Source organism: Massilia sp. LjRoot122 (assembly GCF_964252725.1).
GTDB lineage: Bacteria > Pseudomonadota > Gammaproteobacteria > Burkholderiales > Burkholderiaceae_D > Telluria.
Genome location: NZ_CAXUPB020000001.1, coordinates 4,503,780 through 4,725,367, shown reverse-complemented (window position 1 = coordinate 4,725,367; position 221,588 = coordinate 4,503,780). Strand labels below are relative to the sequence as shown.

The window sequence follows — 221,588 nt, the reverse complement described above, 5'->3', positions numbered from 1 at the left end:
TCTCGTGCTGGATGCACACGGCCAGCAGGCCATCGGCCTCGACTTCGAATTCCTTGCCTTCGACGTCATAGGCCTTGCACTTGACGCGCGCCGGACGCTCGACGCCGTCGTAGATGCCAGGCACCGACAGGCAGCCTTCGTCGTAGACCTGCTTTTCTTCGCTGGCCCAGGTGATTTCCGGGTTGATGAAGACCATCAGCTGGTCGGTGGTTTCGCTGACGTCGATGACGAGCACGCGCTCGTGCACGTCCACCTGGGTGGCGGCCAGACCGACGCCCGGTGCGTCGTACATGGTTTCGGCCATGTCCTTGACCAGTTGGCGCAGGCGCTCGGTGCCGAATTCGGTAACCGGCTTGGCGATCTTGTGCAGGCGCGGGTCAGGGTAGCGGAGGATCTTCAGTAAGGCCATGGTCGAATAGTAAAAGGGAGTATCAGTTCAATAAGGTTTGTGCGCGCGTACAGAAATGCAACACCTCTTCGCTCCGGCAGGACGCGGTTTGTCTTGCTAGTTCAGGGATTTGTGTGCAGAATTTGATTCAGTACGGCAACCTTTTGTCCATCCGGTGTCAAAGCCGCAATCCATGTACGCAACAGCGGACGCAATGACGGACGTATGCAATGAAAAATTTTAGCACAGTCGTGACCCGCGCTGCTGCCGTGGCGCTGGTCGCGTGTGCCGTGGCGACCCCGGTCCAGGCTGCAAACTGCAGCTTCCGTCCGAATGCGCCCGACCAGCACGTCGTGGTCAAGGGCGATACGCTCTGGGACATTTCCGGCACCTTCTTGCAGAACCCCTGGTGCTGGCCGCAGGTGTGGGGCATGAACCGTGACGAGATCCGCAACCCGCACTGGATCTATCCTGGCCAGATCATCTATTTCGACCGCGCGCGCGGCCGCCTGTCCCTGAACCCTCCGGGCGAAGGCGACGGCCGTGGCGAGCCGCCGATCACCAAACTGTCGCCGCAGCTGCGCAGCGAATCGCTCGAGCGCGACGCCATCCAGGCGATCCCGGCCGGCATGATCGAACCCTACCTGACCCAGCCGCTGGTGGTCGAGGCGGGCGAACTGGCGCGTGCGCCGCGCATCGTCGCCTCGCAGGAAGGCCGGGTCTACCTCGGCACCGGCGACCGCGTCTACGTCAAAGGCGAACTGCAGGGCGGCAAGACTTTCCAGGTATTCCGTCCGAGCGGCGCGTTGAAGGACCCGCAGACCGGCAAGGTATTGGCGCACGAGGCCGCCTACCTGGGCAGCGTCACCCTCGACCGCGCGGCGGCGCCGGGCGTCGATGCGCACAGCTTCCGCGTCAGCGAGACGCGCCAGGAGATGGGCGTGGGCGACCTGCTGATCCCGATGCCGCCTTCGCCGGTGCGCAACTACATGCCGCACCCGCCGGCCCAGACCGTCGATGGGCGCGTCATGTCGATCTATGCGGGCGTGACCTACGCCGGCCAGAGCCAGGTCGTCACCGTGAACCGCGGTTCTGTTGACGGACTCGATGTCGGCTCCGTGCTGCAGCTCTATCATCTCGGGAAGACGGTGCCGGACCCGGCCAAGAAAGGCGTGCTCGGCTTCGGCAGACAGACGATCAAGCTGCCCGACGAGCAATATGGCAGCCTGTTCATTTTCCGTGTGTTCAAGAACGTTTCGTACGGCTTGATCATGCAAGTGACGGCGCCGGTGGAAGTCGGCGACGTGGCCCGCTCACCGGAGTAAACCCTACCGTGCAGGACACGGCCCCCTCATCTCCCGCATCCAGCCTTCCGGACACCCGTGCCGTCGCCGACTGGATCCGGCTGGAGGGGACGGCCGGGGTGGGGTGCCGGACTGCCCGGCTGCTGCTGGATGCCTTCGGCTCGCCCGCGGCAATCTTCCGCGCCGGCCATGCGGCCCTGGCCAGCCACGTGCCGGCCGCGCAGGCCGCCGCGCTGTGCGCTCCCGTCACGCCCGAGCTCGCACGCCAGCTCGACCTCACGCTGGACTGGCTGTCCCAGCCGAACCACCATCTCCTCACGCTGCAGGACGCCGACTATCCGCCGTCCTTGCGGCACATTTCTGATCCGCCATTGCTGCTCTATATAGCGGGGCAGCGCTCCCTCCTGTCCTCGCCCATGATCGCCATGGTCGGCAGCCGCAATGCGAGCACCCAGGGCAGGGCCAATGCCGGGAACTTCGCCGAAGCCCTGTCACGGGCGGGCCTGTGCGTGGTGTCGGGCATGGCGCTCGGCATCGATACCGCCGCCCACGAAGGCGCCTTGCGCGGCCCGGGCGCGACCGTCGCCGTCATCGGCACCGGCCCCGACCGTGTCTATCCGGCACGCAACCGCGCGCTCGCCCACCGCATCGCGGAAGAGGGCTGCATCGTCAGCGAATACGCATTGGGCACGCCTCCTGTCGCCAGCAATTTCCCGCGCCGCAACCGCATCATCAGCGGCATGGCGGCCGGCGTGCTCGTGGTCGAGGCGGCGGCGCAGTCCGGATCCCTGATCACGGCGCAGATGGCGGCCGAGCAGGGGCGCGAGGTGTTCGCACTGCCGGGATCGATCCACTCGGCACTGGCCAAGGGTTGCCACCAGTTGATCCGCGAGGGCGCGCACCTGGTCGAGACCGTGGACGAAGTGCTCGATGCGATGCGGGTGTCGCCGCTGGCGCGCATGGCTGCGCCGCCATGCAATGCGGGCAAGGCCGGCTTGCTGGCGGTGCTGGGCCACGATCCGGTAGCGCCCGACAGGCTGCTCGATTGCACGGAAGGCGATGCCGGCCGGCTGGCCGGCGAACTGCTGGCGCTCGAGCTGGCCGGACTGCTCGAGCGGCTGCCCGATGGGCGCGTGCAACGCGTGGTCGGAGCAGGATAAGACGCTTCAATTTTTGGAAGTATAAGCGTTCTCTTCCATGCGTCGCGCATGAGGCAATGTCTGAAAGAGTATTCTTCTTGAGTTAAGTTTGTGAAATGTTTGGCCTGATTTCTGTTAAATATCGACAAAACTGAATGAACCGATAAGGCCTCCAAACAACGTTTTATGTGCAGGGCGCGAGCGCGCGCGTGCCACACTTGTGCCTCGGCGAGCTTAGCTGCTACAGTAGCGTCACTATGTTCGACATCCTGGTTTACCTCTACGAGACGTACTATCGTCCTGACGCCTGCCCCGAGCCGGCGGCCCTGGCACGCAAGCTGTCCGCCGTCGGTTTCGATGACATCGAAATTTCCGAGGCGCTCGACTGGCTGTCCGGGCTGACCGAAGCGGCAGTTTCCGACGCAATCGATGCATGCACCGGCATCCGCTATTATGTGGACGAGGAATACATCGAACTGGGCAGCGCTGCCATCGGCTTCATCCAGTTCCTCGAGAGCGCCAAGGTGCTCAGTCCGACGCAGCGCGAAATCGTCATCGAGCGGGCGCTGGCCTGCGACGAGTCGCCGGTGGCGCTGGGCAAGCTCAAGATCATCGTGCTGATGGTCCTGTGGAGCCAGGGCAAGGAGCCCGATGCGCTCATGTTCGACGACCTCTTCGGCGACGACGACGACCAGGAACCACGCTTGCTGCACTAAGCGATCCAACAGAATACACAACGGGGCTCAGGCCCCGTTTTTCGTTTCTGTGCCACCATTTTTGGGCCGCGCTGCCTCACCAGGGTGCGCTCCGCCAGCGGAATGTGCACTTGCAGTCGGCGCGGCATCGCGCTTATCATTGGCCGCTCAATCCAGATTGTTACTATTCGGACACTACGGCTTTCACAACCGTCCAGCCTGCAAGCATGTATGATGCGCGGGCAAAAGCCACTTATATATAGAGCACCCGAGAAACACTATGACCAAATCCCTCATCATCGCCGAGAAGCCGTCGGTCGCGAACGACATCGCGAAGACGCTGGGCGGCTTTACCAAGCACGATGAGTACTTCGAGTCCGACCAGTACGTGCTGTCGTCCGCAGTCGGCCACCTGCTCGAAATCGCGGTGCCGGAAGAGTTCGACGTCAAGCGCGGCAAGTGGAGTTTCACCCACCTGCCGATGATCCCGCCGTACTTCGCGCTGAACCCGATCGCCAAGACCGAATCGCGCCTCAAGGTGCTGAACAAGCTGATCAAGCGCAAGGACGTCACTACCCTGATCAACGCATGTGACGCGGGCCGCGAAGGAGAACTCATCTTCCGCCTGATCGCCCAGAATGCGAAAGCGAAGCAGCCGGTCAAGCGCCTGTGGCTGCAGTCGATGACGCCGGGCGCGATCCGCGACGGTTTCAATAACCTGCGCAGCGACGACGAGATGCTGCCGCTGGCCGATGCCGCGCGCTGCCGCTCGGAAGCGGACTGGCTGATCGGCATCAACGGCACCCGCGCCATGACCGCCTTCAACTCGAAGGAGGGCGGCTTCTACCTGACCACCGTGGGCCGGGTACAGACCCCGACCCTGTCGATCGTGGTCGAGCGCGAAGAAAAGATCAAGAAGTTCATCCCGCGCGACTACTGGGAAGTGCGCGCCGAATTCGTGTGCGCGGCCGGCATCTATGAAGGCCGCTGGCTCGACCAGAATTTCAAGAAGGACGAGAACGATCCGGAGAAGCGCGCCGAGCGCCTGTGGAGCAAGGCCGCCGCCGACTCGATCGTGGCTGCCTGCCGCGGCAAGCAGGGCGTGGTCACCGAGGAATCGAAGCCGACCACCTCGATGGCGCCGGCCCTGTTCGACCTGACCTCGCTGCAGCGCGAGGCCAACGGCCGCTTCGGCTTCTCGGCCAAGAACACGCTCGGCCTGGCCCAGGCGCTGTACGAGAAGCACAAGGTGCTGACCTACCCGCGTACCGATTCGCGCCACCTGCCGGAAGACTACATCGCCACCGTCAAGAGCACGATGGAGTCGCTGAACGACACCAACAACTACCAGCAGTTCTCGAAGCAGGTGCTGAAGAACGGCTGGGTCAAGCCGAACAAGCGCATTTTCGACAACACCAAGATCTCGGACCACTTCGCGATCATCCCGACCGGCGTCATCCCCAAGAATTTGACCGAGCCGGAACAAAAGCTTTATGACTTAGTGACGCGCCGCTTCCTGGCCGTGTTCTTCCCGCCGGCCGAGTTCCTGGTGACGACCCGCTTCACCGAAGTCTCGGGCCACCAGTTCAAGACCGAGGGCAAGGTGATGACCAACCCCGGCTGGCTGGCAATCTACGGCAAGGAGTCGCAGACCGACGACAAGGACGGCGCCAACCTGGTGCCGGTGCAGAAGGGCGAGAAGGTCCTGGCAGACAAGGTGAACCCGAACGGCCTGGTGACGAAACCGCCAGCACGCTACACCGAAGCGACGCTGCTGTCGGCAATGGAAGGCGCGGGCAAGCTGGTCGACTCCGACGAGCTGCGCGACGCCATGGCCGGCAAGGGCCTGGGCACGCCGGCGACGCGCGCGGCCATCATCGAAGGCCTGCTCACCGAAAAATACCTGGTGCGCGAAGGCCGCGAGCTGATCCCGACCGCCAAGGCGTCCCAGCTGATGACGCTGTTGCGCGGCCTGGGCGTCAATGAACTGACCGCGCCCGAGCTGACCGGCGAGTGGGAATTCAAGCTGTCGCAAATGGAGAAGGGCAAGATCTCGCGCGACGAGTTCATGCGCGAGATCCAGCAGATGACGCAGATTATCGTCAAGCGCGCCAAGGAATACGACAACGAGACCATCCCGGGCGACTATGCGACCCTGCAGACGCCGTGCCCGAACTGCGCCGGCGTGGTCAAGGAAAACTACCGCCGCTTCGCCTGCACCAAGTGCGAGTTCTCGATGTCGAAGACGCCGGGCAGCCGCCAGTTCGAGATCAGTGAGGTCGAAGAACTGCTGAAGAACCGCACCATCGGTCCGCTGCAGGGCTTCCGCTCGAAGATGGGCCGTCCGTTCGCGGCGATCCTGCGCATCGTGCGCGATGAAGACATCAAGAACTTCAAGCTCGAATTCGACTTCGGCCAGGACCAGGACGACGGCGAGGAAGGCGAGGGCGTCGACTTCACCGGCCAGACCGTGCTCGGACCCTGCCCGAAGTGCGCTTCCGGTGTGTACGAGATGGGCCTGGCCTACGTGTGCGAGAAGACGGTCGCCAAGCCGAAGGCCTGCGATTTCCGCAGCGGCCGCATCATCCTGCAGCAGGAGATCCTGCCGGAACAGATGGCCAAGCTGCTCAACGACGGCAAGACCGACCTGCTGCCGGGCTTCGTGTCGCAGCGCACCCGCCGCGCCTTCAAGGCCTTCCTGGTGCGCGGCAAGGACGGCAAGATCAGCTTCGAGTTCGAGGAGCGCAAGGCCAAGCCGGGCGCGAAGGCCAAGGCGGCTGCGGACGATGGCGCTGCCGAGGGAGCGGAAGGCGCGGACGGTGCGGCGGCACCGGTGAAGGCGGCGCGCAAAGCACCAGCCAAGACCGCGGCCAAGGCCGCGGCGAAAGCGCCGGCCAAGACGGCGGCGCGCAAGCCGGCGGCGAAGAAGATTGCGTCGGCGGCGAAGAAGTAATCCTGCCTTGCTGGCGGTGGAAAACGCGAACCTGAGGGTTCGCGTTTTTTTTGCACTGGCGGTTTGCAAGTCAAATTGGGTTCCGGCCTTCGCCGGAACGACGGTTTTGCGGTTAGCTATTTTTGCCAACGTCGCAGGTATTCAAATCTCCTACCATCTACCAACGTCATCCCGGCGCAGGCCGGGATCCAATTCCCTTGCATATCCGCACCGCATCCATTCCCATCACCCTAAAATTTGCTTTTCATTAATCACTCATTCCGGTAATAATCGATCAAGTAATTGACGCATAAAGTTTCATCATTCGGTCCGCCTGTCACCGGGCACAACACTTACAACGATATCGAGACCCGTCTGAACCCATGAAGCTCTCCGACCTGAAAATCGCGACCCGCCTATACCTCGGCTACGGCATCCTGATCGGCATTACCGGCATCGTGGTCGCCATCGCCTACGCCAAAGTCACCGCGCTCGACTCCGCCAACGACGCCAATGTCCACACCTACCGGGTGCTGGCCGAAGTCGATGGCGCAATGGAAGCGCTGGTGAATATCGAAACCGGCGAACGTGGCTATGCCCTGACCGGCCAGGAGGCCTCGCTGCAGCCGTACACGGCGGGCAAGCAGGACTTCCAGCAGCACCTCGACCAGGCGCTTGCGCTCACCACCGACAACGAGGCACAGCAGGGGCGCCTGAAACAGCTTGCGCAGCACCAGCGCGACTGGCTGGCGCAGGCAATCGATCCGGTGATCGCCCAGCGTCGCGCAGCAAGCGACGGCGACCTGTCGCAAGTCGTCGCAACGGTCCAGGCAGGCAAGGGCAAGGCCGGCATGGACGCCATGCGCACGGTGGTATCGCAGCTGAGGGCAGCCGAGGATTTGCTGATGGCACAGCGCGCGACGAATATCGTCGAGGCCCGCTCGGCCATGCGCCGCACGCTCATCGGCGGCGGCTTGATCGCCGGCATCCTGGCGCTCTTCATGGCCTACCAGCTGGGCCGCAACATCAGCATCCCGCTACGCCGCGCGGTCAACCTGGCCAGCAAGGTGGCGCAAGGGGACCTGACCAGCGACGTCAAGGTCCGCACCAAGGACGAGGCCGGCGAACTGATGGCGGCGCTGAAGGACATGAATGCGTCGCTGGTAGCGATCGTGTCGAAGGTGCGTGCCGGCACCGGCGCCATCGCGACCGCGGCCGGCGAGATCTCGGCCGGCAACCAGGACTTGTCGAGCCGTACCGAGCAGCAGGCCAGCTCGCTGGAGGAAACCGCGTCCTCGATGGAGGAACTGACCTCGACCGTCAAGCAGAACGCCGACAACGCGCGCCAGGCCACCCAGCTGGCCGCAAGTGCCGCCGACACCGCCGTGCGCGGCGGCGAGGTGGTGGCCGAGGTGGTGATGACGATGGGCTCGATCAACGAGGCTTCGCGCAAGATCGCCGACATCATCACCGTGATCGACGGCATCGCCTTCCAGACCAATATCCTGGCGCTGAACGCGGCAGTCGAGGCGGCGCGCGCCGGCGAGCAGGGCCGCGGCTTCGCGGTGGTGGCGGGCGAGGTGCGCAACCTGGCGCAGCGCTCGGCCGCGGCGGCGAAGGAGATCAAGGGCCTGATCGGCGACTCGGTGTCGCGGGTGGAAGCCGGTTCGCGCCTGGTGGACCAGGCCGGCCGCACGATGGACGAAGTGGTGTCCAGCGTGAAGCGCGTGTCCGACATCATCAGCGAGATCGCGGCTGCCAGCGAAGAGCAGCGCGAAGGCATCGAGCAGGTGAACGGCGCGATCGCCCAGATGGACGAGGTGACCCAGCAGAATGCCGCGCTGGTCGAGCAGGCCGCGGCGGCGGCGGCCGCGATGCGCGAGCAGGCCGGCGGGCTGGCGCAGCTGGTGGATACCTTCCAGCTGGTGGAGCAGGCCAAAGCGTCGGCAAAAGCGGCGGCCCAGCCCCTGCCGCGTCCACCGGTCCGTCCGGCACTGCCGCGTGGCCGCCAGGTGGCGCGTGCCGCCAAGCCGCGCCCGGCGGCGCAGGCGGAGGCGCTTGGCGCCGCCGAGGTGGAATAAGCGTCCCGGATTTCTCGTGGCGTACGCGGACGCCCGGCGTCTGCGTGTAAGATCGATGGCCATTACCCGACGGAGGAGACCGACATGTTCAGCCTCGACGATGTCCGCCCGGTCCCCGGGGCATGCAGAAGACCCTGACCGTCACCCTGCTGCTCGCCATGGGCATCTATGCGGCTGCCTGCCTTGCGCTGTTTTTCATGCAGCGCTCGCTGATCTATTTTCCGCCTGCGGTCGCCGCCTACGCGGCGCCCGAGACCTCGATCCTCGCGGTGGCGGGCGCCACCGTGAAGGTGTCCGAACGGCCGCTGGCGGGGGAGCGGGCCCTGATCTACCTGGGCGGGAACGCCGAGGACGTCACGGCCAGCCTGCCCCTGCTGGACCGCGCCTTCCCCGAGCGTGCGCTCTATCTCCTGCATTACCGCGGCTACACCGGCAGCACCGGCAGCCCGTCCGAAGAGGCGCTGGTGGGCGATGCGCTGGCGCTGTTCGACCGGGTCGCGCGCGAGCACCAGGACATCGTCGTGATCGGGCGCAGCCTCGGCAGCGGTGTGGCGGTGCAGCTGGCCAGCCGGCGGCCGGTCAGCCGGCTGGTCCTGGTCACGCCCTTCGACAGCCTGGCCGGCCTCGCCGCCCGCCAGTTCCCGTATTTTCCGGTGGGCTGGCTGCTGCGCGACCGCTACGCATCCTCGCACCATGCGCCGCGCGTGAAGGCGCCCACGCTGCTGCTCGCGGCCGGGCAGGACGAGATCATCCCGGCGGACAGCGCCCGGCGGCTGCTGTCGCACTTCCCCACGGGCGTGGCGCAGATGCGCGTCATCGACGGGGCCGGGCACAATTCGATCTCCGACAGTGCCGACTACATTCCCTCGCTGCAGTGGGCGAGGTAGACCACGCAATCACAAGGAGCTTTATGCCAGCCAAACCGATCCTGCGCCATGTCGTGCTGTTCGCATTCAAAGCCGATGCCGGCGCGGATGCCGTCGATGCCGTCGTCGCCGACTTCGGCCGGCTGCCCGCCGAGATTCCCGGCATCGCCGCCTACGAGTGGGGCACGAACGTCAGCCCGGAAGGCCTCAACCAGGGCTTCACCCATTGCTTCACCTTGAGCTTCGCCAGCGATGCGGCGCGCGACGCCTACCTGGTGCACCCGGCGCACCAGCGCTTCGTCGCCACCCTGGGCAGCTGCCTCGATCGATCGCTGGTGCTCGACTACTGGACGCAGGCATGAAGCGCGTGCCGTCACGCTGCCTGCTGCTGGCGCTGGCCACGGCATGCCACTTGTCCGCGCATGCCGCCGACCCCGTGCCGGCGCACCTGGCCGGGGCGTGGGGCACTGCCGAGTCCTTGTACGCCGGTACGGTTGCGCAATACGAACTGCTGCTGCTGTCCGATGGCTTCGGCTCATTCACCGGGTCGACGCCGCCAATGACGCATACCGGCGGCCCGGACAAGGGCAAACCGGCGGCGGCGCGCGTCATCATGGGCCTGCCGCTGCGGGCGGTGGTCGACGGCGACGTCCTGAAGGCACAGCCCTTCATCCCGCGCTCCATCCTGCGCCCCGGGGACAAGGCACCGGCGCCGGAAGCGATGACGATCACCTGCCGTTATGAGGCCCAGGGGCAGACCCTGAGCTGCGTCGGCCCGGACCGCCGCGACATCGTGATGAAGCGCTATAGCGAGACCGTGCCGGCGGAGACCGCGGAGATGCTCAGGAAAATACGGGCCGCCGACGATGGCGGCCAGGGCTGAAAAACAAAAACCGCGGTCTGGCCGCGGTTTCTTCTGGTGGGCGCACGGAGCGCCAGACGGATCTTACTCCTGCCATTCCTGCAGCGCGCGGATGGCCGCTTCGCCGTTGCGGATCGCCTTGACGCGATTCACGATCTCGTTGCGCCAGGCTTCATCGGCATCCTCGTCGGGCACATCGATGTCCTGGAGCAGCAGGCGCACCAGCGCATGCTTGTCTTCTTCGCTCAGCAGCTGGATCTTTTCGGCGATCTCGGCAACCAGGTTCGACATGATGTTCCTTCAGATAATATTTCTGAATATTACCTGTAGTTTTAGGGGTTGTCGACTGGAAGCATGTTATCCGTCGGTTTTCTGTCGATCAGCTTGTTATCGGGGTCGATGCCGGCCCGCGCCGGGCGTGCGCCGACCACCAGCGTGACCGTCTGGCTGGCCCGGTCGACCAGGCGCCGCTCGCGCGCCAGCGGGTTGCCGTTGCGGTCGTCGACGCCGAATTCGATGTAGTCTTTCAGCGGCGCTGGCTTCTCGTCGCCCAGCTCGCCCGCGCGCACCTTGCCGGCATGCGCGGTGATCGTCACCTCGAACTTGCCGTCCGGGCGCCGGCGCACGGTGGCGCTGTCGGTGCGGTTCTCGTACAGGGCGATGTGCTCGAACAGGTCGTCGATCAGGTAGGCCTTGTCCGGCGGCGTGACGGCGCGCAGCCCGTCGACCAGGGCCAGCACGGTCGGGTAGGGCGCGCCCTTGAACCCGTGTTCCTTCAGCAGACCGCGCAGCACGCCGTTGACGGCGTCCTCGCCCAGCAGGTCGGCCAGCAGGTAGAGCGCCAGGCTGCCCTTGCGGTAGTGGACGTAGTCCTGGTGTTCGTTCTGCGCCAGCGGCAGCTCCTTGCGGCGCTCGACGGCGCGGCCCATCAGGTAGGCGTCCAGGTTGTAGCGCAGGAAGCGGCGCATCTTCTGGCCGCCGACGGCGCGCTTCATGACCATCAGGGCGGTGTACTCGGACAGGCTCTCCGACAGCACGGTCGACCCGCGGGTATCGGCGCCCACCAGCTGGTGGCCCCACCACTGGTGCGCCGCCTCGTGGGCGCTGACGTAGAACGGATAGTCGATGTCCTTCGGCGAATCCTCGTCGATGCGGGCGATGAAGCCCATGCTTTCCGAAAGCGGGATGGTGCCAGGGAAAGCCTGGGCGTAGCGCGCGTAGCGCGGGAACTCGACGATCCGCAGCGCGTTGAACTGGTAGGGGCCGAAGCGGCGCGAGGCGTAGTCGAGGCCGGCCTGGGCGCCGCGGATCATGCGCTCCACGTTGAGCTCGTGGCCCGGGTGGTAGAACACGTCGATGGTCACGTCCTGCCAGCGGTCGTGCCGTACTTCGTAGCGCGCCGACTGGAAGGCATAGAAGTTGAGGATCGGCTTGTCCATCCGGTAGTGGAAGTAACGGCTGCCGCCATGCATCCACTCTTTTTCCAGCGTGCCCGGGGCGATCGCGATCTGGTCCGGGCTGGTGCTGACCACCGCGTCGAAATTGATCCAGTCGGCGTCCACGCCCACGCCGTTGTTGGCGCGCGCAGCCAGGTCCTCGCGTGCGGCCATCGGGTCCTTCGGCGGCAGGCCGCGGCGCTTGCGGTCGCGGTCATCCTGCAGCTCCACCGAGGGCTGGTAGCCGATGCGCGGCATGACCTCGTTGGTGAAGAAGCTGCCGTTGCCGACGACCGGGGTATCGCGGCCCAGTCCCAGCACGCCGCCCGGGGCATACTTGAGGTGGAATTCGAGCGCCATGCGCGCGCCCGGCGCCAGCGGCTGGACCAGGCGGTAGCGGTAGAAGCCGAGCTCGGGATCGGCCGCCACCCGGCGCGCCGCCTGCGAGAAGCGTGCCGACAGCTCGGCGCCGCGCTGCTGGTACAGGACGATGTCCTGGATCGGACCCTGGCTGCGGTTCTCCAGCTGGTAGAAACCCTTCACGAACAGCGCGCGCGTCCCCGGCCGGATGTCGACCTGCAGGTTGACGTCGGTGATGCGCGGCTGCGGCAGCCGGGCGGAGCGGCGGTAGCGCAGTTCGTAGTCGGCGCGCGCGCGCTCCTGCTGGGCGCTGGTCTGGTAGCCGCCCGCATGCAGTTCGTAGGCCAGCAGCGCGCCGGTGCCGGCGAAGACCAGCAGGCCCGCGCCGAAGCCGGCCAGCACCGGCCGGGAAAGGTTGCGGCGCGCCAGGCGCAGGCGCTCGCGCCAGCCGGTATCGACGCCGCGCGCCCACAGCACCCGCGCGGCGACCATCAGCATCAGCGCCAGGCCGCCCCAGTAGAGCTGGAACAGGTACTCGCGTACCAGGAAATGGCCGAAGCCGTTCATCGCCGAGTAGCTGAAGGACGGCGTGGTCCCGTAGACCAGCATCGGATGGTCGAAGCCGAAGCCGCGCGCAGTGCCGGCGACCAGGTAGAGGGCGATCAAGATGAAGTAGGCCAGGTAGCGGTTGTTGACGACCACCTGCATTGCGACCGCCGCCACCGCCAGCAGCGCATAGTGCGGCAGCAGCACCGTGAACAGGAAGCGCAGGTAGAGGCCGGGCTCCAGCCCGAAATAGCCCTTGAACAGCTGGATCAGCATCCCGACCAGCATCGCCATCACCAGCAGCAGGGCCTGCAGGCCGATCAGCGCCAGGGTCTTGCCGGCAAGCGGCAGCCAGGTCGGCGCGGGCATCGCGTCGAGCATCTGCGACATGCGCGCCTCGCGTTCGCGCCACACCATCTCGCCGGCGAACAGGGTGGTCACCACCAGCATGTACAGCTCGAACACGTCGCGGATCAGGTCCAGCACCATGTAGGTGACGGGCAGGGTATTGGTGCCGTAGATCGACCCGATGTCGAGCGAGCTGGCGGCCAGGATCAGGGCGCCGGCGACCGCCAGGGCCAGGAAATACACGTTCTTGCTCGACTCGCGCAGGTTGTACCAGACCGACTTCCCCAGCAGGAAAGCCAGGCTGCGGCGTTCGAAGTCGGGCGCTTCGCGGGTGTCGACGGCAGCCTGGGACAGCGGCGCCGGCGCTTCCACCAGCTGCTGGCCCTTCTTGTGGCGCGGGTCGAGGTTGCCGGTGGTGTGGAAGCGCCAGTAGCCGAGCAGCAGGACCACCAGCCCGAAGCCCACCCAGATCAGGCGGTTGATCAGGTAGACGCCTTCCAGGGTCACCAGGCGCGTGTTGCGCTCGGCGATCGGCCAGTATTCGGTGAGGCGGATCAGGGCCGTGGTGCCGAAGGGATCGATCAGCGCGGCGAGGGTCTTGTAGTCGAGGTCACGCGCCAGCGAGGGCGCGACGATGTAGCCGATCATCATGACGATGCTGGCCACGTACACCGGCAGCATGCGGCGCGAGAGCGCGGCCAGCACGAAGAACAGGGCGCCGAAGATGAAGGTATTCGGCAGCAGCGTGAGCAGCCAGGGCAGCAGGTAGGCCGCCATCCCGTTCGGCCCCAGGCGGTCGGGCTCGATGCCGGGGATGAAGCTGCCGAGCCAGGCGCCCAGCACGATGCTCGACAGGATCACCGCCAGCGTGACGAAGGCCCCGAGAAAGCGTCCCAGCACGTAATCCGCCTTGCGGATCGGCGCGCTGAAGAAGAAATGCTGCATCTCGTATTCGAAGTCCTGCTGCACCGAACGGCCCATCACGGCCGCCACCACCACCACGCCGAAGCAGCCGAGGAAGGAGGCGGTCAGCGCGATCTGGCGCGGCGCGTTGATCAGGACCCGGCCGCCGAAGGTGACGATGGCATCGCGGAAGGCGCCGCCCGCCGCCGCCATCCACAGCATCGCCAGCGCCAGGAAGAGTCCGAAGTAGATCCAGGTGGACAGCAGCCGCAGCCGCTGGCGCGCTTCGAAGCGGGCGATGGCGAACAGGGAGGACATTACTTAACAGTTTCCCGCGGCGGCGTTGAATTTGCCGGCGATGGTGGCGAAATACACGTCTTCCAGGCTGGCGCGGGCCGGCTCGAAGCCGTCGCCCGGGTCGCTTTCGGCATACACGTGGATCAGGGTGCGGCCGGTGAGCAGGCGGGTGGAGATGACCTGGTGGCGCTTCTGGAACACCGGCAGCTCCTGCTTGGTGACGAAGCGCGCCCAGATGTAGTCCTCGATCTCGTAGGTGAGATCCTGCGGGTCGCCGCACAGCAGCACGTGGCCCTTGTGGATGATCGCCATGTTGGCGCACAGGTCGGCCACGTCGGACACGATGTGGGTGGACAGAATGACGGTCTTGTCCTCGCCGATCTCGGACAGCAGGTTGTGGAAGCGCACCCGCTCCTGCGGGTCCAGGCCGGCGGTGGGTTCGTCGACGATGATCAGGCGCGGGTCGCCCAGCAGGGCCTGGGCGATGCCGAAGCGCTGGCGCATGCCGCCCGAAAAGCCGCCGAGGCGCTGGTTGCGCACTTCCCAGAGATTGGTTTGCTGGAGCAGGCCGTCGACTACCTCGCGCCGGCGGTGCTTGTGGGACAGGCCCTTGAGCTGGGCGAAATGGTCGAGCAGTTCGTAAGCGGTCACTTTCGGATAGACGCCGAAATCCTGCGGCAGGTAGCCGAGCATGCGGCGCACTTCGTCCTTCTCGTCCAGCACGTCGATATCGTCCAGGAACACCGAACCCGAATCGCATTCCTGCAGGGTGGCCAGGATCCGCATCAGCGTCGATTTGCCGGCGCCGTTCGGACCGAGCAGCCCGAACATTCCGGCTGGAATGTTCAGGGTGACACGGTCGAGCGCGACCACGCCATTGGCGTAAGTCTTCGACAAATTGCGGATTTTCAATTCCATCAATGCCCCCAAGCGTGCATATAAACCTTTTTCAACACTTGCATTGTATAAAATTGTCACGCGGTTTGTGGTAACTCTGCGACGCACGGTCACTTCCGTAGCCCAGCCTGCATAATTTGCGGACAGAACGCATGTCGGCATGCACTAATTATTTCTTCAGGAAAACATTGCTCCCGCAATCGATAGAAATGTGGATAATGACAGGATGAACAAGGCCATCCAGGACAAGCTGCTGGCGCTGATGCGCGAAGGACGCGACCGCACCGAGTCGACCGACTGGTTCCGGGCCGCGCTGGGGCTGTTCTACCTGGCGGCGCTGATGACCGAGGAAACGATCGACTTCAAGAAGGTCGACCGCGAATTCAACCGCTTCATTTATCACACGCTCGGCAAGGGCCACACCATCACCAGCGTGCTGCAGTTCATGAGCGGCCAGAAGGTGATGCCGACCGTCGAGTGCGGGCGTTTCATGGAGGCCTTCGGGCGCCACTGCCCGGAGGTGCCGGTCGCATCGATTCCCTTTCTGCTCGAGCTGAACCTGGGCGTGGCGAAGAACATCTCCGGGCTGGAGCCCAGCGGCCCGCTGGCCGACTGGATCGCACGCAGCAAGGCCTGAAAGGCCGAGGTCGGAGCCGCGGGCGCCTGAGGTCCGGCGCAGGGCCTATAATGATGTTTTCGCATTTTGCATTGATCACATCATGAGCGCCTACCGTTCCAGTTCCCCTCTCGACCAGTTGATCACCGGCTTCGACAAGGCCCTGCGCGTGGTCGGCGGCGTCGCCGCTTCTTCGCGCCCGAACCCGGGCGCGCACGCCACCGACTGCGAACTGAGCGACGACGAGCGCCGCCACAGCGCGGGCCTGATGCGCGTGAACCACGTCGGTGAAGTGTGCGCGCAGGCGCTGTACGATGCGCAGGCGCGTTTCGGCAAGAGCCCGACGATCCGCGCCCAGTTCGCGAAGTCGGCACGCGAGGAAGAAGACCACCTGGCATGGACGGCGGAGCGCCTGTCCGAACTGGGATCGCAGCCCAGCCTGCTCAATCCGCTGTGGTATGCCGGCTCGTATGTCCTGGGCAGCATCGCCGCCAAGCTGGGCGATCCGCAAAGCCTCGGTTTCGTGGTCGAGACTGAGCGCCAGGTCGAGGCCCACCTGAACCGCCACCTCGAAGACCTGCCGCCGCAGGACGCGAAGTCGCGCGCGATCGTGGAACAGATGCGGGTCGATGAAATCGCCCACGGCGCGTCGGCGCAGGCGTTGGGAGCGGCGGATACGCCGGTGCCGGTCAAGATGCTGATGACGGCGATGTCGAAGGTGATGACGACGACGGCGTATCACATCTGATTCGCCCGGAACGTCGTTCCGGCGCAGGCCGGAACCCAAGTCTGCTTGCGAGGCGGCGGCTTCGGTATTCTACGAAGCTCCAGCACGTCGTTCCCGCGCAGGCGGGAACCTAATTTTGCGTGCGTTACGTCTACTCGACGGAATTGGATTCCGGCCTTCGCCGGAATGACGGTTTTAAGGTTAGCGGTTAGTTGAAGCGTTGGCGACCGGCTGGCGAAACAATCAAACCTCCACAATCTCCACCGAGTGCGTAATCTCCGCCGTCTTGGCCAGCATGATCGAGGCCGAGCAGTACTTGTCGTGCGACAGGCTGACCGCGCGCTCGACCGCCGCCGGTTTCAGATTGCGTCCCGTGACCGTGAAGTGGAAGTTGATCTTGGTGAAGACCTTCGGATCGCTGTCCGCGCGTTCAGCCTGCAGCGTGACCTCGCAGCCGCGCACGTCCTCGCGGCCGCGCTTGAGGATCAGCACCACGTCATACGCGGTGCAGCCGCCGGTGCCGACCAGGACCATCTCCATCGGGCGCGGCGCCAGGTTGTGGCCGCCGCCTTCGGGCGCGCCGTCCATCGCCACCATGTGGCCGCTGCCGGTCTCGGCGCGAAAACTCATGCCCGAGGGGCCGTTCCAGCTGACTTTCACTTCCATTCGATTTCTCCGCTGAGGATTGACTGCGGAGCATTGTAAGGCAGGCGGGGCGCCTTTGCCGGCGCCCCGGTGTTTACGGCCTCAGACGCCGAGCACGTAGCGTTCGCTCTTCATGCGCCAGCTGGCGAAGGCCGCCAGCAGCAGCGCGGGGATGGCCGAGCACAGGAAGGTCAGCAGGAAGGGCAGGGCGCCGATGTCGCCGGACTTCGACAGTTCCTTGGCCAGGGTCTGGTTCGACAGCATGGGCACCAGGTACATCCACTGCGCGGTCTTCAGGTCCATGAAGGACACGACCATGCTGGGGATGAAGGGCACCAGCATCACGATGCTCAGGATGGTCTGGGCTTCCTTGAAGGTCTTGGCGTTCATCGCCAGCGTCACGTACAGCGCCGCGGCCAGCAGCGACAGCGGCACCGTGACCAGGCAGACCAGCAGCAGCTGGCCCCAGCCCACGCTCCACGACAGGCCGATTTCCTCGAGCGGCAGCCACTTGAGGATGACGTGCCCCAGCATCAGCTCGATGGTGACGCCGACGATGCCCAGCAGGCTGACCGCCAGCACCTTGCCGCCGATGAGTTCCCAGGTCGCTGCCGGCTGCGCCATCAGCACTTCGAGCGAGCGGCGTTCGCGCTCGCCCGCGGTGCTGTCGACCGCCGCGGACATGGTCATGATGAAGGCGGGCAGGAACAGCATGCCGAGCAGGCTGCCGATGAGGGCCGCCGAGCGCGAGGCGTTGGTGCCGGTGTCGTAGCGCTGCACCATGACCGGCGACAGCGTGGCCGGCGAGACCCCGTGCGCCAGCAGGCGGGCACTGGCGATGTTGTTGCGGTAGGCGTCCAGCACGTCCTCGACTTCGCGGCGCTGGCTGAAGCTTTCCGCCGCCGAGTCGTACCAGATCTCGACCCGGGCAGGCCGCATCGCCTGGTAGTTCTCGGCGAAGTCGTCCGGCAGGCGCAGCACCGCCGCGACCTTCTTGGCGCGCAGCAGCTCGCCGATGGCATCGTCGTCCATCGGCGCCGTGTCCTTGACCGTGATGTTCTTCTGGCCCAGTTGCGACATCAGGGTCGGCGCATGCTTGGCGCCGATCACCGCCAGCTCGACGCCTTCGCGCTCGGACTTGGTGCTCTTGTCGATCAGCTGGTGCAGGACCAGCCCGATCAGGAGCGGGTACAGCAGGGTGACCAGGGCCAGCATGCCCAGGGTGCGCTTGTCGCGCAGCGTCTCGCTGAGCTCCTTGCGCAAGACGATCATCAGCTTCGATTTCATGCGATTCCTTCTTCGGTGCCGACCAGGCTGACGAAGGCGTCTTCGAGGTCGGCGATGCCGGTGCGCCGGCACAGTTCTTCAGGCGAGCCCTGGGCCACGGTATGGCCGCCGGAGATGACGATCACGTCTTCGCACAGGGCCATCACTTCCTGCATCACGTGGGTCGCCATGATCACGCAGCAGCCGTCGGCGCGCAGGGCGCCCAGGGCGGTGCGCAGCGCGCGCGTGCTCATGACGTCCAGGCCGCGGCTCGGTTCGTCCAGCAGCAGGTGGCGCGGGCGGTGCAGCAGGGTGCGCGCCAGCGCGACCTTGATGCGCTGGCCCTGCGAGAAGCCCTTGCTGCGGCGCGCAACGATGTCTTCCATGCCGAGCAGCTCGGACACTTCGTCGATACGCTTGGCGATGGCGGGGCGCTCCATGCCGTTCAGCTCACCGAAATAGCTCAGGTATTCGCGCGTGGTGAGGCGCTCGTACAGCCCGAACTGGTCGGTCAGGAAACCGATGTTGCGGCGCACCGCCATCGGATCCTTTTCCGGGTCGACGCCGTCGATCGAGATGCTGCCGTGGTCGCGCTTGAGCAGGCCGACCAGGGTGCGCAGCAGGGTGGTCTTGCCGGCGCCGTTGGGGCCGAGCAGCGCGGTGATCTGGCCGTCGCGCGCGGTGAAGCTGACGCCGCCCAGCGCCTGGACGGCGCCGAACTTCTTGCGTACATCGTGGACTTCAATCATGTTCTATGCCTTATGGTTGCGGGCCGGCGCTGCCGAGCTGGAAGGTCGGGGGCGGAATCTCTTTCAGGCAGGCGGCGTCCAGCCTGTCCTGCGGCTTGTCGAGGAAGCTGCGCAGCAGACGCGGCGCGCAGCCGAGCTGCGAGACGCCGTGGCCGACGTTGTCGACCACCACGTGCTGGGCGCGCGCCATGTATTTGGCGGCGGTGGCGGCGCGGTGCGGCGGCGTGACCGGGTCGAGCGCGCCGGACAGCAGCAGGGCCGGGGACTCGATGCGGGTCGGCTCCTTGTAAGGCACGGCCGGCACCTTCATGACCTTGCACAGGGCGGGTATCTGGTCGGCCAGGTTCTTGGTCAGCATGCCGGCGTCGGACCGGATCAGCTCCGGCGTCATGCGCGGCACGTCTTCGGCGCAGACCACCGCGAGGTGCAGCAGGATGGCGATGTGGCCCTGGGTGCCGAAATCGCCGGCCACGTTCTGGCGTGCGACGAAGGGCTGCCAGCGTCCCTGCGCCGCGTTATGGATCAGGAAGGGCAGGCGGCGGGCGTCGGCCGGCGAGTACAGGATGCCGTGCACGGTGCCCAGGAAGCGCGCTGCCGTCATGGTGAACTCGACTGGCTGCGCGGTGCGCGGGTCGGGCAGCGACAGTTTGATGCCGCCGGCTTCGAGCTTCGCGACCAGGCCCTCGAACTCCGCGCGCAGCTGCGGGAAGGCCTTGTTGCAGGACGCGTCCCTGGCGCATTGCTGGAACATCTTGTCGAGCGCGGCCTGGGCGTCGCGGGCGCCGGCCGGAATCACCTGGTCGGGCGCGGCCACGCCGTCCAGCACGAGGCTGCGCACGCTGGACGGATAGAGGCGGGCATAGGCCTGGCCCAGGCGGGTCCCGTAGGAGCCGCCGAAGACGTTGACGGCGCCATAGCCGAGCGCACGGCGCACCAGCTCGGTGTCGCGGGCGGCGGCTTCGGTCGTGTAGGCAGCGAACGGGGCCTTGGTGGCAGTGATGCAGGCATGCAGCTCCGCTTCCAGCTGCTTCTCGGTCATGCGCTCCTGTTCCGGCCTGCTCCTGCAATCGAGCTTGCCTGAGCGGCCGGTTCCGCGCTGGTCGATGAACACGATGTCGCGGGTGGCCTGCACCCGGTTGAAGGCGGTCGACAGCAGTCCCACCACGTCGCTGCCGGCCTCGCCGGGGCCGCCTGCCAGGACGAACAGCGGATCGCCGCGGGTGCCGGCACGGTGCGCCGGCGCGACCGTGACGTGCAGTTTCAGCTTGGCGCCGGCCGGCCTGGCATGGTCCAGCGGGACGTCGAGGGTGACGCAGCGCAGGGCATCGACGACGCCGGGGAGGTGGCAGCTGCGGGTGGCGGCGCCGGCATTGGCGGGTGGCGCTGCGCTTGCCATCGATGCTGTCAGCCAGAGGGCGGCAACGGAAAGTAACGATCTTGTCTTCACACAATCTCCTCAAAGGATGCATGCATAGTAGATTGGCATCGTTTTGACGGTCAATGCATAGTTGCACCATCGCATGAATTTATGCGAACGGGGACGGCTTTGCCCTGGGAGAAAGAAGTAGATCAGCTCAGGCGTGGAAAATGCGACAGCTTCCGTCGCCCGCATTGACGGGCCAGCCTCTGTTCGGCTATCATCGTGGGCTTTCCCTTTGCTCGGGGAAGACAATAAGGCAGAGTCCGCTGCAGCAAGGGCGGAACCACCACAGTGAGCATTTAACCTATTTAGGAAGTCATCATGAAAACTTTTTCCGCTAAGGGCCATGAAGTCCAGCGCGACTGGTTGGTGATTGACGCGACGGACTTGGTCCTCGGACGTGTTGCCAGCGAAGTGGCACTCCGACTGCGCGGCAAGCACAAGCCGGAGTTCACTCCGCACGTCGATACCGGCGACTACATCATCGTCGTCAATGCAGGCAAGCTGCGCGTGACCGGCACCAAGGCCACCCAGAAGACCTACTACCGTCACTCGGGCTACCCGGGCGGTATCTACGAAACCAACTTCCTGAAAATGCAACAGCGCTTCCCGGGCCGTGCCCTGGAAAAGGCTGTCAAAGGCATGCTGCCGAAGGGCCCGCTGGGCTATGCAATGATCAAGAAGCTGAAAGTGTACGCGGAAGGTTCGCACCCGCACGCAGCACAGCAACCACAAGCACTGACCCTCTAAGGAACTGACATGATCGGTAACTACAACTACGGCACTGGCCGTCGCAAGAGTGCAGTCGCTCGCGTGTTCATCAAAGCCGGCACCGGCCTGATCGTCGTGAACGGCAAGCCTGCGAACGAATACTTCTCGCGCGAAACCGGCCTGATGGTCATCCGCCAGCCGCTGGAACTGACCGGCAACGTCGAGCGTTTCGACATCAAGGTCAACGTGCACGGTGGTGGTGAGTCGGGCCAGGCAGGCGCCGTCCGCCACGGCATCACCCGCGCCCTGATCGACTACGACGCAGGCCTCAAGGGCGACCTGGCACGTGCCGGTTTCGTCACCCGTGACGCCCGTGAAGTCGAGCGTAAGAAAGTCGGCCTGCGTAAAGCACGCCGCGCAAAGCAGTTCTCGAAGCGTTAATTCGTTTCTGCTGCTACCAGCGCCTCCGGGCGCTGGCTGCGAAAGCCGTCCTCCGCAAGGTGGGCGGCTTTTTATTTTTCCGGCCTCCTTTATGCGCTCTGGATAGCGTTACGGCATATTCATCAGTATTCGCCGATATTCATCTTCCAAGTCATGCATGAATAGCAAAGAATACGGCTTTCCCAACCACTCCAGGAAAGCCCGTCATGAATTTTGGCGAACGACTCAAGCAACTGCGGACTGAAAAGGGGCTGACCCAGCCCCAGTTCGCACAGGTGGCCGGTATCGAGCAGTCTTATCTGTCCAAGCTGGAAAACGACAAGTCGGTGCCCTCCGCCGAGATGTTTTCCACCATCCTCTCCGCGCTGGAGATGGATGCGGCGACCTTCCTCCAGGACGTGGACAGGGACGTGCTGGCCACGACCCTGTGCCACATCCCCGCCGTCACCCAGTTCACTGCCGGGGAGGTGCAGGCCCAGGTCCACCATACTAAGCGCTGGCTGTTCGGCTCGGCGGCGGCATGGATTGTCGGCTTCGCCCTCATGCTGGCGGCGAACGACGGGATCTTTTTTCCAAACAAACTCTACAAGTACACCTCGCCGGGAGTGATCCGCGCCGGCGAAACGGAGAACATCTTCACGACCTGGAGGGAAATCCTGGGGCAGCAAATGGCCGCCAGGATCATCACGCACGAGGACATGGCGAAACAGTCGGCCGAGTTCCTCGCGAAACGCGAGCAGCCGCTGACCGTGGAATGGCCCGACAGCCGCGGGACGGTGTATTACGAGCCAGCGGAAAACGGCCGGCGCCGCTTCGAGCTGATCGATACCAGGCATATCCAGGCACGCGGCAATCGCCTCCTGCAGTACATCGGCGCCGTCGTCTTCGCATGCGGTTTCGTCGGCCTGTTCATCGAATGGCGCCTGCGCCGCCTGAAAAACAAACTCAAATAAAGGAGTCCCCATGTCCCAGATCCGTACTTTCCTCGCCGGCGCCACCACCATGGCCGCCGCCCTGGCCGCCGTCATGACCCTGAGCGGCGCCGCCGATCCGGCACGCCGCGCCAGTTTCGACGAGATCACCGTCGGCCGCATCAACATCGTCGAACCGGACGGCACCAAGCGCATCATCATCTCCAACAAGGCCCAGTTCCCGGGCGACTTCCAGCAGGGCAAGGAAGGCGAGCGTCCGGACCGCCGCAGCTTCGCCGGCATGTTGTTCATCAACGAGGAGGGCACCGAGAACGGCGGCCTGATCCAGAAGGGCAGCATCGGCGCCGACGGCAAGATCGCATCCGGCCTGTCCCTGACCTTCGACCGCTTCCGCCAGGACCAGGCCCTGCAGCTGCTCAACCACGACAGCGCCAACCACCAGCAAACCGCCCTGATCATCAACGATGTTCCCTACCACGGCCTCACCTCGATGGACGACATCAAGCGCTTCCGCGAGGAGAGCCGCAAGCTGCCGCGGCCGGAACAGCAGGCTTACTGGAAGAAGCTGGAGGAGGAAGGGCGCCTGGTCCAGAACCGTATCTGGCTCGGCAACACCGCCGCCAAGGGATCGTCCCTCCAGCTGAAGGACGCGAAAGGGCGGACCCGCATGATGCTGATGGTCTCGGCGGACGGCAAGGCCGAGATCCAGATGCTGGACGAGCAGGGCAGGGTCAGCAAGTCGATTACGCCGGGCGCGACAGACTGAGGGCCTTCCTTCGCTGACAGGGCGGGCGCACGCATTTTTCACCGCTGTTAAAATGCAGCCTCGTCCTGAAAAGGTCATTCACATCACGAAGGAACAGAACATGATCAAAGTTGGCATCGTTGGCGGAACCGGATACACGGGCGTGGAATTGCTGCGGCTGTTGGCCGTGCATCCCGACGTGCAGCTGACCGCGATCACCTCGCGCAAGGAAGACGGCCTGCCGGTGGCCGACATGTTCCCCTCGCTGCGCGGTGTCGTCGACCTGGCCTTCTCGAGTCCGGACAAGGCCGACCTGAGCCAGTGCGACGTGGTGTTCTTCGCCACCCCGCACGGCGTCGCCATGGCCCAGGCCCCGGCGCTGCTGGCGGCCGGCGTCAAGCTCATCGACCTGGCGGCCGACTTCCGCCTGAAGGACCAGGCGACGTTTGAACAGTGGTACAAGATTCCGCACACCGCCCCCGAGCTGATCGAGGAAGCCGTGTACGGCCTGCCGGAACTGAACCGCGAAGACATCAGGAAGGCGCGCCTGGTCGCCAATCCGGGCTGCTACCCGACCACCATGCAGCTCGGCTTCTATCCGCTGCTGAAGGCCGGCATCATCGACGCCGGCAACCTGATCGCCGACTGCAAGTCGGGCGTTTCCGGCGCCGGCCGCAAGGCCGAGATCGGCACGCTGTTCTCGGAATCCAGCGACAACTTCAAGGCCTACGGCGTGCACGGCCACCGCCACACCCCGGAAACCTCGGCCCAGCTGGCGCGCTATACCGACCAGAAGATCGGCCTGATCTTCACCCCCCACCTGGTGCCGATGATCCGCGGCATGCACGCGACCCTGTACGCGCGCCTGACCAAGGACATCGACGACGCGGCCCTGCAGGCCCTGTTCGAGAACGAATACAAGGACAGCCAGTTCGTCGACGTGATGCCCTTCGGCGCGCACCCGGAAACCCGCTCGACCCGCGGCTCGAACATGCTGCGCCTGGCCCTGCACCGTCCGGAAGGCGGCAACACCGTCGTCATCCTGGTAGTGCAGGACAACCTGGTCAAGGGCGCATCCGGCCAGGCCGTGCAGTGCATGAACCTGATGTTCGGCCTCGACGAAGCGACCGGCCTGAAGCAGATCGCGCTGCTGCCGTAATTCCCGTCTCATCTACCGCGCGGGCGCCATGCCCGCGCGCTCTCCCCGTTCGACTCACCCGATCTAGATCAAGGCCGCTCTTGTTGAGCACGGTAAATTGACCGATGCACAGGTTGATTTTCAGCGCCCAAAGGAGAGGTGAATCATGTTCGGTCGACAAGTAAAAAGCGAGATTGACAGCCTGGTCGGCATCTCGGCCCGGATCGAGGGCGACCTGTGCTTCACCGGCGGCCTGCGCATCGACGGCGAGGTGCACGGCAACGTGGTGGCGGCGGACGGCGCCGACAGCATGCTGATCGTGTCCGAGCACGCACGGATCGAGGGCGAGGTGCGCTGCGCCAGCCTGGTGGTCAACGGTTACATCGCCGGATCGGTGTATTCGTCGGAACTCCTTGAATTACAGCCGAAAGGCCGCATACATGGTGATGTCCATTACCGTTTGCTCGAGATGCACGGCGGCGCCCTCGTGACGGGGAAACTGACCCACGAGCCCGTGGGCGAGCCGGTGTTTCATCTATCCGACGCCGAGGTCGGCTCGGCAGCATGAGTTGCGCCAAGGGTCTATAATGGACACCATAGCGTAATTCACGTATTTCACCAGGAGTGTTTCATGACCGCAGTCGCCGAAGTGCAAGAGCACGACACGATCCCAGTTCCGATCAACTTCACCGACAGCGCCGCACAGAAAGTTGCCCAGCTGATCGAGGAAGAGGGCAATCCCGACCTCAAGCTGCGCGTTTTCGTGCAGGGCGGCGGCTGCTCCGGCTTCCAGTACGGCTTCACCTTTGACGAAATCGTCAACGAAGACGACACCACGATGGAAAAGAACGGCGTCCAGCTGCTGATCGATTCGATGAGCTACCAGTACCTGGTCGGCGCCGAGATCGACTACAAGGACGACCTCGAAGGCGCCCAGTTCGTGATCAAGAACCCGAACGCCACCTCGACCTGCGGTTGCGGCTCCTCGTTCTCCGCCTGAGCCCCCAGGCAGCCCGGTGATCCGGGCAGTCGACGGCCCGGTTCATCCGGGCCGTTCCTTTTTGACGGTCCGGCTTGCCCGGACCGTTGACGTTTACGCAGGATACAGCGCGCCCAGGATGCGCGGACCACGTGCGCCCGTGACGGCCGGCAGGTTGCCCGGCTCCCGCTGCAGGAAGCGGTAGCCCAGCCAGGCAAAGGCCAGCGCCTCGACCCGGTTCGGCGCGATGCCGAGCGCCGCCGTCGATTCCACCCGCGCGCCGCCCAGCGCCGCGCCGATCTCGCCCAGCAGGGTGGCGTTGTAGGCGCCGCCGCCGCACACGTACACCGCATCCACGCCCGCATGTTCGGCGCGGATCGCCTGCGCGATCGTCACGCCCGTCAGCCGGGTCAGGGTCGCCATGACATCCGCCGGCGCCAGCGCGCCGAATCCCTGCAGCCTGGCATCCAGCCATGCATCGTGGAACAGGTCGCGGCCGGTGCTCTTGGGGGCCGGCTGGCGGAAATAGGGCTCGTCCAGCAGCACATCCAGCAGCGGTCCGTGCACGCTGCCGCTGGCGGCCCAGGCGCCGTCTTCGTCATAGGGCTTGCCCAGGTGGCGGCCGATCCACAAATCCATCAGCACATTGCCCGGGCCGGTGTCGAAACCGGTCACGCGGCCGTCGCCATGCAGCACGCTGATGTTGCCGATCCCGCCAATGTTGACCACCACGCGTGCCGTACCCGGCTTGCCGAAGGCGGCCTCGTGGAAGGCCGGCACCAGCGGCGCGCCCTGGCCGCCGGCGGCGATGTCGCGGCTGCGAAAATCGGCGACGACGTCGATCCCGGTCAGCTCGGCCAGCAGGGCAGGGTTGTTGGTCTGGCGGGTGAAGCCGAGTTCCGGGCGGTGACGGATGGTCTGGCCGTGCACGGCCACCGCCGCGACCGGCCCGCCGGCCGCCGGCAGCAGCTGGCGCACGCAGTCGGCATAGCACAGGGCCAGGTCGTTCGCGGCCAGCGCCTCGCGCTCGAGTTCGTTCTCGCTGGCGGCCTGCAGCGCCATCAGCTCGCTGCGCAGTTCGGCGGGGAAGGGCGTGAAGGCGGCGGCGGCGGTGCGGATGCTGCCGCCGGCGAAGTCGGCCAGCACGCCGTCCACGCCGTCCAGGCTGGTGCCGGACATCAGGCCGATATACAAGGAAGGGGTCTCGCTCATGTGCTCTCGCATGGAATAGGCAGCCCAGGCAGGGCTGGCCGGTCATGCAGTCTAAACGGTCGAGGCAAAAAGCGGAAGCCGGCGGGGACAAGGCGTTCGGTGCGAATATTGGAGGATTTTTGGCGCGGGCAGCCGTGCTATCTTCTCGTCCTTATTTCTTACGCTCTAGCATCATGTACACAAGACTCCGTGCCTGCCTCGCTCTTGCCCTTGCGCTTCCCGCCATGATCGCCAGCGCCCAGACGGCCCAGCAGCCCCAGCAGCCCCGGGTGATCCGGATCACGACCACCTACAGCTGCGGGTCCAGCCCGGCAGGCCAGTGCCCTTTCCTCCTGTACACCTCCGACTGCAAGGAAGCGGGGGCCAGGAACGGTCATCCCTCGCTGGTGTGCACCCATGAGGTATTCGCGGAATTCAGCCTGAAGCCGGGCGAATCGAAGACCTTCGACAGGATACCGCCCGGGGTCAAGCAATGCCAGCCGCGCAATGGCCGGCTGGTCTTCCCCGACTGCATGCTCTAGGACATGCATGAGCAGCTACGATAGGGCAAACTGTAGTCGCCTTCCGTGAAGCTGTAGTCGAACCATACCGGTGGCTCATCTCTATATAGATAGTGTGCTTACGGGCGCGCCGCGAAGAATTGGGTGTCGACGCTGTGGCGTGGCATGCCGAGCTGTTCCGGCTTCTTCATCAGGTAGTCGAAGCCGCCGCGCTCGCCCTTCAGGGCGCCATTCAGGAAGTTCAGGACATAACGGCTGGCCAGGGCATAGGACTGGGCGATTTCGTCACGGGTGTAGTCGCCGAAATCGAGCGGATCGAGGCGCAGGTAACTGGTGCCGAAATACACATGCTCCATCGCATACATCGTCACCAGGTAAACGTCGGCGCCAGTCATCTTCTGCAGGATGCTGCCCGAATGGTCCGGCTTGAACTTCAGTCCGCGCTCGAAAGGCGGCGGCCGCTGGGCCAGGTAGAGCAGGGACGTGCGCAGCTGTTCCGGCTTCAGGTAAGGCACTTTCTCCAGCATCGCGTGGCGGTAGCGCACCGTGCCGTCCAGGCAGACCAGGGCCTTGATGCGCTCGTCCTGGGCCGCGGCCAGCACATTGGCCATGCCGCCCCAGGAAAAGCCGGCCACGGCCAGGCGGCTGGCGTCGGCCTGTGGCAGCGATTGCACGTAATTCACCAGGAAGCGGATGTCGGCCGCCTGCGCTTCGGCGTGCACCAGGTCGTCCTTCTGCCAGCGCTCGTCGACACCCAGGGCCGGGCTGGCGATCACGAGATAGCCATGGCTAGCCAGAAATTCCATCATCTCGGCATTCTCGAACACATTGCTGCTGATGCTCGGAGAATAAATCACCACCGGATACTTGCCCGGTAGCGCCTTCGCATCGCGCACGGCCCAGCGCACATCCTTGCGCTCCACAGCGAGCTGTGCGTCACGTTTACCTTCGGTAACGAATTTCAGCCACTCCGCCAGCACCTTGTTCCGTTCCGCAGGGGAACGGGTGAAATCGTCGTCCCAGCCCAGCAGCTGGAGGTAGTCGTCGTAGCGCATCGGCTTCCCGCCTTTAACCGCCGGATACCAGATGGCGGTCTGGATCGGGCGCGGCTTGCGTACATCCTGCGGCGCCGTCGCAGGATAGCTGCGGCTCGGGTCCACCTGCTCGATCACGCGGAAACCGACTGCGAAACTGCCCGGCTTGTTAAGGAAGGGGAAAGCCTCCTGGGCGCTGGATGTCGCGCTGGCGAGAGCGAACAGAATGAATGCAATAAGCCTGAGCATCATCGTCTCCGTGTAGATTGTTGTTCAGCTACTCTAGCATTGAAATGCAAAAAAAAGTTCCATCAGATAGCAATTAAATTGCCATTGTGAGGAATTTATGACTGCCGCATAAAGGAGGGTGCAAAAGCAAACGCCCCGCGGCATCGAGGATGCGGCGGGGCGTTGAGGGGAGAGGAAGCGCTTAGCGTGCTGCCATCGCGTTGCCGCTCGGTGCCAGCAGCGAGAAGCGGTGGTTCATCTCGGCGGCGGCCATGCGGAAGCGGGCCAGTTCGGCCTGGCTCAGCGGCTGCTGGGCCAGCGATTTGAACTTTTCCGGATTCTGGGCCTGGCCTGCGACGCGGAACTCATAGTGCAGGTGCGGGCCGGTCGACCAGCCGGTCGAGCCGACGTAGCCGATCACCTGGCCCTGGCTGACCTTGCTGCCCTTGCGCATGCCCGGAGCGAAACGGCTCATGTGGGCGTAGGCGGTGCTGTAGCCTGACCAATGCTTGAGGACGACCTGGTTGCCGTAGCCGCCGCTGTTGCCGGCGAAGTCGACGGTTCCTTCCGCGACCGCGCGGATCGGCGTGCCGGTCGAGGCCGCGTAGTCGACGCCCTTGTGCGCTTTCCACTTGCCCGAGAGCGGGTGCACGCGCATCGAGAAGCCCGAGGAGATCCGGGAGAACTGCAGCGGCGACTTGAGGAAGGCTTTCTTCAGCGCCTTGCCGTCCAGGCTGTAATAACCGCCCTGCTTGGTGACCGGGTCTTCGTACCAGACCGACTGATAGGCCACGCCGCGGTTGACGAATTCGCCTGCCAGGATGCGGCCGGTCTTGACCAGTTCGCCGTCCAGCCAGAAGGTTTCGTACACAACATTGAAACGGTCGCCACGCTTGATGTCCGAGCGGAAGTCGATGTTGGTCGAGAACATCTCGATCATCTGGTTGACCACCGAGTCCGGCATGCTGCCGCCGTCCACGTTCGAATCGGTCGCCGAGTACAGCGAGCTCTGGATTTCGCGCGAACGCATTTCGACGCGGCGCTCGAGCTTGGCTGGTGCCTCGATGGCGACGAATTTCTCGCCCCGACGCTCGACCGTGACCTGACGTGCATCGCCACTCTTGCCGTCGGTGAGCGTGGCGCGCAGCGACAGCAGCAGGCCATGTTCATCGGTTTCGGCCTGGATGCGCTTGCCGTTCTTGAGCGACAGCAGGCGGCGGGCGGTCTTGTCGGTGCGGACGAATTTCTGGGCGTCGGCGTCGTCGACGCCAAGGCGGTTGAAGAGGGAGCCGAGCGAATCGCCTGGGCGGATACGCTCCTCGTGGATGAATTGCTGCTCGTCTTGCTGGAGGGCGGCGATCTGGTCTGCGAGGTTCGGTAGTTCCAGATTCTGCTCGATCGACTTGACGGGCATGTCTGCCGCATCAGGGGTGATCGGGGCCACGCCGATGGCGCCGAAGGCGCACATGCTCATGAACGCAGCGCCGGCGCTGAGAATACGCGCCTTGCGGGTCCGGGGCATCAGCTGAAGCAGGCTTTGACGGGTGATTTTCTGTAAAGGGTTCATGCAATCAGTTAAAATTTGCGGCTGAACTTCCAGGATTCCATTTCTTATCGTTCTGCAAAGTTTTCTGCAAGAAACTTAAAATGGATCGTGAATTATACCAAAAGAAGTGGTCCTACAACCGCTTTGGCTAATTTCCTACAAGAATTTATGACTTCTACTGAAGCGCCCGGCAGCGGCGTGCAAACCAAATCTTCCGCTTCCCTGCCGTTGACGGACAAGGTGCTCGAGGCGCTGGCCATCACCAAGCGCGGTGTCGATGAACTGCTGATCGAGAGCGAATTCGCCCAGAAACTGGCGCGTTCCGAACAGTCGGGCAAGCCGCTGCGCATCAAGCTGGGCCTGGACCCGACCGCGCCGGACTTGCACCTCGGCCATACCGTGGTGCTCAACAAGATGCGCCAACTGCAAGACCTGGGCCACCAGGTGATTTTCCTGATCGGTGATTTCACCTCGATGATCGGCGACCCTTCGGGCCGCAATGCCACGCGTCCGCCGCTGACGCGCGAGCAGGTCGAGGAAAACGCGATGACGTACTTCCGCCAGGCTTCATTGGTGCTGGACGCGGCGCGCACGGAGATCCGTTACAACTCGGAATGGTGCGATCCGCTCGGTGCGCGCGGCATGATTCAGCTCGCTTCGCGCTACACCGTGGCCCGGATGATGGAGCGTGATGATTTCACCAAGCGCTACAAGAGTGGGACACCGATTGCGGTGCATGAGTTCCTGTACCCTTTGATGCAGGGCTACGACTCGGTCGCTTTACAGGCAGACCTGGAACTTGGGGGCACCGACCAGAAATTCAACCTCCTTGTTGGGCGCGAACTTCAAAAAGATTATGGCCAGGAGCAGCAGTGCATCCTGACCATGCCCCTGCTCGAGGGCCTGGACGGCGTCGAAAAGATGTCGAAATCCAAGAACAACTACATCGGCATCACCGAAGCCCCGAACACCATGTTCGGCAAGCTGATGAGCATTTCGGACGACATGATGTGGAAGTACTACGATCTGCTGTCCTTCCGCTCGATCGCCGACATCGCCGGAGTCAAGGCCGAGGTCGCCGGCGGCGCCAACCCACGCGATGCGAAAGTGGCGCTGGGCAAGGAAATCGTCGCGCGCTTCCACTCGGCCCAGGCGGCCGACGATGCGCTCGCCGACTTCGTCAACCGCTCCAAGGGCGGCATCCCGGACGAGGTGCCGGAAGTCAGCCTGTCCGGCGCGCCGCTGGGCGTGGCCCAGTTGCTGAAGCAGGCCGGCCTGTGCGCGTCGACGTCGGAAGCCATGCGCATGGTCGACCAGGGCGGCGTGCGCATCGACGGCGCGGTCGTCAGCGACAAGGGTCTGCAGGTCGAGGCCGGCACGTTCGTCATGCAGGTGGGCAAGCGCAAATTTGCGCGCGTGACCCTGGCATGATTGGTTTGTTGCAACGTGTCAGCGAGGCCAGCGTGCGCGTCGACGGCGAGACCGTCGGCGCCATTGGCCCCGGCCTGATGGTGCTGGTGTGCGCCGAAAAGGGCGACACCGAGCGCGAAGCCGAGGCCCTGCTGGCCAAGCTGCTGACTTACCGCGTGTTTTCCGACGATGCCGGCAAGATGAACCGCAGCATCACGGACACCGGCGGCGGCCTGCTGCTGGTGCCGCAGTTCACCCTGGCGGCGGATACGAAATCGGGCACGCGCCCGTCCTTTTCGCCGGCGGCGGCACCGGAAGACGGGCGGCGCCTGTTCGACCATGTCGTGCGACAAGCCCGCGAACGTCATGGCATTGTCGAGACCGGCAAATTCGGCGCGGACATGAAAGTTTCGCTCGTCAACGACGGTCCTGTCACTTTCTGGCTGCAGGTTGATCCTGTCTCAATGGTGCTTGCGCAGCGTTGAAACCCGCGCCGCCATAACAGGTCAATAGCTAGAAGGCTGGGAGGACGTATGCGAATCTGGAGCGACTCATTTACCGAAGGCGGGGTGATCCCGCCGCAATGCGCGTTTGCGGTCATCGATCCCGGCAGCCACGTCAAGCTGTCCAGCAACCGCAATCCCCATATCGCCTGGGACGATGTGCCTGCGGGCACCAAGTCCCTGGTGCTGATCTGCCACGACCCCGACGTGCCATCCGTCGGCGACGACGTCAACCAGGACGGCAAGACCGTGCCGGACGCGCTGCCGCGGGTGGACTTCTTCCACTGGTCGCTGGTGGATATCCCGGTCGCGCTCAAATCCCTGGAAGAGGGTAGGTTCTCCGACATGGTGACGCCGCATGGCAAGCCGGGCCCGCTGCTGCCTTTTACCATCAAGAACGGCACCGAGCACCAGCTGCGTCAGGGCATCAACGACTACACCGGCTGGTTCGCGAGCGACCCCGACATGGCGGGCGAGTATTACGGGTATGATGGCCCCTGTCCGCCATGGAACGACGAACGGGTGCATACCTATGTGTTTACGCTGTATGCGCTCGACATCCCGCGCCTGCCGCTGGTAGGCCGCTTCACCGGCCCGGAACTGCGCCTGGCGATCCGCGGCCATATCCTGGACGAGGCGCGCACCTTCGGGGTGTATTCGCTGAATCCCGACGTCGCATCAACACTGTCAACCTAGACGCCCGGAGGTTCGGGCGACGAACCTCATGCCTGTAATAAACGAACAAACTGCCACAATTATCCTCCTGATTCGCCACGGCGAGACCGCCTGGAACGCCGAAAAGCGGCTCCAGGGGCACCTCGACATCGCCCTCAATGCCGAGGGCGAGCGCCAGGCCGCGTTGCTGGGCGCGGCGCTCGCGGCTGAGCGGATCGACCACATCGTGTCCAGCGACCTGCAACGCGCGCGCCAGACTGCCGAGGCCATTGCCCGCAGCCGTGCTGCGCAGGTGGGCACCGATCCTGCCTTGCGCGAGCGCTGCTATGGCGGCTTCGAAGGCTTGCTGTACAGCGAGATCGCGGCGCGCTTCCCGCTCGAGTTCGCGGCCTGGCAGGCGCGCGACGTCGATGCCGTGCTGCCGCCGGGGAAGAACGCCGGCGAGAGCTTCCGCGCATTTTATGAGCGGACCACCGGCGCGATCGCAGCGCATGCGGCGGCGCATCGGGGCAAGACCATCGCGCTGGTGGCGCACGGCGGGGTGCTGGAATGCGCCTATCGCCAGGCGCTGGGGCTGTCGCTGGAGACGCCGCGCGACTTCAAGGTGCTGAATGCGAGCGTGAACCGGTTCGTGGTGGAGCAGGGGGCGCTGCGGCTGCTGAGCTGGGGAGAGGTGGGGCACCTTCAGCCGGCTGTGCTGGATGATTTGTCCTGAGCGTCTACCCCCACCAGGCACCCCTGCCAATATCACACACGCAACAATACCCAAAATTCTGCCGCTATTTTGAGCAGCGAATGAGGTAAAATACTAGGTTCCCCGAGAAACTTTAGAACTTTTCCGCTGTGCAAATCGGTCCTTACATCCTGCGTAACAATGTCTTCGTCGCCCCCATGGCCGGGGTGACGGACCGCCCGTTCCGCCAGCTGTGCAAGCAGCTGGGCGCCGGCTACGCGGTGTCCGAGATGGCGGCCTCGAACCCACGCCTGTGGGCCAGCGAGAAGACCTCGCGCCGTACCGACCACGCCGGGGAAATGGAGCCGAAGGCGGTGCAGATCGCCGGCGCCGACCCGAAAGACCTGGCCGACTGCGCGAAGTTCAACGTCGAGCGCGGCGCCCAGATCATCGACATCAACATGGGTTGCCCGGTGAAGAAGGTCTGCAACAGCTGGTGCGGTTCCGCGCTGCTGCAGCACGAAGACCTGGTCGAGCGCATCCTGCACGCCGTGGTGGAAGCGGTCGACGTCCCCGTCACCCTGAAGTTCCGTACCGGCTGGGACCGCCAAAACAAGAACGCCCTGCGCATTGCCCGCATGGCGGAACAGGCCGGCATTGCGATGCTGACCCTGCACGGCCGCACCCGCGCCGACGGCTACAAGGGCGAGGCCGAATACGACACCATCCGCGCCGTCAAGGCGGCGGTCGGGATCCCGGTGGTCGCCAATGGCGACATCACCACGCCGGAAAAGGCGAAGTTCGTGCTCGATTACACCGGCGCCGACGCCGTCATGATCGGCCGCGCCGCCCAGGGCCGGCCCTGGATCTGCCGCGAGATCGACCATTACCTGCGCACCGGCGAGCATTTGCCGGCGCCGCTGGTCGAAGAAGTACGCGGCCTGATGAACGAACACCTGCCGGCGCACTATGCCTTCTATGGCGAGTACGTCGGCGTGCGTACCGCCCGTAAACACATCGGGTGGTATGTGCAGGACTTGCCGGGCGGCGAAGAATTCCGCCAGCGCATGAACCTGCTGGAATCGACTGCCGAGCAACTGGCTGCGGTCGACGCCTTTTTCAAATTACAACTCCGGCATGGCGAGCGGTTACAATACCGGCCCGCTCATCCTGCCGATGAGGCGATGGCAGCATAAGCACAAGTAATAGCACCATAAAAAGCAGTCATAAGAACCAGAACAAAACGGGGACACGCTGCGTCAAAAACGCGGCGAGCAATCATTAACCAGGATGAAGCAGCAGAGAACATGAGCAAAGAAAGTATCCAGGAAGTCGTCCAGAAAAGCCTCGAGGACTATTTCAACGATCTGGGCGAGCAGAAACCGACGAACATCTACGACATGATGGTCCTGACGGTGGAAAAGCCGGTCCTGGAAGTGGTCATGACGCGCGCCGACGGCAACCAGTCGCATGCGGCGCAGATGCTGGGCATCAACCGGAATACTTTGCGCAAGAAACTCCAGGAGCACGGGCTCCTCTAAGCTCCTTTGCATGGCGTGGCCGTGCGTCTGGGCGCGGCCGGTTCGCCGTCCGCCGCCTTGTCTATATGACGGGCGCAAGAATTTTCAACCACAGGCCTCACCATGATCAAACAAGCACTGATTTCCGTTTCCGACAAAACCGGCGTCCTCGATTTCGCGAAGGCCCTGGCTGGCCTCGGCGTCAACATCCTGTCCACCGGCGGCACCGCCAAGCTGCTGCAGGAAAATGGCGTGCAGGTTACTGAAGTCGCCGACTACACCGGTTTCCCGGAAATGCTCGACGGCCGGGTCAAGACCCTGCACCCGAAAGTGCACGGCGGCATCCTGGCGCGCCGCGACCTGCCCGAGCACGTCGCCAAGCTCGACGAGCACGGCATTCCGCAGATCGACATGGTCGTGGTCAACCTCTATCCCTTCCAGCAGACCGTCGCCAAGGACGAGTGCTCGCTGGACGACGCGATCGAGAACATCGACATCGGCGGCCCGACCATGCTGCGCTCGGCTGCCAAGAACCACCGCGACGTGGTGGTGATCGTTGATCCGGCCGACTACGGCGTGGTGCTGGCGGAGATGAAGGGCACCGGGACCCAGGCCGGCCCGGTGAGCTACGAGACCAAGTTCCGCCTCGCCAAGAAAGTGTTCGCCCACACCGCCCAGTATGACGGCGCGATCACCAATTACCTGACCAGCCTGGGCGAAGACCGCCTGCACGCGACGCGTTCGAGCTATCCGCAGACCCTGAACCTCGGCTTCGAGAAGGTCCAGGACATGCGCTACGGCGAGAATCCGCACCAGGGCGCCGCCTTCTACCGCGACCTGGTCGCCACCCCGGGCGCGCTGGCCAACTACCGCCAGCTGCAGGGCAAGGAACTCTCGTACAACAACATCGCCGATGCCGATGCGGCCTGGGAATGCGTCAAGTCGCTCGGCGGCCTGGGCCAGCCGGCCGGCTGCGTGATCGTCAAGCACGCCAACCCTTGCGGCGTGGCGATCGGCGTCGATGCGCTGGACGCCTACTCGCGCGCACTGCAGACCGACCCGACCTCGGCCTTCGGCGGCATCATCGCCTTCAACGTCGAAGTCGACGGCCGCGCCGCGGAAGCGCTGGCCAAGCTGTTCGTGGAAGTGCTGATCGCACCGTCGTTCACCGCGGAGGCGCGCCAGATCATGGCGGCCAAGCAGAACGTGCGCCTGCTCGAGATTCCGCTGGGCGAAGGCCAGAACGCCTATGACCTCAAGCGCGTCGGCGGCGGCGTGCTGGTGCAGGCGTCGGATGCGAAGAACGTCGGCCTCGGCGAACTGCGCGTGGTCAGCAAGAAGCAGCCAACCCAGCAGCAGCTGCAGGACCTGATGTTCGCCTGGCGCGTGGCCAAGTTCGTCAAGTCGAACGCCATCGTGTTCTGCGCCAACGGCATGACCCTGGGCGTCGGCGCTGGCCAGATGAGCCGCATCGACTCGGCCCGCATCGCCTCGATCAAGGCGCAGAATGCAGGCCTGTCCCTGAGCGGTTCGGCGGTGGCTTCGGACGCCTTCTTCCCGTTCCGCGACGGCCTGGACGTGGTGGTCGATGCGGGCGCGACCTGCGTGATCCACCCGGGTGGCTCGATGCGTGACCAGGAAGTCATCGATGCGGCGGATGAGCGTGGCGTCGTGATGCTGTACACGGGTACCCGTCACTTCCGTCACTGATTGTTGCAGAGTGGACGGCGAGGCCGTCCACCTGACGTGGCAAGCTCCACCACATTACTGTGTTTTTGCACAGTATTTTTCCCACGAACACCCGCCAGCCGTATATCATTCCACAATGATTATCCTCGGCATCGACCCGGGCCTGCGTACGACGGGGTTTGGCGTCATTGAAAAACACGGTACGAAACTGCGCTACATCGCGTCCGGCACCATCAAGACCGGTACCGAAGGCGCGTTGCCGCCGCGCCTCAAGGTCATCCTGAAGGGCGTGGGCGAAATCGTCTCCGCCTACCAGCCCGGCTGCGCGGCCATCGAAAAAGTCTTCGTCAACGTCAATCCACAGTCCACGCTGCTGCTGGGGCAGGCGCGCGGTGCGGCCATCACGGCCCTGGTCGGGGCCGACCTCGACGTCGCCGAGTACACGGCGGTGCAGGTCAAGCAGGCCGTGGTCGGCACCGGCAAGGCCGCCAAGGCCCAGGTGCAGGACATGGTCGCGCGCCTGCTCAAGCTGCCGGGCCTGCCCGGCACCGACGCCGCCGACGCCCTCGGCGTGGCGATCTGCCACGCCCACAGCATCGATACGCTGTCGATGATCGGCGCGCTGTCGCCGGCTACGGCGACCCTGCGCATGAAACGCAGCCGCCTCGTCTAAAGAACAAAAGGAACAACGATGATCGGTCGTCTCTCCGGAATCCTGCTCGAAAAAGCGCCGCCGCACGTGCTGGTGGACTGCAATGGCGTCGGCTATGAAGTCGACGTGCCGATGAGCACCTTCTACAACCTGCCGCACACCGGCGAAAAAGTGGTGCTGTTCACCCACCTCATCGTGCGCGAGGATGCGCACCTGCTGTTCGGCTTCGGCAGCGCCTCCGAGCGCGCGCTGTTCCGCCAGCTGATCAAGATCACCGGCATCGGCGCGCGCATGGCCCTGGCCATCCTGTCGGGCATGTCGGTGGCCGACCTGTCGCAGGCGGTCACGCTGCAGGAAGCCGGGCGCCTGGTGAAGATCCCCGGCATCGGCAAGAAGACCGCCGAGCGCCTGCTGCTGGAACTGAAGGGCAAGCTGGGCGCCGACATCGGCGTGGTCGGCGGCGTCGTGCGCGACGACGCCCAGGTCGACGTGCTCAATGCGCTGGTCGCTTTGGGGTATTCTGACAAGGAAGCGCTCCTCGCCATCAAGAACATGCCGGCCGGCGCAAGCGTTTCCGACGGCATCAAGTTCGCACTCAAGGCACTTTCTAAAGCATGAGCATCCAGACCGACAATTTCACCGAGCAGCGCGTGATCGACGCGGCCCCGGCCTCGCCCAACGAGGAGGCGATCGAACGCGCCTTGCGGCCGAAGCAGCTGGAGGAGTACGTCGGCCAGGAAAAGATCCGCGACCAGCTCGAAATCTTCATCCACGCCGCCCGCAAGCGCCGCGAAGCGCTCGACCACACGCTGCTGTTCGGCCCGCCGGGTCTCGGCAAGACCACGCTGGCGCACATCATCGCGCGCGAGATGGGCGTCAACCTGCGCCAGACTTCCGGTCCGGTACTGGAGCGTCCGGGCGATCTCGCCGCTCTTTTGACCAACCTCGAGCCGAACGACGTGCTGTTCATCGACGAGATCCACCGCCTGTCGCCGGTGGTCGAAGAGATCCTGTATCCGGCGCTCGAGGACTACCAGATCGACATCATGATCGGCGAGGGCCCGGCCGCGCGTTCCGTGAAGCTCGACCTGCAGCCCTTCACCCTGGTCGGCGCCACCACCCGCGCCGGCATGCTGACCAACCCGCTGCGCGACCGCTTCGGCATCGTCGCCCGCCTCGAGTTCTACAACGTCGAGGAGCTGACCAAGATCGTCACTCGCAGCGCCGCGCTGCTCGAAGCCCCGATCAAGGAAGAGGGCGCGCGCGAGGTCGCCAAGCGGGCACGCGGCACGCCGCGTATCGCCAACCGCCTGCTGCGCCGCGTGCGCGATTATGCGGAAGTGAAGGGCAATGGCGAGATCACGATCGAGATGGCCGACCGCGCCCTCAAGATGCTCGACGTCGACACGGTCGGCTTCGACGTCATGGACCGCAAGCTGCTGGAAGCGGTGCTGTTCAAGTTCAATGGCGGCCCGGTCGGCATCGGCAACCTGGCGGCGGCGATCGGCGAAGCGGCCGACACCATCGAGGACGTGCTCGAACCCTATCTGATCCAGCAGGGCTACCTGCAGCGCACCCCGCGCGGACGGATCGCCACGCCGCTGGCCTACCAGCACTTCGGTGTCACCGCGCCGCGCATCAGCCCGACCGGCGACCTGTGGGATAACCTGTCGCCGGGCTAAGGACGGCCTGCCGTCCCTGGCCAGCCGAGCGACGCCGCACGGCGCAGGCTGGCCTTGACCACCAGGCGGTGGAACGGGGCGATGACGAACAAATAGGTCCGTCCCAACAGCTTGTGGCAATGGACGACGGTCGTCACCGTCACGTCGTGCGGGCCGCGCAGGACCGACAGCCTGAAATCGAGATGCCTGTCGTCCTCGCCCAGCACGATCTCGGTCTCGCTCCGGCTGTAGACGCGGAAGATGCCGACCCGCTCGTCCTTCTCCCTACCGGCAAGCGCGGCCAGGTCCCTGGCGGTTTTCAGGCCAAAGCAGGCGACTACCGCGTCCCGCACCTGTGTGAGCCAGCCGACCCAGGCCGGCTGGTGCGCGACGATGAAGCGGGCCAGCAACTCCGGGTCGCGCGATGCCTCCGCGGGAAGCCCGATCGCGAATGCATCCGCGAGATGGACCGATGGATAGGTGTGGATCACGCCGGACTGGGCGGGGAGGGTAACCGGCCTTGCAACGGTGGCTTCGATTGGCATGCTTGCAGTATGCAGCGCAAGCACCATGGGATCAATGCGCACCGCATGAGGGCGACGTTTTCATGCTGCTGCCGGCATGACAAATGTCATGACAAACCGATGGCGCCTGCTTCTGGCGGCGCCATCGTCGTTTTCGCATACTGGCTTCACACCAACCCATGCGAGGAACGTATGAAGCCCACCGTCCTGAAAGTCCTGTCCGCCGCCGCCATCCTGCTGCTGGCCGCCTCCGCCAATGCCGCGCCAACCCTGGTGCAGGACGTGCGCGTCTTCGACGGCGAGCGCGTGCACGAGCGCCGTTCGGTCCTGTTCGACAAGGGCGTCATCGTCGATGCGAATCATCGCGGCGCAGTCCCCAGCGGCGCGCGTGTGATCAGCGGCGCCGGCCGCACGCTGCTGCCGGGCTTCATCGACGCCCACACGCACGCCTTCCGCCTGCATGAACTGCCGGTACTGTTCGGCGTGACCACCCAGATCGACATGTTCACCGACATCGGCATGATGAAGAAGGCGAAGCAGGAGATGGCGCAAGGCCACAACCATGCCCACGCCGACCTGTTCTCGGCCGGCACCCTGGTCACGGCGCCGAACGGCCACGGCACCCAGTTCGGCATCGCCATCCCAACCATCACCAAACCGGAAGAAGCGCAGGCCTTCGTCGACGCCCGCATCGCCGAAGGCTCGGACTTCATCAAGATCGTCATGGAAGGCGGCCATGGCTTCAAGTCGCTCGACCTGGCCACCGCGACAGCCGTGATCGCCGCGGCCCACAAGCGCGGCAAGCTGGCGGTGGTCCACATCGGCAACGAGAAGGATGCGCGTGCCGTGCTCGAAGCCGGCGCGGACGGCCTGGTGCACCTGTTCCCGGGCGGCTCGGCCGATGCCGAGGGCCTCGCAAAACTGGCCGCCGGCCGGGGCGCCTTCGTGATCCCGACCTTCGCGGTCCTGGAGAGCATGGCCGCCTTCCGCGGCGACGACCTGCTCGCCAACCCGGCCTTCGCCGCCTTGCTCGACAAGGATGGGCAGGCGCCGCTGAAGGCGCGTTACGGTAACGAGGCGAAGCCGGGACTGCTGGTGGCCCCGAAGCTGGTCACCGCCGCGATGATCAAGGCCGGCGTGCCGGTGCTGGCCGGGACCGACGCCGGCAATCCGGGCACCCAATACGGCATCAGCATGCACCGCGAACTGGCGGCGCTGGTCGAAGCCGGCCTCACGCCGTCACAGGCGCTCACGGCCGCCACCAGCGCACCGGCCAAGGCCTTCAAACTGGGACAGCGCGGCCGCATCGAGAAGGGCTACAAGGCCGACCTGCTGCTGGTCGAGGGCAACCCGGCAGCCGACATCCTCGCCACGCGCCGCATCGTCGAGGTGTGGAAGGATGGCGAGAGCGTCAAGGGCCTGGCCGAAGGGCAGCGCCTGCAGGTGGCCAAGGCGGCGCTCGAGGCGCAAAAGGGCGGCGGCGTCCAGGCCTTGCCGGCGGACGGCCGCATCAGCCACTTCAGCGAGAAGCGCCTGGCCAGTCCCTTCGGCATGGGCTGGGGACCGTCGACCGACAGCTTCGCCGGCGGCAAGTCCACCGTGAAGCTGGCCCCGCAGCCGGCGCTGCCGGGCGGCCAGGTGCCGCTGGCGATCGATGCGAAGGTGGCGCCGGGACTACCGTTTGCCTGGTCTGGCGTAGCCTTCATGCCGGGCGCGCAGCCGATGCAGCCGGCCAACCTGAGCGGCGCCAAGCTGGTGCGCTTCAAGGTGCGCGGAGACGGCAAGACCTACCAGATGATCGCCATGTCGCAGGGCGTGCAGATGCCGGGCGCGAAAAGCTTCACCGCCGGGCCGGAGTGGACCGAGGTGACGATCCCCTTCAGCGAGCTGAAAGGCATCGATCCGGCGGCCATCGTCATGTTAGGATTCAACGCCGGCCCGCAGCCGGGCGACTACCGCTTCGAGATCGCCGACGTACGCCTGCTGGACCGCTAACCCTCACGATCGATCGCGATGAACAAGATCAGGCAAGTGCTCGCCGGGCCGTGGATCCCGTCCGAGCACGGCAAGATGCCCTACTTCTGGCTGGGCAGCCTCGGCTACCTGGGCTGGAAGTACGTCTACGCGGCGCCCGGCGCGCTGGAGCTGGCCATGCTGGCCCTGACGCTGGCGGTGTTCCTGCCGCTGTACTGCGCCAGCTACTGGGTGAGCGGCTGGCGCACGGTCGGCTGCATGCTGGCGGGCTGCCTGATCGGCGCGGCCTGGGTGCGCTGGAACGTGGGCGCGGCGAGCTTCTTCATCTTCGCCGCGGCCGCTGCCGCCGGACTGCGGCAGATGCGGCACGCCATGCTGGCGATCGCCGGCGTGGTCCTGCTTGGACTGCTCGCCTCGCTCCAGGTCGACCACCCGCAGATGCGCATGATGTTCCTGATGCCGATCCTGACCATCACGCTGCCGGTGGGCGTCGGCGCCGTCATGGATGCGCGCCTGCGCCGCTCGCGCCAGGCGCTGCTGCGCAAGCAGGAAGAGGTCGAGCACATGGCGACCATCGCCGAGCGCGAGCGCATCTCGCGCGACCTGCACGACCTGCTCGGGCATTCGCTGTCGCTGATCGCGCTGAAGGCGGAACTGGCGCGCAAGCTGGTGCACCGCGATCTCGATGCCTGTGCGCGCGAGGTCGGCGACATCGAGACCAGCGCGCGCCAGGCGCTGGCCGAAGTGCGCGCCGCCGTCACCGGCTATCGCGAGAAGGGCCTGGCCCATGCGCTGGCAAGCGCGCGCGCCAGCCTGGCCGCGGCCGAGGTCCAGCTGGACGAACAGGTGGAGCGCTTCGACCTGGCCCCGGCCGCCGAGAACGTGGTGGCGCTGGCGCTGCGCGAAGCCGTCACCAACGTGGTGCGCCATGCCGGCGCCAAGCGCTGCAGCGTCTCGCTGGCGCTGGAACACGGCGTGGCCGTGCTGCGCATCGCCGACGACGGCCAGGCGCGCAGCGAGGCCGACATCCGGCACGGCAACGGCTTGTGCGGCATGCGCGAACGCGCCGCCTCGGTCGGCGGCAGGCTGGCGCTACGCGCGCGCGCCGGCCTTGAACTCGAACTGCGCGTCCCTGCGGGAGTCACTACATGACGATTCGGATACTGCTGGCCGAAGACCAGAACCTGGTCCTCGGCGCCATGGCCGCGCTGCTGCGGCTGGAGCCCGACTTCGACGTCGTCGGCGCCGCCACCAACGGGCGCGAAGCCTTGGCGCTATGCGAAGAGCTGGCGCCCGACATCGTCCTGACCGACATCGAGATGCCCCTGATGACCGGGCTGGAACTGGCGGCGCAGCTGAAGGAACGGCGCCTGCCGCCGAAAGTCATCGTGGTGACCACCTTCGGGCGCAGCGGCTACCTGCGGCGCGCGCTGGAGGCCGGCGTGCGCGGCTACCTGCTCAAGGATGCGCCGGTGGATGCCCTGGCGGCCGCGATCCGCGCGGTGCACGGCGGCGGGAGGGCGATCGCGCCCGAACTGGCGCTGGAAAGCTGGAGCGGCGGCGCGGATCCGCTGACCGAGCGCGAACGCCAGGTACTGCGCCTGGCGGGGGAGGGGCGCACCAGCGCCGACATCGCGCGCCAGGTGCAACTGTCGGAAGGCACGGTGCGCAACTACCTGTCCGAGGCGATCAGCAAGCTGAATGCGGCCAACCGGGTCGAAGCCTACCGCATGGCGCGCGACGCCGGCTGGCTGTAGCGCCCCGCGCCATTCAGGCTGTCAAATCTCCACCTGGGTGCCCAGTTCGATGACCCTGTTGGTTGGAAGCTTGAAGTAATCCGCAGCGTCCCGTGCATTCCTCGCCATGGACGCGTAGAGACTCTCACGCCACGGCATCATGCCCGAACCAGGCGTGGAAATGATGGTCTGCCTGGCGATGAAATACGAGGTTTCCATCGGTTCGAACACCAGTCCGTAGGCGGCGCAGGCGTGCAGGTCGGCGGGGACATTTCTCTCTTCGATAAATCCGTAAAACAGGTCCATCTGGTAGCAGTCATGTCCCAATGGCGAGATCTTGACGCGCTGGTCCGCGGGGACCGTCGGAACGCCAAGCGCGTGCACAGTCAGGAAAATCACCCGCTCATGCAAGACCTTGTTGTGCGTCAGGTTGTGCAGTAATGCATGCGGCACCCCGTCGCCTTCCGCCCGGAAGAACACGGCGGTGCCGGGCACGCGATGCGGCAGGCTGAGGAACAAGGACTGCAAGAAATCCTCGAGCGGGATCAGATGTGCCCGCAGGTTTTCGAAGACGAGTTCCTTGCCCTTTCGCCAGGTCAGCATCAAGGTGACGAGTACCAGGCTGATGGCCAGCGTGAACCAGCCGCCGCTGACGATCTTCAGGCTGGTAGACGCGAACAGGGTCGCATCGAATACCAGGAAGAAGCCGGTAGCGCCGATGGCAGCCAGGATCGGGTAGCCCCAGCCGTAATACACGACGAAGAAGGTCAGCAAGGTGGTCGTCAGCATCGTTGCGGTGGCGGCGATGCCATAGGCGGAGGCCAGGTTGGTCGACGAACCGAAGGCGACGACGGCGAACACGACTGCCGCGAACTGCAGCCAATTGATGAGCGGAATATAGATCTGCCCTTTCTCCTGGTGGGAGGTCTGGACGATTTTCATCCGTGGCAGGAAACCCAGTGAGATGGCCTGCTGTGCAACCGAGAAGGCGCCGGAGATGGTCGCTTGCGATGCCACGATCGCGGCCACGGTCGACAGGGCGACCAGCGGGTAGATGCTCCACGCGCCGAGCTGGTTGAAGAAGGGATTGGACACGGCTGCAGGGTTGGACAGCAGCATCGCTCCCTGGCCGAGATAATTCAGCATCAGGGCGGGGAATACCACTGAAAACCAGGCCAGCCTGACGGGCTTGCGGCCGAAGTGGCCCATGTCGGCATACAGGGCTTCGGCGCCTGTCAGGGCAAGCACGATGGCGCCCAGGGAGACAAAGGCCCACCAGCCATTGCGGGACAGGTAATCGGCAGCGTAAAGCGGGTTCAGTGCTGCGAGCACCCCGGGATTTTCCAGGATGTTCACGACCCCCATGGCGGCCAGGGCCGCGAACCAGACGAGGACGATCGGTCCGAACCACTTTCCGATGCCGCCGGTGCCGCGGCGCTGCGCAAGGTAGAGCACGGTCAATACCGCCAGGGCAAGCGGGACGACGTAAGGCTTCATGGCCGGGGTCGCCACTTCCAACCCCTCGATCGACGACAGGACCGTGATCGCGGGCGTGATCACCCCGTCACCGAAAAACAGCCCGGCGCCAACCATGCCCAGCAACATGACAGGATAGTACAAGCGCGCGTGCTTCGACACCGACTTCAGTGCGAGCGCCGTCAGGGCCATGATGCCGCCTTCACCGCCGTTGTCGGCTCTCAAGACCAGCGTGACGTACTTGAGTGAGATGATGATGATGAGGCACCAGAGAATCAGCGAAACGACGCCGAGGATGTTCGCCGGGGTGGCCGCGATCCCATGGGCAGGCGCGAACACTTCCTTCATCGTGTACAGCGGGCTGGTGCCGATATCGCCATAGACGACACCGATTGCGCCAAGCGTCAGCGCTGCGACGCCGGTGCTTCCAGAGGCTTTTTCGCTCATTGTTCTTCTCGATGATACTGGGAGCAATATTGTAACGCCGTTCTTCCAGCCATCTGGTGCTTTGTAATGACGCCGTTTCCTTCTGGAAGATCAGCCGTGGCGCAGCGCCGGCAGCCTTTGCTGGCGCCGTTCGCGGGCGCGCAGGCGGCCCGCGCTCGGTCCTTGCAGCATCACGAGGACCAGGGCGAGGCCCACGATCAGCGTGAAACCGAGCAGGGCGCCGCCCAGCCACAGGGCAGTCGGCTCGACGCCGCGCCACAGCGTGGCCGCGCCGGCCGCGAAAGGCGCGAGCAGCACCAGGGCGCACAGGCGGGCAAGTCGAGGCGAGCGCTTGATGCGGTGTCCGGCCACGGCGATGAAGAAGAAGCTGGACGCCGCCAGCAGCTGCGCCGCCAGCAGGGCGGCGGAGCTGGACGGCGCGAAGGTCACCGCGCCGCTCGGGAACAGCAGCATCGGCGGGACGACCAGCGCCAGCATGCCGGCCAGCAGGCAGGCAAAACGCAAAAAGATCATTCGGGATTTCCTCGTAGCAGTTCGTGGAACAAGCAATACAACGAGGATATCTAAATTGCAATTATTGCGGCGCGCGAATGAAAGCTGCCGGACGGTCAGTGATCGACGCTGTTGGAGAACAGGTTGATGACTGCCACGCCGGCGATGATCAGCCCGAGTCCCGCGATGGCGGGCAGGTCGAGGCGCTGTCCGTAGACCATCCAGCTGATCAGGGAGATCAGCACGATGCCGACTCCCGACCAGATCGCATACGCAATCCCGGTCGGCAGCACGCGCAGGCTGAAGCTGAGCAGGTAGAAGGACAGGGCATAGCAGCCCACCGTGATGGCGCTGGGAAGCGGGCGGGTAAAACTGTCGGAAGCCTTGAGGGCGGTGGTGCCGATGACCTCGGCGACGATGGCGAAGGCGAGGTAGAGATAGGCGTGGGTCTGGGTCATGCCCTCGGCAGTTCCTGGCCGATCATGATGCGGTGCCCGTCGGCGGTGCGCAGGCCGAATTCGCGCATGCCCCAGGCTTCGTCGCGCAGCGGCTTGACGAATTCGGCGCCGTTCGCCACGGCGCGCGCATGCCAGGCCTCGACGTCGGTGACGTCGAGGTAGGCGAAATAGGAATGCTCGCCGGTCTGCGCAGCCGGCATCGCGTCCGGGCAGGCGCCGGCCATGATGCGGCAGCCGTCGCGGATGAACATGCGCCAGCCCGGATCGCCCATCTCGTGGATGGCGAAGCCGAGCACGTCGCGGTAGAAGGCCGCCGAACGTTCGAGGTCGGGGACGGCCAGCACGTACAGGTGATCGCGGATCATGCCGGCCGCCGGGAGGCTTACTGCTCGCGGACCCAGGTCTGCGAACGGCCGAACATCGGCGCGCCGATGTAGCCGCGCACCTCGAGCTTGCTGCCATTGTCCCTCAGATGGGCCTTGCTCTTGTAGGTCTTGCCCTTGGACGGATCGAGGATCTCGCCGCCGGTGTATTCGTTGCCGTCTTTCTTGAGGCCCGAGAGGATGGTCATACCGATGATCGGCTGGTCCTTGCGCGCGCCTTCGCAGGCGGTGCACTTCGGGTTCTGGTCCTGGTCGGCCGGGCGGAACAGCTTCTCGATCTTGCCGGTCAGGATGCCGTTGTCCTCGGTGATGCGCACCAGCGACTTCGGCTTGCCGGTTTCGTCGTCGATCGTTTTCCAGGTGCCGGCGGCCGAGGTATTCTGCGCCATGGCAGCCGGTACGGCCAGGATCATGGCCATCAGGCTTGCGCCCATCAGTTGTCGCATGTAGGTCTCCATTGTTGTGGTCTGACGGAACCAGTGTAGCAAACTGTATTCACGGCTGGGTCATCGAAATCCGAGGAAGTATTCGAATCGTCCGGCTTGCAACAAAAAACGCGGCCGAAGCCGCGTTGTTCGTGGGTGCCGCAGCTTACGCCGCCGGCAGCTTGGCCAGCTGTTCCTGCATCTTGGCCAGCGTGGCCGAGAAGTTCGCCACGCGTTCCTTCTCCTGCTCCACCACCGCGGCCGGGGCGCGGGCGACGAAGCTTTCGTTGGACAGCTTGCCGCTGGCCTTGGCGATCTCGCCCTGCAGGCGCGCGATCTCTTTCGACAGGCGCTCGCGCTCGGCGGCGACGTCGATCTCCACCTTCAGCATCAGCTTGGTGGTGCCGACGATCGACACGGCGGCCGGCGATTCCGGCAGCGCGTCGACGATCTGGACTTCCGCCAGCTTGCCCAGCGACTGGATGTAGGGGGCGAACACCGCCATGCGGGCGCGGTCTTCCGCGTTGCCCGGCTCGACGATCAGCGGCACGCGCACCGACGGCGACAGCGACATCTCGCCGCGCAGGTTGCGGGTGGCGTCGACCAGGGCCTTGAGCTGCTCCATCAAGGCTTCCGCTTCTTCGCTCACCAGCGAAAGGTCGGCCAGCGGGTAGGGCTGGACCATGATCGAATCACCGGTTTTGCCGGCCAGTGGCGCGATGGCCTGCCACAGCGATTCGGTCACGAACGGGATGATCGGGTGGGCCAGGCGCAGGATCACTTCCAGCACGCGCAGCAGGGTGTGGCGGGTGGCGCGCTGCTGCGCTTCCGTACCCTGCTGGACCGAGACCTTGGCCAGTTCCAGGTACCAGTCGCAGTACTCGTCCCAGACGAACTTGTAGATGGCGCTGGCGATGTTGTCGAAGCGGTAGTCGGCGAAGCCCTTGGCGATCTCCAGTTCGACGCGGTTCATCAGCGAGATGATCCAGCGGTCGGCCGGCGACAGGTCTTCCGGATTCGGCTGGCTGCAATCCTTGCCCTCCGTGTTCATCATCACGAAACGGGTGGCATTCCACATCTTGTTGCAGAAGTTGCGGTAGCCCTCGCAGCGTCCGAGGTCGAAGTTGATGTTGCGGCCCAGCGAAGCGTAGCTCGCCATCGTGAAGCGCACGGCGTCGGTGCCGAAGGCCGGGATCCCTTCCGGGAATTCCTTGCGGGTGGCCTTGGCGATCTTCTCGGCGGCGCGCGGGTCCATCAGGCCGGTGGTGCGCTTGGCCACCAGCGAGTCGAGGTCGATGCCGTCGATCAGGTCGATCGGGTCGAGCGTGTTGCCCTTCGACTTGGACATCTTCTGGCCCTGCGAGTCGCGCACCAGGCCGTGCACGTACACGGTCTCGAACGGCACCTTGCCGGTGAAGTGGGTCGTCATCATTACCATGCGGGCGACCCAGAAGAAGATGATGTCGAAGCCGGTCACCAGCACCGAGGACGGCAGGAAGTGCTGCATGTCTTTGGTCTGCTCAGGCCAGCCCATGGTCGAGAAGGGCACCAGGGCCGACGAGAACCAGGTGTCGAGCACGTCGTCGTCGCGGCGCAGCGCGCCCGTGATGCCTTGCGCGGCAGCCTTGGCCTTGGCTTCTTCTTCATCGCGGGCGACCACGATATTGCCTTCGTCGTCGTACCAGGCGGGGATGCGGTGGCCCCACCACAGCTGGCGCGAGATGCACCAGTCCTGGATGTTGCCCAGCCACTGGTTGTAGGTGGTGGTCCAGTTCTCGGGCACGAACTTGATTTCGCCGTTGGCGACCTTTTCCAGCGCCACGTCGGTGATCGACTTGCCCGGATTGAAGGTCCCTTCCGGCGCCGGCTTGCTCATGGCGACGAACCACTGGTCGGTCAGCATCGGCTCGATGACGACGCCGGTGCGGTCGCCGCGCGGCACCATCAGCTTGTGCGGCTTGACCTGCTCGAGCAGGCCTTGGGCTTCGAGGTCGGCGACGATCTGCTTGCGCGCGGCGAAGCGGTCCAGGCCCTGGTACTGGCTCGGGCCGTTCTCGTTGATCTTGGCGTCGAGCGTGAAAATGTTGATCGGCGCCAGGCTGGCGCGCTGGCCCACCGCGTAGTCGTTGAAGTCGTGGGCCGGGGTGATCTTCACGCAGCCGGTGCCGAATTCCTTGTCCACGTAGCTGTCCGCGATCACCGGGATCTGGCGGCCTGTCAGGGGCAGGGTGAGCAGCTTGCCGTGCAGATGGGCATAGCGCTCGTCGGTCGGATCGACCGCCACGGCGACGTCGCCCAGCATGGTTTCAGGACGGGTGGTGGCGACGGTCAGGTGGCCCGAGCCGTCCGCCAGCGGGTACTTGATGTACCACATCGAGCCGTCTTCTTCCTGCGAGTCGACTTCCAGATCCGACACCGCCGTGCCCAGCACCGGGTCCCAGTTGACCAGGCGCTTGCCGCGGTAGATCAGGCCCTGTTCGAACAGGCGCACGAAGACTTCCGAGACGACCTTCGAGCGGGTCTCGTCCATCGTGAAGTACTCGCGCTGCCAGTCGGGCGAGGTGCCCATGCGGCGCATCTGGCCGGTGATGGTGTTGCCCGACTTTTCCTTCCACTCCCAGACCTTCTCGACGAAGGCTTCGCGGCCCAGGTCGTGGCGCGAGATCTTCTGGGCGTCGAGCTGGCGCTCCACCACGATCTGGGTGGCGATGCCGGCGTGGTCAGTGCCCGGGATCCAGGCGGTGTTGTAGCCGCGCATGCGGTAGTAGCGGGTCAGGCCGTCCATGACGGTCTGGTTGAAGGCGTGACCCATGTGCAGGGTGCCCGTCACGTTCGGCGGCGGCAGCTGGATGCTGAACGACGGCTTGCCGTCTTCCATGCTGGCGGCGAAGTAACCGCGCTGCTCCCATTCGGTGCGCCAGTATTGTTCAATGTCGGCAGGCTCGAAAGACTTGGCTAATTCCATGATGTGGTGGCGATGGTCGATAGTTAACGTTCGAAAACGACCATTATAGAGTAGGAGCCAGCCGGTGCGTTCGGCCAAGCCCACGGTCAGTCAACTTCGTCCATATGCTGTGGTTATGGATCGATAATCTTTACATATAAATAAACATGGGGCTATAATCCGCTCGCTGCCGACGGGCAGCACACGCTAGGGGTCCTGCCGGCGCGCGAAGCGTCCGGCGGGTGAGAAATACCCTCTGAACCTGATCTGGATAATGCCAGCGAAGGGAAGCTTCAAAGACATCGGCCGTGTCCGCACGCGCTTGCCGTCTGCGCCTCCTTTGCTGGCTCCTCAACAAGGAGCCACATGAATGCACCACTGAAGTTCGACGCCGCGACCGCCATGGTCGACAGCGCCGCCATCGAACCCTTCCCCAACTCGCGCAAGGTCTACATCGAAGGCAGCCGACCCGACATCCGCGTGCCGATGCGCGAAATCAGCCAGTCGCCCACGCCCGACAGCTTCGGCGGCGAGCCGAATCCACCGCTGTTCGTGTACGACACCTCGGGCCCGTACACGGATCCGACGGCCAGCATCGACGTGCGCCGCGGCCTGGCTACGCCGCGTCTGCCCTGGATCGTCGAGCGCGGCGATACCGAGGAGCTGGCCGGCCCCACCTCCGACTACGGCAAGGCACGCCTGGCCGACCCGGCGCTTGCGGCACTGCGCTTCGAGCTGCAGCGCACCCCGCGCCGTGCGCGTGCCGGGCGCAACGTCACCCAGATGCACTATGCGCGCCAGGGCATCGTCACGCCCGAGATGGAATTCGTCGCCCTGCGCGAAAACCTGCGCCGCAAGGAATACCTGGCTTCGCTCGTCGAGTCGGGCCCGGTGGGCGAGCGCATGGCCGGCCTGCTGGCGCGCCAGCATCCGGGCCAGTCCTTCGGCGCCAGCATCCCCTGCGAGATCACGCCGGAATTCGTGCGCGAAGAGATCGCCCGCGGCCGTGCCATCATCCCGGCCAACATCAACCATCCGGAAAGCGAGCCGATGATCATCGGCCGCAACTTCCTGGTGAAGATCAACGCCAACATCGGCAACTCGGCCGTGACTTCGTCGATCGGCGAGGAAGTGGAAAAGATGACCTGGGCGATCCGCTGGGGCGCCGACAACGTGATGGACCTCTCGACCGGCAAGCACATCCACGAGACGCGCGAGTGGATCATCCGGAACTCGCCGGTGCCGATCGGGACGGTGCCGCTCTACCAGGCGCTGGAAAAGGTCGGCGGCAAGGCCGAGGACCTCAGCTGGGAGATCTACCGCGATACCCTGATCGAGCAGGCGGAGCAGGGCGTCGACTACTTCACCATCCATGCCGGCGTGCGCCTGGCCTACGTGCCGATGACGGCCAAACGCCTGACCGGCATCGTGTCGCGCGGCGGTTCCATCATGGCCAAGTGGTGCCTGGCCCACCACAAGGAATCCTTCCTGTACACGCATTTCGAAGAGATCTGCGAGATCATGAAGGCCTACGACGTGTCCTTCAGCCTGGGCGACGGCCTGCGTCCGGGCTCGATCTACGACGCCAACGACGAAGCCCAGCTGGCCGAGCTGAAGACGCTCGGGGAGCTCACCCAGATCGCCTGGAAGCACGACGTGCAAACCATGATCGAAGGGCCCGGCCACGTGCCGCTGCACCTGATCAAGGAGAACATGGACCTGCAGCTGGAGCAGTGCAGCGAAGCGCCGTTCTACACTCTGGGGCCGCTGACCACCGACATCGCGCCGGGCTACGACCACATCACCTCGGGCATCGGCGCCGCCACCATCGGCTGGTACGGCACCGCCATGCTGTGCTACGTCACGCCCAAGGAGCACCTGGGCCTGCCGGACAAGGCGGACGTCAAGGACGGCATCATCACCTACAAGATCGCCGCCCATGCGGCCGACCTGGCCAAGGGCCATCCGGGCGCCCAGATGCGCGACAACGCCTTGTCGAAAGCGCGCTTCGAGTTCCGCTGGGAAGACCAGTTCAACCTCGGCCTCGACCCGGACAAGGCGCGTTCCTTCCACGACGAGACCCTGCCCAAGGATTCCGCCAAGGTAGCCCATTTCTGCTCGATGTGCGGTCCGCACTTCTGCTCCATGAAGATCACGCAGGAAGTGCGCGAGTACGCGGCCAACCAGGGCGTGGGCGAGCAGGCCGCGCTGGCCAAGGGCATGGAAGAGAAGGCGATCGAGTTCGTGCGCGGCGGCGCGAAACTGTACCGGGAGGTCTGATGACGGAGATCGAACTGAACGGCGCGCCCTACTGCCTGCCCATCGGGCACTCGCTGCAGGACCTGACCGGCCGGCTCGGCGTGGCGGAGCAGGCGGTGGCGGTCGCGGTCAACCGCGAAGTGGTGCCGCGCGCGCAGTGGCCGCATCACCGCTTGCAGGCCCGCGACCGGGTCGACATCGTGCGCGCCATCGGCGGCGGATAAGAAGGAGACTGAACATGAATGCAATGACTGAACAAGACTGCCTCACCATCGCCGGCCGCCAGTATGGCTCGCGCCTGCTGGTCGGCAGCGGCAAATACCGCGACCTGGCACAGACGCGCGAGGCGACGCTGGCGGCGGGCGCCGAGATCGTCACAGTGGCGATCCGGCGCGTGAACATCGGCCAGGATCCGCATGCCCCTAGCCTGCTCGACGTGCTGCCGCCCGACGAATTCACCATCCTGCCGAATACCGCCGGCTGCTACACGGCCAAGGACGCGGTGTACACCCTGCAGATGGCGCGCGAACTGCTGGGCGGGCGCAAGCTCGTCAAGCTGGAAGTGCTGGGCGACGAGAAGACCCTGTTCCCGCAGATGCCCGAGACGATCAAGGCCGCCGAGACCCTGGTGCGCGACGGCTTCGACGTCATGGTCTATTGCAGCGACGACCCGGTGCAGGCGCGCATCCTGCAGGAGATCGGCTGCGTGGCCGTGATGCCGCTGGCCTCGCTCATCGGCTCGGGCATGGGCATCCTCAATCCCTGGAACCTGAAGCTCATCATCGAGAGCGCGAGCGTGCCGGTGCTGGTCGATGCCGGCGTCGGCACGGCTTCGGATGCCGCCATCGCGATGGAGCTCGGCTGCGACGGCGTGCTGATGAACACCGCGATCGCCGCGGCGGGCGATCCGGTGCGCATGGCGCGCGCGATGCGGCATGCCGTCATCGCCGGGCGCGAAGCGCACCTGGCCGGCCGCATGCCGAAGCGCTTCGCCGCTTCGCCTTCGTCGCCGGTCGAGGGTCAGGTCACGGCAACTCGCGCGTGATGGTGCCCACCGTTCTCGTGTTCGCCGGGCTCGATCCCGGCGGCGGGGCCGGGCTGGCGGCGGACATCGCCGCCATCGGCGCGCTCGGCGGCCATGCGCTGCCGGTGGCGACGGCGCTGACCGTGCAGGACAACAACCGGGTACACGAGGTGCAGCCGGTCGACACAAGCCTGATGGTGCGCCAGGCCGACATCCTGATCGATTCCTTCAGCATCGATGCGGTCAAGATCGGCATTCCCGGCAGCCGTGAGAACGCGGCCGCCATCGCCCGGCTGCTGCGCCGGCTGCGCGCCGCCGACCCAAGCCTGCCGGTGGTGCTCGACCCGGTGCTTGCCAGCGGCCATGGCGATGCGCTCGGCAAGGGCGACGCCGTCGCCGCGCTGGCCGAGCTGCTGCCGCTGGCCACCGTGCTGGTGCCGAACCTGCCGGAAGCCCGGGCGCTGGGCGCCGTGCCCTGCGAGCACGTGATGGTCACGGGCGGTCACGGCGATGGCGACATCATCGTCAACCGCTGGCTGCGCGACGGGGTCGAGCAGCGCGCCTGGCGCATGCCGCGCCTGCCGCACAGCTACCACGGCAGCGGCTGCACCCTGGCCGCGGCCATCGCGGCGCGCCTGGCCTTCGGCGACCCTGTCGAGCAGGCGCTCGAACATGCCCAGGACTACTGCCACCAGGCGCTGGCGCACGCCTTCTGGATCGGACCGGGGCAGCGTATCCCGCGTCGCATCCTCCATACCCACTGAGCCCACTGAGCCCATCGAGCGCACTGAAAGGACCACTTTGAAAAAGCACTTCCTACGCGGCCTGTACCTGGTCACACCCGACTGGGACGATACCGAACGCCTGCTCAGGGTCACCGACCTGGCCCTGATGGCCGGCGCCTCGATGGTGCAGTACCGCCACAAGAGCGCCAGCCCGGCCTTGCGGGCGGAGCAGGGCGCGGCCCTGCTGGCGCTGTGCCGCAGCCATAACAGGCCGCTGGTGATCAACGACCACATCGACCTGTGCCGCGACCTCGATGCCGACGGCGTCCACGTCGGCGGCCTCGACGTGCCGGTGGCCCAGGCCAGGGCCGTGCTCGGGCCGGACAAGATCGTCGGGGCCTCGTGCTACGGCGAGCTGAAACTGGCCGAGACGGCCCAGCAGGCCGGCGCCAGCTACGTGGCCTTCGGCGGCTTCTATCCCTCGCCGGTCAAGCAATACACCTTCGTCACGCCGCCGGAACTGATCGAGGTCTGGCGCGACCGGGTATCGCTGCCGATGGTGGTGATCGGCGGCATGACGCCGTCGAATGCCGCACCGCTGGTGCGGCGCGGGGCAGCGATGGTGGCGGCGATCACCAGCGTGTATGCGGCCGAGGACCCGGAAACCGCGGCGCGCGAATTCTGCGCGCTGTTCCGGCGCACCTGATCCTACAATAGCGGCGTCATCCATCTTATGCCGCCCACCATGCGACCACCGCGCCTGCTCATCCATACCCGCCGCCACCCGTCGGCCATCCTGCTGCTGGTGCAGCTGCTCGGCATGCTGCTGTATCCCTTCATCGAGAATGCGCCGGCCGGGCACACGGCCCTCAACGTGTTCGGCGTGCTGGTGCTGTCGCTGACCATCCGCATGGTGCGGCGCACGCCCGGGGAAACCAGGATCAGCGTGGCGCTGGCGGTGCCGATCGTGATCCTGCTGGCGCTGCAGACCTTCTACGACCTGCGCAGCACGCTGCTGCCCTGGTCGTCCGGGCTGGAAGCGCTGTTCTACTTCTACGCCGCCGCCAGCCTGATCTCCTACATGATGGGAGACCGCCAGGCCACCACCGACGAACTGTTCGCCGCCGCCGCCACCTTCACGCTGCTGGCCTGGGGATTCACGCACCTGTACCTGATGGTGCAGGAGCTGCAGCCGGGCACCTTCGCCGCCGCCGTCAACGCGCAGGCGCCGCGCTCGTGGAGCGAGCTGAATTACCTGAGCTTCGCACTGCTGTCGAGCACCGGGATCGGGGACGTGATTCCGCTCACCGTCCATGCGCGTGCCCTGTGCAGCATCGAAATGCTGGTCGGTGTGATGTACCTGGCGGCGGTGGTGGCGCGCCTGATCGGCTTCACCACCCAGGGCAAGATCCACCGGCGCCATCCGAATTCCCCGCGCGAACCCTGGGAAGAAGATTGAGGCGCTCATCCATGCTGGATAAAGTGCGGCCGTACGTGCCGGGGTTAAGTCTTTAATAAGAGATTTGCATTAACTTGCTCGCATTCGCAGCACAGGTATTTCGCCACCGCTGCCTTCAGTCCCCGCGAGCATGAACCCGACAATCCGGATCGCCACCAGCACCAGCGCAAGCCGCCGCGTCTTCACCTTCCTGAGAACCGGCGTCGCCGGCCTGCTGGTGCTGGCGCTGGCCTACGTCCTCGCCGCCTCCTTTCCCAAGCCGATGTTCGGCTACCGTGTCGACTACCAGAATTACCAGGTGTGGTCGGACCAGCCGATCCCGGACGAGATCAGCCATGTGCTGGACGACGTGACGCGGCGCCTGCGCACCTCGAGCCTGCACGACCGCGACACGCCGGTCGAGATCTTCTTCTGCAACGAGTCATGGCGCCTGGGGTTCTTCGGGCGAAGCTTCAGTACGCAGATGGGCGGCGCCGCGGATACCTGGCTGACCCGCCAGGTCTTCATCCGTGCGTCCGACATCGCGTCGAACCGCATTCATACGCCGACAGGCAGGCCGCTGGCCGATGCCGCGCAGCGCCCGCTCTCGTATTACATCGCGCACGAGATCACGCACAGCGATACCTCGCGCCGCTTCGGGCGCACGATCATGCTGCGTTATCCGCAGTGGCTGGTGGAAGGCTATGCCGACTACGTGGGCAAGGGCGGCGATTTCGATTTCGAGGAAAACCGCGCGCTGTTCGCCGCCGGTGCAGCGGCGCTGGACCACGACAGGAGTGGCCTGTACCGCGAATTCCACCTGAAGGTCGCCTACCTGCTCGACAAGAAGGGCTGGACGCTGGAGCAGGTATTCGCGAATCCGCCGGATGAAAGCGAACTGGATGCCCGGCTGCGCATGGAAATTGCCTTCCCGGCGGATTGACCAGGCGTACCGCAGCATGCGATATTGCTTTTCTTGCCACTTCACTTGAGAGCAATCGCATGCGTCTTTACCTTTCCGCCCTCGTCCTCGCCCTGGCCAGCGCCGGCTGCGCCCAGCTTGCCCAGGATGCCGCCATTTCGCCCGAGGTGCTGCGCACGCACGTGGCCTACCTGTCTTCCGACGAGCTGGAGGGTCGCGGCACGCCCTCGCGCGGGCAGGACCTGGCGACCGAGTACATCGCGGCCCAGTTCCGCAAGGCTGGCCTGGAGCCGGCCGGCGACGACGGTTTTTACCAGACCGCGACCTGGCAGTACGCCGAGCGCAAGGCGGGCGACGTGGCCCTGAGCGTGAGCGCGGGCGGCAGCACCATCACGGTGCCGGCCGGCGGCGCGACCGGCAACTTCCTCGATGCGCTCGCGCTGGCGTCGACGCCGGCGGTGTTCATGCCCTGGAAGGAAGCGCTGGAGAACAGCGAAGCCGCCAACGGCAAGGTGCTGGTGGTGCCGGCCGCGCCGATGCCGCGCGCCGCGCGCACCCTGCAGGAAAAACTCAAGAGCAAGCCGGCCCTGGTCGTGATGATCGACCGCGAGCGGCGTCACGGCGCCGGCACCGGCGGCTGGCTGGTCGATCCGGAGCAGGCTGCCGTGAAGGGCGCGCCGCCGGTGCTGGTCTTGCATGCGCCGGACGCCGCCGCGGCCCTGGAAAAGGGCGGCGCCAGCGTGAGCGCGCGCGTCGCCGCCGCCGCGCTGCGCCCGGTCAAGCTGCGCAACGTGATCGGCGTGTTGCGCGGCGCGGATCCGGCCCTGAAGAACAGCTACGTCCTGATGACGGCGCACCATGACCACGTCGGCATCCGCGACGGCGAGATCTACAACGGCGCCAACGACGACGCCAGCGGCGTGGTGTCGGTGATCGAGGCCGCGCAGATGCTGGCCGCGCGCAAGGACCGTCCGCGCCGCAGCATCGTGTTCATGACCTTCTTCGGCGAAGAACTCGGCATGCTCGGCTCGAAATACTATGCGCGCCACCCGGTATTCCCGCTGAAGGACACGGTGGCGAACATCAACCTCGAGCAGACCGGCCGCACCGACGACAGCGAAGGCAAGCAGCTCAATTCGGTCGCGATGACCGGCTTCGATTTCTCGACCGTGGGCGACATGCTGAAGAAATCCGCCGAGCAGACCGGCGTCCGCCTGTGGAAGCATGCGGCCTTCAGCGACCAGTTCTTCTCGCGCGCCGACAACCAGTCGCTGGCCGACGTCGGGGTGCCGGCGCACACGCTGTCGGTGGCCTACGGCTTCTCGGATTACCACGGCAAGGACGACACCTGGGACAAGCTGGATTACGACAACATGGCGCGCGTGACGCGCATGCTGGCGCAGGGCGTGTACGACATCGCGAACGACAGTGCGCGCCCGGTCTGGACCAGCGCGCCGAAGGCGGCAGGCTATGCCGCCAAGGGGCGCTCGCTGCAGGCCGCGCCATGATCGACGCGGGCCCGGACGCCCTCGTGATCCGGCGCCTGCGGCCCGACGAAGGCGTGGGCTACCGCGCCATCCGGCTGCGTGCGCTGGCGAATGCGCCGGAAGCCTTCTGCAGTTCGCTGGCGGAAGAGGAGGCGCGTCCGCCGGAGAGCTGGAGCGCGCGCCTGGAAAACGCGGCGCGCTCCGGCGTCGACTGCCCGCTGGTCGCCGAACGTGATGGCGCCATGCTCGGGATGGTCTGGGCCAAGGTGGATGGGGCAGATCCGGATACGGTCAACCTGTTCCAGATGTGGGTGGCGCCCGAATGCCGAGGGCAAGGCGTGGCGCGTGCGCTGCTGATGGGGGCTGTCGACTGGGCGCGCGCGCGTGGGGCGCGGACCGTGGGACTGGGCGTCAACTGTGCGAATGCCGCCGCGGTCGCGCTGTACCGGCGCGCCGGCTTCAGTATTCTCGGCGAGCCCTATCCGATGGCGGGGGAGGCGGGGCGGATGGAATACGCGATGCGCCTTCAGCTCGGCGCCGAGCCATAAAAAAAGGGACGCCCGGAGGCGTCCCTTCTTACATGCAGCGCAAGGCTTAGTTACCGCAGCCCAGCGAAGCGATGCGGTCGCGTGCGGCCTTGGCCTGCACCAGGCCGTAGCCGGTCTTGGTGTCGCGGCCGGCGGTGTTCAGGTCGAGCGCGCTCTTGGTGAGCGAGGCGCGCATCTGCGCGGCGGTACAGGTCGGGAAGTAGCTCCACACCAGTGCTGCCACGGCCGACACGTGCGGGGTCGCCATCGAGGTGCCGTCGAAGTAGGCGTAGTTGCTGGTCTTGATGCCGACCGTCGCGCTCTGGCCCAGCTGCTGCTTCATCGCGGCGCCATCGGTATCGGTCGCGGTGACCGACGGGATGTTGGTCACGGTGGTGCCCAGCGTGCCGCCGAAGGCGCCTGCCACGTTGTTGTACACCACGGCGCCGACGCCGCCGCTGTTCTGGCAGTTCAGGACCTTGGTCGCGAAGTCCACGGTGCCGCGCTGGATCAGGCAGACCTTGCCGGAGACGGCGCTGTTGACCGTATCGCCGATGCCGAAGTCGGCCAGCGGTGCGGTCGCGGTCTTGACCGGCGAGCCTTCCATCGCGCTGGTCGCATAGGCGGTGCCGCCGACGCTCAGGACAGCTTCCTGGCCCGTACCCATCGGCACGGTCGACAGCACGCTGACGCCGGGACCGGACAGTTCGACCTTGCTGTTGTACTGCGAGAAGGTCGCCCACTGCTTGTTTTCGTCGACCGCGGCGACCATCACCACGCTCGAGTAGCCGGCTGGATAGGAGACCACGCTGTTGCCGTCGTTGCCGGCCGCAGCCAGGTTCAGCACGCCGCCCGAGTACAGCTTGTCGAAGGCCATCTGTTCGGTCTTGCTCGCGCGGCCACCGCCCAGCGACATGGTGATCACGTTGGCGCCCGCGGCGCCGCACTTGTTGGCAGCCGAGGCCAGGGTCGAGGAATAGGCCCAGCCGCTGGCGCCGAACACCTTCACGATGTGCAGCTTGAGCTGCTTGTTGGCGGCCACGCCGACCACGCCGGTGCCGGCGTTGTTGATGGCGGCGATGGTGCCGGCCACGTGGGTGCCGTGGTGGTTCTCGTCGGTGTACCACCAGCCGGTGCCGGCATCGTATTCGCCGGTGACCGGGTTGGCCGACAGGTCTTCGTGGTTGCGGTCGTAGCCGGAGTCGATGATGCAGACCTTGCGGTTGGCGGCATTGGCGTCGCTCAGCTGGTCGGCCTGCACCTGCGGGATGCCGTAGGGGACCAGCTGGCCGGTCGCGTAAGGGGTACCGGTCGACGGCGAGGTCAGGGCGAACGGCTTGCGGACCACGTCTTCTTCGATGTATTCGACGTTCGGGTTGTTCTCCAGACCTTTCAGCGCGACTGCCGGGACCTCGATGGCCATGGCATTCATGCCGAAGATTTCGTGCTTGACCGAGCCCTTGGCTGCAGCGACGGCCGACTTCACCTTGGCAGCGGCGCCCGGCTTGAAGGCGACGATGATGCGGGTGGTGTCGGGAGCTGCGGCCTGCGCGTTGCCGAGGACGCCGGCAGCGACCAGGGCTGCCAGGCAAACGCGAAGGGAGGATGCGCGAGTGTTTTTGTCTACCATTAATCTTCTCCGTTTGAAAACAAAGATATAACGCCGTGGCTCTGTAGGCCTCGTGCGCTGTTGTGGCCGTGTTGTGCACGGTTACATTTAGTGTATTTCAAAAAGATCTATGTATGCATACTGTGTGCAACTGTGCGCAGGAAACACTTGATCAAGCACAGTTCGCTACCAATTCTCCACGCACGACGTCTTTACGACGTGTTATCTTTTTCCCCAAACGTCTGCAGTCGACACAATTCTCGAGCTTCTCCTCTCGCCCCATAGCGCAGCCCGCGCCACGCGCCTGCGCACTCCTTGCTATCATTCCAAACTTTACAGCGTTGCAAATTTGTTGTCGTTGCACAACAACCTGTTCAGGAAGGGAACACATGAAAACCAAGGCTGCAGTTGCATGGAAGGCGGGCCATCCGCTCACGATCGAAGAAGTCGAGCTCGAAGGCCCGAAGGCCGGTGAGGTGCTGGTCGAAGTCAAGGCCACCGGCATCTGCCACACCGACTACTACACCCTGTCGGGCGCCGATCCGGAAGGTCTGTTCCCGGCCATCCTCGGTCATGAAGGCGCGGGCGTGGTGGTGGACGTCGGCCCTGGTGTCACCAGCCTGCGCAAGGACGACCACGTCATCCCGCTGTACACCCCCGAATGCCGCCAGTGCAAGTTCTGCCTGTCGCAAAAAACCAACTTGTGCCAGGCGATCCGCTCGACCCAGGGCCGCGGCCTGATGCCTGACGCGACCTCGCGCTTCTCGCTGGACGGCAAGCCGCTGTACCACTACATGGGTACCTCGACCTTCTCGAACTACATCGTGGTGCCGGAAATCGCGCTGGCCAAGGTGCGTTCGGACGCGCCCTTCGACAAGATCTGCTACATCGGCTGCGGCGTCACCACCGGCATCGGCGCCGTGATCTTCACCGCCAAGGTGGAGGCGGGCGCCAACGTGGTCGTGTTCGGCCTGGGCGGCATCGGCCTGAACGTGATCCAGGCGGCGAAGATGGTTGGCGCCGACAAGATCATCGGCGTGGACCTGAACCCGGAGCGCGAAGCGATGGCGCGCAAGTTCGGCATGACCCACTTCATCAACCCGACCAAGGTCGAGAACGTGGTCGACACCATCGTCCAGCTGACCGACGGCGGCACCGACTACAGCTTCGAATGCGTCGGCAACGTCACCACCATGCGCCAGGCGCTCGAGTGCTGCCACAAGGGCTGGGGCCAGTCGATCATCATCGGCGTGGCGGCGGCCGGCCAGGAGATCTCGACCCGTCCGTTCCAGCTGGTGACGGGCCGGGTGTGGAAGGGCTCCGCATTCGGCGGCGCGCGCGGCCGCACCGACGTGCCGAAGATCGTCGACTGGTACATGGAAAACAAGATCAACATCGACGACCTGATCACCCACCACCTGCCGCTCGAGCGCATCAACGAAGGCTTCGACCTGATGAAGTCGGGCGAGTCGATCCGCTCCGTCGTCGTCTACTGATTCCGCCCGCAGGCCAGTTTGGCCTGCCTCTGGTTTTCTCCGCGCGGCCTCCGGGCCGCGTTTTCCGTTCTGTACCGCGATTCTTGCCGCCTGTCGCACCGGGCTGGTCGGCAGGTCCGTGCGCGCCTAGAGTGCAAGCTGGCCGGTAGCGTCCGTCCAGAAGTAGAAAAAAAGTTCTAGACAATTTTATCTAGAACTTTTAATCTAGTTGCCAACGATGAGGGGGAACACCCGATGAACGAACTGGTCGGCACTGTGGCCTCCAGCCTGGCCTGGGCACTGATCGATTTTCTGTGGCAGGGCCTGCTGGTCGGCTGGGCGGCCGCGCTGCTGCTGGCGCTGATGCGCAAGGCGCGGCCGCAGGCACGCTACCTGGTCGCCTGCGCTGCGCTGCTGCTGTGCGCAGCCCTGCCGCTGGCCGGGATGATCGAGCGTATCGCCGCGGCGGATGCCGGGGTGGCCACGTCCGCGCTGCCGCTGGTGGCGACGGGGGCGGTGGCGGCCACCGTGTCGGCGCTTCCGGTGGCGGTCATCGATGCCGGTAGGTTCGCAGGCTGGGAATCGGCCTTCCAGGAACGCCTGCCCCTGGTGCTGCTGTTCTGGGCGCTCGGCGCCGGACTGCTGGCGCTGCGCATGGTGCTGGGCCTGGCCTGGGTGCGCCGGCGCAGCCGGCCCGGCCAGTACCGGGTCGACCCGGTCTGGCAGGCGCGGCTCGACGGCATGGCGCGCGCCATGGGCATCGCCCGTCGCGTCACGCTCGGCATCGTCGATGACGTGGCCAATGAGCTGGCCAGCCCGGTGACGGCCGGCTGGTGGCGCCCGGTAGTGCTGGTGCCGGCCGCGCTGGTCTCCGGCATGCCGCCGCAGTTGCTGGAAGCGCTGCTGGCCCACGAGCTGGCCCACGTGCGCCGTTGTGATTACCTGGTGAATTTGATCCAGAGCGCGATCGAGATCCTGCTGTTCTATCACCCGGCCGTGTGGTGGCTGTCGAACCGGATCCGCGAAGAGCGCGAACAGATTGCAGATGATGTAGCCGCAAGCACGCTCGGCGAACCGCGGCGCCTGGCACTTGCATTGTCCGAACTGGACCTGTTCCAGTTCACCCCGCAACTTGCCCCAGCAGCACATGGAGGAAATCTTATGTCCCGCATCAAACGCCTGGTTCGTCCCGAAGCCGAACCCCTGAACTGGAAACTCGCCCTCCCGATCCTGGGCCTGGCCACCGCCGCGGCCTTCTATTCCTGGTCGACGCCGGTGCACGCCGCCGCGGAGCAACCTGCGCCGGCGCCGCGTGCCGAGCCGGCACCGCGTCCCGAACCCCGTGTCGACGCGCCGGCCGAGCGCCGCGTGGTCCGCAAGGCCGGCCGGGAAGATCCCTATGCCGTCGTGCGTGCCAACGACAAGAACACGAGCATGAGCGGCAGCAGCGAGGACTGGGACGACATCAAGGAAGCCAAACGCCGCATCGGCGGCGACTTCCTGTGGTTCCGCGAAGGCGGCCAAGCGTATTACATCCAGGATCCGAGCGTAATGGCCAGGGTCGACGCGGCCTGGGCGCCGATGAACAAGCTGGGCGCCCAGATGGACCTGCACGGCAAGGAGATGGACGTGCACGGCAAGAAGATGGATGCGCTCGGCAAGGAAATGGACGTGGCGGCGCGCGGCTTCAAGCCGGACGAGACCAGGATGCGCGCCATCGAAGCCCGCATGAAGGTGCTCGGCGAAGAGATGGAGACGCTCGGCAAGCAGATGGGGGCAACCGACAGCATCAAGGAGCGCGAGCGCCTTCAGAGCCGCATGGGCGAACTCGGCAAGCAGATGTCGGTCGTGGGCAGCGAGATGGGCCAGGTGCACAATGAGCCGGGCATGCGCCAGGCGCAGAAATCCATGGACGAGATCGGCCGCCGCATGAGCGAGGCCGGCAAGCCGATGGATGCGATCGGCAAGAAGATGGGCGCGCTCGGCAAGGAAATGGAGCGCGAGAGCAAGGCGGCCGACCAGACGGTGCGCTCCCTGATCCGCGAAGCGCGCGAGAAGGGCTTGGCGAAGCCGGTGCCGCAAGCGGGTTGAACAAGAAAAACGGCCTGCCGCTGCGGCAGGCCGTCCTCAAGCGCTGAAGCCTGCTATCAGTGCTGCTTGATCTCGCCGCGCCATGCGCCGGTTTCCGAGCCGCGCTTTTCCAGCATTTCCTTGAAGTTATGCAGGTTGCCACGCAGTTCCATGCGCACGGCGCCCATGGCATCGCCGACGGATTCCAGCGCGCCATCCGGTTCATAATCCATCTGGACCATGACGCGGCAGCAGTTCTCCGAGATCTTGTGGAAGGTCGCGACGCCGCCGTTCTTCACGCCGGTGACGCTGCGCCATGCGATGCGCTTGTCCGGGATCTGTTCGGTGATCTCGGCATCCCACTCTTTCTCTTCGCCGGCCACGTTGGCGCGCCAGTGCAGGTGCTTGTCGTCCAGCTGGCGGATTTCCTTCACGCTCTTCATGAATTGCGGGAAGTCTTCGAACTGGGTCCACTGGTTATAGGCCGTCTTGACCGGGACGTTGATCTCGATCGATTCGGACACCGACGAGCTGGCGCCGGAGCCGCCACGATTTTGTTTCAGTTTTTTGGACAGCATCATGCCGCCGACGGCGAGCGCGGCAACGGTAACTACGCGGTTCAGCATAAGAATTCTCCTTTGGTAGCAGCCATGTCGCATGCGCGATGTATCTGGCCCGAAACGTGGCATGCGAAGGCCAATGAATCGATACATACTGGTCCGGCGGGCCATGCATTGTGTCGCGAGCAGCTCGCGAATCTGTCATTAAAATAAGCGAAAAGATAATCGGGCGGCGCGCGAAAGGATGGGCCGCTTATACTGATGAGCTCGTTGTTGGCGGCCAGAAAGGAGACCGAATGGACTTGCAAGGAGGATGTTTCTGCGGTGCAGTTCGCTACCAGGTGACGGGCGACATATTCAACAGCACGCTATGCCATTGCACCGACTGCCGCAGGATCTCCGGCGCACCGGCGGTGGCCTGGTTCAGCGCCCGCCGCGCCGATTTCCGCTTCACGCAAGGTGCGCCGCTGCACTTCGCGTCGAGCGAACAGGTGCTGCGCGGCTTCTGCCCGCAGTGCGGCACCACGCTCAGCTTCGAGGACGCGCGCTGGCCGGAAGAACTCGACATCGCCAGCGCCAGCCTCGACGATCCGGAACAGGTGCCGCCGGGCGACCACACCTTCGTGCGCAGCCGCCTGGGCTGGATGAAGATGGATGACGGGCTACCCGAGTACCCGACTACCCGCTCTGCGGGGAAGTAAACAACAGCTGCGACGACTGTTGCAAAGCTGGATGGGCATACAGTAATCCCGGCGTTATAATGGCCGGATGCAGAATCTCCTTCATAACCTCAATCCCGAACAGCTCGCCGCCGTCACCCTGCCGTCGCAGAGCGCGCTGATCCTGGCCGGCGCCGGTTCCGGCAAGACGCGCGTGCTGACGACCCGCATCGCCTGGCTGATCCAGACCGGGCAGGTGTCGCCCGCCGGCATCATGGCGGTGACCTTCACCAACAAGGCGGCGAAGGAGATGCTGACCCGCCTGTCCTCGATGCTGCCGATTAATACGCGCGGCATGTGGATCGGCACCTTCCACGGCCTGTGCAACCGCCTGCTGCGCACCCACTATAAAGATGCGGCGCTGCCCCAGGCCTTCCAGATCCTCGATTCGCAGGACCAGCTGTCGCTGATCAAGCGCATGCTGAAGGCGCACAACGTCGACGACGAGAAGTACCCGGCCAAGGCGCTGATGTACTTCATCAACAACGCGAAGGAGCAGGGCCTGCGCGCGAACCGTCTCGAACCGAACGACCCGATCGAGCGCCGCATGATCGAGCTCTACGAGGTGTACGAGGGCCAGTGCCAGCGCGAGGGCGTGGTGGATTTCGCCGAGCTGCTGCTGCGATCGTACGAGCTGCTGGCGCGTAACGGGCCATTGCGCCACCACTACCAGATGCGTTTCCGCCACATTCTGGTGGACGAGTTCCAGGATACCAACGACCTGCAGTACAACCTCTTGAAGCTGCTGGCCGGCCATGACGAAGAAGGCGGCGGCGCCATCTTCGCGGTGGGCGACGACGACCAGAGCATCTATGCCTTCCGCGGCGCCAACGTCGGCAATATGCAGGCCTTCGAGCGCGAATTCCGCGTCAAGAACCTGATCAAGCTGGAGCAGAACTACCGCTCCTACGGCCACATCCTCGACAGTGCCAACTACCTCATCGCGAACAACACCAAGCGCCTCGGCAAGAACCTGCGTACCGACGCGGGCCAGGGCGAACAGGTGCGCGTCTACGAGGCGACCTCCGACCTGGAAGAAGCCCAGTGGATCATCGAGGAAGCCAAGAGCCTGATGGCCGAGGGCCTGCCGCGCAGCGAGATCGCGATCCTGTACCGCTCGAATGCGCAGAGCCGCGTGATCGAGCATGCGCTGTTCGCGGCCGGCCTGCCCTATACCGTGTACGGCGGCCTGCGCTACTTCCAGCGCGCCGAGGTCAAGCACGCGATCGCCTATCTGCAGCTGATGGACAATCCGCACAACGATTCGGCCTTCCTGCGCGTGGTGAACTTCCCGACCCGCGGCATCGGCGCGCGCTCGATCGAGCAGCTGCAGATGGCGGCCGACTCCTACGGCATCTCGCTGTACGCGGCGGTGCCTTACATGACCGGCAAGGCCGGCACTTCGCTGGGCGCTTTTGTGAAGCTGGTCGAGTCGGCTCGCTTCGAAACCCAGCAGCTGCCGCTCCCGGAACTGGTGCGCGTGGTGCTGGAACGCAGCGGCCTCCTGCAGCACTACCAGAACGAGAAAGAGGGCGCCGACCGCATCGAGAACCTGGAGCAGATGGTCAACGCCGCCACCCAGTTCGTGCAGGAAGAAGGCTTCGGCCAGGGCGCCCCGGCCCACCTCGGCCCGCAGGCGCTGCCGCAGGCGGGCGAAGCGATCGTCAACCAGGACGGCATCGAGATCCTCGATTCCGATGCGCCGCTGGCCAGCGTGATGTCGCCGCTGTCGGCCTTCCTCACCCACGCTTCGCTGGAGGCGGGCGACGCCCAGGCCCAGGCCGGCCAGGACGCCCTGCAGCTGATGACGGTGCACTCGGCCAAGGGCCTGGAATTCGACGCGGTATTCATCACCGGCCTGGAAGAAGGCCTGTTCCCGCACGAGAGCAGCGCGCGCGAGCTCGATGGCGTCGATGAAGAACGGCGCCTGATGTACGTGGCGATCACGCGCGCACGCAAGCGCCTGTACATGAGCTTTACCCAGCAGCGCATGCTGCACGGCCAGACCCGCTTCAACATGAAGTCGCGCTTCTTCGACGAGCTGCCGGAGGAGTCGATCAAGTGGCTGTCGCCGCGCGTGCAGACCCAGTGGTTCGGCGGCCGCAAGCAGACCACGGCCTGGGACGACGCGGCCTTCCGCGACGGCTCGGACAACAAGATCGCGCAGCAGATCACGCAGAAGTCGGGCAACGGCTCGGGCTGGCGCGTGGGCGAGTCGGTCGCGCATGCCAAGTTCGGCGAAGGCGTGATCGTGAATATCGAAGGCGGGGCGGGCGCGGCGCGCGCCCAGATCAACTTCGGCGCGGCGGGGATGAAGGTGCTGGACCTGTCGATTGCGAAGTTGGAGCGGGTGGGGCGCTGAACCCGACACACATGAAAAAAGCGGGCATGCCCGCTTTTTTTTATTTGCTCAGATTGACCGATCCGGTCGGCGTACTGTCCACCGGCTTCCCGAAAATCTGCCGGTAGCCCGCATACATCGCGCACTGCAGCAGCAGGATGAACAGGAAGATCAGCCACATGATCACCACCCGCGTCATGTTCGAGGCGCCCAGCAGCAGGGTGATCACCATGCAGATCCCGAAGAAGATCGCGAACCAGGCCAGCAGCAGCACGATGAACACGCGGGCGCTGCGCAGCACCGCGAAGAAGCTGTAGAACACCGCCTTGCCCGGCCCCATCTTCTGCCAGTAGGTGAGCGGGGCGGCGAAGCACAGCGACATCAGCGCCGCCACGTCCAGGCCGAAAATCATGAACATCGCCAGGATGTCCGAGCCCGCCACCTGCGGCTGGCCGCCTTCGCGGCCCTGGCGCGCCACTTGCTCCCAGAAGCCCGGATCGACTGCGAAGCGGGTGATCAGGGCCATCAGCAGCGACACGCCCAGGTAGATCAGGCCGACCTTGCACAAATCCTTGACCACCGGCTGGCGGAAGCCCGTCAGCAGCACGCCCGGCGTCACCCGTTCGCCGTTCTCGATCATCAGGCAGGCCTTCATGAAGGCCATCGAGAACGAGGGAATCAACACCACCGCGATCATCGGCCCGAGCAGGGGCACGGCACTGATGCCGATGCTGATCAGGATGTTCGCGAACAGCAGGGTGGTGAGGGCGGCCGGTTGCTTGCGGAACAGGCCGGCGCCTTGCTTGAGCCAGTGCCAGCCGGTGATTGCGGGGATAGAGTTCATGTAGGCAGTTCGGACGCGCCACGTTCGATGCGTGCGCGCAGGATACGTTCAAAATGGGTGGGGTCGTGCGGCGTCAGCAATTCTGCCGCACGCGGAATATGGAGATCGTACAGGCGCGACAGCCAGAAACGCAGCGCACCGGCGCGCAGCATCGGCAGCCAGGCGGCGTGTTCCTGGGGCGTGAACGGACGCACGGCGTGGTAGGCCGCGAGCAGGGCCTGCACGCGCGCTTCATCGAGCACGCCCGAGGCGAGATCGACGCACCAGTCGTTGACGGTCACGGCGACGTCGAACAGCCAGGTATCGACGCCGGCGAAATAGAAGTCGAAGCAGCCGCTCAGGCGCTCGCCTTCGAACATCACGTTATTGCGGAACAGGTCGGCGTGCACCGGGCCGCGGGTGAGGGCGGCGTAGGTGGCGGTCGCGGCAAAATCGGTCTGGAAGCGCACTTCATTGTGCAGCAGCTCCGCTTCCGGCCTGGATACCAGCGGCAGCACGGTGGGCGCCGTCGCCGTGATCCAGTCCAGGCCACGCAGGTTCGGCTGCACCAGCGGGAAATCGCGCCCGGCCAGGTGCATGCGCGCCAGCATCGTGCCGACTTCGGCGCAATGCGGCGGCTGCGGGGCCATCTGCGAGGCCCCGCTCAGGCGGCTGACGATGATCGCCGGCTTGCCGTGCAGGGTGACCACCAGCTCGCCGTCCGCATTCGGCACCGGCGCCGGCACCGGGATGCCGCGCTCGGCCAGGTGGCGCATCAGCTGCACGTAGAAGGGCAGTTGCTCGAAGCCGAGGTTTTCGAAAATGGTCAGCACGAATTCCCCACGCTCTGTCGTGAGGAAGAAATTGCTATTGTCGATGCCGGAGGAAATGCCCTGCAGCGCGAGGGCGCGGCCGAGGGGGAACTGCTTGATCCACTGGGAAAGGTCGTCCAGCGAGACCGCGGTGAAAACTGCCATGAGCTAGCAACAAAGGTGAGGGTCGGCCACCGCGGAGGGTGGCGTCAGGATTATTTTTTTTCGACTGGTTCCAGTGGTGGCGGAGGCGGCGCATCGGCGCGCGGGGGCACGCCCGGCTTGGCCGGTGCCGGCGACGGGGCCGCGGTCGCCGGATCGGCGGCCTGCTTTTTCGGATTACCGAAGTCGAATTCCATGACCTGCCATTGTGGGGCGCGGATCGCGCTGCTCTGGGCATCGCCGGGTTGGGCGTTTCCGGGTGCAACGTTGGGTTTCATGATGTAGCGGCTCTTGCCGCTTTGTACTTCCACTTCGGTGACCTGTCCGCTGTTGTTCCGCTTTTCGGTGATGCGGGTACGTTCTTTCGGCGGAATGGTAGTAGCCGGCACGTCGCTGCCCGGCTCGATGCGCTCGAGCTGGGGCGGCGTCTGTGCCGGACGCTGTTGCGTGGGCGCCTGCTGCTGGGATTGCGCCGCGGCCAGGCCGGCGTGCGCGATCAGGCACAGCGAAAGGAGTTTCAGGCGGGAAGATGTGCGCAACATGATGGTCACCTTGTGTCGTTTGGTTCATTGTAACAAACCGACACGCTTCCCTGTAAAAAGTGTGCGTATTTCAAGCGCAGGGCCCGGCATCTCTTGTGCGTCGGTCAAGCTGATTCTGCGATAATGCCGGACACTTTTGGCGCGGCCGCGCCGGCTCACTTTTTTGTCGCCCTATGGAAAATACCCTGCTGCTCGTTGACGGTTCCAGCTATCTCTACCGCGCCTACCACGCGCTGCCCGACCTGCGCAGCCCGGACGGCTTCCCGACCGGCGCCATGCACGGGATGGTCAACATGCTGCGCCGCCTGCGCGCCGACTACCCGGCGGCCTACATCGCCTGCGTCTTCGACGCCAAGGGCAAGACCTTCCGCGACGACCTCTACCCGGAATACAAGGCCACCCGCGCCTCCATGCCGGAAGACCTGGGCAAGCAGATCGAACCGATCCATGAAGTGGTGCGCTACATGGGCTGGCCGATCCTGATGGTCGACGGCGTCGAGGCCGACGACGTGATCGGCACCCTGGCCGTGCAGGCGACGGCGCGCGGCATGAAGACGGTGATCTCGACCGGCGACAAGGACCTGGCCCAGCTGGTCAACGACAAGGTCATGCTCATCAATACCATGACCAACGACAAGCTCGACGAAGCCGGGGTGATCGCCAAGTTCGGCGTGGCTCCGAACCGCATCATCGACTACCTGACCCTGATCGGCGACACCGTCGACAATGTCCCGGGTGTGAACAAGTGCGGCCCGAAGACGGCGGTGAAGTGGCTGACCCTGCACGGTTCGCTCGACGGCGTGATCGAAAACGCGCATGCGATCACCGGCGCGGTCGGCGAGAACCTGCGCGCCGCGCTCGAATGGCTGCCCAAGGGCCGCGAGCTGATCACCGTGAAGACCGACTGCGACCTGGTGAACCACGTGGTCTCGTTCGAGGAAACCCTGATCGGCCGTCCGGAAAACGCGGAAGCCCTGCGCGATTTCTTCCAGCGCTACGGCTTCAAGACCATGCTGCGCGAACTGGGCGGCGGTGGCCGTGCCGACGGCGCGGTGGCGCCGGCGCGCGGCGCCGGTCCGGGCGGCGCGCCGCTGAATTCCCCCGAAGGCGCATCCGGCACCCTGCCGGGCATGGCCATCATCAAGGGCGAGTACGAGACCGTGCTCACCGACGAGCAGCTGGATAAATGGCTGGCCCTGGTCGACGCGGCCGCGCTGACTTCGGTCGATACCGAAACCACCTCGCTCGATCCGATGACGGCCGAGATGGTCGGCATCTCGCTGTCGACCGAGGCCGGCAAGGGCGCCTACATCCCGGTGGCGCACCGCTATGCCGGTGCGCCCGACCAGCTGTCGCGCGAGCACGTGCTGGAGCGGATGCGGTCCTGGCTGGAGAATCCGGCCAAGCCCAAGCTGGGCCAGAACCTGAAGTACGACATGCACATCTTCGAGAACCACGGCATCAAGCTGAAGGGGATCGTGCATGACACCCTGCTGCAGTCCTACGTGTTCGAGTCGCACAAGCCGCACGACATGGACACGATGGCGATGCGCCACCTCGGCTACACCACGATTCCCTTCGTCGACGTGTGCGGCAAGGGTGCCAACATGATCTGCTTCGACCAGGTCGAGCTGGGCCGCGCCACCGAATACGCCGGCGAGGATTCCGACATCACGCTGCGCCTGCACCAGACCATGCTGCCCCACGTCGAAGCCGACAAGGGCCTGACTTACATCTACCGCAACATCGAGATGCCGACCATGGAGGTGCTGCAGAAGATCGAGCGTAACGGCGTGCTGATCGACGCCGAGCTGCTGGGCGTGCAGTCGGGCGAACTGGGCGCGCGCATGCAGGAGCTGGAGCAGCAGGCGTATGAATTGGCCGGCGGCCCCTTCAACCTCGGTTCGCCCAAGCAGATCGGCGAGATCTTCTTCGTCAAGCTCGGCCTCCCGGTGATCAAGAAGACCGCCACCGGCGCGCCGTCCACCGACGAAGAGGTGCTGCAGAAGCTGGCCGAGGACTATCCGCTGCCGAAGATCCTGCTCGAGCACCGCGGCATGTCGAAGCTGAAGTCGACCTATACGGACAAGCTGCCGAAGATGGTCAACCCGGCGACCGGCCGCGTGCACACGAATTATGCGCAGGCGGTGGCGATCACCGGCCGCCTGTCCTCGAACGAGCCGAACCTGCAGAACATCCCGGTGCGTAACGCCGAAGGCCGCCGCATCCGCGAAGCCTTCATCGCGCCGCCCGGCAGCGTGATCGTGTCGGCCGACTATTCGCAGATCGAGCTGCGCATCATGGCGCACATCTCGGGCGACCCGGCCATGCTGAAGGCCTTCGCCGAAGGGGAGGACATCCACCGCGCCACAGCAAGCGAGATCTTCGGCATCGCCCCCGATGAAGTGCAGAGCGAGCAGCGCCGCTATGCGAAGGTGATCAACTTCGGCCTGATCTACGGCATGAGCGCCTTCGGCCTGGCCCAGAACCTGGGCATCGAGCGCGGCGCCGCGGCCAGCTATATCGACCGCTATTTCGCGCGCTTCGCCGGGGTGAAGCAGTACATGGACGAGACCCGCCTGCAGGCCAAGGCGCGCGGCTACGTCGAGACCGTGTTCGGGCGCCGCCTGTGGCTCCCCGAGATCAACTCCCCGAACGGCCCGCGCCGCGCCGGCGCCGAACGCGCGGCGATCAATGCGCCGATGCAGGGCACGGCGGCCGACCTGATCAAGCTGGCCATGATCGCGGTGCAGGGCTGGCTGGAAACCGAGAAGCTGGGCACGCGCATGATCATGCAGGTGCACGACGAACTGGTGCTCGAGGTGCCGGAAGCCGAACTGGAACTGGTGCGCGTGAAGCTGCCGGAGCTGATGGCGAGTGTAGCCACGCTGAACGTGCCGCTGGTGGCCGAGACTGGTGTGGGGCCTAACTGGGAGCGCGCGCACTAAGCGGCAGCGTCACGCGCAGGCAGCTGCCGGCATCGCGCGGCTCGCAGCCTGCCTCGCCGCCGTGGTGGCGCGCGATCTGGCGCACCAGGCTGAGGCCCAGGCCGACGCCGCCCGCCGCTTCGCTCGCACCGGGGATGCGGTAGAAGGGCTCGAAGATGCGCTCCCGTTCGCGCTCGGGGATGCCGGGGCCGCCGTCGCAGACATCGAGCCGGAGCTCCGCAGCGCCGCTTGCGGCGAGCCGTACCGCGACGGGGGAACCGGCCCCGTACCGGACCGCATTCTCGAGCAGGTTGCGCACCATGCGGCGCAGCAGCTTCGGGTCGCCCATGACGGTCAAGCTGCCGGCGTCCAGCGCGGCGCCTGTGCGGGCACATTCTTCCGCCAGCAAGCCGGTCAGGTCGACCTCTTCGAAACAAGGCATGGCGGCACCAGGCGCATCGAGGCGGCTGGCCAGCAGGATCTCCTCGATCAGCGCGTCGAGTTCGCCGACGTTGCGCTGCAATTCGGCGCGCAGGGCTGGTGCAGCCTGCTCCGCCATCAGTTCAGCCGCCATCCGGATGCGCGCCAGCGGCGAGCGCAGTTCGTGGGAGGCGTTGGCCAGCAAGGATTTCTGCGACGCGACCAGCGCCTCGATGCGCGCGGCCGAGTCGTTGAAGCTGGCCGCCAGGCCGGCTATTTCATCCTTCCCTTCGACCGCCACGCGCGTCGCGAGCCGTCCCGCGCCCCAGGCTTCGACGCTGCCTTGCAGCCGCTCGAGACGCCCGGTCAGGCGGCGCACGACCGGATAGGCGCACAGGGCCACCGTCAGGGCGATCACGGCCAGCAGCACGACGAAGCCCAGCGCGTGCCGGTTCGGGCCGATGATCGCCAGGCCCGCACGGGACGGATCGAAGTGCAGGTGTGCGAAGCCGAACAGGCAGGCGGCCAACAACAGGCTGGTGAGCAGCGCAAGATAGAAACGCACATACAGGCGGCGCCAGGGCGCGACCGTCCGCGATACGGCGTCAGGCATCGTGCACCTTCGCAAACACATAGCCGGCGCCGCGCACGGTGATGATGCGGCGCGGCTGCTTGACGTCGTCCTCGATCGCCAGGCGCAGGCGGCCGATGTGGACGTCGATCGAACGGTCGAAGGGATCGATGGCCTGTCCCTTGACCGCCTCGAGGAGCTGGTCGCGCGACAGCACCCGGCCGGCCCGTTCGGCCAGGGCGACCAGCAGGTCGAACTGGTAGGCGGTCAGCGCGCGCGCTTCGCCATCGAGCCGCACGGTGCGCGCCCCGGGATCGATCTCGAGGCGGCCGAAGCGCAGCACCCGGGCCGCCGGGTCGGCTGCCATCGGCGGACGCCGCAGCACGGCGCGCAGCCGCGCCAGCAGTTCGCGCGGTTCGAAGGGTTTGGGAAGGTAGTCGTCGGCGCCGATTTCGAGGCCGACGACCCGGTCCAGCGGATCGCCTTTTGCGGTCAGCATCACGATCGGAAGTGCGCACAGGGGCGCCGCCAGTGCCCGGATCCGGCGGCAGACATCGAGGCCGTCGGCGTCGGGCAGCATCAGGTCGAGCAGGACCAGCCTGATGTCCTGCTCGCGCTGCAGGATGGCGATGCCCTCCTGCGCGCTCAGGGCATGCCGGACGTCGAAGCCGTGCGGCGCAAGATAGGTCGCGACCATCCCGGCCAGGCGTTCGTCGTCTTCGATCATCAGGACAGTCTGGACCATGGGGCATCTTACCTTAGAGCATCAGCTGCCTCAAATGCCCGGCGAAGCGAAGGCGCTGTTCGGGCGTGAGGACATCGGCGGCGTCCGCGACCGCTTCCACGATGCGCCGGCTGCCGGCATCGACCAGCTGCACATGACCGGCGCGCAGCAGCTCGAGCGCGCCGCGGTCGACCACGGGCGCCATCAGCAGCTCATGCGCGCGCTCGTGCAGCTGGCGGCGCTGCGCATGCAGGGGGCGCAGGTCGGCCATGGCTTTTTTGGCGATGGCGGCGACCCGTGCTTGCTGGTCCGGCGTGGCATCGCCGGCCAGCTGCGCCACCATCTTGTCGATATGCGCGTCCATGGCGGCCGGATCCATGGCCATGGGGCTCGCGTGCCCGGGATGATGCAGGCCCGGGGCGGCGCCGGCGAAGCTGGCCCCGGCGGCTGCCACGGCGACGGCGACGGCGGCCAGCCAGCGTCTTGCCGGCCGCGACCCGCGGGCCGGGTGATTCCTGTGCGTTTTCATGAGAGCTCCTTTTCCAAGTGAAGGAACTCCACTCTGGGGCCGGCGTTTGGCGCCAATGTGTGTGGCGGGTAAAGAATTGTAAAGCAGGCCAGGCAAGGCGAAAATCATCAACAGCCGTAGGTCTCAGCCAGCTGTCGGGCGATGCGGGCCATGTGGACGCGCAACGCCTCCGGCTCGATGACTTCGGCCTCGGCGCCGAAGCGCAGCAGCTCATGCGCGGCGTGGTGGAGGGGGCCGACGGGGAGAGTGACGGTGCGCCATCCATCCTCCTCCGCATCCGCGATCGCTGCGTGAGCGACGGCGAAGGGCGGCAGAAAGGCCTCCATCATCTTGACTGCCCACGGCGAGAGCCGCAGGCTGGCCCGCTCCGGATGCTGCTCCTGCTCGAAGCGGCGGGCATTCTCGGTCCAGTAGGCCGGCAGGTCGAAGTCGTCGGCCGGGTCGATACGGCCATCGAGCAAGTCGAGTTCGAGGATGCGCGAGACCCGATAGGTACGCACGCTCGTTCCCTGCCGGGCCACCAGGTACCAGGCCCCGCCCTTGAGCACGACGCCGAGCGGATCCAGCACACGCTCCTTTTCCGCTTTCCAGCTGCGATAGCGGATGCGGATCTGCCGTTCACCCCAGACGGCTTCCGCCAGCCGCGGCAGGCAGGCCGGGCGTTCGCTGGCGTCGAACCAGCCGGGCACGTCCAGATGGAAGCGCAAGCGCATCCGCCCGGCGCCTTCGCGGATTTCGGCGGGAAGCGCTACCAGCAGCTTGTCGCGGGCGCTCGCGCAGGCCGCGCCGAGTCCGAGCTCGGCCGCCTGTCCGGATAAACCGCCCAGGAACAGGGCCTCGGCTTCCAGCGCCGACATGCCGTTCAGGCGCGTTCGATAGCCGTCCAGCAAGCGGTAGCCGCCCAGGTTGCCGCGCTCACTGTAGATCGGGATCCCGGCCGCACTCAAGGCATCGACGTCGCGATAAATCGTGCGCAGCGACACGCCGTACTCGTCGGCGAGTGCCCGGGCGGTCGCCTGGCCACGCGCCTGCAGGGTGGTGAGGATGAAAAGGAGTCGGCTGGCGCGCATGGGTCCAGTGTAATCCATACCTGACAGAAGATGTCAGCTTGGCAGGCTTACCATGCTGTGGGTCGACCGCGGATCGGCACACCGACATCCCAGCAACCATCGAGGACCACCCATGAGCACACAGCCCAGCATCAGCTTCTTCCATTCGCCACATACCCGCTCGTCTTCCACCTTCATCCTGCTCGAAGAACTCGGCGTACCTTATGAACTGCGGGTCTTGAACATGAAGGCCGGCGAACAGCGCCAGCCCGCCTTCCTGGCCGTGAACCCCTTGGGGAAAGTACCGGCCATCCTGGACGGCGACACCGTCGTGACCGAGCAGGTGGCGATCTTCATCCACCTGGCCGACCGCTTCCCGCAAGCGGGCCTCGCGCCATCGCTCGCCGATCCGCTGCGCGGTGCCTACCTGCGCTGGATGGTTTTCTACGCGGCCTGCTACGAGCCGGCGCTGGTGGACCGCTTCATGCAGCGCGAACCGGCGTCACACATGAACACGCCCTACGGGAGTTTCGACGCCATGATCGGCGTGATCGAAGCCCAGCTCCGGCAAGGGCGCTACCTGCTTGGCGACACCATGTCGGCTGCCGACATCCTGTGGGCCTCGGCACTGGGCTGGGGCATCGCATTTGGCGGCGTGCCGCCGCTGCCCGTTTTCGTGGAGTACGTGGAGCGGCTGGGTGCCCGCCCGGCAGCAAAACGCGTGGAGGAACGCGACAAGGCACTGGTTGCCGCGCATGAAGCTGCGCTAGCAGCCGCCTGAGAAGCTTTATTTCATCCATGCAACATATTCGGTCGGACCAAATTTAAAATGGTCCGACCAAATCTGATTCATTTATGCTAACCTGCAAGCTCCACTGCCGAGTTCGGCAACTGGAGCTGAAGCGCTAGCACCACGATCGCTCCCCGGGCCAGCCCACGAGGCCGGCAAGGCAGTGCAGCGAGCATCTTCACGCTTCTCCAAACGACATTCATAGCGAACAGCGCGCGTTTCCCAGCGAGGCGCGGCGCCGGCGCTCGCGTGTCGACACCATCACCTAGACCGATCAGGACCAAGAAATGAAAACAAAAATCATATTGGAGACACTGGTATTGGCTGCAGCGCTCACCGCAAGCCAGGCGGGCGCCGCACCGATTTCCCTGCAAGGCAGCACGATCACCGGCAGCTACAACGGGTCGGATGAAGGCATGCTGGGGCTGGACCATGGGTTCGCCACGGAACCGGGCAGTAACACGACCGCCATCGACCCCAGCGACCAGCCGGGCGTCGAGTTCTTGACCGCCGACTTCCTGTTCGGCGTCGACTTCACGACCAGCGGCCGGCTGACCGTGATCCTCAACGAGACGGTGCCCGACCCTGGCAACTACCGCATGGTCTTCGATTTCGGCGTCGGCCTGGGTCAGCGGATCGGCGGCTTCACGCTGCTGGACACCAGCGGCACCGGCATCTTGCCGGCCTTGTCCGTGCTGAACGACCACAGCATCGCGATCGACCTTTCCTCGGTCACCTGGAACAGCGAGTTTGGCGAGTTCTCCGCGCAGATCGATGCGGCGGCGGCAGTGCCGGAGCCGGACAGCTTCGGCCTGGCACTGGCCGGCCTGGCCGGTCTTGCGCTCGCCCGGCGTCGCAGCGGCACCCAAGGCTAAGCCTTTCATCCTGTTCCAGGAGGTTCACATGAAACATCCAGGTTTCAAGGCACCGGCATGCGCCGCTGTGCTGCTGGCGTGCGTATTCGGCATGCCCGCAGCTGCGGTCGCCGAACCGGCACGACAGACAGCACCGGCAGACGGCTGGGCCGGCCAGGCCGGCGGCACGCTCGGAGGATCGGCAGCCGGCACCGAGCACATCTACACAGTCACCAAGCGCGCCGAACTGTTGGCAGCACTGAACAACGGCGGCGACAACCCCAAGATCATCAAGTTGGTCGGCAGCATCGACATGAGCGAGGGCAGGCCCTACACCTCTACCTCCGACCAGGCCGCACGCGGCGCGGTCCGCCTCAAGAGCAATACCACCCTGATCGGCGCCGACGCGAATGCGGGCATCGTCAACGGCACCGTGCTGGTGTCCAACGTCGCCCAGGTCATCATCCGCAACCTCAAGATCGTCGCGCCCTGCGACGTCGAGCCGGTCTGGGATCCGACCGATGGTTCGACGGGCAACTGGAACGCGGCGTATGACGCGATCGGCGTCTCCGGTTCGCACCACGTCTGGGTCGACCGCGTGAGCTTCACCGACCTGCCGCTGACCGACGACTTCCTGCCGGTCGAGAATGGCAAGAAGAAGCAGTGCCACGACGGTGCGCTCGACATCACCAACGCGTCGGACTACGTGACGGTGTCGTACAACGTCTTCCGCCAGCACGACAAGACCACGCTGGTCGGCGGCAGCGATTCGGCCACGGCCGACGAAGGCAAGCTGCGCGTCACCTTCAGCAACAACGTGTACCGCGACGTGGTCCAGCGCTCCCCACGCGTACGCTTCGGCCAGGTCCACGTATTCAACAACTACTTCGTCGGCAGCAAGGCAGGATCGCCGTATGCGCACAGCTACAGCATCGGCGCCGGCAAGAACGCGAAGATCCTGTCGTCGAATAACGTGTTCGAGGTCGCCGGTGCGCCGGGGTGCGACCAGGTCGTCACCAACATGAGCAGCGCGAATCCGGGCGCCTTCAAGGACAGCGGTTCCCTACTTAATGGCAAAGCGCTGGGCGCCTGTGCGGTGTCGAATGCCGTCACCTGGACCCCGCCGTATGCGTTTACTCCGCGTCCGGTATCGCTGGTGAAGGCCAATGCACTGGCCCAGGCCGGCGTGGGCAAGATCAGCACGGCGATCAGCGGCACCGGCAAGGTCAGCGTGGACCAGAGCCCGACCCTGGTGTGCCCGGCCACCGGCCTGTATTTCTGCGACGACTTCCAGGACGGCAGCAGCGCGAAGTGGAACCTGAAGCCCTTGCCAGGCCCGAACGGCAGTTTCAGCGTCCGGTCCGAGATCGAGGGCGGCGTCAACAAGGTGCTGCAATACAGCGCCGCGAGCACGGGCGGCATCCTCGCACTGGTCAAGCCGGAGGCCTTCGGCGGCGTGCCCTCCGGTGACTACTTTGTCGAAGCGCGCATCCGTCCGATGACGAACGGCACGACCGGCAACAAGTTCCTGTATCTCGTCACGCGCTACGTCGATCCGTCCAACTGGTACGCGGCCGGCCTGAACGTGCAGAACAGCACCACCAGCACGCAGGTGGAAATCGCCCGGATGCTGAACGGTACGCTGAGCCGGCCGCGCCAGGTGCGCGCGCCGATCGCGATGGACGCGCAGTTCTACACGGTGCGCTTCGAGATGATCGGCAGCACGCTGACCGTTTACCTCGACGGCAGGAACCTCGGCTCGGTGACGGATACCTCGTTCGCGGCGCGTGGCCTGATCGGCCTGTACACCGCCAATAAGTCCTTCATGATCGATGACGTGCGCGTGGGCGATCCAAGCCTGAAGCCGGTGCAGCTGAACGTCGATCCACCTGGCCTGGCCTGGTCGGCGGAAGTGGGCGACGCACCCTACCAGGTGAAGGTCACGGCCGTGGCCAGCGACGGCCAGCCGGACAGCTTCAGCGCCGAATCGAGCAACCCGGCCGTGGTGACAGTGTCCACCAGCGGCAGCACCGTGACCCTCACAGCGGTGGGCGCGGGCAAGGCCGACGTCGTGATCCGCAGCGGCTCCGAACCCTCGATCACGCGCACGATCGCCGCCACCATCGCGCCGCAGTTCGTGCAGCCGACCCAGGTGTACGCGATGCAGGGGGCGAGCTACCCGGCGCCGCTGGAGGCGTCGGCCCACGTCGACACCTCGCTCAAACTGGTCTTCGACAAGCCGCCGACCCTCGGCACCAGCGGCAGCATCCGGATCTTCCGCAAGCTCGATGATGCCCTGGTCGATGTCATCCGCCTTGGCGGCGAAACCGATGCGCTGGGTTACGCGGGCCAGGCGCTGGTACGCAGGGTCAACACTGCGCCGATCAAGATTGCCGGTAACACGGTGACGATCAAGCCGCACAGCGGCAAGCTGGCCTACGGCACCGAGTACTACGTGGCGATCGCCGATGGCGTGTTCACCGGCACCAGCCTCGGCGGCACACCCTTCGTCGGCCTGGGCAAGGCGGCGGGATGGACCTTCGCTACCCGAGCCGGCGCGCCGACCGGCAGTAGCCTGACGGTGGATGACGACGGCGAGGCCGACTTCCGCACGGTGCAGGGTGCGCTCAACCATGCGATGCAGCATGTCGCGAAGGCGGATCCGGTCACGGTGAATATCCGGAACGGCCGCTACGAGGAACTCTTGTACCTGAACGGTAAGGACAATGTCAGCCTCAAAGGCGAAAGCCGCGACGGCGTGCTGATCTCCTACACCAACAACGAGACCCTGAACCCGGGAACGGGCGGCAGCCAGCCGGGCACGGCGACCGGCACGCCTTCCGGCGGGCGCGCGCTGATGCTGGTCGAGGCCTCGGACATGCTCAGCCTCGATACCCTGAGCCTGAAGAACACCACCATCCGTTCCAGCAGCATCTCGGGCCAGGCCGAAACCATCTACTTCAACAGCGACGGCCGCCTGGTGGCCAAGAACGCCGGCTTCTACAGCGAGCAGGACACGCTGAACCTGAAGGGCTGGTCCTGGTTCTACCGTAGCCTGGTGGAGGGCAACGTCGACTTCATCTGGGGCAGCAGCCGGGCGGCGCTGTTCGAGGAAAGCGAGATCCGTTCGGTGGGCGACAGCGCCAACGCCAGCAGCGGCGGCTACGTGCTGCAGGCACGGGTAGCATCAAGCAGCGATATCGGCTACGTCTTCCTCAACAGCGCGCTGACCCATGGCCCGGGTCCGGGACCGCTGCGCGGCGACGTGCCGAACGGCGCCACCTACCTGGCGCGCAGCCCGGGCGGCACCGCCACCTGGGACAACATCGCCTTCATCAACTGCAAGATGGACACGCACGTGGCGCCGGTCGGCTGGGCGGGGCAGGGCGTGAACGGACAGCCGGCGCCGAACCCGGTGGTGGCGCGCGCCGATGCGGGCTGGCGCGAGTATGGCAGCACCGACATGGCCGGCAATCCGCTGAACCTGGCGGCGCGGGTCGGTGGCTACATCCTGAGCGACACCGAGGTGGCGAACCGTTTCACTTCGCGTGACAAGGTGTTTGCGGCCTACGGCAACGGAGCGGGGTGGAATCCGCAGCCGTGATGTAAGCTCGCGATATCTTCGGTAGTAAATGGCCGGCGTTCCTGCAAAGCGGGAACGCCGGCGCGCGTACACAGGATGGCCGAGATCGATATGAGCGCAGCGAAAAGAACGCTAGCTGAGCCGACGCTGTCCCGTCCGGTCGCCGCGAAGCGCCTCCTTCCATTACTGTTGCTGCTGGCCGCTTGCGGGCGGCAGTTGGGGTCGCCAGTGCCGGGGGCCGGAGCCGATTCAGGCTCCTATCGCGCAGGGGCGACTTCCAGTGACGCCGTCTACGCGGTCGATCCGGACGCCTCGCTCCTGACCGTCACGGTACGGCGCGCGGGCCTGATGGCGCGACTCGGGCACGACCACGTGGTGGCCAGTCGTTCGCTGGCGGGCCATGTCGCGCCTGGCGCCGGTAGCGCAGACATCTCTTTCCGTGTCGACCAGATGAGCGTCGATGAGCCGCAACTGCTGCGCGACGCGGGCATTGCCAAGCAGCCGTCATCGCAAGCGGTCGAGGGCACGCGCGCGAACATGCTCGGTCCGGTGCTCGAGGCGCAGCGCTTTCCATCGGTGACGCTGCATGCGGAGCGGCAGGCAGACGGCAGGCTGCACGTTGCCGTCACGCTGCATGGCGCTACCCGCTGGCTGGTGCTGCCGGCCACAGTCCGGGTCGATGCGGCACAGGTGATCGCGAGTGGGACGGCGCGCCTGAAGCAGACCGATTTCGGCATCACGCCGTTTTCGGCAGGCGGCGGACTGCTATCGGTGCAGGACGAGCTGGAGGTGCGCTACCACATCGTCGCGGGGCGCCGGAGACCATTCGTCGCTCCATAAGGTGGACTGGCCTGCGCTTGCCCTGCATGCTACGCTCGGCGGATGCTACCTCGCATCGCATACATGCTGTTGCTCGGGTGCGCCTTGTTGGCCTGGAGCACTGCCTCGATGGCAGCGCAGCCTGGCGGGCCCAGGTTCGAACTGAACGTGGATCGCGTCGATGGCGTCGATGGCGGCAAGGTCTACCAGATCACGTCGAACATCACGGTGGCGGCAACGCCGGCCGCTACGTGGCGTGTTCTCACCGATTACGGCCATTTGGCCAGCTACCTGCCGAACCTGAAAAGCGCTCGCGTCGTGTCTCGCAATGGCGAACGTGCCATCGTCGAACAACTGGGCACCGCCCGCTATCTGTTTTTCAGCCAGACTATCCGCGTGGTGGTGCTGGTGCACGAACGGGCGCCGGACCGAATCGACATCAGCCTGATCGAGGGCGACATGAAGGTTTACCGTGCCAGCTGGGAGCTGAGTCCTTTGCCGGGCGCCGCCGGCACCAGGATCGTGTACAAGGCGACCATCGAACCGAAGTTCGACGTGCCCAGCATAGTGGGGGTAGGCGTGGTAAAGAAGGATATTGCCAAGATGATGGCGGCGCTCTTGTTGCGATTGGATCGGCAGGATGAGGCCGAAGGGCGTTCGACCGATCAATGACAGCGCTGGTTGTTGCGTTTCGAGCAGCTAAACCCTGCTCATCTGTAAAGACTGTAAGCAATTGTTTCAATGTGCGCCAAACCACGTAACAGTTGCTTTTTGGAATGCTAGGATCCTTTCAACTGCTGCTTTTGGCAGACCCACGAAAGGCACCCATAACATGTTCGAGACCAAATCCCGCCTCGCCCTCGTCGGCGCTACCGCCCTGAGCGCCGCTGTCCTCTCCGCCTGCGGCGGCGGCGGAGGTGATTCCGCCCCGGCCACTCCCGTCAGCACGCTCGGCACCCTGGCCGTGTCGATGACCGACGCTCCGGCCTGCGGCTTCGACGCCGTCAACGTCACCGTCTCCAAGGTGCGCGTGCACCGCACTGAAGGTGCATCGGACACCGATACCGGCTGGACCGACATCACCCTGAGCCCGGCGAAGAAGATCAACCTGCTGAACCTGACCAACGGCGTACTCGAAGCCCTCGGACAGACCTCGCTCGAAGCCGGCCGCTACACCCAGCTGCGCCTGGTCCTGGACGGCAATGCCGGCGGCAACGCCAACACCGTGGTGCCGACCGTCGGCAAGACCGAGCAGCCGCTCGAGACCCCGAGCGCCGTCACCAGCGGTATCAAATTGGTCGGAAACTTCGACGTGACGGCCGGCCAGAAGACCGACGTCGTGCTCGACTTCGACGCCTGCAAGTCGGTGGTCACCCGCGGCAAGGGCACGTATGCGCTGAAACCCGTCGTGAAAGTGGTGCCGGTGACCCTGAACGGCATCTCCGGTTTCGTCAGCTCCGCGCTGCTGGGACGCAGCGTGCAGGTGTCGGCGCAGCAGAACGGCCAGATCGTCAGCGCCACCACGCCGAATGCCACCACGGGCGAATTCTTCCTGTCGCGCCTCGCACCCGGCAACTATGACGTCGTCATCACCGCCAACGACAGCGCCGCCAGCGTGGTAGCAAGCGTGCCGGTGGCCTCGACCACCAGCACCACGGTCCTGAGCACCTCGGCGGCGCCAATCCTGCTCGCGCCGGGCAACACCGGCTCGATTAGCGGCACCGTGACCATGACGCCCGCCGGCACTGAGGCAGCCTACGTCGCGGCCAAGCAGAGCTTCGCGGCCGGCCCGACCGTCACCATCAAGTACCAGGGCGCGGACCTGGCGACGGGTGCCTATACCATCGCCAACCTGCCGGTGGCGGCGCCGCAGTTCACGACTTATACCAGCACGCTGCCGCTGGTGTTCAGCGCCAGCAGCGCGGCCCCGAGCGGCAAGTACCGCGTCGAAGCCACCGCCGCCGGCTATGTGACGAAGTCGGTCGACAACGTCGACATCACGACGGCCAACCAGTCGAACGTGAACTTCGCATTGACCCGCTAAGGCTGCTGGGCTCAAGCGTGCGCCCCTCCGGACTTTGCTAATATAGCAAGCCTGTCCAACACCACCGGAGGGGTGCACATGAAAGATCTCATCAGCGATGCTGAAAGCCTGCTGTCCGCCAGCGCGTTCGACAAGGGCGTCGATCGCCGCGTCTTCCTGAAAGCCGCCGCCGGCAGCGGCTTCGCCGTCGCCGCACTGCCGGTGGTGGCGCAGACCCAGATCCAGACCAGCGCCGAGGGCCTCGACGCCGGCGACCACATCGTCGTCGTCAACGGCCAGGACGTCCCGGTCTACCGCGCCCAGCCCAAGGACCGCACCAACCTGCCGGTGGTGCTGGTCATTTCCGAGATCTTCGGCGTGCACGAACATATCAAGGACGTGGTGCGCCGCTTCGCCAAGGCCGGCTACCTGGCCGTGGCCCCTGACCTGTTCGTGCGCCAGGGCGACGCCACCAAGACCCCGATGCCGGCCCTGATGAAGGATATCGTCGCCAAGGTACCGGATGCGCAGGTGATGACGGACCTCGACACCATCGTCAAGTGGACCAAGCAGCGCGGCGGGAACACCGACAAGCTGGGCATCACCGGCTTCTGCTGGGGCGGGCGCATCACCTGGCTGTACGCGGAACACAACCCGAACGTGAAAGCCGGCGTGGCCTGGTATGGCCGCCTGGTCGGCGAGACCAACGCGCTGCAGACCAAGCAGCCGATCGACATCGCCCAGAACCTGAAAGTACCGGTGCTCGGCCTGTACGGCGCCAAGGACGGCGGCATCCCGCTGGAGTCGGTGGAGCGCATGCGCAAGGCCCTCGACGCCGGCAACAGCCGCTCGATGATCCACGTCTATCCGAATTCGGGCCACGCCTTCCACGCCGACTACCGCAAGAGCTTCAACGCCGACGATGCCAGGGACGGCTGGAGCAAGGCACTGGGCTGGTTCTCGAAGCACGGCGTCGCCTGATCTTGCACGGACACAAACCGGGCAGGGTACAATGCCCGGTTTGCCGCTCCGCGTAAGACCAACAAGAGGCCTCAAATCGACCCCGTTCTTTCTTCCATCCTGCTGGCGACCGTGATCGCCGGCGTCGCCAGCATCAGCGGCGCTGCCGTGTTTTCGTTCACGCTGCTGTCGAAAGTGGTGGAACGGATGGTCAGCCTGTCGGTCGGCATCATGCTGGCCACCTCGCTGCTGCACGCGCTGCCGGAAGCCTTCGAGTCGGGCGCCGACCCGCGCAGCCTGTTCGCCACGCTGCTGGGCGGCCTGCTGGCCTTCTTCGTGCTGGAAAAGCTGGCAATCCTGCGCCACTCCCACCACCACGAAGGCGACGGCCACCACCACGCCCACGGCCATGACGCCCACCAGGCCGGCAAATCGGGCTGGATGATCCTGCTGGGCGACGCGATGCACAACTTCACCGACGGCATCCTGATCGCCGCGGCCTTCCTCGCCAACCCGGAACTGGGCATCGTCACCGCGCTGGCCATCGTCGCCCACGAGATCCCGCAGGAGATCGGCGACTTCATCGTGCTGCTCAACGCCGGCTTCTCGCGCCTGCGCGCCTATGTCTTCAACCTGCTGTGCAGCCTGATGGCGGTGGCGGGCGGCCTGCTCGGCTACTTCACCCTGGACCAGGCCAGCGGCCTGATTCCCTACGTGCTGGTGTTCGCGTCCTCGGGCTTCATCTACATCGCCGTCAGCGACCTGATGCCGCAGATGCAGCGCCGTGCCACGGTGCGCGAGTCGGTGCCGCAGGTCGCCCTGATCGCACTCGGCGTGGCCATCGTGGTGGCGCTGAACCACGCCTACTGAGATTCGCCGCACTGCACGCGTCCGCTTGTTGCGCCTCTAATGATAATGACTTATCATTACCGGAATGCTCAACCAAGGATGCCTGCCATGCCATTTTTGCGCTTCGTCTTCTGATGAAGACCCTGATCCGGTTCGCCGACTATGCCGGCATGGCGGCGTCGGCCCTGTGCCTGCTGCACTGCCTGGCGATGCCGCTGCTGATCGCGGCCTTTCCTCTGCTGGGCCTGGGTGACGAACACCATGCGCTGCACGATGCGCTGCTGTTGGGCGTGACAGTGCCGGTGCTGCTGGCGCTGGTGCCGGGCTACCTGAAGCACCGCGATCCGATCGCTTTACTGCTCGGGATCGCAGGACTCGGCGCCTTCCTGGCCGCGGTGTTCATCGTCGGGCCGCAGTGGGGCGAGATGGCGGAGACGCTGGCGGCGGTGGCCAGCAGCGTGCTGCTGCTGGCGGCGCATTGGCGCAATCACCGTTATTGCAGGGATTGCCGTACGGCGTAGGGTGGACGGCTACGCCGTCCGCGCGTCCAACTCACGGATGCGTTGTGGCAATGCATGGTGTAGTTGAACGCGCGGGCGGGAAACCCGCCCACCCTACGACCGGCAGTTGCTGCACAGCCCGTACAAGGTCAGCTCGTGCGATTCGAGCACGAAGCCATCCGGCGTCAGCTTCTGCATGTCCCCCGGGCAGGCGTGTACCTCATACACCTTGTCGCATGCGCGGCAGTGGAAGTGGTGGTGGTGGCCGTGGCCTGCGATCTCGTAGCGGTCGCCGCCGCCCGGCAGCGACACCGTGGTGATCTCGCCGGCCTCCAGCATCGACTTGATGTTGCGGTAGATGGTCGCCATGCCGATGCCCGGCACCACGCCCTGGGCGTGTTCGAGGATTTCCTGCGGGGCCAGCGGACGGCCGGCGTCCTCCAGGCACTGGTGGATGGCCTTGCGCTGGCGGGTATTGCGTTCCATGCCGGCTTATTTTTTCGCGCGCAGCGATTCGAGTTCGGTGCGCAGCGCGCTGCGTTCGGCGTAGGACTTGTCGAGCTGGGCGCGCAGGGACTTCACTTCCTTTTCGAAGTTGTCGCGTGCCGTGGTGGCGCCGACCAGTTCCATCTCGGCGGCCAGGCGCGCATCCGATTCGGTGGCCTGGGCCGCGACGTTGCGCTCGAGCTGGGCGCGCAGGTCGGCCAATTGCCGGTCCTTGCCGTCGATCGCCAGCTGGTCCTTGGCCTTGCTGACCAGGGCATCGGTGGCGAGCTTGCGCGCATCGCGCAGTTCGGTGTTCAGGCGCTCGATCTCGGCCGCGTGTTCCGCCGACGCGGCCAGGGCCTGGTCGCGTGCGGCTTCCAGTTCGGCGCCGGTCTCGCGCAGGGCGGCCGCATCGGCCTCCACTTCGGCCAGCGCTTCGCGCACCGGGGCGGCGGTCTGTTCGGCGACCTGCTGCACCCAGCCGCTCAGGGCGGCGGCAACCGCTTCCGGGATCTGCAGCGCCGCTGCGCCTGCGTTCGTGTTTTCGTCGTTCGACATTGCTGCGTTATCTTTCATTGCTGCTTTTTTCATCAGGATGCCTCCTGTGCTCAAGCCTCGCCTGTGGCGACCGGACGACCGCTGTTGTTCTTGCCGTCACCCACCCATTCACTCCACGAACCCGGATACAGCGCCGCGCCGGGCATGCCCGCGACTTCCAGCGCCAGCAGATTATGGCAGGCGGTCACGCCCGAACCGCACTGCATGATCGCCCGCTTCGGATCATCGACCAGCGGCGCGAATTCGCTGCGCAGGGTTGCCGCATCCTTGAAGCGGCCGTCGGGCTGTAGGTTATCCTTGAAGAAGCGGTTGCGGGCGCCCGGGATATGGCCGCCGACCGGGTCGATGGTCTCGTTCTCGCCGCGGAAGCGGTCGCTTGCTCGCGCATCGATCACGATGCGCTCGCCCTTGTCCACATTCTCCAGCACCTCAGCCACCGTCACGGTCGGCACGAAGGGAGCGCGCACCTGGACGTCGCCGCGCGGCTTGGCCACCACCGCGGTGGCAAGCGGCTTGCCGAGCGACTGCCAGGCGGCCATGCCGCCATCCAGCACCGCCACCGCTTCGTGGCCGAGCCAGCGCATCAGCCACCACAGGCGCGCGGCGAACATGCCGCCATGGGCGTCGTAGGCCACGATTTGCGAGTCGTCCTTGACGCCCCAGCTGCGCAGGGTCTCGATCAGCGCTTCTTTTTCCGGCAGCGGGTGGCGGCCGCGGAACACGCCGTCCGGGCCATGCTTGGCGCCCGACAGCTGGGTCTCGATGTCGCCGAAGACCGCGCCCGGCAGGTGGCCGATGGCATAGCCCTCGCGGCCGGCGGCCGGGTTCATCAGGTCGTGGCGGCAGTCGACCAGCACCCAGTGCGGATCGTCGATGTGCGCCGCCAGGTCTTGCGCCGAAATCAGTGTCGTATACATTGTGCTCCTCAGGTCTCGCTCGCGATGGGATCGGTGTCCTTGACCACGGCGCCCTTGGCCGTGCTGCGTGTATTGTAGAACGTCGCGGCGATGCCGGACGCGAGGATCACGCCGATGCCCATCCAGACGTGCCAGCCGAAGGTATCGCTCCACAACGCCAGGCCCCACAGGCTGGAAAACACGATGCCGGTGTACTGCAGGTTGGCCACCACCAGCACCTTGCCGACGCGGTAGGCGCGCGTCATCGCGATCTGGGCCATCAGGCCGAAGATGCCGACGCCCAGCAGCAGGGCGCCGCTGTACAGGGTATGGCTCTGGAACACGGCGCCTTCCGGGCCGTCGCCCGCCAGCGTACCGAGCAGGCCGGCCACGGCGGTGCTCAGCGAGAAGTAGAACACCACGCGGTATTCGGGCTCGCCCATCTGGCCGAGCTTGCGCACCTGCATGTAGGCCATGGCCGAGATCACCGACGAGGCCACGCCGGCCAGGCCGCCCAGCCATTGCTTGGATTCGACCGCCGGCTGCAGCACCAGGGTCACGCCGAAGAAGCTCATGGCGATCGCCAGCACCAGCGGCCACTCGGGCAGTTTAGTGCCGCTCCACCAGCCGTGGGCGAACATCCAGGCCGCGATCCAGATCGGCGCCATGTAGTTGAGGGTGACGGCGGTGGCCAGGGGCAGGCGCGAGATCGCGAAGAACCACAGCCACAGCGAGATCACGCCGACAACGCTGCGCCAGACGTGGGCGCCTGCAAAAGGCGTCTTGAACGTACCGCCCTGGTGGCGCACGGCCACCAGCAGCACCAGGGTGCCGATCAGGCCGCGGTACATCAGGAGTTCGGAGGTGGAGTAGAACTCGGAGGCCAGCTTCACGCCCGCGCCCATGGCGGCGAACGCGAAGCTGGCGAACAGCATCCAGAGAGAAGCCATCCCTTACAGCTCTAGCTTGCTGCGGTACCACTCATGGAAATGCTGCATCCCGTCTTCCATCGGCGACTGGTAAGGACCGACTTCGTTGACGCCGCGGTCCAGCAGGATCTTGCGGCCGGCATCCATGCGCAGCGCGATCTCGTCGTCTTCGACCGCGGTCTCCATATAGGCGGCGCGTTCGGCATCGACGAAGTCGCGCTCGAACAGCTTGATCTCTTCAGGATAGTAGAACTCGACCACGTTGCGGGTCTTCTGCGGGCCGATCGGCCACAGGGTCGACACCACCAGCACGTTCGGGTACCACTCGACCATGATGTTCGGGTACAGGGTCAGCCAGATGGCGCCGTACTTCGGCGGCTGGCCGTTGTTGAACTTCAGGACCTGTTCCTGCCACTTCTTGTAGGCCGGCGAGCCTGCTTTTTGCAGCGCGCGGTTCACGCCCACGGTCTGGACGCTGTAATCGCGGCCGAATTCCCACTTCAGGTCCTCGCAGGACACGAAGTTGCCCAGGCCCGGGTGGAAGGGCTCGACGTGGTAATCCTCCAGGTAGACCTCGATGAAGGTCTTCCAGTTGTAGTCGCACTCGTGGATCTCGACGTGGTCGAACATGTAGCCGCTGAAGTCGAGGTCTTTGGTAGCCTCCATGTTCTTCAGCTTGTCCATGACGTCGTAGCCGTTCTGCTCGAACAGCAGGCCGTTCCAGTTCTGCAGCGGCGTCTTCGACAGGTTCAGGCAGGGCGTCTCGGGGAAGTGCGGTGCGCCGATCAGCTGGCCCTTCAGGTCGTAGGTCCAGCGGTGCAGCGGGCACACGATGGTGTTCGCATTGCCGCGGCCATTGAACATCAGCGCCTGGCGGTGACGGCAGACGTTGGACAGCACCTCGATGCCGCCCGCGTTGCGGACCAGCATGCGGCCTTCGTTCTCGGATGCAAGTGTCGCGAAATCGCCTACTTCCGGCACCATCAATTCGTGGCCGACGTAGCGCGGCCCTTTGTGAAACAGCTGCTGCAACTCGCGCTGCATCAGCGCGTTGTCAAAGTAGACGTTTACCGGAAGCTGCGCGCAGGAACGCGCCAGCTTGGCGTGGGTAGCCAGATCGGACATCCCAACCCCCCTTTAATCAAGTACTACCAAAGAAGAGAAAAAGAATCCAAAGACCAGTATCTTAGGAAGAGGAATACGGTATTTCGGACAGAACCGTAGATTATACCGTGGAAACAGGCTCAGGGGTCAGGGGCCGTCGCGTGCCAGTGACGATACCGTGCAAATAAGCTGTTGAAAAATCACGGTTTTCATGAGGGGAAGGCGCCATCGCACTGAAAAGTTCCATGCAGGCAAGTTGCGGATGGTGCAATGTGCACCCCTTGAGGGGAAGGATTGATCTAAAATACGCGATTGGACTGACCCATGGCGCACCCTTGCGCCTTTCCCCAAGCGAAACGCTATGTCAAACAATACGAATGCGCCCGAGTCCTTCGAAGGCGCGATGGCCGAGCTTGCGCAGCTCGTGTCGCAGATGGAATCCGGCCAGTTGCCGCTGGAAGCCTCGGTGGCTGCCTATGCGCGCGGCTCCGAGCTGGTGAAATACTGCGCGGCCCAGCTGGAAAAGGTCGAGTCCCAGGTCAAGGTGCTCGAGGGCGACATGCTCAAGCCTTTCTCGGCTGAAGGCGAGGGCGAGTAATGACGGAACAGAATTTCAGTGCCTGGATGCAGGACGTGCAGGCGGACGTCGAGCGCGCGCTCGACAGCTTCCTGCCCGCTGCCGGCACGGTCCCGCACAAGCTGCACGAAGCGATGCGCTACACAACGCTGGGCGGCGGCAAGCGGGTGCGCCCGCTGCTGGCCTACGGCAGCGGCGCGCTGTTCGGCGGCGACGCCCAGGCGCTGGCGCGGGTGGCGAGCGCGGTCGAAATGATCCACGTGTACTCGCTGGTGCACGACGACATGCCCTGCATGGACGACGACGACCTGCGCCGCGGCAAGCCGACGGTGCACGTGGCCTACGACGAAGCGACCGCGCTGCTGGTCGGCGACGCCCTGCAGGCCCAGGCCTTCGAGACCCTGGCCGGAATCGATTCCCTGCCGCCCGCGCGCCAGCTCATGATGTTGCGCCTGCTGGCCGAAGCGGCTGGTTCGGCCGGCATGTGCGGCGGCCAGGCGATCGACCTCGACAGCGTCGGCCTGGCGCTCACGCGCGAGGAACTGGAGCGCATGCATCAGCTGAAAACCGGCGCCATGCTGCGCGTCTCGGTGATCCTGGGCGCACTGTGCGGCAAGGACCTGTCGCCGACCGAACTGGAAGCCCTGGGCGCCTATTCGAAGGCAATCGGCCTGGCCTTCCAGGTGGTCGACGACGTGCTCGATGCGACGGCCGATTCGGCCACGCTGGGCAAGACCGCGGGCAAGGACGCGGCCGACAACAAACCGACCTATGTGTCGATCCTTGGGCTGGAACCATCGAAGGAACTGGCCGAGCAATTGCGGCGTGAAGCGCACGAAGCGCTGGCGCCATTTGGAGAACAAGCACTGCGGCTGCGCGAACTCGCGGACCTCATCGTGCAGCGGAAGGCATAAATGAACCTGCTAGAGACCATCAACGATCCCGCGGACCTGCGCAAGCTCCCGCGCACGCAACTGACCCCGCTCGCGACCGAGCTGCGCCAGTTCCTGCTCGACTCGGTGTCGAAGACCGGCGGCCACCTGTCGTCCAACCTGGGCACGGTGGAACTGACCATCGCGCTGCACTACGTCTTCAACACCCCGCACGACCGCATCGTGTGGGACGTGGGCCACCAGACCTATTCGCACAAGATCCTCACCGGCCGCCGCGAGCGCATGCCCTCGCTGCGCCAGCTGAACGGCCTGTCGGGCTTCCCGAAGCGCGACGAGAGCATCTACGACACCTTCGGCACCGCGCACTCGTCGACCTCGATCTCGGCGGCGCTGGGCATGGCCAAGGCGGCCAAGCTGAAGGGTGAAGACCGTCACGCGATCGCCGTGATCGGCGACGGCTCGATGACCGCCGGCATGGCCTTCGAGGCCCTGAACAACGCGGGCGTCGAAGAAGACTGCAACCTGCTGGTGGTCCTGAACGACAACGACATGTCGATTTCGCCGCCGGTGGGCGCGCTGAACCGCTACCTGGCGCGCCTGATGAGCGGCCAGTTCTACGCCGCCGCCAAGAACGTCGGCCGCAGCGTGCTGCCGGGCCCCGTGCTCGACCTGGCGCGCAAGCTGGAAGAACATGCCAAGGGCATGGTGGTCCCGGCCACGATGTTCGAGGAATTCGGCTTCAACTACATCGGCCCGATCGACGGCCACGACCTGGAATCCTTGATCCCGACCCTGGAGAACATCAAGAAGCTCAAGGGCCCGCAGTTCCTGCACGTGGTGACCAAAAAAGGCCAGGGCTACAAGCTGGCCGAGGCCGAGCCGATCCTGTACCACGGCACCGGCAAGTTCAACCCGACCGAGGGCATCAAAGCCAGTGCGCCGGGCAAGATCACCTATACCGAAGTGTTCGGCAACTGGCTGTGCGACATGGCGGCCGCCGACAAGCGCCTGGTCGGCATCACGCCGGCGATGCGCGAAGGCTCGGGCATGGTGCGCTTCCACCAGCAGTACCCGGCGCGCTACTTCGACGTCGGTATCGCCGAGCAGCACTCGGTGACCTTCGCCGCGGGCATCGCCACCGAAGGCCTGAAGCCGGTGGTCGCGATCTACTCGACCTTCCTGCAGCGCGGCTACGACCAACTGATCCACGACGTGGCCCTGCAGAACCTGGACGTGACCTTCGCGCTCGACCGTGCCGGCCTGGTGGGCGCCGACGGCGCGACCCACGCCGGCAACTACGACCTGGCCTACCTGCGCTGCATCCCGAACATGGTCGTCATGGCCGCCTCGGACGAGAACGAGTGCCGCCAGATGCTGACCACCGCCTACCACTATCCGGGCCCGGCGGCAGTGCGTTATCCGCGCGGCGCGGGCGTGGGTGCGGCGATCCAGGAAGAGCTCACCTCGATCGAGATCGGCAAGGGCGTCGTCCGCCGTGACGGCAAGGGCATCGCGATCCTGGCCTTCGGTTCGATGGTGGCGCCGAGCATCGCCGCCGGCGAAGAGCTGGGCGCAACGGTCGCCAACATGCGCTTCGTGAAGCCGCTCGACGTCGAACTGCTCAAGCGCCTGGCGAAGGAGCACGACTACCTGGTGACGGTGGAAGAGGGCTGCGTGATGGGCGGCGCAGGCAGCGCCGTGATGGAAGCGCTGGCGGCGGAAGGGCTCGCCAAGCCGGTGCTGAACCTGGGCTTGCCGGACAAGTTCATCGACCAGGGAGATCCGGGGGCGCTGCTGGCGTCGGTTGGACTGGATGCCAAGGGGATTGCGGCGTCGATTCGTGCGCGCTTTGCTGCGGGGGAGCCGCGGCTGGTGGTCAACAATACCTGATTGGTACGCATACAAACTTGGATCCCGGCCTGCGCCGGGATGACGGTCTTAAGACCAACATACTAGAGACCGTCGTTCCGGCGTAGGCCGGAACCCAATTTCCCTACCGAAGTCGCTCAAGCCGGCTTACCCCGGCTGCCCAAACAAGGCCTCCGCCCTCTGGAACAAAATCCACGAGGTCGCAATATACTTGTCCCCGCTGCGGGACACATGCCCCTTGTGGGTATGCGTAAACCCCGCTGGCGCAATGATCAGCCGCCCCTTGCGCGCCTCCACCTTGCGCCCCTGGTACAGGAACTCCGTCTCTCCGCCATCCGCCACGTCGTTCAGGTAGAACTGCCACAGCAGCACCCGGTGCAGGGTCTCGCAGCTGGCGTTCTGCGGGTAGATCTCGGAATGCCAGTGGTGGTAGCCGCCGCTCCCCTGCAGGTACTTCTGCAGGTTGATGTTCCCGACCCGGTAGATCGACTGCATCAGCTCCACGACGTTCGGCGTGCCGAACTCGTCGAAGTTCTGCAGCGACAGGGTCACCGGCTCGCCGGTCCGGGGATGCGCCACTTGCGGCGACAGCGCGCCGATCAGCAGCATGCGGTACTTGTCCATGTATTGCGCCAGGTGGCGCGCCATGGTCTGGGTCAGCAGGGCGCCGACGTCGTCCCATTCCGGGTGCCCGTTGATGGTCAGGTCGTAGCTGTCCTTCTTGCTGACGTCGACGCCGTTGCCGGTGCGGCCGCGCGCCACCTTGCCGCTGGCGTCGAAGCGCGCCCGGATCGCGTCGCACTGCTGGGCGCTGAGCGCCTCGTCGTAGATGCCGATGAAGTCTTCCATGGGCTTATCCACGCTTGCGCTCGTGCTGCCACAACACGTCGCTGCCGCCGGCGAAGCGGTTCAGCACCCGCGCCAGCACGAACATCAGGTCCGACAGGCGGTTCACGTACTGGCGCGGATGCGGCCGGATGGCCTCCGCATGCGACAGCGCCACGATGCTGCGCTCGGCGCGGCGGCACACGGTGCGGCAGACGTGGGCCAGCGAAGCGGCACGCGAGCCGGCCGGCAGGATGAATTCCTTCAGAACCGGCAGGTCGGCGTTGTACTTCTCGAGCAGGCTGTCGAGGCGGGCCACGTGCTCGTCCTTGATCATCTCGTAGCCCGGGATGCACAGCTCGCCGCCCAGGTCGAACAGGTCGTGCTGGATCGAGACCAGCTCTTCGCGCAGCTCGGCCGGCATGTCTTCGCACAGCAGCAGGCCGACGAAGGAATTCAGCTCGTCCACTTCGCCCAGCGAGTGGATGCGTGCGCTGTCCTTGCCGGTGCGGCTGCCGTCGCCCAGGCCGGTGGTGCCGTCGTCGCCCGTGCGGGTGGCGATTTTCGAGAGTCGGTTGCCCATGATCTAGCCTTATGAAATATTGTAAAAAAACGATAGGGCGAGGATACGACAAAACGCGGCAATTGTGCCTACAATGTCAGCATGAGCGTCTCCACCTCCACCCTTGCCGGACGGCGCGAACAGGCCGCCGCCGCGCTGCGTGCGCGCCTGCCAGAAGGCTGCGTCCTGTCCGATCCCGAGGACACCCGCCCCTATGAATGCGACGGCCTGGCGGCCTACCGCCAGCTGCCGATGATCGTCACGCTGCCCACCAGCGAAGAGCAGATACTCGCGATCCTGAACACCTGCCGCGAGCTGCAGCTGCCGATCGTGCCGCGCGGCGCCGGCACCGGCCTGTCGGGTGGGGCGCTGCCGATCGCCGACGGGGTCGTGATCTCGACCGCGCGCCTGAACCGCATCGTGCGCGTCGATGCCTACGCGCGCACCGCCGTGGTCCAGCCGGGCGTACGCAATCTCGCCATCTCCGAAGCGGCGGCCCAGTACGGCCTGTATTACGCGCCCGACCCCTCGTCCCAGATCGCCTGCACCATCGGCGGCAACGTGGCCGAGAACTCGGGCGGCGTGCACTGCCTGAAATACGGCCTGACGGTGCACAACGTGCTGCGCGTGCGCGTGGCCACCATCGAAGGCGAGATCATCGAACTCGGCAGCGAAGCGCTGGACGCGCCGGGCCTGGACCTGCTGGCCGTGTTCATCGGCTCGGAGGGCATGCTCGGCATCGTCACCGAAGTGACGGTGAAGCTGGTGCCCAAGCCGGCGGTGGCGCAGGTCGTCATGGCCTCGTTCGCAGACGTCATCACCGCCGGCAATGCGGTGGCCAGCATCATCGCGGCCGGCATCATCCCGGCCGGCCTCGAGATGATGGACCGCACCTCGGTGCGCATGGTCGAGCCTTTCGTGCGCGCCGGCTACGATACCGACGCGGCCGCGATCCTGCTGTGCGAGGCCGACGGTACCGCACTGGAAGTGGCGGAAGAAATCGAACGCATGAAGGCCGTGTTCGAGGGCGCCGGCGCGACGGCGATTGCCGTGTCGCAGAACGAGGCCGAGCGCATGCGCTTCTGGTCCGGCCGCAAGAACGCCTTCCCGGCGGCGGGCCGCATCTCGCCCGACTATTACTGCATGGACGGCACCATCCCGCGCAAGCAGCTGGCGCGGGTATTGCAAGGCATCGAGGAAATGGAACAGACCTTCGGCCTGCGCTGCTCGAACGTGTTCCATGCCGGCGACGGCAATATGCACCCCCTGATCCTGTTCGACGCCAACCAGCCGGGCGAGTTCGACCGCGCCGAGGCCTTCGGCGCCGCGATCCTGGCGCTGTGCGTCGAAGTCGGCGGCACCATCACCGGCGAGCATGGCGTGGGCATGGAGAAGATCAACTCGATGTGCGTGCAGTTCGATCGCAAGGAGCTCGACGCCTTCTTCGAGGTCAAGCGCGCTTTTGACGCCCCGATGCTGCTCAACCCGGACAAGGCGATCCCGACGCCGCACCGCTGCGCCGAATTCGGCAAGATGCACGTGCACGGCGGCGAACTGCCTTTCCCCGACCTTCCGCGTTTTTAAGCCATGCAGTCCATCGAACAATTCCAGGAACGGGTGCGCGGCGCCGCCGCCGACAAACAGCCGCTGCGCATCCGCGGCGGCGGCAGCAAGGACTGGTACGGCCAGCGCCTCGAGGGCGAGATCCTCGACACGCGCGGCTACCGCGGCATCGTCGACTACGAGCCGACCGAACTGGTGATCACGGCGCGCTGCGGCACGCCGCTGAGCGAGATCGAAGCCGTGCTCGCCGAGCGCAACCAGATGCTGGCCTTCGAGCCGCCGCATTTCGGGTCGGGCGCCACGCTGGGCGGCGCGATTGCCGCCGGCTTGGCCGGCCCGCGCCGCGCCACCAGCGGCGGCGTGCGCGACTTTGTCCTCGGCGCCAAACTGCTGGACGGGAAGGGCGATGTGCTGTCCTTCGGCGGCCAGGTAATGAAGAACGTGGCCGGCTACGACGTCTCGCGCATGCTGGCCGGCTCGCTCGGCACCCTCGGCCTGCTGCTGGAAGTCTCGGTCAAGGTCTTGCCGAAGCCCTTCGCCGACATCACCCTGTGCCTCGACATGCCCGAGATCGAGGCGATCCGCCGCCTGAACGAGTGGGGCGGCCAGCCGCTGCCGCTGTCGGGCAGCTGCTGGCACAACGGCAGGCTGGCGCTGCGCCTGTCCGGCGCCCAGGCGGCGGTCGACGCTGCCGTGCGCCTGATCGGCGGCGACATCATGGCCAATCCCGACGGCTTCTGGGAAGAGCTGCGCGAGCAGCGCTTGCCCTTCTTCGGCGGCGAGGACGCGCTGTGGCGCCTGTCCGTGCCCTCAAGTACGAGTGCGATCGTACTTGGCGGCGTGCAGCTGATCGAGTGGGGCGGCGCCCAGCGCTGGCTGCGCACCGATCTCGATGCCGCCACGATCCGCCGCAGCGTGTCCGCCGTGGGCGGCCACGCGACCCTGTTCCGCGGCGGCGACAAGTCAAGCGGCGTGTTCCAGCCGCTGGCGCCCGCCGTCGCGCGTATCCACGAACGCCTGAAGGCTTCCTTCGATCCGGCGCACATCTTCAATCCGGGACGAATGTACTGACATGCAAACCAATCTGGCCGACTTCATCAAGGGCACTCCCGACGGTAACGAGGCGGAGGCGATCCTGCGCGCCTGCGTGCACTGCGGCTTCTGCACCGCCACCTGCCCGACCTACCAGCTGCTGGGCGACGAGCTCGATGGCCCGCGCGGCCGCATCTACCTGATCAAGCAGGTGCTGGAAGGCGCCGAGCCGACCCGCAAGACCCAGCTCCACCTGGACCGCTGCCTCACCTGCCGCAACTGCGAAACCACCTGTCCCTCGGGCGTGAAATACGGCCGCCTGGTGGACATCGGCCGCCGCGTGGTCGAGGAACGCGTGCCACGTCCATTGAAGGACCGCGTCAAGCGCACCACCCTCAAGGAGTTCCTGCCGCGCACAGTGCTGTTCAAGCCGGCGTTCAGGGCTGGGCAGATCGCCCGTCCGGTGCTGTCCCGGGAACTGCAGGACAAGCTGCAGCCCGCCCGTGACGCAGGCGCCTGGCCCACGCGCGCCCACGCGCGCAAGATGCTGGTGCTGGAAGGCTGCGTGCAGCCGGCGATGGCGCCCAACATCAATGCCGCCACCGCGCGCGTGCTGGATGCCCTCGGGATCCAGCTGCTGGTGGCGCCGAAGGCCGGCTGCTGCGGCGCGGTGCGCTACCACCTGAACGACCAGCAGGGCGGCCTGGACGACATGCGCCGCAATATCGACGCCTGGTGGCCGTATGTCGAACGGGAAGAGGTGGAAGCGATCGTGATGACCGCCTCCGGCTGCGGCGTCACCGTCAAGGAGTACGGCCACCTGCTGGCGCACGACGAGGCTTACGCGGCGAAAGCAGGCCGCATCTCGATGCTCACGCGCGACCTGTCCGAGATCCTGCCGGAGTTCGAGGAACAGCTAACAGCGAAGCTGAAGGGAAAGATCGCGAAGCGGGTCGCCTACCACCCGCCTTGCACGCTGCAGCACGGCCAGCAGATCCGCGGCAAGGTCGAGGGCGTGCTGCGCGCCGCCGGCGTCGACGTCACCCTGTGCGCCGACAGCCACCTGTGCTGCGGCTCGGCCGGCACGTATTCCGTGCTGCACCCGGAGATCGCGCACGCGCTGCGTGACCGCAAGCTTGAAAATCTGCAGGCGTGCAAGCCGGACGAAATCGTGTCAGCCAACATCGGTTGCATGAGCCACCTGCAGTCGGGTACGCAAACCCCGGTGACCCACTGGATCGAGCTGATCGACCGCATGCTGGCCTGATACGCAAGCGTGTGCGGGCTTTTTGCAGTTTGTCTATATTTACGGGACAAACTGAACAGGAGGACGTCATGGAAGCCATCAGGATGCTGCAGATATCGACCTATTTGTTCGCCTTCACCGCGCTTGGCGGCATCGTCATGGGCTGGATCCGGTTTTCCGGCGCCAGGAATCCCCCTTCCTGGCTTGCGATGGCGCACGGGTTTCTTGCGGCTGCCGGCGTCACCCTGCTTGCCTATGCGGTCCTCGTGCTGGAGGCGCCGGGAACGGCACTGATATCGCTCCTGCTGTTCCTGGCCGGCTCCGTCGGCGGCGTTGTCCTGAACCTGGTCTATCACCTGAACGACAAGCCGCTGCCGAAGGGGATCGTGGCGGCGCACGCGATCATTGCGCTGATCGCTTTCGGGCTGCTATACATGGCCGCGTTCACCGGCGCCTGAGTACTGGTGTGCCCGCGCGTGCACGCGGGCGGCGCTATACTCTGGATTTCGTCCAGAGAACCGCGTTCCATGTCGTTCCCAGTCAGATTCCCGCTCATGACCATCCCCGCAAGTGCGCCGGAGGTATCGCCATGAGCTTCGTACTTCAGCTCATCCGCGACGACGAAGGCCTGCCGCCCATGGTCGTCTTCGAGGATTCGACCACGCCCGGCCTGGTGCCCGTCTGGGAAGAGGCGGGCGTCTACGACGCGCTGTACAACAGCGACGGCAAGCTGGCGCGGGACGTCTCGCGCGCCATCTCCTATGGCCTCGACCGCGTCACCGAAGACGCCTCGCTGGCCCAGTTGATGCCGCCCGGCGTCTCGCAGGGCGAGGCCATCCGCTTCCTGGAAAACGTCAACCGCGCCTGCATCACGCACGGCGCGGCCTGGATCCGGACCCGTTGATACAGGGCTCTGGTAGTCGAGTTACGTCTTTTTGTCTTACTATGTGATGCTCAGCCGGAAGAGGAGTAGTTTTCCTACGGCGGACGCTACAACGACAAGGAGACTTCATGCGTATTTACCGCTTCGCTACCATCGTGGCCGCATCCTGCCTGCTGGCCCTCCCGGCGTGGGCGCAACAGATCATCGCCAGCGCCGCCTCTCCCGGCAATGTCCTCAGCGTGGAAGTGCAGGTCGACGGCATGGGCAAGCTGGCCTACGGCGTCAAGCGCAAGGGCAAGGACATCATTTCTCCCTCGCGCCTCGGCTTCAACCTGGCCAATGCCCTGAAGCTCGACGGCGGCTTCAGCCTGCGCCAGCAGGGAGTGAGCGAGCATGACGGCACCTGGGAGCAGCCCTGGGGCGAACGCCGGTTCGTGCGCAACCGTTACCGCGAACTGCGCGTCGATCTCGAACAGAAGAACCGCGCCGGCCGCCGGCTCAGCGTGGTGTTCCGCATCTACGACGACGGCGTCGGCTTCCGCTACGAATTCCCGGACCAGCCGCAACTGCGCGAGGCCGAGATCATCGACGAGCTGACCGAGTTCACGGTGGCCCGGCCGGCCACCGCCTGGTGGATCCCGGCCGGCGAACTGCCCGGACTGGAAGAAGAGATCCGCAAGGCGCCGCTCAGGGAAATCGGCATCGCCAACACCCCGCTCACCCTTCGCCTGGACGACGGTACCCACATCGCCTTCCACGAAGCGGCCCTGGTCGACTACGCCACCATGTGGCTGCGCAAGGTCGACGGCCAGAAGCTGCGCGCCATGCTGGCGCCCTCGCCGAGCGGCCCGGCCGTCGTGCGCAAGGGGGCCTTCACCACGCCATGGCGCACGATGCAGATCGCGGATGACGCGGCCGGACTGTACATGTCCGACCTGGTGCTGAACCTGAACGAACCCAACAAGCTCGGCGACGTGTCCTGGGTGAAGCCTTCGAAGTTCGTCGGCGTCTGGTGGCAGATGCATCTGAACAGCGGCAGCTGGAATGCCGGCCCGAAGCATGCGGCGACCACCGCCAACACCAAGAAATACATCGACTTCGCCGCGCAGAACGGCTTCCGCGGCGTATTGGTCGAAGGCTGGAACAAGGGTTGGGAGAGCGACTGGGGCCATGGCGGCGCCGACTTCAGCTTCACCCAAGCCTATCCCGATTTCGACCTCCCTGGCCTGGCCGCGTATGCGAAGTCGAAAGGCGTGCGCCTGATCGGCCACCACGAAACCGGCGCCAACATCGTCGCCTACGAAAAGCAGATGGATGCCGCCTACCGGCTGTATGCGAAGCTGGGCGTGGACAGCATCAAGTCGGGTTATGTGCACGAAGCGGGGACCGCGCTGTTCACGGGGCGCGACGGCAAGCCGCGCTACGGTCACTACGATTCGCAGGAGGGCGTGCGCCACTTTGTGAAAGCCGTCACCGAGGCCGCGAAGTACAAGCTCTCCATCGACACCCACGAACCGGTCAAGGACACCGGCCTGCGCCGCACCTACCCGAACTGGCTCGCGCGCGAAGGCGCGCGCGGCGTCGAATACAACGCCTGGGGCAATCCGCCCAACAGCGTCGACCACGAGGCCAAGCTGGTATTCACGCGCATGCTGAGCGGGCCGATGGACTACACCCCGGGCGTCCTGAGCCTGGTCGGTGCGGACGGCAAGACCTTCAATTCGACCCAGGCCAAGCAGCTGGCGAACTTCGTCGTGATCTATTCGCCGATCCAGATGGCGGCCGACCTGCCCGAGAACTACGCGAAGTACCCGGCCGCCTTCAAGTTCATCCGTGACGTGCCGACCGACTGGGCGGACACCCGCGTCATCCATGGCGAAGTGGGGCAGTACGCGACCATCGCTCGCAAGAACCGTAACGGCGACGACTGGTACGTGGGCGCCGTCACCGACGGCGAAGCACGCACCCTGTCGCTGCCGCTCGGCTTCCTCGACAAGGGCAGGCGCTATACCGCCGAGATCTACCGCGACGGCGACGCGGCCGACTACCGCAGCGAGCGCCGCTTCGACCTGGTGACGGAAACGAAGACCGTCACTGCGGCGGACGTGCTGCAGCTGCGCCTCGCCCCCGGTGGCGGCCAGGCAATCCGCCTGGTGCCGCAGCAGTAGGATTTACAGCAGCTTCTCGATGTCGCCGGCGATCTCCGCCGGCGCCGTCTGCGGTGCATAGCGCTTGACCACTTCGCCGTCGCGCCCGACCAGGAACTTGGTGAAGTTCCACTTGATCGCCTCGGTGCCCAGCACGCCGGGCTTCTCACCCTTGAGGTGCTTGTAGAGCGGGTGGGCGTCGTCGCCGTTGACCTCGACCTTGGCGAACATCGGGAAGCTCACGCCGTAGTTCTTCTCGCAGAAGGCGCCGATCTCGGCTTCGGTGCCCGGCTCCTGCTTGCCGAACTGGTTGCAGGGGAAGCCCAGCACCGCCAGCCCGCGCTCGCCGTACTGGCGGTGCAGCTCTTCCAGTCCCTTGTACTGCGGCGTGAAGCCGCAGGCGCTGGCGGTGTTCACGATGAGGAGCACCTTGCCGCGGTAAGCGCCCAGGTCCACCGGCTGGCCGTCGAGCGCGCTTGCGCTGAAGTCGTATACGTTCATGTTTGTCCGTCCTTCCCTAAAACTAAAAGTGTATGTCATGGTGGCGCAACACGTATGCATGCGCCAACCGCTCAAGACGATGCTTGTTATCTTTTGTTACAAACATTAAGAAGTTAGCATGCGACAATCCCGCTCGCCCATATTGCAGAGCCCGCTTCCATGCCTATTACTTCACACACTGCCCAGCCTTCCCGTCATCCGCGCCTTTCCCTGATCGCCCATCTGGTCGCGGGCACCTTGCTCGTTCCGTTCGCAGCGAGCGCGCAGCAGGCGCCGGTGACGCAGGAGCCGGCCAAGCAGGAAGCAGCGAAGCCTGCGGCGCCGGTGACGGTGCAGGCCCAGGCAGCACAGGGACAGGCGCCTGCACCGGCACAGGCTCCGGCCGTCGAGTCCACCGTGACCGTCAGCGCGACCCGCACCCAGAACCGCATCGACCGCCAGAGCTATGACGTCAAGGCCGATCCGGCCACCTCGAACGACACCGTGGCCGATACCCTGAACAAGGTGCCGTCGGTGGCCGTCGACGGCGACGGCAATGTGACGCTGCGCGGCCGCAGCGTGCAAATCCTGGTGGACGGCAAGCCCTCGGCGATGATGCAGGGCGATAACCGCGCGGCCGCGATCAACGCGCTGCCGGCCGCCGACCTGGACTCGGTGGAGGTCATCAACAACCCGGGCGCGCAGTTCGGCAATGAAGGCGGGGGCGGAGCGATCATCAACCTGGTGATGCGGCGCGAGCGCAGCCCTGGTGGTTTCGCGCATGTGAACGCAAACGTCGGCACTGAAGGCCGCTACCGGACATCCGCCTTCGGCAACTACACGCAAGGCCGCTACAGCGTGCAGGGCAACCTGAGCCGCTCCCTGAACAAGAACGAAAACAGCGGCGAGCTCCGGCGCGAGCGCATCGACCCCATCACCGGCGCAATCGCGCGCAGCACCTCGCTCTCCAACGGCGTGAGCGAAAACGAGAACACCAGCGCCAACGGCGGCCTGACCTACAACTGGGGCGACAAGGACGTCATCGGCCTCACCGCGAACTATTCGCAATCCGAGAGCGGAAGCGAATCGAACAATCGCTACAGCAACACCAACGCTGCCGGCATCGTCGACTACGAATACCTGCACACCACCCTGCGCTCGAACAAGCAGCGCAACTACGGCCTGGGTGGCCGCCTCGACCACAAGGGCGACGCCCCGGGCGAGATCTTCAAGATGGACCTGCGCCTATCGGGAACCGACAACGACAGCGGGACGCGTAACAACTATACCTATACCGTGCGTCCACCAAGCGTCGGCACGCCCGTCATCCGCCAGACCGGCGCGACCGAAACCCGCATCGCCGACTTCACCGGTGACTACGAGCTGCCCGGCGAGAACGGCGTGCTGAAGGTAGGCTACAAGGTGGCGCGCAACGAGAACGTGTTCGACAATGTGTTCTTCGATATCAATCCGGCCACCGGCGGCGAGCGCGTGAGCACGTCCCGCACCAATCGCTTCGAGCTGAACGACACCACCTACGCGCTGTACGGCACCTACCAGTGGCGCGTCGACGAGAAATGGGGTGTGCTGGGCGGCCTGCGCACCGAGTACGCGGAACTCGACATGAACCAGGTCACCACCGGCATGCGCGCGACCAACCATTATTTCGACGCGATCCCGAGCGCCTTCGTGACCTATGGCCTGTCCGACGACACTACGCTGCGCCTGAGCTATGCGCGCCGCATCCGTCGTCCGGGCGCGGGCGACCTGAACCCGTTCGTGGTGTACCGCGACGAGCAGAATATCTCGTCGGGCAATCCGGACCTGCAGCCGACCAATACCGATTCGCTGGAGCTCGGCCTCGAGACCAAGCTGGGCAAGGTCGACACCAACGTGCGCCTGTACGCGCGCCGCGATGCCGACCTGATATCCGAACGCCGCTTCGTGCTGGCCAACGATGTGCTCCTGACTACCCGCGAAAACGCCGGCAGCGCCCGTTCTGGCGGCCTGGAATTCAACTTCAGCGGCCGCGCCACCCCGCAGCTGACGCTCAGGCTCAACGGCAACGTCGGCTATTCGGAACAGACCGTGCTGGGCAGCGCCAGGGACGACAAGCGCAGCGCCACCTCGGTCACCCTGCGCGGGCAGGTGAACTACCAACTGGACCCGGCCAACAACTTCATGCTGGCGCTGAACGGGCAGGGCAAGACCCTGTTCGGCGAAGGCTACCGCGAGCCGAGCTACTGGGCCATGCTCAACTACAGCCGCAAGCTGACCCCGGCGCTGACCCTGTCCGTCAATATCAACGACCTGTTCGCTTCGCAGAAGACGGAGACGTTCACCGAGACCGACCGCCTGCGCGAGTACAGAATCGGCCGCTCCAACGGGCGCACCGCCTTCGTCGGCCTGAGCTACCGCTTCGGCGGCTTCAGCGGCCCGGGCGGACAGCGCCGCCAGATGATGTACGGCGGTCCTGGCGGTCCAGGCGGCCCTGGCATGCGCGGTCCTGGCGGCTGATAGTGCTTCAACAGGCGTGCGGCAAGCGCGCCGGACGTGTATCCTGTCCGGCCGAACCGTCGTAACGCCTCGTATGTCCCGCCAGACTACCCACTTCAGCGACGCGCCCACGCGCGCCGCGATCGACCATTCCCTCGCATCCGGACACCTGCTGGTGTTTGAAGACTGCGATCTCTCCGGCGCCGACCTGTCCCGGCTCGACCTGCAGGACAGCGTCTTCAGCAACTGCCTGCTGGCCGAGACTTCCTTCTATGCCGCGAAGCTGGGCCGCACGCGCTGGCAGCGCTGCCGCGCCGGGCACGCCGACTTCGAGTCGGCCGACCTGGTCGACGCCTCCTTCGCATCCTGTGACCTGAACAACAGCAGCTGGCGCCGCGCGCGCCTGGCCTCGGCCGCCTTCCGCAGCTGCAAGCTGACCGGGGCGCAGTTCGAAGAGACCGGCCACCTCGCGCTCAGCTTCGAAGACACGCTGCTGGTCGGCGCCGACCTGCGCCGCATGTCCTTCCGCAAGGCGCAACTGGTGGGGCTGGATTTCGCCGGCGCCGACCTGTCCGGCTGCGACTTCCGCGACGCGGTGTTCGAAGGAGGGAGCCTGCGCGATGCCCACATCAAGGACACGCGTTTCGACGGGGCGGACCTGCGCGAGGCGGACCTGGGCGGCCTGAAGCTGGCGAATGCGAAGCAGTTCGCAGGTGCCACCATCTCGGCGCGCCAGGCGGCCGAGATGGTGCGGGCGATGGGATTGAACGTGGCCTGAATTCTGCCGGCGGGGCCTCAGACGATCCCGAGGTGATCCATCCCGCTCGAGAAATCGCGGTTCTTCGCGTGCTTGCTGTTGAGCTTGATGTTCAGGCGCAGGTCGTTCACCGAATCCGCATTGCGCAGCGCGTCTTCATACGAGATCTTGTCCGCCTCGTAGAGGTCGAACAGGGCCTGGTCGAAGGTCTGCATGCCCAGTTCGCGCGACTTCTTCATGATCTCCTTGATCTCGTGGACGTCGCCCTTGAAGATCAGGTCCGAGATCAAGGGGGAGTTCAGCAGGATCTCCATCGCCACCACGCGGCCCTTGGCTTCCTTCTTCGGGATCAGGCGCTGCGAGATCAGGCCCTTCATGTTGAGCGACAGGTCCATCAGCAGCTGCTGGCGGCGTTCTTCGGGGAAGAAGTTGATGATGCGGTCGAGGGCCTGGTTGGCGCTGTTGGCGTGCAGGGTGGCCAGGCACAGGTGGCCGGTCTCGGCGAAGGCGATCGCGTGCTCCATGGTTTCGCGGTCGCGGATCTCGCCGATCTGGATCACGTCCGGTGCCTGGCGCAGCGAATTCTTCAGCGCCGCCTCGAAGCTGTCGGTGTCCACGCCCACTTCGCGCTGGGTGATCACGCAGTTGCGGTGCGGGTGGACGAATTCCACCGGGTCTTCGATGGTGATGATGTGGCCGTAGCTGTTCTCGTTGCGGTAGCCGACCATCGCCGCCAGCGTCGTCGATTTACCCGAGCCGGTGGCGCCGACCATGATGACCAGGCCGCGCTTGGTCATGATCACGTCCTTCAGGGTCTCCGGCAGGTCGAGGTCTTCGAACTTCGGAATGGTGGTGGTGATCACGCGCAGCACCATGCCGACGCAGCCCATCTGCATGAAGGCCGAGACGCGGAAGCGTCCCAGGTCGCCCGGGCTGATCGCGAAGTTCGACTCCTTGCTCAGCTCGAAGCCGGCCGCCTGCTTGTCGTTCATGATCGCACGCGCCAGGTCGGCGGTATGGGTGCCGCTCAGGGCCTGGCTCGAGACCGGCGTCATCTTGCCGTCGATCTTGATCGCCGGCGGGAAGCCGGCCGTGATGAACAGGTCCGAACCGCCCTTGCTGGTCATCAGGCGCAGCAGGTCGAACATGAATTTGGATGCCTGGTCGCGTTCCATCGCTGTTCCTTAACCGGGGAAGTTTTCGGGGATCTTGGCGGCGCTGCGGGCGGCGGCGCTGGTGATCACGTTGCGGCGCACCAGGTCGGTCAGGTTCTGGTCGAGCGTCTGCATGCCGACGCTGCTGCCGGTCTGGATGCTCGAGTACATCTGGGCGATCTTCGCTTCGCGGATCAGGTTGCGGATCGCCGGGGTGCCGATCATGATCTCGTGGGCGGCGACGCGGCCCGCGCCGTCCTTGGTCTTGAGCAGGGTCTGCGAGATGACGGCCTGCAGCGACTCCGACAGCATCGCGCGCACCATCTCTTTTTCTTCGGCCGGGAACACGTCGACGATACGGTCGATGGTCTTGGCGGCCGAGGAGGTGTGCAGGGTGCCGAACACCAGGTGGCCGGTCTCCGCCGCCGACAGCGCCAGGCGGATGGTTTCCAGGTCGCGCAGCTCGCCGACCAGGATGCAGTCCGGGTCTTCGCGCAGCGCCGAGCGCAGCGCGTTGTTGAAGGACAGGGTGTGCGGGCCGACTTCGCGCTGGTTGATCAGGCACTTCTTGGAATCGTGCACGAATTCGATCGGGTCCTCGATGGTGAGGATGTGGCCGTACTCGTTCTCGTTGAGGTGGTTGACCATGGCCGCCAGCGTGGTCGACTTGCCCGAGCCGGTCGGGCCGGTCACCAGCACCAGGCCGCGCGGCTTGAGCGCCAGTTCGGCGAAGATCTTCGGTGCATTCAGCTCTTCCAGCGACAGGATCTTCGATGGAATGGTACGCAGCACCGCGGAAGCGCCGCGCTCCTGGTTGAAGGCGTTGACGCGGAAGCGCGCCAGGCCGGGGATCGCGAACGAGAAGTCGCACTCCAGCACTTCTTCGTACTGCTTGCGCTGGCCGTCGTTCATGATGTCATAGATCATGCCGTGCACGTCCTTGTGCTCCAGCGGCGGCAGGTTAATGCGGCGCACGTCGCCATGCACGCGGATCATCGGCGGCAGGCCGGCCGAGAGGTGCAGGTCCGAGGCCTTGTTCTTGACCGAGAAGGCGAGAAGTTCCGAGATGTCCATTTATAATCCTGTGGCGTGCGTAGGGCACTCAAAATATTTCCTATAGAAAATCATTATGTCCATAATCGCCGAGAACTTGCAAGCTGTCGAAGCGACAATCGGGGCCGCTTGCACATCGAGCGGAAGGGCGAGGAACGCGGTGGATTTACTGGCTGTGTCGAAGACCTTCCCTGCGGAAGCCGTGGTCGAAGCGATGGCCGCGGGCCAGCGCGCATTCGGCGAAAACTATTTGCAGGAAGCGCTCGACAAGATGCAGGAAGTGGCGCGCCTGCAACCAGATACGCCCATCAGCTGGCATTTCATCGGCCCGATCCAGAGCAACAAGACGCGGCCGATCGCGGCCAGCTTCCAATGGGTGCACACGGTGGAACGCCTGAAGATCGCCCAACGCCTGTCCGAACAGCGCCCGCCCGAGCTCGGCCCGCTCGACATCTGCCTGCAGGTGAACATCAGCGGCGAGGCCAGCAAGAGCGGCGCGACCGAGGATGAACTGCCGGACCTGGCGCGCCAGGTTGCCGGGCTCCCGAACCTGCGCCTGCGCGGCCTGATGGCGATTCCCGAAGCGAGCAGCGACCCGGCGCAGCAGCGTGCCGCATTCGCGCGCCTGCGTGTCCTGTTCGACAAGCTGCGCGCCGACGGCCTGCCGCTCGACACCCTGTCGATGGGCATGTCCGGCGACCTCGCCGCCGCCGTCGCGGAAGGCGCAACCATCGTCCGCATCGGCAGCGCCATCTTCGGCGCCCGCCATTACGAGCAATAAAGGAAAAGAATGAAAATTGCATTTATCGGCGGCGGCAACATGGCCACGGCCCTGATCGCCGGCCTGGCCGGCCAACTGACCGGTGCCGGCAGCCTGCACGTGGTGGACCCGAACGCCGAGGCGCTCGAGCGCCTGGCCAGCCAGTACGGCGTGAGCACGGCGGCCGCCATCGACGTCCAGGTCGGCAGTGCCGACGTGGTGGTGCTGGCGGTGAAGCCGCAGCAGATGCGCGAGGTCGCGGCCAGCCTCAAGCCGCTGCTCGGCGCCCAGCCGCTGGTGCTGTCGATCGCGGCGGGGATCCGCATCGCCGACCTGTCGCGCTGGCTGGGTGGCTACACCCGCATCGTGCGCTCGATGCCGAACACGCCGGCCCTGATCGCCATGGGCATCACCGGCATGGTGGCGCAGGCCGAGGTGGACGAGGTGCAGCGCCAGGCCGCCGACAAGGTGATGCGCGCGGTCGGCCAGACCGTGTGGCTGAAGGACGAGAACATGATCGACCCGGTGACGGCGGTCTCGGGCAGCGGCCCGGCCTATGTGTTCTACTTCCTGGAAGCGATGCAGCAGGCGGCGCGCGAGATGGGGCTGGATGCGGAGCAGGGCAGGCAGCTGGCGCTGGCCACCTTCACCGGCGCGGCCCAGCTGGCGGCGCAGTCGGGCGATCCGGTGGACGTCCTGCGCCAGCGCGTGACCTCGAAAGGCGGCACCACGCATGCGGCCATCACCAGCATGGAAGCGGCGGGGGTGAGGGAAGCGATCGTCGCGGCCATGAAGGCGGCCGCGGATCGTGGGCGCGAACTGGGCGAGGAACTCGGGAAAGACTGAAGCGATGCCGGCGCGCGCCGGCATCGCCTTGTCTTCTTATTTACGTCCGATCGTCAGCTGCTTGACCGCCTGCTGTTCGCCGTTGTCGACCGCGCGCACCTCTACCGTCCACGGGCCCTTGCCCGACATGGACAGCGCCTTCGTGAACACCAGCGTATCGCCCCGCTGGACGAAGGCCGACTTGTCGAAGCTGTGGATCAGCTTGCCCGTGCTGCTCAGGACCCGCAGGCCCGCCGTCGCCACGCTGGCGATGCCATTGCCGTCGGCGACCTTGGCGTTAATGGTCACCGGCTGGTCGCCGCTCACCTTCGTGGCGCTGGCGCTCAGTTCCGCGGTCGGCGGCACATTGTCCGGCACCGTCACCGCATACTTGCCGGTGTAGGCGGTCGCGAGCAGGTTGACGCGGCCGTCGACGCGCACATGCCACTCGCCCGGCGTCGGGAACTTGACCTCGACCGCACGGTATTTCTGGACCGTGGTCAGGCCGGCCGACTGGGCCGCGAAACCGGTGCCGGTGGCCGGGTCGACGCCCGGCGCGTACAGGCTGATGTACAGGTTGTTCGCTTCCAGGTCCCAGCTGGCGTCGGCGGACAGTTTCATCGCGCCCGGTTCGACCGTGATCTTGTGCAGGCCGTAGCCCACATTGGTCTGGAAGGAATTGAGCGTCGCCGTGCCGGCATAGCTGCCTTCCATCACGCGCACCGGTCCCGGGTTGTAGCGCACCAGGTCGTCCGCCGTTACCGCAGTCGGGATATTGCCGGCATTGACCGCGTCCACCGCCTTGCGGGCGTCGACGAAGCCGGCACCGGCGTCGTGGGTGTCGTAGCCGCTCATGACGCTCTTGTTGGCGGTGACTTCGAGCAGGCGGATCACGTCGAGCGGCGCCAGGCGCGGGCCGCCTTTCACGTCCTGGGCCTGGTGCACCAGGGCCGCGATGCCGCTCACGTGCGGGGTCGCCATCGAGGTGCCGGAGGCGGCGCCGTAGTTGGTGCCGCTGGTGGTCATCGGGTGCACCGGGTTCTGCGCGGAGACGATGTTCTCGCCCGGCGCCACGATGGCCGGCCGGTCGATGCCGAGCGGACGTGCGGCGTGGTCCCAGGCCGCCTGTTCCTCGGCGCTGGCGGCCAGGAAGAGCTGCAGGTTGGCCAGTGCCAGTTCGCGGTCATGGTTGCCGTCCGGGCGGCCGCGCGACGAGAAGTCGGCCATGCCAAAGGCCTTGTTGGTGGCGCCGATGCCGAGCGCGTACGGCGCGTTCGAATAGGGATTCATGGTGTTCGGGCTGGCGCCGTCGTTACCGGCCGCGAAGATCGACAGGATGCCCTGTTCGAAAGCCAGGCGCGAGGCGACGTTGGTGGCCTGGTTCGGGTTGAACGGGCCGTAGCTCGAGCTGCCCCAGGAGTTGCTGAGCACCCGGATGTCGGCGACGCCGTCGCGCTTGCTGGCAATCACGTGGTCGTAGGCTTCCAGCGTGAAGGGCAGGTTGATGCCGGCGCTGGCGCCGTAGCTGATGATGGTCGCCTTGGGCGCCATGCCGCGCAGGTTGCCGTCGGAGTCGATGCCGGTGCCGGCGATGGTGCCGATGCAGTGGGTGCCGTGGCCGTATTCGTCGGTGTTCCAGTGCGTGCCGAGGCCGTCGATGTGACGCTCGACGATCGCGGTCTCGACGTCGATGCCGTTCGGCGTCAGCGACACGTAGACCTGGGTCGGGTCATTGCCCAGCGCGCCCGCCACCTCGTAGTTCTTCCTGACGTTCCCGAGGTCCGGATGCAGGCCGTCGGCGCCGGTGTCGATGATGGCCACGGTCACGCCGCTGCCGTCCAGGCCGAGCACGCGCTGCACTTCCTCGGCCTTGGTCATCACGCGGCCTTCGGCGTTGAACAGGCGCTGGGTGCGGCTCGGCTCGATGAAGCGGACCTCGCCCCAGCCGGCCACCTTGTTGATCTCGTCCTTGGTGAGCAGCATGCGCGCCATCGGCAGCACCTTGTAGGTCTTGAACTTGCGGCCGAGGACGGACAGGCGCTGTGCGCTTTCCTTCTTGTCGAACACGACGATGACGTCGTAGTAGACATTGGCGAGCTGCTTGCCCAGTTCGTCTGCGAACAGCCTGTCGATCTTGGCTGCGACAGGGACGGCGGATGTGCCGGGCAGCAGGCTTGTTACGGCGGCATTGGCGACCGGGCCTTGTGCGCCCAGTGCCATGACGAGTGCTGCGACGAGTGCGAAACGACGACGGGATGTACTCACGAATTGCTCCTCCTGATCTGTTTATTGGTTTTCAGGTGCTTGGGTAGAACACGGCATTTCCGTGTGCCGCCTGATGAGTATTCCGGGAGGAATGTCAATCCGTCAAAGGTGCATACATACGTTTGTAAATATTTTTTTTGGGCGTGCGAAACCGTTGCGTTTGCGCGAATTTTCAATCGTGCGCGCCAGGGTTTCTGCTATATGGATGAGCTGGCCGGGCGGACCGCCCGGCGCCCTTTAATGAATTTCGAAGCCCTTCCACCTGAGCACAGGCAGGAGCTTCTGGGCGAACTTGTAAGCGGAAACGGCCGCCGTAATGCTGCCGACTGCCCATTTCGGCTTGGTGATGAACAGACCGGCCGCCACGCCGGCCACGATCAATGCGGTCTTCTGGTGCCGCGCCGCATAGGCCGGGATCAGCCCCAGGGTCTGCGGCGAAGAGAGCATCGCCACCTCCTGGGCCACCAATGCGCGCTGGTCGGCGCACCTGGCCACCAGCGCCTCGCGGCGCGCCGCCAGTTCCGTGGACTTAGAGGCCATCGGCGTGCTCTCCCTTCAGGGCCGCCGCGTCCTTGCGCAGTTCCGCCAGCGTGGCCGGCAGCATCGGCGGGCGCGCGGCCAGGCCGGCGCGCAGTTTCATGGCTGCGAAGGCGGTGCCCAGGGCGAACAGGACCGCCATGCCGCCCACGGCTGCGAGGCGGTGGGTGTCCCAGAACAGCACCAGCACGAACAGGATGACGAGGCCCAGCGTGAACAGCCCCAGCACCGCGGCCGCCAGGGCCCAGGCGAGGTAGCCGATCAGGCGCTGCGTGCCTTCCTGGAGTTCGATGGCGGCCAGCTCGAGGCGCGTGCGCGCCAGGTCGAGCACATTGGCTGCGATCCGCTTGAGCCCCGCCGTGATGCTCATCTTAGCGGCGGGCGATCAGCATGCCGATCACGACGCCGACCGCGGCGCCCAGGCCCACCGACTTCCATGGGTTCTCGTGGACGTAGTCGTCGGTGACGCGCGCCGCTTCCTTGGTCTTCTCGACCACGGTCTGCTGGTATTCGGACAGGCCTTCCTTGGCCGAGGCCAGGGTCTGCTCGAACTTGGCCTTGGCGGCCTTCAGCTCGTCGCCGGTCAGGTGCCCACCGTTGCGCAGCCACGCTTCGGCGTCCTGGATCACGGTCTTCAGATCCGACATCAGTTGTTCGCGGGTGCCGGTTTGGGTAGGGATCTTTTCCATCATGGTGGGCCTCGTTAAGTAGGAAGGAATGCTATTTGTGCAATATTACCGCATTGCATAGTCTAGCGCGACACCGCTGAACAGTGCAGCGCCAAGCCAATTGTTGTGCCGGAAAGCCTTGAAGCAGTCCATGCGGTCGCGGTGGCGGATCAGGGTGTAGTGGTAGAGCGCGATGCCCGCCGCGACCACGATGCCGCCCACGAACCACCAGCGCAGGCCCAGGTACCAGCCGCACACCAGGTCGATCGCCAGCGCCGCGCCGTAGCACAGCATGACGGCGGCCACGTCGAAGCGGCCGAAGGTGATGGCCGAGGTGCGGATGCCAATTTTCAGGTCATCGTCGCGGTCGACCATGGCGTACTCGGTGTCGTAGGCGACGGCCCAGAAGACGTTCGCCACCAGCAGCCACCAGGCCACCGCCGGCACCGTGTTTTGCACGGCGGCGAAGGCCATCGGAATGCCGAAGCCGAACGCGATCCCGAGGTAGGCCTGCGGGATGGCGAAAAAGCGCTTGAAATAGGGGTAGGTGCCGGCCACCACCAGCGCCGCCACCGACAGCTGCTTGGTCAGGGCGTTCAGCGGCAGAATGAGGAGAAAAGACAATAGCGACAGTACCGCCGCCACCATGACCGCTTCCCAGCCGCGGATCTTGCCGCTGGTGAGCGGGCGATCGACGGTGCGCTTGACGTGCTTGTCGAAGTCGCGGTCGGCGTAGTCGTTGATGGCGCAGCCGGCCGAGCGCATCAGCGCCGTGCCGAGCACGAAGATCGCCAGCACCAGCATATCCGGCACCCCGCCGGACGCCATCCACAGGGCCCACAGGGTAGGCCACAGCAGCAGCAGGATACCGATCGGCTTGTCGGCCCGGACCAGGCGGAAGTAGAGCGCCAGCTTGTTCATGGATCGTCGCGTCTTGTCAGGCAAGAACTGTTGAGCAGAAGACAGGGATTCTAAAGCCTTTTGGCGGAAGTCGCGGCATCGCGTTTCCAGGCTGGAAACTTGCCAGTACAATCGGCTTTCCGACAAGCTCTCTACTGAATATGCACATCTGGGTCGATGCCGACGCCTGTCCTGCCGTGATCAAGGACATCCTCTTCCGTGTGGCCGAGCGCCTGCAGCTGGAGGTCACGCTCGTGGCCAACCAGCTCATCCGCGTGCCGGGTTCGCGCTACATCCGCGCGCTGCAGGTGCCGGCCGGACCCGACGTGGCCGACGCCGAAATCGTCGCGCGCGTGAACAGCGGCGACATCGTCGTCACCGGCGATATTCCGCTGGCGGCCCAAGTGTTGGAGAAGGGGGGATTGCCGCTCAATCCGCGCGGCGAGTGGTACACCAAGGACACCATCGCCCAGCAGCTGACGATGCGCGCCTTCATGGAAGAGCTGCGCGGCAGTGGTGTGGATACCGGCGGGCCGGCTGCGTTCAGCCAGGCCGACCGCCAGAATTTCGCGAATGCCCTCGATCGACAATTGGCGCGGATACGCGCGGGCGGTTGAGCCTGCCGCTGTCGCAGGTATTGTCGCGGTCGGAAAACTTTACAGTTGTGCTAGCGTTTCTGTGAGCTGCGGCGCCTTCATCCGAGCGTGACATTGTCTTGACGTCAATAATATTCTTTATCAGAAGAATAAATTATTGACGGCATTGCGGCCCAAGTACTTCTGCAACGGTGATAGGCATTTTTGCGCTATCGAAACAGGGTAAGAATTTCGTCTGCACTGGGCACGCTACAGTGTCGCCCTCATCTCCCTCGCGACGGTTCAGTTATCTACGATAAATCCGGATGCCTTGACACTGTCGAGGATTCTCCAGTTACGCTCATCTTTTCCATGCAGTCATTTTTTCATCAAAGAACTACCAAAAGTCACTATTCATAAAGAAACTTTCCGCTAGTTATTTGTTCCAAATGTGACTTGCGGTGATAAGTTTTCGAGTGTAAATGGCTTTGCTTAAGGCAAGAATGCCGGTTTTTGTCGACAAATATTACACTTGCTCCCCAGTGTATTTACAGATCGCTTAACAATCAGTTACTTAGACTTGTGGTATGCGACTTGCTTAAGTGGTTGAGGCTAGTCCAAACCATTCGAATCATCTGTAATGAGGAAAATTGTTCCAAACAGAATCTTGTTTGAATGATTTTTTTCTTTCCGGCGGCACCAGGCCGTACCTGGTTCTGATTTTTAACTGGGGGATTTATGAAAACGTCATTGCTAAAAGCAGCCCTGGCTGCGGCAGTATTCTCTGCCGCAACTCCGGCCTTCGCAGAATTAATCTATGTAACAGGCGAGCAGGTTCCGGGAACCGGGCTTGGCGCGGTTTCCACGGTCGTTACCGTACAAGACAATGACACGCCAAATGGTAACGGGACCGAATCCGGTTGCGTGACCTACGCTGGTAATGTGAACAATCCTACGTTTACCTGCACGTTCGGTCTGCAAGGGGGTGACAACACGTCGGGAAACGCCGGCAGCAATCTTTACTTGCTCAGTAATCTGGACGGTCTGGAAAGTGCTGGCCAGCTGGGTTTCGTCGTCAACATCAGTGAAGGATCAAGTGGAGGCGTTCCCAATTCAGCCGAGCTGACCGACCTCTACCTCAGCCTGTACAACCTTGATACGAACACTACCCAGTACCATCAATACCTCGGACCGAATCTGGTGCTGAGTGATTCGGGCGGCATCGGACAGTCGGGCACCCACTTCTTCGTCCTGGACGATGCACAGGCGGCCGCTGCGGCTGCATTCTGCGATGGCGACCTGAGCCGGTGTGTCCTGGGTGGCGGTATCCAGTTCCTGTTGCAGACCACGGAGGCCACACCGGAGACCGTCTACGTGGGCGCCTTCGACCGTCCTCCGGTCGACATGCCTGAACCGCTGTCGCTGGCGCTGCTTGGCGCAGGCCTGGCAGGGATGGGCGTGGTACGCCGCAGGGGGAAGCCAGCCGGCCGCTGATGCGAGCCACGGGCACCGGAACCCAGGGTCCCGGTGCCCATCATCGATTCACGCAGCCGCTTCGAGCGTCACCATCTCCACCCCCGGCAGTTTGCATTCGGCCACTGCGCCGGCCACCGCGTCGATCGCCGCACGGCGCGTGAAACTCTTGCGCCAGACGATCACGACCCGGCGCGAGGGCGCCGGATGGGCAAAGGGCACATAGGTCAGCAGGCCGTTGGGGTCGTGCATGTCGGCCACCGAGGCACGCGGCAGCACGGTCAGTCCGATGCCGCTCGCCACCATGTGGCGGATGGTCTCCAGCGAGGAACCTTCGAAGGTGCGCTGCATGCCATTGCCGGGCGACGAATAGCGCGCCATCTCCGGGCACACTTCCAGCACCTGGTCGCGGAAGCAGTGGCCCGCGCCCAACAGCAGCATGGTTTCCAGTTTCAGGTCGTCGGCCGGGATTTCCTTGCGCTTGGCCCAGGGGTGGGAGCGCGGCATCGCGACCACGAAGGGCTCGTCGTACAGGGTCTGGATCGACATGCCGTGTTCCGGCAGCGGGAGCGCCACGATGGCGGCGTCGAGCTCGCCCTGGCGCAGCAGTTCGAGCAGCTTGTGGGTGTAGTTCTCTTGCAGTACCAGCGGCATCTGGGGCACGGTGTCGATCAGTTTCTTGACCAGCGGCGGCAGCAGGTAGGGGCCGATGGTGTAGATCACGCCAAGCCGCAGGGGGCCGGCCAGGGGATCCTTGTTCTGCTTTGCCAGTTCCTTGATGGCGGCGGTCTGCTCCAGCACGCGTTCGGCCTGGGCCACGATCTGCGCGCCCAGCGGGGTGACCGAGACCTCGGAACCGCCGCGCTCGAACAGCGTCACCCCGAGTTCGTCCTCGAGTTTCTTGATGGCGACGGAAAGGGTGGGCTGGGCGACGAAACAGGCTTCGGCGGCGTGGCCGAAGTGCTTGGCGCGCGCGACGGCGACGATGTATTTCAGCTCGGTCAGTGTCATAGGTTTATCTGGGCCCAGGATGTCACGGCTGCATTGCCGTCCATCCTGACACAATGTTGGTATTTAGTCAGCCAGGATTTCAAAAAATAGAACGATGCGGGATGCATGGCCGGGGAATCTTAGCCTATATAATTGCCGGGCAGGATTTTCACCCGCGTTCTCGAGAGGTAAGCCATGTCGTCCACCTTCGGCCCGGCGGAAGCCCAGGCCTATATCCACAAGCTGCTGACGGTCATGCACCACCAGGGCGGTTCCGACCTGTTCATCTCCAGCGATTTCCCGCCCAGCATGAAGCACCAGGGCGCCATGAAGCCCCTGAGCCAGCAGCGCCTGTCCGGCGAGGTCACGCGCGCCCTGGCCCTGTCGCTGATGAACGAACGCCAGCGCGCCGAGTTCGAGGCCGAGATGGAATGCAATTTTGCGATCTCGCTGCCGGGCGTGTGCCGCTTCCGCGTCAACGTTTTCGTGCAGCAGCAGAGCGTGGGCATGGTGGTGCGCACCATCGCCTCCGAGATCCCGAATTTTGAAAAACTCGACCTGCCCGAGGTGCTGAAGGACGTCGTCATGACCAAGCGCGGCCTGGTGCTGGTGGTCGGCGGCACCGGTTCCGGCAAGTCCACCACGCTGGCGGCGATGATCGACTACCGCAACAGCAACTCGGCCGGCCACATCATCACCGTGGAAGACCCGGTCGAGTACGTCCACAAGAACAAGAACTGCCTGGTCACGCACCGCGAGGTCGGGGTGGACACGCATTCCTGGCACAACGCCCTGAAGAACACGCTGCGCCAGGCGCCCGACGTGATCCTGATCGGCGAGATCCGCGACACCGAGACCATGGAGCACGCGATCGCCTTCGCCGAGACCGGCCACCTGTGCCTGGGCACCCTGCACGCGAACAATGCCAACCAGACCCTGGACCGCATCATCAACTTCTTCCCGGAAGAGCGCCGCAACCAGCTGCTGATGGACCTGTCCTCGAACCTGCGCGCGGTGGTCTCGCAGCGCCTGGTCCGTACCGAGGACGGCAAGGGCCGCAAGGCGGCGATCGAGATCCTGCTCAATACGCCGACCATCGGCGAGATGATCCTGAAGGGGAACTTCCAGAACATCAAGGAGATCATGCACAAGTCGCGCGAGCTCGGCATGTGTACCTTCGACCAGGCCCTGTACGAGCTCTATAACAAGGGCTACATCGGCTACGACGAAGCGATCCGCAACGCCGACTCGGCCAACGGCCTGCGCCTGCAGATCAAGCTGTCGGGCGAGCGCAAAGGCCCGGGCGAAGGCGGCGCCAAAGCCACCGAGCTGTCGATGCAGATCGAGGAAGAACCGGAAGACGACGCACCCACCACCACGTAAAAAGAACCGTATGCCTGCATTCGAAAACAAGATCTGCACGCGCGCCGAGCTGGCGCAGCGTATCGCCGCACTGCCCAAGCCGGTGGTGCTCACCAATGGGGTGTTCGACATCCTGCACCGCGGCCACGTGACCTACCTGGCGCAGGCGCGCGCGCTGGGCGGCTCGCTGGTGGTGGCCGCGAATACCGACGCTTCCGTGAAGCGCCTCGGCAAGGGCGACGACCGCCCGCACAATACCCTGGCCGACCGCATGGCGGTGCTGGCGGCGCTGGAATCGGTCAGCCTGGTGGTCGACTTCGACGAGGACACCGCGCTCGAGGTGGTCTTGGCGTCGCGCCCGGACATCTATGCCAAGGGCGGCGACTACGACATGACCCGGATTCCGGAAGGGCAGGCGGTGCTGGCCTATGGCGGACGCGCGGTGGCCATCGATTTCGAGCACGACCGCTCGACCACCAGGCTGGTGGCGAAGATCCGGGGCTGACACCAGGAGAAGCGCATGCTGATCGCACAAGTCACCGACCTGCACCTGCATGCGGATGGCGGCCACCCGAACCTGGCGCGCTTGCATCGCGTGCTCGATCACCTGGCCTCCCTCCAGCCGCGGCCCGATCTGCTGGTCCTGAGCGGCGACCTGGCCGACGACGGGGCGCTGGAGAGCTACCGGCACCTGCAGGCGGCGCTCGAGCGCTGGCCCGGCCCGCTGCGCATGGCGCTGGGCAACCACGACAGTCGCGCGCATTTCCGCGCGGTGTTCGGCGACAGCCATGTGACGGAAGGCTTCGTCCAGGGCTGCAGCGCGCTCGGCGGACTGCAGGTGCTGGTCCTCGACAGCCTGGAGGACGGACGCCATGGCGGCGCGTTCTGCGACGCGCGCGCACAGTGGCTGCGGGCGGTGCTGCAGGGCATCGGCGCTGCACCGGTATTGGTTTTCATGCATCACCCACCCGTCGACGTCGGCATTCCCTGGATCGATCCGGGGGCAGGGCAGGCATGGATCGCCCGCCTCGACGCCGCCCTGCAAGGCGCGAACCTGGCCGGCATCTGCACCGGCCACGTCCACCTGGGCGGCGTGTTCCGCTGGAGGGGGCGGACGGTGGCAACCTGTCCCTCGTCCTCCTCTGACCTGAGCCTGGTCTTCGCGCCCATGCAGCCCGATGCGCCCGATGGACGGCCGCTGGTGGAGCAGGGCGAGCCGGCCTTCGCCCTGCACCGTTGGAGCGAGGATGGCCTGGCGACGATCTTCGGCCGCTGCCCGCAGCGCGTGCTCGCCACCTGGAATGTGGCAACCCGGCAAATGGTCGCGGACATGTTGCAGGAAAAAATTCCTTCATGACGGGATGAGCGTGGCGCGATTCGCCGCGCCCGCCTTCCTCTGTCAATCCAAGCTCCCCATTTCACGCCGAGCCCGCCTGTTCGTCGCGCCGCAAGCCTTCATTGAATCGATTCAACTAATCAGACGTCTGACGAGTTATCAAGGATTTTTGCGCGTCATTGTGGCGATGAAGCGCGCTGCGCCGGCGGCGCAGCGCGTCGTGGATTCGAAAAGGGAGGGGTCAGGCTTGTGCGGTGGCTTCGGCGGCCCGCCGCAGGCGTTCGCGGCTGTTTGCGAGGTGATTGCGCATGGCTGCGCGCGCCGACTCCGGATCGCGCCGGCAAATGGCGTCGACGATATCCTCGTGCTCGCGCATGAGCCGCTCGATGAACACGGCCGGCGCATCGCGTGACAGGCGGGCGGTCAGCAGCCGGGTGCGCGGCATGAAGTGGCGCCCCAGGTGGTGCAGCGTGTCGTGCAGATAGCGGTTATTCGAGGCATGTGCGATCGCCAGGTGCAGTGTCGTATCGGTCTCGGCGGTGTCTCCGCCTGCGCGGCAAGTCTCCATGAAATCATGCAATGCCGCCTTTACCTGCGCCAGTTGGGGCTCGCTGGCCCGTGTCGCCGCCAGGCCGGCCGCCTCGGCCTCGAGCATGATGCGCAGCTCCAGGATCGCCAGGACGTCCTGCATGGTCTCGATCGAGTTCGGATCGAGTCCCATCCGCTGTGGCGTGGCGCTGACCGCGAAGGTGCCCTTGCCCTGGAATGTCTCGACCATGCCCGCGGCCTGGAGATGGGATACGGCTTCCCGCACGACCGACCGGCTGACGCCCAGCGAGGCGATCAGGTCGGCCTCGGACGGAATCTTCTCTCCCGGCTTGATGCGGCCATCTTCGATCATTCGGGAGACGTGCATGACGACGTCCTGAGCGCGCGAGGGTGGGCGTTTGAATGGGGTGCTCATCATGTTGATCTGCAAAAAAATAATTGTCTGACGACTTGCGTTGTAATTACTGCTTAATTATACTTGGCCGCAAGTCGTCTGATGACTGGTGAGTTAAAGGTCGCCGCAAGAGCTTGGACGAACCCAATAATAACTTTGGAGACAACATGCACAACAACCGCCCTGCATTGCCGCGCAGTCTAGCCTTGTCGTCGATCGCACTCGCGGCCATGACCCTGGCCAACCAGTCGATGGCCCAGCAAACCCCCGCCACCGAGCCGGTGCAGAAAGTCGAGATCACCGGTTCCACCATCAAGCGCATTGCCAGTGAGAATGCCTTACCCGTGACCAGCTTGAAGCAGGAGGACATGAAGAACAGTGCGCTGACCACGATCGCGGACGTGATGACCTCCATGCCGGTCGGCGCCACCAATGTGCCCTCATCCGCCGGGGCGGGCACCAACGTCAACATGCGCGGTATCGGCATCAACCGTACGCTGGTCGTGCTGAACGGACGGCGCCTCGCCAACGAACCCCTGTCGAATGGTTTCGTGAATGTCGACGTGATACCGATGAGCGCACTGAACCGCGTCGAGATCCTGCGCGACGGCGCTTCCTCGACCTTCGGTACCGACGCCATTGGCGGCGTGGTCAATTTCATTACCAGACCGACCTTCGAGGGCGTGGAGCTGACCGGGCAGGTGGTGCAGCCGGAGCGCGCCGGCGGCGGACGCGAATTCCGCGTGTCGGTGCTGGGCGGGAAGGGGTCGCTGGCGCAGGATGGCTGGAATATCTATGCGACGGTGGACCATCACAAGCGTACCGCGCTCGACTCCTCCGACCGCCCGGAGCTGAGCAGCCCCGAACTGCTGGCCAGACTGGGCATTGCCCCCAAGGCGAGCAGCGGCACCTATGCGCAGCCGGCCAACGTCTTTTCGCCCAGTACCAATATTACCGGTAACCCGTATTACGCCTCCGGCTGCACCGCGCCCTACTCGGTGCCGGCGCTGCGCAACACCTGTGCGCTGAGTGCGAACTATGTGCTGGCGCTGCCGGAAAATGCGCAGACCACCTTCTTCAGCAAGGGCAGCCTGCGCCATGGCGGCGACAAGCTGTTCACCGCCGAACTCCTGTACGCACAGGAGCACATCACCACCCAGAGGGCGCCGACGACGAGCGTCGGCTTCAACGGCGCCGTGATGCGGATCACGCCGGCCAGTCCCTACTATCCGGGCGGCAGCGCGGGCGTTCCCGCCATGGCGGGCCTGAACGGCTCGCCCCTCAATGTCTCGTGGAGCGTGGCCGAACTGGGCCCGGCGATCGCCAGGGACGAGCAGCGCAACCTGCGCCTGCTGCTGACCGACGAAGGCCGCGCGCTGGGCTGGGACTACCGCGCAGGCTTCACCTACGCGCGAGGCGAACGCGATTCCTATTTCGTGCAGGGCTACCTGAACGGGCCCAAGCTCAACGAAGGGGTCCTGAACGGCATTCTCAATCCTTTCGGCTTCCAGGATGCGAAGGGGCGTGACTACCTGAAGAACATCTCGGTCGACGGCTGGCAGATTCGTCATACCACCAATCTGTATACCGGCGCCGACGCCACCTTCACGCGCGAAATCGGCCAACTGGGCGGCGGTGCGCTGACCCTGGCCACCGGTGCCGAATTCCACCACGAGAACAACCGGGACCGCTCGCTCGACCACGACATCCTGGTGCCCTACCAGAACCGCATGCCAAGCTATGCGCAGGGCCAGCGCAACGTCGCCGCCGCCTTCGCCGAGGTCGACCTGCCGTTCACCAAGGACCTGGACGTCGGCCTGGCGGTACGCGCCGACCGCTATTCCGATTTCGGCGGCACCGTGAACCCGAAGCTCAGCGTGCGCTGGCAGCCGGCACGGGCGCTCATGCTGCGCGGTTCGGCCAGCACCGGCTTCCGTGCGCCGACCCTGTTCGACCGCTACGGCTACCGCCTGCCCGGGGCGACGGCCATCAGCAGCGCAAGGTGGGACGATCCGAAGCTGTGCCCCGGCATCCCGGGCCGGGCCGGCACCGGCGTCGCCGTGCCCGGCGCCAACCCGCTGATCGTCTGCAATGCCTTCCTGCCGATCCAGCAGGGCAGCAACCCCGAGGTGCAGCCGGAAAAGGCGCGTAACCTGACGCTGGGCACGGTGATCGAACCCATGCGCAACGCCTCGGTCACCATCGACTACTTCGACATCGAGGTTACCGACAGCATCGGCGTACTGTCGCAAAACGCCATCTTCACGAATCCGGCCAAATACGCCGACCTGTTCGTCCGTAACGCCGACGGCTCGCTTGCCTTCGTCAGGAACACGGCGGCCAACCTGGGCGACCTGCGCACCAGCGGCATCGACCTGGGCTTGCAGTACGTGGTCCCGCGCAGTGCCTGGGGCGACTTCCGTTTCAACCTGGACGGCACCTACGTGACCCGCTTCGAGACCCAGAACGAAAAGGGTGGTGCGTGGATCTCGAACCTCGGCCGCTTCGGCTCGGTCGGTTCGGGCAACGTGAGCGCCAGCCCGACCTACACCTTCCGCTGGAAACACACGGCGCGGGTTTCCTGGAGCCGCGGCGACTGGTTCGCCCAGCTCAGCAACTTTTACAACACCGGCTACCATGACCTGAACAACGTGGCGCCCGAGTATCACCGCGACATCAAACCCTACTCGATCTGGAATTCGATGCTGACCTACAAGGGCATCCGCAACACCACCGTGGCCTTCGGCGTGAGCAACCTGTTCGATACCAATCCACCGGTAACGAATTCGAATGCGCTGGGCTACGCAAGCAATGTGTCCAGCCCGATCGGACGCGCATACAACCTGCGCGTCACCTACGGGTTCTGAGCGCGGGAGCCCGCAGATTTTTTTGACAAGAGACCGCATATGAAAATTGAACGCGTACAGGGTACCGTCTTCGAATACCTGAGCAAGCGCTGCACCGACAGCGCCGGCCATTCCCATCCGGGACCGGAACAGCGGGCCAGGCTGGCCATGCTGACCATTACCACCGACGACGGCCACCGCGGCCATGCCTTCGGTCCGGTCGAAGTCATCCGGCCGCACGTCCTGGAAGCGTTCGCGCGCAAGGTGCTGGTCGGCCAGGATCCATTCGACCGCGAGCGGCTGTGGCAGGACCTGGAGCACTGGCAGCGCGGCAGCGCCGGCCAGCTCACCGATCGTGCGCTGGCGGTGATCGAACAGGCCCTGTGGGACCTGGCCGGGCGTGCGCTGGGCGTACCCGTCTACAAGCTGCTGGGCGCCTACCGCGACAAGGTGCCGGCCTACGGCAGCACCATGTGCGGCGACCAGCTGGAAGGAGGGCTCGCCACCCCGGACGACTACGCGGCCTTCGCCGAACAGCTGGTAGGGCGCGGCTACAAGGCCATCAAGCTGCACACCTGGATGCCGCCGGTATCCTTCGCGCCCAGCGTCTCGATGGACATCAAGGCCTGCGCGGCGGTGCGCGAAGCGGTGGGCCCGGACATCGCACTGATGCTGGACGGCTACCATTGGTATAGCCGTACCGATGCCTTGACCATCGGCCGTGCGCTGGAAAAGCTGAATTTCGCCTGGTTCGAGGAAATGATGAACGAGCAGAGCATCGCCTCTTATGCGTGGCTGGCGGGGCAGCTCGACATCCCGATCGTGGGACCGGAGTCAATCTCGGGCAAGCACCACAGCCGGGCCGACTGGGCCGTTGCCGGCGCCTGCGACATCCTGCGCGCCGGCGTGCCCGGGGTCGGCGGCATCGGCCCGACAATGAAAGTCGCCGCGCTCGCCGAAGCCTTCGGCATGGATTGCGAAGTGCATGGCAACGGCGCGGCCAACCTCGCCGTCACCGCGGCGATCAAGAACTGCCGCTGGTACGAGCGCGGCCTGCTGCATCCCTTCCTCGACTACGACGAGGTGCCGGCCTATCTCAACTCGCTGCCCGACCCGATGGACGCGGACGGTTTCGTCCATCTGTCGCAGCAGCCGGGCCTGGGGGAAGACATCAACTTCGCCTATATCGAGGCCAACACCGTGGCCAGGTACTAGACCATGGCAATAGCAATGACATCGTTCCGCGCTCCGTTACGAGCGTGGCTGGCACGCGCGGGCTTCGTCTTGCTGGCGGCGGCATCGCAGGCGGCGCCGGCCGCCACTCCCCCTGACCAGCTGGTCATGGGCATGAACATGAACAACCTGCTGTCGATCGACCCGGCCGGCGCCACCGGCAACGACGTGCTCGGCGTCGTCGCCAACCTCTACGACTACCTGGTCGAACTCGATCCGCACGAGCCGACCAGGCTGGTGCCGGCCCTGGCGGCGCGTTGGGAGATCGCGCCGGACCGCAACAGCATCGTCCTGACGCTGCACGAGGGCGCGCGCTTCCAGTCGGGCAATCCGCTGAGCGCCGAGGACGCGGCCTGGTCGCTGCGCCGGGTCCTCAAGCTGAACCTGGCGATGGCGTCGCCATGGAAGAGCTACGGCTTCAGCCGGGCGAACGTGGACAGGCTGATCTATGCCAGCGACGCCCGCACGCTGCATATCGTGCTTCCCAAACCGGGCGACCCGCTGATGGTGCTGTACACGCTGGCCACCTCGGTCAGTTCGGCGATCCTCGACCGCCGCGCGGTCCTGGCGCACCAGGTGAACGGCGATCTCGGTGCGCGCTGGCTGCTCAACCACGCGGCCGGATCGGGGCCGTTCGCGCTGACCGAATGGCGCGCCAAGGATGCCATGCTGCTCGATCGCTTCGATGGCTACTGGCGTGGCCGGCCCAGCTTGCGCCGGGTGGTGATGCGCCACATCGGCGAATCGCTGTCGCTGCGCTTCATGATCGAGCGGGGCGACCTCGACGTGGCGGCCGGCATGGCGGGGCCCGACATCGAGGCCCTGCGCGAGCATGCCGGCGTGACGGTGCAACCGGTCCTGCGCGGGACCTCGTACTACGTCGCGGTGAGCATGAAGGATGCGCGCTTCGCGGACCGGCGCGTACGCCTTGCGCTGCGCAAGCTGATCGACTACCAGGGCATCAACCGCGCCATCATGCCGAACTACGGGGTCAGCCACCAGCGCCCCGTGATGATCGGCCTGGCCGCGACCTTGCCCGACCCCGGCTACCGCCTGGACGTGGCGGGCGCGCGCAAACTGCTGGCCGAAGCCGGCTACGCGCAAGGATTCAGGACGACCATCCGGGTGCTGTCCGATCCGCCGCTGATCAACATCGCGACCGCCCTGCAGGCGACGCTGGCCCAGGCCGGGATCCACGCCGAGATCCTGTCCGGCACCGGCAACCAGGTGTACGGGGCCATGCGCGACCGCAGGTTCGAGATCATCGTCGGACGCGGCGGCGGCGGCGTGGAGCCCCATCCGCATGCCAATCTGCGCGCGCTGGTCTACAACCCCGACAACAGCGACGCGGCCAGGCTGACCAACTTCCAGGGATGGCGCACCAGCTTCTTCGATCCCGAGATCAACGGCTTGATCGAACAGGCCTTCGTCGAACGCGATCCGGCGCGGCAAACCGCGATGTACCAGCGCATCCAGCAACGCTACGACGAGAAGGTCGGCGCCATCCAGCCCCTGGCGCAGATGCTCGAGACGGTCGTGCTGAGCAAGCGCGTCCGCAATTATGTCAACCACCCGTCGGCTACTACCCACCTGCGCAATGTTTACAAAGACTAGTCCTTTGACGCCTGCCGTGGCGAGTCCCCGCCTCGTGCTCTGGCTGTCCCGCGCCGGCGCGCTGCGCGCACGCGCGCTGAGCACCGTGTTGACCTTGTTCGGCCTGCTGATCCTTACCTTCTTCATCGGACGCGTGATGCCGGTCGATCCGGTGCTGGCGATCGTCGGCCCGGATGCCGATGCGTCGATGTACGAGCAGGTCAAGGCCCAGCTCGGCCTGGACCAGCCGCTGTGGCTGCAGTTCGGGCGCTACCTGGGTGAACTGGTCCACGGCGAACTCGGCACCTCGCTGCTGACCGGGAATCCGGTGGTGGCCGACATCGCCCGGGTGTTCCCGGCCACCCTGGAACTGGCGACGGTGGCGATCCTGATCGGCACGGCGGCCGGCGTGCCGCTCGGCGTGTTCGCGGCCACCCGGCGCGGGCGCTGGGGCGACAACCTGGTGCGGGTGATCGGCCTGACCGGTTATTCGGTGCCGGTGTTCTGGTTCGCGATGATGGGGCTGCTGGTGTTCTATGCCTGGCTGGGCTGGGCGGGCGGCTCGGGCCGGATCGACCTGGAATTCGACGGCGCGGTGCGTCCGCTGACCGGCATGCTGCTGATCGACTCGGCCCTGGCGGGACAGTGGGACGCCTTCGCCAACGCGGCCCGCCACATCCTCCTGCCGGCCTGCATCCTCGGGCTGCACACGATGGCTTACCTGAGCCGCATGACGCGCAGCTTCATGCTCGCCCAGCTGTCGCAGGAATACATTCTGACGGCCAGGGTCAAGGGCTTGCCGGAGTGGCGCGTGGTGTGGCAACACGCGTTCCGCAACATCCTGGTCCAGTTGCTGACGATCGTCGCGCTGGCCTACGGCACGCTGCTCGAGGGCGCGGTGCTGGTCGAAACCGTGTTCGCCTGGCCCGGCTTCGGCCAGTACCTGACCAATAGCCTGCTGCTGGGCGACATGAATGCGGTGATGGGCTGCGTGCTCGTGGTGGGCATCATCTTCGTGGCGCTGAATCTCGCATCGGATTTTCTCTACAACCTCTTCGATCCGCGGATGCGCTGATGAATTCGACCCTGACTCTCCCCACGACGTCGGCGCAGGCCACGCGATCACGCCTGCTGCGCGCGGCCCGTCACCTGTTCCACAACCCGATGACGCTGGCCGGCTCCCTGGTCGTGCTGCTGCTGGTCGCCGTGGCCGCGTGCGCGCCCCTGATCGCCCCGTTCGATCCGCAGGCACAGGATCTTGCCGCGACCCTCCAGGCGCCCGGCGCCGGCCATTGGTTCGGCACGGACGAATATGGACGCGATGTATTCAGCCGCGTCGTCTGGGGCGCCCGCACCACGCTGTATATCGTGCTGCTGGTGACGGCGGTGGTCGGCCCCGTGGGCCTCGCCGTCGGCACTGTGTCCGGCTATTTCGGCGGCATGGTGGATACCGTCTTCATGCGCGTCACCGACATTTTCATCTCGTTTCCCAGCCTGGTGCTGGCGCTGGCCTTCGTCGCCGCGCTCGGACCGGGCCTGGAACATGCGGTCATCGCCATCGCACTCACGGCCTGGCCGCCGATCGCACGCCTGGCGCGCGCCGAAACCAGGACGCTGCGCAACGCCGACTTCGTGTCCGCCGCGCGCCTGCTGGGGGCCTCGCCGGCGCGCATCCTGCTGCGCCACATCGTACCGCTCTGTATTTCCTCCGTCGTGGTGCGCCTGACCATGAACATGGCCGGTGTCATCCTCACCGCGGCCGGCCTGGGCTTTCTCGGCCTCGGCGCCCAGGCGCCGCTGTCGGAGTGGGGAGCGATGATCTCCGCCGGGCGCCGCTACATGATGGAGTGCTGGTGGCTGGTCACCATGCCCGGCGCGGCGATCATGCTGGTCAGCCTGGCATTCAACCTGCTCGGTGATGGATTGCGCGACGTGTTCGATCCACGCAGCTGAAAGGAACAGCCATGAACGAAACCAAACTTGAGGTGCGCGACCTGCGGGTGCGCTTCGCCGGCCGCGACGGCATGGTCGATGCCGTGCGCGACGTGTCGTTCACGCTTGGCCGGGAAAAACTGGCGATCGTCGGCGAGTCCGGCTCCGGCAAGTCGACGGTCGGGCGCAGCCTGCTCAAGCTGCATCCGCCCAGCGCCCGCGTCGAGGCCAGCGTCATGCGCTTCGGCGATATCGACCTGCTGGGCGCGGACGAGCGGACGATGCGCGCCATCCGCGGCCAGCGCATGTCGATGATCATGCAGGATCCGAAATACTCGCTCAATCCCGTGATGCGCGTCGGCGATCAGGTCGCCGAAGCCTTGCGTGCGCACCGGCGCATCGCAGGGCGCGAGGCGCGTGCGCGTGTGGTCGGCATGTTCGAGGCGGTGCGCATCCGCGATCCGGAGCGCGTGTACGACAGCTTTCCGCACGAAATCTCAGGCGGCATGGGCCAACGCGTGATGATTGCGATGATGCTGATTACCGAGCCTGAAGTCGTGATCGCCGACGAACCCACCTCGGCGCTCGACGTATCGGTCCGGATGCAGGTGCTGGAAGTGCTCGATGAATTGATCACCCAGCGTGGACTGGGGCTGGTCTTCATCAGCCACGACCTGAACCTGGTCCGTGCGTTCTGCGACCGGGTGCTGGTGATGTACGCCGGCCGCGTGGTCGAGTCGATTGCCGCGTCCGAGCTCGAGCATGCCCAGCACCCCTACACCCGCGCCCTGTTGTCCGCGGTGCCCGACATGGACCGCCGGCGTGCCAGCTTGCCGGTGTTGCAGCGGGATCCGCGCTGGCTGGCCGCCTAGCCCTATTGGAGAATGACATGATTGCAATCGAGGGACTCGAGCTGGCGTTCGGCAGCGGCGCCAAGCGCCACCAGGTGCTCCAGGACGTGAGCTTTTCCGTGGGCGAAGGCGAAGCATTCGGACTGGTCGGCGAATCGGGGTCGGGCAAGACCACCGTGCTGCGCTGCCTGGCCGGTCTGTACCAGCACTGGCAGGGGACGATCCGGATCGGCGGCAAGCAACTGGGGCACAGGATCGACCGTGAACGTGTCCGCCGCACGCAGATGGTATTCCAGGATCCCTACGGTTCCCTGCATCCGCGCCACACCGTCGATGCGACCCTGTCGGAGCCGCTGCACATCCATGGCATCGGCGATGTCGATGGCCGGGTGAGCCGTATCCTGGCCAAGGTGGGGCTGGATGCGTCCTTCCGGTGGCGCTATCCGCACCAGATGTCGGGCGGGCAGCGCCAGCGGGTTGCGATCGCGCGGGCCCTGATCCTCGAGCCGCGCATCCTCCTGCTGGACGAACCCACCTCGGCGCTGGACGTGTCGGTGCAAGCGGAGATCCTCAACCTGCTGGCCGAACTGCGCGCGCGCGACGGCCTGACCTACCTGATGGTCAGCCATGACCTGGGGGTAGTCGTGCACCTGTGCGACCGGGTCGGGGTCATGCAACAGGGGCGGATCGTCGATATCCAGCCGCGCGACCGGCTGACCGCGGAAACCGGCCCGCATCCCTATACCCGGGCGCTGGTCGCTGCCACCCGCCATTCGATCGCCCCGTCACGCGTGGCCGATGGCGCAATGAGCTGAAAAAACTGGTGATCCGTTCCTCCATAAACCGTGGCAATATTGCCAAACGTTTATTTAGGAGGAATCCATGTCCGGACTTGTACGACTCCTGGGCGGCGCCGCCCTGATGCTGGTCACCGCGGCAGTCGCCGCCGCACCGCCGGTGGCGCGGGTCGAAGCCGTCACCGATACCCATTTCGGCGAAAAGGTGGTGGACCGCTACCGCTGGATGGAAAACGACAAGGATCCGGACTGGCTGCCTTTCCTGAAGAACCAGAACGCCCATACCCGCTCGGTGCTCGACACCCTGCCGCTGCGCGGCGAACTGCTGGCCCGCATCCAGCAGCTGTCCGGCGACGTCACCGCGGTCAGCCGCATCGAGCGCGCCGGCGCCCGCACTTTCTACCAGCAACGCCCCGCCGGCACCAACAACTTCAAGCTCTTCGTGCACGAGAACGGCAAGACCCGCCTGCTGGTCGATCCGACCACGCTCGACACCGCCACCAGCCATTATTCGCTGGACTGGTGGGGCGCTTCACCCGACGGCAGCAAGCTGGCGTACGGGCTCTCGAAGGACGGCAGCGAGGATTCGGTGCTGCACATCATGGACGTGGCCAGCGGCGCCATCCTGCCCGAGCGCATCGCCAACACCCAGAACGCCAGCCCGAGCTGGCTGGAAGACGGCTCCGGCTTCTTCTACAACCAGCTCACCGGCAAGGTCAACACGCCGGAGCGCTACCTCGATTCGCGCGCCCGCTTCCATCGCATCGGCGACGATCCCGCCAGGGACCGCATCGTCATGGCGCGCGGCCTGGACCGGGCGGTGAAGTACGAGAACATCCAGATGCCGATCGTGGTGGCCACGCCGCATTCGCGCCACGCCCTCCTGATCCTGGCCGACGTGCGCCAGGAAACGCGGGTCCTGATTGCGCCGCTGCAGGATGTCCTGAAGGGCAGGGCGCGCTGGACCGCGGTGGCCGATTTCGCCGATGAAGTCACCGGCGCCGACCTGCACGGCGACGAGTTGTACCTGCTGTCCAACCGCGGCCATCCGCGCGGGCGCATCCTGAAGGTCAATGCGCAGTCGCCGTCGGTGAAGGGCGCACGCGAAGTCGTGGCCGAATCGGGCCTGGTGATCCAGAGCATGACCCGCGCCAGGGACGGCCTCTACCTGCGCGCCATGGACGGCGGCGTGGGCCGCGTGCTGCGCCTCGACGCCAAGGGCAAGCTGGCGAGCATTTCCCTGCCTTTCGACGGCACGGTGCCGGCCCTGGCCGCCGATCCGGACGCGCCGGGCGCCCTGATGCTGCTGTCGGGCTGGCTGACGCCGACCGCCGTCTGGAGCATCGACGCCGCCGGCAAGCTTGCGGATACCGGCCTCACGCCCAAACCGGCCATCGACACCAGCCCGTACACCACCGAACGCCGCTTCGCCACCGCGAAGGACGGCAGCAAAATCCCCTATAGCCTGGTGTACAGGAAGGGCTTGAAGAAAGACGGCAGGAACCCGGCCTTCATCTCGGCCTATGGCAGCTATGGCGCGGCGGCCTATACGCCGTCCTTCATGGGCCGCACGCTGGCGCTGATCGACCAGGGCGCCATCGTCGGCTTCGCCAACGTGCGCGGCGGCGGCGAGTACGGGCGCGACTGGCACCGCGCCGGTCAGCTGGAAAACAAGCCGAATACCTGGCGCGACCTGATCGCCGTGGTCGAGGACATGCAGGCCGGCGGCTATACCGCGCCGGCCCATACCGCCATCGGCGGCCGTTCGGCGGGCGGCATCCCGACCGGCATGGCGCTGGCCGAGCGTCCGGAGCTGTTCGCGGCCGTGGTGTCGGGCGTCGGCTGGCACAACCCGCTGCGCTACGTGGCGGAGCAGAACGGCTTCGCCGAAGAACCGGAATGGGGCGCGATCCGCGACCAGGCCGGCTACAAGGCCCTGAAGAGCATCGACAGCTACCAGGCGGTGAAGGATGGCGGCAAGTATCCGGCCGTGCTGCTGACCACCGGCGTGACCGATCCGCGGGTGGCGCCTTTCCACCCGGCCAAGATGGCGGCGCGCCTGCAGGCGGCCAGCGCCAGCGGCAAGCCGGTGCTGCTGCGCGTCGACTTCGACGCCGGCCACGGGATGGGATCGACCCGGGCGCAGCAGGACCAGGAAGCGGCGGATACCTATGCCTTCATCCTGGCCCAGACCAGGGGGCGCTAGGTGGTCGGCTCTGCCGGCCGCGTTAGCTGAAGCGTCGCCTTGTCAGGTTCTGATCGGGCGTCTGTTTCGCGTCGAACGTGAGCGCCACATGATCCCCAGCAGGCCGGCGGCCAGCATGGTCCAGGTCTGCGGCTCGGGCGCCTGCGACATCATGCTCAGCCTGGTATCGCTGGTCCAGTACAGGTGGCGTTCGGTGCTCATGCCAGGATTGAATTCGTAGGCGTAGTGCTGGTCGCCGGTGGTGATCAGGCGGCCACCGCCGACCCAGCCTTCCGGATCGCTGCCGTAGCTGCCGACGCTGAAGTGGAGGCCGGAATCCTGCGAGAACGTGAAGCCGGTCGCGCCGCAGGTGTAATACGCATTGCTGCTGGCGGCGCAGGCAATGTAGTCGAGCTCGCCAACGACCAGGGTCAGCAACTCATCTTTTTCCAGCAAGCCATCGCTGTCGAGGTCATTGCCTCGGAACGAGCCGGTAATGACTTCTTCGGGCAGGAAGCTGTTGGAGACGCTGTCGTAGAAGCCGGTGAAGGAAAAGCCCCAGGAAATGGTGTCGCTGGGGGCCGCGTGGGCGGCGGTGCAGCACAGGAGCAGGGCGCCGGTGGAAAGAAACTTTTTCATGTGAAACCTCGAGCAAAAAACAGGGGCGCCGATCAAAAACTGATGTGACCAGCCTACTCCTGTTCGCCCGATACTGTCGCGCTAGCTTGTAGATTTTTCCACATTGTGTCGCAGCTGCGCGACAACAAGTAACATTGCCGTCTGGAAGCTTCCTTAGCTGCCGCCGGCGTAGCCGTTCTGGCGCCAGGCCTCGTAGACGACCACCGCCACCGTGTTGGACAGGTTGAGGCTGCGGTTGTCCGGCATCATCGGCAGGCGGATGCGCTGGGCCGGCGGGAAGCTTTCGCGCAGGGCCGGGTCGAGGCCGCGCGATTCGGCGCCGAAGACGAACACGTCGCCTGGTCGGAAGCCGGCATCGGCGAAGGGCGAGGAGCCGTGCGTCGTCAGGGCGAACATGCGCGTGGGGTCAGGCTGAGTGTCAAGCAGGAAGGCTTCCCAGTTCTTGTGCACCTTCATGGTGGCGTAGTCATGGTAGTCCAGCCCGGCGCGGCGCATCTTGGCATCGTCGAGCGGAAAGCCGAGCGGCTCGATCAGGTGCAGCTGGACGCCGGTGTTGGCGCACAGGCGGATGACGTTGCCGGTATTCGGCGGGATCTCTGGTTCGACCAGTACGACGTGGAACAAGCTGTTCTCCTTCTGTATTCATATTAATGAGGCGGCGTGCGGGCGAACACGAGGTTCGTGACGCGCGCCGCGCCGGCGCGCTTGAGCACGCCGGCTATTTCATCGAGTGTATGGCCGCTGGTCATGACGTCGTCGACCACGCCGACCTGCCGTCCTTCCAGCGCTACCTGGCCGTCCGCGACAGCGAAGGCGCCGCGCACGTTGCGGCGCCGCTCGCGCGGCGCCACGCCCGACTGCGCGGCCGTCTCGATGCGCCGTTCGAGCAGGCGCGGCGCCAGCGGAATACCGAGCGCGGCGGACAAGGGCCGGGCCATTTCGAGGGCCTGGTTGTAGCCGCGCTCGACCAGGCGGCGCGGCCCCAGCGGCACCGGACACAGCAGGTCGGGCAGCGTCGCGCCGCCGCGGGCAAGCAGGGCCGCGCGCAGGCGGCCCGCCATCCACGGCGCCAGCGCCAGCCGCGCGCCGAACTTCAGCTGCAGCACCAGGCCGTCGACCGGCGCGGCATAGTCGCAGGCGGTGACGGTCGCGTCGAAGGCCGGCGCATCGGCCAGGCAGGCGCCGCAGCGCCGCGCCGCGTCCTGGATGCCGACCGGATTGGCGCAGCAGGGGCAGCGGGTGTGGACATCCTGCGCGTAGGCTTGCGAGCAGGCCGTGCAGACCGGTTCCTGGTCCTGGGCGCCGCACAGCAAGCAGCTGGACGGGAGCAGGGCGCCAACCCAGCGCAGGAAGCGGGAATGCAGGAGCATCTACTCGAATCCACGGGAGCATGTACACTCCGCCATTATCTCACCATCCGCTTTCCCGCCATGGCTTCACCACAACCTTCCCGGATGAGCGCGCCGATCGACCTGGCACGCGTCCGTTCCCTGTTCGCCCAGCCCGGCCGTATCGACGCTTCCGACTTCCTGCGCCGCGAAATCGCCCAGCGCATGCACGAACGCCTGCAGCTCGTGAAGATCGCGCCGAAACAGGTGCTCGACGCCGGTTGCGGCACCGGGGCCGACCTCGCCCTGTTGCAAAAAACCTATCCAGCGGCCCAGATCCTGGGCATCGATGCGGCCCCCGCCATGGCTATGGCCGCCGGCAAGCCTTCGCCGGCGCCGGCGATGCGCTCGCTGAACCAGATGCTCAGCCGTCTGCTGCCGGCCAAGGCCGGCGTCGACACCGTCTGCGGCGACTTCGGCAACCTGCCTTTCGGGACGAACTCGCTCGACCTCCTGTGGTCGAACCTGGCGCTGCACTGGCATCCGCAGCCGGACCGGGTGTTCGCCGAATGGCGCCGCATCTTGCGGGTCGACGGCTTGCTGATGTTCTCGAATTTCGGCCCGGACACCTTCACCGAACTGCGCAGCGCCTTTGCCGCCATGGACGAAACCCCGCATACCCTGCCTTTCGTCGACATGCACGATTTCGGCGACCAGCTGGTGGAGGCGGGCTTTTCCACCCCGGTGATGGACATGGAGCGCATCACGGTCACCTATGACACCGTCGCGGCTTTATTGGCCGACGTACGCGCCCTCGGCGGCAACCCGCTGGCCACGCGCCGGCGCGGGCTGATCGGGCGCGCGGCGTGGCAGCGCATGCTCGACGCCTTCGAGGCCCAGCGCCGTCCCGACGGCAAGCTCGGGCTCACGTTCGAGGTCATCTACGGCCACGCCTTCCGGCCGGCCCCGAAGACCACGGCCGCAGGGGAGGCGATCGTGCGTTTCCAGCCGCGCAAGCCTTAATAACTCGCGGCAACAACGCCGCCCGATTTTCCTTGAATAAAAATTACTGGTTTGATTATAATCAGTGGCTATTTTTGTCGTCTGGACGAGGAAAACGCTGAAAAAAGCAGCAGTCCGGCGCAAAAAGAGAATGAATTGCAGCATCAGCAGAGCCGCGGGCGCCGCCCGCGAGTAGGTTCCCACCGTATCCGCAGCGCAATTTTCGCGGTACAGGTATGAACCTTTCTGCGAAACTTGTTTCGGAGCGGCGGCAGTTCGTTCATGGAATTGTCGACCGTTAAAAATATTTTATTTTGGGTGGTTGGGGACAACATGACATACGCAACGCGACTTGGGGCCATGCTGTTCGGCCTCGCAGCAACGGCCGGCATCCCAGCATGGGCTGCAGAACCGCAAATCACCGGCCGGCCGGTGGAACACCAGTTGAACATGCAGACCCCGGTGAACGCCGTCGGCGCCGACATCTACGACCTGCACAACTGGATGATGATCGTCTGCATCGTGATCTTCGTCGGCGTGTTCGGCGTCATGTTCTATTCGGTGTTCAAGCACCGCAAGTCGCTCGGCCACAAGCCCGCCACCTTCCATGAATCCACCGCCGTCGAAATCGCGTGGACCATCGTTCCCTTCCTGATCGTCATCGGCATGGCCCTGCCGGCCACCAAGACCGTCATCGCGCTGAAGGACACCTCGAACGCCGACATCACCATCAAGGCCACCGGCATGCAGTGGAAGTGGGGTTATGACTACCTGAACGGCGAAGGCGAGGGCATTTCCTTCCTGTCGAACCTGTCCACCCCGCGCACCCAGATCGGCCTGCCGGGCGAGGAAGCGACCCAGAACAAGGGCGAAAACTACCTGATGGAAGTGGACAACGAGATGGTTGTCCCGGTCGGCAAGAAGATCCGCATGGTGTTCACCGCCAATGACGTGATCCACGCCTGGACCATCCCGGCCTTCGCCATCAAGCAGGACGCGATCCCGGGCTTCGTGCGCGACGGCTGGTTCACGGCCGACAAGATCGGCGTCTACCGCGGCAACTGCGTCGAGCTGTGCGGCAAGGACCACGCCTTCATGCCGATCGTCGTGCGCGTCGTGTCCGCCGAGGACTACAGCGCCTGGGTCGCCAGCGAGAAGAAGAAAATGGCCGCCCTGGCCGACGACCCGAACAAGGTCTGGACCATCGATGAACTGAAGACCCGCGGCGAGCAGGTCTACAACGCCAACTGCGTGGCCTGCCACCAGGCCAACGGCAAGGGCGTGCCGAACGCCTTCGCTCCGCTGGACGCCTCGCAGGTCGTGCTGGGCGCCAAGGCGCACCAGGTCGACGTGCTGCTCAACGGCCAGGACACCCCGGCCTATCCTGCGGCGATGCCGGCATGGAAGCAGCTGTCCGACACCGAGATCGCCGCGGTGATCACCTATACCCGCAATACCTGGTCGAACAAGGCTGCGGAAAACATCGTTCAACCGGCCGAAGTGCTGGCTGCACGCAGCAAGTGATTTAGCTCAAGCTTCAGGGAAATCGACATGACTACCAGCACTATCGATCACGCACACGATCACGGCCACGACCACGCGCACGACCATCCGCACGGCTTCCGCCGCTGGCTGTTCGCCACCAACCACAAGGACATCGGCAGCCTGTACCTGTGGTTCTCCTTCATCATGCTGCTCTCGGGCGGCGTGCTGGCGCTGATGATCCGCACCGAGCTGTACCAGCCGGGCCTGCAGTTCTTCCGCCCCGAGTTCTTCAACCAGCTGACCACCATGCACGGCCTGGTGATGGTGTTCGGCGCGATCATGCCGGCCTTCGTGGGCTTCGCCAACTGGATGATCCCGCTGCAGGTGGGCGCGTCCGACATGGCCTTCGCGCGCATGAACAACTTCTCGTTCTGGCTGCTGCCGCCGGCGGCGATCCTGCTCGCGGGTTCGTTCTTCTCGCCGGGCGGCGCCACCGCCGCCGGCTGGACCCTGTATGCGCCGCTGTCGACCCAGATGGGCCCGGGCATGGACATGGCGATCTTCGCGATGCACATCATGGGCGCGTCGTCGATCATGGGTTCGATCAACATCATCGTCACCATCCTGAACATGCGCGCGCCTGGCATGACCCTGATGAAGATGCCGATGTTCTGCTGGACCTGGCTGATCACCGCCTTCCTGCTGATCGCCGTGATGCCGGTGCTGGCAGGCGCCATCACCATGACCCTGACCGACCGCCACTTCGGCACCTCCTTCTTCAACGCGGCCGGCGGCGGCGACCCGGTGATGTACCAGCACATCTTCTGGTTCTTCGGCCACCCCGAGGTCTACATCATGATTCTGCCGGCCTTCGGCATCGTCTCGCAGATCATCCCGGCCTTCGCCCGCAAGCCGTTGTTCGGCTACGCCTCGATGGTCTACGCGACCGCTTCGATCGCGATCCTGTCCTTCATCGTCTGGGCCCACCACATGTTCACCACCGGCATGCCGGTGACCTCGCAGCTGTTCTTCATGTACGCCACCATGCTCATCTCCGTGCCGACCGGCGTGAAGGTGTTCAACTGGGTCGCCACCATGTGGAAGGGCTCGATGACTTTTGAGACCCCGATGCTGTTCGCGGTCGGCTTCATCTTCGTGTTCACCATGGGCGGTTTCACCGGCCTGATCCTGGCGGTGACCCCGATCGACATCATCGTCCACGACACCTATTACGTGGTGGCGCACTTCCACTACGTGCTGGTGGCGGGTTCGCTGTTCGCGCTGTTCGCCGGCTTCTACTACTGGGCGCCGAAGTGGACCGGCCACATGTACCCGGAAGGCCGCGGCAAGATGCACTTCTGGCTGTCGCTGATCACCTTCAACGTCACCTTCTTCCCGATGCACTTCCTGGGCCTGGCCGGCATGCCGCGCCGCTATGCGGATTACGCCACCCAGTTCACCGACTTCAACATGATCGTGTCGATCGGCGCCTTCGGCTTCGGCCTGTCGCAGGTGTACTTCCTGTTCGCGGTGGTGCTGCCGACCATCCGCGGCGGCAAGAAGGCGGAAGCCAAGCCATGGGAAGGCGCGGAAGGCCTGGAGTGGACCGTGCCGAGCCCGGCGCCGTTCCACACCTTCGAAACCCCGCCGCTGGTGAAGTAATCATGAGCACGCAAGAGCAAAAGAAGAGCAACCTGAAGACCGCCCTGGTACTGGGCGGGATCGCGCTGTTCTTCTTCGCGAGCGTATTCGCGAAGTTCACGCTGCTGGGCTGAGATGAAGCCGCTGAGCAGCCGCGTCAGCCAAATTCGGCGCCTGAACCGCTCCACCCTGGGAAAACTGGTGGTGGTGGCGGTGATGATGTTCGGTTTCGGTTACGCGCTGGTGCCGATGTACCGCCAGATCTGCGAAGTACTCGGCATTAACGTGCTGACGCAGAAGGGCGAGTTCGTCGAGGCGCCCGTCAATACCCAGATCGACAAGACGCGCAAGATCGTCGTCGAGCTGGATGGCAATGCGCAGGGGCCGTGGCGCTTCCGTCCGACCCAGCGCAGCATCGAAGTGCATCCGGGCGAGCTGGCCACCGTCACCTACGAGGTGGTCAACACCCAGGGCAGGGCGGTCAAGGCGCAGGCGATCCCGAGCTATGCGCCGCAGGCCGTCACGCCGCACTTCAAGAAAGTCGAATGTTTCTGCTTCCAGGAACAGACGCTGCAGGCCAAGGAAGCGCGCCAGATGCCGGTGGTCTTCTTCATCGACCCGGCGCTGCCGCGCGAGGTGAAGAACATCACGCTCTCGTACACCTTCTTCGAGATCGGCGGTGCGATCAAGACGGCGTCGGCTGCCGGGACGGTGAAGTAAATGGAGGACAAGCCGCACGAGCGGAAGGCCAGTTTCCTGGCCACGATGAAGGCAGTGTTCTGGTCCTTCTTCGGCGTGCGCAAGCGCCGCGACTATGAACGGGATGCCGCCAACCTGAACCCCATCCACGTGATCATCGCGGGGCTGATTGGGGCGGCAATCTTCATTGGCCTGATCATGCTGGCAGTGCGCTTCGCGGTATCGCAGTAACAGGTTTTAGCGACATGAGAATCACCCGAAAATTCTAAGAGTCAGATGAGGAGATGAAAATGAGTTCGCCACACACCGTGCCCTATTATTTCGTGCCGGGCCCGTCCCGCTGGCCGATGTTCGCCGGCATTTCACTGCTGGTGACCATGATCGGCGCCTCCGGCTGGGTCAACAGCGCCCCTTGGGGCCCGGCAGTGTGCCTGGCCGGCATCGTCTCCACGCTGGTGGTGCTGTACTTCTGGTTCGGCGACGCTATTCAGGAATCCGAGTCGGGCATGTACAACAAGCGCATCGACACGTCCTACCGCTGGTCGATGAGCTGGTTCATCTTCTCGGAAGTCATGTTCTTCGGCGCCTTCTTCGGCGCGCTGTTCTACGCCCGTGCGGTGACCATGCCCTGGCTGTCCGACCTCGACCACAAGTTCATCTGGCCGGACTATGCGCCGACCTGGGGCAATACCGGTCCGGCCGGCGTGGTCGACCAGTTCCAGATCATGGGCCCGTTCCCGATCCCGACCATCAACACCGCGCTGCTGCTGCTGTCGGGCGTGACCCTGACCATCTCGCACCACGCGCTGCGCGCCGGCCACCGTTCCAAGACCGCGTTCTGGCTGTTCGCCACCATCCTGCTGGGCGCGATCTTCATGGGCTTCCAGGTGTACGAGTACATGCACGCCTACCAGGAACTGAACCTGAAGCTGACCTCGGGCATCTACGGCTCGACCTTCTTCATGCTGACCGGCTTCCACGGCTTCCACGTGACCATGGGTGCGATCATGCTGTCGGTGATCCTGTACCGTGTGCTCAAGGGCCACTTCACGGCGGACAATCACTTCGGCTTCGAAGGCGCGGCCTGGTACTGGCACTTCGTCGACGTCGTCTGGCTGGGGCTGTACGTCGTGGTCTACTGGCTGTAAGCTGAGCTTCGATGTAACACGTAACGTGGGCGGCATTGCCGCCCACGCTGCTTTTATTTAGTGGATGCTCAGCGAATGCCGGTCGGGGCGATCCACCCCATCTTGTAGGCGGCGAGCAGGCAGAGGAAGAGCGTGATGGACAGGCCGACCCGCATCGCCAGCGCATGCACCGTCCGGTTGCTCTGCCCTTTGTCGCGCATCAGGAAGAAAAGGGCCGACGCGAGGCTGGCAAGGATTAGGATGAAGGCAATCGCAACGAACAGTTTCATGGTCGGCCTGATAAAGGTTGAGGCATCATTGTAATGCGCTTCCCCTTCCATTTTCGTCTCATTCCCTTCATCGCCACGTTTCTCATTGCCTTGCTGGGTATTGCCTTGGGTAACTGGCAGCAGGGCAGGGCCGCACAGAAACTGGCCGTGCAGGAAAAGCTTGCCGCCCTTGCCGTCGAGGCACCCGTGGCGCTCGGCGCCACCCTCACGCCTGCCGCTGCCCTCGAGTACCGCCGCGTGAGCATCACCGGCGAGTTCGTCGCCGACTGGCCGCTGTTCCTGGCCAACCGCCCGATGGCCGGACGTCCTGGCTACTACCTCGTGATGCCGTTTAAAATCGCGGGGTCGCACACACATGTGCTGGTGATGCGCGGCTGGCTGCCGCGCGAGGCGGAATACGGCAAGCTGCCGGCCTTCGCCACGCCGGCGGGCACGCTCACCATCGAAGGCATCGTCGTGGCTTCCGCCGGGCAGGTGATGGCCCTGGGTGACGCGACGCCGCTGGCTCCGAAGGCCATCGTCCAGAACATCGATCCGAAGGGGGTGTCCAGGGCCACCGGACTGGTGCTGCAGCCCTTCTTCGTGCAGCAGACCGGGCCGGACCAGCCGGACGGCGCCCTGTTGCGCGTCTGGCCCTCGCCCTCGAGCGGCATCGACAAGCACCGCGGCTACGCCTTCCAGTGGTATGCGCTGGCGGCCATGGCCATCCTCTTTTTTGTGATAACAGGATTCCGTAGTGGATCAAAACAACGTGATGCAAGAAAACCTGAAGCAGAAACAAGTGATGCAGGAAAGTGATTCCGCCAAGGCGAGCGAGCAGAAGCGTAACCGCGGGCGCTGGAAGCTGTTCGCCGTGCTGCTGGTCTGCGCGGCGCCGATGATCCTGTCCTACCTGACCTACTACGTCATCAAGCCGACCGGCCGCACCAACTACGGCACCCTGATCGACCCGCGCGAGCGCCCGATCCCGGCGATGGCCAGCACCACGCTCGACGGCCGTCCGGAAACGCTGGACCAGTACAAGGGCAAGTGGATCATGCTGAAGGTCGGCGGCGGCGAATGCGGGGAAGCCTGCCAGAAGCAGCTGTTCGCGATGCGCCAATGGCGCCTGATGCAGGGCAAGAACATGAGCCGCGTCGAACGCGTCTGGCTCGTCACCGACAGCCAGCCGCTCGACACGATGACGATCCGCCAGTACGACGGCATGCACCTGCTGCGCGCACCGAAGGAGGTGGTGTCGAGCTGGCTGCCGGCCGAGAAGGGCATGCAGCCCGCCGACCACATCTACCTGATCGACCCGCTCGGCAACCTGATGATGCGCTTCCCGGCCGACCCGGATCCGCGCAAGGTGTACAAGGACATCGCCAAGCTGCTCAAGGCCTCGGCGGTCGGCTGACGCTCAATTCGAGGCCAACATGCAAGCTTCATCCCTGTTACAACTGGCCCTGATGGGCCTGCTGGTGGCCATCCTGCCACTGTCGATGGTATGGATGTCCGCGGACGCCAACAAGTTCCGCAAGCTGGTCTGGGTCGCCGTGTTCCTGACCTTCGACCTGATCGTGTTCGGCGCCTTCACGCGCCTGACCGATTCCGGTCTCGGCTGCCCGGACTGGCCGGGCTGCTACGGCATGGCCAATCCCTTCCTGGCGCACGAACAGATCGCGGCGGCCGAGGCGGCGATGCCGACCGGGCCGGTCACCGTGGCCAAGGCCTGGATCGAGATGATCCACCGCTACCTGGCGATGGGCATCGGCGTGCTCATCATGGCATTGCTCATCACCGCGGTCGTGCAATGGCGCAAGACCAGGGTGCAGGCCTTCAAGCCGGGCATCCCGCTGGCGCTGTTCGTGTTCGTCTGCATCCAGGGTGCCTTCGGCGCCTGGACCGTCACCCTCAAGCTGCAGCCGGTGATCGTGACGATCCACCTGCTGCTCGGCATGGGCCTGCTGGCCCTGCTGGCCTGGCTCGGCGGGCGCGAGGACTTCCTGATGCATCCGCCGGCGCCAAGCGCCCGCAACAGCGCCGCCGCCCTGCGCGGCATCCGCACGCTGGCCATCCTTGCTGCCGTGGTCGTCACGGTACAGATCGCGCTGGGCGGCTGGGTGAGCACCAACTACGCCACCCTGGCCTGCGACGAATTCCCGCTGTGCGACGGCCGGGTGGTGCCGGAGATGGACTTCGAGCACGGCTTCCACCTGTGGCGCGAACTGGGCAAGACCGCGGCCGGCCACTACCTGCCGTTCCCGGCGCTGGTGGCGATCCACTGGGTGCACCGCAACTTCGCCATCGTCGTCGTCGCCGTGCTCGGCCTGCTGGCATGGCGCGCATGGCGCCACCCTTACCTGGCCAAGCACGCGCGCTGGCTGGCCCTGCTGCTGCTTGTGCAAAGCTTGACCGGCATCGCCACCGTCTACCTCGACTTCCCGCTCGCCATTGCCGTAATGCATAACGCGGGGGCGGCCCTGATGGTCCTGCTGGTGACCATGTTAAACTACCGGGTGAAGCAGCACATTGAAGTGAACCGCGCAGTATGAGCCAGGAAGCAAGCGTCGAAGCAAGCCTCGAAGCAGCTGAGCTGGCCTGTGCGACACGAGCCGCGGCGCTGCCGCGTTTCGAGCCAGCAAGCACCCCATTGATGACGACCCAGACAGCCCTCCACAAACCTCCGAGCCGCGTTGCCCAGTACTGGGCCCTGACCAAACCACGGGTCACGCAGCTGGCCGTGTTCTGCGCGGTGATAGGGATGTTCCTTGCCACCGACGGTTTCCCGGGCTGGCAGGTGCTGGTCGCCGGCACCGCCGGCATCTGGCTGCTGGCGGGTGCGGCCTTCGCCGTGAACTGCCTGGTGGAGGCCGAGATCGACGCGCGCATGGCGCGCACGGCGCGCCGCGCCACCGCGATGGGCGAGCTCACCAGCACCCAGACGATCATCTTCTCGGCGATCATCGGCGGCCTCGGCATGTATGTCCTGTACGCCTTCGTCAATCCGCTCACCATGTGGCTGACCTTCGTCACCTTCGTCGGTTACGCCTTCATCTACACCATGCTGCTCAAGCCGGCCACGCCGCAGAACATCGTCATCGGCGGCCTGTCGGGCGCCATGCCGCCGGCCCTGGGCTGGGCGGCGGTTGCCAACGAGGTGCCGATGGAAGCCTGGCTGCTGGTGCTCATCATCTTCGTCTGGACCCCGCCGCACTTCTGGGTGCTGGCCATGTACCGCCGCGAGGACTACGCCCGCTCCGGCCTGCCGATGCTGCCGATCACCCATGGCATGCAGTACACCGGCCTGCAGGTGTGGCTCTATACCATCGCACTGGCTGCGACCACCTTGCTGCCTTTCGCCGTCGGCATGAGCGGCCTGATCTACCTGGCGGCGGCCGTCGTGCTCAATGCGATGTTCCTGCGCCACTCGTGGCGCGTGCACAAGCACTACAGCGACATGGCCGCCCGCAATGCCTTTACCTGGTCGATCATCTACCTGTCGCTGCTGTTCGCCGCACTGCTGGTCGACCATTACTTCAAGTTCTGAGCCATGAAAAAACTGCTGACTGCGCTGATGCTGACTGCGGCGGTGCTGGCCGCCGGCTGTGACAAGCTGTCGACCAAAACCCCGGCCTTCAACAACACCGACGTGACCGGCCTCGATTACGCCAAGGGCTTTTCGCTGACCGACCACACCGGCAAGCCGCGCACGCTGCAGGATTTCAAGGGCAAGCTGGTGGTGCTGTTCTTCGGCTATACCCAGTGCCCGGACGTGTGCCCCACCACGATGGCCGAGATGGCCGCCGTTCTGAAGGAACTCGGACCGTCGAGCAAGGACGTACAGGTGCTGTTCGTCACCCTCGACCCGGAGCGCGACACCCAGGAACTGCTGGCCGCCTACGTGCCGGCCTTCCACCCGAGCTTTATCGGCCTGTACGGCGACAAGGAAGCCACCGCGCGCACGGCCAAGGAATTCAAGGTGTTCTACGCCAAGACGCCGTCCGGCGACGACCCGAAGAACTACACCGTCGACCATACGGCCGGCAGCTACGTGTTCGACCGCGAGGGCAAGCTGCGCCTGTTCGTACGCCACAATGCCGGTCCGAGCCCGATCGCAGCCGACCTGCGCCAGCTCCTGTAAGCCCAGTCCAAGTCAGCCTTTAGGTGCCCCTGCCAACTGTGCTGTTATGATGGTGTAAACACCACTCGACAGGGACGGCATGGAACAACGCCAAGGCAGGAACTACACCCGTATCGCCATTGTCGTCCTGCTGACGCTGGGATGTCTCTACGTCCTCAGGCCTTTCCTGGCCGCGATCCTGTTCGCAGCCTGCGTCGTGATTTCCTCCTGGCCGCTCTACCTGCGCCTGCAGCACGCCATGCGCGGGCACCGTACCCTGGCGGCGCTGACCATGACCCTGTCGCTCACGCTGCTCGTCATCATCCCGCTGTCGATGGTCGCCTACAACCTGGTCGACGACGTCGCCAGGGGCTTCACCGAGTTGCGTACCGCGATCGAGCACCGCGAGCTGATGCCGCCGTCCTGGGTGCGCGAGCTGCCGCTGGTGGGCGAAACGATCGACAACTACCTGCGCCAGCTGGTGGCCAGCCGCGAGCAGATGATCGCCCTGGCCCAGCGCATGCTGGAGCCGGCGCGGCGCTACCTGATCGCGGGCGGCCTGATGCTCGGCACCGGCGTCGTCCAGCTCAGCCTGGCCGCCTTCGTCAGCTTCTTCTTTTACCGTGACGGCAAGGCGCTGCTCGACGTGGTCGCGGTGACCATGCGCCGGGTGATGGGCGAGGGCGCCGAATCGGTCTCGAACACGGTGAGCCAGACGGTGCGCGGCGTCATGTACGGCCTGCTCGGTACCGCGCTGGCGCAGGCCCTGGTGGCGGCGATCGGCTTCGCCATCGCGGGCGTGCCGGCGGTGCCGCTGCTGTCGGTGCTGATCTTCATTTCGTCCCTGATCCCGGTGGGTCCGCCCATCATCTGGGGCGGCGCGGCCTTCTGGCTGTTCCTGCAGCACGAAACCGGCTGGGCGATCTTCATGGTGATCTGGGGCACGGTCCTGATCAGCGGCGTCGACAACATCGTGCGCCCGATGCTGATCAGCCGCGGCAGCAGCCTGCCTTTCCTGCTGACCCTGCTGGGCGTGCTGGGCGGCGTGATCGCCTTCGGCTTCGTCGGCATGTTCATCGGGCCGACCCTGCTTGCGGTCGGGTATTCCCTGATGAGCGAATGGACGGGGACGCCGGATCGGGTCATCCGGCAGGAACAGTAGGCCTGAACTTTTGCGTTGGCGCCACCCGGAAGTGGCGCCATCGTCTTACCTGTGACGCGGGCGCGGAGATTCAGGTCCGGCGTTCACGGCGGCGGCTCAGGCACAGGCCGGCGACGCCAGCCCCGAGCAGCGCGATGGAAAACGGTTCCGGCACATCAGCTTCCCGTTCCACCAGAGTCAGGGTCGAATCGGCAAAAGCGAAGTTTCCCGTGATCCGATCCAGGGTCACGGACAGCATGCCGTCATCATTCAGGTCAGCCAGAGACATACTGTTCAGGATGATTTCAAACAGTGCGCCTGCCGGAGACGGGTCATTCCTGGTCCCGTCTGGAATAGCGCTGATCGCCAGAATCTGATCACCAACGGTAATGGTACCGCTTTCGTCGGACGGGTTGTTTGCAGCGCCGTTGTCGGTAAGACGAACGAGCAGCACACCGCTGCTATAGAAGGTCGACCCCACGATGAACCCATGGTCGCTCAGGTCATGTGTGTAGACCAAAGTCGGATTGCCGTTGGTAAGAATCTCGTCGTTTGGAACTGAAACAACCGTATCGATCAGCGCGGCACTAGCATGCCCGGTGACCATGGAAAGCAGTGCAAATGAGATGGCAAGCAGCGATTTGTTAAATTTCATATCATTTCCCCAAGTTAGAGTTGTACTGCATGTTTGTATATGCAATGAGCGTGCCAACCTATCGATTCGGGGCGTAATCACATGGTTTTTATGGCCGGGAAACCGATTGTAAATATAATCGACAATCAAAACACGGTTAACCTGCTATCAGGAAATCTTTGTAACGATAACTAATCGAAATTTTGTGAACTATTCAATTTGGAAACAATGCGATGAGTTATCAGATGGTTCCTAAAAACAGTTTTTAATGAAGAAGAAAGAACTTGTTTGCGAATATTTTGCTTTTGTGTATCATATATGAAACATATATGGAGCATATAGTGGGTATCGTAAATATTGACGACGAGGTTCATGAACAGCTGCGCAGGGCGAGCACCGCTTCGTGCCGCTCGATCAATGGGCAAGCCGTTTTCTGGATCAAGATGGGAATGCTCTGCGAGTTGAATCCAACGCTGAGCTTTAATGAGCTCCTTACCAGGGAGCTCAAGGCTGCTGGAGTCGATCTCGCCGGCATCAGCACGGTGACAATATGATCAAGCGGCCGGAAGAAATCGCGCTGATGGCCGAGTCAGGCAAGCTGCTGGCCGGCGTGTTCGCCCACCTGGACGGCCTGAGCCTGATCGGCATGTCGACCATGCAGGTCAACGACTTGGTCGACCGTTTCATCGTCGACCCGCTCGAGGCGCGCCCGGCCAGCAAGGGACAGTACGGCTATGCCTACGCGCTGAATTCGTCCCGCAACAGCGTGGTCTGCCATGGCGTGCCTTCCGAGGCCGAGATCCTGCAGGACGGCGACATCGTCAACCTCGACATCACGCTCGAGAAGAACGGCTACATTGCCGACTCCAGCAAGACCTATCTCGTCGGCACGGTCGCCGCCCCCGCCAGGCGGCTGGTGCAGGTGACCTACGAAGCGATGTGGAAGGGGATCAAGGCCGTGCGTCCCGGCGCCCGCCTGGGCGACGTGGGCCATGCCATCGAGCGCCACGCGCGCAAGCACGGCTATTCGGTGGTCCAGGAATACTGCGGGCACGGCATCGGGCGCGAGATGCACGAGCCGCCCCAGGTGCTGCACTGGGGCCGGCCGCGGACCGGGCTGGTGCTGCGGGAGGGGATGACCTTCACCATCGAGCCCATGCTCAACCAGGGACGCAATGCCGTGCGCACCGAAGACGACGGCTGGACGGTCGTTACCTGCGACGGCCAGCTGTCGGCGCAGTTCGAGCACACCGTCGCCGTGACAAGGCAGGGCGTGCGGGTGCTGACCCTGCGCCCCGGAGAAAAGGCGCCGGACTAAGCGTCCAGGGCCGCCACGATGCGGGCGGCGATCGCGCGCAGTCCCTCGATATCGGCAGGCACCGTGGCATGCGGCTTGAGCGCAGCCGCCTGCTCGCGCGGGACGATATGGAAGTGCACGTGCGGGACCGTCTGGCCCGCCGCGCTGCCATTGAACTGGGCGACCATGATGCCGGGCGTCCCCATGGCGGCCTTGACGGCCGCCGCCACCTTCTTGGTGCTGCGGATGCAGGCCGCGGCGGCTTCGTCGGACAGGCCGAACAGCTCGACGGCCGGCTCTTTCGGCAGCACCAGCACATGTCCCGGCGCCTGCGGCATGATGTCCATGATCGCGAGCGTATGCGCGTCTTCATAGACCTTCACGCAAGGCAGTTCGCCACGCAGGATTTTCGCAAAGGGGTTGTTGCTGTCGTAGTCCATGTCGGTTCCGTCCTTATCGGCCAGGGCCGGGGCCCGCCAGTGCGCTGCGTAGCCGCTCGAAGTCGATCGGCTTGGTGAGATGGAGGTCGAAGCCGGCGTCGAGGGCGCGCTGGCGGTCCTTCTCCTGGCCCCAGCCGGTGGCGGCGATCAGGCGCATGTTCTGGCCGGCGACCGTGGCGCGCAGGCGGCGCGCCAGCTCGTAGCCGTTCAGGTCGGGCAGGCCGATGTCGAGCAGGGCGACTTCCGGCGCGAACTCCTGGGCCATCGCCAGCGCGGCGCTGGCGCTGTGCGCCGCACGCACTTCGCAGCCGAACAGTTCGAGCGCCATCAGCAGCATCTCGGCGGCGTCGGCGTTGTCGTCCACCACCAGGATGCGGGCCGGCGCGGGCGTGGGCGCGGGCGTCGGCTCGGGCGCCACGGCGGCCCGTGCCAGCGGCAGGCGCACCGTGAAGCAGCTGCCCATGCCTTCGCCTTCGCTGTCGGCGGCGATGGTCCCGCCGTGCAGTTCCACGATGCCGCGCACCAGCGACAGCCCGATCCCGAGGCCGCCGCGCGAGCGCTCCAGCGCCGGCTCCAGCTGCGAGAACATGTCGAACACCGTCGCCAACGCATGCCGGGGCAGGCCAATGCCGTTGTCGCGCACCGCCAGCAGCGCCGCGCCGTCGTCGACCGTCAAGGAGAGCGCGATCCGTCCGCCGTCCGGCGTGTACTTGGCGGCATTGGTGAGCAGGTTGACGATCACCTGGTTGATGCGCGTGGGGTCGGCGTCGACCGTGACCGCATGCGGCGGCAGCGTCACCTCGAGACGATGGCCGGCCTGCTCCATCAGGCCCGCGGTGTCGCACACGGCGGCGCGCGCCAGCGCGGCCAGGTCCACGGTCTCGCGCCGCAGCTCCATCTTGTCCTGGGTGATGCGCGAGACTTCCATCAGGTCGTCGACCAGGTGGGTCAGGTGGTGCAGCTGGCGGTCGAATACCGACAGCAGGCGCGCGCTGGCGCCTTCGGCCAGTCCGGTATGCTGCATCACCTCGAGCGCGCTGCGCAGCGGCGCCAGCGGATTGCGCAGCTCGTGCGAGAGCGTGGCCAGGAATTCGTCCTTGCGCCGGTCGGCTGCCGACAGCGCGGCGTTCACGGCCTGCAGCTGCAGTTCGGCGCCGCGGCGCGCTTCGAGCGCTTCCTCGGCGGCCTTGCGCGCGTTGCGCAGTTCGCGTTCATAGGACTGGCGCTCGGTGGCCATGAACAGGGCCCACTGGTCGAACACCTGCTCGCCATCGCGCCGGCGCACGATGTTGACCAGCATCGGCAGGCGGGTGCCGTCGCGGTGGCGCAGGTCGATCTGCAGTTCCGCCACCGAGCCGCGCACCTGCAGCACCGGCACGCAGTGGGTGTGGTGGAACAGGCGCGCGCCGACGGTCATCAGGTCCTGGATGCGCACGATGCCGGCCAGTTCGGGCAGCGCGAAGCCGAGCCAGCTGCAGGCGGTGGCGTTGGCGCGCAGCAGCAGGCCGTCGGCGTCGGCCAGCAGCAGGCCGCAGGGGGCGTCGTCGTACAGCGTATCGGCGTTGCTCAGGGCGCCGGCCATGTTTCAGTCCAGGGTCGCGGCCAGGAACGCGTCGATTGCGCGCGAGCTGGCGGTGGGGGCGCTCATGTGCGGGCAGTGCCCGATGTTGTCGATCACATGGAGTTCGGAGCGGGGCAGGTGGCGCACCAGGTAGTCGCCGGCGCTGCGCGGGGCGATCAGGTCGTCGCTGCAATGCAGGATCAGGGCGGGCGTGCTCGACTGCGGCAGGTCGGCGCGGTGGTCGGACAGGAAGGTGACGCGCGCGAAATGCTTGGCGATGTCGGGATCGTTGCGGCAGAAGCTGTCGGTGAGCTCGTCGCGCAGGGTGGGGCGCTCGGGCGCGCCCATGATGGCGGGCGCCAGGCTGCTCGACCAGCCGAGGTAGTTCGCTTCCATCGTCTCGAGCAGTTCGTCGATGTCGCCGCGCTCGAAGCCGCCGATGTAAGCCGGGTGGTTGATATAGCAGGCGGAGGGAGCGACCATCACCTGCGCCACGAAGCGCTCGGGCGCCTTGATGGTGGCGAGCAGGCCGATCATCGCGCTCACGGAGTGGCCGACGAAGACCACCGGGCCGGTTGCGTAGGCATCGATGATCTCCAGCAGGTCGTCGGCGTAGCCGTGCAGGCTGGCGTAGCGGCGGCGGTCGTAGGCTGCCAGGTCCGAGCGCCCGCTGCCGACCAGGTCGTAGGTCAGGACGCGGAAGCGGTCCTCGAAGGCGGGCGCCAGGTAGCGCCACATGGTCTGGTCGCAGCCGAAGCCATGGGAAAACACCATGGTGGCCCCAGCCTGGCCCGAGACATGCACGTTGTTGCGAACTTGCAGGGACATCGTCGCTCCTCGTGGTTCTTACCCGCCGGGGTATCCCGTCAAGGAGCAGTATGCGTCACAAATATTGCAAGCGCAACAACTTTGTGTAATCCCGATGCTGGAAACGATTCAATCGTGTTCGTCGTCGCCGTCCCCGCGTTCACCCTTCGGATAGACCTTCACCAGCAGGATGCGCGGCCCGTTCATCTTCTTGACCACCACGTCGAAATGCGGGAAGCCGATGCGCTGTCCCTGCTTGGGGATGTCGCCCAGCTTGGCCATCAGCAGGCCGCCGACCGATTCGACGTCGTCCAGGCCCATCTCTTCGTTGTCGATGTCGATCCCGAGCAGGCGCTCGAGCGAGAAGATCGGCAGGCTGGCCTTGCCGATATAGGTGCCGTCGGGCTGGGACATCCAGTCGTTCTCGTTCATGCGGAACTCGTCGCGAATCTCGCCCACCATCGCGCCCAGCAGGTTGTCGAGAGTGATGAAGCCGACCGGGCGCTTGCCTTTTTCGCCGATCAGGGCGAAGTGCGGCGCGCCGCTGCGGAAGCGCCGGAAGATGTCCTGCGCCGGGGTGCGCGACGAGATGGTCTCGACGGGACGCAGGTGCTGGGTCAGGTCGGTGATGGCACGGCCGGCCTGCTGGGCGAAGAACAGGTCCTTCAGGTGGATCACGCCCAGCACTTCCTCGCCTTCCTCGTCGAAGTAGGGGTAGCGCGAGAAGCGGTTGCGGCGCACCGTCTCCATGTTTTCCTCGAGCGTACGGCTGGCGTAGAGCGCGCTGACCTCGTTGATCGGCCGCATCAGGTCGGACACGGCGAGCTGGCTGAAGTCGAGCGACTGCGCCAGGATGTTGCGCTCGGCGCTGGTGAATTTCTCGCCCGGCGTGCTGGTGCGCAGGATCATCTTCAGCTCGTCGGTGGAATAGTGGGTCTCGTGGCCGCCACTGCCTGCCAGGCCGGCGATGCGCAGCACCATGTTGGCGCTGGCATTGAGCAGGGCGATCGCCGGGTACATCGCCCAGTAGAAGCCGTACAGCGGGATGGCGCACCACAGCGCCACGTCTTCGGGCAGGCGGATCGCGAGCGACTTCGGCGCCAGTTCGCCGACCACGATGTGGAGGAAGGAGATCACCGAGAACGCCACCACGAAGGAGACGCCGTGGATCAGTTCGGGCGAGGTGACGCCCAGCAAAGCGAACACCGGCTCGAGCAGGCTGGCGAAGGCCGGTTCGCCGACCCAGCCGAGGCCGAGCGAGGCCAGGGTGATGCCGAGCTGGCAGGCGGAGAGGTAGGCGTCGAGCTTGTCGTGGACCTTGCCGAGGATGCGTCCGCGCAGGCCGGTGGTCTTGGCGATGGCGTGGACGCGGGTCTTGCGCAACGTGACGATGCTGAATTCAGCCGCCACGTAGAAGCCGTTCAGCGCCACCAGGAACAGGGCGAGAACGACGAATAAAAGGTTTTCCATTGAGAGTGAGTAGTTAAAAAAAGGCAATAGCCGACGCCATTGTACCGTTACCTACCCGAGAGGATCCCCTTGTCCACTGCCGACAGGATGGCTTCCACGGCCGGGTGCTTGATCTTGCGTTCGTTCGAGACGGCATAGAAATGCTCGCGCACCTGGGGCACGCGTCCGACCAGCAGCGCATTGAACTGCTCCTCGATGTCATGGGCCAGGGCCGCCGGCGCGAAGAACAGACCCAGGCCGCGCCGGGCGAAGGTGGTGAGCAGGGCGTTGTCCTCGAACTCGCCGACCACGTCCGGACGCACCCCGCTCAGTTCGAACCATTCGTCGATCTTGCCGCGCAAGGCATTATTGCGGGTCGGCAGCAGGAAGGGCGCGCCGTTCAGCGAGCGTGGAAAGTCGCCGCCCCAATCCTTGAACAGTGCCGGGGCGCCGGCCACGATGGTTTCGCTGTCGCTCAGCAGGTGGCTGAACACGCGCAGCGTCGTGCCCGACCGCACCGCGCGGTCGGTCAGCACCACGTCGAGCTTGTGCAGGGCGAGGTCGGCCAGCAGCTCGTCGAATTCCCCTTCGTAGCACACCAGGCGCACCGGACGCGGCAGCCGGGTGGCGATCTCGAGCAGCCGGTACGCGGTCAGCTTGGGCAGCGAATCGGAAATGCCGACCGTCAGGCGGATGCGCGCGCTGTCGGACTCGGCCAGGGCTTCCTGCATCTGTTCGCCAAGCAGGAAAATTTGATCGGCGTAGGATAGCGCGAGCCGTCCGGCCTCGGTCAGGGTCAGGCGCCGTCCCTGCTGGGTGAACAGGGCCTTGCCCATGGATAGTTCGAGCTGGGCCAGCTGGGTGCTGACGGTCTGGATGGCCAGGCCCAGGCGCTCGGCGGCGCGCGTGATGCTGCCTTCCTTGGCGACGACCCAAAAATAATACAAATGGCGAAAATTCGTGGGGCTATGGTTCATCTCTTCTGTTTTTGCGAAGTAATTCTTCGATTATCTTCGCTTTTTCAATGTGGCACCAGCCCCCATACTGCGTCTGTCGATTGAACAAAACCACAACTCAACGCATTATTCACGACACAACTCAACAATAAGGGGAAACATCAACATGAAGCACTTTACCTGGTCATTCGTCGTGACCGCCATCTGCCTGGCGCTGGCCGGCTGGTGGGGATACGATCATGCCGGCATCTCCGGCGCGGTGACGGCAGTCGGCGTGGCGGCCATCCTGTCCGTGATGGAAGTCTCGCTGTCCTTTGACAACGCCGTGGTGAACGCCTCGGTGCTGAAGAACTGGAATGAATTCTGGCTGAAGCTGTTCCTGGGCCTGGGCATGATCATCGCCGTGTTCGGCATGCGCCTGGTGTTTCCGCTGGTGATCGTCGCCGTCGCGGCCGATCTCGGCATGACCGAGGTGTGGAACCTGGCGCTGAGCGATCCGAAAGCCTTCTCGTCCCACCTGACCAACCACCACGCGGAAGTGGCAGCCTTCGGCGGCATGTTCCTGCTGCTGGTCTTCCTGAACTTCCTGCTGGATGACGAGAAGGAAATCCACTGGCTCGGCAACATCGAGCGCAAGCTCGGCTCGCTCGGCAAGGTGTCCTCGATCTCGGTGCTGGTGTCGCTCGGCGCGCTGATGGTCGCGCTGGGCTGGGTTGCGGAAGCACAGAAGATGGTCGTGCTGATGGCCGGCCTGTGGGGCATCATCGTGTATATCGGTGTCGACATGATTTCCGGCCTGCTCGAGAAGAGCGAGTCGGACGAGAACAGCAACGTCGGCGACATGGTCAAAAAGGGCGGTATCGGCGGCTTCCTGTACCTTGAAGTGCTGGATGCATCGTTCAGCTTCGACGGCGTGATCGGCGCCTTCGCGATCACCAGCGACGTCGTGATCATCATGCTGGGCCTGGCGATCGGCGCGATGTTCGTGCGTTCGATGACGGTCTACCTGGTGCGCCAGGGTACGCTCGACGAATACGTCTACCTGGAGCACGGCGCGCACTACGCGATCGGTATCCTGGCCGTGATCATGCTGGTGAGCATCCACATGCACGTGCCCGAGCTGATCACCGGTGGCGTGGGCGTGGCCTTCATCCTGGCTTCGCTGTGGAGCTCGATCCAGCACAAGAAAAAACACGCGGCATTGCCGGCGTAAGCAGTACGTAGCGAATCGCACGGCGAGTGGCAGAACACCAGCTCGCTGTGCTTATCACCCGGTGTTCAAGCAGTAATTTTTAGGAGAGTCACAATCATGGCAATCAGTCTGCAAAAAGGCGGCAACGTCAACCTGTCGAAAGAAGCTCCTGGCCTGACCAATCTGAAGGTCGGCCTCGGTTGGGACACCCGCGCCACCGATGGCGCGGCGTTCGACCTCGACGGCGCGGTGTTCCTGCTGAATTCGTCGGGCAAGGTGCGTTCGGATAGCGACTTCATCTTCTACAACAACCTCAAGTCGGCCGACGGCTCGGTGGTCCACTCGGGCGACAACACCACCGGTGCAGGCGAGGGCGACGACGAAACCGTGTCGATCGACCTGAGCAAGGTGCCGGCCGACGTCGACAAGGTGGTGCTGGCCGTGACCATCCACGACGCCGAGACCCGCCGCCAGAACTTCGGCATGGTCGGCAAGGCCTTCATCCGCTGCGTCAACGCCGCCAACAACAGCGAGATCGCCCGCTACGACCTGTCGGAAGACAGCTCCACCGAAGCGGCGATGATCTTCGGCGAGGTGTATCGTAACGGCGCCGACTGGAAGTTCCGCGCCATGGGCCAGGGCTTCAACGGCGGCCTCGGCCCCCTCGCCAAGAACTACGGCGTCAACGTTTAAACAGCCGAAAGGAAGTCCACATGCCAGTATTTACCGTGACCGGGGATGTCGATCCCTTCCTGCACGTCTCGATGCGGCGCGGCGAAACCATCTATTGCGAATCGGATGCGATGGTGATGATGGAATCGACGCTCGACCTGAAGGGCAAGATGAAGGGGGGCCTCGGCAGCGCGCTGATGCGCACCTTCGCCAACGGCGAGTCCTTCTTCCAGCAGCACATCGAAGCGACCCGCGGCGACGGCGACTGCCTGCTGTCGCCCACCCTGCCGGGCGCGATGCAGACGGTCGACTGCGGTCCGAACCAGTACATCATCAGCGACGGCGCCTTCGTCGCCGCCACCTCCGGCGTGGACCTCAAGGTGCGGACCCAGAACATCGGCAACGCCCTGTTCGCGCAGAGCGGCGGCTTCTTCGTCACCGAGACGACCGGCAGCGGCCAGGTGGTGGTGTCGGGCTTCGGATCGATGTCGGTGCTGGACGTGGAGCCGGGCAAGGACGCGATCATCGACAACGCGCACGTGGTGTGCTGGGACAGCACCCTGCGCTACGAGATCTCGATCACGACCGGTACCAGCGGCGGCTTCCTGGGCAACCTGATCAACAGCCAGACCAGCGGCGAGGGCATGGTATTGCGCTTCTCGGGCAAAGGGAAGGTTTACGTATGTTCACGCAACCGGAATGCATTCAAAGCCTGGATGCAGCAGCCGGCGCGCTAAAGGAGGAAACAAATGTCAGTCAATCTGCAAAAAGGCCAGAAGATCTCGCTCGAAAAAGAAGGCGGCGGCGGTTTGTCGCGCGTCACCATGGGCCTGGGCTGGGACGTGGCCAAGTCGAAGGGCTTCTTCGGCTTCGGCGGCGGCCAGGGCGCCGCGGTCGACCTCGACGCCTCGGTCGTGATGTTCGATGAGTCGAACCGCCCGGTCGATACGGTCTGGTTCCGCCAGCTCAAGAGCAAGGACGGCAGCGTCGTTCATACCGGCGACAACCGTACCGGTGCCGGCGACGGCGACGACGAGCAGATCTCGGTCGACCTGTCGCGCGTGCCCGCCAGCGTGAAGTCGCTGGTGTTCACCGTGAACAGCTTCACCGGCCAGAACTTCTCGACCGTGGAAAACGCCTACTGCCGCCTGATCAACGCGGGCAACAACCAGGAAGTGGCGCGCTTCAACCTGTCGGTGCAGGGTTCGCACACGGCCCAGATCATGGCCAAGCTGTACCGCCACAACAACGAGTGGAAGATGCATGCGATCGGCGAAAACGGCTCGGGCCGTACCTTCGACGACCTGATGCCGCTGATCACGCCGCACCTGTGATCGAAGCTTGACGTGGAGAAGAGCCGGGCTTGCCCGGCTCTTTTTTTGCCTGTCAGGCGAGCGGCAGCCAGACGGTAAAGGTGGAGCCCTTGCCCGGCCCGTCGCTGTGGGCATGCACTTCGCCGCCGTGCAGCGCGACCATGGTCCGCACCAGCGCCAGCCCGATGCCCAGGCCGCCCTGCGAGCGGTCGGGGGTGCGCTCGGCCTGGGTGAACAGGTCGAACACCTGGGGCAGCAGACCGGCCTCGATGCCGATGCCGTTGTCGATCACGCACAGGCGCACGCGCGCGCCGTCGCGCGTGGCGCGCAAGGCGACCGCACCGCGGCTCGGCGTGTACTTGGCGGCGTTGTTGAGCAGGTTGGCGATGACCTGCACCAGGCGGGTGGCGTCGCCATGGACCTGGGCCGCGGCCAGGTCCGGCGCCACCTCGACCGCCAGCTCGTGCCCGCGTGAGGCGAGCAGGGGGCGCGACTGCTCCACCGCGCTGGCGAGCACCGGCCCGATGCCGACCATGGTCCGGTCGAGCTTGATCAGCCCGCGCGTGACGCGCGAGACGTCGAGCAGGTCGTTGACCAGGGAAGTCATGTGCCGCACCTGGCGCGCGATCACCTCGCTCGAGGCGCGGATGCGCTCGGGACTGGACCCGCGCCTGAGCAGCTCGGCGGCGGCGGCAATCGGCGCCAGCGGGTTGCGCAGTTCGTGCGCCAGCATGGCGAGGAACTCGTCCTTGCGCCGGTCCTGCTCGCGCAGCGAGCCGTACAGCTGGGCGTTGGCGAAACCGGTGGCGGCGATCGCGGCCAGCTGGGCCAGGACGGCGGTGTCCTGGGCATCGAAATCGCCCGCGGCCTTGCCCGCGACGCGGACCTGGCCGATGTGCCGTCCCTTGCGGTCCACCAGCGGCGCCATCAGGCAACCCGCGGGCGCCGCGGGCATGTCTGCGCCGGTCTCGTCCAGCGACACCTGCACCTGGCCGGCGCCCAGGATGGCGCCTGCCTCCTGCGCCAGCACATTGGCGATGTCTTCGCTGGACAGCGCCGTGTGCAGCGACTGCGCGGCGCTCGCCACCTTGGCCAGCAGGGCCGACTGGCGCTGCTCGATGTCGAGCCGGCGCGCCAGGCCTTCCTGCTGCATCACGCTGTCGTGGATGTCGCGGTTGGCGCCGACCCATTCGCGCACGCTGCCGCCGGCGTCGAGCATCGGGATGGCCTTGACCGCGGTCCAGCGGTAGACGCCGTCGGCGCGGCGCACCCGGTATTCGGTCTCGTAGGCGGAGCGGCCGGCGATGGCGGCGGCCCAGACCCGGCAGGTGCGCTCCCGGTCGTCGGGATGGACCGCGTCGAGCCAGCCGTAGCCGCGCCCTTCCTCGTAGCTTTGTCCGGTGAAGGCGCGCCACGAAGGCGAATCCTCGAGGATCTGCCCGTCGGCGGCGGCGCTCCAGATGATCTGCGAGGTCGCCATGGCCAGGGAACGGAAGCGTTCCTCGCGTTCGCGCAGCGCGGTTTCCGCTTCGATGCGCGCGCTGATGTCCTCGTGCATCAGCATGACTTCGACCACCCTGCCTTCGCCGTCCTTGATGGGATGGGCGCGCGCGGTGACCCAGCGCCTCCATCCCGGCTGGCCCAGCGCGGCGGTATCGGCGGTGTCGTAATGGATCGCGGGGATCTCGACCGATTCGCCCGCCATCGCACGGGCGAGGTAGGCGCTGATGCCTGCGGCGAGCAGTTGCGGGTCGCGCAGGACGTTGTAGTCGCGGCTCAGCACGAAGCGCTTCAGCTCGCTCCCTTCGTAGATATGCCAGAGCGTTTCCCAGGCCCGGTTCACCCGCAGCGTGTAGCCGTCCGGGTCCAGGATCTGCAGGCTCACCGGGGCCTGCTCGAACAGTTCCCGGAAGCGGACCTCGGGATAGGCGTGGGAAGTGGCGCTGCCGCCCGTTTCTGGAGTGGAGGACATGGGTCGTTGTTCTGGTCTGGTCGGTGGCGCAAAGCGCGGCGTCGGCGTCTGCGGCGTGCGCATGATGTCACAGTTTTGTTTGCGATGGGACATATGTGCACAGCATATTTTGCGCTGGCATATTGACAGCCGACGCCGCCATCGATAGTGTATTACTCAATTAATACACATATACGGCTACTGCGCCCATGGCGACCCAAGCATCCCAGCTGATTTCGATCACGCCCGGCTCGACCGAACCGATCTACCGCCAGCTCGTCGAGCAGGTGCGGCGCCTGGTGGCCGGCGGCCAGATGGCGCCCGGCGACGAGCTGCCTTCGGTGCGCGAGCTGGCATCCAGCCTCGCCGTCAATCCCATGACGGTGTCGAAGGCCTACGGGCTGCTCGAGGCCGAGGGCCTGCTGGCGCGCCGGCGCGGGCTCGGCATGCTGGTGGCCGAGCGCCCGCGTGCCAAGGCTGGATCCAGCAGCCAGGCCGAGCGCAGCGCGCTCCTGCGCCCGACCCTGGAGCGGGCCGCGCGCGAGGCACGCGAGCTCGAGCTCGACCCCGACACCGTCCTCACCCTGTTCACCCACATCCTGAAGGAACAATCGTGACCGCACCCATCATCCAGCTACGCGACGTGGCCAAGTACTTCGGCAGCGAAATCGTCCTGAGCGCCCTGAACTGGCAAGTCGGGCAGGGCCAGGTCATCGGCCTGCTGGGCCGCAACGGCGCCGGCAAGTCGACGCTGATGGAATGCATGCTCGGCCTGCGCGAGCTCGACGGCGGCAGCGTGCGCCTGTTCGGCGAAGACGCGGGCGCCCTGTCCGACGCGACCCGCGCCCGCATCGGCTACGTGCCGCAGAAGCATGGCCTGTTCGAGTGGATGACGCCGCTGCAGATGCTGGACTACTTCAAGGCCATGTACCCGCACTGGAACGCGGTCAAGGTCGATGCCCTGCTCGAGCGCTGGGGCTTCGGTCCGCTGCAGCTGAACAAACCGATTGGCCGGATGTCGGGCGGCGAGCAGCAGCGCCTGTCGATCATCCGCGCGCTGGCGCACGATCCGGAATTGCTGGTGCTGGACGAGCCGGTGTCGGCGCTCGATCCGGCCGGACGCCGCGCCTTCCTGGCCGAGCTGGTCGACGGCGTCATCGAACGCGGCACCACGGTGGTGTTCTCGACCCACATCCTGACCGACCTGGAGCGGGTGGCGCTGGATGTCGCCTTCCTCAAGGACGGCCGCATTGCGCTGCAGGGCCCGCTCGACGATTTGCTGGAAGGGGCACGCAGCACGACCGACGGCCGTCGCGCCGAACCGGTCAGCCTGGAAGACCTGTTCATCGAGGTGACCCAATGAACTCGCGCATGCAGGACTACCGGATGCTGTGGCGCGCCGCGGTCACGCATGCCAATCCACGCCTGTCGGGTGTCATCCGCTGGGGCCTGGCGTTCATCGTGATCGTCTTCGGCGCGGCAATGACGGTGACCGAGGGACCGCGCGCCGGCCTGGCCACGCTGTGGTGCGCGGCCTCCGGCTTTCTCCTGCTGAACTGGGCATGGCGCTTCATGCCGGGCGCGGTGAAACTCGCCACGCCGGCCAATGCCTGGCTGGTGCCGCAGATGCGCCGGCGCCTGGTCGAGCTGTCCTGCCTGGTGTGCTTCGTCGGGGTGGCCGGCATCGCCAGTGCGCCCTATACCGACGCCGCCAATCTCGGCCCCGGCCTGTTCTGGGTCGTGCTCTTCATCATGGGCGTCGGCCTCGCCGCGGCAGGCCATCCGGCCGGCAGTCCGGTCGTCACGGCGCTGTGCTGCACCGGGGCCCTGGCCGAATGGCTGCCGGAGACGCTGACCGCGACGCTGTCCCATCCGGTGGTGGTCGTGCTGGCGCTGCCCGTGTATGCGGCTGTGATCGTGGTGGCGGTGCGCGCCATGTTCCCGCAAGGGGGAGAGCGCCACTGGGCAATGATGGCGCGGCGTTCGCGCTGGGTTGCGGCGGTCGGCAAGCCCGATCCGCTGGTCGGGCGGATGGCCGGCAAACGGACCATGAGCGCGTATGGAGCGATCCTGCGCCGCGACAGCGAACGGCGCGACGGCCGCCGCCTGGTGCTGCATGCGCTCGGACCGACCCACCATCTGGCCGAGACCGTGGCCATGCTGGCCGTACTGGCAGCGGTCGTGTTCTTCCTGGGGGTTTTCACGGGCTGGCGCGGAGAGCGCGAGGCCCGTGCGGGGATTGGCTGGCTGTTCGCCAGCATCCTGCTGGTCGTGCCCCTCATGTACAGCGTACGGCTCGGCCAACTGGCGCCCAGCCTGGCCGCCGAGCAAGGCCTGGTGCGCCTGGCGCCGGCGATGCCGGCTGCGGCAGCCGCCTTCAACGTCCGGCTCGGCTGCTCCCTGTTGCTGCATGCGCTGACGGCCTGGAGCCTGGCCGCCGGCACTGCGCTGCTGCTGGCAGCGCTCGGCGGGGCGGGGCCAGAAGCCTTGCTGCACGTGGCCAGCCTGGCCTGCATGGTCCTGCCGGTGGTGGCTGTGCCGCTGCGTGACCACGCCAGCCGGACGCACAGCGCCGTCGCGGCGGCGGCGACGCTGCTGCTGGCCTCGGTCGTGGAAAGCCTCCTTCTCGGCAACGTGGTGAGCGCCTTCAGCTCCGTTCCGACCTTGTGGGCAGCCGCCCTGTTCAGCGTCGGCTACACCGTGTACGCCGTCGTGCGCGGACTGCGCACGATGCAAGGGGCGCCCTGCGCCTTCCCGGCAGGGCGCATGGACTGATTTGTCTCAGCCGGACACCGGCGCCGGCGCGCCGGCCGCCTGCTTGCGGCCCAGCACCAGCAGGCCGAAGGCGGTGGCGAACACGTACATGCTGACCGAATAGATCGCCGCCGGCAGCATCAGCTGGAAGTCGCCCAGCACCGAGACCGCGACGAAGATCGCCAGCGTCGAATTGTGGATGCCGATCTCGTAGCCGATCGCGATCGCGTTCGGCTTGTCCAGGCCGAGCAGGCGCGGCACGTAGTAGCCCAGGCCCAGGCTGGCGATGTTGAAGAGGATGACGGCCAGGCCGATCGAGGCGAAGGAGCTGCTGATCGCGGTCCATTCCTTGGCGATGGCGATCACCGCCAGCAGGGCCAGCACGGCCATCGAGAAACGTTTCATCGGCTTGTCCATGCGCGCGGCGAAACCGGGCGCGCGGCTTTTCACGAACATGCCGATCGCCACCGGGATCAGGACGATGACGATCACCTCGACCACCTTGGCGGTCTGCATCGGCACCACCTGGCCGCTCTTGGCAAAAGCGTCGATCGCGAAATTGGCGATCAGGGGCAGGCTGACGATCGACAGCACCGTGTTGATGGCGGTGAGCGAGATGTTCATCGCCACGTTGCCGCCGAACAGGTGGCTGAACAGGTTGGCCGACACGCCGCCGGGCGAGGCCGCCAGCAGCATCAGGCCGACCGCGTAGACCGGCGCCACGCCCAGGCCGACGATCAGGCCATAGCAGATGGCCGGCAGCACCACGGCTTGCAGGACCAGGGCCAGGATCACGGCCTTCGGATGGCCGAGCAGGCGGCGGAAGTCGCCCAGGGTAAGGGACAGGCCCAGCCCGAACATGATCAGCGCCAGCGCGCCGATCAAGAGGGTGGGCAACAGGGTGATGAAGTTGCTCATGCGTCGTCTCCGTTATTGTTGTCATGACAGTGTAGTGCGTGCCGAGTTGGAGACGTGAAAAAATTGCATTCGCGCACGAGGCGCTAGAGAACAGCCTCGGCGGTGGGCGAAGCCGCAGCCAGTTCCTTGCGTGCGAAGGACAAGATGCCGCGGCCGCCCTGCTTGGATGCATAGAGCGCGTCGTCGGCGGCCTGCATCAGGCCTTCGAGGTCGGTGCCGTGCAGGGGGAAGCTCGCGGCGCCGATGCTGGCGCCGACCGCGTCGGCGGCCAGGTTCGGATGCAGCGCCGGGTACAGGCAGTCGATCAGGCGCCGTCCGATGCTGGTGACTTCGTTGCACGTGAATTCGCCTTCCATCAACACCACGAATTCATCGCCGCCCACGCGCGCCAGGAATTCCCCGCCGCGCAGGACCGCCTGGAAGCGGACCGCGACTTCCTTCAGCACCTCGTCGCCCGTCGCGTGGCCGCAGCGATCGTTGACATCCTTGAAGCGGTCGAGATCGATGGCGAGCAGGGTGAAGGGCTTGCCGCTGCGCTCGCTGCGCGCCACCAGGCGCCGCGCCCAGCGGTCGAAGAAGCGCCGGTTCGGCAGGCCGGTGAGGGCATCGTGCGAGGCTTCCACGGCCAGGCGCTTGGCCAGCTCGTTGTTGCGGCGCGCGGCCGCGGACAGCGAACGCCAGGCGTGAACGGTCATGGCCACCACGGTCGACAGCATCAGCGCGAGGCTCAGCGCCGCGCGCAGCAGGCGCTCGTTGAAGCCGTCCATGACCGCGTCCCTGGCCACGCGCAGCCGGATCACCTCTTCCTGGACGAGCTGCCGGGCTTCCTTCATCTTGGCCCTGCCGAAGCCTTCGCGCACCATATTGATGGCGGCGACCGCATCGCCGCGTTTCTTCAGCTGCACGGTGCGCTCGAGCTCGTCCAGCTTGCTTTCGGTAAGCAGTGCCAGCGCGCGCAGCCTGGCCAGGAAGTGGGGATCGTAGTAGCCGGACTGTTCCGCCTCGGCCAGGCTGTCCCTGACGCTGCCGCGGCCGAGATGATAGGGCTCGAGGTAGGCCGGATCTCCGGTGATCAGGAAACCACGCTGCCCGGTCTCGGCATTGAGCAGGTGCATCAGCACATTGCGGACCTCGATGCGTGCCGCGTCGTTCTGCTTGAGCTGGTTCATCGCCTTGCGCAGGTCGACGACTTCGCGGACGAAGAAGAGGCTCATCGCCGTGATGATGACGAGCGCGAGCAGCAGGGTGAGGGCGCTGCGGCGGATCGGCAGGGCGGGCACGACGTAGGACGTGGGCATAACGATAAGCAAGGTGCGAATAAATATATGTTATCGCATTGTAAGATAATTCCTACAAGAACTTGCTTTTTCGCTAAGGAAAGATATTGAACATGTGCCAAACGCCCAACAGACTCAATGTCCGCGGCGCTGTACCAGGGCCGTGCCGACGCCATGGCGTTTGCCTTCGCTGACGGCGGTGACGCTGCCGTCCGGGTTGAACACCAGCGCATTGGCGGCCCCGATTTCTTCCGGCGCCGCTTCCCAGCGGTGGCCGAGACGTTCCAGCGCGCGTGCCGCTGCGCTGCCGGGGAAGCCCGGCTCGATCGAACTGGCGTCGCCGTTGCGCTCCGAGATGCGCGGCGCGTCCACCGCCTGGTCCATCGACATGCCGAGGTCGATGTGGTTGAAGATCGTCTGCAGCACCGTCGTGATGATGGTCGCGCCGCCCGGACTGCCGATGGTGAAGGCCGGCTTGCCGTCCTTCAGCGCGATGGTCGGCGCCATGCTCGAGCGTGGGCGCTTGCCGGCTTCCGGCACGTTCGGGTGCGGGCCGCTGAAGTCGAAATCGGTCATCTCGTTATTCAGCAGGAAGCCGTAGCCCGGCACCACGATGCCGCTGCCACCCCAGGATTCGATGGTGAAGGTGTAGGACACCACGTTGCCGTCCTTGTCTGAGACCGTCAGGTGGGTGGTGTGGGCGTTCTCGCGCTGCATGCGCGCCGATGCTGGCTTTAGCGGCACGCTCTGGTCATCCTGGTAGCGGTAGGGGTCGCCCGCCGGCGCGCTGCCCGCGGCCTGCGCGCCGATCAGCTTGCGGCGCTGGGCCGCGTACTCTTTCGACAGGATGCCGGCGACCGGCGCGTCGATGTATTCGGGGTCGGCCAGGTAGGCATTGCGGTCGGCAAAGGCCAGGCGGCTGGCTTCGATGTACAGGTGCTCGGCCTGGGCGCGCGGCATCTTCTTGAGCTCGTACCCTTCGAGGATGTTGAGCGCTGCGGCGACGGTGGCACCGCCGCTGCTGGGCAGGGCCATGCCATAGATCTCGTAGCCGCGGTAGGTACTGCGCAGCGGCTGCCGGATGCGCGCCTCGTAGTCGGCCAGGTCGGCCATGCTCATGCGGCCGGCGCGCGCGCTCTTGCCCGGCGCCAGGGGAGGCCGGTTGACGGCGTCCACGATGGCGCGCGCGATCGGTCCTTCGTAAAAGGCTTCCACGCCGCCCTCGGCGATCTCGCGGTAGGCCCTGGCCATGCCCGGATTGCGGATCAGGGTGCCCGGCTGCACCGCCTTGCCATTGCGCAGGTAAAGTGCGCTGGTCGGGGCATAGAGCTGAAATTTTCTTTCATTTTGAGCTGTCAGATGACTGAATATTTCAGTCACCCGGAAACCCTTGTCGGCGACTTCGATGGCCGGAGCCAGCACCTGCCTGAAGCGCATGCTGCCGTAGCGCTCGAGCGCTTCATGCCAGCCGCGCACCGTGCCCGGTACGCCGACCGCGGCGCCGCTGGCCACCGCGGTCTCGAAATCGACCGGCTTGCCCCCGTCGAGGAAGGCCTGGGGCGTGAAGCTGGCGGGCGCCGTCTCGCGGTGGTCGATGCTGATGACGCGCTTGTCCTTGGCCAGGTAGATCAGCATGAAGCCGCCGCCGCCGATGCCGCAGCTGAAGGGATCGGTCACCCCCAGGGTGGCCGCGGCGGCAACCGCCGCATCGATCGCGTTGCCGCCCTGGTTCAGGATGCGGATGGCCGATTGCGAGGCCTGTTCGCTGATGGTGGCGACCGCACCGCCGGTGCCGGTAGCCACCGGCGTCTTCGCCAGGGCAGGCGCCGGGTGCAGGACGATGGACAAACTCAGCCCGCAAGCGAGCAGGGTCGCCTTCATGGGCCGCGGCGCGCTTATTGCGCGTACATGTTGAAGGTCACCGGATAGGCCGTCGGGCCAGCGCCGGCCATGCCGCGCGGCGGCGGCGGCGTCAGGTGATCGAGCTCGATGCGCGAACCGCGCAGCGCCGGCGACATATAGCCGGGCCGGCCCTGCACCAGGTAGAAGCCTTGCGCCACGCCGCCGATGCGCATCGTGAAGCGGTAGGCCAGCTGGCCCGGCCAGATGCAGCGCGCATTGTCCGGGCAGCGGCTGTCTTCCGCGCCCTCGTAGGTGATGCTCAGGCGCTGGCCCAGCGGCAGCACCTGGCGCTCGGTCAGGGTATAGCGCGCTTCGGGCAGGCGTTCCGGCGCGGCGCAGCCGCCCAGGGTGGCGGCAAGCGCGAGCGGGGCGCAGCCGAGGGTGAAGACACGGAGCAGGGTGTGCATGCGATGTCCATCCGTTCGTTTTTTTGGAATGCCCATCATAGCAAACCTGCCCTGCCCAGCCGCGCACGCGCGCAGGGCGTCATAAACCCGTCACATTCGCGGACTAGACTTTGCCGCGTGGTCCAAAACACTCTCTTTCAACCAGGAATAGGAATAACAAGCCAATGTTCAAGAAGATCCTCGCCGCAGCTGCCACCACGCTCGTGATGTCGACCTCGTTCGCCGCTGACATGACCGGCGCCGGCGCGACCTTCCCCTACCCGATCTACGCCAAGTGGGCCGAGTCGTACAAGGCAGCCACCGGCAATGGCCTGAACTACCAGTCGGTCGGCTCGGGCGCCGGCATCAAGCAGATCAAGGCCAAGACCGTCGACTTCGGCGCCTCGGACATGCCGCTGAAAGCCGAAGACCTGGACGAAGCAGGCCTGATGCAGTTCCCGGCCATCATGGGCGGCGTGGTTGCCGTGGTCAACGTCGACGGCGTGGCCCCGGGCCAGCTGAAGCTGACCGGTCCGGTGCTGGCCGACATCTACCTGGGCAAGATCGCCAAGTGGAACGCGCCGGAGATCGCTGCGCTGAACCCGGGCGTGAAGCTGCCGGATGCCGACATCACCGTCGTGCACCGCGCCGATTCCTCGGGCACCTCCTTCCTGTTCACCGACTACCTGTCGAAGACCAGCGCCGACTGGAAGGGCAAGGTCGGCGCCGGCACCACCGTCAAGTGGGCCGTGGGCGTGGGCGGCAAGGGCAACGAAGGCGTGGCCGCCAACGTGCAGCGCATCAAGGGCGCGATCGGCTATGTCGAGTGGGCCTACGCCAAGAAGAACAAGCTGGCGCACACCCAGCTGAAGAACAAGGACGGCAGCTTCCTGCAGCCGGACGACGAGGCCTTCAAGGCCGCCGCCGCCGGCGCCGAGTGGACCAGGGCCCCGGGCTTCGGCGTGGTGCTGACCGACCAGGCCGGCAAGCAGAGCTGGCCGATCACCGGCGTCTCGTACATCCTGATGCACAAGACCCAGGCCGATGGCGCCAAGGGCAGCGAAGTCGTCAAGTTCTTCGACTGGGCCTTCAAGAACGGCGCCCCGGCTGCCGCCGAGCTGGACTACGTGCCGATGCCGGCATCGGTGGTCAAGCTGGTCCAGGCCAACTGGAAGGCCAGCCTGAAGGATGCATCGGGCAAGGCGATCTACTGATCTCTCCCATCCCTCACGATTCCGGCAGCCTGGCTGCCGGATTTTCTTTGGATCCCCCCAATGACAACGGCTAACACGATCGTGCTGGTGGTCGACGACAAGCCGGCCATTGCCGAGCTGCTCAAGTACTCGCTGCACGAAGACGAGTGGGTCTGGCATAGCGTGCCAAGCCTGGCGCAGGCCTGGGATTTCATCGGGCGCGAACGCCCCGAACTGCTGCTGCAGGAGTCGATGCTGCGCCAGGAAGGCGGCATGCGCCTGCTGGCGCGCCTGCGCGGCGCCAGCTGCCTGCGCGAGCGGCCGGTGATCCTGCTCGCCGCCGATTGCCTCGACAGTGAACGCGGCGCGCCGCCGGCGCCGCCCCTATCCGAATTCCTTCCCCAGCCGCCGCCCGAGGAAGCGCCCGACGAGCGCCTGCTGCGCTCCGGCCGCCTGGTGCTCGATCCGCTCAGCTGCAGCGTCCGGGTCGGCAAGCACAAGGTCGAGGTGCGCCAGGCCGAATACCGGCTGCTGCGTTTCCTGCTGTGTCACCCGGGCCAGGTGTTTTCGCGCGTCCAGCTGCTCGAGCAGCTGTGGGAATCGCACGACACGCTCGACCAGCGCACCGTCGACGTCCACGTGCTGCGCCTGCGCAAGGCGCTGGGACGCGCCAAATCCCTGATCAAGACCGTGCGCGGCGCCGGCTACATGCTGTCCCCGAGCTGACGTTCCCATGTCATGGTCGTGACATCTTTGCCAAGTAGACTGCTGGCAACTTAGCACCACTGACAGCCTGCATGAGCATCCACGCCGCCTCCCGCACCAACCGCTACCTCGTCTTCATCTGGCCCGCCCTGGCCGTGCTGCTGTGCACCGCACTATGGATCGTCACCGGCATGCGCGCCGATGCCGAACACGAACGCGCCCAGGCCCAGGCGCGCAAGGACGCCAGCGCCTACGCCGAAGCCTACGAGCAGTACATCACGCGTTCGGTCGGCCAGATGGACCAGATCACGATGCAGCTCAAGTTCAGCTGGGAGAAGGCGCGCGACCCCGGCCTGCTCGACGAACTGCGGCGCGACGGCATGTTCACCGACGCCGCCTTCAGCGTGGTCGCCATCGTCGACCGCGACGGCATGGTGCAGGCCTCGACCCGCAAGGAGCTGCTCGGCACCGACCTGTCGGCGGGACCGTTTTTCGTCCAGCACAGCAACCACATCTCGACCGCGCTGCGGATCGGCGCCGCCCCGCCGCAGCTCAATGGGGTGAGCGAACACGCCGACCAGGTGCTGTTCACACGCCGCCTCGACACCCGCGACGACGAATTCGACGGCATCGTGCTGATGGCGGTCGACGCGCGCTACTTCACCTCCTTCGTCAGCCCGGCGACGCTGGGCGCGGGCGGCGTGGTGGCGCTGGCCGGCAGCGAAAGCCGCCTGCGCGTGGAACAGCGCAGCGACGGCGCCGCCTTCCTCGACAGCCGCGCCAGGCTGCTGCCGGCGCGCGAGCTCCTGTGGACGGGTGAGCGCGGCGTGCGCAAGGTCGAGGGCAAGGCCGGCTTCGCCGACGGCCGGACCCGTGTGCTGGGCTGGCGCCATTCGCATGCCTATCCCCTGGTGGCCCTGGTCGGGCTGTCGCAGGAGACCGCGCTGGCGGCGGCGCAGGCTTCCTGGATCGAGGGCCGCGACCGCGCCATCGCCATCTCCGGCTGCCTGCTGCTGCTGGGCGCCACCGGCGCCGTGCTGGCACGGCGCGCCCTGCTGCGCGAGCGCGAGCAGGAACAAGTGCAGCGCGCCTACCGCACCGCGACCGAAAGCGGCAACGACGGTTTCTACATGGCGGCGGCGGTGCGCTCGCGCGAGGGCGAGATCACGGACTTCCGCATCGTCGACTGCAACGAGCGCGGCGCCTTCTTCTACGGAATGACGCGCGCCGCGCTGGTGGGCAGCAGCCTGTCGCGGATCGACAGCGGCCTGTTCGGCGAAGACCTGCTCGACACCTACCGCAAGGCGATGGAGACCGGCTTCCACGAGGACGACCGCAAGATGCCGAGCGATAACCGCCTGAACATCAGCTGGGGACGGCGGCGCCTGGTGCGGGTCGGGAACGGACTGGCGGTGACGCTGCAGGACATCAGCGAGCGCAAGGCCCACGAGACCCAGCTCGAGCGCCTGGCCAACGAAGACGTGCTGACCGGCCTGGCCACGCGCCACGCTTTCCTCGCCGCGATGCCGGCCATCCTGGCGCAGGCGCGCGCCGATGAAGCAGGCCTGGCCCTGCTGTTCATCGACCTCGACGAATTCAAGCAGGTCAACGACACCCACGGCCACGCGAGCGGCGACCAGCTCTTGCGGTCGGCGGCAGGGCGCCTGCTGTCGCTGCTGCGGCCGAGCGACCAGGTGGCGCGCTTCGGCGGCGACGAGTTCCTGGTGCTGCTGCATCCCTGCGAGGGCGAGCGCCAGGCCGCCTCGGTGGCGGCGCGCATCGTCGACGCCTTCAGCGCCCCCTTCCTGATCGGCGACGAGCTGCACGCGGTCGGCGCCTCGATCGGCATCAGCATGTTCCCGCGCGACGGCCAGGACGCCGAGACCCTGGTGCGCCACAGCGACATCGCGATGTACGCCGGGAAGAACGAAGGCAAGGGCCAGTACCGCTTCTTCGAGCCGGCGCTGTCGAACCAGCTGAATTCACGCGCACGCCTGAAGCAGCGCATGCTGGAAGCGATCGAGCGCGACCAGTTCACGCTGTACTACCAGCCGCGCGTCGATGCGCGCAGCGGCGAGCTGCTGAGCATGGAGGCGCTGATCCGCTGGCAGCATCCGGAACTGGGCCTGGTGCCGCCCGGCGAGTTCATTCCGCTGGCCGAGAGCACCGGCCTGATTCGCAGCATCGGCGAAGTCGTGATCGACAAGGCCTGTGCTCAGCTGGCGGCCTGGCGCGATGCCGGCGCCGGCCTGGTGCCGGTATCGATCAACGTCTCGCCCAAGCAGTTCCTGCGCGGCGGCGTGCAGCGCCACCTGAGCAGCGCCATGGCGCGCCACCGCGTGCCGGCCAGCCTGATCGAAGTCGAGATCACCGAGTCGGCCATGATGGGCGACCACGACGAGATCCTGGCCGAACTGGCAGCGCTGCGCGCGCTCGGGGTCAAGCTGCACGTGGACGATTTCGGCACCGGCTACTCCTCGCTGTCGCAGCTGCAGCGCCTCAGGATGGACGTGCTGAAGGTCGACCGCGCCTTCACCATGGAGCTCGGCAACTCGAAGGAGGGCAAGGTCTTCTTCCAGGCGATCGTGTCGATGGCGCACGCGCTCGGCATGTCGGTGGTGGCCGAGGGCGTCGAGACCGAAGAGCAGCTCCAGATCCTGCGCGGGCTGGATTGCAACGAGGTGCAGGGCTATTACATCGCGCGTCCGATGCCCGCCGGCGACATGGAGGCGATGATGCGGCAGCGCTTCCTGCTCGAGATGGCCGTCGCGGCCTGAGCGGGCGGCGGATATGCTATTGTCTCGGGTTCGACTGAAAGACTCGCATGACCTTCACCGCTCTCATCTTCCTCGCCCTCGCGATGTCCACCGACGCCTTTGCCGCGGCGATCGCCAAGGGCGCCGCCCTGCGCAATCCCGGCCTGCCGCAGGCGTTGCGTATCGGCCTGCTGTTCGGCTGCATCGAAACCATCACGCCCATCATCGGCTGGGGCCTCGGCTCGCTGGCCGCCGATGCGATCCGCCAATGGGACCACTGGATCGCCTTCGTCCTGCTGCTGGGACTGGGCGGGCGCATGATCTGGCTGTCCTTCGGCGCCGACGAGGATGAAGAATCCGGCGGCTCGCAGAACCTGCTGGTGCTGGTGCTGACCGCGGTGGCGACCAGCATCGACGCGATGGCGGTCGGGGTCGGACTGGCCTTCGTCGACGTCTCGATCATGCATGCGGCCGTGGCGATCGGCATCGCCACCACGACCATGGTGACCATCGGCGTGCTGCTGGGCCGGCGCCTGGGCGCGGCCGTGGGCCGCAACGCGGAACGGATCGGCGGGGTGGTGCTGGTGCTGGTGGGGACAACCATTTTGATCGAGCACCTGCAGCACTGAGCTAATGCTCCGGCGAGCACAGCACCCCGATCTGCTCGTGCTCAGCCGGTCATGCGATTGAATACCTCGCGCACGGCCAGTCCACCGCCGCCGATGAGCAGGCTGAAGTACAGGATGGTGACGACGTTGCTGATATGGCCCAGCAGGACGCTGACGCCGTCGCGCTGCAGCAGGCCGATGGCCAGGAACAGCAGGGCCACGGCCGGGAAGGTATTGCTGAACGGGATCAGGCCGAAAGGCATCATCAGCAGCACCGCGCCCAGGATCATGCCCGCATTGTTGAGATGCTGGATCGGACCGTTGGCCACCAGCCACTGGATACGGTTGGGCTTGCTCACGCGTTCGATCCGGTACAGCCAGGGCAGGGCCTTGCGCAGGACCGGGCGCAGCTTGGCTGTCGAGATGGTCCGGTGCTTCAGTTTTGCCGGGACCCAGAGTTCGCGGCCGAACAGGCGGCTGATGCCGATCAGGAGGATGGCAGCGCCGAAGACGGTGCTCACGCCCGGAATCGATACCGGGATCAGGAAGACCAGCGTGAGCAGGGCAGTCAGGATCAGCAGGCCTTCGTTGCCGACCTGATGGATGAGTTCACTCAAGGTGATGCCGCCGGGCGGCAGGGAGCGGACCAGACCGCGGAGCTTCTTGAAAACCGGTTCGCCTTGCATGGGTTCTTTCATCTTGTACTGCCGTCTGGCCGAAAGGCAAGAGTATAGTGCAAGACAGCGCACTCCCGTTGCGTCAATGCCTTGGGAGTGCGCGAAACCCACAGACCGCCTGGCGAAAGACCTGGCTCAGCCGCGCCGCGCCGCCTCGATCGCCGCTACGTCGATCTTCCGCATTGTCATCATCGCCTCGAACACGCGTTTCGCCACCGCCGGATCGGGATCGGCGATGCCTGCGGTGAGCACGCGCGGCGTGATCTGCCACGACAGGCCCCATCGATCCTTGCACCAGCCGCAGGCGCTTTCTTGGCCGCCATTGCCGACGATCGCATTCCACAGGCGGTCGGTCTCTTCCTGGTCGTCGGTAGCAATCTGGAAAGAAAAGGCTTCGTTGTGCTGGAAGGCCGGCCCGCCGTTCAGGCCGATGCAGGGGATGCCGGCCACGGTGAAGCCGACGGTCAGCACGTCACCCTGTTTGCCGGCGGGATAATCGCTCGGCGCCCGGAAGACCTGGCCGACCTCGCTGTCGGGGAAGGTTTTTGCGTAGAACTGCGCCGCTTCCAGCGCCGACCCGTTGAACCAGAGGCAAACCGTATTCTTGCTGACCATGGGACTCTCCGTTAGTGGAACTGCAATCGGGAACCGCCTGCCAGCATAGCGCATTCGCGCGGCTGGTCGCAGGAATCAGTCGAGATCGGTCGCGTCGTGGCGTTCCGCCACCTGTTCCTCCGGCTTGCCGCGCACGCGGTTGACCTTGCGGCCGCGGATGACGGCCGGGCGGGCCGCGATCTCGTCGGCCCAGCGTCGCACATTCCTGTATTCATGCACGGAGAGGAATTCGCCCGCTTCATACAGTTCGCCGCGCACCATGCCGCCGTACCACGGCCAGATCGCCATGTCGGCAATCGTGTATTCGTCGCCGGCGATAAAACGCTTGTTGGCAAGCTCGCGCTCCAGCACGTCGAGCTGGCGCTTGGTCTCCATCGCATAGCGGTCGATCGGGTATTGCAGCTTTTCCGGCGCATAGGCATAGAAGTGGCCGAAGCCGCCGCCCACGAAAGGCGCCGAACCCATCTGCCAGAACAGCCAGTTCATGGTCTCGGCACGGGCCGTCCCCGCGGCCGGCAGGAAGGCGCCGAACTTCTCGGCCAGGTAGACCAGGATCGATCCGGATTCGAACACCCGCACCGGTTCCGGGCCGCTGCGGTCGAGCAGGGCCGGAATCTTCGAGTTCGGATTGATGTCGACGAAGCCGCTCGAGAACTGGGCGCCTTCGTTGATCCTGATGAGCCAGGCATCGTACTCGGCGCCGCCATGGCCCAGCGCCAGCAGCTCTTCCAGCATGATGGTCACCTTGACGCCATTGGGCGTGCCCAGCGAGTACAGCTGCAGCGGGTGCTTGCCGACCGGAAGTTCGGCCTCGTGGGTGGGGCCGGCGACCGGGCGGTTGATGTTGGCGAAGCTGCCGCCGGAAGAAAGCGGCGGGGTCCAGACTTTCGGCGGGACGTACTGGTCGGTCATCGGTTTCTCCTTGTGCAGGCCTGGTCAAAACAGCATTCTAGCCGGGGCCTGCCGGATGCGTTTTTCGGGCCCTGGAAAAAGAAAACCCCGCCGAGGCGGGGTTCTTGTCTGGCTGCTTGGCTTACACGTAAGCCGCCAGCGCACCCTTCATCTTCTTCAGCGCAGCCGATTCGATCTGGCGGATACGCTCGGCCGACACGCCGAACTCTTCGGCCAGCGTGTGCAGCGTGGCGCCCGAACCGTCATCGTTGGCCAGCCAGCGCGCTTCGACGATGCGGCGCGAACGCGGGTCCAGCTTCGACAGCGCGGTCTCCAGACCTTCCGACTGCAGGCGGTCGACCTGCTCGGCTTCCAGCACGCGGGTCGGCTCCTGCTGCTCCGAGGACAGGTAGGCGATCGGGGCGAACTTGTCGTCGTCGTCATCGGTCGGCGATTCGAGGGCGATGTCGCGGCCCGACAGGCGGGTTTCCATCTCGATCACTTCCTCGCGCTTGACGTCGAGCATCTTCGCCAGCTCGTCGACCTGGCTCGGGGTCATGGTGTCGAGGGTCTGCTTGTTGCTGCGCAGATTGAAGAACAGCTTGCGCTGGGCCTTGGTCGTCGCGACCTTCACCAGACGCCAGTTCTTCAGGATGTATTCGTGCATCTCGGCCTTGATCCAGTGCATCGCGTACGACACGAGGCGGACGCCCTGGTTCGGGTCGAAGCGCTTGACTGCCTTCATCAGGCCGATATTGCCTTCCTGGATCAGGTCGGCGTGCGGCAGGCCGTAGCCGAGGTAGCCGCGTGCGATCGAGACCACCAGGCGCAGGTGCGACAGCACCAGCTTCTGGGCGGCGTCCAGGTCATTCTTTTCCCGCAGCGACTTCGCCAGCGAAACTTCTTCTTCGTGGGTGAGCATCGGCAGGCGGTTGACGGCCGAGATATAGGCGTCAATATTGCCGAGATTGCCGGTGAACCCCAGGTTCAGGGCGCGACTGCCGGCAGGAACCAATGCGGATTGTGCGGACATGTTCATTTCCCTCGTAGTGATCTTGCTGCATCCTTAATGTGCCACCGACCCATGTCGCGCGACACCAGCGTTACCCCTTGTTACTCGGATGCTTTCCTTGATTTCGCTGTATCTGAGACATATATTAGCACTCTCCCGAGGTGAGTGCTAGGCAAGGCATTGATTTGCCAAAATCGATTAAGTTTGGCTAAAGTATTGCCTTTGGGAATCAAAATCGCGTCGTTTTAACTGTAGAGCAGACGACCTGTACCCGATTGATTCAGCTCAAAAGTGAGCATAAAACGGCTGGAAAACCTGTCAGGGACAGATTAAAGGCCGCAGGAAGGGCCTTCTGTTGGATGGCGCACGTAGAGGGGGGACGCATTGTAGGACAGGCGCCCGTCTGCGCGTAGGGAGGGACGGCCAAGCCCCGGTGGCGTGGCCGTCCGCTTGACGGAATTACTGCAGGCGCGCCAGGTGACGCTGCACCGACAGCATGGCGCCGATCAGTCCGAGGCCGGCGCTGATCGCCAGTACGCCCGCAATTTCCAGCCCGCCGAGCGGCGTCAGCTGGAATTCCGAAGCATATAGCCTTGCAAATTCGGCAATCGCGCCGTTCAGCGGATTCAGCGCCAGCAGCACTGCGCCGAGCGCCACCGCACCCGCGCACAGGCCCAGCAGCGCGCCCGTGTAGTAGAACGGGCGGTGGATGAAGTTGTCGGTCGCACCCAGCAGCTTCGACACGGCGATCTCTTCCTTCTGCGTCAGTACCTGCAGGCGGATGGTATTGAACACCACCGCGATCACCACGATGCCGAGCGTGAGCGCCAGCAGCAGCAGGGCCAGGCGCAGGATGCCGAGCAGGGCGGCAAGGCGCTTGACCCAGGCCGAATCCACCTGCACGGTATCGACGCCGGGCAGGGCGCGCAGCTGTTCGACCATGCCGTCGACCTGGGCGGCGGCGCCGCTGCCGCCGAGCTTCATTACATAGCTGTCCGGCAGCGGGTTCTCGCCCAGGGTGTCGAGCACGTCGCTCAGGCCGCTCTTGTCCTTGAGCGCCGCCAGCGCGTTCTCGCGCGGGATGAAGGCGACGTCCGCCTTGCCGCCGGTGGCCACGATGGCGCGGATGCGCGGCTGCAGGGTCGTGGCTTCCTCGCGCGTCGCTTCGGCCTTCATGAACAGGCTGATTTCCGGATCGACCGACAGCTGTTGGGACAGCGGCCGCACGTTGTCGAGCAGGGTAATGCCGGCGAAGGGCAGCATCAGCGCGAAGGCGACCACGAGCACGTTGAACAGGAAGCTGCCCGGCGCCTTGCGCACCGTGGACAGGGCCGCGCCAAGGGCGAAGCGGTGCTGGCGGAACCAGGGGCTCATGCGGCACCTCCGATCAATTGACCGTGTTCGAGGCGGATCACGCGCGCGGCCGCACTGTCGAGCACCTGCTCGTCGTGGGTCGAGATCACGCAGGTCACGCCGACGGCATGGAAGGCGCGCAGGGCGTCGAGCACCTTGTCGGCCGCCACGCGGTCGAGGTTGGCGGTCGGTTCGTCGGCCAGGATGATCTGCGGGCGGTTGACGATGGCGCGCGCGATCGCCACGCGCTGCTGCTCGCCGCCGGACAGTTCCAGCGGCATGGCCCTGGTGCGATCGAGCAGGCCCACCTTGTCGAGGGCGGCGCGGGCGCGCTGTTCCGCCTGCGCCTTCGGGGCGCCGGTGACCAGCAGCGGCAGCATCACGTTGCCGAGGATGTTGCGGTCATTGAGCAGGCGCTGGTGCTGGAAGATCAGGCCCAGGTTACGGCGCAGGAAGGGGATGCCGGCCTTCTTGAGCCGGCCGATGTCCTGGCCGTTGACGGTCACCCTGCCGCTGGTCGGACGTTCGACCGCGGCCACCATCTTCATCAGGGTCGACTTGCCCGCGCCGGAAGGGCCGGCCAGGTAGACCAGCTCGCCCTTGCCGATGTTGAGGGAGACGTCGCGCAAGGCATAGGCGTCGGTGGAGTATTGTTTGGAGACGGACTGGAATTCGATCATCGGGTGCGCGTCCTTCAACCCAGCAGGGCTTCGACGAATTCTTCGGCGTCGAAGGGCTGCAGGTCGTCCAGCTTCTCGCCGACGCCGATGAAATATACCGGCACCGGACGGGTGCGCGCGATCGCGGCCAGCACGCCGCCCTTGGCGGTGCCGTCCAGCTTGGTGATCACCAGGCCGGTCAGCTGCAGCGCGTCGTCGAAGGCCTTCACCTGGGCCAGCGCGTTCTGGCCGGTGTTGCCGTCGATGACCAGCAGGGTTTCGTGCGGGGCGCCGTCCATGCCCTTGCCGATGACGCGCTTGATCTTCTTGAGTTCTTCCATCAGGTGCAGCTGGGTCGGCAGGCGGCCGGCGGTGTCGACCATGACCACGTCGGTGCCGCGCGCCTTGCCCGACTGGACCGCGTCAAAGGCGACGGCGGCCGGGTCGCCCGACGCCTGCGAGATCACGGTGACGTTGTTGCGCTGGCCCCAGACCATCAGCTGCTCGCGCGCGGCGGCGCGGAAGGTGTCGCCCGCGGCCAGCAGTACCGACTGGTCGAAGCGCTGCATGTGCTTGGCCAGCTTGCCGATGGTGGTGGTCTTGCCGGCGCCGTTCACGCCCGAGATCATCATCACCAGCGGTTCGTGGCGGCCCAGTTCGAGGGGCTTCTGCAGCGGCGTCAGGAGCTCGATCATCAGCTCCTTCAGCGCGGCCTTGACCTGGGCGGCGTCCAGCAGCTTGTCTTCCTTGACCTTGCGGCGCAGGGAATCCAGCAGGTACTGGGTGGCGTCCATGCCGGCGTCCGACATCAGCAGCGCGGATTCGAGTTCCTCGTACAGGTCCTCGTCGATGCGCGCGCCCACGAACAGCAGGGACAGGTTGCTCGAGGTCTTGGACAGGCCGGCCTTCAGGCGCGTCATCCAGGACTGCTTCTTTTCAGCGTCGGTGGTCGGGCGTTCCGCGGTTTCCGGGAACAACTCGCCGATGTCGGCTGGTGCTGGTGCGGAAGTCGGAGCGGAGGTCGGCGCCGCGGTCGGCGCCGGCGCAAGCGGTGCATCCAGTGCACCGGGCACGAACATCGGCGCCGCTGCGGGAGCAGACGCGGGCTGGCTCGGCTCCGGGACCTCGGTCTCAGGCTTCTTTCTCTTGAAGAAACTAAACATATATGGGGGCGAATCCTGCGCAGGATACCGGCGGTCGCCGGGGGTGAAAAAAGTGCGAATATTTTACCAGAGCAGCAAGACGCGACCGTCAAAGGCCGGTATCGACGCTAGAAGATGCATCGAAGGAACTCTTTGTTGCGTTATTGATGAAACCGACTGGCTACTCAACAGTGCACTTCTGGAAAACGCTGGCGACTTGCGTTAAATTGAACGCGGAGAGAAAACCAGAAAACACAACGGGGCACACCGTGAAAATCACAAACTTCCTGAAGCGCATCATCTATGGCGACAACGCCACGGATGGCAGCGCTGCGAACATGCGCAACATTATCGTGTGGGCCTTCATCGCCCTCGTCGCATTGTTCCTGACCAGCCCGGAGCAAGTCAGTTTCTTCGACCGGCCGATTCCGCTGCCGGCCGAGCTGGGGCTGGGACAGTAGGGTGGGCGGGTTTCCCGCCCACGCGGTGATCGCTGCGGCTTGATATAGCGCGGCTGCGCTGGCGCCCGTTGACCGCGTGGGCGGCACAGCCGCCCACCCTACGATTCAGCGGCCGGCCTTGGCCGCTTCCGCCGTCTTGCGGATCGTCTCCAGCGTCGCGTTCGGCGTAATCAGGTTGCCGTCGTAGCGCAGTTCGATCACGGCCGGCAGCTTGTGCTCGTTCGCATGTGCCAGCGCGCGCTGCAGGGCGGGCGCGAATTCCTCGGTCTTCTCGACCACCTCGCCGTGGCCGCCATAGGCGCGCGCCAGCGCCGCGAAATCCGGATTGTGCAGGTTGGTACCCGACACGCGGCCCGGGTAGTCGCGTTCCTGGTGCATGCGGATGGTGCCGAACATGCCGTTATTGAACACCAGCATGATCACCCCGGCCTTGTACTGCACGGCGGTGGCCAGTTCCTGGCCCGTCATCATGAATTCGCCGTCGCCGGCGAAGGTCACCACGGTGCGCTGCGGATCGATGATCTTGGCCGCCACGCCGGCCGGCACCGCATACCCCATGGCGCCGTTGGTCGGCGCGAGCTGGGTGCGCTTGCCGCCGTAGCGGTAGAAGCGGTGGGCCCAGGTCGCGTAGTTGCCGGCGCCATTCGTGATGATGGTGTCGCGGGGCGCCTGCTTCATCAGCTCCTGCACCACCTGCCACAGGTCGAGCGGCGCGGCGCCGTCGCGGAAGATCGGCGGCTGCGCCTGCCATGCGGCCAGGTCGGCCTTGGCCTCTTCGACCGTGCCGGCCCAGGCCGCCGCATCCACCGGCGCCATCGCGGCCAGCATCGCGCACACCTGCGCCGGACCGCTGGCGATCATCAGGTCCGCCTGGTAGACGCTGCCGAGTTCTTCCGGGTCCGCATGGACGTGGACCAGGCGCTGGCGCGGCACGGGCGACGCCAGCAGCGAGTAGCCGCTGGTGGTCATCTCGCCCAGGCGCGGGCCGATGGCGATCACCAGGTCGGCTTCCTTGACACGGGTGGCCAGTTTCGGGTTGATGCCGATGCCGACGTCGCCCACGTAGTTCGGGTGGGCGTTGTCCAGCAGATCCTGGAAGCGGAAGGTGCAGCCCACCGGCAGCCGGTTCGCTTCGGCGAAGCGGGCCAGGTCGGCGCAGGCTTCGTCAGTCCAGGAACCGCCGCCCAGCAGCACCATCGGGCGCTGCGCTTCCGCCAGCATGGCGCGCAGTCGGGCGATCTGGTCCTGCGAGGGCGCGGCCTGCACCGGCTGGTAGCGGCGTGCATCGGGCACCTCGGCTTTCGTGATCAGCATGTCTTCCGGCAGGGCCAGCACCACCGGGCCGGGCCGGCCGCTGGTGGCGACCTGGAAGGCGCGCGCGATGTATTCGGGGATGCGGTCGGCGCGGTCGATCTGGGTGACCCACTTGGCCATCTGGCCGAACATGCGGCGGTAGTCGATTTCCTGGAAGGCTTCGCGGTCGATGAAGTCGCTGCCGACCTGGCCGATGAACAGGATCATCGGGGTCGAGTCCTGGTAGGCCGTATGGACGCCGATCGAGGCATTGGTGGCGCCCGGACCGCGGGTGACGAAGCAGATGCCCGGCTTGCCGGTCATCTTGCCGTAGGCCTCGGCCATGAACGCCGCGCCGCCTTCCTGCCGGTTGATCACGAAGCGGATATCCGAATCGTGCAGCGCATCCAGCACGTCGAGGTAGCTTTCGCCGGGCACGCCGAAGGCGGTGTCCACGCCGTGGATATGGAGCGCATCGACCAGGATCTGGCCGCCGGTGCGGGAAGGGTGCGTCATGGTGTCGGTCATCCTTGTTGGTTTGCTATCCGGGCATTCTATGTGGATGAGGTGGGGAAGGATTTTGAAATGGCGACACGAAATTTCAGAAAACGTGGCCAAGGTTGACGTAGGTTGTGCGCAGCGAACTTGGGCGGGACAATGCCAGTGGCATTGTCCCGGCCTTCGCCGGGACGACGGTTTTACTGTTGCGGACTACGAACCAGGTTCCTACCCGCGCCCTCAACACGTCATCCCGGCGCAGGCCGGGATCCAATTTTGCTCGCAAACCACAACCCCACCCTTGAACCCGGACCGTAAGCACCCCAATCGGTTACAATGCCCCCCGTGAAGCAGGCCAGACAGCCGCTGGCTCTCATCTTCGGATGCGGGCGGGAGGAAGGTCCGGACTCCACAGAGCGGGGTGACGGTTAACGGCCGTCCGCTGAAAGCCGCAAGGTATAAGGCGAGGAATAGGGCCACAGAGACGAGCGTATTAAGTTACGGTGAAACGCGGTAACCTCCACCTGGAGCAATTCCAAATAGGCACGCGTTGATGTTGCTCGCGGAGCGTGCGGGTAGGAAGCTTGAGCGCTGGAGTAATCCAGCGCCTAGAGGAATGGCTGTCATAGGGGCGTCCCGCAAGGGAAACCACTACACAGAATCCGGCCTATCGGCCTGCTTTACATGAATTCAGGGCTGTCACGGCCCGCGCCCGGCGGAGTCAGCGATGCAGAAATACATCCTTGCCCTCGACCAGGGCACCACCAGCTCGCGCGCCATCCTGTTCGACCGCGCCGGCCTGCCGGTCGCCTGCAGCCGGCACGAATACCCCCAGCATTTTCCCCAGCCCGGCTGGGTCGAGCACGACGCCCTCGACATCTGGCACAGCCAACTCGCCTGTGGACGGGAAGCGCTGCGCCTGGCCGGCGTCGAAGCGTCCCAGGTGGCCGCGATCGGCATCGCCAACCAGCGCGAGACCACCGTGCTGTGGGACCGCGCCACGGGCGAACCGGTGGCCCGCGCCATCGTCTGGCAAGACCGCCGCACCGCCGCCATGTGCGACCGCCTGCGCGAGCAGGGCAGGGCCGGCGACATCCAGCGCCGCACCGGCCTCGAGCTCGACGCCTATTTTTCCGCCACCAAGCTGCACTGGCTGCTCGAGCAGGTGCCGGGCGCCCGCGAGCGTGCCGAACGCGGCGAGCTCGCCTTCGGTACGGTCGACAGCTGGCTCGTGTACCGCCTGTGCGGACGCCACGTCACCGACGCCGGCAACGCCTCGCGCACCATGCTCTTCAATATCAACACGCTGCGCTGGGACGAGGAGCTGCTGGCCCTGTTCGACATCCCGTCCAGTGTACTGCCGGAAGTCGTCGCCAGTTCGGAAGTGGTCGGCCTCGCGGCCGAGGAATGCTTCGGCCATGCGATCCCGATCGCCGGCATCGCCGGCGACCAGCAGGCCGCCACCTTCGGCCAGGCCTGCCACCACAAGGGCCTGGTCAAGAATACCTACGGGACCGGCTGCTTCATGCTGATGCATGCCGGCGCCACGCCGCCGGTGTCGCAGAACCGCCTGCTGTCCACGGTCGGCTGGACCGTGAACGGCGCCACCGACTATCTATTGGAGGGCAGCGTCTTCATGGGCGGCGCCACCGTCCAATGGCTGCGCGACGGCCTCGGCATCATCAAGGAGTCGGCCGACGTGGAAGCGCTGGCCCTGAGCGTGCCGGACAGCGGCGGCCTGATGCTGGTGCCTGCCTTCACCGGCCTCGGCGCGCCGCACTGGGATCCTTACGCGCGCGGCACCATCGTCGGCATGACGCGCGGGACCACGGGCGCCCACATCGCGCGCGCCGCGGTCGAGGCGATCGCCTACCAGAGCGCCGAACTCTTGACCGCCATGCAGAAGGACGCCGACTGCGCCGTGCTCGAGATGCGCGCCGACGGCGGCGCCGCCCGCAATGACCTCCTGATGCAGTTCCAGGCCGACCTGCTCGGCATCCCGGTGCTGCGGCCGCGCGTCACCGAGACCACGGCGCTGGGTGCAGCCTACCTCGCCGGGCTGGCGGTCGGCTACTGGGAGAGCATCGAGGACATCGCCCGCCAGTGGCAGGTCGAGCGCCGCTTCGAACCCGCCATGGATCGGGGACGCCGTGCCGAACTGATGGCGCGCTGGGGCAGGGCGGTGGAGCACGCGAAGGGCTGGGCGCAAGCCTAGTACCCGGCGCATTTCGCGCCGCACATAGGCATCCCGCGCCGTCGGCACGCGCTTCGTCGCAAACCGGCCGGCGCGGGCCGCGCTGTCGATAAGGTGGAAGGCATCAACCACCTCGCGGAGCCGGCCATGCTGCAGCAAATCCTCGTCAAGACCCCTGTGTATGTCTGGGCCATCCTCGCCTTCCTGGTCTACCGCGGCGTGCTCGCCGCGCGCGAGCGCGAGATCACCTATACCCGGATGCTGGTGATTCCCTTGTTGATGCTGGTCCTGGCACTGCAGTCCATCGCGACGCAGTTCGGCGTAGCGAGCATCGGGATGGCGGCGTGGAGCGCCGGCCTGGTCGCCCTTGTGCTGCAGCGCTGGACCTTCGGCAGTGCCAATGCCGTCCCGGGTGCCGCGGCGAAGACGGCGCGCATCCGCGGAAGCTGGACGCCGCTGGCCATGATGATGAGCGTGTTCCTGATCAAGTACGCCTTGGCGGTGACCTTGGCGATCAGGCCGGGCATGGTCGGCGATGCCGTCTTCGCTGCCACAGTCTGCGGCCTGCTCGGCCTGTGCAACGGCTACTTCGTGGGACAGCTGGCGCGCGACCTGTCCACGCTCAGAACCCGATCCGCCCCTTGCCCGGCGTCGGCTTGATCCGGATATCGTCCACGCTCACGCGCTCGCGCCCGGCCGCCACCGCGTGTCCCAGGCCATCGAGCAGGGTCTTGCGCAGATCGCGCGGCGAGACGCCCGCCAGCCGGTCCAGCACCACGTCGGCCAGGCGCGGGTCGAAGGCCGCCAGGTTCAGTTCATCCAGCAGCCCCGCATACATGCGCTGGGCGATCCCGGCCGCCTGCTCGGGTGTCGGCGTCGGCACCTCGTACACCGCCATGCGGTTCAGCAGCGGGTGGGGGATGCCTTCGGTGGAATTGGCGGTCAGGACCCAGAAGATCTGCGACGCGTCGATCTCGACGTCGATGAATTCGTCGCGGAAGCTGCTGGCCGTCTCCGGCTCCAGCAACTGATAGAGAGCGGCGAGCGGATCCGACTGCGTCGAGCCGCTCGCCTTTTCCACTTCATCGAGCACGATCACCGGGTTCGCATACTGCCCGCGCACCAGGCGCTCGGCCACCTTGCCGCATTTCGCGCCGCGCCAGCTGGCCGAGCTGCCGGTGATGACGAAGCCGGCCGACAGGGCATTCATGCTGATCAGCTCACATTCGGTCTGCATCACCCTGGCCAGGCGCCGGGCGAAGTGGGTCTTGCCGACCCCGGGGCCGCCCAGGAGCAGGATCGGCATCACGTTGAAACCGCGGTTGCCCGCGTGTGCCAGGCGCAGGTAGCGGGCCAGGTCGTCCAGGACTTCTTCGAAATTCGGACATTCTTCGAACAGGGGATCGAGGGCATCAAGCGATGAGGGCTTGGTGACGAAGCGGTAGGCCCCGGTCTCCAGCATGCGCTCGTAGAAGGCTTCGAGCTCCGGGGAGCGGCCGCGGCTGCGGTCGAGCGCTTCCTGGACTTCGATCAGGTCGTAGACCGCGCAGGTACGGGCGAGAGAGATATTCACGGCATTTCTCCTTGCAGGCCCGCTCCAGTCCAGCTGCACCACGGCTGCGCCATCCGGCCGAGCGGGCCATGCGCCGGATGGTTCTTTGCCTTGGCTCGATCCTAACGCTTCCAGCCGAGCACCGCCAATCCCGGATATGCAATTCTGCAAAGAAACTTTAGTTTCCATAAGAAAAGACGACGTCAAACGTGAGCTTAATCAAACGGAAATATTGTCTTTACAACTGAGGTGCAACCTTCATTCTGTTTCCTAAGTGACTGATTTAGGAGACATTTTGTGTTGACGGTCCCTCAATAGATGCCGCTAAGTCCTTGGTTTCATTAGACAAATTCAGATTTGCCAAGCGTGAATTCGCTTGACCACCAACATTGATTCCAATAAAGTGGGAAACAGTGTGAAAAAGTGTCGATTTGTGGGGGATTTTCGGAACCCCGAGCGGCCAAAAAATTCTAAATTGATAATTCTCCAAGCTAGGTAAATACGTGTTTCAGGGCGCGTCAGCGATCAACCTCGATGCAAAAGGCCGGATGTCGATTCCGGCAAAGCATCGTGACGCCCTCGCGGTCCAGTGCGAAGGCCGGATGACGCTGACCAAGCATCCGCATGGCTGCCTGCTGTTCTTCCCGCGTCCGGTATGGGAACAGCACCGCGAGCAGATCGCCGCCTGGCCGATGTCGGCCCGTGCGTGGCAGCGCATTTTCCTTGGTAACGCGTGCGATGTCGAGTTGGACAGTGCAGGCCGGGTGCTGATTTCGCCCGAACTGCGCGCCGCCGTGGGTTTGGAGAAAGAAGTCATGATGTTGGGCATGGGCACCCATTTCGAAATCTGGGATGCCGCCAAGCTTGCCGAAAGCGAAGCCGAGGCCGTTGCCGGCGGCATGCCTGATGTCCTTTCCAATTTCTCCTTCTGAGGCGCCGATGACGGAAATAGTAACGGTGCCTGCCATGGAGGGAGGGGACTTCCAGCATCGCACGGTGCTGCTGGACGAAGCGGTGGATGCACTCGACCTGACCGGCGAGCGCGCCAACGGTACTTATATAGACGGCACTTTCGGCCGCGGTGGCCACAGCCGCCTGATCCTGTCGCGACTGGGGCCGCAGGGCCGCCTGATCGCCTTCGACAAGGATCCGCAGGCGATCGCGACCGCGCAAGAGGTGAACGATCCGCGTTTCACGATCGTGCACGACAGTTTTGCCACGATGCTCGACGCGCTGGCCGCGCGCGGCATCAGCCAGGTGGACGGCATCTTGCTGGACCTTGGTATTTCGTCGCCCCAGGTGGACGACGCCACCCGCGGATTCAGTTTCCGCCAGGATGGGCCGCTCGACATGCGCATGGACACCACGCGCGGGATGTCGGCGGCTGAATGGCTGGCCACCGCGACGGAACAACAATTGGAAAAGGTTATTCGGGATTATGGAGAAGAACGGTTTGCTTTCCAGATTGCAAAGGCGATTGTTGCTCGCCGCGCAATCCAGCCAATTTCGACCACACGAGAGCTTGCCGCAATCGTGGCAAACGCGGTCAAAACTCGCGAAAAGGGCAAAGATCCGGCAACCCGGACCTTTCAGGCTGTCCGGATTTTCATCAATAAAGAGCTTGAAGACCTTGAAGCAGGTCTGAGCGCCGCCTACGCGATGCTGGCGCCGGGGGCGCGCATGTCCGTGATCAGCTTCCACTCGCTGGAAGACCGCATGGTCAAGCAGTTCCTCGCGTCCAAGGCGAAAGTCGAGCAGCCGGACCGCCGGCTGCCGATCCGCGCCGTCGACCTGCCGCAGCCATTGATGAAGCTGATCACCAAGACCAAGCCCTCCGAGGCGGAAGTGAGCGCTAACCCGCGCGCCCGCTCGGCGGTGCTGCGCGTGGCCGAACGCTTGGGCGATCGTGCTGGAGGCGCGGCATGAGCGTCAAGCTGAACATTCTGCTGACGGCCGCCGTGGTGGCGTGCGCGCTCTCGGTGGTGAATGCGCGCTACCAGTCGCGCCACCTGCTGATCGAGCTCGAACGCCTGAACCAGCACGCGCGCCAGCTCGACATCGACTGGGCCCAGCTCCAGCTCGACCAGTCCACCCTCGGCAAGAACGAGCGCATCGAGCAGATCGCGCGCACCAGCCTGAACATGGCCCCCTTGAGCCCGGCCCGTACCCAGTACCTGACGGAAGGGGCGAAATGAGTCGCGTGGAACGCCGAAGCACCGCGCGCGTCGCCGCCTCCAAGGGCGTGGCTTTCTCGAAAAGCCCGCTCCTGGCCGTGAACGTGCCGAGCTGGCGCTCGCGCCTGGTGCTGTTCGTCCTGTTCGCGGCCTTCGCCGCGCTGGCCGTGCGCGCGCTCTGGCTGCAGGGCGTGTCCACCCAGTTCCTGCAAAAGCAGGGCAAGAGCCGCTACGAGCGCCTGGTCGAGCTGCCGGCCGCGCGCGGCAAGATCATGGACCGCAACGGCCAGGTGCTGGCATCCTCGCTGCCGGTGAAGGCGGTGGCCGCCTTCCCGAAAGAAGTATTGGCCGGGCCGACCGACAAGCTGGCCGAGCTGGCGCGCCTGCTCGAGATGCCCGAATCGGAGCTGCGCGCCAAGCTCGATACCAAGCGCAGCTACGTCTACCTCAAGCGCCAGGTCGAGATGGACGCGGTCGAGAAGATCGAGAAGCTCAAGATCGACGGCATCGACACCCGCAAGGAATACAAGCGTTACTACCCGCAGGGCGAAGTGATGACCCACATGGTCGGCTTCACCAACGTCGAGGACCGCGGCCAGGAAGGCATGGAGCTGTTCCACCAGAAGAACCTGATGGGCGTCCCGGGCAGCCGCCGCGTGATCCGCGACCGCCTCGGCCACATTGCCGAAGACCTGGGCATGTTCCGCGAGCCGCACCATGGCAAGGACCTGACCCTGTCGGTCGACAGCAAGCTGCAGTACATCGCCTTCACCAGCGTGAAGAACGCGGTCGAGAAATTCAATGCCCAGGCCGGCGGCGCCGTGGTGCTGGACGTGCACACCGGCGAAGTGCTGGCCATGGCCAACTACCCGACCTATAACCCGAACGACCGCTCTGGCCTGACCGGCGCCCAGCTGCGCAACCGCGTCATCACCGACACCTTCGAGCCGGGTTCAACCCTGAAGCCGGTCACCGTGGCGCTCGGGCTGGAAAAGAAGAAGATCACGCCCGACACCGTGTTCGACACCTCGGGCGGGCGCATCGTCGTGGGCGGCCGCCCGATCCGCGACATGCACCCGAAGGACGCCCTCACGGTCAGCGGCATCATCCAGAAATCCTCGAACGTCGGCACCGTCAAGATCGCCCAGCTGCTCGAGCCGAAAGACATGTGGGAGCTGTACACCAAGCTCGGTTACGGCCAGGCGCCGCGTTTCGGCTTCCCGGGCGCCGTCGCCGGCCGCGTGCGTCCATGGAAATCGTGGAAGCCGATCGAATACGCCAACATGTCCTTCGGCCACGGCCTGTCGGTCTCGCTGCTGCAGCTGGCGCGCTCCTACATGGTGTTCGCGCGCGACGGCGACATCATCCCGCTGTCCTTCCTGAAGGTCACCGAAGAGCCGGTCGGCCAGCAGGTGATCTCGCCGAAGACCGCGGCCCAGGTGCGCACCATGCTCGAATCGGTGGTCGGCCCGGAAGGCACCGCATCGAAAGCCCAGGTGGCCGGCTACCGCGTGGGCGGCAAGACCGGCACCGCCGAAAAGATCGTCAACGGCCGCTACTCGAAGACCGACAACATCGGCTACTTCGTCGGCATCGCGCCGATGTCCAAGCCGCGCTTCGTCATCGCGGTCATGATCGACAACCCGCGCGGCGCGCTACGGACAGGCGGCAGCGTCGCCGCGCCGACCGCCGCGGACCTGGCCTCGAATGCCTTGCGGGCGGCGAACATACCGCCCGACTCATCGATCACCGACATCATCATTCCGGCAGAACCGGTAGAGGAGAGCTTGTGATGGCGATGAGCCTGACTGACATCTGCCAGTGGATCCGTGCCGCCGCCCCAGGCGGCCGACTCGTTTCCGACTCCCGCCGCGTGGCGCCGGGAGACGTGTTCTTCGCCTATCCGGGCGAGGCCTCGGATGGACGCGCCTACATCGCCGCCGCGATTGCCGCCGGCGCGGCTGCCGTCGTGTACGAAGAAAACGGCTACAGCTGGGATGCCGCGCACGATGTGCCGCGGCTGGGCGTGACCAATCTGAAGAAGAACGCCGGCCCGATCGCGCACGCCGTGCTGGACAAGCCGGATGCCGGCATGTTCACCGTCGGCGTGACCGGCACCAACGGCAAGACCTCGATCGCGGTGTGGACCGGCCAGGCGCTCGCGCGCCTCGGCGAGACCGCCGCCGTGGTCGGCACCCTCGGCGTGGGTCTCGTGAAGGGCAGGGGCGAGCCGCAGTTCGACGCCACCGGCTACACCACGCCGGACGCGGTGCTGCTGGCCCAGACCCTTGCCGACCTGCGCGCCCGGGAAGCCGCTGCGCTGGCGATCGAAGTCTCGTCCATCGGCCTGGTGCAGGAGCGCACCGCCGGCATGCATTTCGACGTCGCCATCTTCACCAACCTGACCCGCGACCACCTCGACTTCCATGGCGACATGGAGAGCTACGAGGCCGCCAAGGTGAAACTGTTCGAGTGGGAAGGCCTGAACAACGCCGTGGTCAACCTGGACGACCCGGCCGGCCTGCGCCTGGTGGCGCACCTGCGCAGGAACTTCGCGCAGCTGCCGGTCACCGGCTACACGCTCAAGGATGAAGCCGGGCAGCCCGCCATCGACGGCGTCGCCATCCTGCGCGCCGCGAACATGCGCAGCCGCCACGCGGGCACCGAATTCGCGGTCGACACCCCGGCCGGCACGGCCAGCCTGAAGACCCAGCTGGTCGGCCACTTCAACGTCAGCAATGCACTGGCGGTGCTGGGCGCGCTGCTGGCCAGGGGCACGCCCTTGAAAGCGGCGGTGGAGGCGATCGAAGCGCTGCAGCCGGCCCCGGGCCGCATGCAGCAGATCGGCGGCCAGGACGCGCCGATGGTCGTGATCGACTATGCGCACACCCCGGACGCGCTGGAAAAGACTCTGCAGGCCCTGCGCCAGGTGGCACAGGAACGCGGCGGCGAACTGTGGTGCGTGTTCGGCTGCGGCGGCGACCGCGACCCGGGCAAGCGCCCGCAGATGGGCGCCGTGGCCCAGGCGGCCGACCACATCCTGGTCACCAGCGACAACCCGCGCAGCGAAGAGCCGGCGAACATCATCGCCCAGGTCGTGGCCGGCATCGAAAAGGAATACCAGGCCGTGGAAGACCGCGCCACCGCGATCCTGCTGGCCGTGAAGAACGCCGGCAAGCAGGACGTGATCCTGCTGGCAGGGAAGGGCCATGAGCCCTACCAGGAAATCAAGGGCAAGAAGCTGCCCTTCTCCGACGCCGACCACGCTTCGCTGGCATTGACCGCCCGGCTCACCATGATGAGGACGCATTGATGCGCGCTACGCTTGCAGAACTGGTCACCGCGATCTCGGGCGCGCAGCTCGTCGGCGCGGACGTGGCCTTCGATGGCGTGTCGACCGACAGCCGTACGGCCCCTGGCGGTGCGCTGTTCGTCGCGCTCAAGGGCGAGACCTTCGATGCGCACGCCTTCCTCGACCAGGTCGCCGCACGCGGCGTGGCCGCGGTCGTCGTCCATGCAGTGCCGCAGGGCTGGACGCTGCCGGCGATCGTCGTGCCCGACACCCTGGCGGCGCTGGGCCGCATCGCCAATTTCTGGCGCATGCAGTTCGACATCCCCGTGATCGGCGTGACCGGCTCGAATGGCAAGACCACGGTCAAGGAAATGATCGCCTCGATCCTGGCCGCCGCCTTCGGCGAAGGGGCGCGCCTGGCCACGCAGGGCAACCTGAACAACGAAATCGGCGTGCCGCTGACCCTGTTCCGCCTGGGCCCGCAGCACCGCGCCGCCGTGATCGAGATGGGCATGAACCATCCGGGCGAGATCGGCCGCCTGGCCGCGATCGCCGTGCCTTCGGTCGCGATGGTCAACAATGCCCAGCGCGAGCACCAGGAATTCATGCACACCGTGGAAGCGGTGGCGCGCGAGAACGGCTCGGTGCTGGCGGCGCTGCCGTCGAACGGCAGGGCCGTGTTCCCGGGCGACGATACCTATACCGATTTGTGGCGCGGCATGGCGCCGTGCCCGGTGCTGAGCTTCGGCCTGACGGACGACTGCGACGTGCGCGCCAGCTACACCTCGACCGGTTTCGGCAACGAGCTGCAGGTGACGGCAAGCGGCGTCCAGTTCACGGTGAAGCTGGCCGCGGCCGGCGACCACAATGTGCGCAATGCGCTGGCTGCGATCGCCAGCACCCTTGCCGCCGGCATCCCGCAGGACGCCATCGTGCGCGGCCTGGAAAGCTTCGCCCCGGTCGGCGGCCGCCTGCAGCGCAAGCAGGCCGCCAACGGTGCGACCGTCATCGACGACACCTACAACGCGAATCCCGACTCGATGCGCGCCGCGATCGACGTGCTGGCCGCCTATCCGGCGCCGCGCATCCTGGTGGTCGGCGACATGGGCGAAGTCGGCACGCAGGGACAGGAGTTTCACGAAGAAGTCGGTGCCTACGCCCAGCAGCGTGGCATCGAACACGTGCTCGCCACTGGCGAACTGGCACGCCACTTGAGCGCGTCGGGAGCACGGCATTACGAGCAGTTCGACGAATTATTGGCAGCACTGGATGTCACTCTGGGCGGCAATACGACAGCAACTGTGCTGGTGAAGGGCTCGCGCTTCATGAAGATGGAGCGCGTGGTCCAGCACCTGACCGGATCAACACCTAGCAAGGACGCCCACTAACATGCTTCTCTGGCTCGCCCAATACTTCCAGGACTACCTCGGTCCGCTGCGCGTGTTCAACTACATCACGTTCCGCGCGGTCTTCGCGACCATCACCGCGATCACCATCGGCCTGATCTGCGGTCCGGCCGTGATCCGCAAGCTGACCGCCATGAAGGTCGGCCAGGCGGTGCGCACCTACGGCCCGCAGACCCACCTGGCCAAGCACGGCACCCCGACCATGGGCGGCGTGCTGGTGCTGATCTCGATCGGCATCTCGACCCTGCTGTGGTGCGACCTGTCGAACCGCCTGATCTGGCCGGTGCTGGTCGTGACCATGGGCTTCGGCGCCATTGGCTGGGTCGATGACTACCGCAAGGTGGTCTATAAAGACCCGGAAGGCATGCGTTCGGGCGAAAAGTATTTCTGGATGTCGCTGATCGGCATCGCTTCGGCACTCTACCTGGCATTCTCGGTCTCGGCCGCGAATCCCTGGGAAGTGCTGCAGCTGTTCTACGCCTGGGTGCAGTCGGGCTTCTCGATGACCCTGCCGCCCAAGGCCGACCTGATCGTCCCCTTCTTCAAGTCGATCAGCTACCCGCTGGGCGTGTGGGGCTTCATCGCGCTGACCTACTGCGTCATCGTCGGTTCCTCGAACGCGGTCAACTTCACCGACGGCCTGGACGGCCTGGCGATCATGCCGACCGTGATGGTCGGCGGCGCCCTCGGCCTGTTCGCCTACCTGACCGGCAGCGCGACCTTCTCGAAATACCTGTTCATCCCCTACATCCCGGGCGCCGGCGAACTGCTGATCTTCTGCGGCGCGATGGCCGGCGCGGGCCTGGCCTTCCTGTGGTTTAACGCGCATCCGGCCCAGATGTTCATGGGCGACGTCGGCGCGCTGGCGCTGGGCGGCGCGCTCGGGACCATCGCCGTCATCGTGCGCCAGGAAATCGTCCTGTTCATCATGGGCGGCGTGTTCGTGGCCGAGACCCTGTCGGTGATCATCCAGGTGAGCTGGTTCAAGTACACCAAGAAGCGCTATGGCGCCGGCCGCCGCGTGTTCCTGATGGCGCCGCTGCACCACCACTTCGAACAAAAGGGCTGGAAGGAGACCAAGGTCGTGGTCCGCTTCTGGATCGTGACCATGATGCTGGTCCTTGTTGGCCTGTCCACTCTGAAGCTGCGCTGATGAACTACGAAGGCAAATCCGCATTGGTGCTGGGCCTGGGTGAATCCGGGCTGGCGATGGCGCAATGGCTGGCCAGGGGCGGCGCGCGCGTGCGCGTGGGCGACACCCGCACCGAGCCGCAGCGCCTGTTCGCCCTGCGCCAGGCGGTGCCGGGCGCGGAATTTGTCGGCGGTGAATTCGACGCCTCCCTGCTCGAGGGCGTCGATTTCGTCGCCGTCAGTCCGGGTCTGGCGCCCAATCGCGAACTGGCCGAGATCAGCCCGGCGGCGCGTGCACGCAACATCCCGGTATGGGGCGAGATCGAACTGTTCGCGCAGGCGCTCGCCCACCTGCGCACGGAACGCGGCTATGCGCCGAAAGTCATCGCCATCACCGGCACCAACGGCAAGACCACGGTCACGAGCCTGACCGGCCTGCTGTGCCGCCGCGCCGGCCTGTCGACCCGCGTGGCCGGCAACATCAGCCCGGCCGCGCTCGACGTGCTGCGCGAATGCCTGGACGGCGACGACTTGCCGCAGGCCTGGGTGCTCGAGCTGTCGAGCTTCCAGCTGCATACCAGCTTCAGCCTGCAGGCCGACGCCGCCACCGTGCTGAACCTGACCCAGGATCACCTCGACTGGCACGGCAGCATGGATGCCTATGCGGCAGACAAGGCCCGCATCTTCGGCAGCGACACGGTCCGCGTGCTGAACCGCGACGACGCCATCGTGATGCGCATGAGCGCCGTCGACACCCCGGCGTACACCTTCGGCACCGGCGAACCGCTGGAACCGAACAGCTTCGGCCTGGTCAACGAGCGCGGCGTGCTGTGGCTCGCGAACGCCGTGGCGCTGGATGACGAGCCGGCGAAGAAACTGAAGAAGGGCGAGATCGCAGCGCCGGTTGAAGTGAGCGTGAACCGCCTGATGCCGGCCGACGCCCTCAAGATCCGCGGCCTGCACAATGCCTCGAACGCGCTGGCCGCGCTGGCCCTGTGCCGCGCCTGCGGCCTGCCGCTGGCGCCGCTGCTGCATGGCCTGCGCGAGTATGCGGGCGAACCGCACCGCGTCGAGCTGGTCGCCAACATCGACGGCGTCGACTACTACGACGACAGCAAGGGCACCAATGTGGGCGCCACGGTGGCCGCGCTGGAAGGCCTCGGTAAAGCCTTCGCCGGCGAAGACCAGCAGATCCTGCTGATCGCCGGCGGCGACGGCAAGGGCCAGGATTTCGCGCCGCTCGCACTCCCGGCGTCGCGCTACGTGCGCGCCGTGCTGCTGATCGGGCGCGATGCGCCCGCGGTACGCGCCGCGATCGAGCCGACCGGCGTGCCGCTGTTCGACCTGCCGGGACTGCCGGAAGCGGTGCGCAGGGCCAGCGGCCTGGCGCGCCCGGGCGACGCGGTGCTGCTGTCGCCGGCCTGCGCCAGCCTCGACATGTTCACGAACTATGCGCACCGCGCGCAGGTGTTCGTCGATGCCGTACGCGACATCGCACTGGAGAAGGGGCAGGAGATCTGATGGCTTTCCAGATTCCGTTCAAGTTCTCCGGATCGAGCAGCGACGCGACCATCGCGGCGCGCAGCCGTCCGTCGAAGATGATGGACTACGACCAGCCGCTGGTCTGGGTCACCGTGCTGCTCATGATGTTCGGCCTGGTGATGGTGTATTCGGCTTCGATCGCGCTGCCGGATTCGCCCAAGTTCGCCTACCTGAACGACAAGAACGAATACTTCCTGCTCCGCCAGATGGCCTACATCGTGGTCTCGATGGCCGCCGCCGCCGTGGTGTTCCAGGTCCCCATCGCGGTCTGGCAGAAATATGCCCCGATGATGTTCATCGGCACCCTGGTGCTGCTGGTGATCGTCCTGATCCCCGGCGTGGGCGTAACGGTCAACGGTGCGCGCCGCTGGCTGCCGCTGAAGGTCATGAACCTGCAGCCCTCGGAGCTGATGAAGATCGCCGTCGTGCTGTATGCCGCCGACTTCACGGTCCGCAAGCAGGAATACATGCACAAGCTGACCAAGGGCTTCCTGCCGATGATGGCCGCGATCGGCCTGGTCGGGATGCTGCTGCTGCTCGAGCCCGACCTGGGCGCCTTCGGCGTGATCGTCTGCATCGCCATGGGCATCCTGTTCCTGGGCGGGATCAACATCATCTGGTTCGGCGGCATCGGCGCGCTGCTGGTGCTGATCTTCAGCGCGATCATCGCGCTGTCGCCGTTCCGCCGTGCCCGCATGTTCGCCTACCTCGACCCATGGGCCGATGGCCATGCGCTGGACAAGGCCTACCAGCTGACCCACTCCCTGATCGCCTTCGGCCGCGGCGAGTTCTTCGGCGTGGGCCTGGGCGGCAGCGTCGAGAAGCTGTTCTACCTGCCGGAAGCGCACACCGACTTCATCATGGCCGTCATCGGCGAAGAGCTCGGCCTGGCCGGCGTGCTGGTCGTGATCGCGATGTTCTACTGGCTGGTGAAACGCGCCTTCGACATCGGCCGCCAGGCGATCGCGCTGGACCAGATCTTCGCCGGCCTGGCCGCCAAGGGCATCGGCATCTGGATCGGCGCCCAGACCTTCATCAACATGGGCGTGAACCTGGGCCTGCTGCCGACCAAGGGCCTGACCCTGCCGCTGATGAGCTTTGGCGGTTCGGGTGTGATGTTCAACTGCATCGGCCTGGCGATCCTGCTGCGGATCGACTACGAGAACCGGGTGCGCATGCGCGGAGGCCGCACATGAAGAGGCTGATGATCATGGCGGCCGGCACCGGTGGCCACATCTTCCCCGGCATCGCGATCGCCCAGACCATGCGCGCGCGCGGCTGGGAAGTGTCCTGGCTGGGCACCGCCCACGGCATGGAAACCGAGCTGGTGCCGAAGGCCGGCATCCCGATGGACAGCATCGACTTCGCCGGCCTGCGCGGCAAGGGCCTGGCCCATACCGTGAAGGGCGCCTTCAAGATGGCGGCCAGCTTCCTGGCCTGCCGCCGCTACCTCGGCCAGCGCAAGCCCGACGTCGTGCTGGGCATGGGCGGCTACGTGACCGTGCCGGGCGGGATGATGGCGCGCACGCGCGGCGTGCCGCTGGCCCTGGTCAACGCCGACGCCGCGCTGCTGCTGTCGAACAAGACCCTGGCCCCGATCGCCCAGCGCGTGCTGTTCGGCTTCCCGGCCGATTTTGGCAAGGCCGCGGGCAAGGCGGTCGTCACCGGCAATCCGGTGCGCCAGCAGATCCTCGACCTGCCGCTGCCCGCTGAACGCTTCGCCGGCCGCAGCGGTCCGCTGCGCGTGCTGGTCGTGGGCGGCAGCCTGGGCGCCAAGGTGCTGAACGACAGCGTGCCGGCGGCGCTGGCCCAGATCGACCCGGCCCTGCGCCCGCTGGTGACCCACCAATCGGGCAAGAAGAACATCGAGGCCTTGCGCGCCGCCTACGCGGCCGCGGGCGTGACTGCCAACGTGGTCGACTTCATCGACGACATGGCAGCAAGCTATGCGAACGCCGACCTGGTGATCTGCCGCGCCGGCGCGATCACGGTGTCGGAGCTGACGGCGGCGGGCGTGGCCAGCGTGCTGGTGCCCTTCGTCGCCAGCACCACCAGCCACCAGCGCGACAACGCGGTCTGGATGGCGGGGCAGAAGGCGGCCGTCTACCTGCCGCAGGGCGAACTGAATCCGCAGCGGCTGGCAAGCCTGCTGCAAACGACGACGCGTGAGGACTGCCTGGCGATGGCGCAGGCGGCGTACAACGTGGGCAAGCGCGACGCGAACGAAGCGATCGCACGTGAATTGGAACGACTGGCGGAACAATGAAACACAAGATCAAGAACATCCATTTCGTGGGCATCGGCGGTAGCGGCATGAGCGGTATCGCCGAAGTGCTGCTCAATCTGGGCTACAACGTGTCGGGCTCCGACCTGACCAGCAATGCGGCCAGCCAGCGCCTGGCGGAGCTGGGCGCCCGCGTGTACACCGGCCACTCGGCCGAACACGTGATCGGCGCCAACGTGGTCGTGACCTCGACCGCCGTCAACGAAGCGAATCCGGAAGTGATGGCAGCCCGCGCCGCCAAGGTGCCGGTGGTGCCGCGCGCGATCATGCTCGGCGAACTGATGCGCCTGAAGCGCGGCATCGCGATCGCCGGCACCCACGGCAAGACCACCACCACCAGCCTGGTGGCCTCGGTGCTGGCGGCGGGCGGCCTCGATCCGACCTTCGTCATCGGCGGACGCCTGACCGCGGCCGGCGCGAATGCCAAGCTGGGCTCGGGCGACTACATCGTGGCCGAAGCCGACGAATCGGACGCCTCCTTCCTGAACCTGACGCCGATGATCGAGGTGATTACCAACATCGACGCCGACCACATGGACACCTACGAGCACGACTTCGAGAAACTGAAGGCCGCGTTCGTGAACTTCACCCACCGCCTGCCGTTCTACGGCCGCGTCATGCTGTGCATCGACGATCCGCACGTGCGCGCCATCCTGCCGCAGGTGACCAAGCCGGTGACGACCTACGGCTTCTCGGAAGCTGCCGAAGTGCGTGCGCTGGACGCCCACGCCGAAGGCGTGCAGATGCATTTCACGGTGCGCCAGCAGGGCTATCCGGACACCAAATTCGTGCTGAACCAGCCGGGCATGCACAATGTGCTGAACGCCTGCTCGGCGATCGCGATCGCGCGCGAGATCGGCATCAGCGACGAGGCGACCAACCAGGGCCTGCAGAATTTCAGCGGCGTCGGCCGCCGCTTCACCCGCTACGGCGAGGTCGCCATCCCCGGCGGCGGCAGCTTCACCCTGGTGGACGACTTCGGTCACCACCCGGTCGAGACCGAGGTGACCCTGGCCGCCGCGCGCGCCGCCTATCCGGACCGCCGCCTGGTGCTGGCCTTCCAGCCGCACCGCTACAGCCGCACCCGCGACCTGTTCGAAGACTTCGTGAAGGTCCTGGCGACCCCCGACGTGCTGCTGCTGGCCGACGTCTACCCGGCCGGCGAAGCGCCGATCGTGGCCGCCGACGGCCGCGCCCTGGCGCGCGCGCTGCGCACCGGCGGCAAGGTGGAACCGATCTTCGTCGAGACGATCGCCGACATGCCCGCCGCCATCCTGAACGCGGTGCGCGACGGCGACGTCGTCATGACCATGGGCGCCGGCTCGATCAGCGGCGTCCCGCACCAACTGACCAACGCAAAGGCTTAAACTCGTGAACGCAACCACCTCTACCTTCGACCCGGCATCCTTCGGCAAGGTCGGCGTGCTTTTCGGCGGCCGCTCCGCCGAGCGTGACGTATCGATCATGTCCGGCACCGGCGTCCTCAACGCCCTGAAGAGCCGCGGCGTCGACGCCCATCCCTTCGACCCGGGCACGCAAAGCCTGGCCGAACTGGCGGAACAGAAATTCGACCGCGTCTTCATCGCGCTGCACGGCCGCTACGGCGAAGACGGCAGCCTGCAGGGCGCGCTCGAACAGCTCGGCATTCCCTACACCGGCAGCGGCGTGATGGCCTCCGCCGTCGGCATGGACAAGATCACCACCAAGAAGATCTGGAAGATGGACGAGATCCCGACGCCGGACTACATGTCGATCGATCCGTCCACCGACCTCGACGAAGTCCTGGTCGCGCTCGGCCTGCCGCTGATCGTCAAGCCGCCGCTCGAAGGCTCGACCATCGGCATCACCAAGGTCAGCAAGCCCGAGGAACTGAAGGCCGCGGTCGACCTGGCCATCGGCTTCGATCCGGTGGTGCTGGCCGAGGAATTCGTCACCGGCCGTGAGTTCACCGTGGCCGTACTGGGCACCGGCAAGCTGGCGCGCGCGCTGCCGATCGTCGAGATCGTGGCCCCGGAAGGCAACTACGACTACCAGAACAAGTACTTCACCGACGACACCCAGTACCACTGCCCGGCGCAGCTGGACGCGGCGCTGACCGAAGAGATCCAGCGCCACGCCGTGAACGCCTACCGCGCGCTCGGCTGCGAAGGCTGGGGCAGGGTCGACGTGCTGGTGCGCGAGAACGACATGCGCCCCTTCCTGCTGGAAGTGAACACCTCGCCGGGCATGACCTCGCACTCGCTGGTGCCGATGGCCGCGCGCGCGGTGGGCATCAGCTACGAAGACCTGTGCCTGGAGATCCTGGCCTCGGCCCGGCTCAAGATGGCGAAAGCAAAGGGCTGATCGCGCATGTGGCATGACGTCCGCACCCTCAACGCAAGCGCCAGCAGCCTGGTGGCGCTGGTGGTGCTCGCCTGTATCGGCTCGGGTGTGTGGTGGCTGTCGCAGCGCCCCATGTTCTCGCTGCGCGCGGTGACGGTGGAAAGCATGTACCAGCTGCCGCTGCGCCACGTGAACGAGCTCACGGTGCGCAACGGCGTGATCGGCAAGATTCGTGGCAACTTCTTCACCACCGACCTGGAGCAGGTGCGGGCGACTTTCGAGACCGTGCCCTGGGTGCGCCGCGCCACGGTGCGCCGCGAGTGGCCGAACCAGCTGATCGTCGAGGTGGAAGAGCACGAGGCGCTCGGCACCTGGGGCGAGGATGGCCGCCTGCTGTCGGTCAAGGGTGACGTGTTCACCGCCAACCTGGCCGAGGCCGACGACGATCACGTGCTGCCGGCCTTCGAGGGGCCGAAGGGCAGCGAGAAGGAAGTACTGGCGCGCTTCACCGAGCTGCGTGCGCTGTTCGCACCGGTCCAGCTGGCGCCGCAGGCTTTGTCGCTGTCCGAGCGCTATGCCTGGACCGTGAAGCTGGACAACGGCATGAGCGTGGCGCTCGGCCGCGAGAAGGACCAGGACACGCTGAAAAAGCGCGTGCAGCGGCTGGTGGGCGTCTACCCGCAGCTGGTCGCGCGGCTGCAGGAAGGGCGCATCGACACCATCGACATGCGCTATCCGAACGGCCTGGCGCTGTCCTCGGCGGCGCTGGCAGTGCCGGAAGACGCCACCAAGCCGGTGAAGCCGGCGAAGAAAAAACCGAATCAACCTAACAAAACAACCAAGCAAACATAAGCAGGCAACAGCAATGACAAAAGACGCGAAGAACCTGATCGTCGGCCTCGACATCGGCACCTCGAAAGTGGTGGCGGTCGTGGCCGAAGTGATGTCCGATGGACGCCACGAGGTGATCGGCCTCGGTCAGCACGAGTCGAAAGGATTGAAGAAAGGCGTGGTCGTGAACATCGAGGCCACCGTCGAGTCGATCCAGCGCGCGCTCGAGGAAGCGGAGCTGATGGCCGACTGCAAGATCCGCAATGTCTATGCTGGCATCGCCGGCAGCCATATCCGTTCGTTCAATTCGAGCGGCATGGTTGCGATCAAGGACAAGGAAGTGACCGCCACCGACGTGGCGCGCGTGATCGAGACCGCCAAGGCGGTCAACATCCCGACCGACCAGCAGCTGCTGCACACGGTGCCGCAGGAATTCATCGTCGACAACCAGGAAGACGTACGCGAGCCGATCGGCATGAGCGGCATCCGCCTGGAAGTGCGCGTGCACATCGTCACCGGTGCGGTGTCCGCGGTCCAGAATATTGTAAAGTGCGTGCGCCGTTGCGGGCTCGAGGTCTCGGACCTGATCCTGCAGCCGATGGCCTCGGCCGACGCCGTGCTGACGGTCGACGAGAAAGAACTGGGCGTGGTCCTGATCGACATCGGCGGCGGCACCACCGACATCGCCGTGTTCTCCGACGGCGCGATCCGCCACACCGCGGTGCTGCCGATCGCGGGCGACCAGATCACCAGCGACATCGCGATGGCGCTGCGCACCCCGACCGGCGAAGCCGAGGACATCAAGATCCGCTACGGCGTGGCCAAGCAGGTTCTGGCCGACCCGGGCGAGACCCTGGAAGTGCCGGGGCTGGGCGACCGCGGGCCGCGCGCCCTGTCGCGCCAGGCGCTGGCGGCCGTGATCGAGCCGCGCGTCGAAGAACTGTTCGCGATGGTGCACACGGTGGTGCGCGAATCCGGCTACGAGGGCGTGCTCTCGTCGGGCATCGTGCTCACCGGCGGCAGCTCGATCATGCCGGGCATGATCGAAATGGCCGAAGACATCTTCCTCAAACCGGCGCGCCTCGGCACGCCGGACTACCGCGGCCAGCTGGCCGACGTCGTGCGCAGCCCACGCTACGCCACGGTGCTCGGCCTGCTGCTGGAAGCGAAGAAGCAGTACCTGCGCGGGCACATCGTCACGCGTCAGGATGGTTCGGTGAAGGCGGTCTGGCAGCGCATGAAGGAATGGATAGCGGGGAATTTTTAAAGGTCGCAGGTTTTGGGTAGTCAGGGCACGAAAATTTTTAGTACGGCAGCAACAAATCGTCCACGGGTAAAGATTTTTTAAATACAATCGCTACTTCCGGTTTCAAGGCTCTGTCAGGGGCCTGGCACCAGTCTTGAAACGGAAGCGGCATCTTGAATATTGGGAGTTCACATGGAGTTCGATATGGTCGATAACGCAGCACTGGGAACCGTGATCAAAGTTGTCGGCGTCGGCGGCGCTGGCGGCAACGCGGTTCAGCACATGATCAACAAGGGTGTGTCCGGTGTCGAGTTCATCGCCGCAAACACGGATGCACAGGCGCTGGCGGTTTCGGGCGCCAACAACATCATCCAGATCGGCGAGTCCGGCCTGGGCGCGGGCATGCGTCCTGAAGTGGGCCGCCAGCTCGCCGAGCAGTCGCGTTCGCGCATCGAGGATGCACTGCGCGGCGCGCACATGGTCTTCATCGCGGCCGGCATGGGCGGCGGCACCGGTACCGGCGCCGCACCGATCGTCGCCGAAGTGGCCAAGACCATGGGCGCGCTGACCGTGGCCGTGGTCTCCAAGCCGTTCTCCTACGAAGGCGACAAGTGCATGTCGGTCGCGGAAGCCGGCCTGGAAGAGCTGAGCAAGCACGTCGACTCGCTGATCGTCATCCTGAACGAAAAACTGGAAGACATCTACGAAGACGAGTCGATGCTCGACTGGATGAAGCACGCCGACGACGTCCTGAACAACGCGGTCGCCGGTATCGCCGAGATCATCAACGTCCCGGGCCACATCAACGTCGACTTCAACGACGTCAAGACCATCATGAGCGAGCAGGGCAAGGCCATGATGGGCACCGCGACCGCCGCGGGTGTGGACCGTGCGCGCATCGCCGCCGAGCAGGCAGTGGCTTCGCCGCTGCTGGACGGCATCGACCTGTCGGGCGCCAAGGGCGTGCTGGTCAACGTGACCGCAAGCCGTGGCCTGAAAGGTAAAGAGATCAAGGAAGTCATGGCTGCGGTGCGCGCCTTCGCCGCACCGGACGCGTCGATCGCACAGGGCATCGCCTACGACGACGCCATGGGCGACGAGCTGCGCGTGACCGTGGTCGCGACCGGCCTGGGCAAGAACAAGAAGATGCAGCTGGTGCAGCCGCAGCAGGTGCTGCGCACCGGTACCCACGGCTACAATGCGCCGGTGATGGCCGGTGCCTCGTCGGTTGCCGGCGGCCTGACCATGGGCCATGCAGGCGACGCCGTGGGCGGCATGAAGCAGCCGGCCGTGTGGCGCCGCGAGCAGGCATCGGAGCAGGTGCAGGCGATGCAGCGCAACGGTGTCGAGACTTACGACATTCCGGCTTTCCTGCGCAAGCAGGCTGACTAAGCCGACAGCGCTTGAATGACGAAGGGCCAGCGCAAGCTGGCCCTTTTTCTTTTGTAGGCACCGCAGACGCCTATTTGCACCACCACTCCCAACCCGTCGTTCCCGCGAAGGCGGGAACCCAATTTTGTGTGCGTGCCTCTACGATTTGCGCTGGTGGCTTCGGTGCGAACTTGGATTCCGGCCTTCGCCGGAATGACGGTTCTATGGCTAACGGTAGTTGCGAAGGACACCTCGACGCATCTTCTGCAAGCTCCGCCCACATCGGCGATAATTGCCAGATTCTCAAAACACTTGAAGGAGCACACCCCATGACCATCCAGATCGGCGACCGCCTGCCGGAAGGCACCCTGTCGGAATTCATCGAAACCGAAACCGCAGGCTGCTCGCTCGGCCCGAACACCTTCCAGGTCGCTGACCTCGTCAAGGGCAAGAAGATCGTCATCTTCGGCCTGCCGGGCGCCTACACCCCGACCTGCTCGGCCCAGCACGTGCCGGGCTTCGTCAAGAACGCCGAGGCCCTGAAGGCCAAGGGCGTCGACGAAATCTGGTGCATCTCGGTCAACGACGCCTTCGTGATGGGCGCCTGGGGCCGCGACCAGAAAGCCACCGGCATCGTGCGCATGATGGCCGACGGTAATGCCGATTACTCGAAGGCCCTGGGCCTGGACGCCGACTTCTCGAAGCACGGCATGGGCACCCGCTGCAAGCGTTACTCGATGCTGGTCGAAGACGGCATCGTCAAGCAGCTGAACGTCGAAACCGCCGGCTTCGAAGTTTCCAGCGCCGAAAAGATGCTGGAACAGCTGGGCTAAGTTTTCACACTCCTGCGAACGGCGCTGCGGCGCCGTTTTTTATCATGATCATCAACGCCGAATCCCCCGACCAGCCCGAAGTGCGGGCCATGCTGGAACAGCTCGACGCCTACTGCGCGTCGCTGTATCCGGCCGAATCGAACCACCTGATGGACATCGCGTCCCTGTTGCAGGACGGGGTCCTGTTCCTGGTCGCACGCGACGTCGAGGGCAGGGCGGCCGGCTGTGCTGCCCTGGTCAGGCGCGAGGGCTATGGCGAGATCAAGCGCATGTTCGTGGACCCGATGCGCCGCGGCGGCGGCACCGGGCGCCAGCTGCTCGAGCAGCTGATGATGTTTGCGCGGATGTCCGGCCTGCAGGTCTTGCGGCTGGAAACCGGCATCCACCAGCCGGAAGCGATCGGCCTGTACGAACGCGCCGGCTTCGTGCGCTGCGCGCCCTTCGGCGATTACCAGCCCGATCCTCTGAGCCTGTTCATGGAAAAGAGCCTGTGAAGCGGCCCGCCGGCAACCTGACCAGCATCTATGCGATGGTGCTGGCCGTCTTCATGTTCGCGCTGATGGACACGGTGATGAAGCTGCTGTCCCAGCGCTACCCGGCCATCCAGGTGGCCGCGCTGCGTTCGCTCACCTCGCTGCCGCTGATCGTCATCTACGTCGGCATCAAGGTCGGCTACGGCGACATCTTCCGCATCCGCTGGCCGCTGCACATCCTGCGGGCGGTGCTGGGCATCGCGATGCTCAGCTTCTTTGCCTTCGGCATCCGCAAGCTGTCGCTGGCCGAGGCCTACACGATCTTCTTCATCGCGCCCGCGATCATCACCGCCCTGTCGGTGTGGTTCCTGAAAGAGCGCGTCGACATGGCGCGCTGGATCGCGATCGGCGTGGGACTGGTCGGCGTGCTGGTGGTGCTGCGGCCCAGCGGCGCCGGCTTCCTCACCATCGGCGGCCTGGCCGTGCTGGGCGCGGCCTCGATGTACGCGGTCTCGGCGATCACGGTGGGCATCCTGGCCAGGACCGACCGCAGCGAGCACATGGTGTTCTGGCTGATGGTGATGATGTCGGTCGGCGCCACTGCGCTGGCGGCGCCGGGCTGGGTCGGCATGCGGATGGGCGACGCGCCCTTGCTGCTGGGCCTCGCCCTGAGCGGCTTCATCGGCCAGCTGGCGATCACCGAAGCCTTCGCCAAGGGCGATGCCTCGAGCGTGGCGCCCTTCGAATACACGGCGCTGGCCTGGGCCGTCGGTCTCGACTGGCTGCTGTGGCAAACCCTGCCCGACGGCTGGACGGTGCTGGGCGCGGCGATCATCATCGGCAGCGGTATGTATCTGATTCGCCACGAAAAAGTGCACGTGGAATCGGATCACCCCTGAGCGGCGGGGGGCCGTCAGCGCCGCTGAAAACGCTGGGCTATAATCGCCGGATGCTGAAACAACGAACCATCAAGCAGGTCGTGCGCACCACCGGTGTCGGCGTCCACTCGGGCACCAAGGTCGAACTGACCCTGCGTCCGGCGCCACCCGGGGCCGGCATCACCTTCCGCCGCGTCGACTACGACCCGATCGTCGCCATCCCGAGCGCGGCCGACGTGGTCGGCGAGACCCGCATGGCCACCGTCCTGATCAAGGACGGGGCGCGCGTCTCCACCGTCGAGCACCTGATGTCGGCCTGCGCCGGCCTGGGCATCGACAACCTGACCGTCGACGTGACGGCCGAAGAGATCCCGATCATGGACGGCTCGGCCGCTTCCTTCGTGTTCCTGCTGCAGCAGGCCGGCCTGGAAGAGCAGAACGTGCCGAAGAAATTCATCCGCGTGCTGAAGGACGTCGAGATCCGCCAGGGCAGCGGCGCCAATGAGAAATGGGCGCGCCTGTCGCCCTACGACGGCTTCAAGCTCGACTTCTTCATCGAATTCAACCACCCGGCCGTGGACGGCACCATGCAGCGCGCCTCCGTCGATTTCGGCGACGTGTCCTACGTGCACGACGTGGCGCGCGCGCGCACCTTCGGCTTCATGCAGGACGTGGAAACCCTGCGCGGCCTGGGCCTGGCGCGCGGCGGCTCGCTGGAGAACGCGATCGTGATGGACGAGTACCGCATCTTGAATGCGGACGGCCTGCGCTACGAGGACGAGTTCGTGCGCCACAAGATCCTGGACGCGATCGGCGACCTGTATATTGTCGGACACCCGCTGCTGGCCAGCTACACGGCCCACAAGTCCGGGCACGCGCTCAACAACGAGCTGCTGCGCAAGCTGCTGGCGACGGCGGATGCGTATGAATGGGTGGAGTTCGAATCGCTGAGCGAGGCGCCGCCGTCCTACCTGCGCCAGATGACACGCGAGTGGGCCCAGATGTAAGCACGGGCGGAAGGATTACTTCCGCTTCTCCGCCAGGCGCCTGAGGGCCGCCACCAGATCCTTGTTCTGGCTGGTGTCTTCCAGCGATTCCGCCAGCTCCGCGAAGGCCTGCACCGCCGTCTTCGGCAGCTCCAGCGTGCGCATTTCCGGTTTCTCGGGCATGGCGCGCGCCACCTGCACCTTCAGCTTGATCGACTCCACCACCCAGCCGCGCTGCACCAGCGCCGATTGCAGCTTGGGCAGCATCTGCTTCATCCTGGCCGCCACGGCCGAACTCGGCACGGCGAGCACCAGCACCCCATCCTGGAAGGAGATCACGTCGGTATTGCCGGCCAGGACGGGCAGGATCGCGGCGCAGTCGGTCTGCAGGCGGGCCATGCGCATCGCGGCGGGCAGCAGGCTGGCCATGCGGTCGTTCTTGCGCAGGAAGTCCGTCGCAACGATCGAGGTCTGCCGGTTCTTGGTACCGTAGATATGCACTGGGGGATGGGAGAAAAAAGAAGGGGGATTCGCTATGCCCGCAACATATCACAAGATGCCGGCAAATGCGCACAAAGACGCAGGGCAGGCGCGCGAGAATCTGCCGCCCGGGTGAGGTGAGCGCAGCGGAACAGTGGCGAACAGTGCAATTTGATAACATTCTGCTGTTGAGCAGCCTTGTTATCCTGCCCATTGTCCCCAAGTGTGGCCGGATCGCATGATAAAATCAGTAGCTTTTTGCCATAGGCGGTCTTCGGCGGGTCACTCAGATGATCCTCCCCTGGCTCTTTTTGCGGCGTAATTTTCTAGAACACAGCAATGTCATTCCTGACCCAGATTTTCGGCAGCCGTAACCAGCGTCTGCTCAAGCAATACCAAAAGACCGTGCGTCAGATCAACGCGCTCGAGCCCGAGATGGAAAAGCTGTCGGACGCCGAACTCCAGGCCAAGACGCCGGAGTTCAAGGACCGCCTGGCCAAGGGAGCGACGCTCGACGACATCCTGCCGGAAGCTTTCGCCGTCTGCCGCGAGGCTGCCAAGCGCGTCATGAAGATGCGCCACTTCGACGTGCAGCTGATCGGCGGTATGGTCCTGCATGAGGGCAAGATTGCGGAAATGGGCACCGGCGAGGGCAAGACCCTGATGGCGACCCTGCCGGTCTACCTGAATGGCTTGTCGGGCAAGGGCGTGCACGTCATTACCGTCAACGACTACCTGGCCCAGCGCGATGCCGAATCGATGGGCCGCCTGTACGGCTGGCTCGGCCTGAGCACGGGTGTGAACCTGTCCCAGCTCGACCACGACAGCAAGCAGAAAGCCTACGCCTCGGACATCACCTACGGCACCAACAACGAATTCGGCTTCGACTACCTGCGCGACAACATGGTCTACGACGTGCGCGAACGCGTGCAGCGCAGCCTGAATTTCTCGGTGGTCGACGAAGTCGACTCGATCCTGATCGACGAAGCGCGTACCCCGCTGATCATCTCCGGCCAGGCCGAGAACCACACCGACCTGTACCACCGCCTGAACGCGCTGCCGCCGCTGCTGACCCTGCAGATCGGCGAGGAGACCCCGGACGGCAAGGGCCAGATCGAAGTCCCGGGCGACTACATCAAGGACGAGAAGGCGCACACCGTGCTGCTGACCGAGGCCGGCCACGAGCGCGCCGAAGCCATCCTGACCGAATGGGGCCTGCTGCCGGAAGGCGCCTCGCTGTACGACGCCGCCAACATCACCCTGATCCACCACCTGTATGCGGCGTTGCGCGCCCACGTCCTGTACCACAAGGACCAGCATTACGTGGTGCAGAACAACGAGGTGGTGATCGTCGACGAATTCACCGGCCGCCTGATGACCGGCCGCCGCTGGTCGGACGGCCTGCACCAGGCCGTGGAAGCCAAGGAAGGCGTGCGCATCCAGAACGAGAACCAGACCCTGGCCTCGATCACCTTCCAGAACTACTTCCGCATGTACGGCAAGCTGGCCGGCATGACCGGTACCGCCGACACCGAAGCCTACGAGTTCCAGGAGATCTACGGCCTCGAGACCGTGGTCGTCCCGCCGAACAAGCCGTCGCAGCGCAAGGACCGCCAGGACCAGGTGTACAAGTCGGCCGAAGAGAAGTACAACGCGATGCTCAACGACATCCGCGACTGCTACGAACGCGGCCAGCCGGTGCTGGTGGGTACCACCTCGATCGAGAACTCGGAACTCCTCTCGGGCATCCTGACCAAGGCCAACCTGCCGCACAACGTGCTGAACGCCAAGCAGCACGCCCGCGAAGCGGAAATCATCGCGCAGGCCGGCCGTCCGAAGATGATCACCATCGCCACCAACATGGCGGGCCGCGGTACCGACATCGTCCTGGGCGGCAACGTCGAGAAGCAGATCCAGCTGATCGAAGCCAACGACGCACTGTCGGACGCCGACAAGGCCGCGCAAGCCAAGCAGCTGCGCGACGAATGGCAGTCGCTGCACGACCACGTGGTGAACGCGGGCGGCCTGCACATCATCGGTACCGAGCGCCACGAATCGCGCCGGGTCGACAACCAGCTGCGCGGCCGTTCGGGCCGCCAGGGCGACCCGGGTTCCTCGCGCTTCTACCTGTGCCTGGACGATCCGCTGCTGCGCATCTTCGCCGGCGACCGCGTGCGCGCGATCATGGAACGCCTCAAAATGCCGGAAGGCGAGCCGATCGAAGCGGGCATCGTGACCCGTTCCATCGAGACCGCCCAGCGCAAGGTCGAGGCCCGCAACTTCGACATCCGTAAACAGCTGCTGGAATACGACGACGTCGCCAACGACCAGCGCAAGGTGATCTACACCCAGCGTAACGAGTTGCTGGAATCGGTCGACATGGCCGAGCTGATCGCCTCGCTGCGCGCCGGCGTGTTCACCGACCTGGTGCGCCAGTACGTGCCGGCCGAATCGGTCGAAGAGCAGTGGGACATCAGGTCGCTGGAATCCGTGCTGGCTGCCGAATGGTCGCTGAACGTGCCGCTGCAGCAGATGCTGGCCGAGGACGCGAACCTGAACGACGACGACATCCTCGAGCGCGTGCTGAAGGCGGCCGAAGAGTCGTACGAGAACAAGGTGTCGGTGGTCGGCCGCGAATCCTTCGGCGGCTTCGAGCGCAACGTCATGCTGCAAAGCCTGGACACCCACTGGCGCGAGCACCTGGCGGCGCTGGACCACCTGCGCCAGGGTATCCACCTGCGCGGCTATGCCCAGAAGAACCCGAAGCAGGAATACAAGCGCGAAGCCTTCGAACTGTTCAGCAGCATGCTGGACATGATCAAGAACGAAGTGATCCGCACCGTGATGACGGTCCGCATCCAGACCCGCGAGGAAGTCGAGGCGGCGGAAGCGGCCATGGCGGCGCAGGCCGCGCACCTGGAAAACATCAACTACCAGCACGCCGACTTCAACCCGTCGGCGGCGCCGGAAGAACTGCTCAACCCGAACCCGGTGCGCAGCGATTCCGCGGCGGTGGCGGCGGAAGACCACAGCACCTACATGGGCATCAAGGTCGGCCGCAACGATCCTTGCCCTTGCGGCAGCGGGAAGAAGTTCAAGCAGTGCCACGGCAAGCTGGCGTGATCGCTGCGATGGTGTAGACAGAAACGGCCGGGCTTGAACCCGGCCGTTTTTTTATGTTCGCGTAGTTGAAAGGAATGACATGAGCGAAAGAGCTAATACTGAGATTGCCGAGTTGGTATTCGAACTCGGCAAGGTAACAAGGCGCGCATTCGATAACCATAACGGCAAGCCCAGCCCGGCCGAGTTGACGAAGATCGCGAACAATTTACTGGAAGCGGGAAATGAGAAGGTCGCGAGCGACTTGCTCATGGTGTTCGTCGCCGGCTTCGAGGAGGGCGATCCTCCTGAGCGACGCAGCAATCCGGAAAATCGTTAGCCAGGCAGGTGATACTGCGCACGAGGTAAAATTACCCGATATAAATTCTTCGGGAGCCTGCCTTGCCTTCAATGAAACCACTCGCCGCGGCCATGCTGCTCGCAGGCGTACTTGCTGGGGCACAAGCCGCCGACAAGATCGCCGTCGACGTCGCGCTGACCCAGGCCACGCTGATCGACGTCGCGAGCGGGACGCGCATCAAGGGGCACACCGTGCTCCTGAAAGGCGACACCATCGTCGCCGTGGTCAAGAACGCGGAACTGAAGCGCTACGCTCCCAGGAAGACCATCAGCTTGCCGGGTAAATACCTGATGCCTGGCTTGTGGGACACGCACGTGCACTTCGGCGGGGGCGAAGCGCTCATCGAAGAAAACAAGCAACTGCTTCCTCTCTATCTCGCGCACGGCATCACGACGGTACGCGACTGCGCGGGCGACCTGGCCGACACCGTGCTGGCGTGGCGCCAGCAGATTGCCGATGGCAAGCTGGCCGGCCCGACCATCTTCACTTCCGGTCCGAAGCTGGAAGGGCGCAAGCCGATGTGGAAGGGGACGATCGAAGTCGGCTCGCCCGGCGAGGTCGGCAAGGCGCTGGACAAGCTCCAGGCCATGAACGTCGATTTCGTGAAGATCACCGAAAACACGATGACCCCGGATACCTATCTGGCGGCGCTGCGCCAGGCCAAGGCGCGCGGCATGCGCAGCTCGGGCCACCTGCCGGGCCAGATCCCGCTGGCGCGCGCCTTCGAGGCCGGGCTGGGCACGGTCGAACACCAGAGCTACCTGCTGCGCGCCACGACGCCGCGCGAAGCCGAACTGGTGGAGCAGGTCGTGGCCGGCAAGCTGACCGGGCGCGAAGTCATGCGGCTCAGCCTGGAGAGCTACGACGAGGCTACCGCGCGCCGCGCTTTCCGCCACATGGCGGCGCAGGGCACGGCGGTCGTGCCGACCTTGTGGGGATCGCGCATCACCGCCTACCTGGACCAGGAAAGCCACCACGGCGACGACTACTTGAAATACATCGGAAAGGGCCTGCGCGCAACCTATGAATGGCGTGTCCAGCGCGCCGCGCAGGACGGGCCGGAGGCGGTCGCGCTGCGCCATGCCATCTTCGAGAAATCGGCCCAGCTCCTGCCGCTGCTGGCGCAGGAGGGCGTGAGCATCATCGCCGGCACCGACGCAGGCTTCCTCAATTCGTTCAACTATCCGGGGCAAGCGCTGCACGATGAGATTGCCCTATTCGTGCGCTATGGCCTGACGCCTCAGCAAGCCCTGCAAAGCGCCGTGGTGAACGGGCCGCGCTTCCTCGGCAAACTGGATCGCTACGGCAGCATTCAAGAGGGGAAGGCGGCCGATTTGCTGGTTCTGGATGCCGACCCGCTGGCCGATGTCGGGGCCACCCGCAAGATCCGCATGGTCGTCAGCCGTGGCGAGGTCCATGACCGCGCGCGTCTCGATCGCATGCTCGAGGATACGCGCCGCAAGGTGGCGGAGAATCAGTGAAATAAAACGCCGGCGTGAGTCAGGCAAGGACTTGTGGTCGATTGCTGAATGTCGCAGCGGTTGCTGACGAAAGGGCCAAGTTGGAACACCCGACTGAAAATGTGGATTTACACGATGCGACACTAGTGGCCCTGCGCGTCAATTGGGCAGATGGGACGTGCATCGCTGAAGTAGAGCATGGCACGTTGGGAAGCTGCGTTTTGAAGTTCTCTGCGATGTCACAGCTTACGCTGCCACGGAAGCAAAGCTGGGGACGCTCGGCATCGATAAATTCGTGTTCCATGCCGAGCAGCGGTCGCTACGAGATTGAGATGCAGTCCGGCGACCTTATCAGTATTGAAGCTTCAGAGATGACACTTACCGCGTCTGTTCGCGACTGATTCGATCGTCCTATAGCGTCCGCTTCGGGTCGGGCGGAAGAGGACGTTTCTCCATTTAAAACTATGAACAATCAAATAGTGGCAGTCGTCGTGAATGACGAGACCATTTTGCTCAACGGGCGAACGCTGGTCGGAATGGATGAGCTTGCCAACGCACTCGGGTCAGCTCTGGAAAATGATCCGAACTTCATTCTTGTCATCGGGTCAGAGCCGACCGAGAACTACAAAGGCATAGGTACAATAATCTATGCTAGCCAACGCGTCGGAGTACCCGTCGAGAACCTACGATGGACGATGGATAACGGTGACGTCGTGACCTTTGACGAGTTGAAGGCCCGGAATTCCAGGCCGTCCATGTGATGCAGAACGTCGCGTCGGGTCCGGAGCTTGAACAAGAGTGGGTCAGGTCCTTGATTTGCGAAGCTGATCGCGATCTCGTCTTCCTCTGGCATATCGCTGCCGCGAAATTCGATGGGCCGGCTTACACAAGCGAAGAGCTTCCCCTGGTAATCGCGCGCGTTACGACTGCACTTATCAAGTCAGGATGCACGGTTGGCTTTGGTGATCCAGATAGCGAGACATGGCAAACGGCTTCAGATCTACTGAGCGCAGAAAACCCCGGAGCGGTGATCGCAGCACGCTGGCTCGCCGATCCAGGGGATGTTGAGTTCATGGTGTTTGCACGGCGAAGCCGTTGAAACCAAAGTGCCGGCGAAGGTCCGCAATGGGTCTGCTTGCACGGACGAAGTTGGCTAGGCAGTGAACGAGTCGATTGCACTAGCCTATCGCGTTCAATCAGAGGTAGCGCCGATGGAACCGACTACCCAGGCGCGTCAGTACTTCGTACCCGATCGTCCCCGCCAGCGCTGCCACCTCGTCCACCGTGTGCGAGGCTCCCATCAGCTCGACCTCTGCTCCAGGTGCCACGCGCTCCGGCGCGATCCCCGTCACGTCCAGCCCCATGCTGTCCATCGACACCCGCCCCACGACCGGCACCTTAACGCCGTCCACGAAAGCAAAGCCACGTCCCGACAGCGAGCGGAACCAGCCGTCCGCATAGCCCACCGCGACGGTCGCGATGCGGCGCTCGCCGGACACGGCATGATGCGCGCCATACCCGACCACGTCGCCGTCGCGCACGGACCGCACCTGCACCACGCGCGCATGCAGAGACACCGCCTGCTTCAGCGGATTCGGATTGCCCGGCTGCGGATTGATGCCGTAGAGCGCCGCACCCGGGCGCAGCAGGTCATAGTGATAAGCGGGACCGAGGAAGATACCCGAGGAGTTGGCCAGGCTGGCCGGCACACCCGGGAACAGCGCGCGCAATTCGTCGAACCTGCGGCGCTGCGCCTCGTTCATCGCGTGGCAAGCTTCGTCCGCGCAGGCCAGGTGGCTCATCACGAGGGTGGGGCGCACGCCTTCCAGCCAGTCGGCGCGGGCGCTCAGGGCTGCGAGATCGGCGGGCGCGATGCCCATGCGTGACATGCCGGTATCGAACTGGATCGCGGCCGCGAGTTCGCGCCCGAGCGTCCGCGCCAACGCGCGCCATTCCTGCAGCTGAGCCGGATCGTTCAGCACCGGCCGCAGGTCGTACTGGAAGAAATCCCGCGATGTACCCGGCGGCGGCCCATGCAGCACGTAGATCGCGCAATCCTCGGGCACCAACTGGCGCAGCCGGATGCCTTCGTCGAGGTGGGCGGTGAAGAAGACCTTGCAGCCTTCGAGCGCCAGCGCGGGCGCCACCTGTTCCATGCCGAGCCCGTAGGCGTCGGCCTTCATGACGGCCGCGCAGGCGCCCTTGTTCATCCCGGCCAGCAGCCGGTAATTGTCGCGGATCGCGCCCAGGTCGACCGTCAACAGCGCCCCGGCACGGGACGCATCCACCGAATCCACCATGCCGGATTACGCCTTGACCAGTTGCGGTGCGGCACCGCCCTGCGGGGTGCCGGCGTAGCGGAACACCGCCAGGTCGTCGGCGCGGATGGCCGGCTGCTTGCCGCTCACGAGGTCGGCGATGACGCTGGCCGAGCCGCAGGCCATGGTCCAGCCCAGGGTGCCGTGGCCGGTGTTGATGAACAGGTTGCGCAGCGGGGTGGCGCCGACCACCGGGGTGCTGTCCGGCGTCATCGGGCGCAGGCCGGTCCAGAAGCTGGCCTTGGCGGTGTCGCCGGCGCCCGGGAACAGGTCGTTGACGACCATCTCGAGGGTCTCGCGGCGGGCCGGGTTCAGGTAGTTGCTGTAGCCCGCGATCTCGGCCATGCCGCCCACGCGGATACGGTCCTCGAAGCGGGTCACGGCGATCTTGTAGGTCTCGTCCAGGATGGTCGACACCGGCGCGCGCGCAGCGTCCGTGATCGGCACGGTGATCGAGTAGCCCTTGAGCGGGTAGACCGGGACCGTGAACTGGTCCTTCAGCAGCAGGCGCGAGTAGCTGCCCAGCGCCAGCACGTAGCGGTCGGCGGTGCGCACACCCTTGTCGGTGTGCACGCCGGCGATCTGGCCGCCGCTGATATCGAGGGCCTGGATATCGGTGTCGAACTCGAAGCGCACGCCGAGGTCGCGCGCCAACGCGGTCAGGCGGGTGGTGAACAGCTGGCAGTCGCCGGTTTCGTCGTTCGGCAGGCGCAGGCCGCCGACGAGCGTCGCGTGCTTGCCCAGCGCCGGTTCGGCCTTGCCCAGTTCATGGCCGAGCAGCAGTTCGTATTCGACGCCGGCCTGCTTCAGTACGTCGATGTCCTTGGCGGCGCTCTCGAGCTGCTGCTGGGTGCGGAACAGCTGCACGGTGCCCAGGGTGCGGCCCTCGTAGCTGATGCCGGTCTCGGCGCGCAGTACGCGGATGCAGTCGCGGCTGTACTCGGCCAGGCGCACCATGCGCTCCTTGTTGACCGCATAGCGGTCGGCGGTGCAGTTGCGGTACATCTGCCACATCCACTGCAGCTGGAACAGCGAACCGTCGGGACGGATCGCCAGCGGCGCGTGGCGCTGGAACAGCCATTTCGCGGCCTTCAGCGGAATGCCCGGCGCCGCCCAGGGCGAGGCATAGCCCGGCGAGATCTGGCCGGCGTTGGCGAAGCTCGTCTCCAGGGCAGGGCCGGGTTGACGGTCGATGACGGTGACGTCGTGGCCAGCCTTGGCCAGATAGTATGCGGTGGTCACGCCGACCACGCCGCTGCCCAGTACGAGAACGCGCATGATGTGCCTAGTTCCTGAGTAAAAGATGCCGGATTTAGAAGAGATTGCCATGATACCGCTGCTAGTGGAATAATGGTTTCTGTTAATACACACGTTTTCAGTGAAAATTCATGCGCGTCCAGAAGAACTCCCACCGCGTGCTCGACAAGATCGACCTGCACATCCTGTCCATCCTGCAGGACGATGCCCGCATCGTCATGAAGGACCTGGCCGAGCAGGTCGGTTTGTCGCTGACGCCCTGCATCGAACGGGTCAAGCGCATGGAGCGCGACGGCGTGATCGCCGGCTACCACGCGCGCGTGAATCCGCAAGCCATGGGCCTGCAGATCCTGGTGTTCGTCGAGATCACCCTGCACCAGAAATCGGAGAAGACCTTCGACCGCTTCCGCCGCGCGATGCTCGGCATTCCCGAGGTGATGGAGTGCCACCTCGTCTCCGGCGACTTCGACTACCTGATCAAGGCGCGCATCCCGGAAATGTCGGAATACCGCCGCCTGCTGGGCGAGATCCTGCACGTGGCCGATGCCGGGCAGTCGAAAAGCTACGTGGTGATGGAAGAGCTGAAGGAGACGCTGGCGCTGTCGATTCCGCGCTGAGCCACATCGGCGATCGGGCGCGACGCCGTTGGGTTAGGATGATGCTTCGACAAGGCGGAGGCCGCATGCAAGGTACACGATGGATTCTATTGGCGACGGTGCTGGTGCTGGGCACGGGCGCCGCCGGACCGGAGGACCGCCATTTCGCGCCCGCCGGCCTGTTCGAGCTCCAGGCCATGGCGGACCTCGGCTTGCGCAATCCGGACGATGGGGCCGTGTTCCAGCGACCGCAGCAAATCTGCGCGAAAACCGCACAACAGAAAGGCCTGCCGCAGCGGATGCGCGACAGTGGCTGCGTCGACGTGCCTGGGGTGCTGCAAGACGATCGTGTCGTATTCGACAGCACCTGTCCATGGGGCCGGGCGACTTTCTCGGTCCGCCAGGTGGACGCGCAGACCTGGGAGTCCATCCTGGAGGAAGAGCGTCATCCCGCGGCTGGCGACGCGGGCCTGCGCACCGATCCGGAGCTGCGCAGGATGATGGCCGACGTCGCGAAGAACGGTGATCCCCAGGAGCGCGAAGCCGCACGGCGCACCCTTGCCGAGATGGAGGCGAAGGAGCAGGGCGCCGGGAGGGCGCCCATCCGTACCAGGGTGGTCGTCCGCATGAAGCGGCTCGCGCAGGAATGCTAGCCGGCCGGCGCGCGCATCCGTTCTCCCGCCTTGCGCAGGAAGCCAATGACGTCGTCGCCGATGCCGGTGCCGAGGTGCAGCATCGGTTCAAGGCTGGCGGCGCGGCGGAATTGCGCCACCACCTCGGGATCGTCGCCCACCATGTCGGTAAACATGCCGAACCAGCGCCGCGCCAGCGCCGAGGCTTCATCGGATTGGGCATCCGGATCCTCCCGCATGCATGCGCGGATCTGCATGGCCAGCGCGATCCACTCGTCCGAGTGAGACGCTTCGTGGCGGCGCATGCGTTCCACCGTCTGCGCCGGCAGGTAGCGCGCGTAGATGCCGAAGCGCAGCTCGTTGATCGCATTGCGCATGTAGGCCAGCAGGGCGGGCGCCAGGCCGAGCTGCTTCTGTACCGCCGCATCCTGCCCGGTCATGGCCGTCAAGCGCAGGATGAAGTCGGGATCGCCGCCGCTGTCGCGTTCGACGCAGCCCAGCCAGCGCTCGGCGAAGGCCCTGGCCTCGCGCGTTTCCGGCGCGACGCCGCGATCGATCAGCGACTGCGCCTGCCGCACCAGTTCCCGCCATTCGGCCTGCGCCGCCGGGTTCTGGTACAGCGGCAGCCGCGCCAGTTCTTCCTTCGAAAAGTATTGTTCGTACATGCGCATCTGCTCCAGAGTGGTTAGCCAGATGGACAGGTCGGTGTCCTCGCCTGCGGCCAGGCGCGTGCGCAGGCGCAGCAGCTGCTCGCGCATCTGCGCAGCTTCGGCGATCTGCCGGTCGAGCGCCGAGAGCTGGCGTTCGACGACGGCCAGCGGCGAGGCGTCCGGACTGTCCAGGTAAGCCCCGATGTCGGCCAGCGCCATGCCGAACGCGCGCAGGGCCTGGATCTGCTGCAGGCGCGCCACGTCGTCGCGGTCATAGAGGCGGTAGCCGGCATCGGAACGCGCAGAAGGCGAGAGCAGGCCGATGCTGTCGTAATGGTGCAGCGTGCGGACCGTCAAGCCGGCGCGTGCCGCGAGTTCTCCCACTTTCAACATCGAGCTTCTCCCTGTTCTTCATGCGTAGCGCTACTCTGGAGCCTCACCTTGCGTGAGGGTCAAGCGCTTTGTCGGACATGCCTGCCGCCATGATAAGGGCAGGCATGTCCCGGGGGAGAATTACCAGGCCATCTTGTTCCAGGTGTCATCGCCGACGATGCCGTCCGCGCTCAAGCCCTTCGAGGTCTGGAAGTTCCTCACGGCCGTCGCGGTTGCCGGGCCGAAGGCGCCGTCCACCGCGATGCCCGCGCCGCTCTCATTGAGCTGGCTTTGCACGGCGCGCACCTTGGCGCCGGAATCGCCCTGCTGGGTCAGGATGGTCAGCGCCGGCCAGGTGGCGTTGCCGACGATGCCGTCCGCGCCCAGGCCGTGCGAGGACTGGAAGTTCTTTACCGCGTTCTGGGTCGCGGTGTCGAAGCTGGCGTTGACGGTGAGGGTGTAGCCCCATTGCTGCAGCAGGTACTGGATGGTGCGTACGCGCTCGCCGGTGTTCCCGTACTGGACCAGCGGCCAGGTGGCGGCCGTGCCGCCGCCCGAGGTGCTGCCGGCTACCAGCGATTTGTAGCGCGGCCAGTCCCAGCCCGAACCCGGATCGGTGTGGCTCTGGCTGGCGTAGTTGACGTGGCCCTTGACGTTGAACAGCGAGTCCGCGGGCACGGCATTCCAGCCGCTGCTGCCGTCATACACCTTCTGCGCCAGGCCGCGCGAGGCGAGGATGTCCTTGGTGAGCCCCGCCGAGGCGTTGTACATGGCGCTGGTGTACCAGGCGGACGGATTCGCCACATAGCCCTCGTGCTCGATGCCGATGGTGTAGCCGTTCGAGTTCCCCACGTGCCAGGCCTTGTCGGCTTCGCGCACCATCTGGGTCACCTGGCCGTCCGAGGAGCGGATCACGTAGTGGGCGCTGACGCCGGCGCTGCAGTTCTGGAACCAGGAGATCGAGCCCGCGTAGGAGCCTTGCGTGGTGTGCACGGTCACGTGGCTGACGGCGGCGGTGCGGGCCGAATAATTGCAGCTGGCGGCGGGGTTCCAGATGGCCGGCGGGTAGTCGGTCGATGCAAGCGCCGGCTGAACCGACGCGACGAAACACAGGCCTGCGAGGAACCTGGCAAATGAGCTGCGCAACATGTTCTTCATGAATGTTGTCTCCGTATTCTGCTCGTTGTTATTTGTTCGGGGTATCGACGAAATCCGGCGCCGAAATCTTCGGATCGGGCGTGCCGGTTTCGACCGTGATGCGGCGCGCGGACAGCTTGCGCAGGCGCTCCTTGCCGTAGGCCTTCTCCATCTCGACGTGCTTCTGGTCGATCTCGAACATGCTGCTCCTGCGGCCCTGGCGGATCGCGCTCAGGACTTCATAGCTGTAGATCCTGGCGATCTCGGGCTGCGGGATACCGCTGTAGCGCGCCACGGCCGCTTCCCAGTCCTCGATCGGAAAACCCTTGTTCTTGCGGGCGCCGTAGTGGGCCAGCAGGGCGGCGGCGGCGCGGATGTTGCTGCGGGTGTCGGAGGCCGCCTGTTCCGGCGTGACGCGGATCAGGCCCGCGCCCTCGCGCAGCGAATGGCCGAAGTGATTGTCGTCGCGCAGGCCCATGATGCCGTAGCTGATCGGCATGCCCTCGTGCGACTCGACTTCCACTTCGGGCTCGCCATTCTTCTTGAGCTTGCCTTTGGGGACGTGCGGGTGCCAGCGGGTCTCGGCGTAGGCGATCGACTGCAGCAGCTCGACCGGCACGTTGAATTCGTTGGACGCTTCTCTGAAGTACTGCTTGTACTGCTTGGCCGCCACAGTCAGCTCGACCGGTTTGCCGTCGGCGAACGCGAGCGGCGCTGCCGCCGCTCCCGCCAGTGCTGCACATAGCGCGAGCAGCAGCCGCGCCTTGACGCTTTTCTTCATCCTTGTCTCCAGGTTTGTTTGATCAAAAAACACGCCGTTTTCCGGCCTGATGAGTATATGCATACTTCGCATGAAGGAATCGTAAGCTTTTGATTCAAAACAATATTTCGTCAGAAATGAATCGTGCGCAATGTGCCACTGAAAGTCGGTATATAAGCCGCAATTAAGGGACTGTAAGCAGGGGTTATCGCTTCATGCGGAATGCATGAAAACAGGCCCGCTCGCCGCAGGCGCCGCTGGCAGTACAATATCGGATTACCTATCTTTTCTTTCATGAGATCGCCATGGCCGTCAATTCCCCCCTGCCAGTCGCAGCTGAGCTGAAACCCGTCAACGGCATTGAAATCGGCTTCGCCGAAGCCGGTATCAAGAAGCCCAACCGCAAGGACTTGCTGGTGATGAAGCTGGCCGAAGGCGCGACCGTGGCCGGCGTCTTCACCAAGAACCGCTTCTGCGCCGCGCCGGTCCAGGTGAGCAAGGCCAACCTGGCGGCCGTCGCCAATGGCGGCAAGCCGATCCGCGCGCTGGTGGTCAACACCGGCAATGCGAATGCCGCTACCGGCGAACCGGGCCTGGCCAACGCCCAGGCCACCTGCGCCGAAGTGGCGAAACTGCTCGGCCTCGACGCGCAGCAGGTGCTGCCGTTCTCCACCGGCGTGATCCTCGAACAGCTGCCGATCCAGAAGATCGTCGCCGGCCTGCCGGCCGCCGTGGCGAACCTGAAGGCGGACAACTGGTTCAACGCGGCCGAAGCGATCATGACCACCGACACCCAGCCGAAGGCGGCCTCGCGGTCCGTCAACATCGGCGACCACACGGTGACCATGACCGGCATCAGCAAGGGCGCCGGCATGATCAAGCCGAACATGGCGACCATGCTCGGCTACCTGGCGATCGACGCCCACGTGGCGCAGCCGGTGCTCGATGAACTCGTCAAGCATGCGGCCGACCACTCGTTCAACAGCATCACGATCGACGGCGACACCTCGACCAACGACTCCTTCATCATCGTCGCCACCGGCGCGGGCAGCCTGCGGGTGGATAGCGCCAGCGGCTTCGAATACGAAGCGCTGAAGGCGGCCGTGACCGACATCTCGCGCAACCTGGCGCAGCAGATCATCCGCGACGGCGAAGGTGCGACCAAGTTCATGACCATCACGGTGGAGCAGGGGAGCAGCGTGGAAGAATGCCGCAAGATCGCCTACTCGATCGCGCACTCGCCGCTGGTCAAGACCGCCTTCTTCGCCTCGGACCCGAACCTGGGCCGCATCCTGGCCGCGATCGGCTATGCCGGCGTGGACGACCTCGACACCACCAAACTGGACCTCTACCTGGACGACGTGTGGGTGGCCAAGGCCGGCGGCCGCAACCCGGACTACAAGGAAGAAGATGGCCAGCGCGTCATGAAGCAGGCCGAGATCACCGTGCGCGTGACCCTGGGCCGCGGCGAGGCCACCGCCACCGTCTGGACTTGCGACCTGTCGCACGACTACGTCTCGATCAACGCCGACTACCGTTCCTGACCGGATGACGCCACTGGAACAGTTCCTGCACCGCGCCGAAGCCCTGCTGGCGCGGGTCGAGGCGGTGCTACCGCCCGCGCTGCCGCGCGAGCCGGACTGGAAGCGCAGCTTCGCTTTCCGCTGGCGCAAGCGCGCCAACGGTGGGGGTAAATACCTGGCCCCGGTGCTGCATGCCTCGACCATCCGGCTGGAAGACCTGCAGCACGTCGAGGTGCAGAAGCGCCAGATCGAGCAGAACACCCGCCAGTTCGTACTGCGCCGCCCGGCCAACAACGTGCTGCTGACCGGCGCGCGCGGCACCGGCAAGTCCTCGCTGATCAAGGCCTGCCTGAACGGCTTCGCCGACCAGGGCCTGCGCCTGATCGAAGTCGACAAGGCCGACCTGGCCGACCTGCCCGACATCGTCGACCTGGTGGCGGGCCGGCCCGAGCGCTTCGTGGTCTTCTGCGACGACCTGTCCTTCGAGGAGGGCGAGGCCGGCTACAAGGCGCTCAAGGTGGCGCTCGACGGCAGCATATCGGCACAATCGGACAACGTCCTGATCTACGCGACCTCGAACCGGCGCCACCTGATGCCGGAAAAGATGTCGGACAATGCCGGCTACACGCACGGCGACGAGGGCGACCTGCATCCGGGCGAGACGGTCGAAGAAAAGATCTCGCTGTCGGAGCGCTTCGGCCTGTGGCTGTCCTTCTATCCCTTCCGCCAGGACGACTACCTCGACATCGTGGCGCACTGGCTGGCCGGTTTCGGCTGCACGCCGGAGCAAATCACGTCGGCGCGCATGGAAGCCCTGCAGTGGGCGCTGCAGCGCGGTTCGCGTTCGGGGCGGGTGGCATGGCAATTTGCGAAGGACTATGCCGGCAGACTGCCGGACAGCGAAACGAATGAATGAAGCAGTGAAGGCAAAGCCGGTCGACGTCGCGGTCGGCATCCTGATGCGCGCCAACGGCGACGTGCTGCTGGGCCAGCGCCCGGACGGCAAGCCCTATGCGGGCTACTGGGAATTCCCGGGCGGGAAAGTCGAACCGGGCGAGGACATCTTCCACGCGCTGCAGCGCGAGTTCGTCGAAGAGCTGGGTATCCGGGTTCTCAGCGGCGAAGCCTGGTGCTGCGTCGAGCACGTGTACGAGCACGCGCACGTGCGCCTGTACTTCTACATTTGCCGCGAATGGGAGGGGGAGCCGCAAAGCCTGGAAGGACAGGCGTTTGCGTGGCAAGGCGGCTACAACGTGAGTCCCTTGTTGCCAGCGACGATACCGCTGCTGGAGTGGCTGGATCTGGTGCGTTACCCGGCCGCGAAATAGTTAGCACCCCAACGCGTCGTTCCGGCGAAGGCCGGAACCTAATTTGATCTTCGTGGCGACGCAACGAACTTGGATCCCGGCCTTCGCCGGGATGACGTTTCAAAGTCGCGGGCCTCCGCCCTTATTCGTCCGCCAGCTTGTCGTCCTGCGGATCGCTCGGCGCCGCGCCGGGAATCGTGTATTTCTCTTCGGCCCAGGCACCCAGGTCGATCTGCTTGCAGCGCTCGGAGCAGAACGGGCGGTACTTGTTCGCCGGGGTCCATTCGACCTTCTTGCCGCAGGTCGGGCAGGCTACAACAGTCATATCGCTACCACTTAAAAATTACAGAGAGTCAGGTTGAAGGGCACGTCTTCTTCGAGCGCCTTTGGCTTGCAGTCGCCGTCCTGCGAGGTGAAACGTACCCACAGCATGTACTTGTTGGCCGAGATCTCGGGGATCGCACCCTGGGATTCGTCGATCGACAGACGCAGCATCTGGTACACCTTCCCCTGCAGCATCTGCTGATAGCTGCCGCCGGTGGCGATCATTTTGACAGGTCCGCCGGAATCGCGCAGCAGGCGCAGCACCAGGGCGAGCGCCTCGAACAGCGGGGCCAGCGGGGCGAACCAGTTCATGATGTCGGCGTGCCGCTGTTCGGCAGGCCGGTGCTGCCAGGCGTAATACGATGGTAAATCGAACTCGCAGGCGCCGCCCGGGATGATGGTGCGGCCGCGGATGCTCATCAGCCACTCGTTGTCGCGCACGTTCTGGCCGGTCTTGCCCTGCGCCGCCACCAGGGCGCCGCTGACGGCGTCCAGCTCGGCCAGCACGGCGTCCAGCGTCTCGGAGGCGACATTCGGGTTGCTGCGGTAGGTCAGCAGGCTTTGCTTCTGCCGCTCGAGTTCCTGCAGCAGGTCGGATTTCAGGTCGGCGCGGCCGGCCACTTCCAGCATGTCGAAGATCGTGGCCAGGGCCACGTGGTGCTGCATCGGGTGCTCTTGTCCCACAAAGAACTTGAACTTCTCGTACAAATCTTCCAGCCGCAACAACGTGCGAATCCGCTCGTTGAAAGGATATTCGTAGACGATCAAAATGACATTCCTCTGAATGTAGGCTGGAGAGCAACCCCGTGATTCTGAACCATGCTGCGTAAAATTACAAATCCCGCATTGACTTAATTCAACTTAGTTTTGCGTTTCTTTGCTCAGGGATAAATACAGAGCATGCAAAACCTCGACCTGCGGGTGCAGCGCGTCCAGCCCGTCGTCGTTCAGGATGATGTCGTCGGCCGCCGCCCGGCGCTGTTCGCGCGTGACCTGGGCGGCCATGATGGCGCGTACCTGGGCTTCCGCCAGGCCGCTCCTGGCCATCACGCGCGCCACCTGGACTTGTTCCGGGCAGTCGATCGCCAGCACGCGGCTGACGCGCCCGCGCCAGGTGCCGGACTCGATCAGCAGGGGCACGACGAAGATCAGGTAGTCGCCGGTGGCGATCGCCGCCGCCGCGGCGGTGGCGTCGCGGATCTTCGGGTGCAGGATGGCTTCCAGGCGGGCGCGCGCGGTGTCGTCGCTGAAGACGAGGGCGCGCATCCTGGCGCGGTCCAGCGCGCCGTCCGGCGTGGCGAACTCCGCGCCGAACTCCGCCAGCAGGGCCGGCATCGCGGCGCCGTGCGGCGCGGTGAGCGAGTGGGCGATCTGGTCGGTGTCGATGACCGCGGCGCCGCGGGCGGCGAACATGTCGGCCACGGTGCTCTTGCCGCAGCCGATGCCGCCGGTCAGGCCGACCGAGAAGGCGGGAGGGCGGGGAGCGTCCATCTCAGCCGGCGACGACGGCCTGCAGCTGGGCGCTGATGCCGCTGCCGTAGAGCAGGGCGATCAGGCCGGCCGCCGCCAGGTAGGGGCCGAAGGGAATCGGCTTGTCGCGCCCGCGCTTGGCGAACACGATCAGGCTGATGCCCACCACCGCGCCCACCACCGAGGACAGCAGGATGATGGTCGGCAGCATTTGCCAGCCGAGCCAGGCGCCGAGGGCCGCCAGCAGCTTGAAGTCGCCGTAGCCCATGCCTTCCTTGCCGGTGACCAGCTTGAACAGCCAGTACACCGACCACAGCACCAGGTAGCCGGCGGCGGCGCCGATCACGGCGTCGGCAAGCGGCACGAAGGTCCCGTTCAGGTTCACCAGCAGGCCGGCCCACAGCAGCGGATAGGTCAGGTCGTCCGGCAGCAGCTGGGTGTCGATGTCGATGAAGGTCATCGCCACCAGCAGGAACAGGAACAGCAGCGTCGCCAGGCCGGCCAGGCCGCTGCCGAAGGTCCACACCATCACGCCGGCCAGCACGCCGGTGAGCAGTTCGACCGCCGGGTAGCGCGGCGAGATCGGCGCCTTGCACTTGCGGCATTTACCGCGCAGAGCCAGCCAGCTGATCACCGGGATGTTCTCCATGGCCGTGATCTGGTGCCCGCAGTGCGGGCAGCTGGAGCGCGGCACCATCAGGTTGTAGCGGTCGGTATGCGGCGGCTCCTTGCCGCTCTCCTGGGCTACGTAGTTGTCGGACTCGCGCTGCATCATCTTCGGGATCCGGTGGATGACCACGTTCAGGAAGCTGCCCACGAGCAGCCCGAACAGGGCGGCCACGAGGGTGGCGCTCAGGGTGGCCGGCGGGGCGAACAGCAAGGATTCCAGGGGCATGGCGGCAGGTCCGGTCAGAAAACAGAAGGGAAAGAATAAGTTCGGCGCAAAAAGATTCTTTACATCAACCTATTGTAGAGCTTTCCTGCGATTTGGCGAAGCTTCCGCGAGCAGGTCCACACCTTGGCGCACGATTGTGAGGGATCATGCCCCGGCTGTGGCGCGCGGCTACGCTGGTTCTCTCCGCCACTGCCGGGTGCCTGCGATGCCACGCGCAACACTGACTTTCCTGAACCATGCCTGCTTCATGGTGCGCACCGACGCCGCGCTGCTGGTCGCCGATCCCTGGCTCGAAGGAGCGGTGCTCGACGGCGCCTGGAGCCTGGTGGACGACGGAAGCAGCACCA

The 221,588-nt window shown here is 65.4% G+C and carries 217 protein-coding genes, 1 other RNA gene and 1 riboswitch (2 of these 219 cut by a window edge); of the genes, 140 read left to right on the top strand and 78 right to left on the bottom strand.

Annotated elements, in window-relative coordinates; genetic code table 11:
• Nucleotides 1–409, bottom strand: the 5' portion of a protein-coding gene (gene def, locus ACSQ25_RS20770; RefSeq protein ID WP_436107562.1) for a peptide deformylase. It extends 131 nt beyond the left edge of the window; 409 of the gene's 540 nt are visible here — the first part of the coding sequence; it begins with the start codon at nucleotides 407–409; its stop codon lies off the left edge, out of view.
• A 209-nt stretch (nucleotides 410–618) separates the two neighbouring features.
• Between def and ACSQ25_RS20765 the strand changes: the two genes are divergently transcribed.
• The 8 genes from ACSQ25_RS20765 to ACSQ25_RS20730 all read left to right on the top strand — a co-directional run bounded on the left by ACSQ25_RS20765 (nucleotide 619) and on the right by ACSQ25_RS20730 (nucleotide 10,288).
• Complete coding sequence (locus ACSQ25_RS20765) at nucleotides 619–1,713, top strand: LysM peptidoglycan-binding domain-containing protein (RefSeq protein WP_436107561.1); 1,095 nt, start codon at nucleotides 619–621, stop codon at nucleotides 1,711–1,713.
• Nucleotides 1,714–1,721: 8 nt separating this feature from the next.
• The gene (gene dprA / locus ACSQ25_RS20760) at nucleotides 1,722–2,852 is read left to right on the top strand and encodes a DNA-processing protein DprA (protein ID WP_436107560.1); all 1,131 of its coding nucleotides are present in this window, start codon (nucleotides 1,722–1,724) and stop codon (nucleotides 2,850–2,852) included.
• Nucleotides 2,853–3,088: 236 nt separating this feature from the next.
• Nucleotides 3,089–3,547, top strand: coding sequence for a DUF494 family protein (locus ACSQ25_RS20755; RefSeq protein ID WP_436107559.1), 459 nt, complete (start codon nucleotides 3,089–3,091; stop codon nucleotides 3,545–3,547).
• A gap of 259 nt (nucleotides 3,548–3,806) precedes the next feature.
• A complete protein-coding gene (locus ACSQ25_RS20750) occupies nucleotides 3,807–6,479 on the top strand; it encodes a DNA topoisomerase III (RefSeq protein WP_436107558.1) in 2,673 nt (890 codons plus the stop codon).
• 362 nt (nucleotides 6,480–6,841) lie between these two features.
• Nucleotides 6,842–8,539 carry a methyl-accepting chemotaxis protein gene (locus ACSQ25_RS20745; protein WP_436107557.1) on the top strand — a complete coding sequence of 566 codons (1,698 nt, stop codon included), beginning with the start codon at nucleotides 6,842–6,844 and terminating at the stop codon, nucleotides 8,537–8,539.
• A 122-nt stretch (nucleotides 8,540–8,661) separates the two neighbouring features.
• Complete coding sequence (locus tag ACSQ25_RS20740) at nucleotides 8,662–9,426, top strand: alpha/beta hydrolase (RefSeq protein WP_436107556.1); 765 nt, start codon at nucleotides 8,662–8,664, stop codon at nucleotides 9,424–9,426.
• A 23-nt stretch (nucleotides 9,427–9,449) separates the two neighbouring features.
• The gene (locus ACSQ25_RS20735) at nucleotides 9,450–9,767 is read left to right on the top strand and encodes a Dabb family protein (protein WP_436107555.1); all 318 of its coding nucleotides are present in this window, start codon (nucleotides 9,450–9,452) and stop codon (nucleotides 9,765–9,767) included.
• Complete coding sequence (locus ACSQ25_RS20730) at nucleotides 9,764–10,288, top strand: hypothetical protein (protein WP_436107554.1); 525 nt, start codon at nucleotides 9,764–9,766, stop codon at nucleotides 10,286–10,288. Before ACSQ25_RS20735 ends, ACSQ25_RS20730 begins: the two co-directional genes overlap by 4 nt.
• Before the next feature lie 63 nt (nucleotides 10,289–10,351).
• Here ACSQ25_RS20730 and ACSQ25_RS20725 read toward each other — a convergent pair whose 3' ends face one another.
• The 3 genes from ACSQ25_RS20725 to ACSQ25_RS20715 are packed head-to-tail and all read right to left on the bottom strand — an operon-like array spanning nucleotide 10,352 to nucleotide 15,075.
• Nucleotides 10,352–10,558, bottom strand: a complete 207-nt coding sequence (locus tag ACSQ25_RS20725; protein ID WP_436107553.1) for an addiction module protein — start codon at nucleotides 10,556–10,558, stop codon at nucleotides 10,352–10,354.
• Between the two features lie 41 nt (nucleotides 10,559–10,599).
• Nucleotides 10,600–14,178 carry a M1 family aminopeptidase gene (locus ACSQ25_RS20720; protein WP_436107552.1) on the bottom strand — a complete coding sequence of 1,193 codons (3,579 nt, stop codon included), beginning with the start codon at nucleotides 14,176–14,178 and terminating at the stop codon, nucleotides 10,600–10,602.
• Between the two features lie 3 nt (nucleotides 14,179–14,181).
• Nucleotides 14,182–15,075, bottom strand: a complete 894-nt coding sequence (locus ACSQ25_RS20715; protein WP_436107551.1) for an ABC transporter ATP-binding protein — start codon at nucleotides 15,073–15,075, stop codon at nucleotides 14,182–14,184.
• 205 nt (nucleotides 15,076–15,280) lie between these two features.
• Here ACSQ25_RS20715 and ACSQ25_RS20710 point away from each other — a divergent pair, with 205 nt between their 5' ends.
• Both ACSQ25_RS20710 and coq7 read left to right on the top strand, forming a co-directional pair.
• Complete coding sequence (locus ACSQ25_RS20710; RefSeq protein WP_436107550.1) at nucleotides 15,281–15,691, top strand: hypothetical protein; 411 nt, start codon at nucleotides 15,281–15,283, stop codon at nucleotides 15,689–15,691.
• Nucleotides 15,692–15,773: 82 nt separating this feature from the next.
• Complete coding sequence (gene coq7 / locus ACSQ25_RS20705; RefSeq protein ID WP_436107549.1) at nucleotides 15,774–16,418, top strand: 2-polyprenyl-3-methyl-6-methoxy-1,4-benzoquinone monooxygenase; 645 nt, start codon at nucleotides 15,774–15,776, stop codon at nucleotides 16,416–16,418.
• A 222-nt stretch (nucleotides 16,419–16,640) separates the two neighbouring features.
• Here the strand turns inward: coq7 and ACSQ25_RS20700 are convergent, their stop codons facing one another.
• The 4 genes from ACSQ25_RS20700 to ACSQ25_RS20685 all read right to left on the bottom strand — a co-directional run bounded on the left by ACSQ25_RS20700 (nucleotide 16,641) and on the right by ACSQ25_RS20685 (nucleotide 20,453).
• Entirely contained in the window at nucleotides 16,641–17,063 is a 423-nt protein-coding gene (locus ACSQ25_RS20700) for an OsmC family protein (RefSeq protein ID WP_436107548.1), read from the bottom strand.
• Between the two features lie 81 nt (nucleotides 17,064–17,144).
• Entirely contained in the window at nucleotides 17,145–18,329 is a 1,185-nt protein-coding gene (locus tag ACSQ25_RS20695; RefSeq protein ID WP_436107547.1) for an ABC transporter permease, read from the bottom strand.
• Nucleotides 18,326–19,057: an ABC transporter ATP-binding protein gene (locus tag ACSQ25_RS20690; protein WP_436107546.1), complete on the bottom strand. Its 732-nt coding sequence runs from the start codon at nucleotides 19,055–19,057 to the stop codon at nucleotides 18,326–18,328. The genes ACSQ25_RS20695 and ACSQ25_RS20690 overlap by 4 nt, the downstream gene beginning before the upstream one ends.
• A 10-nt stretch (nucleotides 19,058–19,067) precedes the next feature.
• Nucleotides 19,068–20,453 (bottom strand): alpha/beta hydrolase, encoded by a 1,386-nt coding sequence (locus ACSQ25_RS20685; RefSeq protein ID WP_436107545.1) that lies wholly within the window; start codon nucleotides 20,451–20,453, stop codon nucleotides 19,068–19,070.
• 345 nt (nucleotides 20,454–20,798) lie between these two features.
• Between ACSQ25_RS20685 and rplM the strand changes: the two genes are divergently transcribed.
• The 7 genes from rplM (at nucleotide 20,799) to erpA (ending at nucleotide 25,444) form a co-directional block, all read left to right on the top strand.
• Complete coding sequence (rplM, locus tag ACSQ25_RS20680) at nucleotides 20,799–21,227, top strand: 50S ribosomal protein L13 (RefSeq protein ID WP_224946249.1); 429 nt, start codon at nucleotides 20,799–20,801, stop codon at nucleotides 21,225–21,227.
• 9 nt (nucleotides 21,228–21,236) lie between these two features.
• Nucleotides 21,237–21,629: a 30S ribosomal protein S9 gene (gene rpsI / locus ACSQ25_RS20675; protein ID WP_027865814.1), complete on the top strand. Its 393-nt coding sequence runs from the start codon at nucleotides 21,237–21,239 to the stop codon at nucleotides 21,627–21,629.
• Nucleotides 21,630–21,835: 206 nt separating this feature from the next.
• Nucleotides 21,836–22,582 (top strand): helix-turn-helix domain-containing protein, encoded by a 747-nt coding sequence (locus ACSQ25_RS20670; protein ID WP_436107544.1) that lies wholly within the window; start codon nucleotides 21,836–21,838, stop codon nucleotides 22,580–22,582.
• Nucleotides 22,583–22,592: 10 nt separating this feature from the next.
• On the top strand, nucleotides 22,593–23,327 hold the full coding sequence (locus ACSQ25_RS20665) for a hypothetical protein (RefSeq protein WP_436107543.1): 735 nt from the start codon (nucleotides 22,593–22,595) through the stop codon (nucleotides 23,325–23,327).
• Between the two features lie 100 nt (nucleotides 23,328–23,427).
• Nucleotides 23,428–24,465 (top strand): N-acetyl-gamma-glutamyl-phosphate reductase, encoded by a 1,038-nt coding sequence (gene argC, locus ACSQ25_RS20660; protein WP_436107542.1) that lies wholly within the window; start codon nucleotides 23,428–23,430, stop codon nucleotides 24,463–24,465.
• Nucleotides 24,466–24,610: 145 nt separating this feature from the next.
• Nucleotides 24,611–25,012 (top strand): bactofilin family protein, encoded by a 402-nt coding sequence (locus ACSQ25_RS20655; protein ID WP_436107541.1) that lies wholly within the window; start codon nucleotides 24,611–24,613, stop codon nucleotides 25,010–25,012.
• Between the two features lie 63 nt (nucleotides 25,013–25,075).
• Nucleotides 25,076–25,444 carry an iron-sulfur cluster insertion protein ErpA gene (gene erpA / locus ACSQ25_RS20650; protein ID WP_227799879.1) on the top strand — a complete coding sequence of 123 codons (369 nt, stop codon included), beginning with the start codon at nucleotides 25,076–25,078 and terminating at the stop codon, nucleotides 25,442–25,444.
• A 93-nt stretch (nucleotides 25,445–25,537) separates the two neighbouring features.
• Here erpA and ACSQ25_RS20645 read toward each other — a convergent pair whose 3' ends face one another.
• Nucleotides 25,538–26,635, bottom strand: coding sequence for an anhydro-N-acetylmuramic acid kinase (locus ACSQ25_RS20645; protein WP_436107540.1), 1,098 nt, complete (start codon nucleotides 26,633–26,635; stop codon nucleotides 25,538–25,540).
• A 173-nt stretch (nucleotides 26,636–26,808) separates the two neighbouring features.
• Between ACSQ25_RS20645 and ACSQ25_RS20640 the strand changes: the two genes are divergently transcribed.
• Complete coding sequence (locus ACSQ25_RS20640; RefSeq protein WP_436107539.1) at nucleotides 26,809–27,156, top strand: hypothetical protein; 348 nt, start codon at nucleotides 26,809–26,811, stop codon at nucleotides 27,154–27,156.
• A gap of 98 nt (nucleotides 27,157–27,254) precedes the next feature.
• On the opposite strand, the gene ACSQ25_RS20635 is transcribed toward ACSQ25_RS20640, so the two are convergent.
• Together ACSQ25_RS20635 and ACSQ25_RS20630 are read right to left on the bottom strand one after the other, a co-directional pair.
• Nucleotides 27,255–28,421, bottom strand: a complete 1,167-nt coding sequence (locus ACSQ25_RS20635) for a dienelactone hydrolase family protein (RefSeq protein WP_436107538.1) — start codon at nucleotides 28,419–28,421, stop codon at nucleotides 27,255–27,257.
• Nucleotides 28,422–28,599: 178 nt separating this feature from the next.
• On the bottom strand, nucleotides 28,600–29,964 hold the full coding sequence (locus ACSQ25_RS20630; protein ID WP_436107537.1) for a M23 family metallopeptidase: 1,365 nt from the start codon (nucleotides 29,962–29,964) through the stop codon (nucleotides 28,600–28,602).
• A gap of 147 nt (nucleotides 29,965–30,111) precedes the next feature.
• Between ACSQ25_RS20630 and tyrS the strand changes: the two genes are divergently transcribed.
• The 10 genes from tyrS (at nucleotide 30,112) to ruvB (ending at nucleotide 38,747) form a co-directional block, all read left to right on the top strand.
• Nucleotides 30,112–31,374, top strand: a complete 1,263-nt coding sequence (gene tyrS / locus ACSQ25_RS20625; protein ID WP_436107536.1) for a tyrosine--tRNA ligase — start codon at nucleotides 30,112–30,114, stop codon at nucleotides 31,372–31,374.
• Entirely contained in the window at nucleotides 31,371–31,838 is a 468-nt protein-coding gene (gene dtd / locus ACSQ25_RS20620; protein ID WP_436107535.1) for a D-aminoacyl-tRNA deacylase, read from the top strand. The genes tyrS and dtd overlap by 4 nt, the downstream gene beginning before the upstream one ends.
• Before the next feature lie 48 nt (nucleotides 31,839–31,886).
• Entirely contained in the window at nucleotides 31,887–32,552 is a 666-nt protein-coding gene (locus ACSQ25_RS20615) for a YbhB/YbcL family Raf kinase inhibitor-like protein (RefSeq protein ID WP_436107534.1), read from the top strand.
• A gap of 28 nt (nucleotides 32,553–32,580) precedes the next feature.
• Nucleotides 32,581–33,246: a histidine phosphatase family protein gene (locus tag ACSQ25_RS20610; RefSeq protein WP_436107533.1), complete on the top strand. Its 666-nt coding sequence runs from the start codon at nucleotides 32,581–32,583 to the stop codon at nucleotides 33,244–33,246.
• A gap of 128 nt (nucleotides 33,247–33,374) precedes the next feature.
• A complete protein-coding gene (dusB, locus tag ACSQ25_RS20605) occupies nucleotides 33,375–34,400 on the top strand; it encodes a tRNA dihydrouridine synthase DusB (RefSeq protein WP_436107532.1) in 1,026 nt (341 codons plus the stop codon).
• Between the two features lie 111 nt (nucleotides 34,401–34,511).
• Nucleotides 34,512–34,745, top strand: coding sequence for a helix-turn-helix domain-containing protein (locus ACSQ25_RS20600; protein ID WP_027865797.1), 234 nt, complete (start codon nucleotides 34,512–34,514; stop codon nucleotides 34,743–34,745).
• A gap of 102 nt (nucleotides 34,746–34,847) precedes the next feature.
• Nucleotides 34,848–36,434 carry a bifunctional phosphoribosylaminoimidazolecarboxamide formyltransferase/IMP cyclohydrolase gene (gene purH / locus ACSQ25_RS20595; RefSeq protein ID WP_436107531.1) on the top strand — a complete coding sequence of 529 codons (1,587 nt, stop codon included), beginning with the start codon at nucleotides 34,848–34,850 and terminating at the stop codon, nucleotides 36,432–36,434.
• Nucleotides 36,435–36,549: 115 nt separating this feature from the next.
• Entirely contained in the window at nucleotides 36,550–37,086 is a 537-nt protein-coding gene (gene ruvC, locus ACSQ25_RS20590; RefSeq protein WP_436107530.1) for a crossover junction endodeoxyribonuclease RuvC, read from the top strand.
• Nucleotides 37,087–37,104: 18 nt separating this feature from the next.
• A complete protein-coding gene (ruvA, locus tag ACSQ25_RS20585; RefSeq protein WP_436107529.1) occupies nucleotides 37,105–37,683 on the top strand; it encodes a Holliday junction branch migration protein RuvA in 579 nt (192 codons plus the stop codon).
• Entirely contained in the window at nucleotides 37,680–38,747 is a 1,068-nt protein-coding gene (gene ruvB / locus ACSQ25_RS20580; protein ID WP_436107528.1) for a Holliday junction branch migration DNA helicase RuvB, read from the top strand. Before ruvA ends, ruvB begins: the two co-directional genes overlap by 4 nt.
• Here the strand turns inward: ruvB and ACSQ25_RS20575 are convergent.
• Nucleotides 38,744–39,271 carry a DUF2867 domain-containing protein gene (locus ACSQ25_RS20575; RefSeq protein WP_436107527.1) on the bottom strand — a complete coding sequence of 176 codons (528 nt, stop codon included), beginning with the start codon at nucleotides 39,269–39,271 and terminating at the stop codon, nucleotides 38,744–38,746. The genes ruvB and ACSQ25_RS20575 overlap by 4 nt on opposite strands.
• Before the next feature lie 171 nt (nucleotides 39,272–39,442).
• Between ACSQ25_RS20575 and ACSQ25_RS20570 the strand changes: the two genes are divergently transcribed.
• The 3 genes from ACSQ25_RS20570 to ACSQ25_RS20560 are packed head-to-tail and all read left to right on the top strand — an operon-like array spanning nucleotide 39,443 to nucleotide 42,981.
• The gene (locus ACSQ25_RS20570; RefSeq protein WP_436107526.1) at nucleotides 39,443–41,245 is read left to right on the top strand and encodes a CIA30 family protein; all 1,803 of its coding nucleotides are present in this window, start codon (nucleotides 39,443–39,445) and stop codon (nucleotides 41,243–41,245) included.
• An 18-nt stretch (nucleotides 41,246–41,263) separates the two neighbouring features.
• Complete coding sequence (locus ACSQ25_RS20565) at nucleotides 41,264–42,376, top strand: sensor histidine kinase (RefSeq protein ID WP_436107525.1); 1,113 nt, start codon at nucleotides 41,264–41,266, stop codon at nucleotides 42,374–42,376.
• The gene (locus ACSQ25_RS20560; protein WP_436107524.1) at nucleotides 42,373–42,981 is read left to right on the top strand and encodes a response regulator transcription factor; all 609 of its coding nucleotides are present in this window, start codon (nucleotides 42,373–42,375) and stop codon (nucleotides 42,979–42,981) included. Before ACSQ25_RS20565 ends, ACSQ25_RS20560 begins: the two co-directional genes overlap by 4 nt.
• A gap of 21 nt (nucleotides 42,982–43,002) precedes the next feature.
• Here the strand turns inward: ACSQ25_RS20560 and ACSQ25_RS20555 are convergent, their stop codons facing one another.
• From ACSQ25_RS20555 to ACSQ25_RS20530, 6 genes are all read right to left on the bottom strand, one after another.
• Entirely contained in the window at nucleotides 43,003–44,883 is a 1,881-nt protein-coding gene (locus tag ACSQ25_RS20555; RefSeq protein WP_436107523.1) for a potassium transporter Kup, read from the bottom strand.
• A gap of 90 nt (nucleotides 44,884–44,973) precedes the next feature.
• Nucleotides 44,974–45,396, bottom strand: coding sequence for a hypothetical protein (locus ACSQ25_RS20550; RefSeq protein ID WP_436107522.1), 423 nt, complete (start codon nucleotides 45,394–45,396; stop codon nucleotides 44,974–44,976).
• 95 nt (nucleotides 45,397–45,491) lie between these two features.
• A complete protein-coding gene (locus ACSQ25_RS20545) occupies nucleotides 45,492–45,833 on the bottom strand; it encodes an SMR family transporter (protein WP_436107521.1) in 342 nt (113 codons plus the stop codon).
• Nucleotides 45,830–46,198, bottom strand: a complete 369-nt coding sequence (locus ACSQ25_RS20540) for a VOC family protein (RefSeq protein WP_436107520.1) — start codon at nucleotides 46,196–46,198, stop codon at nucleotides 45,830–45,832. The genes ACSQ25_RS20545 and ACSQ25_RS20540 overlap by 4 nt, the downstream gene beginning before the upstream one ends.
• 17 nt (nucleotides 46,199–46,215) lie before the next feature.
• The gene (locus ACSQ25_RS20535) at nucleotides 46,216–46,662 is read right to left on the bottom strand and encodes a DUF2147 domain-containing protein (protein ID WP_436107519.1); all 447 of its coding nucleotides are present in this window, start codon (nucleotides 46,660–46,662) and stop codon (nucleotides 46,216–46,218) included.
• 145 nt (nucleotides 46,663–46,807) lie between these two features.
• Nucleotides 46,808–49,606 (bottom strand): valine--tRNA ligase, encoded by a 2,799-nt coding sequence (locus ACSQ25_RS20530; RefSeq protein ID WP_436107518.1) that lies wholly within the window; start codon nucleotides 49,604–49,606, stop codon nucleotides 46,808–46,810.
• A 178-nt stretch (nucleotides 49,607–49,784) separates the two neighbouring features.
• Nucleotides 49,785–49,891, top strand: a riboswitch (TPP riboswitch).
• Between the two features lie 60 nt (nucleotides 49,892–49,951).
• On the opposite strand from ACSQ25_RS20530, the gene thiC reads away from it, so the two are divergent.
• The 9 genes from thiC (at nucleotide 49,952) to ACSQ25_RS20485 (ending at nucleotide 57,988) form a co-directional block, all read left to right on the top strand.
• The gene (gene thiC / locus ACSQ25_RS20525; RefSeq protein ID WP_436107517.1) at nucleotides 49,952–51,865 is read left to right on the top strand and encodes a phosphomethylpyrimidine synthase ThiC; all 1,914 of its coding nucleotides are present in this window, start codon (nucleotides 49,952–49,954) and stop codon (nucleotides 51,863–51,865) included.
• Complete coding sequence (gene thiS, locus ACSQ25_RS20520; protein ID WP_436107516.1) at nucleotides 51,865–52,068, top strand: sulfur carrier protein ThiS; 204 nt, start codon at nucleotides 51,865–51,867, stop codon at nucleotides 52,066–52,068. The genes thiC and thiS overlap by 1 nt, the downstream gene beginning before the upstream one ends.
• 14 nt (nucleotides 52,069–52,082) lie before the next feature.
• Nucleotides 52,083–52,889: a thiazole synthase gene (locus tag ACSQ25_RS20515; protein WP_436107515.1), complete on the top strand. Its 807-nt coding sequence runs from the start codon at nucleotides 52,083–52,085 to the stop codon at nucleotides 52,887–52,889.
• Entirely contained in the window at nucleotides 52,889–53,632 is a 744-nt protein-coding gene (gene thiD / locus ACSQ25_RS20510; protein WP_436107514.1) for a bifunctional hydroxymethylpyrimidine kinase/phosphomethylpyrimidine kinase, read from the top strand. The genes ACSQ25_RS20515 and thiD overlap by 1 nt, the downstream gene beginning before the upstream one ends.
• Nucleotides 53,633–53,669: 37 nt before the next feature.
• Complete coding sequence (thiE, locus tag ACSQ25_RS20505; RefSeq protein ID WP_436107513.1) at nucleotides 53,670–54,299, top strand: thiamine phosphate synthase; 630 nt, start codon at nucleotides 53,670–53,672, stop codon at nucleotides 54,297–54,299.
• 39 nt (nucleotides 54,300–54,338) lie between these two features.
• On the top strand, nucleotides 54,339–55,052 hold the full coding sequence (locus tag ACSQ25_RS20500; protein ID WP_436107512.1) for an ion channel: 714 nt from the start codon (nucleotides 54,339–54,341) through the stop codon (nucleotides 55,050–55,052).
• Nucleotides 55,053–55,182: 130 nt separating this feature from the next.
• Nucleotides 55,183–55,974, top strand: coding sequence for a hypothetical protein (locus ACSQ25_RS20495; protein ID WP_436107511.1), 792 nt, complete (start codon nucleotides 55,183–55,185; stop codon nucleotides 55,972–55,974).
• A 59-nt stretch (nucleotides 55,975–56,033) separates the two neighbouring features.
• Nucleotides 56,034–57,461: a M28 family metallopeptidase gene (locus tag ACSQ25_RS20490; protein ID WP_436107510.1), complete on the top strand. Its 1,428-nt coding sequence runs from the start codon at nucleotides 56,034–56,036 to the stop codon at nucleotides 57,459–57,461.
• Nucleotides 57,458–57,988, top strand: coding sequence for a GNAT family N-acetyltransferase (locus tag ACSQ25_RS20485; RefSeq protein ID WP_436107509.1), 531 nt, complete (start codon nucleotides 57,458–57,460; stop codon nucleotides 57,986–57,988). The genes ACSQ25_RS20490 and ACSQ25_RS20485 overlap by 4 nt, the downstream gene beginning before the upstream one ends.
• 46 nt (nucleotides 57,989–58,034) lie before the next feature.
• Here the strand turns inward: ACSQ25_RS20485 and ACSQ25_RS20480 are convergent, their stop codons facing one another.
• Entirely contained in the window at nucleotides 58,035–59,597 is a 1,563-nt protein-coding gene (locus tag ACSQ25_RS20480) for a S8 family serine peptidase (protein ID WP_436107508.1), read from the bottom strand.
• 368 nt (nucleotides 59,598–59,965) lie between these two features.
• Here ACSQ25_RS20480 and ACSQ25_RS20475 point away from each other — a divergent pair, with 368 nt between their 5' ends.
• Together ACSQ25_RS20475 and ACSQ25_RS20470 are read left to right on the top strand one after the other, a co-directional pair.
• The gene (locus ACSQ25_RS20475; protein WP_436107507.1) at nucleotides 59,966–61,072 is read left to right on the top strand and encodes an S-(hydroxymethyl)glutathione dehydrogenase/class III alcohol dehydrogenase; all 1,107 of its coding nucleotides are present in this window, start codon (nucleotides 59,966–59,968) and stop codon (nucleotides 61,070–61,072) included.
• 234 nt (nucleotides 61,073–61,306) lie between these two features.
• The gene (locus ACSQ25_RS20470; RefSeq protein WP_436107506.1) at nucleotides 61,307–63,142 is read left to right on the top strand and encodes a M56 family metallopeptidase; all 1,836 of its coding nucleotides are present in this window, start codon (nucleotides 61,307–61,309) and stop codon (nucleotides 63,140–63,142) included.
• Nucleotides 63,143–63,198: 56 nt separating this feature from the next.
• Here ACSQ25_RS20470 and ACSQ25_RS20465 read toward each other — a convergent pair whose 3' ends face one another.
• Nucleotides 63,199–63,747 (bottom strand): SRPBCC family protein, encoded by a 549-nt coding sequence (locus tag ACSQ25_RS20465; RefSeq protein ID WP_436107505.1) that lies wholly within the window; start codon nucleotides 63,745–63,747, stop codon nucleotides 63,199–63,201.
• 230 nt (nucleotides 63,748–63,977) lie between these two features.
• On the opposite strand from ACSQ25_RS20465, the gene ACSQ25_RS20460 reads away from it, so the two are divergent.
• A complete protein-coding gene (locus tag ACSQ25_RS20460; protein ID WP_436107504.1) occupies nucleotides 63,978–64,382 on the top strand; it encodes a GFA family protein in 405 nt (134 codons plus the stop codon).
• 67 nt (nucleotides 64,383–64,449) lie between these two features.
• The gene (locus ACSQ25_RS20455; RefSeq protein WP_436107503.1) at nucleotides 64,450–66,762 is read left to right on the top strand and encodes a UvrD-helicase domain-containing protein; all 2,313 of its coding nucleotides are present in this window, start codon (nucleotides 64,450–64,452) and stop codon (nucleotides 66,760–66,762) included.
• 40 nt (nucleotides 66,763–66,802) lie between these two features.
• On the opposite strand, the gene ACSQ25_RS20450 is transcribed toward ACSQ25_RS20455, so the two are convergent.
• Genes ACSQ25_RS20450 through ACSQ25_RS20440 form a run of 3 tightly spaced genes read right to left on the bottom strand, consistent with a single transcriptional unit; the run spans nucleotide 66,803 to nucleotide 69,080 of the window.
• Nucleotides 66,803–67,585, bottom strand: a complete 783-nt coding sequence (locus tag ACSQ25_RS20450; RefSeq protein WP_436107502.1) for a BPSS1780 family membrane protein — start codon at nucleotides 67,583–67,585, stop codon at nucleotides 66,803–66,805.
• Complete coding sequence (locus tag ACSQ25_RS20445) at nucleotides 67,582–68,541, bottom strand: homoserine kinase (protein WP_436107501.1); 960 nt, start codon at nucleotides 68,539–68,541, stop codon at nucleotides 67,582–67,584. The genes ACSQ25_RS20450 and ACSQ25_RS20445 overlap by 4 nt, the downstream gene beginning before the upstream one ends.
• 50 nt (nucleotides 68,542–68,591) lie before the next feature.
• On the bottom strand, nucleotides 68,592–69,080 hold the full coding sequence (locus ACSQ25_RS20440) for a hypothetical protein (protein ID WP_436107500.1): 489 nt from the start codon (nucleotides 69,078–69,080) through the stop codon (nucleotides 68,592–68,594).
• Between the two features lie 173 nt (nucleotides 69,081–69,253).
• Between ACSQ25_RS20440 and polA the strand changes: the two genes are divergently transcribed.
• Nucleotides 69,254–72,028: a DNA polymerase I gene (gene polA, locus ACSQ25_RS20435; RefSeq protein ID WP_436107499.1), complete on the top strand. Its 2,775-nt coding sequence runs from the start codon at nucleotides 69,254–69,256 to the stop codon at nucleotides 72,026–72,028.
• Here the strand turns inward: polA and ACSQ25_RS20430 are convergent.
• From ACSQ25_RS20430 to ACSQ25_RS20415, 4 genes are all read right to left on the bottom strand, one after another.
• Nucleotides 72,006–73,040, bottom strand: a complete 1,035-nt coding sequence (locus tag ACSQ25_RS20430; RefSeq protein WP_436107498.1) for a sensor histidine kinase — start codon at nucleotides 73,038–73,040, stop codon at nucleotides 72,006–72,008. The two genes, polA and ACSQ25_RS20430, sit on opposite strands and share 23 nt — an antisense overlap.
• Nucleotides 73,033–73,743, bottom strand: coding sequence for a winged helix-turn-helix domain-containing protein (locus ACSQ25_RS20425; RefSeq protein ID WP_436107497.1), 711 nt, complete (start codon nucleotides 73,741–73,743; stop codon nucleotides 73,033–73,035). Before ACSQ25_RS20425 ends, ACSQ25_RS20430 begins: the two co-directional genes overlap by 8 nt.
• Before the next feature lie 13 nt (nucleotides 73,744–73,756).
• A complete protein-coding gene (locus ACSQ25_RS20420) occupies nucleotides 73,757–74,251 on the bottom strand; it encodes a periplasmic heavy metal sensor (protein ID WP_436107496.1) in 495 nt (164 codons plus the stop codon).
• Nucleotides 74,252–74,358: 107 nt separating this feature from the next.
• Nucleotides 74,359–75,321 (bottom strand): helix-turn-helix transcriptional regulator, encoded by a 963-nt coding sequence (locus ACSQ25_RS20415; RefSeq protein WP_436107495.1) that lies wholly within the window; start codon nucleotides 75,319–75,321, stop codon nucleotides 74,359–74,361.
• Nucleotides 75,322–75,433: 112 nt separating this feature from the next.
• Here ACSQ25_RS20415 and ACSQ25_RS20410 point away from each other — a divergent pair, with 112 nt between their 5' ends.
• The 9 genes from ACSQ25_RS20410 (at nucleotide 75,434) to ACSQ25_RS20370 (ending at nucleotide 85,699) form a co-directional block, all read left to right on the top strand.
• The gene (locus ACSQ25_RS20410; RefSeq protein WP_436107494.1) at nucleotides 75,434–76,081 is read left to right on the top strand and encodes a glutathione S-transferase family protein; all 648 of its coding nucleotides are present in this window, start codon (nucleotides 75,434–75,436) and stop codon (nucleotides 76,079–76,081) included.
• 296 nt (nucleotides 76,082–76,377) lie between these two features.
• Nucleotides 76,378–76,965, top strand: a complete 588-nt coding sequence (locus ACSQ25_RS20405) for a PEP-CTERM sorting domain-containing protein (protein WP_436107493.1) — start codon at nucleotides 76,378–76,380, stop codon at nucleotides 76,963–76,965.
• Nucleotides 76,966–76,993: 28 nt separating this feature from the next.
• Nucleotides 76,994–80,548, top strand: a complete 3,555-nt coding sequence (locus tag ACSQ25_RS20400; RefSeq protein WP_436107492.1) for a pectinesterase family protein — start codon at nucleotides 76,994–76,996, stop codon at nucleotides 80,546–80,548.
• A 75-nt stretch (nucleotides 80,549–80,623) separates the two neighbouring features.
• Nucleotides 80,624–81,367: a YceI family protein gene (locus ACSQ25_RS20395; protein ID WP_436107491.1), complete on the top strand. Its 744-nt coding sequence runs from the start codon at nucleotides 80,624–80,626 to the stop codon at nucleotides 81,365–81,367.
• 108 nt (nucleotides 81,368–81,475) lie between these two features.
• A complete protein-coding gene (locus tag ACSQ25_RS20390) occupies nucleotides 81,476–82,018 on the top strand; it encodes an SRPBCC family protein (RefSeq protein WP_436107490.1) in 543 nt (180 codons plus the stop codon).
• A gap of 160 nt (nucleotides 82,019–82,178) precedes the next feature.
• Complete coding sequence (locus ACSQ25_RS20385; RefSeq protein ID WP_436107489.1) at nucleotides 82,179–83,390, top strand: DUF4382 domain-containing protein; 1,212 nt, start codon at nucleotides 82,179–82,181, stop codon at nucleotides 83,388–83,390.
• A gap of 78 nt (nucleotides 83,391–83,468) precedes the next feature.
• Nucleotides 83,469–84,350: a dienelactone hydrolase family protein gene (locus ACSQ25_RS20380; RefSeq protein ID WP_436107488.1), complete on the top strand. Its 882-nt coding sequence runs from the start codon at nucleotides 83,469–83,471 to the stop codon at nucleotides 84,348–84,350.
• Nucleotides 84,351–84,461: 111 nt separating this feature from the next.
• Entirely contained in the window at nucleotides 84,462–85,199 is a 738-nt protein-coding gene (locus tag ACSQ25_RS20375) for a ZIP family metal transporter (RefSeq protein ID WP_436107487.1), read from the top strand.
• A gap of 113 nt (nucleotides 85,200–85,312) precedes the next feature.
• Nucleotides 85,313–85,699, top strand: a complete 387-nt coding sequence (locus ACSQ25_RS20370; RefSeq protein ID WP_436107486.1) for a MerC domain-containing protein — start codon at nucleotides 85,313–85,315, stop codon at nucleotides 85,697–85,699.
• 93 nt (nucleotides 85,700–85,792) lie between these two features.
• Here the strand turns inward: ACSQ25_RS20370 and ACSQ25_RS20365 are convergent, their stop codons facing one another.
• From ACSQ25_RS20365 to ACSQ25_RS20345, 5 genes are read right to left on the bottom strand one after another with little or no spacing between them, the layout of a single operon-like run.
• Entirely contained in the window at nucleotides 85,793–86,164 is a 372-nt protein-coding gene (locus ACSQ25_RS20365; protein ID WP_436107485.1) for a Fur family transcriptional regulator, read from the bottom strand.
• 6 nt (nucleotides 86,165–86,170) lie between these two features.
• Nucleotides 86,171–86,755 carry a DNA-binding protein gene (locus ACSQ25_RS20360; protein WP_436107484.1) on the bottom strand — a complete coding sequence of 195 codons (585 nt, stop codon included), beginning with the start codon at nucleotides 86,753–86,755 and terminating at the stop codon, nucleotides 86,171–86,173.
• A 17-nt stretch (nucleotides 86,756–86,772) separates the two neighbouring features.
• Entirely contained in the window at nucleotides 86,773–87,639 is an 867-nt protein-coding gene (locus ACSQ25_RS20355; protein WP_436107483.1) for a sulfurtransferase, read from the bottom strand.
• A gap of 8 nt (nucleotides 87,640–87,647) precedes the next feature.
• Nucleotides 87,648–88,568 (bottom strand): DMT family transporter, encoded by a 921-nt coding sequence (locus ACSQ25_RS20350; RefSeq protein WP_436107482.1) that lies wholly within the window; start codon nucleotides 88,566–88,568, stop codon nucleotides 87,648–87,650.
• A gap of 3 nt (nucleotides 88,569–88,571) precedes the next feature.
• On the bottom strand, nucleotides 88,572–89,672 hold the full coding sequence (locus ACSQ25_RS20345) for an aromatic ring-hydroxylating oxygenase subunit alpha (RefSeq protein WP_436107481.1): 1,101 nt from the start codon (nucleotides 89,670–89,672) through the stop codon (nucleotides 88,572–88,574).
• 340 nt (nucleotides 89,673–90,012) lie between these two features.
• Here ACSQ25_RS20345 and ACSQ25_RS20340 point away from each other — a divergent pair, with 340 nt between their 5' ends.
• From ACSQ25_RS20340 to dxs, 3 genes are read left to right on the top strand one after another with little or no spacing between them, the layout of a single operon-like run.
• Nucleotides 90,013–90,249 carry an exodeoxyribonuclease VII small subunit gene (locus tag ACSQ25_RS20340; protein WP_436107480.1) on the top strand — a complete coding sequence of 79 codons (237 nt, stop codon included), beginning with the start codon at nucleotides 90,013–90,015 and terminating at the stop codon, nucleotides 90,247–90,249.
• The gene (locus ACSQ25_RS20335; RefSeq protein ID WP_436107479.1) at nucleotides 90,249–91,142 is read left to right on the top strand and encodes a polyprenyl synthetase family protein; all 894 of its coding nucleotides are present in this window, start codon (nucleotides 90,249–90,251) and stop codon (nucleotides 91,140–91,142) included. The genes ACSQ25_RS20340 and ACSQ25_RS20335 overlap by 1 nt, the downstream gene beginning before the upstream one ends.
• Nucleotides 91,143–93,011 carry a 1-deoxy-D-xylulose-5-phosphate synthase gene (gene dxs, locus ACSQ25_RS20330; RefSeq protein ID WP_436107478.1) on the top strand — a complete coding sequence of 623 codons (1,869 nt, stop codon included), beginning with the start codon at nucleotides 91,143–91,145 and terminating at the stop codon, nucleotides 93,009–93,011. It begins immediately after the preceding gene.
• Between the two features lie 126 nt (nucleotides 93,012–93,137).
• On the opposite strand, the gene ACSQ25_RS20325 is transcribed toward dxs, so the two are convergent.
• Nucleotides 93,138–93,839, bottom strand: a complete 702-nt coding sequence (locus ACSQ25_RS20325; protein ID WP_436107477.1) for a 2OG-Fe(II) oxygenase — start codon at nucleotides 93,837–93,839, stop codon at nucleotides 93,138–93,140.
• Between the two features lie 4 nt (nucleotides 93,840–93,843).
• The gene (locus ACSQ25_RS20320; protein WP_436107476.1) at nucleotides 93,844–94,398 is read right to left on the bottom strand and encodes a cob(I)yrinic acid a,c-diamide adenosyltransferase; all 555 of its coding nucleotides are present in this window, start codon (nucleotides 94,396–94,398) and stop codon (nucleotides 93,844–93,846) included.
• Nucleotides 94,399–94,479: 81 nt separating this feature from the next.
• On the opposite strand from ACSQ25_RS20320, the gene ACSQ25_RS20315 reads away from it, so the two are divergent.
• From ACSQ25_RS20315 to ACSQ25_RS20290, 6 genes are all read left to right on the top strand, one after another.
• Nucleotides 94,480–95,961, top strand: a complete 1,482-nt coding sequence (locus ACSQ25_RS20315) for an FAD-linked oxidase C-terminal domain-containing protein (protein ID WP_436107475.1) — start codon at nucleotides 94,480–94,482, stop codon at nucleotides 95,959–95,961.
• Between the two features lie 3 nt (nucleotides 95,962–95,964).
• On the top strand, nucleotides 95,965–97,011 hold the full coding sequence (gene glcE / locus ACSQ25_RS20310; protein ID WP_436107474.1) for a glycolate oxidase subunit GlcE: 1,047 nt from the start codon (nucleotides 95,965–95,967) through the stop codon (nucleotides 97,009–97,011).
• Nucleotide 97,012: 1 nt separating this feature from the next.
• Nucleotides 97,013–98,239: a glycolate oxidase subunit GlcF gene (gene glcF / locus ACSQ25_RS20305; protein WP_436107473.1), complete on the top strand. Its 1,227-nt coding sequence runs from the start codon at nucleotides 97,013–97,015 to the stop codon at nucleotides 98,237–98,239.
• A gap of 68 nt (nucleotides 98,240–98,307) precedes the next feature.
• Nucleotides 98,308–98,676, top strand: a complete 369-nt coding sequence (locus ACSQ25_RS20300; RefSeq protein WP_436107472.1) for a hypothetical protein — start codon at nucleotides 98,308–98,310, stop codon at nucleotides 98,674–98,676.
• Between the two features lie 131 nt (nucleotides 98,677–98,807).
• Nucleotides 98,808–99,122, top strand: a complete 315-nt coding sequence (locus ACSQ25_RS20295) for a hypothetical protein (protein WP_436107471.1) — start codon at nucleotides 98,808–98,810, stop codon at nucleotides 99,120–99,122.
• Between the two features lie 107 nt (nucleotides 99,123–99,229).
• Entirely contained in the window at nucleotides 99,230–101,269 is a 2,040-nt protein-coding gene (locus ACSQ25_RS20290) for a glycoside hydrolase family 97 protein (protein ID WP_436107470.1), read from the top strand.
• Between the two features lie 3 nt (nucleotides 101,270–101,272).
• Here ACSQ25_RS20290 and ACSQ25_RS20285 read toward each other — a convergent pair whose 3' ends face one another.
• The gene (locus ACSQ25_RS20285; RefSeq protein WP_436107469.1) at nucleotides 101,273–101,749 is read right to left on the bottom strand and encodes a glutathione peroxidase; all 477 of its coding nucleotides are present in this window, start codon (nucleotides 101,747–101,749) and stop codon (nucleotides 101,273–101,275) included.
• A gap of 159 nt (nucleotides 101,750–101,908) precedes the next feature.
• Here ACSQ25_RS20285 and ACSQ25_RS20280 point away from each other — a divergent pair, with 159 nt between their 5' ends.
• Both ACSQ25_RS20280 and ACSQ25_RS20275 read left to right on the top strand, forming a co-directional pair.
• Nucleotides 101,909–104,245, top strand: a complete 2,337-nt coding sequence (locus tag ACSQ25_RS20280) for a TonB-dependent receptor domain-containing protein (RefSeq protein WP_436107468.1) — start codon at nucleotides 101,909–101,911, stop codon at nucleotides 104,243–104,245.
• Nucleotides 104,246–104,318: 73 nt separating this feature from the next.
• Nucleotides 104,319–105,002 (top strand): pentapeptide repeat-containing protein, encoded by a 684-nt coding sequence (locus tag ACSQ25_RS20275; RefSeq protein WP_436107467.1) that lies wholly within the window; start codon nucleotides 104,319–104,321, stop codon nucleotides 105,000–105,002.
• 17 nt (nucleotides 105,003–105,019) lie between these two features.
• Here the strand turns inward: ACSQ25_RS20275 and ACSQ25_RS20270 are convergent, their stop codons facing one another.
• Nucleotides 105,020–106,156, bottom strand: coding sequence for a PilT/PilU family type 4a pilus ATPase (locus tag ACSQ25_RS20270; protein WP_436107466.1), 1,137 nt, complete (start codon nucleotides 106,154–106,156; stop codon nucleotides 105,020–105,022).
• 9 nt (nucleotides 106,157–106,165) lie between these two features.
• Nucleotides 106,166–107,209, bottom strand: coding sequence for a type IV pilus twitching motility protein PilT (locus ACSQ25_RS20265; RefSeq protein ID WP_436107465.1), 1,044 nt, complete (start codon nucleotides 107,207–107,209; stop codon nucleotides 106,166–106,168).
• A 55-nt stretch (nucleotides 107,210–107,264) separates the two neighbouring features.
• On the opposite strand from ACSQ25_RS20265, the gene ACSQ25_RS20260 reads away from it, so the two are divergent.
• Both ACSQ25_RS20260 and proC read left to right on the top strand, forming a co-directional pair.
• Entirely contained in the window at nucleotides 107,265–107,969 is a 705-nt protein-coding gene (locus ACSQ25_RS20260) for a YggS family pyridoxal phosphate-dependent enzyme (protein ID WP_436107464.1), read from the top strand.
• A 9-nt stretch (nucleotides 107,970–107,978) separates the two neighbouring features.
• On the top strand, nucleotides 107,979–108,794 hold the full coding sequence (gene proC, locus ACSQ25_RS20255) for a pyrroline-5-carboxylate reductase (RefSeq protein WP_436107463.1): 816 nt from the start codon (nucleotides 107,979–107,981) through the stop codon (nucleotides 108,792–108,794).
• Nucleotides 108,795–108,830: 36 nt separating this feature from the next.
• On the opposite strand, the gene ACSQ25_RS20250 is transcribed toward proC, so the two are convergent.
• From ACSQ25_RS20250 to ubiA, 5 genes are all read right to left on the bottom strand, one after another.
• The gene (locus ACSQ25_RS20250; RefSeq protein ID WP_436107462.1) at nucleotides 108,831–111,038 is read right to left on the bottom strand and encodes a S8 family serine peptidase; all 2,208 of its coding nucleotides are present in this window, start codon (nucleotides 111,036–111,038) and stop codon (nucleotides 108,831–108,833) included.
• Between the two features lie 237 nt (nucleotides 111,039–111,275).
• Nucleotides 111,276–111,578, bottom strand: coding sequence for a hypothetical protein (locus tag ACSQ25_RS20245; RefSeq protein WP_436107461.1), 303 nt, complete (start codon nucleotides 111,576–111,578; stop codon nucleotides 111,276–111,278).
• Entirely contained in the window at nucleotides 111,568–111,945 is a 378-nt protein-coding gene (locus tag ACSQ25_RS20240; protein WP_436107460.1) for a phage holin family protein, read from the bottom strand. The genes ACSQ25_RS20245 and ACSQ25_RS20240 overlap by 11 nt, the downstream gene beginning before the upstream one ends.
• 1 nt (nucleotide 111,946) lies before the next feature.
• On the bottom strand, nucleotides 111,947–112,267 hold the full coding sequence (locus ACSQ25_RS20235) for a DUF883 family protein (protein WP_436107459.1): 321 nt from the start codon (nucleotides 112,265–112,267) through the stop codon (nucleotides 111,947–111,949).
• 42 nt (nucleotides 112,268–112,309) lie between these two features.
• Nucleotides 112,310–113,164 (bottom strand): 4-hydroxybenzoate octaprenyltransferase, encoded by an 855-nt coding sequence (gene ubiA, locus ACSQ25_RS20230; RefSeq protein WP_436107458.1) that lies wholly within the window; start codon nucleotides 113,162–113,164, stop codon nucleotides 112,310–112,312.
• Nucleotides 113,165–113,304: 140 nt separating this feature from the next.
• Here ubiA and ACSQ25_RS20225 point away from each other — a divergent pair, with 140 nt between their 5' ends.
• Nucleotides 113,305–113,760, top strand: a complete 456-nt coding sequence (locus ACSQ25_RS20225; RefSeq protein WP_436107457.1) for a YaiI/YqxD family protein — start codon at nucleotides 113,305–113,307, stop codon at nucleotides 113,758–113,760.
• A 696-nt stretch (nucleotides 113,761–114,456) separates the two neighbouring features.
• On the top strand, nucleotides 114,457–115,212 hold the full coding sequence (locus tag ACSQ25_RS20220; protein ID WP_436107456.1) for a PEP-CTERM sorting domain-containing protein: 756 nt from the start codon (nucleotides 114,457–114,459) through the stop codon (nucleotides 115,210–115,212).
• 48 nt (nucleotides 115,213–115,260) lie between these two features.
• Here the strand turns inward: ACSQ25_RS20220 and ACSQ25_RS20215 are convergent, their stop codons facing one another.
• Entirely contained in the window at nucleotides 115,261–116,202 is a 942-nt protein-coding gene (locus tag ACSQ25_RS20215; RefSeq protein ID WP_436107455.1) for a hydrogen peroxide-inducible genes activator, read from the bottom strand.
• Between the two features lie 174 nt (nucleotides 116,203–116,376).
• Here ACSQ25_RS20215 and ACSQ25_RS20210 point away from each other — a divergent pair, with 174 nt between their 5' ends.
• Genes ACSQ25_RS20210 through ACSQ25_RS20200 form a run of 3 tightly spaced genes read left to right on the top strand, consistent with a single transcriptional unit; the run spans nucleotide 116,377 to nucleotide 118,900 of the window.
• The gene (locus tag ACSQ25_RS20210; RefSeq protein ID WP_436107454.1) at nucleotides 116,377–117,564 is read left to right on the top strand and encodes a PilT/PilU family type 4a pilus ATPase; all 1,188 of its coding nucleotides are present in this window, start codon (nucleotides 116,377–116,379) and stop codon (nucleotides 117,562–117,564) included.
• 10 nt (nucleotides 117,565–117,574) lie between these two features.
• Entirely contained in the window at nucleotides 117,575–118,048 is a 474-nt protein-coding gene (locus tag ACSQ25_RS20205) for an adenylyltransferase/cytidyltransferase family protein (protein ID WP_436107453.1), read from the top strand.
• 15 nt (nucleotides 118,049–118,063) lie between these two features.
• A complete protein-coding gene (locus ACSQ25_RS20200) occupies nucleotides 118,064–118,900 on the top strand; it encodes a metallophosphoesterase (RefSeq protein ID WP_436107452.1) in 837 nt (278 codons plus the stop codon).
• Nucleotides 118,901–119,120: 220 nt separating this feature from the next.
• Here the strand turns inward: ACSQ25_RS20200 and ACSQ25_RS20195 are convergent, their stop codons facing one another.
• Nucleotides 119,121–119,843 carry a FadR/GntR family transcriptional regulator gene (locus tag ACSQ25_RS20195; protein ID WP_436108114.1) on the bottom strand — a complete coding sequence of 241 codons (723 nt, stop codon included), beginning with the start codon at nucleotides 119,841–119,843 and terminating at the stop codon, nucleotides 119,121–119,123.
• 146 nt (nucleotides 119,844–119,989) lie between these two features.
• On the opposite strand from ACSQ25_RS20195, the gene ACSQ25_RS20190 reads away from it, so the two are divergent.
• The 8 genes from ACSQ25_RS20190 (at nucleotide 119,990) to ACSQ25_RS20155 (ending at nucleotide 131,280) form a co-directional block, all read left to right on the top strand.
• Complete coding sequence (locus tag ACSQ25_RS20190) at nucleotides 119,990–122,689, top strand: TonB-dependent receptor (RefSeq protein WP_436107451.1); 2,700 nt, start codon at nucleotides 119,990–119,992, stop codon at nucleotides 122,687–122,689.
• Nucleotides 122,690–122,728: 39 nt separating this feature from the next.
• Nucleotides 122,729–123,883 carry a mandelate racemase family protein gene (locus ACSQ25_RS20185; RefSeq protein ID WP_436107450.1) on the top strand — a complete coding sequence of 385 codons (1,155 nt, stop codon included), beginning with the start codon at nucleotides 122,729–122,731 and terminating at the stop codon, nucleotides 123,881–123,883.
• Between the two features lie 15 nt (nucleotides 123,884–123,898).
• Entirely contained in the window at nucleotides 123,899–125,515 is a 1,617-nt protein-coding gene (locus ACSQ25_RS20180; RefSeq protein ID WP_436107449.1) for an ABC transporter substrate-binding protein, read from the top strand.
• Nucleotides 125,499–126,569: an ABC transporter permease gene (locus ACSQ25_RS20175; RefSeq protein WP_436107448.1), complete on the top strand. Its 1,071-nt coding sequence runs from the start codon at nucleotides 125,499–125,501 to the stop codon at nucleotides 126,567–126,569. Before ACSQ25_RS20180 ends, ACSQ25_RS20175 begins: the two co-directional genes overlap by 17 nt.
• The gene (locus ACSQ25_RS20170; RefSeq protein WP_436107447.1) at nucleotides 126,569–127,447 is read left to right on the top strand and encodes an ABC transporter permease; all 879 of its coding nucleotides are present in this window, start codon (nucleotides 126,569–126,571) and stop codon (nucleotides 127,445–127,447) included. Before ACSQ25_RS20175 ends, ACSQ25_RS20170 begins: the two co-directional genes overlap by 1 nt.
• An 11-nt stretch (nucleotides 127,448–127,458) precedes the next feature.
• The gene (locus tag ACSQ25_RS20165) at nucleotides 127,459–128,298 is read left to right on the top strand and encodes an ABC transporter ATP-binding protein (RefSeq protein ID WP_436107446.1); all 840 of its coding nucleotides are present in this window, start codon (nucleotides 127,459–127,461) and stop codon (nucleotides 128,296–128,298) included.
• Between the two features lie 17 nt (nucleotides 128,299–128,315).
• Nucleotides 128,316–129,092, top strand: a complete 777-nt coding sequence (locus ACSQ25_RS20160) for an ABC transporter ATP-binding protein (protein WP_436107445.1) — start codon at nucleotides 128,316–128,318, stop codon at nucleotides 129,090–129,092.
• Nucleotides 129,093–129,159: 67 nt separating this feature from the next.
• Nucleotides 129,160–131,280, top strand: coding sequence for a prolyl oligopeptidase family serine peptidase (locus ACSQ25_RS20155; RefSeq protein ID WP_436107444.1), 2,121 nt, complete (start codon nucleotides 129,160–129,162; stop codon nucleotides 131,278–131,280).
• 42 nt (nucleotides 131,281–131,322) lie between these two features.
• On the opposite strand, the gene ACSQ25_RS20150 is transcribed toward ACSQ25_RS20155, so the two are convergent.
• The 3 genes from ACSQ25_RS20150 to ACSQ25_RS20140 form a co-directional block, all read right to left on the bottom strand.
• On the bottom strand, nucleotides 131,323–131,898 hold the full coding sequence (locus tag ACSQ25_RS20150) for a PEP-CTERM sorting domain-containing protein (RefSeq protein WP_436107443.1): 576 nt from the start codon (nucleotides 131,896–131,898) through the stop codon (nucleotides 131,323–131,325).
• A 153-nt stretch (nucleotides 131,899–132,051) separates the two neighbouring features.
• A complete protein-coding gene (gene trmL / locus ACSQ25_RS20145) occupies nucleotides 132,052–132,522 on the bottom strand; it encodes a tRNA (uridine(34)/cytosine(34)/5-carboxymethylaminomethyluridine(34)-2'-O)-methyltransferase TrmL (RefSeq protein WP_436107442.1) in 471 nt (156 codons plus the stop codon).
• Nucleotides 132,523–132,545: 23 nt separating this feature from the next.
• Complete coding sequence (locus ACSQ25_RS20140) at nucleotides 132,546–133,268, bottom strand: double zinc ribbon domain-containing protein (RefSeq protein ID WP_436107441.1); 723 nt, start codon at nucleotides 133,266–133,268, stop codon at nucleotides 132,546–132,548.
• 84 nt (nucleotides 133,269–133,352) lie between these two features.
• On the opposite strand from ACSQ25_RS20140, the gene ACSQ25_RS20135 reads away from it, so the two are divergent.
• The 7 genes from ACSQ25_RS20135 (at nucleotide 133,353) to ACSQ25_RS20105 (ending at nucleotide 139,201) form a co-directional block, all read left to right on the top strand.
• Entirely contained in the window at nucleotides 133,353–134,249 is an 897-nt protein-coding gene (locus tag ACSQ25_RS20135) for a methyltransferase domain-containing protein (RefSeq protein ID WP_436107440.1), read from the top strand.
• A gap of 312 nt (nucleotides 134,250–134,561) precedes the next feature.
• The gene (coxB, locus tag ACSQ25_RS20130) at nucleotides 134,562–135,752 is read left to right on the top strand and encodes a cytochrome c oxidase subunit II (protein ID WP_436107439.1); all 1,191 of its coding nucleotides are present in this window, start codon (nucleotides 134,562–134,564) and stop codon (nucleotides 135,750–135,752) included.
• 27 nt (nucleotides 135,753–135,779) lie between these two features.
• On the top strand, nucleotides 135,780–137,375 hold the full coding sequence (gene ctaD / locus ACSQ25_RS20125) for a cytochrome c oxidase subunit I (protein WP_436107438.1): 1,596 nt from the start codon (nucleotides 135,780–135,782) through the stop codon (nucleotides 137,373–137,375).
• A 2-nt stretch (nucleotides 137,376–137,377) separates the two neighbouring features.
• Complete coding sequence (locus ACSQ25_RS20120) at nucleotides 137,378–137,488, top strand: cytochrome oxidase small assembly protein (protein ID WP_436107437.1); 111 nt, start codon at nucleotides 137,378–137,380, stop codon at nucleotides 137,486–137,488.
• Nucleotide 137,489: 1 nt separating this feature from the next.
• Entirely contained in the window at nucleotides 137,490–138,074 is a 585-nt protein-coding gene (locus tag ACSQ25_RS20115) for a cytochrome c oxidase assembly protein (protein ID WP_436107436.1), read from the top strand.
• Nucleotides 138,075–138,284 (top strand): DUF2970 domain-containing protein, encoded by a 210-nt coding sequence (locus ACSQ25_RS20110; RefSeq protein WP_436107435.1) that lies wholly within the window; start codon nucleotides 138,075–138,077, stop codon nucleotides 138,282–138,284.
• A 59-nt stretch (nucleotides 138,285–138,343) separates the two neighbouring features.
• Entirely contained in the window at nucleotides 138,344–139,201 is an 858-nt protein-coding gene (locus ACSQ25_RS20105) for a cytochrome c oxidase subunit 3 (RefSeq protein ID WP_436107434.1), read from the top strand.
• 68 nt (nucleotides 139,202–139,269) lie between these two features.
• Here ACSQ25_RS20105 and ACSQ25_RS20100 read toward each other — a convergent pair whose 3' ends face one another.
• Nucleotides 139,270–139,470: a twin transmembrane helix small protein gene (locus tag ACSQ25_RS20100; RefSeq protein WP_225239276.1), complete on the bottom strand. Its 201-nt coding sequence runs from the start codon at nucleotides 139,468–139,470 to the stop codon at nucleotides 139,270–139,272.
• Between the two features lie 33 nt (nucleotides 139,471–139,503).
• Between ACSQ25_RS20100 and ACSQ25_RS20095 the strand changes: the two genes are divergently transcribed.
• From ACSQ25_RS20095 to ACSQ25_RS20070, 6 genes are all read left to right on the top strand, one after another.
• Nucleotides 139,504–140,268: an SURF1 family protein gene (locus ACSQ25_RS20095; protein WP_436107433.1), complete on the top strand. Its 765-nt coding sequence runs from the start codon at nucleotides 139,504–139,506 to the stop codon at nucleotides 140,266–140,268.
• Entirely contained in the window at nucleotides 140,255–140,866 is a 612-nt protein-coding gene (locus ACSQ25_RS20090; RefSeq protein ID WP_436107432.1) for an SCO family protein, read from the top strand. Before ACSQ25_RS20095 ends, ACSQ25_RS20090 begins: the two co-directional genes overlap by 14 nt.
• A 19-nt stretch (nucleotides 140,867–140,885) precedes the next feature.
• Nucleotides 140,886–142,004, top strand: a complete 1,119-nt coding sequence (locus ACSQ25_RS20085) for a COX15/CtaA family protein (protein WP_436107431.1) — start codon at nucleotides 140,886–140,888, stop codon at nucleotides 142,002–142,004.
• 101 nt (nucleotides 142,005–142,105) lie between these two features.
• Nucleotides 142,106–142,999: a heme o synthase gene (gene cyoE / locus ACSQ25_RS20080; protein WP_436108113.1), complete on the top strand. Its 894-nt coding sequence runs from the start codon at nucleotides 142,106–142,108 to the stop codon at nucleotides 142,997–142,999.
• Nucleotides 143,000–143,002: 3 nt separating this feature from the next.
• On the top strand, nucleotides 143,003–143,593 hold the full coding sequence (locus ACSQ25_RS20075; RefSeq protein WP_436107430.1) for an SCO family protein: 591 nt from the start codon (nucleotides 143,003–143,005) through the stop codon (nucleotides 143,591–143,593).
• Nucleotides 143,594–143,672: 79 nt separating this feature from the next.
• Nucleotides 143,673–144,734, top strand: coding sequence for an AI-2E family transporter (locus ACSQ25_RS20070; protein ID WP_436107429.1), 1,062 nt, complete (start codon nucleotides 143,673–143,675; stop codon nucleotides 144,732–144,734).
• Nucleotides 144,735–144,804: 70 nt separating this feature from the next.
• Here the strand turns inward: ACSQ25_RS20070 and ACSQ25_RS20065 are convergent, their stop codons facing one another.
• Nucleotides 144,805–145,368 (bottom strand): PEP-CTERM sorting domain-containing protein, encoded by a 564-nt coding sequence (locus ACSQ25_RS20065; protein WP_436107428.1) that lies wholly within the window; start codon nucleotides 145,366–145,368, stop codon nucleotides 144,805–144,807.
• Between the two features lie 320 nt (nucleotides 145,369–145,688).
• Here ACSQ25_RS20065 and ACSQ25_RS20060 point away from each other — a divergent pair, with 320 nt between their 5' ends.
• Both ACSQ25_RS20060 and map read left to right on the top strand, forming a co-directional pair.
• A complete protein-coding gene (locus ACSQ25_RS20060; RefSeq protein WP_436107427.1) occupies nucleotides 145,689–145,901 on the top strand; it encodes a ParD-like family protein in 213 nt (70 codons plus the stop codon).
• The gene (map, locus tag ACSQ25_RS20055; protein WP_436107426.1) at nucleotides 145,898–146,665 is read left to right on the top strand and encodes a type I methionyl aminopeptidase; all 768 of its coding nucleotides are present in this window, start codon (nucleotides 145,898–145,900) and stop codon (nucleotides 146,663–146,665) included. The genes ACSQ25_RS20060 and map overlap by 4 nt, the downstream gene beginning before the upstream one ends.
• Here map and ACSQ25_RS20050 read toward each other — a convergent pair.
• The 5 genes from ACSQ25_RS20050 to ACSQ25_RS20030 all read right to left on the bottom strand — a co-directional run bounded on the left by ACSQ25_RS20050 (nucleotide 146,662) and on the right by ACSQ25_RS20030 (nucleotide 151,878).
• Nucleotides 146,662–147,084, bottom strand: coding sequence for an HIT domain-containing protein (locus ACSQ25_RS20050; protein ID WP_436107425.1), 423 nt, complete (start codon nucleotides 147,082–147,084; stop codon nucleotides 146,662–146,664). The two genes, map and ACSQ25_RS20050, sit on opposite strands and share 4 nt — an antisense overlap.
• A 13-nt stretch (nucleotides 147,085–147,097) precedes the next feature.
• The gene (locus tag ACSQ25_RS20045; RefSeq protein ID WP_436107424.1) at nucleotides 147,098–148,666 is read right to left on the bottom strand and encodes a hybrid sensor histidine kinase/response regulator; all 1,569 of its coding nucleotides are present in this window, start codon (nucleotides 148,664–148,666) and stop codon (nucleotides 147,098–147,100) included.
• A 3-nt stretch (nucleotides 148,667–148,669) separates the two neighbouring features.
• Entirely contained in the window at nucleotides 148,670–149,473 is an 804-nt protein-coding gene (locus tag ACSQ25_RS20040; protein ID WP_436107423.1) for an alpha/beta fold hydrolase, read from the bottom strand.
• 108 nt (nucleotides 149,474–149,581) lie between these two features.
• Complete coding sequence (locus ACSQ25_RS20035) at nucleotides 149,582–150,922, bottom strand: hemolysin family protein (protein WP_436107422.1); 1,341 nt, start codon at nucleotides 150,920–150,922, stop codon at nucleotides 149,582–149,584.
• 47 nt (nucleotides 150,923–150,969) lie between these two features.
• A complete protein-coding gene (locus ACSQ25_RS20030) occupies nucleotides 150,970–151,878 on the bottom strand; it encodes a LysR family transcriptional regulator (protein WP_436107421.1) in 909 nt (302 codons plus the stop codon).
• Between the two features lie 145 nt (nucleotides 151,879–152,023).
• Between ACSQ25_RS20030 and ACSQ25_RS20025 the strand changes: the two genes are divergently transcribed.
• The 4 genes from ACSQ25_RS20025 (at nucleotide 152,024) to ACSQ25_RS20010 (ending at nucleotide 155,055) form a co-directional block, all read left to right on the top strand.
• On the top strand, nucleotides 152,024–153,070 hold the full coding sequence (locus ACSQ25_RS20025) for a DUF475 domain-containing protein (protein WP_436107420.1): 1,047 nt from the start codon (nucleotides 152,024–152,026) through the stop codon (nucleotides 153,068–153,070).
• Nucleotides 153,071–153,166: 96 nt separating this feature from the next.
• Nucleotides 153,167–153,742, top strand: a complete 576-nt coding sequence (locus ACSQ25_RS20020) for a TerD family protein (protein ID WP_436107419.1) — start codon at nucleotides 153,167–153,169, stop codon at nucleotides 153,740–153,742.
• Nucleotides 153,743–153,762: 20 nt separating this feature from the next.
• Entirely contained in the window at nucleotides 153,763–154,458 is a 696-nt protein-coding gene (locus tag ACSQ25_RS20015) for a TIGR00266 family protein (RefSeq protein ID WP_436107418.1), read from the top strand.
• A 12-nt stretch (nucleotides 154,459–154,470) separates the two neighbouring features.
• Nucleotides 154,471–155,055 (top strand): TerD family protein, encoded by a 585-nt coding sequence (locus ACSQ25_RS20010; protein WP_436107417.1) that lies wholly within the window; start codon nucleotides 154,471–154,473, stop codon nucleotides 155,053–155,055.
• 52 nt (nucleotides 155,056–155,107) lie between these two features.
• On the opposite strand, the gene ACSQ25_RS20005 is transcribed toward ACSQ25_RS20010, so the two are convergent.
• A complete protein-coding gene (locus ACSQ25_RS20005; protein ID WP_436107416.1) occupies nucleotides 155,108–157,006 on the bottom strand; it encodes a PAS domain-containing sensor histidine kinase in 1,899 nt (632 codons plus the stop codon).
• Between the two features lie 188 nt (nucleotides 157,007–157,194).
• Between ACSQ25_RS20005 and ACSQ25_RS20000 the strand changes: the two genes are divergently transcribed.
• The 3 genes from ACSQ25_RS20000 to ACSQ25_RS19990 are packed head-to-tail and all read left to right on the top strand — an operon-like array spanning nucleotide 157,195 to nucleotide 159,760.
• Nucleotides 157,195–157,602, top strand: a complete 408-nt coding sequence (locus ACSQ25_RS20000) for a GntR family transcriptional regulator (protein WP_436107415.1) — start codon at nucleotides 157,195–157,197, stop codon at nucleotides 157,600–157,602.
• Nucleotides 157,599–158,348, top strand: a complete 750-nt coding sequence (locus ACSQ25_RS19995) for an ABC transporter ATP-binding protein (RefSeq protein WP_436107414.1) — start codon at nucleotides 157,599–157,601, stop codon at nucleotides 158,346–158,348. The genes ACSQ25_RS20000 and ACSQ25_RS19995 overlap by 4 nt, the downstream gene beginning before the upstream one ends.
• Nucleotides 158,345–159,760 (top strand): hypothetical protein, encoded by a 1,416-nt coding sequence (locus tag ACSQ25_RS19990; protein WP_436107413.1) that lies wholly within the window; start codon nucleotides 158,345–158,347, stop codon nucleotides 159,758–159,760. Before ACSQ25_RS19995 ends, ACSQ25_RS19990 begins: the two co-directional genes overlap by 4 nt.
• Before the next feature lie 6 nt (nucleotides 159,761–159,766).
• On the opposite strand, the gene ACSQ25_RS19985 is transcribed toward ACSQ25_RS19990, so the two are convergent.
• From ACSQ25_RS19985 to ACSQ25_RS19970, 4 genes are all read right to left on the bottom strand, one after another.
• Nucleotides 159,767–160,657, bottom strand: coding sequence for a bile acid:sodium symporter family protein (locus tag ACSQ25_RS19985; protein WP_436107412.1), 891 nt, complete (start codon nucleotides 160,655–160,657; stop codon nucleotides 159,767–159,769).
• A gap of 83 nt (nucleotides 160,658–160,740) precedes the next feature.
• Nucleotides 160,741–161,955: a diguanylate cyclase domain-containing protein gene (locus ACSQ25_RS19980; RefSeq protein ID WP_436107411.1), complete on the bottom strand. Its 1,215-nt coding sequence runs from the start codon at nucleotides 161,953–161,955 to the stop codon at nucleotides 160,741–160,743.
• Between the two features lie 114 nt (nucleotides 161,956–162,069).
• Nucleotides 162,070–163,815 (bottom strand): gamma-glutamyltransferase, encoded by a 1,746-nt coding sequence (gene ggt, locus ACSQ25_RS19975; RefSeq protein ID WP_436107410.1) that lies wholly within the window; start codon nucleotides 163,813–163,815, stop codon nucleotides 162,070–162,072.
• Between the two features lie 14 nt (nucleotides 163,816–163,829).
• Nucleotides 163,830–164,243, bottom strand: a complete 414-nt coding sequence (locus tag ACSQ25_RS19970; protein WP_436107409.1) for a hypothetical protein — start codon at nucleotides 164,241–164,243, stop codon at nucleotides 163,830–163,832.
• A 164-nt stretch (nucleotides 164,244–164,407) separates the two neighbouring features.
• Between ACSQ25_RS19970 and pstS the strand changes: the two genes are divergently transcribed.
• The 4 genes from pstS (at nucleotide 164,408) to ACSQ25_RS19950 (ending at nucleotide 169,505) form a co-directional block, all read left to right on the top strand.
• Nucleotides 164,408–165,436: a phosphate ABC transporter substrate-binding protein PstS gene (gene pstS / locus ACSQ25_RS19965; RefSeq protein ID WP_436107408.1), complete on the top strand. Its 1,029-nt coding sequence runs from the start codon at nucleotides 164,408–164,410 to the stop codon at nucleotides 165,434–165,436.
• Nucleotides 165,437–165,496: 60 nt separating this feature from the next.
• Nucleotides 165,497–166,141 carry a winged helix-turn-helix transcriptional regulator gene (locus ACSQ25_RS19960; protein ID WP_436107407.1) on the top strand — a complete coding sequence of 215 codons (645 nt, stop codon included), beginning with the start codon at nucleotides 165,497–165,499 and terminating at the stop codon, nucleotides 166,139–166,141.
• A 71-nt stretch (nucleotides 166,142–166,212) separates the two neighbouring features.
• Nucleotides 166,213–168,897: a bifunctional diguanylate cyclase/phosphodiesterase gene (locus ACSQ25_RS19955; RefSeq protein ID WP_436107406.1), complete on the top strand. Its 2,685-nt coding sequence runs from the start codon at nucleotides 166,213–166,215 to the stop codon at nucleotides 168,895–168,897.
• A gap of 47 nt (nucleotides 168,898–168,944) precedes the next feature.
• Nucleotides 168,945–169,505, top strand: a complete 561-nt coding sequence (locus tag ACSQ25_RS19950; RefSeq protein WP_436107405.1) for a manganese efflux pump MntP — start codon at nucleotides 168,945–168,947, stop codon at nucleotides 169,503–169,505.
• Between the two features lie 41 nt (nucleotides 169,506–169,546).
• Here ACSQ25_RS19950 and ACSQ25_RS19945 read toward each other — a convergent pair whose 3' ends face one another.
• From ACSQ25_RS19945 to ftsY, 7 genes are all read right to left on the bottom strand, one after another.
• Nucleotides 169,547–170,182, bottom strand: coding sequence for an exopolysaccharide biosynthesis protein (locus ACSQ25_RS19945; RefSeq protein WP_436107404.1), 636 nt, complete (start codon nucleotides 170,180–170,182; stop codon nucleotides 169,547–169,549).
• A 114-nt stretch (nucleotides 170,183–170,296) separates the two neighbouring features.
• Nucleotides 170,297–170,776, bottom strand: coding sequence for a VOC family protein (locus ACSQ25_RS19940; protein WP_436107403.1), 480 nt, complete (start codon nucleotides 170,774–170,776; stop codon nucleotides 170,297–170,299).
• Nucleotides 170,777–170,851: 75 nt separating this feature from the next.
• Complete coding sequence (gene yghU, locus ACSQ25_RS19935) at nucleotides 170,852–171,688, bottom strand: glutathione-dependent disulfide-bond oxidoreductase (protein WP_436107402.1); 837 nt, start codon at nucleotides 171,686–171,688, stop codon at nucleotides 170,852–170,854.
• A gap of 121 nt (nucleotides 171,689–171,809) precedes the next feature.
• The gene (rpoH, locus tag ACSQ25_RS19930; protein WP_436107401.1) at nucleotides 171,810–172,700 is read right to left on the bottom strand and encodes an RNA polymerase sigma factor RpoH; all 891 of its coding nucleotides are present in this window, start codon (nucleotides 172,698–172,700) and stop codon (nucleotides 171,810–171,812) included.
• A gap of 438 nt (nucleotides 172,701–173,138) precedes the next feature.
• The gene (gene ftsX / locus ACSQ25_RS19925) at nucleotides 173,139–174,053 is read right to left on the bottom strand and encodes a permease-like cell division protein FtsX (protein WP_436107400.1); all 915 of its coding nucleotides are present in this window, start codon (nucleotides 174,051–174,053) and stop codon (nucleotides 173,139–173,141) included.
• Nucleotides 174,050–174,712 carry a cell division ATP-binding protein FtsE gene (gene ftsE / locus ACSQ25_RS19920; protein ID WP_436107399.1) on the bottom strand — a complete coding sequence of 221 codons (663 nt, stop codon included), beginning with the start codon at nucleotides 174,710–174,712 and terminating at the stop codon, nucleotides 174,050–174,052. The genes ftsX and ftsE overlap by 4 nt, the downstream gene beginning before the upstream one ends.
• Before the next feature lie 14 nt (nucleotides 174,713–174,726).
• Nucleotides 174,727–175,854 carry a signal recognition particle-docking protein FtsY gene (gene ftsY / locus ACSQ25_RS19915; RefSeq protein WP_436107398.1) on the bottom strand — a complete coding sequence of 376 codons (1,128 nt, stop codon included), beginning with the start codon at nucleotides 175,852–175,854 and terminating at the stop codon, nucleotides 174,727–174,729.
• Between the two features lie 248 nt (nucleotides 175,855–176,102).
• On the opposite strand from ftsY, the gene ACSQ25_RS19910 reads away from it, so the two are divergent.
• On the top strand, nucleotides 176,103–176,294 hold the full coding sequence (locus ACSQ25_RS19910; RefSeq protein WP_436107397.1) for a hypothetical protein: 192 nt from the start codon (nucleotides 176,103–176,105) through the stop codon (nucleotides 176,292–176,294).
• A 105-nt stretch (nucleotides 176,295–176,399) separates the two neighbouring features.
• On the opposite strand, the gene ACSQ25_RS19905 is transcribed toward ACSQ25_RS19910, so the two are convergent.
• Nucleotides 176,400–178,103 (bottom strand): thiamine pyrophosphate-binding protein, encoded by a 1,704-nt coding sequence (locus tag ACSQ25_RS19905; protein ID WP_436107396.1) that lies wholly within the window; start codon nucleotides 178,101–178,103, stop codon nucleotides 176,400–176,402.
• A 329-nt stretch (nucleotides 178,104–178,432) separates the two neighbouring features.
• Here ACSQ25_RS19905 and rnpB point away from each other — a divergent pair.
• The 3 genes from rnpB (at nucleotide 178,433) to ACSQ25_RS19890 (ending at nucleotide 180,939) form a co-directional block, all read left to right on the top strand.
• Nucleotides 178,433–178,771: RNase P RNA component class A (rnpB, locus tag ACSQ25_RS19900), an RNA gene on the top strand.
• 41 nt (nucleotides 178,772–178,812) lie between these two features.
• A complete protein-coding gene (glpK, locus tag ACSQ25_RS19895; protein WP_436107395.1) occupies nucleotides 178,813–180,300 on the top strand; it encodes a glycerol kinase GlpK in 1,488 nt (495 codons plus the stop codon).
• A 126-nt stretch (nucleotides 180,301–180,426) separates the two neighbouring features.
• Nucleotides 180,427–180,939: a DUF6622 family protein gene (locus tag ACSQ25_RS19890; protein ID WP_436107394.1), complete on the top strand. Its 513-nt coding sequence runs from the start codon at nucleotides 180,427–180,429 to the stop codon at nucleotides 180,937–180,939.
• Here the strand turns inward: ACSQ25_RS19890 and ACSQ25_RS19885 are convergent.
• Nucleotides 180,902–181,852, bottom strand: a complete 951-nt coding sequence (locus ACSQ25_RS19885; RefSeq protein ID WP_436107393.1) for an AAA family ATPase — start codon at nucleotides 181,850–181,852, stop codon at nucleotides 180,902–180,904. The two genes, ACSQ25_RS19890 and ACSQ25_RS19885, sit on opposite strands and share 38 nt — an antisense overlap.
• 482 nt (nucleotides 181,853–182,334) lie before the next feature.
• Between ACSQ25_RS19885 and mraZ the strand changes: the two genes are divergently transcribed.
• From mraZ to lpxC, 19 genes are all read left to right on the top strand, one after another.
• Nucleotides 182,335–182,763, top strand: a complete 429-nt coding sequence (gene mraZ / locus ACSQ25_RS19880) for a division/cell wall cluster transcriptional repressor MraZ (RefSeq protein WP_027867878.1) — start codon at nucleotides 182,335–182,337, stop codon at nucleotides 182,761–182,763.
• The gene (rsmH, locus tag ACSQ25_RS19875) at nucleotides 182,750–183,757 is read left to right on the top strand and encodes a 16S rRNA (cytosine(1402)-N(4))-methyltransferase RsmH (protein WP_436108112.1); all 1,008 of its coding nucleotides are present in this window, start codon (nucleotides 182,750–182,752) and stop codon (nucleotides 183,755–183,757) included. Before mraZ ends, rsmH begins: the two co-directional genes overlap by 14 nt.
• Nucleotides 183,754–184,026, top strand: coding sequence for a cell division protein FtsL (ftsL, locus tag ACSQ25_RS19870; RefSeq protein WP_436107392.1), 273 nt, complete (start codon nucleotides 183,754–183,756; stop codon nucleotides 184,024–184,026). Before rsmH ends, ftsL begins: the two co-directional genes overlap by 4 nt.
• Nucleotides 184,023–185,798 carry a peptidoglycan D,D-transpeptidase FtsI family protein gene (locus tag ACSQ25_RS19865; RefSeq protein WP_436107391.1) on the top strand — a complete coding sequence of 592 codons (1,776 nt, stop codon included), beginning with the start codon at nucleotides 184,023–184,025 and terminating at the stop codon, nucleotides 185,796–185,798. Before ftsL ends, ACSQ25_RS19865 begins: the two co-directional genes overlap by 4 nt.
• Nucleotides 185,798–187,318, top strand: coding sequence for a UDP-N-acetylmuramoyl-L-alanyl-D-glutamate--2,6-diaminopimelate ligase (locus ACSQ25_RS19860; protein ID WP_436107390.1), 1,521 nt, complete (start codon nucleotides 185,798–185,800; stop codon nucleotides 187,316–187,318). The genes ACSQ25_RS19865 and ACSQ25_RS19860 overlap by 1 nt, the downstream gene beginning before the upstream one ends.
• Nucleotides 187,318–188,685 carry a UDP-N-acetylmuramoyl-tripeptide--D-alanyl-D-alanine ligase gene (locus tag ACSQ25_RS19855; protein ID WP_436107389.1) on the top strand — a complete coding sequence of 456 codons (1,368 nt, stop codon included), beginning with the start codon at nucleotides 187,318–187,320 and terminating at the stop codon, nucleotides 188,683–188,685. The genes ACSQ25_RS19860 and ACSQ25_RS19855 overlap by 1 nt, the downstream gene beginning before the upstream one ends.
• Nucleotide 188,686: 1 nt before the next feature.
• Nucleotides 188,687–189,856 carry a phospho-N-acetylmuramoyl-pentapeptide-transferase gene (gene mraY, locus ACSQ25_RS19850; RefSeq protein WP_436107388.1) on the top strand — a complete coding sequence of 390 codons (1,170 nt, stop codon included), beginning with the start codon at nucleotides 188,687–188,689 and terminating at the stop codon, nucleotides 189,854–189,856.
• Nucleotides 189,856–191,355 (top strand): UDP-N-acetylmuramoyl-L-alanine--D-glutamate ligase, encoded by a 1,500-nt coding sequence (murD, locus tag ACSQ25_RS19845; RefSeq protein ID WP_436107387.1) that lies wholly within the window; start codon nucleotides 189,856–189,858, stop codon nucleotides 191,353–191,355. Before mraY ends, murD begins: the two co-directional genes overlap by 1 nt.
• Nucleotides 191,355–192,572 (top strand): putative lipid II flippase FtsW, encoded by a 1,218-nt coding sequence (ftsW, locus tag ACSQ25_RS19840; protein ID WP_436107386.1) that lies wholly within the window; start codon nucleotides 191,355–191,357, stop codon nucleotides 192,570–192,572. Before murD ends, ftsW begins: the two co-directional genes overlap by 1 nt.
• Nucleotides 192,569–193,642 carry an undecaprenyldiphospho-muramoylpentapeptide beta-N-acetylglucosaminyltransferase gene (murG, locus tag ACSQ25_RS19835; RefSeq protein ID WP_436107385.1) on the top strand — a complete coding sequence of 358 codons (1,074 nt, stop codon included), beginning with the start codon at nucleotides 192,569–192,571 and terminating at the stop codon, nucleotides 193,640–193,642. The genes ftsW and murG overlap by 4 nt, the downstream gene beginning before the upstream one ends.
• Nucleotides 193,639–195,027 carry a UDP-N-acetylmuramate--L-alanine ligase gene (gene murC / locus ACSQ25_RS19830; RefSeq protein WP_436107384.1) on the top strand — a complete coding sequence of 463 codons (1,389 nt, stop codon included), beginning with the start codon at nucleotides 193,639–193,641 and terminating at the stop codon, nucleotides 195,025–195,027. Before murG ends, murC begins: the two co-directional genes overlap by 4 nt.
• Before the next feature lie 4 nt (nucleotides 195,028–195,031).
• Entirely contained in the window at nucleotides 195,032–196,003 is a 972-nt protein-coding gene (locus ACSQ25_RS19825; RefSeq protein ID WP_436107383.1) for a D-alanine--D-alanine ligase, read from the top strand.
• Between the two features lie 6 nt (nucleotides 196,004–196,009).
• The gene (locus tag ACSQ25_RS19820; RefSeq protein ID WP_436107382.1) at nucleotides 196,010–196,834 is read left to right on the top strand and encodes a cell division protein FtsQ/DivIB; all 825 of its coding nucleotides are present in this window, start codon (nucleotides 196,010–196,012) and stop codon (nucleotides 196,832–196,834) included.
• A gap of 13 nt (nucleotides 196,835–196,847) precedes the next feature.
• Nucleotides 196,848–198,080 (top strand): cell division protein FtsA, encoded by a 1,233-nt coding sequence (ftsA, locus tag ACSQ25_RS19815; RefSeq protein WP_436107381.1) that lies wholly within the window; start codon nucleotides 196,848–196,850, stop codon nucleotides 198,078–198,080.
• Between the two features lie 171 nt (nucleotides 198,081–198,251).
• Nucleotides 198,252–199,451, top strand: coding sequence for a cell division protein FtsZ (gene ftsZ / locus ACSQ25_RS19810; RefSeq protein WP_436107380.1), 1,200 nt, complete (start codon nucleotides 198,252–198,254; stop codon nucleotides 199,449–199,451).
• Between the two features lie 308 nt (nucleotides 199,452–199,759).
• Nucleotides 199,760–200,263, top strand: a complete 504-nt coding sequence (locus tag ACSQ25_RS19805; protein ID WP_436107379.1) for a peroxiredoxin — start codon at nucleotides 199,760–199,762, stop codon at nucleotides 200,261–200,263.
• 44 nt (nucleotides 200,264–200,307) lie between these two features.
• On the top strand, nucleotides 200,308–200,757 hold the full coding sequence (locus tag ACSQ25_RS19800; protein ID WP_436107378.1) for a GNAT family N-acetyltransferase: 450 nt from the start codon (nucleotides 200,308–200,310) through the stop codon (nucleotides 200,755–200,757).
• A gap of 35 nt (nucleotides 200,758–200,792) precedes the next feature.
• Entirely contained in the window at nucleotides 200,793–201,635 is an 843-nt protein-coding gene (locus tag ACSQ25_RS19795) for a DMT family transporter (RefSeq protein WP_436108111.1), read from the top strand.
• Nucleotides 201,636–201,685: 50 nt separating this feature from the next.
• Nucleotides 201,686–202,621: a UDP-3-O-acyl-N-acetylglucosamine deacetylase gene (gene lpxC / locus ACSQ25_RS19790; protein ID WP_436107377.1), complete on the top strand. Its 936-nt coding sequence runs from the start codon at nucleotides 201,686–201,688 to the stop codon at nucleotides 202,619–202,621.
• Between the two features lie 15 nt (nucleotides 202,622–202,636).
• On the opposite strand, the gene ACSQ25_RS19785 is transcribed toward lpxC, so the two are convergent.
• Entirely contained in the window at nucleotides 202,637–203,101 is a 465-nt protein-coding gene (locus ACSQ25_RS19785) for a DciA family protein (protein WP_436107376.1), read from the bottom strand.
• Nucleotides 203,102–203,419: 318 nt separating this feature from the next.
• Here ACSQ25_RS19785 and secA point away from each other — a divergent pair, with 318 nt between their 5' ends.
• The 5 genes from secA to ACSQ25_RS19760 all read left to right on the top strand — a co-directional run bounded on the left by secA (nucleotide 203,420) and on the right by ACSQ25_RS19760 (nucleotide 209,099).
• Complete coding sequence (gene secA, locus ACSQ25_RS19780) at nucleotides 203,420–206,203, top strand: preprotein translocase subunit SecA (protein ID WP_436107375.1); 2,784 nt, start codon at nucleotides 203,420–203,422, stop codon at nucleotides 206,201–206,203.
• A gap of 79 nt (nucleotides 206,204–206,282) precedes the next feature.
• Nucleotides 206,283–206,519: a hypothetical protein gene (locus tag ACSQ25_RS19775; protein ID WP_436107374.1), complete on the top strand. Its 237-nt coding sequence runs from the start codon at nucleotides 206,283–206,285 to the stop codon at nucleotides 206,517–206,519.
• 71 nt (nucleotides 206,520–206,590) lie between these two features.
• Nucleotides 206,591–208,021, top strand: coding sequence for an amidohydrolase family protein (locus ACSQ25_RS19770; RefSeq protein WP_436107373.1), 1,431 nt, complete (start codon nucleotides 206,591–206,593; stop codon nucleotides 208,019–208,021).
• A gap of 470 nt (nucleotides 208,022–208,491) precedes the next feature.
• On the top strand, nucleotides 208,492–208,761 hold the full coding sequence (locus ACSQ25_RS19765; RefSeq protein ID WP_436107372.1) for a hypothetical protein: 270 nt from the start codon (nucleotides 208,492–208,494) through the stop codon (nucleotides 208,759–208,761).
• The gene (locus ACSQ25_RS19760) at nucleotides 208,761–209,099 is read left to right on the top strand and encodes a hypothetical protein (protein ID WP_436107371.1); all 339 of its coding nucleotides are present in this window, start codon (nucleotides 208,761–208,763) and stop codon (nucleotides 209,097–209,099) included. Before ACSQ25_RS19765 ends, ACSQ25_RS19760 begins: the two co-directional genes overlap by 1 nt.
• A 97-nt stretch (nucleotides 209,100–209,196) precedes the next feature.
• On the opposite strand, the gene alr is transcribed toward ACSQ25_RS19760, so the two are convergent.
• Both alr and ACSQ25_RS19750 read right to left on the bottom strand, forming a co-directional pair.
• Complete coding sequence (gene alr / locus ACSQ25_RS19755; RefSeq protein WP_436107370.1) at nucleotides 209,197–210,288, bottom strand: alanine racemase; 1,092 nt, start codon at nucleotides 210,286–210,288, stop codon at nucleotides 209,197–209,199.
• Between the two features lie 18 nt (nucleotides 210,289–210,306).
• Entirely contained in the window at nucleotides 210,307–211,596 is a 1,290-nt protein-coding gene (locus ACSQ25_RS19750) for a D-amino acid dehydrogenase (RefSeq protein WP_436107369.1), read from the bottom strand.
• Between the two features lie 110 nt (nucleotides 211,597–211,706).
• Between ACSQ25_RS19750 and ACSQ25_RS19745 the strand changes: the two genes are divergently transcribed.
• Nucleotides 211,707–212,192 (top strand): Lrp/AsnC ligand binding domain-containing protein, encoded by a 486-nt coding sequence (locus tag ACSQ25_RS19745; protein WP_436107368.1) that lies wholly within the window; start codon nucleotides 211,707–211,709, stop codon nucleotides 212,190–212,192.
• A 65-nt stretch (nucleotides 212,193–212,257) separates the two neighbouring features.
• A complete protein-coding gene (locus ACSQ25_RS19740) occupies nucleotides 212,258–212,824 on the top strand; it encodes a hypothetical protein (RefSeq protein WP_436107367.1) in 567 nt (188 codons plus the stop codon).
• Here ACSQ25_RS19740 and ACSQ25_RS19735 read toward each other — a convergent pair.
• The 3 genes from ACSQ25_RS19735 to ACSQ25_RS19725 all read right to left on the bottom strand — a co-directional run bounded on the left by ACSQ25_RS19735 (nucleotide 212,821) and on the right by ACSQ25_RS19725 (nucleotide 215,743).
• Complete coding sequence (locus tag ACSQ25_RS19735) at nucleotides 212,821–213,846, bottom strand: MerR family transcriptional regulator (protein ID WP_436107366.1); 1,026 nt, start codon at nucleotides 213,844–213,846, stop codon at nucleotides 212,821–212,823. The genes ACSQ25_RS19740 and ACSQ25_RS19735 overlap by 4 nt on opposite strands.
• A gap of 120 nt (nucleotides 213,847–213,966) precedes the next feature.
• Nucleotides 213,967–214,983, bottom strand: coding sequence for a peptidoglycan recognition protein family protein (locus tag ACSQ25_RS19730; RefSeq protein ID WP_436107365.1), 1,017 nt, complete (start codon nucleotides 214,981–214,983; stop codon nucleotides 213,967–213,969).
• Nucleotides 214,984–215,011: 28 nt separating this feature from the next.
• A complete protein-coding gene (locus ACSQ25_RS19725; RefSeq protein WP_436107364.1) occupies nucleotides 215,012–215,743 on the bottom strand; it encodes a transglycosylase SLT domain-containing protein in 732 nt (243 codons plus the stop codon).
• A 284-nt stretch (nucleotides 215,744–216,027) separates the two neighbouring features.
• On the opposite strand from ACSQ25_RS19725, the gene argJ reads away from it, so the two are divergent.
• From argJ to ACSQ25_RS19710, 3 genes are read left to right on the top strand one after another with little or no spacing between them, the layout of a single operon-like run.
• Nucleotides 216,028–217,266 (top strand): bifunctional glutamate N-acetyltransferase/amino-acid acetyltransferase ArgJ, encoded by a 1,239-nt coding sequence (gene argJ, locus ACSQ25_RS19720; protein WP_436107363.1) that lies wholly within the window; start codon nucleotides 216,028–216,030, stop codon nucleotides 217,264–217,266.
• Between the two features lie 4 nt (nucleotides 217,267–217,270).
• A complete protein-coding gene (locus tag ACSQ25_RS19715; protein ID WP_436107362.1) occupies nucleotides 217,271–218,161 on the top strand; it encodes an ATP-binding protein in 891 nt (296 codons plus the stop codon).
• Nucleotides 218,154–218,573, top strand: a complete 420-nt coding sequence (locus ACSQ25_RS19710; protein WP_436107361.1) for an NUDIX domain-containing protein — start codon at nucleotides 218,154–218,156, stop codon at nucleotides 218,571–218,573. Before ACSQ25_RS19715 ends, ACSQ25_RS19710 begins: the two co-directional genes overlap by 8 nt.
• Nucleotides 218,574–218,694: 121 nt before the next feature.
• On the opposite strand, the gene yacG is transcribed toward ACSQ25_RS19710, so the two are convergent.
• The 4 genes from yacG to ACSQ25_RS19690 form a co-directional block, all read right to left on the bottom strand.
• Nucleotides 218,695–218,877, bottom strand: coding sequence for a DNA gyrase inhibitor YacG (gene yacG, locus ACSQ25_RS19705; RefSeq protein WP_436107360.1), 183 nt, complete (start codon nucleotides 218,875–218,877; stop codon nucleotides 218,695–218,697).
• 11 nt (nucleotides 218,878–218,888) lie between these two features.
• Nucleotides 218,889–219,644 carry a cell division protein ZapD gene (gene zapD / locus ACSQ25_RS19700; RefSeq protein ID WP_436107359.1) on the bottom strand — a complete coding sequence of 252 codons (756 nt, stop codon included), beginning with the start codon at nucleotides 219,642–219,644 and terminating at the stop codon, nucleotides 218,889–218,891.
• Nucleotides 219,645–219,737: 93 nt separating this feature from the next.
• Nucleotides 219,738–220,367: a dephospho-CoA kinase gene (gene coaE, locus ACSQ25_RS19695; RefSeq protein ID WP_436107358.1), complete on the bottom strand. Its 630-nt coding sequence runs from the start codon at nucleotides 220,365–220,367 to the stop codon at nucleotides 219,738–219,740.
• Nucleotide 220,368: 1 nt separating this feature from the next.
• Nucleotides 220,369–221,241 carry a prepilin peptidase gene (locus ACSQ25_RS19690; RefSeq protein WP_436107357.1) on the bottom strand — a complete coding sequence of 291 codons (873 nt, stop codon included), beginning with the start codon at nucleotides 221,239–221,241 and terminating at the stop codon, nucleotides 220,369–220,371.
• 205 nt (nucleotides 221,242–221,446) lie between these two features.
• Between ACSQ25_RS19690 and ACSQ25_RS19685 the strand changes: the two genes are divergently transcribed.
• Nucleotides 221,447–221,588: the 5' end (the start) of a hypothetical protein gene (locus tag ACSQ25_RS19685; protein WP_436107356.1), read on the top strand. The gene runs 1,241 nt beyond the window's last position; the window shows 142 of its 1,383 coding nt (coding positions 1–142); it begins with the start codon at nucleotides 221,447–221,449; its stop codon lies off the right edge, out of view.

Bases quoted from the DNA above. Each gene is read 5' to 3' on its own strand.
- ACSQ25_RS19805 (WP_436107379.1), top strand. From the start codon at position 199,760: ATGACCATCCAGATCGGCGACCGCCTGCCGGAAGGCACCCTGTCGGAA.
- ACSQ25_RS20665 (WP_436107543.1), top strand. From the start codon at position 22,593: ATGTCCCAGATCCGTACTTTCCTCGCCGGCGCCACCACCATGGCCGCC.
- ACSQ25_RS20710 (WP_436107550.1), top strand. From the start codon at position 15,281: ATGAACAAGGCCATCCAGGACAAGCTGCTGGCGCTGATGCGCGAAGGA.
- thiS (WP_436107516.1), top strand. From the start codon at position 51,865: ATGACGGAGATCGAACTGAACGGCGCGCCCTACTGCCTGCCCATCGGG.
- ACSQ25_RS19760 (WP_436107371.1), top strand. From the start codon at position 208,761: ATGCAGAACGTCGCGTCGGGTCCGGAGCTTGAACAAGAGTGGGTCAGG.
- ACSQ25_RS20485 (WP_436107509.1), top strand. From the start codon at position 57,458: ATGATCGACGCGGGCCCGGACGCCCTCGTGATCCGGCGCCTGCGGCCC.
- ACSQ25_RS20690 (WP_436107546.1), bottom strand. From the start codon at position 19,057: ATGATTGAAGTCCACGATGTACGCAAGAAGTTCGGCGCCGTCCAGGCG.
- ACSQ25_RS20075 (WP_436107430.1), top strand. From the start codon at position 143,003: ATGAAAAAACTGCTGACTGCGCTGATGCTGACTGCGGCGGTGCTGGCC.
- erpA (WP_227799879.1), top strand. From the start codon at position 25,076: ATGACCGCAGTCGCCGAAGTGCAAGAGCACGACACGATCCCAGTTCCG.
- cyoE (WP_436108113.1), top strand. From the start codon at position 142,106: ATGACGACCCAGACAGCCCTCCACAAACCTCCGAGCCGCGTTGCCCAG.
- ACSQ25_RS20295 (WP_436107471.1), top strand. From the start codon at position 98,808: ATGAGCTTCGTACTTCAGCTCATCCGCGACGACGAAGGCCTGCCGCCC.
- ACSQ25_RS20450 (WP_436107502.1), bottom strand. From the start codon at position 67,585: ATGAACTCTATCCCCGCAATCACCGGCTGGCACTGGCTCAAGCAAGGC.
- ACSQ25_RS20470 (WP_436107506.1), top strand. From the start codon at position 61,307: ATGAACGAACTGGTCGGCACTGTGGCCTCCAGCCTGGCCTGGGCACTG.
- ACSQ25_RS20655 (WP_436107541.1), top strand. From the start codon at position 24,611: ATGTTCGGTCGACAAGTAAAAAGCGAGATTGACAGCCTGGTCGGCATC.
- ACSQ25_RS20100 (WP_225239276.1), bottom strand. From the start codon at position 139,470: ATGAAACTGTTCGTTGCGATTGCCTTCATCCTAATCCTTGCCAGCCTC.
- ACSQ25_RS19710 (WP_436107361.1), top strand. From the start codon at position 218,154: ATGAATGAAGCAGTGAAGGCAAAGCCGGTCGACGTCGCGGTCGGCATC.
- ACSQ25_RS19715 (WP_436107362.1), top strand. From the start codon at position 217,271: ATGACGCCACTGGAACAGTTCCTGCACCGCGCCGAAGCCCTGCTGGCG.
- ACSQ25_RS19940 (WP_436107403.1), bottom strand. From the start codon at position 170,776: ATGGTCAGCAAGAATACGGTTTGCCTCTGGTTCAACGGGTCGGCGCTG.
- ACSQ25_RS19745 (WP_436107368.1), top strand. From the start codon at position 211,707: ATGCGCGTCCAGAAGAACTCCCACCGCGTGCTCGACAAGATCGACCTG.
- ACSQ25_RS19820 (WP_436107382.1), top strand. From the start codon at position 196,010: ATGTGGCATGACGTCCGCACCCTCAACGCAAGCGCCAGCAGCCTGGTG.
- ACSQ25_RS19860 (WP_436107390.1), top strand. From the start codon at position 185,798: ATGGCGATGAGCCTGACTGACATCTGCCAGTGGATCCGTGCCGCCGCC.
- ACSQ25_RS20740 (WP_436107556.1), top strand. From the start codon at position 8,662: ATGCAGAAGACCCTGACCGTCACCCTGCTGCTCGCCATGGGCATCTAT.
- ACSQ25_RS20120 (WP_436107437.1), top strand. From the start codon at position 137,378: ATGAGCACGCAAGAGCAAAAGAAGAGCAACCTGAAGACCGCCCTGGTA.
- ACSQ25_RS20020 (WP_436107419.1), top strand. From the start codon at position 153,167: ATGGCAATCAGTCTGCAAAAAGGCGGCAACGTCAACCTGTCGAAAGAA.
- rplM (WP_224946249.1), top strand. From the start codon at position 20,799: ATGAAAACTTTTTCCGCTAAGGGCCATGAAGTCCAGCGCGACTGGTTG.
- ACSQ25_RS20460 (WP_436107504.1), top strand. From the start codon at position 63,978: ATGGACTTGCAAGGAGGATGTTTCTGCGGTGCAGTTCGCTACCAGGTG.
- ACSQ25_RS20390 (WP_436107490.1), top strand. From the start codon at position 81,476: ATGGCAGCGCAGCCTGGCGGGCCCAGGTTCGAACTGAACGTGGATCGC.
- ACSQ25_RS20185 (WP_436107450.1), top strand. From the start codon at position 122,729: ATGAAAATTGAACGCGTACAGGGTACCGTCTTCGAATACCTGAGCAAG.
- ACSQ25_RS20750 (WP_436107558.1), top strand. From the start codon at position 3,807: ATGACCAAATCCCTCATCATCGCCGAGAAGCCGTCGGTCGCGAACGAC.
- ACSQ25_RS19740 (WP_436107367.1), top strand. From the start codon at position 212,258: ATGCAAGGTACACGATGGATTCTATTGGCGACGGTGCTGGTGCTGGGC.
- ftsE (WP_436107399.1), bottom strand. From the start codon at position 174,712: ATGATCGAATTCCAGTCCGTCTCCAAACAATACTCCACCGACGCCTAT.
- thiC (WP_436107517.1), top strand. From the start codon at position 49,952: ATGAATGCACCACTGAAGTTCGACGCCGCGACCGCCATGGTCGACAGC.
- ACSQ25_RS20350 (WP_436107482.1), bottom strand. From the start codon at position 88,568: ATGGCTTCTCTCTGGATGCTGTTCGCCAGCTTCGCGTTCGCCGCCATG.
- ACSQ25_RS19955 (WP_436107406.1), top strand. From the start codon at position 166,213: ATGAGCATCCACGCCGCCTCCCGCACCAACCGCTACCTCGTCTTCATC.
- dtd (WP_436107535.1), top strand. From the start codon at position 31,371: ATGATTGGTTTGTTGCAACGTGTCAGCGAGGCCAGCGTGCGCGTCGAC.
- ACSQ25_RS20015 (WP_436107418.1), top strand. From the start codon at position 153,763: ATGCCAGTATTTACCGTGACCGGGGATGTCGATCCCTTCCTGCACGTC.
- ubiA (WP_436107458.1), bottom strand. From the start codon at position 113,164: ATGAACAAGCTGGCGCTCTACTTCCGCCTGGTCCGGGCCGACAAGCCG.
- ftsY (WP_436107398.1), bottom strand. From the start codon at position 175,854: ATGTTTAGTTTCTTCAAGAGAAAGAAGCCTGAGACCGAGGTCCCGGAG.
- ACSQ25_RS19945 (WP_436107404.1), bottom strand. From the start codon at position 170,182: ATGAAAGAACCCATGCAAGGCGAACCGGTTTTCAAGAAGCTCCGCGGT.
- ACSQ25_RS20215 (WP_436107455.1), bottom strand. From the start codon at position 116,202: ATGACACTGACCGAGCTGAAATACATCGTCGCCGTCGCGCGCGCCAAG.
- ACSQ25_RS20210 (WP_436107454.1), top strand. From the start codon at position 116,377: ATGTCGTCCACCTTCGGCCCGGCGGAAGCCCAGGCCTATATCCACAAG.
- ACSQ25_RS19855 (WP_436107389.1), top strand. From the start codon at position 187,318: ATGCGCGCTACGCTTGCAGAACTGGTCACCGCGATCTCGGGCGCGCAG.
- ACSQ25_RS19980 (WP_436107411.1), bottom strand. From the start codon at position 161,955: ATGCCCACGTCCTACGTCGTGCCCGCCCTGCCGATCCGCCGCAGCGCC.
- yghU (WP_436107402.1), bottom strand. From the start codon at position 171,688: ATGACCGACCAGTACGTCCCGCCGAAAGTCTGGACCCCGCCGCTTTCT.
- ACSQ25_RS19800 (WP_436107378.1), top strand. From the start codon at position 200,308: ATGATCATCAACGCCGAATCCCCCGACCAGCCCGAAGTGCGGGCCATG.
- ACSQ25_RS20685 (WP_436107545.1), bottom strand. From the start codon at position 20,453: ATGGCAAGCGCAGCGCCACCCGCCAATGCCGGCGCCGCCACCCGCAGC.
- ACSQ25_RS20395 (WP_436107491.1), top strand. From the start codon at position 80,624: ATGGCCGAGATCGATATGAGCGCAGCGAAAAGAACGCTAGCTGAGCCG.
- ACSQ25_RS20565 (WP_436107525.1), top strand. From the start codon at position 41,264: ATGAACAAGATCAGGCAAGTGCTCGCCGGGCCGTGGATCCCGTCCGAG.
- ACSQ25_RS19770 (WP_436107373.1), top strand. From the start codon at position 206,591: ATGAAACCACTCGCCGCGGCCATGCTGCTCGCAGGCGTACTTGCTGGG.
- ACSQ25_RS20265 (WP_436107465.1), bottom strand. From the start codon at position 107,209: ATGGACATCTCGGAACTTCTCGCCTTCTCGGTCAAGAACAAGGCCTCG.
- ACSQ25_RS20175 (WP_436107448.1), top strand. From the start codon at position 125,499: ATGTTTACAAAGACTAGTCCTTTGACGCCTGCCGTGGCGAGTCCCCGC.
- ACSQ25_RS19960 (WP_436107407.1), top strand. From the start codon at position 165,497: ATGACAACGGCTAACACGATCGTGCTGGTGGTCGACGACAAGCCGGCC.
- ACSQ25_RS20010 (WP_436107417.1), top strand. From the start codon at position 154,471: ATGTCAGTCAATCTGCAAAAAGGCCAGAAGATCTCGCTCGAAAAAGAA.
- ACSQ25_RS20165 (WP_436107446.1), top strand. From the start codon at position 127,459: ATGAACGAAACCAAACTTGAGGTGCGCGACCTGCGGGTGCGCTTCGCC.
- ACSQ25_RS20545 (WP_436107521.1), bottom strand. From the start codon at position 45,833: ATGACCCAGACCCACGCCTATCTCTACCTCGCCTTCGCCATCGTCGCC.
- ACSQ25_RS20635 (WP_436107538.1), bottom strand. From the start codon at position 28,421: ATGATGCTCAGGCTTATTGCATTCATTCTGTTCGCTCTCGCCAGCGCG.
- ACSQ25_RS20475 (WP_436107507.1), top strand. From the start codon at position 59,966: ATGAAAACCAAGGCTGCAGTTGCATGGAAGGCGGGCCATCCGCTCACG.
- murG (WP_436107385.1), top strand. From the start codon at position 192,569: ATGAAGAGGCTGATGATCATGGCGGCCGGCACCGGTGGCCACATCTTC.
- ACSQ25_RS20465 (WP_436107505.1), bottom strand. From the start codon at position 63,747: ATGCTGAACCGCGTAGTTACCGTTGCCGCGCTCGCCGTCGGCGGCATG.
- glcE (WP_436107474.1), top strand. From the start codon at position 95,965: ATGCAGTCCATCGAACAATTCCAGGAACGGGTGCGCGGCGCCGCCGCC.
- ACSQ25_RS20135 (WP_436107440.1), top strand. From the start codon at position 133,353: ATGAGCGCGCCGATCGACCTGGCACGCGTCCGTTCCCTGTTCGCCCAG.
- ACSQ25_RS20290 (WP_436107470.1), top strand. From the start codon at position 99,230: ATGCGTATTTACCGCTTCGCTACCATCGTGGCCGCATCCTGCCTGCTG.
- ACSQ25_RS20645 (WP_436107540.1), bottom strand. From the start codon at position 26,635: ATGAGCGAGACCCCTTCCTTGTATATCGGCCTGATGTCCGGCACCAGC.
- ACSQ25_RS20000 (WP_436107415.1), top strand. From the start codon at position 157,195: ATGGCGACCCAAGCATCCCAGCTGATTTCGATCACGCCCGGCTCGACC.
- ACSQ25_RS20670 (WP_436107544.1), top strand. From the start codon at position 21,836: ATGAATTTTGGCGAACGACTCAAGCAACTGCGGACTGAAAAGGGGCTG.
- ACSQ25_RS19890 (WP_436107394.1), top strand. From the start codon at position 180,427: ATGCTGCAGCAAATCCTCGTCAAGACCCCTGTGTATGTCTGGGCCATC.
- ftsW (WP_436107386.1), top strand. From the start codon at position 191,355: ATGGCTTTCCAGATTCCGTTCAAGTTCTCCGGATCGAGCAGCGACGCG.
- ACSQ25_RS20550 (WP_436107522.1), bottom strand. From the start codon at position 45,396: ATGATCTTTTTGCGTTTTGCCTGCCTGCTGGCCGGCATGCTGGCGCTG.
- ACSQ25_RS19905 (WP_436107396.1), bottom strand. From the start codon at position 178,103: ATGACGCACCCTTCCCGCACCGGCGGCCAGATCCTGGTCGATGCGCTC.
- ACSQ25_RS20085 (WP_436107431.1), top strand. From the start codon at position 140,886: ATGCAAGCTTCATCCCTGTTACAACTGGCCCTGATGGGCCTGCTGGTG.
- ACSQ25_RS20730 (WP_436107554.1), top strand. From the start codon at position 9,764: ATGAAGCGCGTGCCGTCACGCTGCCTGCTGCTGGCGCTGGCCACGGCA.
- ACSQ25_RS19735 (WP_436107366.1), bottom strand. From the start codon at position 213,846: ATGTTGAAAGTGGGAGAACTCGCGGCACGCGCCGGCTTGACGGTCCGC.
- ACSQ25_RS20535 (WP_436107519.1), bottom strand. From the start codon at position 46,662: ATGCGACAACTGATGGGCGCAAGCCTGATGGCCATGATCCTGGCCGTA.
- thiD (WP_436107514.1), top strand. From the start codon at position 52,889: ATGGTGCCCACCGTTCTCGTGTTCGCCGGGCTCGATCCCGGCGGCGGG.
- ACSQ25_RS20715 (WP_436107551.1), bottom strand. From the start codon at position 15,075: ATGGAATTGAAAATCCGCAATTTGTCGAAGACTTACGCCAATGGCGTG.
- ACSQ25_RS20405 (WP_436107493.1), top strand. From the start codon at position 76,378: ATGAAAACAAAAATCATATTGGAGACACTGGTATTGGCTGCAGCGCTC.
- dxs (WP_436107478.1), top strand. From the start codon at position 91,143: ATGAACCTGCTAGAGACCATCAACGATCCCGCGGACCTGCGCAAGCTC.
- ACSQ25_RS20755 (WP_436107559.1), top strand. From the start codon at position 3,089: ATGTTCGACATCCTGGTTTACCTCTACGAGACGTACTATCGTCCTGAC.
- ACSQ25_RS20500 (WP_436107512.1), top strand. From the start codon at position 54,339: ATGCGACCACCGCGCCTGCTCATCCATACCCGCCGCCACCCGTCGGCC.
- pstS (WP_436107408.1), top strand. From the start codon at position 164,408: ATGTTCAAGAAGATCCTCGCCGCAGCTGCCACCACGCTCGTGATGTCG.
- ACSQ25_RS20195 (WP_436108114.1), bottom strand. From the start codon at position 119,843: ATGAGCACCCCATTCAAACGCCCACCCTCGCGCGCTCAGGACGTCGTC.
- ACSQ25_RS20410 (WP_436107494.1), top strand. From the start codon at position 75,434: ATGAGCACACAGCCCAGCATCAGCTTCTTCCATTCGCCACATACCCGC.
- purH (WP_436107531.1), top strand. From the start codon at position 34,848: ATGATCAAACAAGCACTGATTTCCGTTTCCGACAAAACCGGCGTCCTC.
- ACSQ25_RS20380 (WP_436107488.1), top strand. From the start codon at position 83,469: ATGAAAGATCTCATCAGCGATGCTGAAAGCCTGCTGTCCGCCAGCGCG.
- coq7 (WP_436107549.1), top strand. From the start codon at position 15,774: ATGAGCGCCTACCGTTCCAGTTCCCCTCTCGACCAGTTGATCACCGGC.
- ACSQ25_RS20315 (WP_436107475.1), top strand. From the start codon at position 94,480: ATGAGCGTCTCCACCTCCACCCTTGCCGGACGGCGCGAACAGGCCGCC.
- ACSQ25_RS20115 (WP_436107436.1), top strand. From the start codon at position 137,490: ATGAAGCCGCTGAGCAGCCGCGTCAGCCAAATTCGGCGCCTGAACCGC.
- ACSQ25_RS20515 (WP_436107515.1), top strand. From the start codon at position 52,083: ATGAATGCAATGACTGAACAAGACTGCCTCACCATCGCCGGCCGCCAG.
- ACSQ25_RS20025 (WP_436107420.1), top strand. From the start codon at position 152,024: ATGAAGCACTTTACCTGGTCATTCGTCGTGACCGCCATCTGCCTGGCG.
- ACSQ25_RS20440 (WP_436107500.1), bottom strand. From the start codon at position 69,080: ATGTTGCGCACATCTTCCCGCCTGAAACTCCTTTCGCTGTGCCTGATC.
- ACSQ25_RS19970 (WP_436107409.1), bottom strand. From the start codon at position 164,243: ATGCACACCCTGCTCCGTGTCTTCACCCTCGGCTGCGCCCCGCTCGCG.
- ftsX (WP_436107400.1), bottom strand. From the start codon at position 174,053: ATGAGCCCCTGGTTCCGCCAGCACCGCTTCGCCCTTGGCGCGGCCCTG.
- ACSQ25_RS20445 (WP_436107501.1), bottom strand. From the start codon at position 68,541: ATGGCAGTTTTCACCGCGGTCTCGCTGGACGACCTTTCCCAGTGGATC.
- ACSQ25_RS20495 (WP_436107511.1), top strand. From the start codon at position 55,183: ATGAACCCGACAATCCGGATCGCCACCAGCACCAGCGCAAGCCGCCGC.
- ACSQ25_RS20490 (WP_436107510.1), top strand. From the start codon at position 56,034: ATGCGTCTTTACCTTTCCGCCCTCGTCCTCGCCCTGGCCAGCGCCGGC.
- ACSQ25_RS20050 (WP_436107425.1), bottom strand. From the start codon at position 147,084: ATGGACTACGACAGCAACAACCCCTTTGCGAAAATCCTGCGTGGCGAA.
- polA (WP_436107499.1), top strand. From the start codon at position 69,254: ATGGAAAATACCCTGCTGCTCGTTGACGGTTCCAGCTATCTCTACCGC.
- murC (WP_436107384.1), top strand. From the start codon at position 193,639: ATGAAACACAAGATCAAGAACATCCATTTCGTGGGCATCGGCGGTAGC.
- ACSQ25_RS20335 (WP_436107479.1), top strand. From the start codon at position 90,249: ATGACGGAACAGAATTTCAGTGCCTGGATGCAGGACGTGCAGGCGGAC.
- ACSQ25_RS20095 (WP_436107433.1), top strand. From the start codon at position 139,504: ATGCGCTTCCCCTTCCATTTTCGTCTCATTCCCTTCATCGCCACGTTT.
- ACSQ25_RS19775 (WP_436107374.1), top strand. From the start codon at position 206,283: ATGAGCGAAAGAGCTAATACTGAGATTGCCGAGTTGGTATTCGAACTC.
- ACSQ25_RS20225 (WP_436107457.1), top strand. From the start codon at position 113,305: ATGCACATCTGGGTCGATGCCGACGCCTGTCCTGCCGTGATCAAGGAC.
- ACSQ25_RS20610 (WP_436107533.1), top strand. From the start codon at position 32,581: ATGCCTGTAATAAACGAACAAACTGCCACAATTATCCTCCTGATTCGC.
- ACSQ25_RS20190 (WP_436107451.1), top strand. From the start codon at position 119,990: ATGCACAACAACCGCCCTGCATTGCCGCGCAGTCTAGCCTTGTCGTCG.
- ruvB (WP_436107528.1), top strand. From the start codon at position 37,680: ATGAGCATCCAGACCGACAATTTCACCGAGCAGCGCGTGATCGACGCG.
- coaE (WP_436107358.1), bottom strand. From the start codon at position 220,367: ATGGACGCTCCCCGCCCTCCCGCCTTCTCGGTCGGCCTGACCGGCGGC.
- ACSQ25_RS20345 (WP_436107481.1), bottom strand. From the start codon at position 89,672: ATGTCCGATCTGGCTACCCACGCCAAGCTGGCGCGTTCCTGCGCGCAG.
- ACSQ25_RS20140 (WP_436107441.1), bottom strand. From the start codon at position 133,268: ATGCTCCTGCATTCCCGCTTCCTGCGCTGGGTTGGCGCCCTGCTCCCG.
- ACSQ25_RS20150 (WP_436107443.1), bottom strand. From the start codon at position 131,898: ATGAAAAAGTTTCTTTCCACCGGCGCCCTGCTCCTGTGCTGCACCGCC.
- ACSQ25_RS20160 (WP_436107445.1), top strand. From the start codon at position 128,316: ATGATTGCAATCGAGGGACTCGAGCTGGCGTTCGGCAGCGGCGCCAAG.
- proC (WP_436107463.1), top strand. From the start codon at position 107,979: ATGAAAATTGCATTTATCGGCGGCGGCAACATGGCCACGGCCCTGATC.
- ACSQ25_RS20420 (WP_436107496.1), bottom strand. From the start codon at position 74,251: ATGAAAACGCACAGGAATCACCCGGCCCGCGGGTCGCGGCCGGCAAGA.
- ACSQ25_RS20035 (WP_436107422.1), bottom strand. From the start codon at position 150,922: ATGGAAAACCTTTTATTCGTCGTTCTCGCCCTGTTCCTGGTGGCGCTG.
- ACSQ25_RS20180 (WP_436107449.1), top strand. From the start codon at position 123,899: ATGACATCGTTCCGCGCTCCGTTACGAGCGTGGCTGGCACGCGCGGGC.
- ACSQ25_RS20630 (WP_436107537.1), bottom strand. From the start codon at position 29,964: ATGAACCCTTTACAGAAAATCACCCGTCAAAGCCTGCTTCAGCTGATG.
- ACSQ25_RS20455 (WP_436107503.1), top strand. From the start codon at position 64,450: ATGCAGAATCTCCTTCATAACCTCAATCCCGAACAGCTCGCCGCCGTC.
- ACSQ25_RS19690 (WP_436107357.1), bottom strand. From the start codon at position 221,241: ATGCCCCTGGAATCCTTGCTGTTCGCCCCGCCGGCCACCCTGAGCGCC.
- ACSQ25_RS19985 (WP_436107412.1), bottom strand. From the start codon at position 160,657: ATGAGCAACTTCATCACCCTGTTGCCCACCCTCTTGATCGGCGCGCTG.
- ACSQ25_RS20270 (WP_436107466.1), bottom strand. From the start codon at position 106,156: ATGGAACGCGACCAGGCATCCAAATTCATGTTCGACCTGCTGCGCCTG.
- ACSQ25_RS19750 (WP_436107369.1), bottom strand. From the start codon at position 211,596: ATGCGCGTTCTCGTACTGGGCAGCGGCGTGGTCGGCGTGACCACCGCA.
- ACSQ25_RS20615 (WP_436107534.1), top strand. From the start codon at position 31,887: ATGCGAATCTGGAGCGACTCATTTACCGAAGGCGGGGTGATCCCGCCG.
- map (WP_436107426.1), top strand. From the start codon at position 145,898: ATGATCAAGCGGCCGGAAGAAATCGCGCTGATGGCCGAGTCAGGCAAG.
- ACSQ25_RS20105 (WP_436107434.1), top strand. From the start codon at position 138,344: ATGAGTTCGCCACACACCGTGCCCTATTATTTCGTGCCGGGCCCGTCC.
- ACSQ25_RS20090 (WP_436107432.1), top strand. From the start codon at position 140,255: ATGCAGGAAAGTGATTCCGCCAAGGCGAGCGAGCAGAAGCGTAACCGC.
- secA (WP_436107375.1), top strand. From the start codon at position 203,420: ATGTCATTCCTGACCCAGATTTTCGGCAGCCGTAACCAGCGTCTGCTC.
- ACSQ25_RS20360 (WP_436107484.1), bottom strand. From the start codon at position 86,755: ATGAAAAAAGCAGCAATGAAAGATAACGCAGCAATGTCGAACGACGAA.
- ACSQ25_RS20005 (WP_436107416.1), bottom strand. From the start codon at position 157,006: ATGTCCTCCACTCCAGAAACGGGCGGCAGCGCCACTTCCCACGCCTAT.
- ACSQ25_RS20200 (WP_436107452.1), top strand. From the start codon at position 118,064: ATGCTGATCGCACAAGTCACCGACCTGCACCTGCATGCGGATGGCGGC.
- murD (WP_436107387.1), top strand. From the start codon at position 189,856: ATGAACTACGAAGGCAAATCCGCATTGGTGCTGGGCCTGGGTGAATCC.
- ACSQ25_RS20030 (WP_436107421.1), bottom strand. From the start codon at position 151,878: ATGAACCATAGCCCCACGAATTTTCGCCATTTGTATTATTTTTGGGTC.
- ACSQ25_RS20600 (WP_027865797.1), top strand. From the start codon at position 34,512: ATGAGCAAAGAAAGTATCCAGGAAGTCGTCCAGAAAAGCCTCGAGGAC.
- ACSQ25_RS20240 (WP_436107460.1), bottom strand. From the start codon at position 111,945: ATGAGCATCACGGCGGGGCTCAAGCGGATCGCAGCCAATGTGCTCGAC.
- glpK (WP_436107395.1), top strand. From the start codon at position 178,813: ATGCAGAAATACATCCTTGCCCTCGACCAGGGCACCACCAGCTCGCGC.
- ACSQ25_RS20260 (WP_436107464.1), top strand. From the start codon at position 107,265: ATGTCCATAATCGCCGAGAACTTGCAAGCTGTCGAAGCGACAATCGGG.
- ctaD (WP_436107438.1), top strand. From the start codon at position 135,780: ATGACTACCAGCACTATCGATCACGCACACGATCACGGCCACGACCAC.
- ruvA (WP_436107529.1), top strand. From the start codon at position 37,105: ATGATCGGTCGTCTCTCCGGAATCCTGCTCGAAAAAGCGCCGCCGCAC.
- ACSQ25_RS20340 (WP_436107480.1), top strand. From the start codon at position 90,013: ATGTCAAACAATACGAATGCGCCCGAGTCCTTCGAAGGCGCGATGGCC.
- ACSQ25_RS19990 (WP_436107413.1), top strand. From the start codon at position 158,345: ATGAACTCGCGCATGCAGGACTACCGGATGCTGTGGCGCGCCGCGGTC.
- ACSQ25_RS20720 (WP_436107552.1), bottom strand. From the start codon at position 14,178: ATGTCCTCCCTGTTCGCCATCGCCCGCTTCGAAGCGCGCCAGCGGCTG.
- argC (WP_436107542.1), top strand. From the start codon at position 23,428: ATGATCAAAGTTGGCATCGTTGGCGGAACCGGATACACGGGCGTGGAA.
- ACSQ25_RS20425 (WP_436107497.1), bottom strand. From the start codon at position 73,743: ATGGTCCAGACTGTCCTGATGATCGAAGACGACGAACGCCTGGCCGGG.
- ACSQ25_RS19725 (WP_436107364.1), bottom strand. From the start codon at position 215,743: ATGAAGAAAAGCGTCAAGGCGCGGCTGCTGCTCGCGCTATGTGCAGCA.
- rpoH (WP_436107401.1), bottom strand. From the start codon at position 172,700: ATGTCCGCACAATCCGCATTGGTTCCTGCCGGCAGTCGCGCCCTGAAC.
- ACSQ25_RS20045 (WP_436107424.1), bottom strand. From the start codon at position 148,666: ATGGCCGGCGCCCTGAGCAACGCCGATACGCTGTACGACGACGCCCCC.
- ACSQ25_RS20220 (WP_436107456.1), top strand. From the start codon at position 114,457: ATGAAAACGTCATTGCTAAAAGCAGCCCTGGCTGCGGCAGTATTCTCT.
- ACSQ25_RS20320 (WP_436107476.1), bottom strand. From the start codon at position 94,398: ATGGGCAACCGACTCTCGAAAATCGCCACCCGCACGGGCGACGACGGC.
- ACSQ25_RS19950 (WP_436107405.1), top strand. From the start codon at position 168,945: ATGACCTTCACCGCTCTCATCTTCCTCGCCCTCGCGATGTCCACCGAC.
- coxB (WP_436107439.1), top strand. From the start codon at position 134,562: ATGACATACGCAACGCGACTTGGGGCCATGCTGTTCGGCCTCGCAGCA.
- ACSQ25_RS20275 (WP_436107467.1), top strand. From the start codon at position 104,319: ATGTCCCGCCAGACTACCCACTTCAGCGACGCGCCCACGCGCGCCGCG.
- ACSQ25_RS20040 (WP_436107423.1), bottom strand. From the start codon at position 149,473: ATGTCCCTGCAAGTTCGCAACAACGTGCATGTCTCGGGCCAGGCTGGG.
- tyrS (WP_436107536.1), top strand. From the start codon at position 30,112: ATGACTTCTACTGAAGCGCCCGGCAGCGGCGTGCAAACCAAATCTTCC.
- lpxC (WP_436107377.1), top strand. From the start codon at position 201,686: ATGCTGAAACAACGAACCATCAAGCAGGTCGTGCGCACCACCGGTGTC.
- ACSQ25_RS20065 (WP_436107428.1), bottom strand. From the start codon at position 145,368: ATGAAATTTAACAAATCGCTGCTTGCCATCTCATTTGCACTGCTTTCC.
- ACSQ25_RS20285 (WP_436107469.1), bottom strand. From the start codon at position 101,749: ATGAACGTATACGACTTCAGCGCAAGCGCGCTCGACGGCCAGCCGGTG.
- ACSQ25_RS20540 (WP_436107520.1), bottom strand. From the start codon at position 46,198: ATGATCCGCGATCACCTGTACGTGCTGGCCGTCCCCGACCTCGAACGT.
- ACSQ25_RS20205 (WP_436107453.1), top strand. From the start codon at position 117,575: ATGCCTGCATTCGAAAACAAGATCTGCACGCGCGCCGAGCTGGCGCAG.
- ACSQ25_RS20560 (WP_436107524.1), top strand. From the start codon at position 42,373: ATGACGATTCGGATACTGCTGGCCGAAGACCAGAACCTGGTCCTCGGC.
- yacG (WP_436107360.1), bottom strand. From the start codon at position 218,877: ATGACTGTTGTAGCCTGCCCGACCTGCGGCAAGAAGGTCGAATGGACC.
- glcF (WP_436107473.1), top strand. From the start codon at position 97,013: ATGCAAACCAATCTGGCCGACTTCATCAAGGGCACTCCCGACGGTAAC.
- ruvC (WP_436107530.1), top strand. From the start codon at position 36,550: ATGATTATCCTCGGCATCGACCCGGGCCTGCGTACGACGGGGTTTGGC.
- ACSQ25_RS20415 (WP_436107495.1), bottom strand. From the start codon at position 75,321: ATGCGCGCCAGCCGACTCCTTTTCATCCTCACCACCCTGCAGGCGCGT.
- ACSQ25_RS20640 (WP_436107539.1), top strand. From the start codon at position 26,809: ATGTACACAAGACTCCGTGCCTGCCTCGCTCTTGCCCTTGCGCTTCCC.
- ACSQ25_RS19795 (WP_436108111.1), top strand. From the start codon at position 200,793: ATGGTGCTGGCCGTCTTCATGTTCGCGCTGATGGACACGGTGATGAAG.
- ACSQ25_RS19865 (WP_436107391.1), top strand. From the start codon at position 184,023: ATGAGTCGCGTGGAACGCCGAAGCACCGCGCGCGTCGCCGCCTCCAAG.
- ftsA (WP_436107381.1), top strand. From the start codon at position 196,848: ATGACAAAAGACGCGAAGAACCTGATCGTCGGCCTCGACATCGGCACC.
- ACSQ25_RS20570 (WP_436107526.1), top strand. From the start codon at position 39,443: ATGAAGCCCACCGTCCTGAAAGTCCTGTCCGCCGCCGCCATCCTGCTG.
- argJ (WP_436107363.1), top strand. From the start codon at position 216,028: ATGGCCGTCAATTCCCCCCTGCCAGTCGCAGCTGAGCTGAAACCCGTC.
- ACSQ25_RS20530 (WP_436107518.1), bottom strand. From the start codon at position 49,606: ATGGAATTAGCCAAGTCTTTCGAGCCTGCCGACATTGAACAATACTGG.
- ACSQ25_RS19730 (WP_436107365.1), bottom strand. From the start codon at position 214,983: ATGAAGAACATGTTGCGCAGCTCATTTGCCAGGTTCCTCGCAGGCCTG.
- ACSQ25_RS20385 (WP_436107489.1), top strand. From the start codon at position 82,179: ATGTTCGAGACCAAATCCCGCCTCGCCCTCGTCGGCGCTACCGCCCTG.
- ACSQ25_RS20070 (WP_436107429.1), top strand. From the start codon at position 143,673: ATGGAACAACGCCAAGGCAGGAACTACACCCGTATCGCCATTGTCGTC.
- mraY (WP_436107388.1), top strand. From the start codon at position 188,687: ATGCTTCTCTGGCTCGCCCAATACTTCCAGGACTACCTCGGTCCGCTG.
- ACSQ25_RS20400 (WP_436107492.1), top strand. From the start codon at position 76,994: ATGAAACATCCAGGTTTCAAGGCACCGGCATGCGCCGCTGTGCTGCTG.
- ggt (WP_436107410.1), bottom strand. From the start codon at position 163,815: ATGAAGGCGACCCTGCTCGCTTGCGGGCTGAGTTTGTCCATCGTCCTG.
- ACSQ25_RS20110 (WP_436107435.1), top strand. From the start codon at position 138,075: ATGGAGGACAAGCCGCACGAGCGGAAGGCCAGTTTCCTGGCCACGATG.
- ACSQ25_RS20735 (WP_436107555.1), top strand. From the start codon at position 9,450: ATGCCAGCCAAACCGATCCTGCGCCATGTCGTGCTGTTCGCATTCAAA.
- ACSQ25_RS20575 (WP_436107527.1), bottom strand. From the start codon at position 39,271: ATGCCAATCGAAGCCACCGTTGCAAGGCCGGTTACCCTCCCCGCCCAG.
- ACSQ25_RS20235 (WP_436107459.1), bottom strand. From the start codon at position 112,267: ATGATGGAAAAGATCCCTACCCAAACCGGCACCCGCGAACAACTGATG.
- ACSQ25_RS20370 (WP_436107486.1), top strand. From the start codon at position 85,313: ATGAAGACCCTGATCCGGTTCGCCGACTATGCCGGCATGGCGGCGTCG.
- ACSQ25_RS20170 (WP_436107447.1), top strand. From the start codon at position 126,569: ATGAATTCGACCCTGACTCTCCCCACGACGTCGGCGCAGGCCACGCGA.
- ACSQ25_RS20700 (WP_436107548.1), bottom strand. From the start codon at position 17,063: ATGGAAGTGAAAGTCAGCTGGAACGGCCCCTCGGGCATGAGTTTTCGC.
- ACSQ25_RS20355 (WP_436107483.1), bottom strand. From the start codon at position 87,639: ATGTATACGACACTGATTTCGGCGCAAGACCTGGCGGCGCACATCGAC.
- ACSQ25_RS20325 (WP_436107477.1), bottom strand. From the start codon at position 93,839: ATGGAAGACTTCATCGGCATCTACGACGAGGCGCTCAGCGCCCAGCAG.
- ftsL (WP_436107392.1), top strand. From the start codon at position 183,754: ATGAGCGTCAAGCTGAACATTCTGCTGACGGCCGCCGTGGTGGCGTGC.
- rpsI (WP_027865814.1), top strand. From the start codon at position 21,237: ATGATCGGTAACTACAACTACGGCACTGGCCGTCGCAAGAGTGCAGTC.
- ACSQ25_RS20745 (WP_436107557.1), top strand. From the start codon at position 6,842: ATGAAGCTCTCCGACCTGAAAATCGCGACCCGCCTATACCTCGGCTAC.
- ACSQ25_RS20365 (WP_436107485.1), bottom strand. From the start codon at position 86,164: ATGGAACGCAATACCCGCCAGCGCAAGGCCATCCACCAGTGCCTGGAG.
- ACSQ25_RS20155 (WP_436107444.1), top strand. From the start codon at position 129,160: ATGTCCGGACTTGTACGACTCCTGGGCGGCGCCGCCCTGATGCTGGTC.
- ACSQ25_RS20725 (WP_436107553.1), bottom strand. From the start codon at position 10,558: ATGTCGAACCTGGTTGCCGAGATCGCCGAAAAGATCCAGCTGCTGAGC.
- ftsZ (WP_436107380.1), top strand. From the start codon at position 198,252: ATGGAGTTCGATATGGTCGATAACGCAGCACTGGGAACCGTGATCAAA.
- ACSQ25_RS20300 (WP_436107472.1), top strand. From the start codon at position 98,308: ATGGAAGCCATCAGGATGCTGCAGATATCGACCTATTTGTTCGCCTTC.
- ACSQ25_RS20695 (WP_436107547.1), bottom strand. From the start codon at position 18,329: ATGAAATCGAAGCTGATGATCGTCTTGCGCAAGGAGCTCAGCGAGACG.
- ACSQ25_RS20245 (WP_436107461.1), bottom strand. From the start codon at position 111,578: ATGGCCTCTAAGTCCACGGAACTGGCGGCGCGCCGCGAGGCGCTGGTG.
- ACSQ25_RS20765 (WP_436107561.1), top strand. From the start codon at position 619: ATGAAAAATTTTAGCACAGTCGTGACCCGCGCTGCTGCCGTGGCGCTG.
- ACSQ25_RS20430 (WP_436107498.1), bottom strand. From the start codon at position 73,040: ATGCCTGACGCCGTATCGCGGACGGTCGCGCCCTGGCGCCGCCTGTAT.
- ACSQ25_RS20480 (WP_436107508.1), bottom strand. From the start codon at position 59,597: ATGGTAGACAAAAACACTCGCGCATCCTCCCTTCGCGTTTGCCTGGCA.
- ACSQ25_RS20555 (WP_436107523.1), bottom strand. From the start codon at position 44,883: ATGAGCGAAAAAGCCTCTGGAAGCACCGGCGTCGCAGCGCTGACGCTT.
- ACSQ25_RS20280 (WP_436107468.1), top strand. From the start codon at position 101,909: ATGCCTATTACTTCACACACTGCCCAGCCTTCCCGTCATCCGCGCCTT.